The 230,686-nt window shown below is 47.3% G+C and carries 206 protein-coding genes, 1 tRNA gene, 1 other RNA gene, 2 pseudogenes and 2 other annotated features (2 of these 212 only partly in view); of the genes and pseudogenes, 39 read left to right on the forward strand and 171 right to left on the reverse strand.

Annotated elements, in window-relative coordinates; genetic code table 11:
- Positions 1 to 558 carry the 5' portion of a GNAT family N-acetyltransferase gene (locus tag AC0THY_RS14190; protein ID WP_489991253.1) on the reverse strand. 63 nt of this gene lie to the left of the window's left edge, so only the first 558 of its 621 coding nucleotides appear in the window; the start codon lies at positions 556 to 558; the stop codon falls past the left edge of the window.
- A 53-nt stretch (positions 559 to 611) separates the two neighbouring features.
- Entirely contained in the window at positions 612 to 1,193 is a 582-nt protein-coding gene (locus tag AC0THY_RS14195; RefSeq protein ID WP_489991254.1) for a hypothetical protein, read from the reverse strand.
- Between the two features lie 245 nt (positions 1,194 to 1,438).
- On the opposite strand from AC0THY_RS14195, the gene AC0THY_RS14200 reads away from it, so the two are divergent.
- From AC0THY_RS14200 to AC0THY_RS14215, 4 genes are all read left to right on the forward strand, one after another.
- The gene (locus AC0THY_RS14200; protein WP_489991255.1) at positions 1,439 to 2,125 is read left to right on the forward strand and encodes a response regulator transcription factor; all 687 of its coding nucleotides are present in this window, start codon (positions 1,439 to 1,441) and stop codon (positions 2,123 to 2,125) included.
- On the forward strand, positions 2,112 to 3,101 hold the full coding sequence (locus tag AC0THY_RS14205) for a sensor histidine kinase (RefSeq protein ID WP_489991256.1): 990 nt from the start codon (positions 2,112 to 2,114) through the stop codon (positions 3,099 to 3,101). Before AC0THY_RS14200 ends, AC0THY_RS14205 begins: the two co-directional genes overlap by 14 nt.
- Positions 3,102 to 3,203: 102 nt before the next feature.
- Positions 3,204 to 3,893 (forward strand): ABC transporter ATP-binding protein, encoded by a 690-nt coding sequence (locus tag AC0THY_RS14210; protein WP_489991257.1) that lies wholly within the window; start codon positions 3,204 to 3,206, stop codon positions 3,891 to 3,893.
- A complete protein-coding gene (locus AC0THY_RS14215) occupies positions 3,890 to 6,436 on the forward strand; it encodes an ABC transporter permease (protein ID WP_489991258.1) in 2,547 nt (848 codons plus the stop codon). Before AC0THY_RS14210 ends, AC0THY_RS14215 begins: the two co-directional genes overlap by 4 nt.
- Before the next feature lie 83 nt (positions 6,437 to 6,519).
- Here AC0THY_RS14215 and AC0THY_RS14220 read toward each other — a convergent pair whose 3' ends face one another.
- The 5 genes from AC0THY_RS14220 to AC0THY_RS14240 form a co-directional block, all read right to left on the reverse strand.
- A complete protein-coding gene (locus AC0THY_RS14220) occupies positions 6,520 to 7,323 on the reverse strand; it encodes an anti-sigma-I factor RsgI family protein (RefSeq protein ID WP_489991259.1) in 804 nt (267 codons plus the stop codon).
- The gene (locus AC0THY_RS14225) at positions 7,313 to 7,798 is read right to left on the reverse strand and encodes an RNA polymerase sigma factor (protein ID WP_489991260.1); all 486 of its coding nucleotides are present in this window, start codon (positions 7,796 to 7,798) and stop codon (positions 7,313 to 7,315) included. Before AC0THY_RS14225 ends, AC0THY_RS14220 begins: the two co-directional genes overlap by 11 nt.
- 110 nt (positions 7,799 to 7,908) lie before the next feature.
- Positions 7,909 to 8,265, reverse strand: coding sequence for a hypothetical protein (locus AC0THY_RS14230; protein WP_489991261.1), 357 nt, complete (start codon positions 8,263 to 8,265; stop codon positions 7,909 to 7,911).
- 85 nt (positions 8,266 to 8,350) lie between these two features.
- Positions 8,351 to 8,908, reverse strand: a complete 558-nt coding sequence (locus AC0THY_RS14235; RefSeq protein ID WP_489991262.1) for a methylated-DNA--[protein]-cysteine S-methyltransferase — start codon at positions 8,906 to 8,908, stop codon at positions 8,351 to 8,353.
- Positions 8,909 to 8,993: 85 nt separating this feature from the next.
- The gene (locus AC0THY_RS14240) at positions 8,994 to 11,231 is read right to left on the reverse strand and encodes an ATP-binding cassette domain-containing protein (RefSeq protein WP_489991263.1); all 2,238 of its coding nucleotides are present in this window, start codon (positions 11,229 to 11,231) and stop codon (positions 8,994 to 8,996) included.
- Positions 11,232 to 11,380: 149 nt separating this feature from the next.
- Here AC0THY_RS14240 and AC0THY_RS14245 point away from each other — a divergent pair, with 149 nt between their 5' ends.
- Positions 11,381 to 12,244 carry an AraC family transcriptional regulator gene (locus tag AC0THY_RS14245; RefSeq protein ID WP_489991264.1) on the forward strand — a complete coding sequence of 288 codons (864 nt, stop codon included), beginning with the start codon at positions 11,381 to 11,383 and terminating at the stop codon, positions 12,242 to 12,244.
- Here the strand turns inward: AC0THY_RS14245 and AC0THY_RS14250 are convergent.
- From AC0THY_RS14250 to AC0THY_RS14270, 5 genes are all read right to left on the reverse strand, one after another.
- Positions 12,228 to 13,442, reverse strand: a complete 1,215-nt coding sequence (locus AC0THY_RS14250; RefSeq protein WP_489991265.1) for an ABC transporter permease — start codon at positions 13,440 to 13,442, stop codon at positions 12,228 to 12,230. The two genes, AC0THY_RS14245 and AC0THY_RS14250, sit on opposite strands and share 17 nt — an antisense overlap.
- Positions 13,415 to 14,962, reverse strand: coding sequence for a hypothetical protein (locus AC0THY_RS14255; protein ID WP_489991266.1), 1,548 nt, complete (start codon positions 14,960 to 14,962; stop codon positions 13,415 to 13,417). The genes AC0THY_RS14250 and AC0THY_RS14255 overlap by 28 nt, the downstream gene beginning before the upstream one ends.
- 77 nt (positions 14,963 to 15,039) lie before the next feature.
- On the reverse strand, positions 15,040 to 15,879 hold the full coding sequence (locus AC0THY_RS14260) for a carbohydrate ABC transporter permease (RefSeq protein ID WP_489991267.1): 840 nt from the start codon (positions 15,877 to 15,879) through the stop codon (positions 15,040 to 15,042).
- A 5-nt stretch (positions 15,880 to 15,884) separates the two neighbouring features.
- Entirely contained in the window at positions 15,885 to 16,811 is a 927-nt protein-coding gene (locus tag AC0THY_RS14265; RefSeq protein ID WP_489991268.1) for a carbohydrate ABC transporter permease, read from the reverse strand.
- A complete protein-coding gene (locus AC0THY_RS14270; RefSeq protein WP_489991269.1) occupies positions 16,733 to 19,063 on the reverse strand; it encodes an ABC transporter substrate-binding protein in 2,331 nt (776 codons plus the stop codon). Before AC0THY_RS14270 ends, AC0THY_RS14265 begins: the two co-directional genes overlap by 79 nt.
- Before the next feature lie 185 nt (positions 19,064 to 19,248).
- Between AC0THY_RS14270 and AC0THY_RS14275 the strand changes: the two genes are divergently transcribed.
- Both AC0THY_RS14275 and AC0THY_RS14280 read left to right on the forward strand, forming a co-directional pair.
- Positions 19,249 to 19,920 (forward strand): response regulator transcription factor, encoded by a 672-nt coding sequence (locus AC0THY_RS14275; RefSeq protein WP_489991270.1) that lies wholly within the window; start codon positions 19,249 to 19,251, stop codon positions 19,918 to 19,920.
- Between the two features lie 8 nt (positions 19,921 to 19,928).
- On the forward strand, positions 19,929 to 21,221 hold the full coding sequence (locus AC0THY_RS14280; RefSeq protein WP_489991271.1) for a sensor histidine kinase: 1,293 nt from the start codon (positions 19,929 to 19,931) through the stop codon (positions 21,219 to 21,221).
- On the opposite strand, the gene AC0THY_RS14285 is transcribed toward AC0THY_RS14280, so the two are convergent.
- Positions 21,216 to 22,409, reverse strand: a complete 1,194-nt coding sequence (locus AC0THY_RS14285) for a dicarboxylate/amino acid:cation symporter (protein WP_489991272.1) — start codon at positions 22,407 to 22,409, stop codon at positions 21,216 to 21,218. The two genes, AC0THY_RS14280 and AC0THY_RS14285, sit on opposite strands and share 6 nt — an antisense overlap.
- Before the next feature lie 100 nt (positions 22,410 to 22,509).
- Positions 22,510 to 23,748, reverse strand: a complete 1,239-nt coding sequence (locus tag AC0THY_RS14290) for a galactokinase (RefSeq protein WP_489991273.1) — start codon at positions 23,746 to 23,748, stop codon at positions 22,510 to 22,512.
- A gap of 162 nt (positions 23,749 to 23,910) precedes the next feature.
- On the opposite strand from AC0THY_RS14290, the gene AC0THY_RS14295 reads away from it, so the two are divergent.
- Entirely contained in the window at positions 23,911 to 24,834 is a 924-nt protein-coding gene (locus AC0THY_RS14295; protein ID WP_489991274.1) for a helix-turn-helix transcriptional regulator, read from the forward strand.
- Here the strand turns inward: AC0THY_RS14295 and AC0THY_RS14300 are convergent.
- Together AC0THY_RS14300 and AC0THY_RS14305 are read right to left on the reverse strand one after the other, a co-directional pair.
- The gene (locus AC0THY_RS14300) at positions 24,797 to 25,180 is read right to left on the reverse strand and encodes a MerR family transcriptional regulator (protein WP_489991275.1); all 384 of its coding nucleotides are present in this window, start codon (positions 25,178 to 25,180) and stop codon (positions 24,797 to 24,799) included. The two genes, AC0THY_RS14295 and AC0THY_RS14300, sit on opposite strands and share 38 nt — an antisense overlap.
- Positions 25,181 to 25,212: 32 nt before the next feature.
- Complete coding sequence (locus AC0THY_RS14305) at positions 25,213 to 26,367, reverse strand: aldo/keto reductase (RefSeq protein WP_489991276.1); 1,155 nt, start codon at positions 26,365 to 26,367, stop codon at positions 25,213 to 25,215.
- Positions 26,368 to 26,815: 448 nt separating this feature from the next.
- On the opposite strand from AC0THY_RS14305, the gene AC0THY_RS14310 reads away from it, so the two are divergent.
- Positions 26,816 to 28,126, forward strand: coding sequence for an MATE family efflux transporter (locus AC0THY_RS14310; protein ID WP_489991277.1), 1,311 nt, complete (start codon positions 26,816 to 26,818; stop codon positions 28,124 to 28,126).
- Positions 28,127 to 28,184: 58 nt separating this feature from the next.
- Here the strand turns inward: AC0THY_RS14310 and AC0THY_RS14315 are convergent, their stop codons facing one another.
- From AC0THY_RS14315 to AC0THY_RS14390, 16 genes are all read right to left on the reverse strand, one after another.
- Complete coding sequence (locus tag AC0THY_RS14315) at positions 28,185 to 29,726, reverse strand: flotillin family protein (RefSeq protein ID WP_489991278.1); 1,542 nt, start codon at positions 29,724 to 29,726, stop codon at positions 28,185 to 28,187.
- 438 nt (positions 29,727 to 30,164) lie between these two features.
- Entirely contained in the window at positions 30,165 to 31,286 is a 1,122-nt protein-coding gene (locus AC0THY_RS14320; RefSeq protein WP_489991279.1) for a metallophosphoesterase, read from the reverse strand.
- Between the two features lie 129 nt (positions 31,287 to 31,415).
- Positions 31,416 to 32,252, reverse strand: coding sequence for a CAP domain-containing protein (locus tag AC0THY_RS14325; RefSeq protein WP_489991280.1), 837 nt, complete (start codon positions 32,250 to 32,252; stop codon positions 31,416 to 31,418).
- Positions 32,253 to 32,420: 168 nt separating this feature from the next.
- A complete protein-coding gene (locus AC0THY_RS14330) occupies positions 32,421 to 33,152 on the reverse strand; it encodes a hypothetical protein (RefSeq protein ID WP_489991281.1) in 732 nt (243 codons plus the stop codon).
- On the reverse strand, positions 33,136 to 33,783 hold the full coding sequence (locus AC0THY_RS14335) for an ABC transporter ATP-binding protein (protein WP_489991282.1): 648 nt from the start codon (positions 33,781 to 33,783) through the stop codon (positions 33,136 to 33,138). The genes AC0THY_RS14330 and AC0THY_RS14335 overlap by 17 nt, the downstream gene beginning before the upstream one ends.
- Positions 33,784 to 33,795: 12 nt before the next feature.
- A complete protein-coding gene (gene lepB, locus AC0THY_RS14340; RefSeq protein ID WP_489991283.1) occupies positions 33,796 to 34,455 on the reverse strand; it encodes a signal peptidase I in 660 nt (219 codons plus the stop codon).
- Entirely contained in the window at positions 34,436 to 34,954 is a 519-nt protein-coding gene (locus AC0THY_RS14345) for an RNA polymerase sigma factor (protein WP_489991284.1), read from the reverse strand. The genes lepB and AC0THY_RS14345 overlap by 20 nt, the downstream gene beginning before the upstream one ends.
- Before the next feature lie 112 nt (positions 34,955 to 35,066).
- A complete protein-coding gene (dtd, locus tag AC0THY_RS14350) occupies positions 35,067 to 35,507 on the reverse strand; it encodes a D-aminoacyl-tRNA deacylase (RefSeq protein ID WP_489991285.1) in 441 nt (146 codons plus the stop codon).
- Positions 35,504 to 36,133 carry a cytidylate kinase-like family protein gene (locus AC0THY_RS14355; protein WP_489991286.1) on the reverse strand — a complete coding sequence of 210 codons (630 nt, stop codon included), beginning with the start codon at positions 36,131 to 36,133 and terminating at the stop codon, positions 35,504 to 35,506. The genes dtd and AC0THY_RS14355 overlap by 4 nt, the downstream gene beginning before the upstream one ends.
- 127 nt (positions 36,134 to 36,260) lie before the next feature.
- Complete coding sequence (locus AC0THY_RS14360; protein ID WP_489991287.1) at positions 36,261 to 37,175, reverse strand: RluA family pseudouridine synthase; 915 nt, start codon at positions 37,173 to 37,175, stop codon at positions 36,261 to 36,263.
- A complete protein-coding gene (gene lspA / locus AC0THY_RS14365; protein WP_489991288.1) occupies positions 37,162 to 37,707 on the reverse strand; it encodes a signal peptidase II in 546 nt (181 codons plus the stop codon). Before lspA ends, AC0THY_RS14360 begins: the two co-directional genes overlap by 14 nt.
- Positions 37,708 to 37,710: 3 nt before the next feature.
- Positions 37,711 to 38,835: a 3-dehydroquinate synthase gene (aroB, locus tag AC0THY_RS14370; RefSeq protein ID WP_489991289.1), complete on the reverse strand. Its 1,125-nt coding sequence runs from the start codon at positions 38,833 to 38,835 to the stop codon at positions 37,711 to 37,713.
- Between the two features lie 11 nt (positions 38,836 to 38,846).
- Positions 38,847 to 39,602: a YlmH family RNA-binding protein gene (locus tag AC0THY_RS14375; RefSeq protein WP_489991290.1), complete on the reverse strand. Its 756-nt coding sequence runs from the start codon at positions 39,600 to 39,602 to the stop codon at positions 38,847 to 38,849.
- Positions 39,603 to 39,611: 9 nt separating this feature from the next.
- Positions 39,612 to 40,202, reverse strand: coding sequence for a cell division protein SepF (locus tag AC0THY_RS14380; protein ID WP_489991291.1), 591 nt, complete (start codon positions 40,200 to 40,202; stop codon positions 39,612 to 39,614).
- A gap of 21 nt (positions 40,203 to 40,223) precedes the next feature.
- Complete coding sequence (locus tag AC0THY_RS14385) at positions 40,224 to 40,916, reverse strand: YggS family pyridoxal phosphate-dependent enzyme (protein WP_489991292.1); 693 nt, start codon at positions 40,914 to 40,916, stop codon at positions 40,224 to 40,226.
- Between the two features lie 11 nt (positions 40,917 to 40,927).
- Positions 40,928 to 42,325: a biotin/lipoyl attachment domain-containing protein gene (locus AC0THY_RS14390; protein ID WP_489991293.1), complete on the reverse strand. Its 1,398-nt coding sequence runs from the start codon at positions 42,323 to 42,325 to the stop codon at positions 40,928 to 40,930.
- 116 nt (positions 42,326 to 42,441) lie between these two features.
- Here AC0THY_RS14390 and AC0THY_RS14395 point away from each other — a divergent pair, with 116 nt between their 5' ends.
- Complete coding sequence (locus AC0THY_RS14395) at positions 42,442 to 42,654, forward strand: DUF378 domain-containing protein (RefSeq protein WP_489991294.1); 213 nt, start codon at positions 42,442 to 42,444, stop codon at positions 42,652 to 42,654.
- A gap of 104 nt (positions 42,655 to 42,758) precedes the next feature.
- On the opposite strand, the gene AC0THY_RS14400 is transcribed toward AC0THY_RS14395, so the two are convergent.
- From AC0THY_RS14400 to AC0THY_RS14580, 37 genes are all read right to left on the reverse strand, one after another.
- Entirely contained in the window at positions 42,759 to 43,178 is a 420-nt protein-coding gene (locus tag AC0THY_RS14400) for a twitching motility protein PilT (RefSeq protein WP_489991295.1), read from the reverse strand.
- A gap of 78 nt (positions 43,179 to 43,256) precedes the next feature.
- A complete protein-coding gene (locus AC0THY_RS14405; protein WP_489991296.1) occupies positions 43,257 to 44,294 on the reverse strand; it encodes a D-alanyl-D-alanine carboxypeptidase family protein in 1,038 nt (345 codons plus the stop codon).
- Positions 44,278 to 44,673 carry a methylglyoxal synthase gene (gene mgsA, locus AC0THY_RS14410; RefSeq protein ID WP_489991297.1) on the reverse strand — a complete coding sequence of 132 codons (396 nt, stop codon included), beginning with the start codon at positions 44,671 to 44,673 and terminating at the stop codon, positions 44,278 to 44,280. The genes AC0THY_RS14405 and mgsA overlap by 17 nt, the downstream gene beginning before the upstream one ends.
- Before the next feature lie 14 nt (positions 44,674 to 44,687).
- Positions 44,688 to 45,791 (reverse strand): FtsW/RodA/SpoVE family cell cycle protein, encoded by a 1,104-nt coding sequence (locus AC0THY_RS14415; RefSeq protein WP_489991298.1) that lies wholly within the window; start codon positions 45,789 to 45,791, stop codon positions 44,688 to 44,690.
- On the reverse strand, positions 45,760 to 46,011 hold the full coding sequence (gene minE / locus AC0THY_RS14420) for a cell division topological specificity factor MinE (protein ID WP_489991299.1): 252 nt from the start codon (positions 46,009 to 46,011) through the stop codon (positions 45,760 to 45,762). The genes AC0THY_RS14415 and minE overlap by 32 nt, the downstream gene beginning before the upstream one ends.
- 13 nt (positions 46,012 to 46,024) lie before the next feature.
- Entirely contained in the window at positions 46,025 to 46,816 is a 792-nt protein-coding gene (minD, locus tag AC0THY_RS14425; RefSeq protein ID WP_489991300.1) for a septum site-determining protein MinD, read from the reverse strand.
- A 25-nt stretch (positions 46,817 to 46,841) separates the two neighbouring features.
- Positions 46,842 to 47,558 (reverse strand): septum site-determining protein MinC, encoded by a 717-nt coding sequence (locus tag AC0THY_RS14430; protein WP_489991301.1) that lies wholly within the window; start codon positions 47,556 to 47,558, stop codon positions 46,842 to 46,844.
- Positions 47,559 to 47,594: 36 nt separating this feature from the next.
- On the reverse strand, positions 47,595 to 50,519 hold the full coding sequence (locus AC0THY_RS14435; RefSeq protein WP_489991302.1) for a penicillin-binding transpeptidase domain-containing protein: 2,925 nt from the start codon (positions 50,517 to 50,519) through the stop codon (positions 47,595 to 47,597).
- Positions 50,512 to 51,030, reverse strand: coding sequence for a rod shape-determining protein MreD (mreD, locus tag AC0THY_RS14440; RefSeq protein WP_489991303.1), 519 nt, complete (start codon positions 51,028 to 51,030; stop codon positions 50,512 to 50,514). Before mreD ends, AC0THY_RS14435 begins: the two co-directional genes overlap by 8 nt.
- Before the next feature lie 42 nt (positions 51,031 to 51,072).
- Positions 51,073 to 52,053, reverse strand: a complete 981-nt coding sequence (gene mreC, locus AC0THY_RS14445; RefSeq protein WP_489991304.1) for a rod shape-determining protein MreC — start codon at positions 52,051 to 52,053, stop codon at positions 51,073 to 51,075.
- Positions 52,054 to 52,066: 13 nt separating this feature from the next.
- On the reverse strand, positions 52,067 to 53,089 hold the full coding sequence (locus AC0THY_RS14450) for a rod shape-determining protein (RefSeq protein ID WP_489991305.1): 1,023 nt from the start codon (positions 53,087 to 53,089) through the stop codon (positions 52,067 to 52,069).
- 12 nt (positions 53,090 to 53,101) lie between these two features.
- Positions 53,102 to 53,803 carry a RadC family protein gene (gene radC / locus AC0THY_RS14455; RefSeq protein ID WP_489991306.1) on the reverse strand — a complete coding sequence of 234 codons (702 nt, stop codon included), beginning with the start codon at positions 53,801 to 53,803 and terminating at the stop codon, positions 53,102 to 53,104.
- 460 nt (positions 53,804 to 54,263) lie between these two features.
- Positions 54,264 to 55,862, reverse strand: a complete 1,599-nt coding sequence (locus AC0THY_RS14460) for an NAD(P)/FAD-dependent oxidoreductase (protein ID WP_489991307.1) — start codon at positions 55,860 to 55,862, stop codon at positions 54,264 to 54,266.
- 49 nt (positions 55,863 to 55,911) lie between these two features.
- On the reverse strand, positions 55,912 to 57,123 hold the full coding sequence (locus AC0THY_RS14465) for a BaiN/RdsA family NAD(P)/FAD-dependent oxidoreductase (RefSeq protein ID WP_489991308.1): 1,212 nt from the start codon (positions 57,121 to 57,123) through the stop codon (positions 55,912 to 55,914).
- A gap of 19 nt (positions 57,124 to 57,142) precedes the next feature.
- Positions 57,143 to 58,426 (reverse strand): methionine gamma-lyase family protein, encoded by a 1,284-nt coding sequence (locus AC0THY_RS14470; protein WP_489991309.1) that lies wholly within the window; start codon positions 58,424 to 58,426, stop codon positions 57,143 to 57,145.
- A 22-nt stretch (positions 58,427 to 58,448) separates the two neighbouring features.
- Positions 58,449 to 59,399 carry a tRNA (adenosine(37)-N6)-dimethylallyltransferase MiaA gene (miaA, locus tag AC0THY_RS14475; protein WP_489991310.1) on the reverse strand — a complete coding sequence of 317 codons (951 nt, stop codon included), beginning with the start codon at positions 59,397 to 59,399 and terminating at the stop codon, positions 58,449 to 58,451.
- Between the two features lie 52 nt (positions 59,400 to 59,451).
- Entirely contained in the window at positions 59,452 to 61,293 is a 1,842-nt protein-coding gene (mutL, locus tag AC0THY_RS14480) for a DNA mismatch repair endonuclease MutL (protein WP_489991311.1), read from the reverse strand.
- A 4-nt stretch (positions 61,294 to 61,297) separates the two neighbouring features.
- Positions 61,298 to 63,931 (reverse strand): DNA mismatch repair protein MutS, encoded by a 2,634-nt coding sequence (mutS, locus tag AC0THY_RS14485; protein ID WP_489994201.1) that lies wholly within the window; start codon positions 63,929 to 63,931, stop codon positions 61,298 to 61,300.
- A 31-nt stretch (positions 63,932 to 63,962) separates the two neighbouring features.
- Positions 63,963 to 65,423 (reverse strand): tRNA (N6-isopentenyl adenosine(37)-C2)-methylthiotransferase MiaB, encoded by a 1,461-nt coding sequence (miaB, locus tag AC0THY_RS14490; protein WP_489991312.1) that lies wholly within the window; start codon positions 65,421 to 65,423, stop codon positions 63,963 to 63,965.
- Between the two features lie 552 nt (positions 65,424 to 65,975).
- Complete coding sequence (locus AC0THY_RS14495; RefSeq protein ID WP_489991313.1) at positions 65,976 to 67,118, reverse strand: toxic anion resistance protein; 1,143 nt, start codon at positions 67,116 to 67,118, stop codon at positions 65,976 to 65,978.
- 14 nt (positions 67,119 to 67,132) lie between these two features.
- Positions 67,133 to 68,821, reverse strand: coding sequence for a VWA domain-containing protein (locus AC0THY_RS14500; protein ID WP_489991314.1), 1,689 nt, complete (start codon positions 68,819 to 68,821; stop codon positions 67,133 to 67,135).
- A 9-nt stretch (positions 68,822 to 68,830) separates the two neighbouring features.
- The gene (locus AC0THY_RS14505) at positions 68,831 to 69,562 is read right to left on the reverse strand and encodes a hypothetical protein (protein ID WP_489991315.1); all 732 of its coding nucleotides are present in this window, start codon (positions 69,560 to 69,562) and stop codon (positions 68,831 to 68,833) included.
- A 110-nt stretch (positions 69,563 to 69,672) separates the two neighbouring features.
- Entirely contained in the window at positions 69,673 to 70,566 is an 894-nt protein-coding gene (locus tag AC0THY_RS14510; protein ID WP_489991316.1) for a M14 family zinc carboxypeptidase, read from the reverse strand.
- Positions 70,567 to 70,623: 57 nt separating this feature from the next.
- Complete coding sequence (locus AC0THY_RS14515; protein ID WP_489991317.1) at positions 70,624 to 71,871, reverse strand: glutamate-5-semialdehyde dehydrogenase; 1,248 nt, start codon at positions 71,869 to 71,871, stop codon at positions 70,624 to 70,626.
- A gap of 21 nt (positions 71,872 to 71,892) precedes the next feature.
- Positions 71,893 to 72,444, reverse strand: coding sequence for a 5-formyltetrahydrofolate cyclo-ligase (locus AC0THY_RS14520; protein ID WP_489991318.1), 552 nt, complete (start codon positions 72,442 to 72,444; stop codon positions 71,893 to 71,895).
- A complete protein-coding gene (locus AC0THY_RS14525; RefSeq protein ID WP_489991319.1) occupies positions 72,425 to 72,643 on the reverse strand; it encodes a DUF896 domain-containing protein in 219 nt (72 codons plus the stop codon). The genes AC0THY_RS14520 and AC0THY_RS14525 overlap by 20 nt, the downstream gene beginning before the upstream one ends.
- Positions 72,644 to 72,653: 10 nt before the next feature.
- Entirely contained in the window at positions 72,654 to 73,499 is an 846-nt protein-coding gene (gene proB / locus AC0THY_RS14530) for a glutamate 5-kinase (protein ID WP_489991320.1), read from the reverse strand.
- Positions 73,500 to 73,631: 132 nt separating this feature from the next.
- Positions 73,632 to 73,985 carry a hypothetical protein gene (locus AC0THY_RS14535; RefSeq protein ID WP_489991321.1) on the reverse strand — a complete coding sequence of 118 codons (354 nt, stop codon included), beginning with the start codon at positions 73,983 to 73,985 and terminating at the stop codon, positions 73,632 to 73,634.
- Between the two features lie 103 nt (positions 73,986 to 74,088).
- The gene (locus tag AC0THY_RS14540; protein ID WP_489991322.1) at positions 74,089 to 75,735 is read right to left on the reverse strand and encodes a putative polysaccharide biosynthesis protein; all 1,647 of its coding nucleotides are present in this window, start codon (positions 75,733 to 75,735) and stop codon (positions 74,089 to 74,091) included.
- Between the two features lie 31 nt (positions 75,736 to 75,766).
- Entirely contained in the window at positions 75,767 to 76,882 is a 1,116-nt protein-coding gene (locus tag AC0THY_RS14545; RefSeq protein WP_489991323.1) for a DUF3048 domain-containing protein, read from the reverse strand.
- A gap of 15 nt (positions 76,883 to 76,897) precedes the next feature.
- Entirely contained in the window at positions 76,898 to 77,395 is a 498-nt protein-coding gene (gene ybeY, locus AC0THY_RS14550; RefSeq protein WP_489991324.1) for an rRNA maturation RNase YbeY, read from the reverse strand.
- On the reverse strand, positions 77,392 to 78,384 hold the full coding sequence (locus AC0THY_RS14555) for a PhoH family protein (RefSeq protein ID WP_489991325.1): 993 nt from the start codon (positions 78,382 to 78,384) through the stop codon (positions 77,392 to 77,394). The genes ybeY and AC0THY_RS14555 overlap by 4 nt, the downstream gene beginning before the upstream one ends.
- Positions 78,381 to 79,583: a sporulation protein YqfD gene (gene yqfD / locus AC0THY_RS14560; RefSeq protein ID WP_489991326.1), complete on the reverse strand. Its 1,203-nt coding sequence runs from the start codon at positions 79,581 to 79,583 to the stop codon at positions 78,381 to 78,383. The genes AC0THY_RS14555 and yqfD overlap by 4 nt, the downstream gene beginning before the upstream one ends.
- A 14-nt stretch (positions 79,584 to 79,597) precedes the next feature.
- Positions 79,598 to 79,873, reverse strand: a complete 276-nt coding sequence (locus AC0THY_RS14565) for a YabP/YqfC family sporulation protein (protein WP_489991327.1) — start codon at positions 79,871 to 79,873, stop codon at positions 79,598 to 79,600.
- 38 nt (positions 79,874 to 79,911) lie between these two features.
- Positions 79,912 to 80,463, reverse strand: a complete 552-nt coding sequence (locus AC0THY_RS14570; protein WP_489991328.1) for a DUF2284 domain-containing protein — start codon at positions 80,461 to 80,463, stop codon at positions 79,912 to 79,914.
- A 39-nt stretch (positions 80,464 to 80,502) separates the two neighbouring features.
- Positions 80,503 to 80,769, reverse strand: coding sequence for a hypothetical protein (locus AC0THY_RS14575; protein WP_489991329.1), 267 nt, complete (start codon positions 80,767 to 80,769; stop codon positions 80,503 to 80,505).
- 8 nt (positions 80,770 to 80,777) lie between these two features.
- The gene (locus AC0THY_RS14580; protein WP_489991330.1) at positions 80,778 to 81,272 is read right to left on the reverse strand and encodes a helix-turn-helix domain-containing protein; all 495 of its coding nucleotides are present in this window, start codon (positions 81,270 to 81,272) and stop codon (positions 80,778 to 80,780) included.
- Positions 81,273 to 81,480: 208 nt separating this feature from the next.
- On the opposite strand from AC0THY_RS14580, the gene AC0THY_RS14585 reads away from it, so the two are divergent.
- Positions 81,481 to 81,984: a GNAT family N-acetyltransferase gene (locus tag AC0THY_RS14585; protein ID WP_489991331.1), complete on the forward strand. Its 504-nt coding sequence runs from the start codon at positions 81,481 to 81,483 to the stop codon at positions 81,982 to 81,984.
- On the opposite strand, the gene AC0THY_RS14590 is transcribed toward AC0THY_RS14585, so the two are convergent.
- From AC0THY_RS14590 to AC0THY_RS14635, 10 genes are all read right to left on the reverse strand, one after another.
- A complete protein-coding gene (locus AC0THY_RS14590) occupies positions 81,974 to 84,061 on the reverse strand; it encodes an EAL domain-containing protein (protein WP_489991332.1) in 2,088 nt (695 codons plus the stop codon). The two genes, AC0THY_RS14585 and AC0THY_RS14590, sit on opposite strands and share 11 nt — an antisense overlap.
- A gap of 90 nt (positions 84,062 to 84,151) precedes the next feature.
- The gene (locus AC0THY_RS14595) at positions 84,152 to 84,526 is read right to left on the reverse strand and encodes a DUF5655 domain-containing protein (RefSeq protein ID WP_489991333.1); all 375 of its coding nucleotides are present in this window, start codon (positions 84,524 to 84,526) and stop codon (positions 84,152 to 84,154) included.
- A gap of 64 nt (positions 84,527 to 84,590) precedes the next feature.
- Positions 84,591 to 85,286 (reverse strand): 3'-5' exonuclease, encoded by a 696-nt coding sequence (locus AC0THY_RS14600; protein WP_489991334.1) that lies wholly within the window; start codon positions 85,284 to 85,286, stop codon positions 84,591 to 84,593.
- Positions 85,287 to 85,319: 33 nt separating this feature from the next.
- Positions 85,320 to 86,114 (reverse strand): NYN domain-containing protein, encoded by a 795-nt coding sequence (locus AC0THY_RS14605; RefSeq protein WP_489991335.1) that lies wholly within the window; start codon positions 86,112 to 86,114, stop codon positions 85,320 to 85,322.
- A 43-nt stretch (positions 86,115 to 86,157) separates the two neighbouring features.
- Positions 86,158 to 86,463 (reverse strand): AzlD domain-containing protein, encoded by a 306-nt coding sequence (locus AC0THY_RS14610; protein WP_489991336.1) that lies wholly within the window; start codon positions 86,461 to 86,463, stop codon positions 86,158 to 86,160.
- Entirely contained in the window at positions 86,453 to 87,157 is a 705-nt protein-coding gene (locus tag AC0THY_RS14615; protein ID WP_489991337.1) for an AzlC family ABC transporter permease, read from the reverse strand. The genes AC0THY_RS14610 and AC0THY_RS14615 overlap by 11 nt, the downstream gene beginning before the upstream one ends.
- Before the next feature lie 193 nt (positions 87,158 to 87,350).
- Positions 87,351 to 88,589 carry a hypothetical protein gene (locus AC0THY_RS14620; RefSeq protein WP_489991338.1) on the reverse strand — a complete coding sequence of 413 codons (1,239 nt, stop codon included), beginning with the start codon at positions 88,587 to 88,589 and terminating at the stop codon, positions 87,351 to 87,353.
- Positions 88,579 to 89,109, reverse strand: a complete 531-nt coding sequence (locus AC0THY_RS14625; RefSeq protein ID WP_489991339.1) for an RNA polymerase sigma factor — start codon at positions 89,107 to 89,109, stop codon at positions 88,579 to 88,581. Before AC0THY_RS14625 ends, AC0THY_RS14620 begins: the two co-directional genes overlap by 11 nt.
- A 101-nt stretch (positions 89,110 to 89,210) precedes the next feature.
- Entirely contained in the window at positions 89,211 to 90,047 is an 837-nt protein-coding gene (locus AC0THY_RS14630) for a DUF6179 domain-containing protein (protein WP_489991340.1), read from the reverse strand.
- Between the two features lie 13 nt (positions 90,048 to 90,060).
- Positions 90,061 to 90,603, reverse strand: a complete 543-nt coding sequence (locus tag AC0THY_RS14635; protein WP_489991341.1) for a DUF6323 family protein — start codon at positions 90,601 to 90,603, stop codon at positions 90,061 to 90,063.
- 239 nt (positions 90,604 to 90,842) lie between these two features.
- On the opposite strand from AC0THY_RS14635, the gene AC0THY_RS14640 reads away from it, so the two are divergent.
- Positions 90,843 to 91,313: an NADH-quinone oxidoreductase subunit NuoE family protein gene (locus AC0THY_RS14640; RefSeq protein WP_489991342.1), complete on the forward strand. Its 471-nt coding sequence runs from the start codon at positions 90,843 to 90,845 to the stop codon at positions 91,311 to 91,313.
- A gap of 110 nt (positions 91,314 to 91,423) precedes the next feature.
- On the opposite strand, the gene AC0THY_RS14645 is transcribed toward AC0THY_RS14640, so the two are convergent.
- From AC0THY_RS14645 to AC0THY_RS14735, 19 genes are all read right to left on the reverse strand, one after another.
- Complete coding sequence (locus AC0THY_RS14645) at positions 91,424 to 98,797, reverse strand: endo-alpha-N-acetylgalactosaminidase family protein (RefSeq protein ID WP_489991343.1); 7,374 nt, start codon at positions 98,795 to 98,797, stop codon at positions 91,424 to 91,426.
- Positions 98,798 to 99,063: 266 nt separating this feature from the next.
- Positions 99,064 to 99,543, reverse strand: coding sequence for a 23S rRNA (pseudouridine(1915)-N(3))-methyltransferase RlmH (rlmH, locus tag AC0THY_RS14650; protein ID WP_489994202.1), 480 nt, complete (start codon positions 99,541 to 99,543; stop codon positions 99,064 to 99,066).
- A 1-nt stretch (position 99,544) separates the two neighbouring features.
- Positions 99,545 to 99,838, reverse strand: coding sequence for a Dabb family protein (locus AC0THY_RS14655; protein WP_489991344.1), 294 nt, complete (start codon positions 99,836 to 99,838; stop codon positions 99,545 to 99,547).
- A 105-nt stretch (positions 99,839 to 99,943) separates the two neighbouring features.
- Entirely contained in the window at positions 99,944 to 101,332 is a 1,389-nt protein-coding gene (gltA, locus tag AC0THY_RS14660; RefSeq protein ID WP_489991345.1) for an NADPH-dependent glutamate synthase, read from the reverse strand.
- On the reverse strand, positions 101,332 to 102,222 hold the full coding sequence (locus AC0THY_RS14665) for a sulfide/dihydroorotate dehydrogenase-like FAD/NAD-binding protein (protein WP_489991346.1): 891 nt from the start codon (positions 102,220 to 102,222) through the stop codon (positions 101,332 to 101,334). Before AC0THY_RS14665 ends, gltA begins: the two co-directional genes overlap by 1 nt.
- A gap of 128 nt (positions 102,223 to 102,350) precedes the next feature.
- Entirely contained in the window at positions 102,351 to 106,532 is a 4,182-nt protein-coding gene (locus AC0THY_RS14670) for a lectin like domain-containing protein (protein ID WP_489991347.1), read from the reverse strand.
- 221 nt (positions 106,533 to 106,753) lie between these two features.
- Positions 106,754 to 109,387: a DNA translocase FtsK gene (locus AC0THY_RS14675; RefSeq protein WP_489991348.1), complete on the reverse strand. Its 2,634-nt coding sequence runs from the start codon at positions 109,385 to 109,387 to the stop codon at positions 106,754 to 106,756.
- A gap of 13 nt (positions 109,388 to 109,400) precedes the next feature.
- Positions 109,401 to 110,276 (reverse strand): undecaprenyl-diphosphate phosphatase, encoded by an 876-nt coding sequence (locus AC0THY_RS14680; RefSeq protein WP_489991349.1) that lies wholly within the window; start codon positions 110,274 to 110,276, stop codon positions 109,401 to 109,403.
- 145 nt (positions 110,277 to 110,421) lie between these two features.
- Positions 110,422 to 111,105, reverse strand: coding sequence for a ClpP family protease (locus AC0THY_RS14685; RefSeq protein ID WP_489991350.1), 684 nt, complete (start codon positions 111,103 to 111,105; stop codon positions 110,422 to 110,424).
- A 163-nt stretch (positions 111,106 to 111,268) separates the two neighbouring features.
- Positions 111,269 to 112,054 (reverse strand): CFI-box-CTERM domain-containing protein, encoded by a 786-nt coding sequence (locus AC0THY_RS14690; protein WP_489991351.1) that lies wholly within the window; start codon positions 112,052 to 112,054, stop codon positions 111,269 to 111,271.
- 97 nt (positions 112,055 to 112,151) lie between these two features.
- A complete protein-coding gene (locus tag AC0THY_RS14695) occupies positions 112,152 to 112,886 on the reverse strand; it encodes a polysaccharide deacetylase family protein (protein WP_489991352.1) in 735 nt (244 codons plus the stop codon).
- Positions 112,887 to 113,642: a hypothetical protein gene (locus AC0THY_RS14700; RefSeq protein ID WP_489991353.1), complete on the reverse strand. Its 756-nt coding sequence runs from the start codon at positions 113,640 to 113,642 to the stop codon at positions 112,887 to 112,889. It abuts the gene before it with no gap.
- Between the two features lie 261 nt (positions 113,643 to 113,903).
- Positions 113,904 to 114,632, reverse strand: a complete 729-nt coding sequence (locus AC0THY_RS14705) for a YebC/PmpR family DNA-binding transcriptional regulator (RefSeq protein WP_489991354.1) — start codon at positions 114,630 to 114,632, stop codon at positions 113,904 to 113,906.
- A 4-nt stretch (positions 114,633 to 114,636) separates the two neighbouring features.
- Entirely contained in the window at positions 114,637 to 115,956 is a 1,320-nt protein-coding gene (locus AC0THY_RS14710; RefSeq protein WP_489991355.1) for a hemolysin family protein, read from the reverse strand.
- 113 nt (positions 115,957 to 116,069) lie between these two features.
- On the reverse strand, positions 116,070 to 116,417 hold the full coding sequence (locus tag AC0THY_RS14715) for a type II toxin-antitoxin system PemK/MazF family toxin (protein ID WP_489991356.1): 348 nt from the start codon (positions 116,415 to 116,417) through the stop codon (positions 116,070 to 116,072).
- 129 nt (positions 116,418 to 116,546) lie between these two features.
- Positions 116,547 to 117,716: an alanine racemase gene (alr, locus tag AC0THY_RS14720; protein ID WP_489991357.1), complete on the reverse strand. Its 1,170-nt coding sequence runs from the start codon at positions 117,714 to 117,716 to the stop codon at positions 116,547 to 116,549.
- The gene (locus tag AC0THY_RS14725; protein WP_489991358.1) at positions 117,713 to 119,254 is read right to left on the reverse strand and encodes an NAD(P)H-hydrate dehydratase; all 1,542 of its coding nucleotides are present in this window, start codon (positions 119,252 to 119,254) and stop codon (positions 117,713 to 117,715) included. Before AC0THY_RS14725 ends, alr begins: the two co-directional genes overlap by 4 nt.
- A gap of 119 nt (positions 119,255 to 119,373) precedes the next feature.
- Positions 119,374 to 120,030 carry a redox-sensing transcriptional repressor Rex gene (locus AC0THY_RS14730; RefSeq protein ID WP_489991359.1) on the reverse strand — a complete coding sequence of 219 codons (657 nt, stop codon included), beginning with the start codon at positions 120,028 to 120,030 and terminating at the stop codon, positions 119,374 to 119,376.
- 214 nt (positions 120,031 to 120,244) lie between these two features.
- A complete protein-coding gene (locus tag AC0THY_RS14735; RefSeq protein WP_489991360.1) occupies positions 120,245 to 121,564 on the reverse strand; it encodes an aspartate kinase in 1,320 nt (439 codons plus the stop codon).
- A gap of 216 nt (positions 121,565 to 121,780) precedes the next feature.
- Here AC0THY_RS14735 and abc-f point away from each other — a divergent pair, with 216 nt between their 5' ends.
- Positions 121,781 to 123,691, forward strand: a complete 1,911-nt coding sequence (gene abc-f / locus AC0THY_RS14740; protein WP_489991361.1) for a ribosomal protection-like ABC-F family protein — start codon at positions 121,781 to 121,783, stop codon at positions 123,689 to 123,691.
- A gap of 86 nt (positions 123,692 to 123,777) precedes the next feature.
- On the opposite strand, the gene AC0THY_RS14745 is transcribed toward abc-f, so the two are convergent.
- The 4 genes from AC0THY_RS14745 to AC0THY_RS14760 form a co-directional block, all read right to left on the reverse strand.
- Positions 123,778 to 124,986 carry an NADP-dependent isocitrate dehydrogenase gene (locus AC0THY_RS14745; RefSeq protein WP_489991362.1) on the reverse strand — a complete coding sequence of 403 codons (1,209 nt, stop codon included), beginning with the start codon at positions 124,984 to 124,986 and terminating at the stop codon, positions 123,778 to 123,780.
- Positions 124,973 to 125,671: a GntR family transcriptional regulator gene (locus AC0THY_RS14750; RefSeq protein WP_489991363.1), complete on the reverse strand. Its 699-nt coding sequence runs from the start codon at positions 125,669 to 125,671 to the stop codon at positions 124,973 to 124,975. Before AC0THY_RS14750 ends, AC0THY_RS14745 begins: the two co-directional genes overlap by 14 nt.
- Before the next feature lie 15 nt (positions 125,672 to 125,686).
- Positions 125,687 to 127,057, reverse strand: coding sequence for a 2-isopropylmalate synthase (locus tag AC0THY_RS14755; protein ID WP_489994203.1), 1,371 nt, complete (start codon positions 127,055 to 127,057; stop codon positions 125,687 to 125,689).
- 82 nt (positions 127,058 to 127,139) lie between these two features.
- Positions 127,140 to 128,036 (reverse strand): S8 family peptidase, encoded by an 897-nt coding sequence (locus AC0THY_RS14760; protein ID WP_489991364.1) that lies wholly within the window; start codon positions 128,034 to 128,036, stop codon positions 127,140 to 127,142.
- A gap of 152 nt (positions 128,037 to 128,188) precedes the next feature.
- Here AC0THY_RS14760 and AC0THY_RS14765 point away from each other — a divergent pair, with 152 nt between their 5' ends.
- Positions 128,189 to 129,892 carry a S8 family peptidase gene (locus tag AC0THY_RS14765; protein WP_489991365.1) on the forward strand — a complete coding sequence of 568 codons (1,704 nt, stop codon included), beginning with the start codon at positions 128,189 to 128,191 and terminating at the stop codon, positions 129,890 to 129,892.
- A 95-nt stretch (positions 129,893 to 129,987) separates the two neighbouring features.
- A complete protein-coding gene (locus AC0THY_RS14770) occupies positions 129,988 to 130,410 on the forward strand; it encodes a hypothetical protein (RefSeq protein ID WP_489991366.1) in 423 nt (140 codons plus the stop codon).
- Here the strand turns inward: AC0THY_RS14770 and AC0THY_RS14775 are convergent.
- Complete coding sequence (locus AC0THY_RS14775; RefSeq protein ID WP_489991367.1) at positions 130,402 to 130,548, reverse strand: hypothetical protein; 147 nt, start codon at positions 130,546 to 130,548, stop codon at positions 130,402 to 130,404. The genes AC0THY_RS14770 and AC0THY_RS14775 overlap by 9 nt on opposite strands.
- 147 nt (positions 130,549 to 130,695) lie before the next feature.
- Between AC0THY_RS14775 and AC0THY_RS14780 the strand changes: the two genes are divergently transcribed.
- Both AC0THY_RS14780 and AC0THY_RS14785 read left to right on the forward strand, forming a co-directional pair.
- Positions 130,696 to 131,115: a hypothetical protein gene (locus AC0THY_RS14780; protein WP_489991368.1), complete on the forward strand. Its 420-nt coding sequence runs from the start codon at positions 130,696 to 130,698 to the stop codon at positions 131,113 to 131,115.
- A gap of 14 nt (positions 131,116 to 131,129) precedes the next feature.
- Positions 131,130 to 131,405, forward strand: coding sequence for a hypothetical protein (locus tag AC0THY_RS14785; protein ID WP_489991369.1), 276 nt, complete (start codon positions 131,130 to 131,132; stop codon positions 131,403 to 131,405).
- A gap of 5 nt (positions 131,406 to 131,410) precedes the next feature.
- Here AC0THY_RS14785 and AC0THY_RS14790 read toward each other — a convergent pair whose 3' ends face one another.
- The 13 genes from AC0THY_RS14790 to AC0THY_RS14850 all read right to left on the reverse strand — a co-directional run bounded on the left by AC0THY_RS14790 (position 131,411) and on the right by AC0THY_RS14850 (position 144,994).
- Positions 131,411 to 132,205 (reverse strand): glycyl-radical enzyme activating protein, encoded by a 795-nt coding sequence (locus AC0THY_RS14790; RefSeq protein WP_489991370.1) that lies wholly within the window; start codon positions 132,203 to 132,205, stop codon positions 131,411 to 131,413.
- Between the two features lie 8 nt (positions 132,206 to 132,213).
- On the reverse strand, positions 132,214 to 134,739 hold the full coding sequence (locus tag AC0THY_RS14795) for a glycyl radical protein (protein WP_489991371.1): 2,526 nt from the start codon (positions 134,737 to 134,739) through the stop codon (positions 132,214 to 132,216).
- A gap of 169 nt (positions 134,740 to 134,908) precedes the next feature.
- On the reverse strand, positions 134,909 to 136,171 hold the full coding sequence (locus AC0THY_RS14800; RefSeq protein WP_489991372.1) for a competence/damage-inducible protein A: 1,263 nt from the start codon (positions 136,169 to 136,171) through the stop codon (positions 134,909 to 134,911).
- Between the two features lie 12 nt (positions 136,172 to 136,183).
- Positions 136,184 to 136,720: a CDP-diacylglycerol--glycerol-3-phosphate 3-phosphatidyltransferase gene (gene pgsA, locus AC0THY_RS14805; protein WP_489991373.1), complete on the reverse strand. Its 537-nt coding sequence runs from the start codon at positions 136,718 to 136,720 to the stop codon at positions 136,184 to 136,186.
- Positions 136,717 to 138,042 carry a 30S ribosomal protein S12 methylthiotransferase RimO gene (gene rimO, locus AC0THY_RS14810; RefSeq protein ID WP_489991374.1) on the reverse strand — a complete coding sequence of 442 codons (1,326 nt, stop codon included), beginning with the start codon at positions 138,040 to 138,042 and terminating at the stop codon, positions 136,717 to 136,719. Before rimO ends, pgsA begins: the two co-directional genes overlap by 4 nt.
- Positions 138,043 to 138,054: 12 nt before the next feature.
- Positions 138,055 to 139,077 carry an anthranilate phosphoribosyltransferase gene (gene trpD / locus AC0THY_RS14815; RefSeq protein ID WP_489991375.1) on the reverse strand — a complete coding sequence of 341 codons (1,023 nt, stop codon included), beginning with the start codon at positions 139,075 to 139,077 and terminating at the stop codon, positions 138,055 to 138,057.
- 112 nt (positions 139,078 to 139,189) lie between these two features.
- Positions 139,190 to 139,459: a DNA-directed RNA polymerase subunit omega gene (gene rpoZ / locus AC0THY_RS14820; RefSeq protein ID WP_489991376.1), complete on the reverse strand. Its 270-nt coding sequence runs from the start codon at positions 139,457 to 139,459 to the stop codon at positions 139,190 to 139,192.
- Positions 139,460 to 139,462: 3 nt separating this feature from the next.
- Positions 139,463 to 140,095 (reverse strand): guanylate kinase, encoded by a 633-nt coding sequence (gene gmk / locus AC0THY_RS14825; RefSeq protein ID WP_489991377.1) that lies wholly within the window; start codon positions 140,093 to 140,095, stop codon positions 139,463 to 139,465.
- Positions 140,088 to 140,360 carry a DUF370 domain-containing protein gene (locus AC0THY_RS14830; RefSeq protein ID WP_489991378.1) on the reverse strand — a complete coding sequence of 91 codons (273 nt, stop codon included), beginning with the start codon at positions 140,358 to 140,360 and terminating at the stop codon, positions 140,088 to 140,090. The genes gmk and AC0THY_RS14830 overlap by 8 nt, the downstream gene beginning before the upstream one ends.
- Before the next feature lie 12 nt (positions 140,361 to 140,372).
- Positions 140,373 to 141,251, reverse strand: a complete 879-nt coding sequence (locus AC0THY_RS14835; protein WP_489991379.1) for a YicC/YloC family endoribonuclease — start codon at positions 141,249 to 141,251, stop codon at positions 140,373 to 140,375.
- A 181-nt stretch (positions 141,252 to 141,432) separates the two neighbouring features.
- Positions 141,433 to 144,099, reverse strand: coding sequence for a fibronectin type III domain-containing protein (locus AC0THY_RS14840; RefSeq protein WP_489991380.1), 2,667 nt, complete (start codon positions 144,097 to 144,099; stop codon positions 141,433 to 141,435).
- A 17-nt stretch (positions 144,100 to 144,116) separates the two neighbouring features.
- Positions 144,117 to 144,572, reverse strand: a complete 456-nt coding sequence (locus tag AC0THY_RS14845; protein WP_489991381.1) for a hypothetical protein — start codon at positions 144,570 to 144,572, stop codon at positions 144,117 to 144,119.
- A 56-nt stretch (positions 144,573 to 144,628) separates the two neighbouring features.
- Entirely contained in the window at positions 144,629 to 144,994 is a 366-nt protein-coding gene (locus tag AC0THY_RS14850) for a hypothetical protein (RefSeq protein WP_489991382.1), read from the reverse strand.
- 188 nt (positions 144,995 to 145,182) lie between these two features.
- Here AC0THY_RS14850 and AC0THY_RS14855 point away from each other — a divergent pair, with 188 nt between their 5' ends.
- The 7 genes from AC0THY_RS14855 (at position 145,183) to AC0THY_RS14885 (ending at position 152,558) form a co-directional block, all read left to right on the forward strand.
- Positions 145,183 to 145,905, forward strand: a complete 723-nt coding sequence (locus tag AC0THY_RS14855) for a LytR/AlgR family response regulator transcription factor (protein ID WP_489991383.1) — start codon at positions 145,183 to 145,185, stop codon at positions 145,903 to 145,905.
- Positions 145,905 to 147,242, forward strand: a complete 1,338-nt coding sequence (locus tag AC0THY_RS14860; protein ID WP_489991384.1) for a GHKL domain-containing protein — start codon at positions 145,905 to 145,907, stop codon at positions 147,240 to 147,242. Before AC0THY_RS14855 ends, AC0THY_RS14860 begins: the two co-directional genes overlap by 1 nt.
- 298 nt (positions 147,243 to 147,540) lie before the next feature.
- Positions 147,541 to 149,280 carry an Rqc2 family fibronectin-binding protein gene (locus tag AC0THY_RS14865; RefSeq protein WP_489991385.1) on the forward strand — a complete coding sequence of 580 codons (1,740 nt, stop codon included), beginning with the start codon at positions 147,541 to 147,543 and terminating at the stop codon, positions 149,278 to 149,280.
- Positions 149,281 to 149,298: 18 nt separating this feature from the next.
- Positions 149,299 to 150,105, forward strand: a complete 807-nt coding sequence (locus tag AC0THY_RS14870) for a tyrosine-protein phosphatase (protein ID WP_489991386.1) — start codon at positions 149,299 to 149,301, stop codon at positions 150,103 to 150,105.
- 70 nt (positions 150,106 to 150,175) lie between these two features.
- Positions 150,176 to 150,766: an RNA polymerase sigma factor gene (locus AC0THY_RS14875; protein ID WP_489991387.1), complete on the forward strand. Its 591-nt coding sequence runs from the start codon at positions 150,176 to 150,178 to the stop codon at positions 150,764 to 150,766.
- Complete coding sequence (locus AC0THY_RS14880; protein WP_489991388.1) at positions 150,759 to 151,808, forward strand: anti-sigma-I factor RsgI family protein; 1,050 nt, start codon at positions 150,759 to 150,761, stop codon at positions 151,806 to 151,808. Before AC0THY_RS14875 ends, AC0THY_RS14880 begins: the two co-directional genes overlap by 8 nt.
- A 57-nt stretch (positions 151,809 to 151,865) precedes the next feature.
- Positions 151,866 to 152,558 carry an Ig-like domain-containing protein gene (locus tag AC0THY_RS14885; protein WP_489991389.1) on the forward strand — a complete coding sequence of 231 codons (693 nt, stop codon included), beginning with the start codon at positions 151,866 to 151,868 and terminating at the stop codon, positions 152,556 to 152,558.
- A 56-nt stretch (positions 152,559 to 152,614) separates the two neighbouring features.
- On the opposite strand, the gene AC0THY_RS14890 is transcribed toward AC0THY_RS14885, so the two are convergent.
- From AC0THY_RS14890 to leuS, 10 genes and pseudogenes are all read right to left on the reverse strand, one after another.
- Positions 152,615 to 152,842 carry a YibE/F family protein gene (locus tag AC0THY_RS14890; protein ID WP_489991390.1) on the reverse strand — a complete coding sequence of 76 codons (228 nt, stop codon included), beginning with the start codon at positions 152,840 to 152,842 and terminating at the stop codon, positions 152,615 to 152,617.
- Positions 152,829 to 153,164, reverse strand: coding sequence for a putative signal transducing protein (locus tag AC0THY_RS14895; RefSeq protein ID WP_489991391.1), 336 nt, complete (start codon positions 153,162 to 153,164; stop codon positions 152,829 to 152,831). The genes AC0THY_RS14890 and AC0THY_RS14895 overlap by 14 nt, the downstream gene beginning before the upstream one ends.
- Before the next feature lie 13 nt (positions 153,165 to 153,177).
- Positions 153,178 to 153,630, reverse strand: coding sequence for a DUF6773 family protein (locus tag AC0THY_RS14900; protein WP_489991392.1), 453 nt, complete (start codon positions 153,628 to 153,630; stop codon positions 153,178 to 153,180).
- Positions 153,630 to 153,830, reverse strand: coding sequence for a helix-turn-helix transcriptional regulator (locus tag AC0THY_RS14905; RefSeq protein WP_489991393.1), 201 nt, complete (start codon positions 153,828 to 153,830; stop codon positions 153,630 to 153,632). The genes AC0THY_RS14900 and AC0THY_RS14905 overlap by 1 nt, the downstream gene beginning before the upstream one ends.
- Before the next feature lie 261 nt (positions 153,831 to 154,091).
- Positions 154,092 to 154,630: pseudogene (locus tag AC0THY_RS14910) on the reverse strand (1-phosphofructokinase family hexose kinase).
- Positions 154,563 to 158,156: an EAL domain-containing protein gene (locus AC0THY_RS14915; RefSeq protein ID WP_489991394.1), complete on the reverse strand. Its 3,594-nt coding sequence runs from the start codon at positions 158,154 to 158,156 to the stop codon at positions 154,563 to 154,565. Before AC0THY_RS14915 ends, AC0THY_RS14910 begins: the two are co-directional and overlap by 68 nt.
- Before the next feature lie 66 nt (positions 158,157 to 158,222).
- Positions 158,223 to 161,450, reverse strand: a complete 3,228-nt coding sequence (locus tag AC0THY_RS14920; RefSeq protein WP_489991395.1) for a PAS domain-containing hybrid sensor histidine kinase/response regulator — start codon at positions 161,448 to 161,450, stop codon at positions 158,223 to 158,225.
- A 379-nt stretch (positions 161,451 to 161,829) separates the two neighbouring features.
- Entirely contained in the window at positions 161,830 to 162,048 is a 219-nt protein-coding gene (locus tag AC0THY_RS14925) for a hypothetical protein (protein WP_489991396.1), read from the reverse strand.
- Positions 162,027 to 162,215, reverse strand: coding sequence for a transposase (locus tag AC0THY_RS14930; RefSeq protein WP_489991397.1), 189 nt, complete (start codon positions 162,213 to 162,215; stop codon positions 162,027 to 162,029). Before AC0THY_RS14930 ends, AC0THY_RS14925 begins: the two co-directional genes overlap by 22 nt.
- Positions 162,216 to 162,562: 347 nt before the next feature.
- Complete coding sequence (leuS, locus tag AC0THY_RS14935; RefSeq protein ID WP_489991398.1) at positions 162,563 to 164,977, reverse strand: leucine--tRNA ligase; 2,415 nt, start codon at positions 164,975 to 164,977, stop codon at positions 162,563 to 162,565.
- Positions 164,978 to 165,156: 179 nt separating this feature from the next.
- On the opposite strand from leuS, the gene AC0THY_RS14940 reads away from it, so the two are divergent.
- Entirely contained in the window at positions 165,157 to 165,840 is a 684-nt protein-coding gene (locus AC0THY_RS14940) for a TIGR01906 family membrane protein (protein ID WP_489991399.1), read from the forward strand.
- A gap of 86 nt (positions 165,841 to 165,926) precedes the next feature.
- On the opposite strand, the gene AC0THY_RS14945 is transcribed toward AC0THY_RS14940, so the two are convergent.
- The 5 genes from AC0THY_RS14945 to scfA form a co-directional block, all read right to left on the reverse strand.
- Positions 165,927 to 167,519, reverse strand: a complete 1,593-nt coding sequence (locus AC0THY_RS14945; RefSeq protein WP_489991400.1) for a CvpA family protein — start codon at positions 167,517 to 167,519, stop codon at positions 165,927 to 165,929.
- A gap of 37 nt (positions 167,520 to 167,556) precedes the next feature.
- A complete protein-coding gene (gene recJ, locus AC0THY_RS14950; protein WP_489991401.1) occupies positions 167,557 to 169,323 on the reverse strand; it encodes a single-stranded-DNA-specific exonuclease RecJ in 1,767 nt (588 codons plus the stop codon).
- A gap of 173 nt (positions 169,324 to 169,496) precedes the next feature.
- Positions 169,497 to 171,644: a protein translocase subunit SecD gene (gene secD, locus AC0THY_RS14955; RefSeq protein ID WP_489991402.1), complete on the reverse strand. Its 2,148-nt coding sequence runs from the start codon at positions 171,642 to 171,644 to the stop codon at positions 169,497 to 169,499.
- A gap of 2 nt (positions 171,645 to 171,646) precedes the next feature.
- Positions 171,647 to 173,020 (reverse strand): thioether cross-link-forming SCIFF peptide maturase, encoded by a 1,374-nt coding sequence (gene scfB / locus AC0THY_RS14960; protein ID WP_489991403.1) that lies wholly within the window; start codon positions 173,018 to 173,020, stop codon positions 171,647 to 171,649.
- Positions 173,021 to 173,082: 62 nt separating this feature from the next.
- A complete protein-coding gene (gene scfA, locus AC0THY_RS14965) occupies positions 173,083 to 173,226 on the reverse strand; it encodes a six-cysteine ranthipeptide SCIFF (RefSeq protein WP_178685905.1) in 144 nt (47 codons plus the stop codon).
- Positions 173,227 to 173,584: 358 nt separating this feature from the next.
- On the opposite strand from scfA, the gene tig reads away from it, so the two are divergent.
- Positions 173,585 to 174,781, forward strand: a complete 1,197-nt coding sequence (tig, locus tag AC0THY_RS14970; protein ID WP_489991404.1) for a trigger factor — start codon at positions 173,585 to 173,587, stop codon at positions 174,779 to 174,781.
- An 89-nt stretch (positions 174,782 to 174,870) separates the two neighbouring features.
- On the opposite strand, the gene AC0THY_RS14975 is transcribed toward tig, so the two are convergent.
- Complete coding sequence (locus tag AC0THY_RS14975) at positions 174,871 to 176,961, reverse strand: elongation factor G (RefSeq protein ID WP_489991405.1); 2,091 nt, start codon at positions 176,959 to 176,961, stop codon at positions 174,871 to 174,873.
- Positions 176,962 to 177,195: 234 nt separating this feature from the next.
- On the opposite strand from AC0THY_RS14975, the gene aroF reads away from it, so the two are divergent.
- From aroF to aroA, 3 genes are all read left to right on the forward strand, one after another.
- Positions 177,196 to 178,218 carry a 3-deoxy-7-phosphoheptulonate synthase gene (gene aroF / locus AC0THY_RS14980; protein WP_489991406.1) on the forward strand — a complete coding sequence of 341 codons (1,023 nt, stop codon included), beginning with the start codon at positions 177,196 to 177,198 and terminating at the stop codon, positions 178,216 to 178,218.
- Entirely contained in the window at positions 178,211 to 179,308 is a 1,098-nt protein-coding gene (locus AC0THY_RS14985) for a prephenate dehydrogenase (protein WP_489991407.1), read from the forward strand. The genes aroF and AC0THY_RS14985 overlap by 8 nt, the downstream gene beginning before the upstream one ends.
- Positions 179,309 to 179,371: 63 nt before the next feature.
- Positions 179,372 to 180,655 carry a 3-phosphoshikimate 1-carboxyvinyltransferase gene (gene aroA / locus AC0THY_RS14990; protein ID WP_489991408.1) on the forward strand — a complete coding sequence of 428 codons (1,284 nt, stop codon included), beginning with the start codon at positions 179,372 to 179,374 and terminating at the stop codon, positions 180,653 to 180,655.
- 40 nt (positions 180,656 to 180,695) lie between these two features.
- On the opposite strand, the gene AC0THY_RS14995 is transcribed toward aroA, so the two are convergent.
- The 8 genes from AC0THY_RS14995 to AC0THY_RS15030 form a co-directional block, all read right to left on the reverse strand.
- Positions 180,696 to 181,124, reverse strand: coding sequence for an acyl-CoA thioesterase (locus tag AC0THY_RS14995; RefSeq protein ID WP_489991409.1), 429 nt, complete (start codon positions 181,122 to 181,124; stop codon positions 180,696 to 180,698).
- A gap of 15 nt (positions 181,125 to 181,139) precedes the next feature.
- Entirely contained in the window at positions 181,140 to 182,543 is a 1,404-nt protein-coding gene (locus AC0THY_RS15000; protein ID WP_489991410.1) for an amidophosphoribosyltransferase, read from the reverse strand.
- 98 nt (positions 182,544 to 182,641) lie between these two features.
- The gene (locus AC0THY_RS15005) at positions 182,642 to 183,442 is read right to left on the reverse strand and encodes an MBL fold metallo-hydrolase (RefSeq protein WP_489991411.1); all 801 of its coding nucleotides are present in this window, start codon (positions 183,440 to 183,442) and stop codon (positions 182,642 to 182,644) included.
- A gap of 113 nt (positions 183,443 to 183,555) precedes the next feature.
- Positions 183,556 to 185,235, reverse strand: coding sequence for an FtsX-like permease family protein (locus AC0THY_RS15010; RefSeq protein WP_489991412.1), 1,680 nt, complete (start codon positions 185,233 to 185,235; stop codon positions 183,556 to 183,558).
- 4 nt (positions 185,236 to 185,239) lie between these two features.
- Positions 185,240 to 185,935, reverse strand: a complete 696-nt coding sequence (locus AC0THY_RS15015) for an ABC transporter ATP-binding protein (RefSeq protein ID WP_489991413.1) — start codon at positions 185,933 to 185,935, stop codon at positions 185,240 to 185,242.
- Between the two features lie 15 nt (positions 185,936 to 185,950).
- The gene (locus AC0THY_RS15020) at positions 185,951 to 186,355 is read right to left on the reverse strand and encodes a hypothetical protein (RefSeq protein WP_489991414.1); all 405 of its coding nucleotides are present in this window, start codon (positions 186,353 to 186,355) and stop codon (positions 185,951 to 185,953) included.
- Positions 186,356 to 186,357: 2 nt separating this feature from the next.
- On the reverse strand, positions 186,358 to 186,801 hold the full coding sequence (locus tag AC0THY_RS15025; RefSeq protein WP_489991415.1) for a LytTR family DNA-binding domain-containing protein: 444 nt from the start codon (positions 186,799 to 186,801) through the stop codon (positions 186,358 to 186,360).
- 204 nt (positions 186,802 to 187,005) lie between these two features.
- Entirely contained in the window at positions 187,006 to 187,644 is a 639-nt protein-coding gene (locus AC0THY_RS15030; protein ID WP_489991416.1) for a type 1 glutamine amidotransferase family protein, read from the reverse strand.
- A 107-nt stretch (positions 187,645 to 187,751) separates the two neighbouring features.
- Here AC0THY_RS15030 and AC0THY_RS15035 point away from each other — a divergent pair, with 107 nt between their 5' ends.
- From AC0THY_RS15035 to AC0THY_RS15045, 3 genes and pseudogenes are all read left to right on the forward strand, one after another.
- Positions 187,752 to 188,684 (forward strand): helix-turn-helix transcriptional regulator, encoded by a 933-nt coding sequence (locus tag AC0THY_RS15035; RefSeq protein WP_489991417.1) that lies wholly within the window; start codon positions 187,752 to 187,754, stop codon positions 188,682 to 188,684.
- Positions 188,685 to 189,279: 595 nt separating this feature from the next.
- Positions 189,280 to 190,797, forward strand: coding sequence for a DUF6788 family protein (locus AC0THY_RS15040; protein WP_489991418.1), 1,518 nt, complete (start codon positions 189,280 to 189,282; stop codon positions 190,795 to 190,797).
- Positions 190,784 to 191,254 (forward strand): annotated as a pseudogene (locus tag AC0THY_RS15045) (IS256 family transposase); the annotation flags it as partial. The gene AC0THY_RS15040 and the pseudogene AC0THY_RS15045, both read left to right, overlap by 14 nt.
- 14 nt (positions 191,255 to 191,268) lie before the next feature.
- Here the strand turns inward: AC0THY_RS15045 and AC0THY_RS15050 are convergent.
- The 3 genes from AC0THY_RS15050 to queA all read right to left on the reverse strand — a co-directional run bounded on the left by AC0THY_RS15050 (position 191,269) and on the right by queA (position 193,922).
- The gene (locus AC0THY_RS15050) at positions 191,269 to 192,411 is read right to left on the reverse strand and encodes an HNH endonuclease domain-containing protein (protein WP_489991419.1); all 1,143 of its coding nucleotides are present in this window, start codon (positions 192,409 to 192,411) and stop codon (positions 191,269 to 191,271) included.
- A 20-nt stretch (positions 192,412 to 192,431) separates the two neighbouring features.
- Positions 192,432 to 192,827 (reverse strand): hypothetical protein, encoded by a 396-nt coding sequence (locus tag AC0THY_RS15055; RefSeq protein ID WP_489991420.1) that lies wholly within the window; start codon positions 192,825 to 192,827, stop codon positions 192,432 to 192,434.
- A gap of 69 nt (positions 192,828 to 192,896) precedes the next feature.
- The gene (gene queA / locus AC0THY_RS15060; RefSeq protein ID WP_489991421.1) at positions 192,897 to 193,922 is read right to left on the reverse strand and encodes a tRNA preQ1(34) S-adenosylmethionine ribosyltransferase-isomerase QueA; all 1,026 of its coding nucleotides are present in this window, start codon (positions 193,920 to 193,922) and stop codon (positions 192,897 to 192,899) included.
- Positions 193,923 to 194,131: 209 nt separating this feature from the next.
- Between queA and AC0THY_RS15065 the strand changes: the two genes are divergently transcribed.
- Positions 194,132 to 194,680: a DUF6512 family protein gene (locus tag AC0THY_RS15065; protein WP_489991422.1), complete on the forward strand. Its 549-nt coding sequence runs from the start codon at positions 194,132 to 194,134 to the stop codon at positions 194,678 to 194,680.
- 3 nt (positions 194,681 to 194,683) lie between these two features.
- Here the strand turns inward: AC0THY_RS15065 and AC0THY_RS15070 are convergent, their stop codons facing one another.
- The 14 genes from AC0THY_RS15070 to AC0THY_RS15135 all read right to left on the reverse strand — a co-directional run bounded on the left by AC0THY_RS15070 (position 194,684) and on the right by AC0THY_RS15135 (position 213,027).
- A complete protein-coding gene (locus AC0THY_RS15070; RefSeq protein WP_489991423.1) occupies positions 194,684 to 195,295 on the reverse strand; it encodes a histidine phosphatase family protein in 612 nt (203 codons plus the stop codon).
- Positions 195,295 to 197,712, reverse strand: a complete 2,418-nt coding sequence (pheT, locus tag AC0THY_RS15075) for a phenylalanine--tRNA ligase subunit beta (RefSeq protein ID WP_489991424.1) — start codon at positions 197,710 to 197,712, stop codon at positions 195,295 to 195,297. Before pheT ends, AC0THY_RS15070 begins: the two co-directional genes overlap by 1 nt.
- 105 nt (positions 197,713 to 197,817) lie before the next feature.
- On the reverse strand, positions 197,818 to 198,837 hold the full coding sequence (gene pheS, locus AC0THY_RS15080; protein ID WP_489991425.1) for a phenylalanine--tRNA ligase subunit alpha: 1,020 nt from the start codon (positions 198,835 to 198,837) through the stop codon (positions 197,818 to 197,820).
- Between the two features lie 234 nt (positions 198,838 to 199,071).
- Positions 199,072 to 199,334: a binding site (T-box leader), on the reverse strand.
- Positions 199,335 to 199,348: 14 nt separating this feature from the next.
- Complete coding sequence (locus AC0THY_RS15085) at positions 199,349 to 200,203, reverse strand: YihY/virulence factor BrkB family protein (protein ID WP_489991426.1); 855 nt, start codon at positions 200,201 to 200,203, stop codon at positions 199,349 to 199,351.
- A gap of 247 nt (positions 200,204 to 200,450) precedes the next feature.
- Positions 200,451 to 201,833 carry a SpoIID/LytB domain-containing protein gene (locus AC0THY_RS15090; protein ID WP_489991427.1) on the reverse strand — a complete coding sequence of 461 codons (1,383 nt, stop codon included), beginning with the start codon at positions 201,831 to 201,833 and terminating at the stop codon, positions 200,451 to 200,453.
- A 243-nt stretch (positions 201,834 to 202,076) separates the two neighbouring features.
- A complete protein-coding gene (locus AC0THY_RS15095; protein WP_489991428.1) occupies positions 202,077 to 203,120 on the reverse strand; it encodes an aldose epimerase family protein in 1,044 nt (347 codons plus the stop codon).
- Positions 203,121 to 203,241: 121 nt separating this feature from the next.
- Positions 203,242 to 203,422: non-coding RNA, 6S RNA (gene ssrS / locus AC0THY_RS15100), on the reverse strand.
- Between the two features lie 121 nt (positions 203,423 to 203,543).
- A complete protein-coding gene (locus tag AC0THY_RS15105; protein ID WP_489991429.1) occupies positions 203,544 to 205,235 on the reverse strand; it encodes a phosphoenolpyruvate carboxykinase (ATP) in 1,692 nt (563 codons plus the stop codon).
- A 94-nt stretch (positions 205,236 to 205,329) separates the two neighbouring features.
- The gene (locus tag AC0THY_RS15110; RefSeq protein ID WP_489991430.1) at positions 205,330 to 205,674 is read right to left on the reverse strand and encodes a hypothetical protein; all 345 of its coding nucleotides are present in this window, start codon (positions 205,672 to 205,674) and stop codon (positions 205,330 to 205,332) included.
- Between the two features lie 21 nt (positions 205,675 to 205,695).
- Positions 205,696 to 207,186, reverse strand: coding sequence for a threonine synthase (gene thrC, locus AC0THY_RS15115; RefSeq protein WP_489991431.1), 1,491 nt, complete (start codon positions 207,184 to 207,186; stop codon positions 205,696 to 205,698).
- Between the two features lie 134 nt (positions 207,187 to 207,320).
- Positions 207,321 to 208,166, reverse strand: coding sequence for a cell wall hydrolase (locus tag AC0THY_RS15120; RefSeq protein WP_489991432.1), 846 nt, complete (start codon positions 208,164 to 208,166; stop codon positions 207,321 to 207,323).
- Between the two features lie 676 nt (positions 208,167 to 208,842).
- Entirely contained in the window at positions 208,843 to 210,510 is a 1,668-nt protein-coding gene (locus tag AC0THY_RS15125) for a 2-isopropylmalate synthase (protein ID WP_489991433.1), read from the reverse strand.
- A gap of 260 nt (positions 210,511 to 210,770) precedes the next feature.
- Positions 210,771 to 211,039, reverse strand: a binding site (T-box leader).
- Between the two features lie 64 nt (positions 211,040 to 211,103).
- Positions 211,104 to 212,507, reverse strand: a complete 1,404-nt coding sequence (locus AC0THY_RS15130; protein WP_489991434.1) for a DUF4367 domain-containing protein — start codon at positions 212,505 to 212,507, stop codon at positions 211,104 to 211,106.
- 4 nt (positions 212,508 to 212,511) lie between these two features.
- Complete coding sequence (locus AC0THY_RS15135; protein ID WP_489991435.1) at positions 212,512 to 213,027, reverse strand: RNA polymerase sigma factor; 516 nt, start codon at positions 213,025 to 213,027, stop codon at positions 212,512 to 212,514.
- A 198-nt stretch (positions 213,028 to 213,225) separates the two neighbouring features.
- On the opposite strand from AC0THY_RS15135, the gene AC0THY_RS15140 reads away from it, so the two are divergent.
- Together AC0THY_RS15140 and AC0THY_RS15145 are read left to right on the forward strand one after the other, a co-directional pair.
- Positions 213,226 to 213,501: a hypothetical protein gene (locus tag AC0THY_RS15140; RefSeq protein WP_489991436.1), complete on the forward strand. Its 276-nt coding sequence runs from the start codon at positions 213,226 to 213,228 to the stop codon at positions 213,499 to 213,501.
- A 77-nt stretch (positions 213,502 to 213,578) separates the two neighbouring features.
- Positions 213,579 to 213,652 (forward strand) — tRNA-Pro (locus AC0THY_RS15145).
- Between the two features lie 145 nt (positions 213,653 to 213,797).
- Here the strand turns inward: AC0THY_RS15145 and AC0THY_RS15150 are convergent.
- Positions 213,798 to 214,517: an alpha/beta fold hydrolase gene (locus AC0THY_RS15150; protein WP_489991437.1), complete on the reverse strand. Its 720-nt coding sequence runs from the start codon at positions 214,515 to 214,517 to the stop codon at positions 213,798 to 213,800.
- A 178-nt stretch (positions 214,518 to 214,695) separates the two neighbouring features.
- On the opposite strand from AC0THY_RS15150, the gene AC0THY_RS15155 reads away from it, so the two are divergent.
- Positions 214,696 to 215,589, forward strand: coding sequence for an SPL family radical SAM protein (locus tag AC0THY_RS15155; protein ID WP_489991438.1), 894 nt, complete (start codon positions 214,696 to 214,698; stop codon positions 215,587 to 215,589).
- Between the two features lie 42 nt (positions 215,590 to 215,631).
- Here the strand turns inward: AC0THY_RS15155 and leuD are convergent, their stop codons facing one another.
- Together leuD and leuC are read right to left on the reverse strand one after the other, a co-directional pair.
- Positions 215,632 to 216,117 carry a 3-isopropylmalate dehydratase small subunit gene (leuD, locus tag AC0THY_RS15160; RefSeq protein ID WP_489991439.1) on the reverse strand — a complete coding sequence of 162 codons (486 nt, stop codon included), beginning with the start codon at positions 216,115 to 216,117 and terminating at the stop codon, positions 215,632 to 215,634.
- A gap of 12 nt (positions 216,118 to 216,129) precedes the next feature.
- Complete coding sequence (gene leuC / locus AC0THY_RS15165; RefSeq protein ID WP_489994204.1) at positions 216,130 to 217,392, reverse strand: 3-isopropylmalate dehydratase large subunit; 1,263 nt, start codon at positions 217,390 to 217,392, stop codon at positions 216,130 to 216,132.
- Between the two features lie 119 nt (positions 217,393 to 217,511).
- Here leuC and AC0THY_RS15170 point away from each other — a divergent pair, with 119 nt between their 5' ends.
- Together AC0THY_RS15170 and AC0THY_RS15175 are read left to right on the forward strand one after the other, a co-directional pair.
- Positions 217,512 to 218,420: a LysR family transcriptional regulator gene (locus tag AC0THY_RS15170; protein ID WP_489991440.1), complete on the forward strand. Its 909-nt coding sequence runs from the start codon at positions 217,512 to 217,514 to the stop codon at positions 218,418 to 218,420.
- 29 nt (positions 218,421 to 218,449) lie between these two features.
- Positions 218,450 to 219,313 carry a serine hydrolase gene (locus tag AC0THY_RS15175; RefSeq protein ID WP_489991441.1) on the forward strand — a complete coding sequence of 288 codons (864 nt, stop codon included), beginning with the start codon at positions 218,450 to 218,452 and terminating at the stop codon, positions 219,311 to 219,313.
- An 89-nt stretch (positions 219,314 to 219,402) separates the two neighbouring features.
- On the opposite strand, the gene AC0THY_RS15180 is transcribed toward AC0THY_RS15175, so the two are convergent.
- The 6 genes from AC0THY_RS15180 to AC0THY_RS15205 are packed head-to-tail and all read right to left on the reverse strand — an operon-like array spanning position 219,403 to position 226,388.
- A complete protein-coding gene (locus AC0THY_RS15180; RefSeq protein ID WP_489991442.1) occupies positions 219,403 to 220,596 on the reverse strand; it encodes a TIM barrel protein in 1,194 nt (397 codons plus the stop codon).
- A 10-nt stretch (positions 220,597 to 220,606) separates the two neighbouring features.
- Positions 220,607 to 221,608, reverse strand: coding sequence for an ABC transporter permease (locus AC0THY_RS15185; protein ID WP_489991443.1), 1,002 nt, complete (start codon positions 221,606 to 221,608; stop codon positions 220,607 to 220,609).
- The gene (locus AC0THY_RS15190; RefSeq protein WP_489991444.1) at positions 221,592 to 223,100 is read right to left on the reverse strand and encodes a sugar ABC transporter ATP-binding protein; all 1,509 of its coding nucleotides are present in this window, start codon (positions 223,098 to 223,100) and stop codon (positions 221,592 to 221,594) included. The genes AC0THY_RS15185 and AC0THY_RS15190 overlap by 17 nt, the downstream gene beginning before the upstream one ends.
- Positions 223,101 to 223,121: 21 nt before the next feature.
- A complete protein-coding gene (locus tag AC0THY_RS15195; protein ID WP_489991445.1) occupies positions 223,122 to 224,150 on the reverse strand; it encodes a substrate-binding domain-containing protein in 1,029 nt (342 codons plus the stop codon).
- Positions 224,151 to 224,179: 29 nt separating this feature from the next.
- A complete protein-coding gene (locus AC0THY_RS15200; protein ID WP_489991446.1) occupies positions 224,180 to 224,833 on the reverse strand; it encodes a class II aldolase/adducin family protein in 654 nt (217 codons plus the stop codon).
- Complete coding sequence (locus AC0THY_RS15205) at positions 224,820 to 226,388, reverse strand: FGGY-family carbohydrate kinase (RefSeq protein ID WP_489991447.1); 1,569 nt, start codon at positions 226,386 to 226,388, stop codon at positions 224,820 to 224,822. The genes AC0THY_RS15200 and AC0THY_RS15205 overlap by 14 nt, the downstream gene beginning before the upstream one ends.
- Positions 226,389 to 226,710: 322 nt before the next feature.
- Here AC0THY_RS15205 and AC0THY_RS15210 point away from each other — a divergent pair, with 322 nt between their 5' ends.
- Positions 226,711 to 227,499, forward strand: coding sequence for a DeoR/GlpR family DNA-binding transcription regulator (locus tag AC0THY_RS15210; RefSeq protein ID WP_489991448.1), 789 nt, complete (start codon positions 226,711 to 226,713; stop codon positions 227,497 to 227,499).
- Positions 227,500 to 227,501: 2 nt separating this feature from the next.
- Here the strand turns inward: AC0THY_RS15210 and AC0THY_RS15215 are convergent, their stop codons facing one another.
- The 5 genes from AC0THY_RS15215 to tpiA form a co-directional block, all read right to left on the reverse strand.
- Positions 227,502 to 228,029 carry a YgjV family protein gene (locus AC0THY_RS15215; RefSeq protein ID WP_489991449.1) on the reverse strand — a complete coding sequence of 176 codons (528 nt, stop codon included), beginning with the start codon at positions 228,027 to 228,029 and terminating at the stop codon, positions 227,502 to 227,504.
- Between the two features lie 83 nt (positions 228,030 to 228,112).
- Complete coding sequence (locus AC0THY_RS15220) at positions 228,113 to 228,388, reverse strand: BMC domain-containing protein (RefSeq protein WP_489991450.1); 276 nt, start codon at positions 228,386 to 228,388, stop codon at positions 228,113 to 228,115.
- A 54-nt stretch (positions 228,389 to 228,442) separates the two neighbouring features.
- Positions 228,443 to 229,507, reverse strand: coding sequence for a galactitol-1-phosphate 5-dehydrogenase (locus tag AC0THY_RS15225; RefSeq protein ID WP_489991451.1), 1,065 nt, complete (start codon positions 229,505 to 229,507; stop codon positions 228,443 to 228,445).
- A 15-nt stretch (positions 229,508 to 229,522) separates the two neighbouring features.
- Complete coding sequence (gene deoC / locus AC0THY_RS15230; RefSeq protein ID WP_489994205.1) at positions 229,523 to 230,200, reverse strand: deoxyribose-phosphate aldolase; 678 nt, start codon at positions 230,198 to 230,200, stop codon at positions 229,523 to 229,525.
- Positions 230,201 to 230,363: 163 nt separating this feature from the next.
- Positions 230,364 to 230,686, reverse strand: partial view of a triose-phosphate isomerase gene (tpiA, locus tag AC0THY_RS15235; protein WP_489991452.1) — the final stretch only. It continues 469 nt past the right edge of the window; only the last 323 of its 792 coding nucleotides appear in the window; the start codon falls outside the window, past its right edge — the gene reads right to left on this strand; it ends in the stop codon at positions 230,364 to 230,366.

The following is a 230,686-nucleotide window of genomic DNA, read 5'->3' on the forward strand; positions in this document are numbered from 1 at the left end:
AAGTATTACCAATGGGTTTCTCTTGATGTGAGTTTGTACAAACCCTAAATGCTCATACAGCCTTTTTGCCGTTGTGTTTTTTGACAGCACATCAAGGGATAAACTTTCATAGGAAAGTTTATCAGAAGCATATTTTATGAGCCGCGTTGCAATGCCTTTTCCTCTATAGTTATCATCAGTGGTTATGTAATCAATATATCCTTCGTTTATCCCATGAACGGTTATTTCGTGCAGCATTCCGCCCATTTGCATATATATTATAGCCCCCTTGAAATTGCCGAATAAACGCTTGCAGGTTTCTTTGCTCAAAGCCAAACAGCGTTTATGGCTATTGCCTAATCCGAGAAAGCCAACTACTCTCTCTTCATATAAGCAAACAAAAACCATATCATAATCAAAGGCATCTATAAACAACTCTTTCAATAAAGTTTTATCCTTTGAAACGGCTTTAGCATAGATGTAATAGAAACCGTCTATAAATATTGCAACAGCCTGTTCGACTTGCGAGGGATTCAACTCAGAGAGCTTTTTAATTTTGTATTCTGTTTTATTTTCCATATTGACCTCCATATTACAAATATGTGTATTTAACCCTATGCCATTGCCCCTTCTTACAATAATTTCTGTTTGAAATCTTCAAACCATTGAATTTCAAACTTGATTTTACCAATTGACAAATTGAGCATTGCCAATTGGTAAAAAGCAATTTCTTGTACATCTGTAACGCTTTGTATTTCAGTAGCACCTTTCTCTTTAAGTATTGATAGGTAATCTTCATCAAATTGGGGTTGGATTTCGGCAGCCGCCTTTATCTGTTCAAGGCGAATAAGTTCTTTCTGCAATTCAGAGACATAAGCTGCAACAAGTTCCAACCGCTTACTCTTTGAGGCAAAACCCATAAAGAAAAATTTACTCAACTCCATGTTCTTTTCTTTGTAAAGCATAGGCTCTGATATAGAGGAGAGGAAATGTTCCTTGCCCTCGTGCGTAATTTCATATACTTTTTTATTTACGCTGTTTTCAACATACTCACTGAAGCAGATCATATCTTTACTCAGTAATTTTTTTACCGCCGCCTGCATACTTCCTATACTGCTGCTACTGATATTGCCAAAGTTTTTTTCGATAATCTTCTTCATCTCGTAGATTGTGCAATTTTGAATCATGAGAAGTCCTAATATGATAATGTCCATGTTAACCTCCATTCATTTGATCTATTAGCAATATATCTAATAGTATGCATTAGAAAAACTAGATTGTCAAGCCTATTCAGAACAGAGTATAAACATTTAGCATTTGTGGGCGGGCAATGGACTATCTTAATTATAGGTAATCATTGACATACCCCAAGCGTTGCGCTACCATGATTGTATGGCAAAATAACGCCGAAGAAAAAAGCAGCCTCTGCGGTTAAACTTAGGGAAGGATAGTGAATAGAATGAAACGGATATTTTTGGTTGAGGATGATAAAACAATTGCTAAGAACCTTGTACTTCTGCTCCGCTCAGAGGGGTTTGCCGTCACTCACGCTCCCACCCAGGGGGAGGCTATTGCGATGCTCTCAGACAATAAATTTGACCTTGCGTTGGTAGATATTTCCCTGCCTGACGGAAACGGGTTCGCCGTCTGTACAGAAATCAAGCAGTCGCAGCACATACCTGTAATCTTTCTCACTGCTTCCGGAGATGAAGCGAGTGTAGTTACCGGGCTGAATATGGGTGCCGATGATTATATTATTAAACCGTTTCGTCCGCGGGAATTGATTGCTCGGATCGGGACGGCCCTGAGAAAATTCGGACACTCTCCGTCCACCTTTGAAATATGCGGACTCCATGTGGACACATCCAGCGGTGTTGTCCGGAAAAATGGCAGAGAAGTTTTTCTTTCCGCTCTGGAATACCGTTTGCTGCTGGTGTTTATAAACAATCCCAAAAATATAATCACAAGGGAGCGGCTGCTGGACGAATTGTGGGATGCTGCTGGCGAATTTGTCAATAATAATACTTTAACGGTCTATATCAAACGGCTGCGCGAAAAGATTGAGGATATCCCTGCAGATCCTCAGATCATTCTTACGGTACATGGCACAGGGTATCGGTTGGGAGACAGTCATGTTTCGGAATAAGGAAATTAGGCAGTTTGCCGTTTGGTTTGTTGTGATCACTGTACTCTCTGCCGCTGCCGGCTTTTCCCTGCATCCGGCAGCCGGAGTACTGGCCCTATGCTCAGCCGGGGTCTATGGAACGGCTTTCTGGATATTTACAAAGGCCAGATACAAAAGTATTGCACAGATTTCAGATCAAATTGACCTTGTGCTTCATAATGCGGATCGTCTGTATATCAGTGAATCCGATGAAGGGGAGCTCTCCATTTTGCAGACCGAAATAACGAAAATGACTGTGCGTATCCGTGAGCAGAACGATGCGCTGAAAAGGGAAAAACAACATCTGGCGGACTCCCTTGCAGATATAGCCCATCAGCTACGCACTCCTCTCACATCTGCAAATCTGATTCTTTCTCTGTTAAAGAATGAGGCTGCGGAAAACAAGCGGAAGGCATTGCTCCGGGAGGCAGAGGAACTGTTTGTACAGATGGATTGGCTGCTTAATTCTCTGCTCAAGCTGTCCCGCCTGGATGCCGGTATTGTGGTTTTTCAAAGTGAACAGATCAGAGTAAACAATCTGATTCGCGCTGCACTCCGCCCGCTTCTGATCCCCATGGAGCTTCACAACATTACTCTGGAGTCGGATGTGCCGGAAGGCATGACCATTCAGGGAGACTTTAGCTGGCTTTCTGAGGCTATTCAGAACATTCTCAAAAATTGTATGCAGAGCACAGGCGATAACGGAACAATCAGGATTGTCTGTGAAGATACCCTTCTGTTTGGAACGATAACCATCCATGACAGCGGAACTGGTTTTCAAAAAGAGGATTTACCCCATCTGTTTGAACGGTTTTACCGTGGAAAAAATGAGGATGCTTCAGGATATGGTATCGGACTGTCTCTCTGTAAAATGATAATAACCCGGCACGGGGGAACCATCTCCGCAAAGAATCACTCAAAAGGCGGGGCTGTTTTCTGCCTTCATTTTCCAAAGTGACAGATCTCTCATCGAAAAGTGACGGATCTCTCACTAAAAAGTCACAGAGATGTAAGTTGAAAGTTCTATTATATGGGTAAAGATAAAAAGGAGGCTCACATAATGGAGTTTTTAAGAATTGAAGATGTATGTAAGGTCTACGGAAAAGGCGAAAATCAGGTCACTGCATTAGACCATGTTTCCCTCACTATTGATAAAGGCGAGTTTACCGCTATCATCGGCTCCTCTGGTTCCGGTAAATCCACACTTCTTCACACCATCGCCGGTGTGGATCCCCCCAGTAGCGGTAAAATATTCCTGGATGGACAGGATGTATATGCCGGAAGTAATGAAGATCTCGCCATTTTCCGTCGGCGGCAGGTCGGTTTGATTTATCAGTTTCACAACCTCATCCCCACTCTGAATGTGGTGGAAAATATTACTCTCCCCATACTGATGGACAGACGCAAGGTTAACCAGGAGCGTCTGGATGATCTTTTGGAACTGCTGGAGCTGACAGAGCGGAGAACCCATCTGCCTAACCAGCTTTCCGGCGGACAGCAGCAGCGCGTTGCCATTGGCCGCGCTTTGATGAACTCGCCGCAAGTGTGTCTGGCTGATGAACCTACCGGCAGTCTGGACAGCAGAAATGGACAGGAAATTATCTATCTCTTGAAAGAAAGCCATAAAATATTCAACCAGACATTGATTATTGTCACCCACGATGAGAATATCGCTCTGCAGGCTGACCGTATTGTCACCATCGCAGATGGAAAAGTAGTTCGTGATGAGAGGCAGGTGGCAAGACATTGAATATTTTTCATAAAGTTGCCCTGCAAGGGCTGAAAAAAAACCGCACACGGACACTTGTTACCGTAATCGGAGTCGCTCTGTCCGCTGCCCTGATAACAGTCGTCGCAACCTTTGCTGTATCTGTGCAAAATTATATGTTAAAAGGAGCAATTGTAAAAAGCGGGGACTGGCATGTTGCTTTTTTAGATGTTGACTCCTCGTTTGTTCAAAAACAGGCTGATGACAGCGGAGTGAAACATGTTGCAACTTTTGAAAATATTGGCTACGCAGCGCTTGAGGATGGGAAAAATCCTGATAAACCATATCTGTTCATTGCCGGTTTCAATGGAGAAACCTTCGATACTCTGCCGGTGAATCTTCTCTCCGGCAGATTGCCAGAGAACAGTGGTGAGATACTTATTCCGGCACATCTTGCTGCAAACGGAGGTGTTCAGATCCTGGTTAATGATACCCTCACCCTTGAGGTGGGAGCCCGCCGTGCCGGAAACGAAACGCTCAGTCAACACGACTCCTTCCGGGATGGAGAAGAAATACTTATCCCCTCAGCAAAGAAGACCTATACCGTCGTGGGTATTTACCAGAGGCCTACGTTTGAGGAATATTCTGCACCGGGTTATACTCTGATTACAAAAGAGGAAGTTGCAAGTACATCGAACAGCTTATGCACCTTTGTCACATTGGAAAAGCCAGGCAGAGTCCGTTTTTACGCCGGAGGTGCGGCCGAAGGCCACACTTATGTCCTGAATGATGATGTACTACGGTTTATGGGGCTTTCGGATGATACCTTATTTAATACCCTTCTCTATTCGGTGGGCTGCATATCGATTGCCCTGGTTATGCTGGGATCGGTGTTTTTAATCTATAATTCTTTCAATATCTCTTTAAATGAGCGTACACACCAGTTTGGCATTCTCATGTCAATTGGAGCAACGAAAAAACAACTGAGAAACTCTGTGTTGTTTGAGGGAATGATAATCGGCATAATTGGTGTTCCACTGGGCATTTTGATTGGGATACCCAGTGTACAGTTTGTCATTTCCCTTGTGGCTAAATACTTTGGAAACGTGCTGTACGACAGTGTACCTTTGACCCTGCATATTTCTATTCCTGCAATCGCTGCAGCGGCAGTCATAAGCATAATTACGATTTTGATTTCAGCCTATATCCCCGCCAAAAAGGCCGCCGGCACTCCTGTCATGGAATGTATACGTCAGACAAATGAGATCAAAGTGGAGGCTAAGGCTGTAAAAACATCGAAATTTGCAGAGCATTTTTATGGCTTGGAGGGAACGCTGGCTTTAAAAAACTTTAAGAGAAACCGACGGCGTTATCGCAGCGTTATCCTGTCACTCACGCTTAGTGTCGTACTGTTTGTATCAATAAGTACTTTTGGAACAGCTCTGAATCAGACTGCAGAGCAGTCCGCAGTAGAAATGGACGGCGATATCAGTTTTTATACAAAGGGTATGGATGAAAAGGAATTTTTTCATCTCAATGACAAGCTGAAAACGGCAGACGGGGTTTACAAGAGTACCTATCAGGCAGTGACCGCCTACTCCTGCAAGGTGGACACAGAGGAGCTTACAGATGATTTTTTAAACAGCAGCCAAAAGGACAATGGTTTAGACGTGACTGGCGAATCACTAAACCTGAAAATGAACGTTCAGTTTATTGAGGATGATCTCTTTAAAGACTATATCAAAAGCCTTGGATTGTCCCAGGAAACCTATTGGGGGGAAAACGCAAAAATGATCATAGTAGGTAAAAAAATGGTTGATTCTGCGATTATTGATATGTTTAAAAATCCCACCATGGATTTTACGATTCTCTCTGAAGATGGGGAACAAATGAAAACGATCTCCACTACTTTTTCAGATACCTATCCTTTGGACCCAATTCCGAAAGATCCATCAGATACTACGGACTATGTTTTTATGGTTGTTGCCCCCTACCAGGCCAAACCTCAGTTTGACACATTAGGGTCACCGGAAAGGTTTGGGCTGACTTTCTGGTCAGAAAATCCTGCCCAGTCCACATCACAAATGCAGACAATGATTGATGCCGCGGCCATTACCTCTGACTACAATCTGTACAATCTCCATGCGATTCTGGATGAAAACAGGAATCTCTCCTTTATTGTAAATCTGTTCACGGCTGTCTTTATCGTCATGATCACTCTGATTGCAGTTGCAAATGTGTTCAACACGATCTCCACTAATATAAGGCTTAGGAGACAGGAACTCGCCATGCTCCGCTCTGTGGGGATGTCTGACCGCTCCTTTAACAGAATGATGCGCTTTGAGTGTGCGCTCTATGGCATACGGACATTGCTGCTAGGGCTGCCCATCGCATGTGTTCTCTCCTGGCTGATTTATGAAGGGATGTTCCTGGGCGGAGCCAGCATAGGTTATATCTTCCCGTGGAGCAGTATTGCAATTAGTATACTCGGAGTGTTCCTTGTAATATTTATTACAATGCTGTATGCTACAAATAAGATCAAGAAGGAAAATATTATTGATGCCCTCAGAAATGACTTGACTTGACATTTTACATCAGTGCGGCTTTGAGAAATCAAAGCCGCCTTTTACTGCTCATAACACTGCTTTCATTCCCGGGCCACATAGGTTTACTCATGCTCCCCTTCCCGATGATGTTTTCCTCCATGATCTGACATGCTGCCGCTATGTGTATCCGTCTTCTCTGTTATTTCTTGCTCTTTATCTCCCACATACTCATTATCCTGCCCATGCTCCCCACCGTGCTCATGTTCACTGATTAATCCGTGAATCTCAGCCATACTCATATCCTTGCACTCATCAACCGTAACACTTCCATCATACTGGCTTAGCTGCAGATAAGCATAATATTTTCCCAGTGAAAGCCCATGGTCATGGGCCTGGGGAACAACTTCGATATCTGCACTTACACTTTCACTTTTGTGCTCAATATGACCAGAGCACCTCTCCACTCCCGCTTTCAACTCACTTTCACGTCTGCTGTCAGCTGCCACTGTAAAAACAAGCTCGGATTCATCCGTCAGATAGTCACGCATGTCGTTACTTTCCACAATCATATCAATGGCATTCGTATATTTTTGACCTTTTAGCGGCAGGTCATTTAGTATCTTGGCGCCTTCCGTATTGAATGCCGTCACAGACACTACCCTGTCTATTCGATTCAGCGCAAGTTCAATGGATGGGTTCACATCTATACTCACATAAGAAACCGGCGTTTGAATCCATGAATAGACGCCGATTCCCACTGCCAGAACCAATGCCATGCAGACCGTGGCAAGGGCACCTCGAAACCCAGGGCGAAGAATCCAGTGTTGTTTTTTTCTGTATTTCTTCAAAATAGATTGCTTGGCAGCTTCAACCATCTGGGGATCTGCCTTAATGCTGTCAAATGCATCATGTATTTTATTCGCCAATCTCTTCACCTCCCAGCTCTTTCTTTAGAATTCCACGCCCTCTGGACAGGAGAGAATAAACGGTATTTTCCTTTTTGCCCAGGATCTCTCCTATTTCAGCGGCAGTATATCCCTCATAATAATGCAGATAAATAGCATCTTTGTATTTACTTGGAAGTGACAGCACTGTTTCCAGAACCTCCCTGTGATCCTCCGGCGCTTCCATCACCATCTCACTTATTGTATCCAGAGGAATTGTATTGCGCCGGAAAAAACTTTTCAGGTAGTCTTTGCAGCCATTGATAGCCACACGGAGCAGCCACGCTTTTTCATGCTCACTATTGCGGAACGGTTCATCGTGCATCATATATTTCAAAAAAACATTCTGGAATACATCTTCTGTATCGGACTGGTTCTTTAGATGATAAAAACAAATACGCCGCACCATGTCCGCGTATTTTTCCACGGAATGAATGACCTCTGTCTCGCTGCGCATATATGCATCACCTCCCGATTTCATTATACCCCTCAGATCCAGCCGTGTCATTTTATTTCGGAAAAAGGCTGCTACAGTCTGTGCAGCAGCCTTTACAGCCTTCGATGGGTTTACTCGTGATGATTCTCGTGAATATGATTTTCCAAATGGTGGGATTTGTAGCCACCGTGACCATTTCGATTTGAACTGTTGTGCGAACTTTCATGTACATACGCATTATTACAATTATCACATACATTGTCATGATCTGCATCCGTATGATACCTGCAGTAATCATCGTGATTCTCATCTGTATAAGTATATGAGCTATCTTTAGCGTTCACAGCCATAGTTGTACAGACCGGTCGTGAGGCATTACCCGCTGCAGCCTCCTTTGTTTCTCCCCCAAAGGAGTTTGATGCAAACACTGCTGTCCCCATTGCAATCGACAATACACTTACTGCTCCCAACATTAACATCTTTTTCATTCTTTTATTACCTCCTGGCTATTGTTGTTTTTTGTACCTCACTTATAATACGATTGCTCCGGGGAAATCCTTGCATTAATTTAAATTATTTCAGACCACTTGTGTTTGTACCGTACCTTTTTTTAGGGACAAACAAATTTGACATATCTGCCCCCTCAAGCTCCAACAATTTTATCTTTTTATCGATTCCTCCAGCATACCCGGTCAGGCTGCCGTTTTTGCCCACAACACGGTGACAGGGGATTAGGATGGAAATGGGATTGTGGCCCACAGCTCCCCCTACCGCCTGGCAGGACATTCTCTCCCTGCCCATCTTCTCTGCCATCTTTCCTGCAATTTCACTGTATGTAATTACCTGTCCATAGGGGATCTCACAGAGAATTTTCCACACCTCCTGCCTGAATGCTCCGCCTTGAGGATGCAGCGGAAGTTTGGAAATGTCCGGCCTTTCCCCTGCAAAATAGCGGTTTAACCACTCTTTAGCACTCTGCAGCACCGGAAGTTCATCTTCTCCTTCGAATTTATCAGAAATAGCTCCGCCAAAATATTTCTGTCCTTCTATCCAAAGTCCCACAAGACTCTTTCCATCAGCAGCGATGGTCAGCACTCCCAGCGGCGAATCATATTTTGTAGAATAGTACATCCGTTCCTCCTTTCATCCTATTATTTATATTATACACGCCAATCTTGTTATAAACAATGAAAATCTAGTTTATCGAAACGATGTGCTAGTAAGCAGACCGCAGGCTGTCCGCTGTCAGTGTTTTCGCATTCATCAGCATATCCAAAGGCGTTCCCGTAAACACCACTTCACCCCCGTTTTTGCCGCCATCAGGCCCAATATCAATGATCCAGTCTGCCTGTTTCATCACGTCAAGATTATGCTCTATCACCACAAGTGTGTTTCCGCGGGATACGATCATATCGAACAGTTTTAATAAGTTTTCGATATCGGACATATGAAGGCCAGTGGTTGGCTCGTCCATCACGATAATACTACCCTTCTTCCCCAGATTTTTAGCCAGCTTGATTCTCTGACGTTCTCCGCCGGAGAGCGTACTGAGGGGCTGTCCCAGGGTCAGGTAAGATATCCCCACCTGCTGCATCACCTTCAGCCGTTTTTTAATCTTGGCGTCCTCGAATACCTCCATGGCCTGAGAGGCAGTCAGACCCAGCAGTTCCACAATATTTTTGCCTTTATAAGTGCATGCAAGCGCTTCTTTGTTATACCGAACCCCTCCGCAGGCTTCACACTCTGTGACAATCGGGTCCATGAAAGCAAGCTCCGTCACAATGACACCCTTGCCTTTGCACTCTGGGCAGGCCCCTGTGGAATTGAAGCTGAACAGACCTTCCGGTTTTTGGCTTTCCTGTGCCAGCAGCTTACGAATCTCATCAAAAAATCCCAGGTACGAAGCCGGAGTGGAGCGGTTGGTGGCTGTAATAGGCCCCTGGTCAATCATCACGATGTCACGAGCGTACTGTTTGGCAAACACCTGTGAAATCAGGGTACTCTTGCCTGACCCGGCTACTCCGGTTACAACTGTCATGATCCCCAGCGGGATATCCACATCCACATTTTTTAGATTATGCAGACTAGCTCCCCTAACAGGAAGACTGCTCATAGCGATGCGTGGCTTCTGCTTCACCGGAAGTGACTGAAGCATAGCTTTCCCGGTGAGGGTATCGGACTTTAGCAGCTTTGCATAGCTTCCGGTGAAAACAATCTCACCGCCCTTTTGTCCTGCCAGTGGTCCCACATCAATCACATGGTCCGCTATGGAAATGACGTCTTTGTCGTGCTCCACCACAAGGACAGTATTTCCCTTGTCTCGCAGCTGCCTTAGCAGGTTGTTCATGCGGTATACGTCGCGCGGATGCATACCTGCACTGGGTTCATCAAAGATATAGGTCATTCCCGTCAGACTGCTGCCCATATACCGGACCAGCTTTAGCCGCTGTGCCTCCCCACCGGACAGGGACGGCGTATCCCGGTTCAAATGCAGATAAGGCAAGCCAATCTCAATCATTCTGTCTAGCCCCTCCAGGAGTGTCTGCACCAGCACTCCTACGGTTGGATCTGATACCTGCGAAAGGACTTCACGGAGTTGGGTAAGCTCCATCCCACACATGTCCGCAATAGAATACCCATCAATTTTGCAGCGCAGAACCTCCCTGTTTAACCGTTTGCCGTGGCATTCCGTACATTCTATCTCGGAAATCAGATTTTTTGATTTTTCCTGGGTATGCCTGCTTTTTTCGCTGATATCCCGGTTTAAGAGGGTTTTTGTATATTTATGGCAGATTCCGGTTACTTTAGGATTTTCCGGTTCCCCTCTGCCATCCCGAGAGCCGTACAGAAGGAGATTATATTCCTCTTTGGAATAGTCCCTGACAGGCTTGTCAAGGTCAAAGAGTCCGGACTCGGCGTACTGTTTCCAATACCAGGAGCCGGGACGAAATAGGGAGTCCTTCACACAGCCCTCTCTCCATGATTTTTGTGGGTCTATCATGGCTTCCACCTCTACCTTTGTAATCTTTCCAAGGCCGGAACAGGTCTTGCACATACCGCTAGGGTCATTAAAAGAAAAACAGGACGCTGTACCAACAAAGGGCTTTCCGATTCTGGAAAACAGAAGCCGCAGGCTGGAATACAATCCGCTGATGGTACCTACCGTTGAGCGGGCATTTCCGCTGAGCGGAGACTGGTCCACCACAACGGATGCAGTTAGGTTGTCAATCCGTTCCACCGCCGGCTTAGGATATTTGGGCAGCCTGGACCGCACAAATGCGGGATATGTGGCATTCATCTGTCGCTGTGATTCAGCGGCGATGGTATCAAAGACAATACTGGATTTACCGGAACCCGACACTCCAGTAAAAACCGTAATTTTCTCCTTAGGCACTCTGAATGTGACATGCTTTAAATTATTTTGGGTAAGGCCCTGCACAATGATATCTTTCATCTTTCTATACCTCATTTCTTATGCTTTTTAAGATCATATGTCGTTACTGTGAACAGTAACCATATGATACCAAAGAGAGAGCCTTTATTCTTGATACTTTTTGCTGGCTTTTATGATATAATGGGGATACATCAAAAGGAGGTGACCGTTTGAAACGCTTATTCCCTGTAGAAAAAGCAATTGAGTATATCGAGGAGCATTTGGATGAGGGGATTGGTTTAAATGATGTGTCAAGAGTAACCGGATATTCCTACCATCACATGACGCGTCTGTTTTCTTCCATCTTAGGCGAGTCAGTAGGCCATTATATCCATCGGCGCAGGCTGTATAAGGCAGCAGAAAAGCTTATTCACTCCAATCAGCGTGTGATTGATATTGCCTTTGACAGTGGGTTTGAATCACCGGAAGCGTTCAGCAGAGCATTTAAGACGGTATTTGGCAGCAGCCCGTCAGACTATCGAAAAGCAGGAATAAATCTGGTGACAAACGCCAAAAGGGAAATGTCCCCCCAAGACGTCAGGCATATCGCAAACAATATCTCTCATATTCCCGAGATACTTTTACAGGATGAGATCAAAGTAGCGGGAATACGGGGAAATACCAGTCTCTCAAATAATCAGATTCCCGAATTGTGGGAGCAGTTTCTTCGTTTTCACATAAATTCCTATCATTTTACGGGTATAGGGTATAGTATCTGTAAAACCCAGCAGACCGCCTACACAGAGGAGGGAGATGTATCCTTTTCCGTTCTGATAGGAAGTTCCGTGAAAAATTTTGATAATCTGCCAAAGACTCTGGTTGGAAAAACACTGAAAGCAGGCCGATATGCCGTTTTCACCCACCGTGGCACCTTTGCAAATTTGTTCAAATCCTATCAGTATATCTATGGCACATGGCTCCCTACCTCAAAAGAAGAGTTGGATGACCGTGAAGATTTTGAAGTATATAAGCGCAGAGTGTTGTCATTTGATGACCCTAAAAATGAGGTTAAAATCTTTATTCCATTGAAATGAAGGCTCGTTTGCATTGATCGAAGAGATATTTTTCCCACAGATAAACAGGTATTGCCAGCCAGAGTATCCGGATTCCTCTTTCCGAGAGGCCATATCTTCCGCAGAATACAGTCAGTAAAGTAAATACAAAACACAGATATAACAGATTACAAAGAAAAGCCGGCCAAATCTCCATTCTTTTGGTCTGGAATGAGATAAAAACACAGCAGACTGCAGCGACAGTCCCAAAGGCCAGCGCCTTCATACTGTTCCATATATATATCAGCATTGGCTGTTCTTTTACTCTTATCAACGATCTAACGGCACCCTCAATCGCATTCTTCCAAAGCTCCGCAAAAAATCCAAAGTCAGACCACCTGGTTGGAATCCATTCCTTTGGAATAGCAGGCTGTATTCCTGTGGTCCAAAGAAAGCTTATGAAAGCCAGCCCCCCAAAGGCCATTCCGAGCCATCGTTCTACAGTTCCTTTCTCTGCCTTCAGGCTCCACCTTACTGCTGAAAATGACAGGGACAGATATAGGATAGCAGGCAGCAGACAGGCTGCAAATACGCCCAGGGCACCATAGGATTGCGAACTGGCCGCTGCAACTGACTGATCTGACAATCCAAGCCGGGTAGATAGCTTTCGTACCACTTCCTTAGCAGAAATCCCCTTGGGTATATTTACAGAAATTCTGTCCAGAGCTGCCTCCTCACTGCCGTCTGCCTGGACCAATACGGTCCCCTCTGTGTTATACAAAATTCCTCTTACCGCATACTCTCCTTCCCCAATTTGAATCCGGGCCCCTACTACCTGAGTACTTCCAAAAAGCCGCAGGCACATTTCCTCATCCAGCAGACAGCCGGGGACCATATTTAACTCTGTGCTGCCCGGAAGAACCAAACCGGAATCACCGCATACAGTGACCAGAGTGGCCGTCTCCCGGCGGTTTAGGGCTCTGTTTTCAACTGTCTTCCCCCTCTCTTCACCCCAGAAGGTAAAGGACAGGCTTTTATCTTCTGATAATCCCGTCTGTTTCTGAATCTCCATAGCCTCCTTGGCGGTATAGGAGATATCTTCGTCCAGAAATACAACATTTTTTTCCGTAACCTGCCTGCAGCCCCAAAGAACAGCGCCTGAGAAACACAGAGACATGAATAATATCCCGAACCAAAACAAAGCAGTATGCCTTATTCCGGTTCTTCTTCTTTCAGACAAATCCGATCTCCCTCCTTAATGGGTTTTTCAGAGCTGATGATTACAGACTGGCCTGACAGAGAACTGCTGTCTGAGATTGCCGCCATCCGGTCACTTTTTTCCAGAACCTCCACATAGACTTTAGAGGCAACCAGCTCATTTCCCAAAACAGTGTCCCTCTTCTCGGGTACCAATACAAATAACTGATCTTCCTCACTTCTAAGTGCCTCAATTGGCAGAACGCAGGAGTATTCCTTTGTTTTTTTTTGGATTTTCATTTCTGCAGTACTCCCGATCTCCAGGCTGTTGTCAGGTAACATAACCGTTACATTCCAAAGCTCCTGATTCTCTCTGTCCGCTTTCACCGAATCCACCTTCAGGCCTTTTACTGCATCCGCTGCCCCATCCTGCTCCAGAACCACCTGATCCCCCTTTGATATGTACTTCTTCTGTTCTTTTGTAATCTGTGCCTGAAATCTGCTCCCTGTGGATGTATCCGCGATTGCTATATTTTTGCCGTCTATGGTATCGTTTCCCGCTTCAATGTGAATTTCCGTCACCACACCGTCCACTGCAGCCAAAATGATCCCCCCTCCCTTATAAAGCTCTTTTAGTTTTTGCAGTTCACTCTTGAGGCTCTTTCTGTCTATCTTAGCTATTTGCAGGCTGCTGTCCGGCGCCTGGGGTTTCATAGAGTCGTCAATCAGCCTATTTGCATCCTCTAAGCTTTTCTCCCATTCTTTTGCAACCTCCTCGTAGGCAATCTCAGCCTGCCGGCAGGCATCCTCCAATGCCTGCCGTTCCTGGCTGCTGGTCTGGTTTTTCTCCGCCTTTCTGGAGGACTGGTACTGGCTATATGCCTCCTGTGCCTCCTTTAATTCCTTTTCGGCTTTTTTTAATTCCTTTTCTGCAGCCTCTATCTCTTTCTCATCGCTCCCCTTCTTCGCTTCCTTTAGTTTTTGCTCCGCCTGACCAGCTGCTGCTTTTTTATCCTTGCACTGCTGCTTGAGATTCTGCATTACGGCATCATCGGCGGCCTTCCCGGAGCTATTCTGCTCAAACTCCAAAAGCCTGCTCTGTGCCTGCTGCAAAGCCTCATAGGCCTGCTGTTTTGAGGCATCCGCAGACTGTACTGTGCGGTTATAGTCCTCCTGTGCCCGGTTCTGTGCTGTCAAAGCCTCCTGCTCTTCCAAGGCTTTCCTCTCTTCCATATCCTGAATACCCAAATCTGCTTTTTTCAGCTCCCTTCTCTTCATCCGGATCTGTTCCTGCAAATCATCCATGTCCAGGACAAACAGGGTATCTGTGGACTTCACGTTCTCCCCCTCTGAGACGGCAATCTGTCTAACCCGGATACCTGGAACCGTTGTCACCGCATAGATCTGATTTTCCTTCACTTCTCCAGGTACACTGATATTATACTCCAGTGCATTTCTGGCCGCTGCAACGGCTTCCACCTGTGGAATTGTCAAATTGCTGGCTGCACGGGACAGGAGGGTCAGGATAATCATCCATATGCCAAACAGAATCAGCCACTTCACAGCGCGTGCCCTAATATTATGAGGTTTTTCCCTTAAGGGCAAATATTTAAAAAGCTTCAAAATAGTTTCACCTTCTCCTATTCTTTTATGGCGGAAGCAATGATTCCCTTTTCTAAATAATCCTGGCCGCACAGAAATACTAAAAATGCAGGCACCAGGGTAACCACAGATGCAGCGAAAGAGATTCCCGCCTGTTTTAGTCCAATATTAGGCAGATACAGAGAGAGAGGCCAGAGTTCCTTTCTCTTTAAAAAAGTCAGAGGCTGCTCAATCAGGTTCCAATACTCCAGGAATCCCAGCACCATTGCAGATATAATCCCAGATGAGCCCAGGGGAATCCCGATATGTAAAAATGTCGCTACTGCCCCTGCGCCATCAATCTTTGCCGCCTCCAGCAGAGAATCCGGTACGAAACAGTAAAACCGGTACATCAGAAATACCGGAAAGGTCGACCAGGCACAGGGCAGGATCACCGCCCAGCGTGTATCTACCAGCTGCATGCGGTTTAACACCAGGTAGGTGGAGAGCATGGTCACCTGAAAGGGCATGACCATAAGCAAAATATATACCGTAAACAACGCCTTTTTAAATGGAAACTTATATTTTGCAAACCCCCATGCCGCTGCTGTCCCTGTCAAAAGCTGTCCTGCAAGGATGCCCAGTACCAGCTTTACAGAGTTCCAAAACATTACAAAATATTCCGGTGAGTCCAAAAGCAGCTGAACATAATGGCGAAGAGTGGGCGCAATAGGCAGGAGACGCCAGTCTGCATAGCCGGTTCCTTCCTTTAGTACAGCCTCCAAATGACTTCCCAGCTCCGACGTTCCCATCAGAGACCCTGCCAATAGAAATATTACAGGATAGCACACGATCAGTCCCATCAGAACCAGCGGAATCAAAAGTATCTTTTGCCTCATTTGTCTCACTCCTCCCTGTCCCATGCCCTCTGCAGAAAGCGTACCAATATCAGTAAAACCAATACCATGAGAACCGCAGCCGCAGCCAGCTTGTCAAAATCCATATCCCGAAACCAGTTTTGAAAAAGATTCTGGAGCAGATACATACTCTCATGGGGATAATTGCCTGCTGCCAGGTAGGATTCCCGAAACACCTTAAAGGAGTTTAAAAATGACAGTACGGTAATGGTATAGAGTGTAGACTTTAAGTTTGGAATCGTAATGTGGATAAAGCATTTAAAAGAGTCTGCCCCGTCTACCTTAGCCGCTTCATAGAGGCTGTCCGGAATACCGGACAGCCCTGCCATCCAGAGCACAATATCATACCCCAGATTTTTCCATATGTAACTGAAGGTCAAGACCCAAAACGCAAAATTACTGTTCATCCAGTCAACGGCGCTATAATGGAACCGCGCAAGCAGGCCATTGAGCAGTCCCTGTGTATCAAACAATACTCTCCAGAGGAGCACCACAGAAGCTACCGGTATTGCCATGGGAACCAGGAATGCAGATTTTAGTATACTGCCAAACACCTGCTGCTTCTGCAGCACCACCCCGATAATCAGTGACAGAAGAATCAAGACCGGAATACAGACTGCCTCAAATTTCAAAGTATTGACAGCTGCCAGCCGGAATGCCGAACTGTCCATCAGCATCCGGTAATTGGCCAGCCCTGTCCACTCCTCAGCCACAGCGCTGTGAAACGAGCGCCGTATTACATCCATAAAGGGAACCAGCACAAATATGGATACTCCCCCTAAGCTTGGCAGGATAAACAGAAACCCTGTAAACGCACTCTTATGGCGCCTCATTCTTATTCTGAGAGATAAAGATTCAGCTTGCTTGTTATGCTGTTTACCGCTTCCTCCACAGAGCATTCTCCCTTTAAGCATTTTGCGCCCTCCTCCAAAACGGTCAGATTAATCATATCATCCGTAACAGCAGGGATCTTCAGGGATTCTGCAATTGCTTTCCACTTATCAAAATCTGCTTTTGAAGGCCAGATAAAGTTGAACTCCATAGTGGTTCCCTCCATCTCATCGGCAATGATATTTCTTATTCCCTCCTGCACATTTTCCGTTTTTTCCTGTATCTGTTCAAACTCCTTTTGATTTACAGACCATCCTGACCTCAGACCGCTGTCCGGACGGAGAAGGAAAGAGATAAATTCTTTGGATGCCTCTATTTCTGTACTCTTTGCATTAATGCCTGTGGTCAGCATTGGGATATAGACTCCGGATGCCTGTCCCGGGGCAACGCTGTAATCATATTCTTGTTCTCCAAGCTGTTTAATGGCCGAGGTCATTCCAAACAGATTTTGGCAATCCTTCATGTTAAATGGATTGAGATCTGAGTTCTCCCGAACCATTTGGGAAAGGTAACATTCCCCTGTTGTCATAAACTGAGCCAATTCAAAAGTGATTCCCTCATCCATCTCAATGCCGCTCCTGCGCTCCATCGGGATCTGGTAGATATCAGCCAGTTGTACTACATTTGTCAAAAATTGGCTCAGTGCTTCTCCATCCAGTGTTCCATCCTCCTTTACCCATGCCGGTGAGGATGATGGCAAAAGAATTTTTAAAAGGAAAAAGGTGTCCATCTGATCCATTATACTGATGCCCTGTGCGGTCCCCTCTTTCTGATCTCCTGCCATTTTTACAAAGCTGTTCAAGTCCGTTAGTTGGTTCAGAGTCTCTTTTTTTCCCAAAACCACTGGTATGGTAAAACGGTTTGGAACCGCCAGAATTTTATCCTCTTTTTGATATGTGTGTGCAATGTTGTCAAACAGGCCATCCTCCCCTGAAACCTCATTTACCACATCTGTGATATCAGCCAGAAGCCCCTTTTCCATATACGCCTCAACAGGCATCCCTTCCAAAAGCAGAACGTCCGGTCCCTCCCCAGCCATGATGTTGGTGTTTAAAACCTTAATCGCATCGTCTTTGGTCACTGCGTCCGTATCTGTCAGCCCCACCTCATAGTTCACAAAGGTATCCGGATTTGCCTTCTGAAACTTTGTAATTGCGGTACGCAATTCATAATTGTCTTCCAAAGAATAGACGGTAATCTCTTTTTCCGGGGTAGAAGGGATATCCGGATTAAAAACATACTTCACATGTTCCGTTTCAGAATAGCTGAGTATAAGCTGATCCTGGTCTAACGCGATTCCTCCGAAGCAGGTATCTATGTTCATCTGTCCCTGGCCACCGTTAAAGATCCGTTCAACCACTGACCCGTCCACCGCAAATCGGTAGATTCCTTTGGTGTTTACAAAATAGAGGTTGCTTCCATCCCTTCCGCTGATATAGGCAGTCAAAGTCGCCTCATCGTTTTCCTTAAAATTCTCGTTTAAAAAGTCCTCCAGTGCTTTTGGCTTCTCCAGCTTTTCATTGTTATCCAGTGAGTAGGTATCTACGGAAATGTTTTGAATGCTCATCATTCCATCTGCTTCATAGTTCTGGATCATGTGAAACAGGAACAGTTTATTGCCCACAACAACTGTGGAGACGATTTCGGGTATTTCCCCCTCCGCTTCCAGAAATGTATGCTTTATCTCCCCATTGCTTGAGTCTATACGCAGAACTCTTCCCTTGTCATCACAAGCGATTAAATCTCCACTTTCGTATAATTCCATGTTATACAACTCAATGGGTGTCTCACCGTCCTCCTCGGTCACGTTGACTTCGCGGGTGCTGCCATCCTTGTCCACATAATAATAAGTAAACTCATTTGCTTCTTTCAGGCGGCAGTAAAAAATGCTGCCGTCACTGCCAATAGCAGCTCTGTTAATCGCTTTTCCCTTAAAATTACCTAAATTTACCTCTTCGCCTAAAAGTTTTTTCAGCTCTTCCGGCTGTTCGCTCCAGAATGTCCAGCTCTCTCCCTGGTCCATAGAGTCATAGATTCCTGAGCTGCATATCATTCGTATCGTTCCATCTGAGAGTATATTATAGAAATAGACTTCACCCTCCGGGAACGTAAGATCCTGCTCCACATATCTCCCCATAGAACCCTCCATCTTTCCTGTTATCTCTTCTGCTGAATCTGACTGCTTTGCATCCTTATTGTCTTTGCTGCAGGATACCAGAGACGCAGCCAGCACAGCCGCCAGCGCTGCAGCGGCGATCCATTTCCAAATTTTCACTAAAATCCCATCCTTTCATTTATGCTGATGGATTCATTTTATCATTAACCAGAGGCTCCTGCCTCTATTCCCACTCTATTCTATCTCTAATTTATCTCTATTTCCCCCAAAGCTCTGACCAGCGAGGAAAAACATGATATAATAAGTTCCATGAAAATACGACATGGATCATATGGGAGGAACTTATGCGAATCTTAATTATCGACGATGATATCGCTTTATGTCAGTCACTTGCCTATCAACTGAGAAAAAATGGGTTTCTTGTAGATATCTGCCATGACGGCACAGAGGGGCTGGAACTGATTTTGAAAAAAATACATGATTTTATACTTTTGGACCGCCTTCTGCCCTCCATCAGCGGCACAGAGCTTCTCGCTCAGATTCGTAGTATGGATATCAGCATACCTGTTATTCTGGTTACTGCCCTGGGGGAGATTCAGGAGCGGGTCGAGGGACTGGACAGCGGCGCTGACGACTACATAGTAAAACCCATTGACTATAATGAGCTGATGGCCCGCATTCGAAGTATATCGCGCCGTCCCCGCCAGATGGACAACGCGCTTACCCTCCGGTGTGGGGATATCTCCTTTGACTGTCAGGCTAAGGTGCTGTCCTGTCATGAAATATCCTGTTCTCTCTCCAGAAGGGAGGGGGATCTGCTGGAGGTGTTATTGAAAAATCCAAACCGCATTCTTCCAAGAATGCAGATTTTAACCAAGGTCTGGGGAATTGACTCTGAAATAGAGGAGGGAAACCTGGACAACTATATCCATTTTTTGAGAAGAAGACTGAAATCCGTAGAGAGCTGCCTGACTATAAAAACAGTCCGGGGCGTGGGCTACTGTCTGGAGGTTTAAAGATTTCGATGTTTCGAAAAATTCATTTGAAAATGACCTTTTTTTGTACCCTTATCATCAGCATTATCCTGATTGCCATGACACTTTCCGGTCTTTATCTGTTTGAGGGCCTGTTGAAAAAAAATGATACCGCCTCCTACGAAAGAGACAGAAGCACGATTCTGGCTTATCTGGAGAGAGAGACACTTATAGACTACGAACAGCTCTCGAAAATGGCTGACAACCACGTCTATACCATTGTGATGTTTGAAAACAGCCGCCGTCTTTCCTGGAGCCAGGCAAATTTGACGTCAGACCAGAATGCTATGATTCAAAAGGCGTGCGATGAGGCGCTAAACACACATGGCTTTGACATTGCCAATCCACCCAAGTCGAAAAACATCACCAAATACCTGGACTTCAAAATGGATTACAGCAGCACAGAGCACCTGGTAACCTTTGCTTCCCTCCCCAACAGATATGGAGAAGTCTGTGTTCTTATTCTGTACTCCCGCCTACCATTAAGACAACAGATCATGGGCCTGCGCATCATATTTGCAGTCATTGACTTGGGGGCACTTCTGCTTATTTTACTGTTTGCCTGGAAGTTTTCCGGACAAATCTTAAAACCCGTGGAAGAAAACCGGTTAAAGCAGGTAGAGTTTGTGGCCGCTGCCTCCCATGAACTACGTTCCCCACTGGCCGTCATACTGTCCTGCGCCTCTGCGCTGGAAGTGGCGGATGAAAATGACCGCTCTGCATTTTTCAAATCCATCCACTCAGAGGGAAAACGTATGAAAAGGCTGATTGATGATATGCTCTCCCTATCCAATGCCGATACCCAGGCGTGGAGCATGCACTTTGAGGATACCCAGCTGGATACACTGCTCCTGGATATCTTTGACAAATATCAACCTGTCATGCAAAACAAGGGACAGCATCTAAAAATCTGCCTAGAGGACAAACTTCTGCCCCACTGCCAATGCGACAGGCAGCGGATGGAGCAGGTGCTGGGCATACTCCTGGACAATGCTGCCAGCTATACACCTAAGGCAGGTGACATACAGTTGGGGATTTCATCCGCACGTGGCCATCTCCTCCTGTGGGTGGCTGACAATGGCCCGGGAATTCCCGATTCCTCCAAAAAGATCATCTTTGACCGTTTTTACCGAGGTGACGCTTCCAGAAAAGATAAGCGTCATTTCGGTCTGGGCCTTTGCATTGCAAAAGAGCTGATACAGCTTCATCAGGGTAAGATATGGGTTGAGGACAACCAGCCTACCGGATCTGTCTTTTATATCTCACTCCCTGCTGCTCTATAGCTCCAACCGGATTTTCTGCTCTTCCATTCCATGCCTTCTCACATAGCCGGTGAGTATCATGGTAAGGGCGCCGTCCCCGGTTACATTACATGCTGTCCCAAAGCTGTCCTGCAGTGCAAAGATAGTCAGCATCAGAGCAGTGCCGGTGGGATCAAAGCCCAGCAGCCCCGTTATCAGCCCCAGAGATGCCATCACAGTGCCTCCCGGCACCCCGGGCGCTCCAATCGCAAAAATACCGAGTAAAAAACAAAATAAAATCATCTGCCCCAAATCCGGAACCCGGCCATAGAGAATCTGAGAAACCGTCATCACAAAAAACACTTCCGTCAATACCGATCCGCACAGATGAATGTTTGCAAACAGCGGAATTCCGAAATCCACCATATCGCTTCGCAGCTCCGGTTCCGCCTTCTTTGCGCATCGAAGCGCCACCGCTAAGGTGGCGGCAGAAGACATGGTTCCCACTGCCGTCAGATAGACAGGCCCATAGTTTTGGAGCACCCTCCAGGGATGAATCCGTGAATAGATGCCTGCTGTGACATAGAGAACGGCCATCCAAAGAAAATGTCCCACGATCACAATGACCACTACCTTTAAAAATACAGGAAGCTGCTTTGTGATGGTTCCCTCAAAAGACAGCTCCCAGAATGTAAGGGCTATAAATACAGGCAGGATAGGAATAATGATCCTGGATACAAGCAGCAGTACCATCTTTTGAAATTCATCTAAGAGCTCTGTAATCCGTTTTGCTTTTGTCCAGGCGGCAGCTAAACCTATAAGGATGGAGAAGACCAGAGCACTCATCACACTCATAATCTGAGGGATATCCAGCTGAAACACCAATTCGGGCAGCTCTCGCAGACCGTCTGTCCTAGCTGAGACTGCCAAATGTGGAATCAGGCCATACCCTGCTCCCATTGAGAGCAGCGCAGCCAAGACCGAGGAGGTGTAGGCACAAATCACCGCAAACCCCAGGATCTTAGAGGCACGGCTTCCCAGTTTTGTAATCGATGGCGCAATAAAGCCCAAAATAATCAATGGCATACAAAAGTTAATCAGCTGCCCCAACACATACTTAACAGCTACAACTATGTTCATAACCTGCGTATTGGAGAGCAGTCCTGCCACTATCCCTGCCGCCACGCCCAATACCAGTCTGAAAGGCAGGCTCTTTACTATTTTTTTCATCCCGTTACCTTTTCCCATATTTTTCTCGTCTAAGTAAGCCCGGCATGCAGCCGGGCTCATGATAAACATTATTGTATGGTATTCTAAGGGATTTTATTCCTCAATCTCTCTCTAAGCGGACCGCTCCTGCTGCCCGGATATCCAGAGGATACACATTCTCTCTTCCCACAAACGCAGAAATGTAGTCAACATAGCTCTCTGTCTTGTCCTCCGGGATTACCGCCATAATTACCCCTGCAAAGCCACCGCCGTGTATCCTGCACACACCGTCCCCAGCCTGCTCCAGAAACAGGCTGGTCAGCGCCAGTGCTAATGGAATCTTCTGCTCTGTATAGTTCTGCAGCGCGTAGCAGTTTTGCAGCAATTCCCATGATGAGGTTCCTGACTTCTCAAGCTGGGAGAGCAATTCCCTTTTGTTCCCGGCAGTGATCGCTTCCGCTGCCCTTTTGACACGCTTGTTTTCCTCAAAAAAGTGCAGAGCCCTCAGAATTGCCCGGTCATTCTCAATGTTAGAAATATTTTTTAACACGCTCTCCCAATCTGTGTCACACAGTCTCTCGGCGGAGGCAGCGGAGGCAGCCTGGCGCATTTCCAGTGGAATCTCCGAGTACACATCACCTAAATCCGCGTGGCCTTTTCCGGTGTTGACAATCACTAAATGATACCCCAGGCTCTGAAAGGAAAAATCCATGTGCTCATACGTTGGCTGCTCCCCGGAAAAATCCAGCAGAATCGCTCCCCCGACTGCACAGGCCATCTGGTCCATCAGCCCGGATGCCTTTTTCCAGAACACATTTTCCGCATACTGTCCGGCCTTTGCATAGTCTATGCAGGTCATGGTATTGTCATTAAAGAAATAGTTGATCATGGAGCACACCAGCATTTCAAATGAAGCAGAGGAGCTGACGCCCGCAGCGCTGATCACCTCTGTTGACACATACGCGTCAAATCCTGAGACCACAAATCCGGCTTTTCGGATAGCCTCAACCATTCCCGCCACCAGAGATTGCGTCCCCTGCACCTTTTCAACCTGGTCAATGGCATTCAAATCAACCACTATCTCACTGCTGTAACCCTCGCTGGTGATGTGAATCTCATCACTGTTATTGGGACAGGCCGCGCCGATGGTATCCATGCTCACGCTGGCAGCAAGGACCAGACCGCCATTGTGGTCCGTGTGATTTCCGATCATCTCCGTACGACCGGGCGCAGAAAAAAAGTCAGCCGTCTCCCAGCCATATCTCTTATGAAACTGTTCTCCCAGTTCCTGAAAGCGCGCACCGCTCTTTTCGCTTTCCCCATATACTCTCTCAAGCTCTGTCTGCTTTGGTTTATTCATATCGCAGCTCCTCCTTTTATTTCATTTCCACTATTATACTACTTCTGACAAACAAATCCTTAAGAATACCGCGCAAAACAAGGAAAATATTGCGCTTTTTATGGAAAAAGTGGTAAAATAGCCTGTAGAAAAGGTATTTTTGCAGGCTGGGAGGTGCCACATTTGCAGATAACAACGAATCAGTTCCAGAAGGAATTAAAAAAGCACGGAAACAATGCGTTCCCGCTGCTCATAAGCTACGAAAAGCTGTCCAATTATGAAACAGGGTCCTTTCTGTGGCACTGGCATCCGGAGGTAGAAATCTCCCTCATTCAAACGGGGGAGATGCTCTACAAAGTCAACCACTGTACATATCACCTGAAAAAAGGGGATATCCTGTTTGGCAATGCCAATGTGCTCCATTCCGGATACATGATTCAGAATCAGGACTGTCACTATATTTCCATCACCTTTGATCCAAAACTAATCTATGGATTTCAACAGAGTATCATTAACCAGAAGTACGTGGAGCCCCTCACCCAGGATTTTTCCATGCCTGCAATACATATTGATTTTACCCAGAGCTGGCATGCCTCCATTTTGACGAGCATCCGCAGGATTGTTGAAAAAAGCGAGCAGAAGCCAGATTTCTTTGAGGTGGATATCGCTGTGGAACTGCTGTCTCTGTGGAAAACCATCCTTGCGCACAGATCCCCCTCCGTTGCCTATGCCGCCCACGACAAAATCGCGTTTGACCGGATACGCATGATCATAGGTTATATTGAGAAAAATTACAGAGACAAAATTTCACTGGAGGAGGTTGCGAAGCAAATCCATCTGTGCACAAGTGAATGCAGCCGGCTTTTTAAAACTTACATGAATGTCTCACTCTTTACCTTTTTACAGGAATACCGTATTGAAAAGAGTTTGGACTACCTTATGGATTCCACCTATACAATCACGGATGTCGCCTCAATGGTAGGGTATTCGGATTCCAACTACTATTCAAAGGTGTTTGCCAAGATAAAGGGATGCAGCCCCCGCCAGTATCGAAAGGAACAATTACGGCTCACTCCTTCAATAGAAGCTTCCTCTCCGTTACCATAAGCCCCTGCTCATAGCGATCGATCTTTTCATTCAGTCTTTCCAGGGAGCTTTGCATATCCGCCATGCGCTCTAATAGTTTTTCGCGCTGCTCGACCAGGATTGCCTTTCTGGCGTCAACCGTGGAGTCTCCCTTCTGAAACAATGCCACATACTCAATCAATGCCTCAATCTGCACTCCGGCTTTCCTCATACATTTCATGAGCTGAACCCAATTACAGGACACTTCATCGTAATCCCGGATTCCGCTCTTGCTTCTCGGCACGTTGGGGATCAAGCCGATGCGTTCATAATACCTGAGTGTGTCAGGTGAAATCTCGCACTTTTTGCTCACCTCCGCAATGGTCATTTGCCTGCCTCCTTCCTTTTCTGTTTCGTTTTCTACCTGCCAAAAAGTTCTGCAGCCTGTCTCATCTTGTCGATTACGGGGACGCCAAAGGGACAGTTTTTCATACAAGCCCCACATGCGATACACTCCCCGGCATGATGTTCCAGAAGCTCATAATGATTTTGCAGAGTCTCCGGAACAGAAGGCTGGATGGCTGCCAGATCCAGATACTTATTAACCATGGCGATATCGATTTTCTGAGTGCAGGGCGCACAGTGGCCGCAGTACATACAGTGTCCCCCAAAAGAACTCCTTGGAGCACCGGCCAGTACTGGGCTGTAATCTCTCTCTTTCTCATCAGCGCTGCAGTAGGCCGTTGCCGCCTCAACTTCACGGACACTGGCCGCGCCTACCATAACGGAGGCCACTGCAGGCCTGGTCAGACAGTAGTGAATACACTGGACCGGGGTGAGAGCTTTGCCAAACGGGGACTGTCTGTCATCCAGAAGCACTCCTGCCCCATAACCCTTCATAACTGTCAGGGCCACCCCCTCATTCTGACAGGTCTGATACAACCTGGCCCTCTTTGGATCGATTCCCTGGTAAGTTCTGTCCGCATATGTACTCTCCTCAAAGAGAATGTCCACATCCTCGCTGGCCGGCAGCATATCATATGCCGGATTGATACTGAACAGGATCACATCGATGAGGCCTGTTTTTACTGCCCTGCCTGCAATGTCCGGATTGTGCGTAGACATCCCAAGGCTGCGAATGATCCCTTTCTTCTTTAATTCCAGCGCATATTCCAGGATTTCCCCGCTGAAGATCCCCTCAAAATCCTTTTCGTCATCCACATAGTGTATCATTCCCACATCCACATAGGTCAACTGCATCCGCTTTAAAAAATCCCCGTAAGCTTCCCGAACCTCCCTGATATTCCGGGTCCGGCGGTATTGGCCGTCCTCCCACATGGAGCAGAGATGCCCCTCCACCACAAAGCTGCTCCGCTCATATCTGGACAGAGCCTTTCCCACATGGCTGCGCACCTGTGGATTGGAATTATAGATATCAATAAAATTAATTTCTTCCCTCATTGCCGCATCAAGGATCTCCTGACATTGCTCATAGCTTTTGTTTTCAAATCCCTCTCCGCCAATGCCGACTGCACTGACCTTTATTCCTGTTCTTCCAAGTGTCCTGTATTCCATGGTACACCTCATACGCTGCCCGCCCAACCGCTGTGTGCAGCTCTTCCTTTCTGGTTTTTTAGAATGTAACAAATCATACCTTAACAGGTACGTGTCTAAAGCCTTTCATCTCTATCATACCACCTGGAGTCAGGTCCAAGTCAATATTTTTTTATTGACGAATGGTATCTCTTATATTATACTATAAACGTTCACTCGGAGGGTAAATCATTCCTTTAGAAATGATGAGCTGGATAAGGTGACAGGCTGAAATGCCTGTTTTCTTTCCAGCTCTTTTTTATATCATAGGAAAGTCCTTCGGAATTCCCTATGATATAAAAAGCCCTCCGGGCGGGATCACACTGCGGCGGAGCGGAAGACGGCTGCCGGGGCAGCCCCGCCGCAGGCGGAGAATCCTGCGCGCAGGATTCTTTTTTATGAGCAAATATCTGTGGAGGAGGAAAAAGCAGTGGATCTGCTACATGGAAACGTAAAAACAACCTATTTTAGATATCTGAGCGCAGCCTTTGGCAGCGCATTGATCAGTTCAGTCTACGGCATCGTGGATATGGCTATGGTCGGACAGTACCAGGGGCCCAGCGGTACCGCTGCACTTGCAGTGGTGGCGCCGGTTTGGAATATTATCTACAGCCTTGGTCTCCTGACAGGAGTGGGCGGCTCCGTGCTGTTTGGAACCGCCAGGGGGCAGGGGAAAAAAGAGGACGAGTACTTCTCTGCTGCCCTTATAAGCACTCTTATTTTGGCTGCTGTAAGTTGGGCAGGCATTGCCTTTTTTGATACACAGCTTTTGGAGCTATTCGGAGCGGAAGAGACACTTTTGCCTTTGGCAAAACAGTATCTGTTCCCAGTCAAGTTTGCTGTGCCCTTGTTTTTGTTTAATCAGATGCTGGCAGCCTTTTTGAGAAATGACAATCACCCCGGACTGGCCACTGCCGCAGTTCTGGCCGGCGGCATCTTCAATGTGTTTGGAGACTATTACTTTGTCTTTTCCATGGATATGGGTATTATGGGGGCAGGATTGGCCACCGCTCTTGGAGCACTCATCACCTTTTTGGTTATGCTTTTGCACTTTAGCTCCGCTCAAAATTCGCTGAAATTTGCATGGCCAGAGCATTTGGTTCTAAAACTGAAAAAAATATTTACCACCGGTTTCTCTACATTTTTCATTGATATTGCAATGGGGATACTTACCATGCTGTTTAACCGGCAAATCATGAGATATGCAGGAACGGATGCACTGTCTGTATACGGCGTGATTGTAAATATCAGTACCATTGTCCAGTGCTGTGCATACAGTGTAGGCCAGGCTGCACAGCCAATCATCTCCATCAACTTTGGGGCTGGGAAAGGAACTCGGATCAAGCAGACGTTAAAATATGCCCTCTGTGCCACCTGCTTTTTCAGCATCATTTGGACCCTGCTTATGTTTGCTTTCCCAAATGGTTTTATACGTATTTTTATGGCGCCGACAGAGGAGGTAATTCATATAGCTCCGTTTATTATAAGGAGCTATGGACTGTCCTTTCTCCTGCTGCCCCTGAATATCTTTTCAACCTACTATTTTCAGTCGCTGCTAAAGCCTCTGGCCTCCTTTTTTGTCTCTCTGACAAGAGGATTGATCGTCAGCGGCATTCTGATTCAGGTACTGCCCGTCATGTTGGGTGCGGATGCTCTCTGGTTTGCGATGCCTGTTACCGAGGTCATCGTGGCTGCGGCCGTCATTTACCTGATACGCAGGTATACCAGAGAACTCTCGTGAAATTTCCGACAGTCCCCGTGAAAAGAGGCTGGGAGCATTTGCCCTCAGCCTCTGAAACTTACTCTTTCAACCCTTCTGCTGCCGCAGCAACCAGGGCTGTATCCGGATCTTCTACACCCGTTATATTGATATTCCTGTTGACCTTTGCATCATATGTATTTGCTTTCATAATCTCGCCCAGATCAATGCCTACAGTGTCCTTCATAGACTCAAACAGCTTAGCCATCACTGCCGGAACGTTTCCGGAAACAGAGTCCACACCATTTCCATCCCCGCCGATAATGGTAATCTTATCAATCTGGGTCAGAGGCTCTGCGATCTTTCCTGCAATGTCAGGAAGAACCTTGATCAGCATCTCAGCCATGGCTGCATTGTTGTATTTCTGGTAAGCCTCAGCCTTTTTCTCCATGGCCTCTGCCTCTGCCAAACCCTTTGCCCGTATGGCCTCCGCTTCTGCCTCGCCCACCATCTTGATACCTTTTGCCTCCTGCTCCCTGGTAAAGCGGTCAGCCTCAGCTTTGGCTTTCTGCGCCTGGGCTTCCTGCTCCATCTCAAAGCGTTTCGCCTCTGCGCTCTTTTCAATCTCAATCTTTTTAGCGTCCGCATCCTTCTGTCTCTCGAAGAGTTCTGCCTCTGCCTTCTGCTGGCGCTCGAAACGTTCTGCTTCCGCTTTCTTACGAATCTGGGCATCCAGAGACTTTTCCATAACCTCAGCTTCCTTCTGCTTCAGAAGAATCGATTTCTCTTCCTTAGCAATATTTGCGTTGGCTGCTGTCACCTCAATGGTCTTTCTCTGCTCTTCCTTCTGAATCGCATATGCCGCATCCGCTTCCGCTTTCTTTGTGTCCGCTGTTTTCTTTAAATCTGCCTTCTGGATATCCAGCTCGTTGTTTTTAATCGCGATTTCCCGCTCTGCATTGATTCTGGCGTCGTTTGCCTGTTTGTCCGCTTCTGCCTTGGCTACAGCCACTTCCTTTTCTGCTTCCGCCTTGGCAATCGCCGCCTTTTTCTTGATCTGCGAAATGTTGTCAATACCTAAGTCGTCGATCACTCCGTTGCTGTCCGTAAAGTTCTGAACATTAAAGCTGACGATGTCCAGACCCATGGCTGCGAGATCAGGCTCTGCATTTTCCTTGACCAGATTTGCGAATTTCTGACGGTCACCTACCATTTCCTCCAGCCGCATGCGCCCAACAATCTCACGCATATTTCCCTCCAGAACTTCCCTTGCCACCTGGGCTATATACTGGGTATTCTGGTTCAGAAAATTCTCTGCCGCAAGATTTAAGCGCTCCTTTGTGCTGCTGATCTTCACATTCACCGCTGCATCCACCTGTATATTGATGTAATCTGCAGTGGGCACCAGGCTGGATGTCTTGACGTCAATGGGAATCAGTTTCAGACTCAGTTTATCCAGCCGTTCTAAAACAGGGATCTTCACACTGGCTTTCCCTATGACAATCTTCTTTCTCAGACCTGAGATGATGAATGCCGTATCTGGCGGCGCCTTTACATATCCTGTGGCAATCACGAGAATCAAAACAATTAGCACGACTGCAATTCCAATAAAAATCCCTAGATTACCTGTTATAAATTCCATACTCTTTCCTCCTTGTTTATAATTAGAATCACAACATTTGAGCGCTCTATTGCTGCCTTTGCCAAGCTGCTATGGATTTTTAGGTATGAAAAAAGACCCTTATCACAGCAGCTATACTACAATAAAAGTCTCGCACATCTCATTCGATACGGATGCCGGCCATCGTTCTGACGATCTCGAATCACCTTTCGGTTAGGCTACTCCCTTTTATTAACTATAAATATATCATTTAATGTAAAAAAAGTCAATAATATTTTGTTATTTTTTTAACAATATCTGTGAAGACAAGTAATAATAGTTTACGTTTCTTTTTGCCGTAAGCATGTACCATCCGGGCGAATTGCAAACATGCTTTGAGGAAGTTCTAGGTTCCAGAATACAGTCACTCGGGCGTTGGCAGCTCTGACCCGTCTGAACGGTTTCCCATACAAAACGCTCTCACTCCCCTGGAACAATATCCACAATTACGTACTCTGAATGATGCCCCGTGCGGACCGGATAGCCCCAGCCGGCAATACCAGACGAGACAATTACCTGCATGGAATCCATTTTGAGGGCCCCATAGTTCACTTCCCCAAATCCCAGCACATCACAGATTAAACCCACAGGCCAGATCTGCCCTCCATGAGTATGCCCGGAAATCTGAAGGTCGTACCCGGCCCTCCTGTTTTCCTCCAGCTCCACCGGCTGGTGATCCGCGAGAATCAAGAAATCATCCTTGTCTGTGTTTCCAAGCAATGTTCCCGCATCTACACGGCCATCCAACAGGTAAGAGGATCTGTCTTTTCTGCCTGCGATTGCCATATCCTCTGTAACTTGAACAGTCTCATCCTCCAGAATCTGAATTCCGTTACTGCGGATCGTTTCCTCCAGCTCAGCCGCCGTAAAATAAGGATCAGATGAATAATGGGACTGATCATGATTGCCATATACATAGAAGATTCCCAGAGGGCTGGAGATGGATGAGAGGGTTTCAAAGGCTTCCTGCATTTCTCCCATGGTAGTCTTTTCATCAACAATATCCCCGCACAGGACCACCATGTCCGGTGCTGTTTCCCCAATCCTGAGGCAGTATTCCTTAAGCTTTTCCTTCCCCATGGTTGTCCCAAAGTGCAGGTCTGATATCATTGCAATCCGGTACCCCTCACTTCGTATGGCTTTTTGAGTCTCAACCGTATAGTCTGTCTCCACAATATTTCCCATGTTCCAATAGCCGTATCCCAATACCACAGCAGCAGCCAATACAGGCACCAGACCGCTGCGGTAGATGAGATTCCACATATTCTTTTTTGACCTTTCCTGTACTTTTCTTACAATGCCGTTCAGAATTTCCATACACAGGGCAAATCCAAACCAGTGCAGGATCACCACTGCCCAGAAGCCCCAGATGTTAACTGCCGGTATGACCAGCACAACGCTCAAGATGATCAGGACAGCCTTCGCAGCCCTTCTCTCAATGTTCATATGGGAACTTTCTGCTGCCCTGCGCAGATAATAAAACAGGTAGATTCCTACAGGAATCATGAATAGGGCTGGCACTGCAAAATAGATAAAATACATGCTTAGGCTCCTTTTCGTGTTTAACTTTATCTTATAATAACACTTAAAGTCCACTCCAAGGCAAGGTTGTTTTCTAATTTAATAATTTTTTAAGATCTACAGCCTTAAAAGTATTTCTCGGGTAATACATTAATAGGTGAACAACTGGGTCCAGTAGTTGGTTCCGGAACTGTTTTGATAGTGACCTACACCAATATACTTGTAGTTTGCATTTAGAATGTTGGCCCTGTGTCCCGGGCTGTTCATCCAGCCCTCCATCACCTGTTCCGGACTTCTCTGGCCCCAGGCAATATTCTCGCCTGCGCCGCGGTAGACAGCCCCCTGTTCCTGCAGCGCGGTGCTAAAGCTGCTTCCGTTGGGCCTGGTGTGCGCAAATGATTTTTCAATCTCCTTTGCTCTGACCTGGGCTGCTTTGACTACTTTGTCATCTATTTGAAGAGGGGAAAGTCCCTCTTTAGCCCGCTCTACATTCACCAGTTTGACCACCTGTTCTGCAAAGCTTGATTCAGAATCCGGAGTTTCTGGTTTCTCTGTCTCCGGAGGATTGGTATCTGGAGTCTCGGGTTTCTCTGGCACATCCGTATCTGGAGTCTCTGGTACATCCGTGTCCGGAGTCTCGGGGGTCTCTGGCTCTGGCACATCCGTGTCTGGAGTCTCTGGTGCATCCGTGTCCGGGATTTCAGGCTTCTCTGTGTCCGGAACTTCGGTATCCGGGCTCTCAGGCTTCTCTGTATCAGGGACATCGGTGGATGGAAGATCAGGGCAGAGACTGTTCAGAATATCGTCTGCGGATACACCCCATTTCTCCAACTGATCCTTCATTTTCTGCCACTCGGGGCTATTCTGATTCACTATGTAAACCTTGCCTTTTGGATAACTTCCTGCGGCCTCTGAAGTCATAGAGACGGTACCTACTCCTGTAAGGGCTGTGATAGCTGCCATGGCAATAAATGCTGTTTTTTTCATTGTTTCCTCCTTTTGAATTATTACAAATTTATTTCATAATTGTTACATTTATATCCTACCACAGCCAATACCAAAATAACACACACAAATACTGGTCACCCTTCCTGACATTTCCAGGCTTTATTTTATTTACATAATTATATTACGTAAACTTTTTTGCTATTTACCTCATGTAAATTTTTTTCTGTTCAGTATACAGATCTTCACCCCTGTCACAAATATACTGTATACACTTAGACGTCCCACTGCAACAGCCACTTCCCCAAACCGATAGGTCTCCTGCAGAGCAAAATCTGAGGAAAGCTCTGCAACTGGCGGAAAAATCCAGAGAACTGCCTCAAGGGTGGGGACTTCTTTTGCAATGCCGGTTTTGACAACAGCCAGTAGGGCAAAGAGCACTGTCAAAACCACGGCAATCCTCCTGTCCGTCAGCACTTCTGGATGGAAAAGAGTTCCCACCGCACCTCCCGCAAAGGTGCTTGCCCAGAGGAGAAAAAAGGAACCAATCAGATCAGCAGCAGTCAATGGCCTCAAAAATACATTTCCGTTGTTCGCTAAATTCTGTACAATTGGAAAGCCAATTCCAAGGAGACTGACTCCGAATCCCAGCAGTAATAAAAACGCACTGTCACTTATGTAATATCTGGACGCACTTTGAACTCTCAGCACTAGGATCTGCCGTGAAATCAGAGGCTCTGACTCATTGTATCCGATTCCCGCCCATACCATAATCATAAACGCATAGACACAGGAAATGCAGAAGCTGTCAATCACCCTCAATGGGATTATAGAATAGTTAACGTACAGCAGAACAAAAAAGACGGCCAGTGGCATTACATATTTGTTTGACTTTAAGTAGGAATGACCGTGGTATTTTGTGAGTTCAATCATGGTTTTCAACGGTTATGTCTCCTCCCTGCATTTTTATACATCCCTGGTCAATCTGGTAAACCTCTTGTGCCAGCTGTTCAACTAAATATTTCTCATGGCAGGCCATGACCAGGGTCATCCCGCCTTGATTCAGTTCTTTCATGAGCTTTACAAACATCTCCTGGGACTGTACATCCTGTCCGGAAAGCGGTTCATCCAATATCAGTATATCCGGGATTTTCAGAAGTGCCTGGATCACTCCCACTTTCTGCAGAGTCCCTTTTGATAAATATTTCATTGGCGTCTCTGCCATATCCTCCATATAGAAGCTGCACAGCAACTCCTGGCACCGCTTCGTAAACTCCCCCTCTGTAATGCCGTCTATCCTTCCCATCGCTCTCAGATACTGGTGGGCAGTGAGATTCAATTTAGGAAAGTGTTCCGGTATGTAGTGAAACAGTGGTTTACCGCAGTAGCTAACCGTTCCCCCGGAGGGTCTCACCAATCCGGAAAGTATCTTCAGCAGTGTGCTTTTTCCGGAGCCATTTCTCCCTATAAAGGCAATGGATTGCCCCTGGTCAATATTCAGGTCCGTCTCCTTTAATATATATCTGGAGCCGTATCTTTTTGTGATTTGCTTTAGTTCAACTAAATGGTTCACTTTTATCCTCCTTTATCGTGTAAGCCATACTCTCCCGACGATATCCCTTTTTGAGACGATCCGGCACCCCTGGTCAGACTGCAGAAAATTGTCTGTAATCAGCAGATATTCCTCCCTTCCAAGCTCTGTGGGTGACATGCGCAAAGAGTCTGGAAGATTAGTAAAAGATTCTGTCTGCATACCGTCCACATAGATTTTTCCCTGCTCAATGGAAACCTCCTCCCCCGGCAGTGCATATATTCTGGAGGTGTAGTAGATGCCATCCTTTCTGTATATGGCTACATCGTACTTCTCTGGGTTTCCCAGTTTATAAGCCCACTTGTTTAAGATATATTTCTCCCCATCGTGCATATTCGGCTCCATACAACTACCTGAAATGGAAACCACCTGATATGTCTGGAATGCCGCAGTAAAACTTCCGGCTACCAATGCCATTACCAACAGGAGCAGCAAAATTCTGCGGTTCCGTATTTTTTTTGCGATCCTGGCATACCTTGACCGCTCTGCATCTGCTTTTACACTGTTCTCCTGCTCCTGGTAATACTCCCTGCATTGGTTACATACAGCGAGATGAGCCTTAACGTACGCCTTTGTCTGGGTACTGACTCTCTTTTCCCTGTAAATCTCACAGATATCCCGGATCAGCGGACATTCACTCCCTGTCTTTATCATATACTCTCGCCACCTCCTTGCGAACCTGTTCTTTTGCTCTGAAAAATAAGACTTTTGCAGAGTTTTCCTTCACCCTCATGAGTTCTCCAATCTCCTGATAAGACAATTCAAAAAACAGCCTGTATATCAAAACATCCCTGTATTTTTGCTTCATCCTCATTATTTTTTCAATGATAAAAGCGGAAATTTCCCTTTGCTCCACCACCTCCAACGGCTGGGGCTTCAGACTGGCAATCTCTAAAATCTGGGGCGCATTTATGTCTAGGGAAACGGTTCTTGGATTCTTTTTGTAATGTTTATAGCACACATGTTTTGCAATGGAGCAAATCCAGGTCAGCATACCGGATTCCCCCCGGTATCTGGGCAGGGAGAGGTAGACCTGAAAAAAGGTCTCCTGAGTCAGCTCCTCAGCAAGATCCCTATTGCAATCTGTGATTTTTAACAGATAGCGGAATATGTGCTGGTTGTATGTCTCGTATATTTCCTGAAATTCCCGCATTCCTCTCCCCTTTCCGCAAAGTCTCTGTTTATTAGTGCCCATAAACAGCAAAAGGTTACAATAAATTTAAAAATGAGCCAATCCGAAAAAGATTGGCTCACTCCACAGTACTCTATTCATTTTCTAAAAGAATGGTAAAGGGGCCGTCATTACACAGCTCCACCTTCATCTCAGCGCCAAATATTCCTGTCTGAACAACCGGAATATGTTCCCTGCAAGCCTCAATGATATATTCATACAGGTCTTTGGCTAATTCCGGAGAACCAGCCTCCGTAAAACTGGGACGGTTTCCCTTCTTGCAGTTGGCATACAGCGTAAACTGGGAAACCAGCAATAGTCCGCCGTCCACATCATTCAAAGACAAGTTTGTTTTACCCGCTTTGTCCTCAAAGATACGCAAGCCCACCATTTTCTTTACAAGCGCATCCGCATTTTCACGGGTATCGTTCTGTCCGACTCCGATTAAAACCAGAAATCCCTTTCCAATACTCCCGATCACCTGGTTTTCCGCTGTCACAGACGCTCTGGTCACTCTCTGTATCACAAACTTCATTTCCCAGCCTCTTTCAGTTCCACGAACTTTTTGATGAGCTGCACCGTATTGTCAATACCGCATACGCTGCTGTCAATACAGAGGTTATAGCTGGTGGCCTCCCCCCACTTTTTGCTGGAATAATAATTGTAGTAGCTGGCGCGCTTTTTATCTGTTTTAATAATCTTTTCTTTTGCTTTTGCCTCTGAGAGATCGTATTTATTCATGATACGCTTTACCTTACTTTCCAAATCAGCGTAAATAAATACGGAAACACAGTTGGGATAATCTGACAGTGCGTAATCCGCGCACCTTCCCACCATCACACAGGGACCTTCCTCCGCTATCTTTTTGATTGCGTTAAACTGCGCCAAGAAAATTTTGTGGTTAATGGGCATATCCGTAAATGCAGCCGAGGAATATCCCCCGGAGTAGGTATCCATCACAAGAGAATAGAGAAAGCTGTTGGTAGGCTTTTCATCGTGATTCTCGAATAGTTCCTTACACATACCGCTCTCTTCCGCGGCCCGCTCCAAAAGCTCCTTGTCGTAACATTTTATCCCCAGCTCACTGGCCAGTTTCTCACCGATCTCACGTCCGGCACTTCCATATTGTCTTCCAATCGTTATAATTGTTTTACAAGCCATATACTCCACGTCCTTTCTATCAGAATGCAGATCTTTTTACTGTCCTGATCCCACCTGCACTCCTTATACATCTGATATGCTTTATTATACAATAACTTTCTCGAAATGTACACTATTTTCGTACAATTTAGCGTGGTAATTTTCGCAAAAGATCCTGGAAATATTCTGGCAGCGGAGCTTCAAATTCCATGTAGGTGTTGGTTCTGGGATGCACAAAGCCCAGAACCTGGGCGTGCAGAGTCTGGCCCTGGAGCTTGTAGGGGCACCTGGCCGATCCATATACCTCATCTCCCAGCAGTGGATGGTGTACACTCGCCATATGGACCCTGATCTGGTGTGTCCTTCCGGTCTCGAGCTGGCATTCTATATACGTAAATTGGCGGAATCTCTCCAGTACCCTATAGTGGGTGACGGCATCTTTTCCGTTCTTATCATTCACAGCCATTTTCTTTCTCGCAGTGGGGTGACGGCCAATGGGAGCATCGACGATTCCCTCTTCCTGATTTATTATCCCATGCACAATTGCTCTGTACTTTCTGGTGATAGAGTGCACCTTGAGCTGATCTGCTATGGCGTTGTGAGTAAAGTCATTTTTGCATACCAGCAGAGACCCTGTGGTATCCATATCTATCCTGTGTACAATTCCGGGCCTTAGTATTCCGTTGATCCCGGAGAGATTTCCCGCGCAGTGATACATCAGAGCATTAACCAGAGTATGGCTGTAATGGCCTGCGCTGGGATGTACCACCATTCCCTTGGGTTTATTGACCACTAACAAGTCCTCGTCCTCATAGAGGATGTCCAGCGGTATGTCTTCCGCCAGGATTTCCGGAACCTGGGCCTCTGGAATCTCCACCTGTATTTCCTCTCCCGCCTCCACCCTGCAGCTGGCTTTCACAGGAACTCCATTTACACAAATCCGCCCTTCCTTCAGCAGTTTCTGAAGGTAAGAGCGGGAATAATCTTCCATGATCTCAGACAAGTATCGATCAATGCGTACGCCTGCATGTGTCTCTTCTACATAAAACTTAATGATTTCCATCTGTATCTCCCGGAGTTTTTTTCTTTTTGGACACAAGGAAGGAAAAGTCCTCCTCCTTGTAAAAAAACAGCACCAGCAATATCAGGAATACGGCTGAAAGGGTCACATAGATGTCCGCTATGTTAAAGATAGGGAAATCAATGAGCGAAAAGTAAAAGAAATCCACCACAAAACCGTTTGCAATCCGGTCTATCATATTTCCCAGAGCTCCGGCAGACATGGCGATGCAGATCGCCCTGAGAGGAGAATACCGCTTGTCGCCGGGCAAACGGTAAAAACAATACCCAACAATGATCATCACCACCACCACACTGAGCAGAAACAGCCATCTCTGGTTCTGCATCAGTCCAAAAGCGGCTCCTCTGTTTTCCAGATACTGCAGCTCAAACACGCCTCTGATCCAGACAATGGGAGCCTGGTCCTTTAAATTTGTGACTGCCCACCATTTTGTCACCTGATCAAATGCCACCAGCGCTGCGGTCATGACCAGCCCGAATATCACCTGTTTTGCCGATACCTTGCTTTTCTCCATATGCTATCTGTTCTCCTTAGTCATATCTGCATTTAGAAATTCAATGGCCTCCCGGATTTCCTGGTCTGTCACAGACTTGTCAATATAGGCATGGCCAATTCCCTTTAACAAGACAAATTTGATCTGTCCTGCCTCCATCTTTTTGTCTGACTTGGTAGCTGCCAGAACAGCCTCTGTGTCAAGCCCTGTGATCGAAATCGGCAGGTCAAATCCCACATTCATATCTCTTATCTCATAGAACTCTTCTTTGGATAGCAATCCTCTCTTATAGGAAATATGGGCAGCAGCCACATAGCCCAGGGCAACACACTGGCCGTGCAGAAGCTGAAAACCCATCCGCTTTTCGATGGCGTGTCCTATGGTATGTCCAAAGTTCAGCAGGGCCCTCTCCCCCTTTTCCATGGGATCTTTCTCAACAACAGCTCTCTTGATCTCACAGCTGCGGGAAATCATCCTCTTGAGTGTGGAAACCTCCCTTTCACGTATATCTGACATATGTTCAATGGTCCATTCATAGTAAGCTGCATCCTTGATCAGACCATGCTTCAAAATCTCTCCCATGCCGCAGAAAAACTGTTCGTCGGATAGAGTCTGCAAGGTGCACACATTCATATAGACCAGCTTAGGCTGGTGAAAGGCTCCCACCATGTTTTTATAGCTGTCAAAATCCACCCCGGTCTTTCCGCCAATGCTGCTGTCCACCTGGGAGAGCAGTGTGGTGGGAACCTGGACAAAGTCAATGCCTCTGAGATAGGTGGCGGCAGCATAACCCGTCAGATCCCCCACCACGCCTCCGCCCAGAGCGATCAGCATATCTTTTCTCTCGAAGTGCTCCAGAATCAAATGCTCATACAGGTCTCTTACTGTATCCAGGGTCTTGCTGGCTTCCCCAGCCGGAAATACAAATACCGTCACCTTGCTGCAGAGAGGGGAGATCAGGTTCTCCATTTCCTCACCATAGAGTTCATGCACACTGCTGTCCGTCACAATACATACTTTGCGGCCGCGCGGCTCTAAAGACGCAAGGCAGTCCGGCAGTTTTTCAAAGGACTCCTCCAGATATATACGGTAAGCCGGTTTCCCGTCTTTTGTCACTGGAATACACATCCGTTCCTGTTCTTTTCCCATTGTTATCTCCTTTATACATATTTCTCAATTTCCACCATACAGCGCCCCTTTTTTGTTCGATAGACAGCCTGTTTGTAGCGGAATTTCCCCAGACCCCTTGCAGATACGATGTCCCCTTCCTTCAGCGTATATCCATTGGAAACCACCAGTTTCCCGTTTACAAAGATCTTTCCCCCTTCGATCAACCCCACCAGGCTGCTCCTGGAAGAATGAAAGGCCAGGGCCAGAATGCTGTCCAGGCGCACAGAGGCCACGCTGCCGGCAATCACTTCTGTCTTTATGGGTACATCAAATTCCTGCAGTTTCCTCTCCCTGCAGACAACCGGAGTGTGGCGGACTCTGGTGAGTTCCTTTGATATAAAATCCTGCATTCTGTCAATGACAAACACATAAGCCCGTTTGTCGTCCACCAGAATATCCCCCAGCATATCTCTCTCAATACCCAGATTCAAAAGAGCCCCCAGATAGTCCCTGTGGGTCAAAGCATCCGCAAATTTAATGTTTAAGGGACTGATTTCCAGACATGCAATTGGAAAATCCCACTCATAATAAAGAGCATCAGGAATAAAGGCTGCCGTCTGACGCTCTGCTGCTTCATAACCGCCAAAAGTTTTCCACTGAATATAGGAAAACTTTTGTATCATGCTATGAAAGATATTTAATTCATTCAAATTCATAAAATCTGTAAAGGTTACAATGCCCCTTTTCATGGCACTGTCAGCTAAATCCATCAGCCGCTTCTGAAATAATTCTTCCGACTTTTCCATACGCTTGTCCTAAAAATTGGTGTGAATAGAGGGCACCTCAAAAGCCCCGCTTAAAATCTCCTGAAAATCTCCGGAAACATCCACCGAAGCGGGGGTGATAATAAAGATGTAGCTGCTGATCTTCTGAAGGTTTCCGTTGATAGCGTAACAAGATCCAGAAGAGAAATCAATGATTCTCTGCGCAATATCCAGATCTAGTCCCTCCATATTTAATACAACTGTGCAGTTCGCCAAAAGTGTCTCTGTGATCTCTCTGGCATCCTCCATGGAATGTGGCTTAATCACACAGACCTCCATGCCGCTGCCGCCTGTTTTGCGGGGACGCATGGGAGATATCTTGCTGCTTGTCTGCTGTTGGGACGTGCTCTGCTTCTGCCTTGGCTTTGGCTGCTGTTTCTGCTGTGGCTTACTCCTGCGGTCCGGCATCTCTTCATAGCCGTAATCATCGTAGTCGTCTTCATCCTCCAGCTTCTTAAACAGGCGCTTTTTGGGACGCTCCTCTTCGTAGTCATCTATCTCATCATCCAGGAAATCGTCATCGTCAAATCCGTCGTCGTCATTCAGCTTCATGGCATTCAAAAATTTATCCAAAACTCCCATTGTTATCTCCTATCTATACTACTAAATATTGTATTGTCTTTCACCGAAAATTCCGGTCCCGACTCTTACCATGGTCGCACCCTCCTTGATCGCGGCCTCATAGTCTCCTGTCATACCCATGCTAAGATTACACATATTAACATTATCAATGTTTTTGCTTTTGATGTCAACATATAATTTTCTTAATTTTTCAAAAAAAACGCGGTTTTCTTCACCATTTTCAACAAAGGGGGCTATCGTCATCAGCCCACACACACGGATATGGGGAAGCCTGGAAACCTTCTCAATAAATGGTAGCGCTTCCTCCTCAAAGATTCCATACTTAGACGCTTCCCTGGCAACGTTTACCTCCACAAGAACGGGCATTACCAGGCTGTGCTTCTGAGCCTCCGTATTCACCGTCTCTGCCAGACGTTCGGAATCCACTGAGTGAATCATGGCCGCTTTATCAATGATGTACTTCACTTTATTTCTCTGAAGATGCCCAATCATATGCCATTTAATGTCTCTTGGCAGAAGACCGTATTTATCCTTGAGCTCCTGGGGCTTATTCTCCCCAAAGTCCCGGCTGCCTGCGGAGTATGCCTCCTCTATCATGGAGACGGGCTTTGTCTTGCTCACAGAAATCAAAGTGACCTCCTCCCGCTTTCTTCCGCTTTTCCTGCACGCCTCGCAAATCCTCTCCTCCACTGCCATCAAATTTTCTCTGATCATGGTCTCCTCCTCTAATATACGATATCTTCTACCTGCACTGTGGATGCGTCCAGCACGATGTGGTCATACTGGGACAGTCCAAACGTGGCGCCCTCCTCCACAATACAGTACTCCTCGTTTTCATCAATCACTTTTATCTCCCGAAAAACGGCATACCCCTTGTTTATGTTGTAGACTCCTTCCAGGGATTCAGATTCTGAAACTGTATACTTCTGCACAGAATCCTTTTTGATCACACAGTCTCCCTCGGAAAACAGGCTTACATCCACAAAGAAAGCATCCTCTGTCTCATCATACACAGTCGCTGTAATGTATTTCGTGACAGCGTTCCCTTTCTTGTCATTGCTCTCCCTCAAAAGTCCGATCTCCTTGGGATTCTCCTCGTCATAGGAGGCAAACTCTTTGGGGATTTTATAAAAGCTCTTCTTCACAATCGCTGAATTTGGGATCTTCAATCCGGATTTTCTGTTAAGAATCAATTCTATATCCAAAAAACGGTCGGAAGCGTATCGTACCAGAGAATTCTTCATATCCAGTTTGCCGAAGTACGAGTCCCCATTCTGTATAACGCTGAAGTTTGCAGTAAATGTGGTGTCGTCCTTTAAAAAGCGGAATTTGACGGTACTCTTGTCTGCCAGCTCTGTCACCATTTTTTTATTCAGTGGAATGACCAGAGACCAGTTTTCATCTGTGAGCAGTTTATAGAGCGGCTGGCCGCTGGTCACTGTCTTGTTCAGGCGAAGCCCTGTTTTCTGATAGTCCTTCTGGTCAAAGTCACTTGAGGTCACTTCCTCGGCCTGAAGGTTTTCATACCCGTCCGTGGAGTAGACCACGATCCCCTCCTGGGGTGCTGTGCATAGATTCACCAGGGCTGAAGACGTACCCTGCATTTCTTCCAAATTGGAGAGCAGCTGGTCACTTGCCATCTCTAAGATGCTACTCTCCATGTCCGCCTTAAACTCATAGACTGCCTGGTAGGATTCCTTGTCAAAATTTGAGGCAAAGGTGGACATGCTTCCCCGGATCTTGGAGAGGGAGGAACTATCCATATCACTGGCATCCCCTGAAGAAGCGCTGGCCACTGCCTCCGCCAGCTTCCCGCTCTCATCCACAGAGCAGACATTGTTTCCCTTGCCAACCTTTGTGCCCTCTCTGGCATAGTAGCTCACACTCCCGGACTGGGATGCTGTCACAACCTTCTCCGACTTCACCGCCAGGGCCGTGTAACGGTAGTTTCCCGAAAGAGGCCCTGCCGTCACTTCATACGCAGTGATATGTGTAGACGTCAGATACATGATCAGGCAAACAATCATATACACAAACAGAATCCCAAACATAACGGTACCAATATTGAAAAGTGGGAAGCGTCTATATTTTACAATTTTACTGTTTTTCTTTTTTACACTCAAAGCAACTCCTCCTATCGGGATATTTTACCACGTCCGCAGAAATCCTACAACTAGGTTTGCATAAAATCCATACAATTGGAAAAAATAGAGAAAGATCATATAAGGAGGAATAGAATATGGGAACAAAAGGATTAGATTACACTTGTTTAACACTCGTGATCATCGGAGCTGTCAATTGGGGCTTAATCGGTTTCTTTAAATTTGACTTGGTTGCCTTCCTGTTTGGCAATATGAGCTGGATTTCCAGAATCATCTATGCGCTGGTAGGCCTTGCAGGACTGTATATGATCAGCACCTACGGAAGAATCGTCAAGATGGGTGACAACTAAACTCCCAACAAAAGCCAGAGAGCGATCTCTGGCTTTGTTTGCCTCAGTATACAGGAAGTCTGCCCGCGGCTGGCTTCCTGTATCTGTGTGCTTTTGTGTATGTATTACAATGAGATAATAACCTTTGACTTTGATGCTTCAGGCAATTCGTTTTCATCCAGGGAAATACTCAATACAAAAGTAACCCCATAAAGTTCTCCCGCTTTCTCCAACCGGGCTAATGTAGAATCAATATCCTGGTCCTCCAGTTTTGCGATCTTTAGAAAGCTGTCCAAGTACATCTGTTCCAAATCATTGTCCTGAGATAAAATTCCGTACACAAATCCAATAAACTCATCACTGTTTGTAATCGGATACTCACTTGTATTAATCAAACGTACCTTATTATTTAATTCATACATGTGCTTAACGCTCTTGTCTAAGTAAACAATGTTTCCGTGAGCGGATTTGATCTCTGAATTAACCTTATCCAGTAAATGTTTTGTTTTTCCCTTTCCTTTTCTGCCTGCGATAATCTGTATCATTGTAATCTCCTCCTTCAGTCTTTGCGACACAAGTATTATATGTACAATTATAGTGTATTATTAGAAAAAAAACAACTGTTATTTGTTGATTTTAGACAATAATTCATTCATCTCTTCATACAGACTCTCTTTCGTCTCAGATTTCAGAATGACAGTCACAAAAGGATCTCCATATTTGTCTTTACTGTATAGACAGAGACAGGCTCCTGCCTCGCTGGTTGTACCTGTTTTTCCTCCAAAAACTAGGACATCGGAGGGCGGCGTAGCCTCATTGATAAAATAGTGGTTTGTAGACTCCCACATAATACTGGTTTCCTCTCCCTGGGCGTCACTGTATGTGGCATAGTAGGAGTGTTTGCTGATTATATCCTGAAACACTTCATATTTGAGCGCCTCATGAAACATCAGATAGACATCATACGCTGTGGTATAGTGATTCTCATCCTGAAGGCCGTGCGGGTTCATAAAATGCGTGTTTGTAGCCCCGATTCTCTCAGCTTCCTGGTTCATCATATTCACAAACTCTTCCACTGTTCCGCCAATGTGTACTGCGATGGTCATGGCTGCATCGTTTCCGGAATTGATCATTAAGCCGTAAAGCAGCTGTTTCAAAGTGAGCTGATCCCCGATCTGGATTTCACAGACAGAGGAACCTGTCTCAATATCCTTGCACTCCGGTCCCACAATAATCATCTCATCTAAATTTCCATATTTCAGGGCAACTAAGGTCGTCATAATCTTTGTAAGGCTGGCAGGGTATCTCTTCTCATGCAACCCCTTGGCGTAGATTACCTCTTTGTTCTCCTCATCAAAAATCGCCGCGGAGGCCGCTCCCACATCCAATCCCTCCATGGCAATATCCTCATTGGACACACATAAATCCGAAGCGAAGGAATTTGCCACATTATTCTCCAGGGCAATCTTTCCAATGCCAAAGACAGGATCTGTTTTATCATAGTTTTTCGTCAAAGTCACATTTGGTGTCCTGAAAAATAAGATCCAGACTACTGCACCCAATATGATGACAAGGCACAGAATCAGAACAAGCATCCAGTGCGCTGCTCTCTGCTCTCGTTTTCTGCGGTTGCTTCCCCGCTCATTACTTGTACATCTCACGCCACTCTAAGTCTCCTCGTTCCAGGGATTTGATCAGCAGTTCCGCCGTAGCCAGGTTGGTAGCCAGAGGGATATTGTGCATATCACAGATGCGGAAAATATTTTTCACATCCGGCTCATGTCTCTTCGGCGATAAGGGATCTCTTAAGAAGATCACCAGGTCAATATCATTATTCTCAATCTGGGCAGCCATCTGCTGTACTCCCCCCAAATGCCCGGCCAGATATTTGTGTATATTCAAATTTGTCACCTCCTCCACCAAACGCCCTGTGGTGCCGGTGGAATAAAGGGTATGTTTTGTCAAAATCCCCCTGTAGGCAATGCAGAAATTCTGCATCAATTTCTTCTTTGCATCATGTGCAACTAAACCAATATTCATACAAGATCCCCCTGTCAATATTTTCGTACCTGAAGTCCGATATTCAAAACCACACCGATCCCGATAAAGAAGCTGACCAGTGATGTAATGCCATAGCTCACAAACGGAAGCGTAAGACCAGTATTTGGCAGCAACCCTGTGGCCACGCAGATATTCATAAAGCATTGGAAAAAGATCTGAGCCGCCAATCCGCAGCATATCAGTGACCCCGACAGATCCCGGGCCTTTTTTCCCATGCGCACACATTCCACAGCAATCACCAGTTCCAGAATAATGATTATACAGCATCCCAGAAATCCCAATTCCTCCCCTGCCACAGCGAAAATGAAATCCGTCTGCGGCTCTGCAATAAAGTTGCCGTTTTTAACGGAGGAAACAATGTTATTGTTCAGACCCTTGCCGTAGAGCTGCCCTGAGCCTATGGCGATGATTGAGTTTTGCTGCTGATAAGCCTCTGTGGCATATTCTGTAGGCTTTAGCCAGGCTAAGATTCTGTCCAACTGATAATCTTCCAGCAATGTCTGTCCCGGCTGCAGGATAATACTGAAAAAGATCACCACTGCCGGTATCGCTACAACAATAATACCACCTATTATTTTATAACTCAAGCCTGCAATAAAAATCATTGCACAAAATACAAGAGCAATCGCAATTGTCGTGGACAAATCCGGCTGGGATTCAATAAATACCAGGGGAATTCCAAGGCAGACCAGAGATAACAGAATAATTCTGATTTTACTGATCTTCTCTTCGTATTTTGAAAAGAGCTTTGCAAAGAACATAATCAGGATAATTTTCATCACATCCGAGGGCTGAAACTGGAAAAACCCCAGGTCAATCCACCTGGTTGCCCCGTTGACATTCTTTCCCACCACTGGCACAAGGGCCAGCATGGCAATTCCCGCTACATAGAAGATCCAATAGAAATTCAAAAGCCAGGAATAGTCAATCAGAGAGACAATGACCATAGCCGCGATTCCAAGGCCCAGACCTACCAACTGCTTGAGCTGGAAAGAACTGTTGGCGCTTCCGATTACCATGATCCCCAGTATAGACAGAGCCACTATCCAGATAATCAGTCTGAAATTATAATCCTTTAATTTGTATTGTTTTAACATTCTTTACACCTTGCCCTACTTCTGTTGTAATATCTAAACGCACTTTGACATCTACTTTATCTAATTCCAGGTATTTCGCAAGGACACGCCTGATGTCCCGTTTTATCTGCATCGTCATCTCCGGGGTGCAGCCGAGCCGGTCTGACAAGACAACGGTCTTGAGCCGTTCTCTGGCAATACTTCCAGAATTTTTGTTCAGAAATACACGGAATCTTTTCAAACTGCCATCCCTCTCAATTTTTCTTGAATAATCCGGTTACCCGGTGAAACAGTGAATTGGACCTCTGAAAATCCATCAGCGGTACGGCCTCGCCGGTAAGCCTTCGGCAGATATTAAAATAAGCCTGTCCAGCCATTGAGCTGTCTCCTGCCAGAGGCTCGCCCTGGTTGGTGGAGATTACCACACTCTCATCATCGGGCACTGCCCCAATGAGATTGACAGCCAGGATGTCTACCACATCCTCCACGGACATCATGTCTCCCCTGCGCACCATGTCCATGCGCAGACGGTTGATCAAAAGCTCTATCTTTTTAATATCATTGGCCTCCAAAAGCCCGATGATGCGGTCCGCATCCCGGATAGCGGAAACCTCCGGGGTAGTCACCACAATGGCTCTATCTGCTCCGGCAATGGCATTGCGGAATCCCTGCTCAATCCCCGCCGGACAGTCCAGGATAATATAGTCGAAAAATTCACGCAGCTCCTCCGTCAGCTTGATCATCTGCTCCGGTGTCACTGCTGTCTTGTCCCTGGTCTGGGCTGAGGGCAGCAGATACAGATTGGGATACCTCTTATCCTTGATCAGCGCCTGCTTTCTGCGACAGTTTCCCTCAACTACATCCACCAGATTGTAAACAATCCGATTCTCCAGCCCCATCACCACATCCAAGTTTCGCAGTCCGATATCTGTGTCAATCAGCACCACTTTTTTATTCAGCTGTGCCAGTCCTGTTCCCAAGTTGGCGGTGGCAGTGGTTTTTCCCACGCCTCCCTTTCCCGATGTGACTACAATTACTTCACTCATTCTACCTGTCCTCCTGTATCATTCCCTATTGGCCATCTGCCTTCTTATCCTGTGTTTCTTCGCCCTCCATGGAAATGTCATGATAGGTATCCTGTGAAATCGGTTTGACATAAATATGATCATCCTTCACATATGCGATCTTGGGATCAATGCTGTACTCCCCGGTATCCACACGCTTGGTAATTGCACTTCTGGCAATTTTATCGGCAATCCGTACCTGCAGTGGTTTCATCACCAGCGCAGCTACGAAACAGTTTCTGTCTCCAGTGGCTCCTGCATATACATTCCCCCTGCAGGAACCCAGCACTACAATATTTCCCTTTGAGACCACATTGGCCCCTGGGTTTACATCTCCCAGAATCACAACGCTTGTCTCCGTCTCCAGTACCTGACCTGCCCTCAGGGTCCCACGGTAAAACTGGCCGTCTCTGGCCTGCTCCTCCTCCATGGCCAGCTCCACAGCCTGGCGGTAGTACTCTTCATGGTCCTTGGCCTCATCCACAATACACAGTATATGGATACCTGAACTGTTCACAATGGTCTGAACCACTTCTTTTTCCTGTTGTTTTGTCAGTATCCTACCCCGGAAGCTCACAGCCATCTTGGCGTTCTTGAAGAAATTTGCAGATTCCTTAAACTTGTCCGCAATGTCCAGCAGCAGTTCCTGGAAGGGTAGTTTATCATCCAGTATCACAATAAGCCCATACTTATTGCTTTTGATAATAACTGAGTTTTGGTTCATATTGCCTCCAGTGGGCCCTAACAGGGCCCGTAAATTTTAGTCTGTTACCGTGTTTCCGCCCTCCACTACCACTGCGTTTCCGCTGATAATCTCAGCTTCGTTCTGCAGGTCAAAGCGGTATTTCACTATATCTCTTGCCACAGAGGCCGCATTTTTGGAGGAATATCCGTTTGTGATGCGGACCGCGATAGACATTTCCGGATTTTCATAGGGTGCATACCCTACGAACAGTGCATGATTGGCCCGGTCTGTCTGCTCCTGGGCCGTACCCGTTTTACCCGCCATCTGGAACCTGTACGTGGTGCTCATATCCTTGAGGACAGAGTTGTTGTTGGCCACAGCGGCCATACCCTGATGGATGGTGTCCCAGAGGTCTGAGGGAAGCTCAAGCTGGTTGTGAACCACCGGCTCCGGCTGGTCCAGAGTGTTTCCCTGGGAGTCTGTGATCCGGTCCAGCAACGTCAGGTCAAAGCACGTCCCCCCGTTCGCTATGGTGTTCACATACCTGGCCAGCTGTGTGGTGGTAAAGGTGTGGTCAGACTGTCCCATTGCAAAACGGGCCGGGTCCTTGGTGGCGATATGGGGAGCCGTCTCGCTGATCTCAATGCCTGAGGTGGCATCAAATCCGTACATATCCGCATATTTTGTGAGCCGTTCCACACCCTGGGAATCGCTGAAGTCTTCCTCGCCCTCCCCGGTTTTTCCCAGCAGATACCCTACTGTGTTAAAGTAGAAGTTGCAGGATTCTTTAATAGCATTCACCATTGAAAGAGGACCGTGCTGTCCCCCGGCAGTATCTGAGTGAATCCAGCAGTTTATGGGCGGGTCTGCCAGCTCAAACTTACCCACGCAGTTTACTGTGTCGTAGATACTGATAACCCCTTCCTCCACTCCCGCGGTGGCTGTCACCATCTTAAAGGTGGAACCAGGAGCAGTTACCTCCTGGGTGGCTTTATTGTAGAACGGACTCGATTTGTCCTGATTCAGCTTTGTGTAATAATCGGAGTCCATATCATTGGCCAGCCGGTTGTTGTCATATCCGGGATAGGTCACACAGGCCAGAACATCCCCGCTGTCAGGGTCTGTGATGACCACAGAACCGGTACACGGCTCCAGGGCCAGCTGCGCGGGTGTGATCTCCAGGGTGTAAATCTTTGAGCGGATAAAGTCATAGGCGCTGACCCCTCCTGAGGAGAGCTGATTGTAGTCCTCCTCGTTCATCTCCAAAACTCCCTGGTCAAAGAGCAGCAGGCACACCTCTGCCCCGCTGATAGTCTCATTTTGAATCATATATTTGTATACCTGACGGCTAAAGCTGTCATCCTGGGTCAGATACTCAGCGATATAATCCGCAAGGGCGCCCATGATCTCCCTGGTGTCCAGATACTTGGTATCCAGTTCAATCTTACTCACATCCAGCCATCCCTTAGAGATTGCGTAGGTGAGATATTCCTGCATACTGATGGATTCATCTGTCGTCCACGCCTTATAGGTGGCGTCTGATTTGTCGATGGCGTCTTCATTCAAAATCCCGGTTGCAGTGATCAGCATATTATTGACAATGTACGATTGATATGCCTTCCACTCATCCCCCTCAAGATCCTTGTAGGCTACAGGGTTGTCGGTAGTCAGCATGTCTTTGATCTCGGCAAATACCGCTTCCTCTTTTGCAAGGAAGGACTGGTAAACCCGCTTTTCATTGTCGCTGGCCTCATCGGAAGCCAGATGCTTGGCATCCAGCACATTGTTTTCAAACAGAGCGTAATATACGTCGTATACAGGAATCTTTATCTCATCCGATGAATTGATCCATTCTTTGTTAAACTCTTTTTCATCAATCATATTGGAATAGACGATTCCAGCAATATACTGCTCCAGAATCTTGTAGGAGGCCATCTGAAGATCCCTGTCAATGGTCAGATAGATATCCTTCCCCGCCTGAGGGGCTACCTCAGAATCCTTGCGCAGCACCTTTCCCAGGTTGTCCACGTAGAGGGTTTCCGAGCCGTCCACACCCTGGAGCTCATTCTCAAAGGTCTGTTCCAGGCCGGATTTTCCTACAATATCATTGTTGTCATACTCTGAACCGCTTTTATTGAGTTCAGCCAGCTCTTCCTGGGAGATTTGACCCGTATAGCCCAAAATGGGGGCAAAATAAATGCTGTCATCGTAAACGCGGATGGAATCCTCCACCACATCCACGCCTGGGTACACGTCCTTGTTCTCCATTATGATGGCGACAGTCTCCTCATTTACATCCTTGGCCAGGGTGGTGGTCATATATTTCTGGTAACTGTTTGCAGCCACCTTGCTTCGCATGATCACCAGCTTTAAGATGGTTTCTTTGTCCATCTCGGACTGGCTGGGAAGCCCTTTACTTGCCAGTTCCTCCTCCGTGTAGTCGGGATTTAAGATTCCATACCACTCTTTGCTGCACAGGTCTTCAATCATTTTCTCGGCAGTGGCGTTTCTCTCCTCATCCTTTAAGTCCTCCACATAGGCCTGACCGTAGATATCCGCCTTGAAGCGCAGAAGATTGACGCCCTCTCTCGTAAAGGAATAGTTACCGCTGCTATCAAGAGTAATCCCGAAATCCGTAAGTATACTGTTTCCGTTGTCTTCAATCACCCGCAGCAGACCGTACATACTGCTGTTCAGCTCCAGATTTCTATCACGCATAGTGCCGTAGGATGCGCTGTCCTCAAAGGTCACGGAATAAGCCAGCTTATTGTAAGCCAGGGCTTTCCCATTCCGGTCATAGATCTCGCCTCTGGTGCTTTTGATCGTGCGCTCCTTTTTTATACTCATGGTAAAGTTTGTCAGATAGTCCTCTCCATTAATAATCTGGAGATTGAAAAGCTTTTGAATCAGTATAAACGCAAGTATCGCAAAGACTGCAATAAGGATGAACATTCTGGACTGGGCGGCTTTTTGAAGTTTCTCTTTGATGTATTTAAACAAAGCTATCAACACTCCTTTGTTCTGCTTTCTCGAGTTTACGGTTTAGTTTGTATAACAGCCTGTAACACAGCATGGTGAGTATCATTGTGTATATGACTTCAGGTATAATGATGCGTTTCAGGTAAAAGAAAAAGTCGATTCTCCCCCGCAGCAGAAACTGAAACACATACGTAAGGATACTGCATGCCAGATTGCTGGCGGCAATCAATAGAATCGGCATTTTTATATCATCATCATAAAAGATGTGATAGCAGAATCCGTTCACATACCCAACATACGTGTATAGAAGCGTATAAAATCCCAAAACATTTCCAAAGAACAGATCTATCAGAAGACCTCCGAAAAATCCTACAAACATTCCCTCCTTCTTCCCCCGCATAAGTGCAAAGGATACCGTGAGTATGAGAAGGCAGTTGGGGGCTATGGAGGCTATGGAAATGGCAGGCATAACGGTGCTTTGCAGTAGAAAGCACAGAAGCACCAGTATGATCATGACAATTCTTCGTTTCATGGTTTCCTCCTTATCTTTTCTCCTCTTCTCTTCCCTCTCCCGCTATTCCTGGCCCTCCGGCGCACTCTCCGTCTGGGTCTCTGTCTCTGATTCACTTGGCTGATTATTCCCAGTCTCAGTCTCCACGGACATCTCTGTTTCCGTTTCTGCCTGGGAATCCAGGGATTTTTGGGCATCGTCAATCTCTTTTAACTGTTTAATCACCAGCACCTCATGGAGATGTCGGAAATCGACCACGGGTGTAACTGTCCCTGACTTTGTCAGATTGTTGGAATCCATCCCGATTTCGTTGATATATCCAATCAAAATACCCGGTAAAAACCGGTTGCTGACATCAGAGGTGACAACCTTGTCGCCAACAGTTACCTTGTCATCCGCGTCCGTCAGTTTTACCAGGCTGATCTTTCCTTCATCGATCAGTTCAAGATTTCCCGCAATAATACAGTTGTCGGAGGTGGATGTGACGGTAGCGCTCACATTGCTGTAATCATCTATGATCGCGCGGACGGTCGCCCATTTGGGCCCCACCTCTGTCACAATTCCCACAAGGCCGCCTCCGGCAATCACATTGTTATTTACCATGACGCCGTCATTGGACCCCTTGTCAATGGTGAAGACGTTATACCAGTTTCCCGTATCCTTGGCTATGATTCTGGCGCCGACTTTTTCGTAATCATCATACTGCTGATCCAGATCATACAGCTCCCGAAGCCTGTCCAGTTCCTCCTTGTCCTGCAGCAGTTGACTGTTCTGCGCAGTGAGTTCATCCACCTCACTCTGGAGCTGTCTGTTTTCCTCCACCAGATTTGTGGAGCTCTGGAAAAAGGCGCCCTTATCGGCAATCCAGTTCCCCACAGTATTCATTCCATTCTGTATGGGAGTAATCACATATCCCGCCACATAACTCAAAGGGCCTGAGGAGGTGTCTGTGACAAAAGACAGTACAATTAACACTGCACACAGGAGTGTAATCAGTACCAGTATATATTTACTTTTCATGGAATCGTTAAATTTCTTTTTCATGAGAATTCCTCTTTTATAATGTAGTTCCTGTAAAATCTTTTACGGAGAACGTCAGCTTTCGAAGCTCCGGGCGGTTGATAATCTGTACCAAACCTCTCATAGTTGAATTGACAGGGTCCGGCACATTGTATGTGATAATCTCCAGACACCGGCCTATATACTCCGCAAGACCCGGGATCTGTGACACACCCCCACTTAAATACACCCCATTCTTCTGTATATCAGCCATCAGCTGGGGAGGCGTTCTCTCCAGGGTGGCTCTTACCGCGCCTGCAATGGTACGTATGGTATCCCCTATACATTCATGGACATCCTCTGAGGATATCACTTCTGCCACCGGGAGTCCTGTCACAGCATGGATTCCAAATATCCTCAACTTCTTAGACTGCCCACGCATTACATAAGCCAGATTGTTTTTGAGAAATTCAGAGGTCTTGGAACCAATGTTCAAGTCATAGCGCCTCCGGACCATGCTGCGGATCTCCTCATCCAATTGGTTACCGCCCGTCTCCAGACGGCGGCCTATAATAATCTTCCCGTCAGATACCACACTGATATCCGTGGTAGACGCACCGATATTAACCACCATATTTCCCATGGGGTGCAACACCGGCATACCAATTCCAATGGCATCTGCCATGCCGTTCTCAATCAGGGCCACTCTTTTGGCCTTGATATTTCCGGTCAGGAGCTGGTAGTAAGCCATCTTTTCCAGCTCCGTAATATCCACAGGAACTGTCATCACCACATCCGGATGCTTAGACAAAAAAGTAGAAAACCGTTTCAACAGTCGCGTCAACACGATTTCCAGATTTTTCACATCTGCTATGGAGCCATGCTGCATGGGGCTGCCAGCCTCCACATTTGCCGGAGCTTTTTCATAGATCTCATAAGCCTTCTGCCCAATAGCAATGACATTTACCTGATTGCGGATGGCAATCATATTTCTCTCGCAAACATATAGTTTTTCGTTTTTATCGCAAATCTTAATCGTATCTGTACCTAGATCGATTCCGCATATTCGTCGAAACAGCATACGGCATCTCCTTTAACTGTCTAAAATCCCACTCTCCCGAAAGCTTACATATTTTCGGTCCCCGATAACGATATGGTCCAACAATTCTATTCCCAGCATCTGCCCTGCCTTTTGAATCCGCTTAGTCAGATTTAGATCATCCCTGCTCGGGGAGGGGTCTCCGCTGGGATGATTGTGAACCAACACAATGGACACTGCATGAAAATGCAATGCCTCTAAAAAGATTTCTCTTGGAGATACCAGGGCGGCGTTTACCGTCCCCTTGGAGACAGCCACCTCGCCCACCATCTTATTTCTGGTGTCCAGCATCATTACCTGCATCTCTTCCTGCCCGCTGTGCCGGAAGTCTTCCATATAATAGGAAGCTATTGTTTCAGGATCCCGGAATTGAAGCCCGTTTTTCGCAGTCTGTTTTGCCAGACGTCTGGAGAGTTCCAGAATACACTTAATCTGAATCGCCTTAACCTTGCCTACTCCGTGAATCTGCATCAGATCCAAAATGCTGACCCGGTACAGACCCAATAGCCCCTGCTCTCCCGGCGCTGTTTTTAAAATCTCCCTAGACAGCCCCAGGGCTGTCATGCCCGTGGAACCCGTGCGCAGAATCACTGCCAGAAGCTCCGTATCCGTCAACATTTGAGGCCCCTGCTCCAGACATTTCTCATAGGGTTTCTCCGAGACAGGCAGTTCCTTCATTGTTTTATTTTCATTCATACTCGTATACTGCTCTCTCCCAAACCGAAAATGCAATACACGCCTTCAACATTTGCATACGGTCTGTACGGTAAAGCACAGTCCCGCTGAATTGTTGCAATAATTTTTATTTTATCATACATTAATAATAATGTATACACCCTTAATCTTAAATTTTGTTAAGGTTACTCTTGCTGGTCAACCGTTCAGACGGGGTAGCACGATCTTCCGCCTATAGGAAACAGCTTCCTCCGGCGCAGGGCTATGCTTCATGGACAATTGGCGTGCGTTTTTAATGAAGGTGAAATCCTCTGCTTACGGAAACTTAGGGACGAAGGAGCTCCTGAGTCCCTTAGTTGTAGTTAGCAGATAGTTCATCGGAATGCTGCACGCGTCCACGAAGCATTGCCCTGCGCCGGAGGATGCGTCCGCCTCAGCCTCTAACAAATCTGCCCCATCTGAACGGTTACTCTTACTGTTTTTACACAAGCGTTCTATTAGAATAGCGCTGTATAATAGCCTCGGCCACCTTCAGGCCATCCATAGCTGCTGAGGTGATCCCTCCTGCATATCCGGCCCCTTCACCGCATGGATAGAGTCCCTGGATGCTGCTCTCAAAATTTTTTCCGCGCTCAATACGTACTGGGGAAGAGGTTCTGCTCTCCACCCCGGACAGCACCGCGTCGGGCCGGTCAAACCCCTTGATCAACTGCCCGCATTCCAGAATACCCTGCCGCAATGCCTCGTACAGCGGCAGCGGCAGGCAGCCGTGCAGGCCGGTCAGGGAGTATCCGCCCAGGATACATGGCTCTACCTCTCCAACCTCTGTTGTGATTCTTTTTGCACAGAAGTCCCCCAGCAGTTGGACAGGAACCTTTCCCTTGCCGGCCAGATAAGCCTTTTCCTCCAGCTCTCTTTGAAACTGTACTCCCGCCAGAGCGTGGGTCCCGCTGTAGTCCTCCGGCGTCACGGTCACTACCATTGCGCTGTTTGCATTGCGCCCTTCCCGACTGTGATAGCTCATGCCGTTGACCGCAGTCCGTCCTCTTTCCGAGGAGGCGTTCACCACGTATCCTCCTGGACACATGCAGAAAGAGTACACGCCTCTCCCAAGTGCAGTCTGCCTGGTCAGCTTGTAGTCCGCAACAGGAAGGTCTCCGGAGCGCTCCCTGCCGTACTGGGAAAAATCAATCATGCTCTGGGGATGTTCAATGCGCAGCCCAACGGCAAAGGATTTTGGTTTCAAACACAAGCGCTTGCACTCCAGCATCTCAAACGTATCCCTGGCGCTGTGTCCAATCGCGAGTACCAGAATTTGGCATTCCAGCGCTTCCCTGTGATTGATTTGAAGGGATACCACACGGCCTTTCTCAATCTGAATATCTGTCACCTGGCTTAAAAATCGGACCTCGCCGCCCAGAGAGCAGATCTGTGTACGCATATTCTGAACCACCTGGCGCAGGATGTCTGTGCCAATATGGGGCTTATTAAGCCACAGGATCTCTTCCGGGGCCCCTGCTTCTACAAAGCACTCCAAAACATAACGGTTTCTCCCGGCAGGGTCCTTGACCCCTGTATTTAGCTTCCCGTCGGAAAAAGTGCCCGCTCCTCCTTCCCCAAACTGCACGTTGGAACGCTCATCCAGCTCTCCCGTGTTCCAGAAATGCTCCACCTTTCTCTGTCTCTCCTGCACTTCGTCTCCCCGCTCCAGAAGAATAGGACAGTATCCGGCCCTGGCCAGCAGAAGTCCGCAAAAAAGTCCCGCAGGTCCTGTGCCTACAATCACCGGCCGACTATGCAGCTTGTCCCTGCCGCTTTGGGGGATCTGGTATTCTTTTTTTCGGACCTGGCAGATGTCCTGGCTCTTTCTGCGTTTTAGCAGCTTCTCCTCCTGCCTTACCTCAGCATCCACTGAATAAACATACCGGATGTCCGGTTTCTTTCTGGCATCTGTGGACCTTCTTGCGATTTTGTAGGACACCAGATCTTCTCTCTCTATACTTAAAGCTTTTAAAATAGCTTCCTCCAGCTCTCTCTCGCTGTGCGCAGAGTTCAGCTTTAACTGTTGTATGCGAATCATAGTTCCTCCGTCTATTCTAAAGCAGAACGTTCCAAAGCATTCCGCCGTTTTACCGCGCAGCTTCCCTCCCTGCGACCCAGCCGCTTGACCAGGCCCACTGCAGGTTGTAGCCGCCGCAGATTCCGTCCACATCCAGAAGTTCTCCCGCCAAAAACAAGCCGGGAGCCCTTCTGGACTCCAGGGTGGCAGCACGCACCTGCTCAGTGGCCACACCGCCTGCACATACCTGAGCCATTTCAAAGGATTTAAAGCCCGTCACGTTTAGGGTCAGATCCTTTGCTGCCAAAACCACTTCTTCTATTTCAAGCTCCGAAAGCTTTTCACCCGGCTTCTTCCCCAGAGACCGCATCAGCGCCTGCACTGCCTTTTTCTGCAAAACGCCTGTGAGTAGCTCTTCCGCAGTACCGATGCCCAAATGTTCCTGCTTCTGCTTCAGGAAACAGACTGCCTGCTGTAACGTAAGCTCAGGAAGCAGGTCCACATGCAGCTTTACAGGAATTTTCTTTCTGATGGCGTCCACTGCATACCGGCTCAGCTGAAAAACCACAATCCCGGAGACTCCGTAATCCGTCCACTGCAACTCGCCGCTCTCACGGGCACAGACTTCCCCTCCGCTTTCCAACTGCAGATGCACCTGGCTTCTGGTACCGGACATCATCTGTACTGTTCTGTCGGCTACCTTTAGAGGAACCAGAGCCGGTATTACCGTTCGTATGCTGTGGCCCACGCTTTTGGCCAGTTCATAGCCGCTGCCATCTGAGCCGGTCTGCGGAGCAGCCTGTCCGCCTGCGCACAGAACTACACTGTCACAGGAATATTTCCAGGTTCTGGTCCGCACCAGCCATTCCTCCCCTGTGCGTTCCAGCGCGGTCACTTCCTCCCGGCACTTCAGCTTTACTTTAAGCCTGCGTATTTCCAGAAGAAGGGTATCAGCCACTGCCACAGCCTGATCCGTGTAGGGATATACATACCCCCCTCTATCCCTTGTGAGCAGTCCCAGGCTGTGAAAAAGTGCAATTGTCTTATCCACTGGAAGCTGGTCAATCACCTGCTGTATAAAATAACTGCCCGCTCCCCGAAAACTGCCTGCATCCATCTTTTGCATATTTGTCATATTGCATCTGCCGTTCCCTGTGATCAGCAGTTTTTTTCCCGGCTTTTCCATCTTTTCCAGCAGAGTAACCGCTGCCCCCTCCCTGGCTGCCGCGATGGCTGCCATGAGACCGGACGCCCCTGCTCCTATCACTACTACTCTTTTCACGGACACCTCCTGATATTCTCTATTCCTTCGGAAGGACTGCCACCTTTTTGTCCACCAGCTTCTGGAGGGACTTTAAGATACCCAGCTTGGCATGGGGCCAGGTAAGTCCTCCCTGAAAATAGACAGCATAGGGGGGCTTGATGGGCCCGTCTGCACTGAGCTCTATGGATGAGCCCTGCACAAAAGCGCCTGCCGCCATGATAACATCGCTGTCGTATCCCGGCATCGCCCACGGTTCCGGAGTCACATAGCTGTCCACTGGCGCAGCCGCCTGGATACCCTCACAGAAAGCGGTCACCCCATCCGGGGTTCCAAATTCCACAGCCTGGATAATGTCATGGCGGCTCTCCTTCCCGTCCGGAACCACCTTAAATCCCAGACTTTCATATATGTTTGCCGCAAAGACGGCTCCCTTTAAGGCTGCGGCCACCACAGTGGGAGCCAGGAAAAAGCCCTGATAAAAGCTCTGCAGAACTCCCAGGGAGGCACCCACCTCTTTTCCCAGTCCCGGGGAGGTCAGCCGGTAGGCAGCATTTTCTACACACTCCCTTGTTCCCGCAATATATCCTCCTATGGGGGCGAGACCTCCACCGGGATTCTTTATCAGAGAGCCCACCACCATGTCGGCCCCCACATCGGAGGGCTCCTGTCTCTCCACAAATTCCCCGTAGCAGTTGTCCACCATACAAATCAGACGATTATCCAGCTGCTTAACAAAGGTGACCGCCTCCCCGATCTGTCCCACAGAGAGAGTTGGTCTGGTCTGATACCCTTTTGAGCGCTGAATCGCAACCATCCTGGTCCTCTCATTGACCGCCCCTCTTATCTTTTCATAGTCAAAGCTCCCGTCCGGCATCAGATCCACCTGACGGTAAGTGATTCCGTATTCCGCCAGAGATCCCCTGGAAGGACGGATGCCGATAACCTCCTCCAAGGTATCATATGGCTTGCCGGAGATGGAGAGCAGTTCATCCCCAGGCCTTAAATTGGACATAAGGGCCAGGGCCAGGGCGTGTGTTCCGCAGGTGATTTGCGGACGAACCAGAGCCGCCTCCGTGTGAAAGGCCGCTGCATAGACCTCCTCCAGTGTATCCCTGCCGAGATCATTGTAACCGTAGCCGCTGGTCCCATTCAGGCACTCCGCGCTCACCCTGCCTTTCTGCATGGCATGGATTACCTTGAGCTGGTTATACTCTGCTATGGCATCAATCTGCGCAAAGCGTTCCTGTAAAGTTTCCTCAATTCTTCTTCCATAGCGGCAAACCTGGGAACTGATCCCCAGGTCCTGAAACATTGCTTCCATTTCTAAAGTCTCCATCCTATCTCTAAGCCGGAGTAATCCCTGTCTCCTTCAGGATTTCCAGCATCCTTTCTAATATAGATTGATTTTCATAGCCGTACCTGGATTTGTCAATCCAGTATACCTCTCTCTCTCTCTTAAACCAGGTCAGCTGACGTTTTGCAAAGTGTCTGGTGTCCCGCTTTAAGATGTAAATTGCCTCTTCCAGGCCATATTCCCCATCCAGATACCCCAGAATTTCTTTGTAGCCCAAGCCCTGCATGGAAACCATCTGACGGGTATAGCCCCGGTTACGAAGAGAGCGAACCTCATCTAAAAGGCCGTCCTCCATCATCTGATCCACCCTCCCATTGATTCTCTCATACAAGCGCTCTCTTTTATCCGTCAGCACGAAGTAGGCAAACCGATAGGGAGATTCCTTTTGCCTCTCCCTCTCATTGTGAGCGGAAATGGGTTCTCCTGTTTCTTTATAGTATTCCAGCGCCCGGATAACCCTCTTTACATTGTTTGCGTGGATCTGTCCCGCGGAGACAGCGTCTATCTTCTCCAGCATCCTGTGCAGATAATCGTTTCCCTTCTTCCTGGCCAGTCCCTCCAGCTCCCGACGGTACCGGTCATCGCTCCCGTTTTCTGTAAAATCAATATCATAGAGGACTGCCTGAATATAAAACCCGGTTCCCCCCACCAGGATCGGAATTTTTCCACGCTCGTAAATTTCCTGGATACAGCCCTTGACCATTTCCTGAAACTTTACCACATGAAATTCATCATCCGGCTTCAGCACATTGATCATGTGGTGAGGGACCCCCTGCATCTCTTCCGGGGTAATCTTTGCGGAACCAATATCCATGTACTGATAGACCTGCATGGAATCCGCAGAGATGATCTCCGCGCCAACCCGCTTGGCCAATTCAATGGACAGCTCCGTTTTTCCTACAGCTGTAGGTCCTGTCAGAATAATTAAAGGTTTTTTCATAACTTCACCTGTTTTTTCCAGCCGGTCTATACGTTACTGTTCACAGTAACGTCTACACAATACGTTTGAATTTTTTCTCCAGCTCATATTTTGTCATTGATATAATCGTAGGTCTTCCATGGGGACAATTATATGGATTTTTCAGACTCATCAGCTCATCAATCAGTGCCTGGGCCTCCTTAAAAGACATTTTGTGGTTGCCTTTCACTGCTGCCTTGCAGGACATGGAAGCAATCTTTTCATTGATCATCTCCGCGCTGGCACGCCCTGTCTGCTCAGCCAGTCCGTCCAGCATTTCCAGAAAAACCTCCCTCTCGGCAAGACCGAACAGATTGGCGGGCACCGCACGAATAGAGTACTCTTTTCCGCCAAAGTGCTCAATCTCATAGCCAATTTGGGTGAAATTTTCCATATACTGAGCCAGCAGCTCTTCCTCCTGAAGGCTCAAGCTTAAGATCAGAGGCGGACTGATCTGTTGGGAGGTAAATTCTTTTTTCTCAAGTCCTGCCATGGTCCGCTCATAGAGCACTTTCTCGTGGGCTGCATGCTGATCGATAATGTACAACTTCTCCTGAAACTCTACCAGCCAGTAAGTGTCAAATACCTGCCCGATTATGCGGTGCTCTTTTACATTTTCTTTTGAGAGCAATTTATCCTCAAATAACTCTATCTGCTGGGGCGGGAGTTTACTATCCTCTGTATTTTTCCGGCTCTCAGGATTCTTTACCGGCTCCGCGTGATACCTGGCCTTCTCTTCCCCTGCCCTGTCACAGGGTGGTTTTTCTCTGCGCTGCTTTTCCAGCAGTCTATGCTCAAAGGGCTCCGGTATCGGCGCCGTCACTTGTTTCATGGGCGGAATCTCTGGGCTGTGCTTTTCAGAGGCCACCGTTACCTGGGGAATCAGCTCCTGCCTGGTAAGCCCCTCCCTCACGGTATCGCATACCAGCTGGAAGATCTGCTGATTATCCGCAAACCGCAGCTCCATTTTTGTTGGATGCACATTGATGTCTAGAAGTTTTCCGTCTATGGTAAAATGCAGGGCCGTAAAGGGGTATTTATGCTGCATCATAAAGGTGCGGTAGGCCTCCTCAATGGCCTTAGACAGGATGCTGCTGCGGATATACCTACCATTGATAAAGTAGTTCTCATAGTTCCGGTTTCCTCTTGATATTACAGGTTTTCCTATAAAGCCCCGGATCGTCACATCCTTAATACTGGTGTCGATCTCTACCAGATTGGCCGCAATCTCCCTCCCATAGATTCCATAGATGATATCCTTCAGATTTGTATTGCCTGAGGTATGAAGACGGGTCTGGTTATTGTTGATAAACTTAAAGGCAATCTCCGGGTGTGAGAGAGCCATGCGCTCCATCAAATCATTGATGTACCCCGCCTCCGTCATTGGAGTTTTTAAGAACTTCTTTCTGGCAGGCGTATTGTAAAAGAGATTGCGCACCAAAAAGGTGGTTCCCTCAGGAGCCCCGATCTCCTCCATGCCCTTTTCCATCCCGCCCTCAATCACATAGCGCACTCCGGTCAGGTTCCCGGCTGTTTTCGTAATCAGCTCCACCTGGCAGACGGCCGCTATGCTGGAGAGCGCCTCACCGCGAAATCCCAGGGAGGCCACATTTAAGAGATCCTCCACTCTGGATATCTTGCTGGTGGCGTGGCGCAGAAAAGCCAGGGGAACCTGCTTTGGTGCAATCCCCTCCCCATTGTCCGTGATACGGATAAAAGTGATTCCACCCTCCTTGATCTCCACGGTGATGGCATTTGCCCCCGCGTCAATGGCATTCTCCACCAGCTCCTTTACCACAGAGGCCGGGCGCTCAATCACCTCCCCTGCGGCAATCTTATCAATGGTACTTTGATCCAAAACTGCAATCTTATTCATAGCATCACCATCTGTTCTTCAGCTTATTCTGCAAGCGGTATATTGTATTTAAGGCATCAATGGGCGTCAGGGTACTGATCTCAATCTCACTCAGTTCCCTGAGAATATCCTCGTCACTCACTGTATCAAACAGAGACATCTGTTCTAAGTCCACCTGATCGTACTTTTTGGGTTTTTTCGGTTTACTCCTGCTACCTGTCTCAGCTTTGATTTCACTGACCCTCTCTGTAATGTCCGCGTTGCTTAGTTCCTCCGCAAGCTCCCTGGCCCGTTCTATAACAGTGTCCGGGACTCCCGCCAGCTTTGCCACCTGGATTCCGTAGCTCTTGTCTGCACCACCCTTCACAATTTTCCTGAGAAAGACAATGTCATCCCCCTTCTCTTTGACGGCGATGCAGTAGTTGTTTACGCTGCTCAGTTTTCCCTCCAGCTCCGTCAGCTCATGGTAATGGGTGGCAAACAGGGTTTTGGCTCCCAGCAGCTTGGGATTGCTGATATGCTCCACCACCGCCCAGGCAATACTCAGGCCGTCAAAGGTGCTGGTTCCCCTTCCGATTTCATCCAGGATCAGAAGACTGTTGGAGGTGGCGTTTCTCAGAATGTTGGCCACCTCTGTCATTTCCACCATGAAGGTACTCTGTCCGGAGGCCAGATCATCGGATGCGCCGACCCTGGTAAAGATCCGGTCAACGAGACCGATCTTTGCGCTGTCCGCAGGCACAAAGCTGCCCAATTGGGCCATGAGCACGATCAGGGCTGTCTGTCTCATATAAGTGGACTTTCCAGCCATATTGGGGCCTGTGATTATGGAGATGCGCCTGTTAGCATTGTCCAGATAGGTATCGTTGGCAATAAACATGTCATTGGTGATCATTTTTTCTACCACAGGGTGACGTCCCCCCTTGATGTCAATGAGTCCCTTCTCATTGATCTTGGGGCGCACATACTGGTTGCGCTCCGCCACCACAGACAGGGAGGCAAACACGTCAATCTGGGCGATTGCCTTGGCTGTGCGCTGAATGCGCACAACTTCCTTAGCGACCGTATCCCTCACCTGGGAAAACAGGTCGTATTCCAGTGCAAAGAGCTTATCCTCCGCCCCCAGGATAATATCTTCCAGCTCTTTCAGCTCAGGGGTTATGTACCGCTCCGCGTTTGCTAAGGTCTGTTTCCGCGTATAGTGCTCAGGCACCAGGTTTTTGTAGGAGTTTGTCACCTCCAGGTAGTAGCCGAATACTTTATTAAACTTGATCTTCAGGTTTTTGATGCCCGTGGCATTCCTCTCCTTGGCCTCTAGCTCTGCCAGCCACGTTTTCCCCTCTGTCTTGGCGTGGCGCAACCGATCGATCTCCTCGTGGTACCCCTCCTTAATGATTCCACCCTCCTTGATTGCAATCGGCGGGTCATCCACTACAGAGGTCTCAATCAGCTGGCACACATCCTCCAGCCCATCCATTTGTTCCTCAATCTGCCCAAGCAATTCTGCAGAAAAGCTTTTCAGGATAAATTTGATATGGGGAAGCATTGCCAGAGAGCTCTTAAATGCAATCATATCCCTTGGATTGGCGGATTTGTAGCTGATCTTGCTGATCAAGCGCTCCAGGTCATAGACAGGATTTAAGTATTCCCTTATTTCTTCCCTGGAAATTGCGTTGTTGTTGAGCTCTTCAATGGCGTCCAGCCTTAGGTTAATCTCAGATTTGCTGATCAGGGGCTGCTCAATATAGCTGCGGAGCATCCTGGCCCCCATGGCTGTCTTTGTTTTATCCAGCACCCAAAGCAGGGAACCTCTTTTCTGCTTCTCCCTCAGAGTCTCACATAGCTCCAGGTTTCTCCTGGTGGAGCTGTCAATGATCATGTACTTTCCCGTCACATAGGGTGTCAGAGTGGTCAGGTTGGACATGGATGTCTTCTGCGTTTCCAGAAGGTACTGAAGCATAGCGCCTGCAGCAATCACGCCGCAGTTGTAATCCTCAAGCCCCAGCCCCTTCAGAGCTTCCACATGGAAATGCTCCATAAGAGCCCGTCTACAAAGATCATCATCAAAATACCAGTCATCCAGGAAATAGACTGTGATCCCCAGCCTATTTTTGATGTCTTCCTGGTCCACGCCGCTGACCCGGAAGGACTCATTGCAGATGATCTCTGCTGGAGCGAACTTTGTGATCTCGTCCATCAACTTCCGGTCTGTCTCAATCTCCGTCACAAAATAATCGCCGGTGGTGATATCCGCGATGGATACTCCATACCGGTCTGCCACATACACGATGCACATAATATAGTTATTCCGTGTCTCATCCAGCGCCTGGGTGCTCAAGTTTGTTCCTGGTGTGACAATGCGGATGACTTCCCTCTTTACCAGCCCTTTAGCCTGCTTAGGATCCTCCACCTGCTCACAGATCGCCACCTTGTACCCTTTGGAGACCAGCTTGTTCAAATAGACATCCACCGCGTGGTAAGGGATGCCGCACATGGGCGCCCGCTCATCCAGACCGCAGTCCTTTCCCGTTAGTGTGATCTCCAGTTCCCTTGAGGCAGTCAGCGCATCCTCAAAGAACATTTCATAGAAATCTCCCAGGCGGTAAAATAAAATACAATCCTTATACTCTTCTTTTGTTTTTACGTACTGCTGCATCATTGGCGTTAATTCTGCCACGTTTTCTACCTCTCTATCTCACCATTTTTCCCATGTAGTAAAATCCCCTGCATTTCTCCAGGCGTACATCCACAATCGACCCAATCAATTCCCCACTCCCAGGGAAATGCACCAAAAGATTGTTGTCCATTCTCCCGGTAACCAGCTGCGCGTCCTGCTGGTTGACTTCCTCCACCAGCACCGGCACCGTCATTCCCGTGTACCTGGAGGAGCGTTCTCTGCCGATTTCCTGGACCAGAGCCAAGAGCCGGTCAAAGCGGTCCTTAATTACCTCTTCAGGCACCTGTTCCTCCATAACCGCCGCCGGAGTGCCTGTTCGTTTGGAATAGATAAATGTAAATGCACTGTCATAGCCCACCTTTTCTACAACGTCCATAGTCTCCAGAAAGTCCTCCTCAGTCTCCCCCGGAAATCCCACAATGATATCCGTGGTCAGGGAGATATCCGGTATCGCCCGGCGCAGCTTCTCCACCAGGGCCAGATACTGCTCTTTTGTATAACGCCTGTTCATGATCTTCAAGATTCTGCTGCTACCGGACTGGAGGGGCAGGTGGAGATGCCTGCATATCTTATTTGAATTTTTCATCACCTCAATCAGATCCTCAGACAGATCCTTAGGGTGAGAGGTCATGAATCGGATACGCTCCAATCCCTCAATCTTTTCCACCTCTGCGAGAAGCTGAGCAAAGCTCATGGGTTCCTTAAGATTTTTTCCGTAGGAGTTCACATTCTGTCCAAGCAGCATCACTTCCACCACTTTGTCCTCCACAAGACGTTCGATCTCCCGGATAATATCCCGTGGGGAGCGGCTTCTCTCCCTCCCTCTCACATAGGGCACAATGCAGTAGCTACAGAAGTTGTTGCATCCAAACATGATGTTGACCCCTGACTTGAAGGGATACTTTCGCTCCGCGGGCAGATCCTCCACAATCTTGTCCGTGTCCTCCCAGATGTCAATCACCATCCTGTCGGATTCCAAGGCGGCTGCGATCAGCTCCGCAAATTTATAGATATTGTGTGTTCCGAAAATCAGATCCACAAAGCGGTAGCTTGTTTTCAGCTTCTCCACCACCTTAGGCTCCTGCATCATACACCCGCACAGCGCAATCATCATGTGGGGATTCTTTTTCTTGACTGTCCCCAGAGAACCCAGACGGCCGTACACCTTCAGGTTTGCGTTCTCCCTGACCGTACAGGTATTGTAGATCACAAAGTCCGCATCCTCCCCCTCTGTCATCTCATAGCCGATCTCCTCCAGAATTCCCGCCAGCTTTTCACTGTCCCTGGCGTTCATCTGGCAGCCAAAGGTCACTGTGGATGCCTTCAGCTTTCTCCCCAGCCTGGCGCTCTTCTCTGCCACAAGGCTTCGGCACTTGCGAATGTAGTAGTATTGCCGCAAGGGCTCCCGGACAGGTGCCTCTTTGCCAAGATCTATCTTATCTAATTCCTCTTCAAAGAATGATGTTCTCTTCATCTGTATGCTCCTTTAAATGGTCTTTAACTTGTAACTGTTCAGTCCCTTCACAGTTACATGCAAAAATCCATTTAAAATCACCTTCGGTGATGGGATTTTTGCACTCCTGAATCATTTTCTTACGGTCAGCGCAGTAAATGCGCAGACCTGTTAAATAGTTGCTTTAACTATATTATTATACAGGGGGATTTTTTAAAAAGCAATACTAGAGCGCAGGAAAAGCCGTCGTTACGCAAGAGTTCAGACGTGTCAGGGCTATTGCTGGCTGGGACCCTCTTCCGGCAAAAAGAAACAGCTTCCTCCGGCGCAGGGCAATGCTTCGTGGACAATTGGCGTGCGGTTTTAATGGAGATGGAATCCTCTGCTTACGGAAACTTAGGGATGAAGGTGTTCTGAGTCCCTTAGTTGTAGTTAGCAGATAGTCCATCGGAATGTTGCACGCGTCCGCGAAGCATTGCCCTGCGCCGGTGGAAGCGTCCGCGCCCACCTCAGCCTGGGACCAAACCTGTTTTAACTGTTACGTCGGTACATCAAAGTACCGGCAGCCTGTATCTATTGCTCCATCACTTTTCTTTTTTCCATTTTCTGAAGCTGCTGTTCTCCCTCCTCTGCCAGAATGCGGAAATCCTGGATGTTCTGCTTTAGCTGGGGCAGGGCTTTTTCCTTGTAGGCACTGATGTCATCCAAAGCAGAGATGGTATCTGTGAAGGCCTGTCTTAAGGTTTCAATGGAGATATTGGACTCCGAGGCCTGTTCGTGAACGGCCACACCCTGCTCCTTGAGCATCCTGGAAGTGGAGGCAATCATCTGGTTGGTGGCCTCATTGAGCATATTGATCTTGTCCAGAACAATCTTTTGGTGGTAGAGGGCACCGGCTACAGTGACCGCCACACGCAGAGCTGAGACAGTGACAGTCTCTGCCCGGTCCACCCCCCGGATCAGCTCCAGATTGTTTTTGCGAATGATCTCCATAGCGATGATTCCCTGCTGATTGACTGCCAGCAGCTGCTGAAAATCCATAATCCTCTGGCGGAGCGGAAAGAGGATCTCCTCCTGCACAAATTTAATCTTCTCCGGGTCTTGTCCTGAGACTTTGGCATTTTCCACCTCATTGGACAGGTAGGTATCCAGCTGGGTTCCCAGCTCAATCTTCTGCATCATCTCTTTGGTGACCTCGCGCATAGTTGCCTGTTCGATCTCCAGAGTCACATTGTCGTTTTTCAGAACCGCTTTTCCCTTGTCCAGGGACTTGATGATTCCCGCAATTTCCTCGTCTGCTGTCTTATAACGCTCAAAGTACCGCCTCACAGGGTTAAACACCTTTCCCAGCAGGCCTGTCTTTGTAAAGTCCAGACCAGAGGGGTCCAGATCCCGCATCTTGATGGAAAGCTCCTCCAGTCCCCTGGCCACATCCCCGGACTCACCGCCCGCTTTTGAAAAATCACCCATCCGTGTCTGGAGAATGCTGTTTTTTGACTGAGACTTTTGTATGGTAGCCGCTCCAAAAGTTTCAATAGCCTGTACAAACTCTCTCCTTTCTGTAAGGGAATCCAGATCAATCTGCATGATCTGATCTCCCTTCTCACGCACAGCTGTCTGTATTCCCTGCACCTCCTCCGGTGTGGGAGCCAGTTCTTTTTCCACCTCTTTTTTTATTTCTTCTGTCTTTGGTAAATCCAATGAAAATCCGCTCATAAGCCCTCCTTATGTTACATGTTTGCATTAAACAAATTTTTAAGTTGATACACAACATCATCTGTGGAGGCATCAATGCTGGCAGCCTCATTCACAGAACTGATCTCCTTTAATGCATCCAGATTGGCGTTGTAACCTATGGTGTAAATGGGGATTTTCAGCCCGGTGATCACCTCCCGGATTTCATTCAGGGTATACCCCTCATTTGTATCCCCATCACTGAGCACAAAAAGCATGGGCTTTGCGTCCGGGGTCTGCGCCTGGGCCTCCTGTATCATGTTCATGGCTACACAGATCGCGTCAAAAGTGGCTGTGCCTCCGGATGCGCTCAGATTCTCCACTGCGCCCTTAAAGAGGGACTGCTGGTTCAGGTCAAATTTACCTACAGGTAGCTCAATGGTCACATAGGAAGAGTAGCTGACCATGCCAATGTAATTGTCTGCGTTTATGTATTTCATACTGTTGATCAGTGAATTCTGCAGCGCATGGATTGGCTCACCCTCCATACTGCCTGACACATCTGTCACAAAAATACACACCACTGGCTTTCCGTTATCCTTATTCTTTTTGTACAGCTTCTGGGCGTCTGTCAGAATGTCTCCTGAGATATCCGCATACTCACACACATAGTCATTCATACCGTTAAACCCATATTCCGTAGCGCTTTTCTGTGCCTCCTCACTGCTGCAGAACTCTGCGAACTTCTCCAAAATCTGTTTTTTCTCATCACTGGTTGTGCCAAGACTTACCAGAGGATTGTCATGCCGGTAGCCGAAGGGCGTAAACTTGTATTCCCTTGAGAGAGCAGGATCATTTTTGTAAGACTGATATTCCAGTATAAACCCATCCAGGGACCCGTTTTCCGCGGCTTCCCTCATCTGCATGGTAGTCAGGGCCACAAAGGGCACATTCTGCTGAAAATTCCTAAATCCTGCTACTGCGGTGTCGGAGAGAGGATTGGCGGAATCATACCGCTCCAGGGTACAGATCAGAAAATTCATTCCCGCGCTGCTGGCAAAGGGATTGGTATACCCCATGGCAAATTCACCGGCCGCTGTGGCTTCTGTGATTGCCTTTAAGTCAACGGTACCGTACTTTTCCGTCATCTTTTTATAGGTCTCATCCGTAAGCAGAATGCCTGCCACGTTTCCGGTAAGGCTTTCAGACAGAACCTCTATGTTCACATTGTTGGCCCGAAGCATCTCCACCCACAGCATATTTGAGGGAGCAAATCCATCCGGAACCGCCTTACCCGTGGAGATATAGTCCAGAGCCTGCCCACTGTTCACTTTGCGGACCTTTACAGATACCGGCTGCCCGTCCACCTTGTACCCCTGGCTGTTGAACTGGTTTGCCATCTCACAGAGCCAGCCATCGGTCCCGGTTCCAGCCTTTTCGGGGGAGGAATAGATCTCCGCATACAGCGGCGTTGTGCTTTCCGCAGTCACCTCACAGGTATCGATCTCCGGCAGCTCACTGGCCGCATCCTCCTCCAGATCGTATTCTATGGGTGACTTTACAGGCTGGGCGGTGTCCGGACTGATCTCCTTTACCATCTTTTCCAGCCTCCCCTTAGCGGACTCCTCAGAGATCACCCGCTTTGATTTTCCCAGATTCCTGGTCATGTAAATGCCGGCAAAGGTAACTGCAAACACTGCCACTAAGATAACAGCTACAATAATGATCGTATTTTTCTTCTTCATAAGCTCCTCCTATTGATAGTATTTTGTCTGGCTCACCAGTTTCTCTATTTCCTCCAGGGTCTCCGTGTTCGCGCTCTGAACTGCGCTGTCCTCCAGCTCCGACAATTCCATGGCAAGAGTGTCCAGCTTCAGAAGAATTTTCTCATTCAGGGCAACGGAATCTTTGATATTACTCAAATTTTTCTCGTAAAGCTTCAACTGTTCAACCTGAATGTCATCCGGGATGTCGTCTTCTTTGTAGTGGAGGAGGCGCTCATATTCCTTCTCATCAAAAATCGACATGCGGTTGGCCATGAGCACCACATTTTTTACAATGGAAACCTCCGCGCTTCTGGTAATTCCGCTAAACTTTTCCCAGCTTAAGCTTCCCCTGGTAAATTTCCGTTCCAGCATATCCTCCAGCCGTTTCCTGGAACGCTTTGTGCGCTCCAGCTGCTCCATAGCCGTCCTTGCAGTGTTCCCAAAAAACTTTTCATCCTGATATTCTTTCAGAATCTCCCCGGCGCCGGAAATCCCCTTTACCTCCAGGACATCCACATGCGCGTGCTTCGGCTGCGCCAGGGCCCGGTAATTGACAAGCACCAATGCCAGCACCAGCGCAACGCCTGCTGTCACGGACATCACTGCCCGGAATATATTGTAGTCCGTAATGCGTAAAGCCAGAAGCCCCGGAGAATAGAGAACAACCGCTGCAACTGCAATTCCTAAATTTTTCGCAATCAGTACAATGTACTTTTTCACAACTCTGCTCCTTGTCTCACGTATTTTGTTACTATTTAGAATAACATTCTTTTGATTTTACGTCAATTGCAATATACATGCTTTATTGTTACACACTTCTGCGTACATTTCTATCTCCGGTCATACTCCATCAAAAAGCTGAGTGGAATTTCACTCACCTCCTGATAGGTCTTCTCATAATACCCAACATCCAGAGGAAAGTCTGCACAATCCTCCACGGTCTCCACAGTAATGGCCAGTTTTTCATAATTTTCGGAATAATAGTTTACGGAATTCCCCCCATCCAGCACAGATGCTGCCTCCTCCCGCTTTTTCCCAATGGCGTAGTTTGAGATCTGTTGAAATTTTTTGGCCATATGTTTGCCTCTGCGATTATAGAAGAACGGCATCGCACTCCGGTAATAGTAGATAATCCTGCCCCTGGAGTGAAAATCAATGTAGCCTACTGAGTCTGGATTTCCTGCAAATATATCAATCAATGCCTTAGTCTCATTTTCGCTGGCAGATTCCCTCATATTTCCTCTGGAGGTGTAGGATCTGCATGGAAAGTTCCGGTTGATATCAATTCCCCTTGCATTGTATTTCCAGGTCTCATGGGGGATTTCCTTCATTCTCATAGTGTGGCGCAGAACCGGGTTGCGGATTGACTCAAAACCCCAGAGCGCAATCTCATACCCGTCGGGATTGGCAACAGGAAGAAAATAAATACTGTACTTGTTCAAAATCCTGGCCGCCTCATCCTGCTCCCCTGCCTTTTTCCGTCTTTCGCAGTAGTCTTCAGCCATGCGCAGAAGCAGAACCGGATTGATACTCTCTCTCCCGTGAATACCCCCGCTCAAAATCAGGCACTTCTCTGAACTTCCAAGAACCAGTCCGGGAATCTCCCGCTCATCGTGGCTGATGCCTGCACATTGCAGGCTTAAATACTCAGGGTACTTCCCCGCCAGTTCCTCCATCCGTTTCACCAGTTCCTCATAAGTATACATATGCCCCAATTCAATCATAAAAAGTCCCCTCCATCCGATTAGCTTTCTTCTAATCTTATGGAGGGGTTCTTCTGTTTATGAGCGTATCTGCCCGTTTCCGTAGATAATGTATTTTGTTGTAGTCAGTGCTGTGAGTCCCATAGGCCCTCTTGCGTGAAGCTTCTGGGTACTGATCCCGATTTCAGCTCCAAACCCAAACTCAAATCCATCCGTAAAACGGGTAGAGGCGTTTACATACACTGCCGCAGCATCCACCTCATCCAGAAATCTCTGGGCATTTGTGTAGCTCTCCGTAACGATTGTCTCAGAGTGTCCGGTATTATAACGGTTAATATGCGCGACCGCCTCATCCAGGGAGTACACTGTTTTGATAGAGAGAATGTAATCCAGATACTCTCTTCCCCAGTCCTCATCCGAGGCCTCCGGGATATCTGGCAGAATCTTTCTGGCCGGTCCGTCCCCTCTGAGCTCCACCTGTTTTTCATCCAGGCGCTTTTTCATAGCCGGAAGCAGGCGCTGTGCGATCTCGCTATGTACCACCAGGGACTCACAGGCATTGCACACACCGATTCTCTGGGTCTTGGCGTTGAAGATGATGTCCACGGCCATATCCAGGTTAGCAGAGGCATCCACATAGATATGACAGTTTCCGGTCCCGGTCTCAATCACAGGTATGGTGCTGTTGTTCACCACCGCTTTGATCAGCCCTGCCCCGCCCCTGGGGATCAGTACATCCACATAGTCGTTCATCTTCATAAAGGCAGTGGTGGTCTCCCGATCTGTGCTCTCGATCAGCTGGATGGCGTCTCCCGGTATGCCCTCAGAAACCAGTGCCTCCCTGATCACCTCTACAACCGCCCTGTTGGAGTGGATGGCATCACTGCCGCCTTTTAAGATGACAGCGTTTCCGGTCTTAAAGCAGAGACCAAAGGCATCTGCTGTCACATTTGGGCGGGCCTCATAGATGATACCCACCACGCCTAAGGGCACTCTCTTCTGCCCGATCAACAGTCCGTTGGGGCGTTTTTTCATGGATATCACTTCCCCTACGGGGTCATCCAGGGCAGCCAGTTGAGTAAGCCCCTCAGCCATTCCCTCAATGCGCGCTTCACTCAAAAGCAAACGGTCTACCAGGCCCGGATTCATGTGGTTGGCCTTAGCCGTCTCAATATCCGCCGCATTCGCTTTCAGAATATCGCGGCCCTTTTCCACCAGAAGTTTGGCAGCTCGCTCCAGTCCTCTGTTTTTCTGTTCAACACCCATATTTCTCAGTGCCGGTTCCACCTGTCTTGCCCTCTCTCCAATCTCAGTCAATGTCAGCATAGCATCTCCTCCTTTTCCCTTTTACTGGCTGATTACTCTCTTTTCTGTGATGATCATCTGCGGAAAAATGTCGTACGTTTCAGCAGGAACTCTCTCCACAATCTGAAATTCAAATGCAGGTGAGATGGTCCTATGTTCCCTATGTATCTCCAGATAGCGGTCGTAAAAGCCCCCGCCGTAGCCGCACCGGTGCCGGTCAAGATCAAAGGCCACTCCTGGTACAATCATCAATGCCCGCTCCTCTTTGGCCTCCAAAAGGCCCTCTATAGGTTCCGGTATGTGAAAATAACCTGATGCAAGGTCTTCATAGGAATTGATATAAAAGAAACGCAGTTCCTTTCCAAAAACCTTTGGCACAGCTATGGGCTTCCCAGTTTCCCAGCAGGCTCTAAGAAGCGGTTCCATTCCCACTTCGCCTTTGCAGTCCATATATGCATAGACACAGGCGGCCATTGCGAACGTCTCGTCCTCCATGATTCTTTTACAGATCAAACTGCTGTTGTGCAGACGTTCAGACTCGCTCATCTTCTTTCTGGCTGCAAAGATTTGTTCTCTAATGGCCTTTTTTTCCATATTTTTCACCTAGATTTGTTATGCTTCCGTCGTTTTCACGGATATCGATATTGTTCAGCTGTCCCCGCAGATTCATACGCACCGCTTCAATATACTCTCTGCGCAGGTCTGCCTGCTCCGCTCTCTCAGCCTCGGTCAGGCCCTCCGCTTTGGACTTTCTGGCCAGCTCGTTGATTCTCTTCAGTTTATCCTCGTTCATTTCCCGCTCCTTATAACATATTCTCCAGATAGTCTATCAGATAAAATTCCCTCCTGGGATTGCTCACAAACAGGGTCCCGTGATCTCTTCCCTGCATGATCTTATGTATGACGTGGAAATCCTCGCCGTTGGCGATGACCATGTCCACACCGGCTGCTCCAGCCAGCTTGGCTGCCTCCAACTTGGAGGCCATCCCTCCGGTTCCCACATTGCTCCCCGAGCTGTCTTTTCCCATGCCCAGCAGTTTCTCATCCAGTTCCTCCACCACGTCGATAAACTTAGCATTTGGGTTTTGGTTCGGATCATCTGTGTACAGCCCGTCAATGTCTGAGAGCAGAATCAGCAGATCCGCTTCCACCAAGGCAGCCACAATGGCGGACAAGGTGTCATTGTCCCCAAAGTGAATCTCATAGGTGGCAATGGTATCGTTCTCATTGACAATGGGAATCGCACCCATGCGCAGCAGCTCATGGAAGGTGTTCAGAGTATTGTGCCTGTTTAAGTTGTCCAGCACAGTATTTTTGGTCATCAAAATCTGGGCAGCCAGTTGATTGTACTCCATAAACAGCTTCTGATAGATCATCATCAGCCTTGCCTGCCCAATCGCTGCACAGGCCTGCTTTTCCTCAATACGGACAGGACGCTCTGCAAGCATTGCCGCCTTCCTGCCCACGGCAATCGCACCGGAAGACACCACAATCACTTCTTTCCCCATATTGCGGATGTCGCTCACCTCCCGCACCAATATCTCCAGCTTTGTCAGATTTAAGGCCCCGGTCTCCTCATGGATCAGTGAGGAGGAGCCTATCTTGATAACAATCCTTTTTTTATCCTTCAGTCTATCCCTTAAATTCATAGCTTCCTCCGTATATGCATGTTCGATTTCTATCTTACACCATTTTACGGAAATCGTCTAACCTTTTTTTCCCTGTACTAGTACAGCGAATACTAAGTTTCCGATACATTGACGCAGGATGATTGCTTCATACTAGCTGCTGTAGTTTTCCAGAAAATTATAGAGCTCATGGTCATCCGCAAGCCCTTTTCCCCTCTCTATCTCCTCCTGGAGCCTCTCTGGCAGCTGTTTGACGGAAATAGAGGTGGTTTCGTAGAGTGTCACTTTGTCGTCTAAATACACACTCACATACCCGTTCTCCTCCACCAGATAATACTGATAAACCCTCTCATCCTGACTGCCTGAAACTGTCTTTGTCTGAATCTGTTCTGTGCTCTGTTCCACCTGTGCCTTTGGTTCCTCGATCATAAATTGGTAGCTGGCCCAGTACGCTGCACACATCATCACCGTACACGCCAATATACCGATGCCGTATCTTTTGGTCACGATCATCACTCCTTTTAGATACAGTATCGGTATATTCTCTATTTTTTATTCACTTTTTTTCAAATACGCCCTGGCGTATTTGCGGCGAAGGCGTTGTCTTCTTTCAAGATAAAATCCTGCACTTTCTCAGCACTGCCACGATCAGCCCTCCTTTGGGAAGACCATAGATTTCCCGCTCCGTAATACCGCGCAGTTTCACCAGCACCACTGCATAGACAACCACGCCAGTCAGCACAGCCACCAGTGTGGAGACGGCATTCCCGGCGAATAGGTGGAAAAGACGGTAAACACCGTACGCAGCCAGCCCCATAACCCCGGAGGTCAGGACCGGAATGATAAAGGTGCGTTTCAATTCCTGCCTGTAGTGCAGCTTCTTTCTAATCACCCATGCATTCAGCAGGCAGATGACCAATGCAAAAAATATGTTTGCGTAAACCACACCGTATATGTTCAGCTTAAACTGGCTCAGCATCAGAATCAGCACGATGAGATGCAGCCCCAGTGCGATGGCAGAGTTTATCAAAGGTGCTTTCATCTCGCCAAGCCCCTGCAATATCCCGGTGGTCAGCGTGGACAGTGCAAACAGTACGATCATCAGGGCGCCTGATTGCATAATGCCTGCCGTCAACTGCTGTGCATCACCAAAAATCAGCTGCATGATCGGAGATGCCAAAGCTGCCAGACCCACAGCGCAGGGTATGGTAAAGACCATTGTGTAGCGAATAGAATCCCTCACCTTGATTCCTGCCCCCCGCATATCCCCGTCAGCCATAGAGGCCGTCAGGCTGGGCACCACAGAGGGAGCCAGGCAGGAGGCGATGGACAGGGGCACATTCATCAGCACCTTGAATTTGCCCACGAAGACACCCCAGATGGTACTGTACTCCTGCTCCGAAAAGCCCTGGCCGGACAATATGGTGCTGAAGATCCCCTGGTCAATGATTGTACTGATATTGTATACCACTGTGCTGAGCACAATAGGAAGTATCGTCAGTATCAGTGCCCGGTAGATGGTCCTGTCAGATTCCAGGCGTTTTGTCTGATCCCGTCGCATCTGCCGCCGGAAGGTTGCGCGGTATGTCCAGTAGATGAACATAACAAACAGCAGCGCCACCGTGACGCTCACCACCGTACCCAGAGTTCCCCCCGCTGCGCCAAGTGCAGGTCCTAAAGACTCATTTCCCTTCTCCTTGGCCAGTTGGGTTCCATAGCTGAGCAGCATCCCTGCGCACACCAGGGACACCACTGCATTTACCACCTGTTCGATGACCTGAGACACTGCTGTGGGTACCATAGTCTCATGTCCCTGGAAGAATCCCCGGAACACTCCCACAACTGCAAAGATAAAGATGGCCGGCGACAGAACGCGCAGTGCATAGGAAGCCATCTCAAACTTCATTCCCTTGGTAATAACTCCAGCCAGGAGAAAAGTTAAAAGAGACATAGCTCCGCCGACAACGACGCCAAACTTGATCGCACAGATAAATACCTTATGGGCATTCTTCTTCTGCCCTATATGCAGTCTCTCCGAGACCAGCTTCGATACCGCCAGCGGAAGACTGAAAGAGGATACCATCAATATAATTGAATAGATCTCATTTGCAGTAGAGTAGTATGCGTTTCCCTGATCCCCCAAAATATTGGTCAGAGGGATGCGGTAAAGCATACCGATAACTCGGGCAATAAAAGACGCAATTACCAGGATCGTCCCCTGCACTAAATAATTGTTTTTTTTGCTCTTGTTTCCCACAATATACCTCATTCATTCCGGGTATCATGGACTATTCAATAACGATATCTTCCTCATAAGTATCCTGAATAATACATACCCAAGTTTTTCCCTGATTTAATACAATCTCATTTCCGCTGGCATCATAGTATCTGGCCGGAGAATCCTCGCTCTCACGCTTCCAGGTACATTTTTCATAGGTGCCGTTGGTAAAATAATACGCATCTCCTCCGGACATGGTATTGATATTCAGATAACCGTGGTCATCATAGTTTTCCCACTCAGAGATCTGAAAAATAATGTTTGTGTAAGCCAGCTGATCTCCGGTGAGCTGGTCGATCTGGGCATCCCCGTACTGGTAACGGTAATATTTTCCATCCCGAAACTCAAACCAGGGTTTGTTTACCTGGTATCCCGGGTAAATCTTTTCCGCCTTTCCCTCTGCTAAGGAAACCGTATCCCCGTCGGAGGTAAACTTAAACTTGCCCTCAAATCCGTCCTCATGGGTTCTGCGGTATCCCAGTTTATTACAGGCATCATCCAACTTGGAACCGCTTGTATAGCAGTTGTGAGGAGCCGGCCTGTCTGATGTGCGGTAGAAAATATCCTCCCCTGCATATCCATAGATCCTTCCCGCTCCCTCCTGGGATTCCAGGCCGCTGATATTGTTCACTTTATCAGAGTTCAACAGCTCCACCGCATAGACAGCCTGTCCGTAATGCGTGTAGATGGCGTCAAACTCCATGGCATACATGGGGTAATAGGTACGGCAGCTGCGCACAGATCCGATCTTCTCCATTCCCTCCACACTGTCAAACAGGGCCATCAGCCGTGTGAGAGCGCCTTCCACAGGAGCTTCATAGACTACTCCCGCCTCCTCAATACCAGCCTGAGGGCAAGCGTTGATGATATTGTTCATCATCACTGCAAATGGCCGTCTATTGTGCAGCTCCTCCCCCACCGCCTCTCCGGTGAGAAAACTCCGGTCGCTTCCCACACCGGCTTCCTGGGCTTCTTCCGTTGCCGGTTCCACTGCAGTCACAGTCTGGGGCTCTGTCTGAGCCTCTGTTGCTGCAGGGGTGACAGCCTCTGTCTCAGCCTCTTTTTTACATCCCGCCAGCATGGCTGTCACTGCTATCATCAGTATCGCAATCTTTAATCTCTTCATGTTTTTCCTCTCTCTTTATCTTTTTATTTCCAGCTGCTCTAAAATCTCAGCCTGTCTGCGCTCCATCTGCTGTGCTTCCTCCGGCTTCACATGGTCATAGCCCATTAGGTGCAGCATACTGTGTGCCACCAAAAAGGCAAACTCCCTCTGGGGCGAATGGCCATATGCTTTGGCCTGTTCCAGCACCTTATCCTTGGATATTACAATATCCCCCAGCATCAGTTCACCGGTCTCAGGGTGAAAGCAGTCCGCCTCATTCTCCTCCGCCTCCGAAAAATCGGCCGGAACCCGGTAATGAATCAGAGGGAAAGAGAGCACATCTGTGGCCCTGTCTATTTGACGGAACTGGGAATTCATACGCCGCATCTCCTCATCGGAGGTGAGCAGCAGATTTACCTCCGCCTCATAGGGACAGTTCTCGTACTCCAGGCTGTGTTTTGCCACACGTTCCGCCACTTCCTTTGACTTAAAGGGGAGTTCCAGCGGATATTCATCTTCAAAGTTCAGCGTCATGGTTTCCTCCTTCTGGGCCGTTCCGGCTTTTCTGCCTTTTTCTCGAATTCCTCATAGGCCTTCACGATCTTCTGAACCAGGGGATGGCGGACTACATCCTTGCTGGTAAGGTTACAGAACGCCACTTCATCCACTCTTTTCAGAACACGAACTGCGATCTCCAGTCCGGATTTGGCCGATGCCGGAAGATCCTTCTGTGTCAGGTCGCCGGTTATAATCACTTTTGACCCAAAACCAATGCGCGTGAGAAACATTTTCATCTGCGCTGGAGTAGTATTCTGGGCTTCATCCAGAATAATAAAGGCATTGTCCAAGGTCCTTCCCCTCATGTACGCAAGGGGAGCGACCTCAATCAATCCCTTCTCCATATTCTTTTGGAAACTTTCAGGCCCCATAATCTGATAAAGGGCATCATAAAGAGGCCTGAGGTAAGGGTCCACCTTACTCTGCAGGTCTCCCGGCAGAAACCCTAATTTTTCTCCCGCCTCAATGGCCGGTCTGGTCAGGATAATGCGGCTGACCTGGTCTGTTTTAAACGCCTGGATAGCCATGGCCATGGCCAGGTAGGTCTTCCCGGTTCCCGCCGGGCCGATACCGAACACAATCATCCGCTCCCGAATGGCGTCCACATACTGCTTCTGCCCAAGCGTCTTGGGCTTAATCGGCTTCCCGTTGATTGTGTGGCAGATGCACTCTTTGTCGATCTCCACAATGGACGCCTCTTTATCCTCAAAGGAAAGGGAAATGGCATAATCCACATTCTGTGCATTGATGATATTTCCCCTTTTCGACAGCTCCACCAACTGCATGAACACGCTCTTCGCCTTGTTCGCCGCCGCTTCACTGCCAATAATCTTCAGTTCTCCGTTTCTCGCTATCAATGTTACATTTAATGTCTTCTCAATCTTCTTTATATTTTCATCAAATTGTCCAAAGACATTTTTTTCGTGTTCCACCGGCACCGATGTAATCGTCTCAATGATGCTCATTCGCCTATAGTCCTTTCCACTCGTTTTCCGGCCTTTTCGATTACGATGATATCCCCAACCGCTCTGCAATTTTTTCCGTCTGTTTCTATTTTAACATTATTTTCAAATATTTGAACCCCTTTTTCTTGTATTTTTTGAAGAAATTTATCCAAATTCTCCTGGGCTTTTTGTGCAGCCTCCTCTTTTGTGTATATTTTCTCAATGTTTTCGTACTCCCGGTTCTCAATTTTCCCCCAGGAAATCGGCAGGTAAAAATTTTCGGTGAGCTTTAGCGGATGCTCCTGGCGTACCACGTCATAGGCGTCATAGGGGATATGCTTTCTGGCAAAGGAAAAAGTCTTTCCGAAGATCTCCAGATAATAACCCAGCTTTTTCTGCCCGCTGTACTGCTTTTCCTGATATTTCATAGGAAACACATGCTTATAGCGGTACCTGGTCTGCACATAGATATCTGCGTCCGCAGCACAATACTGATAGCTGGCCACTTCTCCACTGTCGTCTATGATCTCCAACTGACCAATTACCAGAGGATCTCCCTTTTTTACAGTATCTCCCTCTTTTACCTGGGGAATACCGGAACGTGTAATGATTTTCGTAATTGTCCCATTTACATTGGAAACCAGGTCACTGGGGCCGTAATCTATCTTCTCATCCAGGGTAAGGTCCGTGTTCTCCTTCACATCAATCAGCAGCCTGGTGCCCTGTATCTTGACAGATACCCAGATAAAGTTGTCAAAAGCCTTCCGCAGGTCCGCAGCAAGCGCTTTGCAGTCAATCTTGGATTTTGGCACCCCGTGTGTAACCTGGGCCTCCCTTAAAAAGTCAAAGATCACGTCATTTGTCTGTGTCAGATTTCCCTCTATATGTATATCCCAGATAAAACCGGAGAGAAAAACCATCAGCAGGATTCCAAATAGTATCCCGCCAAAGAGCATTTTTCTTTTTCTGTGCCCGTACAAAAAAAACGGAAGACCGTACTTGTCAATAATACGGATCTTCGTGCCGCTTTTTTTCGCCAGAGGCCTAAGCATCTTAAACCCCTGGATGGACAGGTTCATCTCATAGCCATTTTTTTCCGGAAGCAGATCCCACAGAACAATATTGTGCCTGGCGCACATGTTTAAAAAGCGTTCGTAAGAGCTGCCCGTCACGCGTATGCGCACATAACCCTTTGAATACTGAAGAAGTTGTTTTACCAAACAGACACCTCCGTCTACAGATAGCTTATCTGTTCGATGTGCCCGGTCACTTTCATCTCTTCTCCTGTGTAGTAGGAAATATACAGGTGCTTTCCCTGTATTTCCAGCTTGCAATTTTTCGTCTGCAGCATCAGCCGGGAGCTGGTATATTCGATTATTCCCTTATAATTCTCTACGCACACTTCCTCCTGCCCCGTCATAGTTACCAGTACGGCTCCATCCGCCAAATCCTCCGGGATCTGGGCTGCTGCGGAAAGCTTGTGGTAAAGTGATTTCTTTTTCGAACTCATATACTATCATCGCCTTTTATTACACAGTATATGAAAGCCTAATCCTTTCTATGAAAAAAAATCATTCCGAACCATTGAATGGTCCGGCTGTCGTAAAAGTATTCCATTTTCAAAAGCTCCGAAGCGCCGGTCACCAGAATTCCGTGGCTCTCGATACAGGGCAGCATTCTGTCCGGATGGCGGCAGGGGGCTTTGGGGTACGTACAGGTCTCACAGATTGCGCAGGAGTCTGAGGAGAGTGCAAAGAGTTCCTCCCCAGCCTGCGCCATCCGGTCCATTACCGCATGGGTAACTGCCTCATGCTCTTTTCTCGTCTTCAGGGATTCCTGAAGGTCAGCGGCGTCCTCCACCTCCGCCAAGGTGGTGAACACCAGCACATGAGAGTATCGGAGACATTTTTGGCGGCACTCCTCCACAGTCCCCACCCCTGGGGGGCAGGACCAGGAAGTGCCGTAACGCTCACATTCCTGGCGGCAGATGCAGCGCACCTCCTCCTTAAATGTAATTTGATCTGTCTTAAGAAATCCATACTGAAAAATAGGAAACTCTGTCAATATTTCTTCTATCTTAGCTCTGAGCTGCTCTTCCATCCCACCCCTTCTTTCTTTGATAAACTCAGACCGTTGCTTTTACAATCTTATTTTTAGCACTGTTCCCCCGGTATCCTCTATATCCACCAGATACAAGCCTTTAAACTGCCTTCTGATCCTCTTGATTTCAACGGCAAACGGCTTCAAATCCAGATTCTTCAGGTTCTCCCATTTCTCCGGAACTTCACTGTACTTCTGACGTATCACAGCTCCCAGGATCATCCTCGCGATCTTACCTGTCAGGAAGGAGGTCGGTATCAGTATGCGCAGCGCCGGCCGGCCTGGCTCTTTTATATAGATCTTCATAGAATCTCCTACTCTACCGTCACATCCACGATGTCACCGTCCGCGCTCTCCACCTCAACAAGCTTTCCAATGACACCTCTGTCCACCAGTGCAATAATTTTCTCAAAATCCAGATCCTTCAGAGCCATGTTCCCGGACACCTCTGGGAGCTGCATCCCAATCTCATAGGCGATCTTGACCAGGGCAATGGGCAGATTGACGCGCACCCGGTCTCCCTTTTTAGAGTTAACCACCACTTTGAGCATCATTTTGTCTATATCCTTGCGTTCCTCCTCAGGGACAATCGTCACCAGTGCTTTGCTCTCTTTGGAGAACAACTCATCAATGGTCACCTGAAACAATTCCGAAATATGTGGCAGAAGCATAATGTCCGGGCAGGAGACGTCATTTTCCCATTTGGATACTGCCTGTGCCGACACCCCCAGCTCCTCCGCCACCTCATCCTGTGTCATACCTTTCACTCTTCTGAGTTCCGCCATCTTTTTTCCTAATGTCATTTCCATTTTGTAATCTCCTTTTCTTTTTGATACCTCTATTGTACCCTTCCGGCTTTCTGTCTTGAAGCGTCTGTCGGTTGTATTTCTTCCTTCAAATTCAACCACGGGGTTAGTGTTCCCTCAACCAACAGTTGAATTTGCCTTTTGGAGAGGTTTCGGTGTATAATATCTGGGAACATTTTACGTTAACAATGCAATGCAAAAGGAGAACACTATGGAACCATTTAAAGTCACACCTGTGAAAGCAGACAGCCAGATCCTGGAAATTGCAAATCTGGCTGAGGTTATCTGGCATGAACACTTTACCAAAATCATCGGTGAGGAGCAAGTAAATTACATGGTAGAAAAGTTTCAGTCCTATGCGGCTTTGAAAGAACAGCTTGCCCTGGGCTACGAATATTTTCAGCTGTTTTGGAATCAGGAGCTGGCAGGGTATGCCGGAATTCACCAGGAGGACGGTAAGCTGTTTCTCAGCAAACTTTACGTAAAGAAGGACTTCCGCGGCAACCATATCAGCACAAAGGCTCTGAATTACCTGAAGACCCTGGCACAAAGCAGAAGCTTAAGCTGTATTTGGCTCACCTGTAACCGCCACAACGATCAAAGCCTTGCTGTTTACAACCACCTGGGCTTTCACACAGTGAAAACACAGGTGGCTGACATCGGGAACGGCTATGTGATGGATGACTATGTGATGGAGCTTTCGCTTACTCTGTAAGAGATGTGGAAAGCCCCAGAAGCTCTGTTAGTTTTTCATAGGGAACCGCCGGACTGTACAGGTAGCCCTGGTACAAAAAGCACCCAAGCGATCTGAGTGTATCGCGTATCTCCTCTGTCTCCACATACTCAGCGATCACCACAAAGTCCAGACTCTTGCCCAGCTTTACAATCGAGGCTATGATTTCCTGGTTTCTGGGATTGTCAACTACCCCCTTTACCAGGCTGCCATCCAGCTTAACTGCGTAAAAGCTATTGTGCTGGAGGTATTTCAGGCTGGTGCTTCCCATGCTGAAGTCATCCACCAAGGCTCTGATGCCCAGGGACTTCAGCCTGGAAATGTGCGCCGGTATATTCTTCATCTTATCCACAGAGGATTCCTCTGTGATCTCCAGGCCAAAATGCCCCTCCACCTGATCATTTTTTGCATATCTTATCACTTTTTCAACAAACTTGGGATTGTTCATCTGCTCTGCTGTTATATTTACTGAGACATTAAACTCTCTGCCCTCTCGCAGTATCTCCCCGCAAACACTCATGGCCTGCTGCACCACACACTCTGTGAGCTGATCGAAGAATCCATCCTCCTGTGCCAAAGCCACCAGCAGCGGCGGATATACCATCTCTCCCATATATTTCCAGCGAAGAAGCGCCTCTGCCCCCACAATCCCCTGATCTGCATGTATTTGTGGCTGATAACCTAAAAGAAGCCGTCCCTCCTCCACATCAACGCGCAACTGAGCCGTTATATTCCTTGCGAGGGTTCCCAAGCTGTCGTGACGATCCAGCAAAAGTACGGTTTTTTCCTCCGCCTGCCGGCTTTTAAAATACTCTGTGAGCTCATGCAGAAGCATCTCGGCCTGGCTTTTCCGGAATCTTTCTGATAAACAGACAAACGGCGCATAGATGGCAGTCCCCACCGCCACCACAACCACCTGTACCAGAACGCCTCTGTAGGATCCGGAGGCCAGATAACCGCTGAAAAAGACAGGCGTGGTCCAGGTCACTGCCTGCTGGGCTACCGGCAGAAACCCTACCGCAGTTGCCCCATAAGCAATCAGAAGAGAACAGATGGGGGTGAGTATAAAGGGAATCATCATAATGGGATTTAGCACGATCGGCAGACCGTAAACCAGGATTTCATTGATGTTAAACAAGACGGCAGGGCCCGCGGAGCGCGCAAGCTGCCTGCTGTCCCGGCTCCTGGCAAACAGGAGTATGGCCAGGAGGAGACAGATTGCAGTTCCGCAGCCCCCGATCAGAGCAAAATTGTCCAAAAAGGATTTGGATATAGCAACATTCGCAGACACGTCATTGGGAACCAGATAAGTCTGGGCAACCTGTTCCATAGCGTTCCCCCCGTGAATACCGAACATCCATAAAAAGTTCAGCACAAACAAATATAAAACACCTACGCCTAAGCCGTCGTTTAAATCATGAAACAGTCCCACTATGGCATTGGTAATCAGATCATTTAAATTGTCAACATGACAAGCAGCCTGTATCAACAGGTTCATTCCCACAAAGATTAGAATGGTAAAAAGCACTGGATAGATTGCAGAGAGTGAGTTCCGATAATCCATACCCGAACCGGGCGAATGAAAACGATACTCTTTGGAGATCAATCTGTAGAAGTAGTAAAACAGCTTCGTGGCCGCGATTGCGCAGAACATGGCTGTAAACACTCCCACAGGCCCCAGATCTACCAGTTCCATGGAGCCGCTGGCTGCGCCAAAGCATGCAACAAAACAGACCATGGAGACTACCATGGCCATCACCTGAATAAAATGGCTTTTTTCTTTCATATTCGAGGAGTAGTAATAGCTGATGCTCATCACAAGATAGGCGGACATGAACCCCACTGTGGAATCAAACACAAAGTTCAGGATCGTTAACAGCAGCCCTCCGGCCCAGTTTTTGATAAATTCCTGAAACACCGCCACTGGAAAATTTTTCAGCAGCAGGGCAAAAGAACCTATCAGAAGAAAAGGAATCAAAAGAATGAATCCCTTTCTGATAGATGCAAATATGTAGTTGTGCTCAATTTTATATATAAACCGCATAATCTTAGCATACATGGTATCGGGTCTCCTGATCGCTGTATGGATCGTTTCCTCTTTTATTTTAAACGCAGCCATAAACTTTTTCAACTAACTTTATACATCTTTTTATTTTCTACCAGAAAAAGCAGCAGCCTCTTTAATCCATGACAGCAGTTCATCATCCAATTCTTCTGCATCTGTAATTAAAACGTGATGCGTCCAGCGATTCGGATACGGTTCTGTTGCGATTGCGATCCTTGGCGATTCCTTCTTGTGGCTTAAACCAAACGTTACAGCTATGTAGCTTGCCGGACACTCCTTCTTCTTTACTTTTGCAAAAGAGACACAGGCAAACAGATGCTTATTGTAAAATGAAATTTGGCTTTTCTGCACTTTTATCCGCACGTCCTCTATTTCTTTTACAATCCTGTTCTCAAGCTCTTCATATAAAGGCAGTGCATCCATGTGTTTATCAAAAAAGAGCAAGACTTCTTCGTTCATGGGCAGCAATCCTCCTTCGTTTCTTTCCGCATATTATATAAATATGGTTGATTGTGCATGTTCCCTATCTGGACAATATACGTTCAATCCTTTTGGAGGCCTCTGCAACCGTCAGTGTCTCCGGGTCCCAGTCCTGTGCCAGCTTCCTCTGCTTTGTCAGACGCATCAACAGATCCAGCTGTTTTTTCGTGGCCTTTGGACTCGGTTTTCCCACATATACTAAGGGAGCAGGCCTGAATACAAGAGGTTCTGTCTCCTCATAATAATGTGCCATAGTCTGGTATAATTTTGCGGTTGCCAAGGCATCGTGATAGGCTCTGTGTGCTGCCGCATTTTCGATCTGGTAGTGGTCACACAGTTCACCAAGACTCCTGGATGGGAGGTCCCTGTGAACCGCTCGGGCGATCTTCAGCGTATCAATCCCGTCTCTCACAAAAGCATACCCCAATGCTTCCGCGCCCATCTTGATAAATCCGTAATCAAAGAGGATGTTATGTCCAATCAGCACGTCATCCCTGCAGAACTCCAGGAAGTCCGGTATCACCTGGTCCCTGGTGCGTGCTGATGCAACCATGGCATCGCATATGCCGGTCAGCCCTGTGATCTTGGGCGGAATCGGACAGCTCGGCTTGATAAACTCCATGAACCGATCTACGACCTTTCCCTGGCGGACTTTCAGTGCACCAATCTCAATCACTTCATTTTCCACTGGGTCCAAACCGGTAGTTTCAACGTCAAAGGCTACGTATGATTTCAGCATCTCTCATCCCTTCCTCCTCTTTGGTATCTTGGTTTACTTGCCCTTTTGATTCTTCATCCGAATATAGATCTGCTTCTGACCAGTGCCATTGGATATCTTTTCAATCTCATAGTTGCCCAGGGACTTCACAAAGGGAGTCAATTTAGAAAACCCATAATTTCTCACGTCAAAATCGGGAAGGCGCTTTGAAAGCTGGTCCCCCAATTTTCCGGAAAACAGCCATCCCTCCTCATCAGAGAACTTGTCAATAATAGAATTGATGGTGTAACGAATGCGCCTCAGCTCCTTGTCCTTTGGAGTGCCGTCTTTCTGTTTTGACTGCGTTGCACTTGTACTGCTCTTAGTCTCCTGGCGCCTCTCAGGGGCCTCCTCCTTCTCCTCATCCTGTTGGTTGGAATACAGCAGGTCTAAATACTTAAATTGATTGCACGCGGAGATAAAAGGCTTGGGCGTCTTGCTCTCACCCATCCCAATCACCTGCATACCGGATTCCCGAAGCCTTGCAGCCAGACGGGTGAAATCACTGTCAGAGGATACGATGCAATAACCGTCCACCGTACCGGAATACAGTATATCCATTGCATCTATAATCATAGCCGAGTCCGTGGAGTTCTTGCCTGTAGTGTAGCTGTACTGCTGCATAGGTATTATGGAGTTTTCCAGCAGAACATTTTTCCAGGAAGCCAGCTGCGGGCTGGTCCAGTCCCCGTAAATCCGTTTGTAGGTGGCGATCCCGCTGTTTGCGGTCTCATCTAATATGATTTTTATGTACTTATCCGATATATTGTCTGCGTCTATCAGTATTGCAAATCTCAACTCATTGTCCATTTCTCTTCTCCTTATTGTTTCTCTCTCAAAAATACTTCCCTGTTCACACCAAAAACTGCACCAAAAACGCCGCCGCACAGGCCCCTGCCGCCACGGGCAGAAGCCCTTTTCCCTTGTAAGCCAGAAAAACTGCGGCTGCAAATCCGCAAACTGCAGAGATTCCATTCCCTGTTGCATACAGGATCGCTGGAAAGGTCATTGCTGCAAGGGTTGCAAAAGGCACATAGTATAAGAACGACTGTATATACCGGCTGCTTATCTTCTTTCGGATCAGAGTGAGCGGCAGAGCCCGGATCGCATAAGTGACCGCTGCCATCACCAATATGTACAGATAGATATTACCCTTCATAGTTCTCTTCCTCCCTTGGAAACAGCCATGCAGCTGCGCCTGCCACAATCAGTACAATCAGTATGATCTGCATTCCCGAAGATATGTTTTTCAAAACCGGCGCATAGCGCATGATACAGCTCAAACCCATAGCGCAGACTACCACGCCTGCTACGATCTTATCCCTCTTTGCCGCAGGAAGGATGACTGCGATAAACATTCCGTATATGGCGATCCCCAGCGCATTTATCACACTTTCCGGCAGTACATTCCCGCAGATCACTCCCACAAGGGTCCCCAGACCCCATCCCGGAACGGCCACAGTCATCAGTCCGTAGGAATACCAGGGACTTAGATTCCCCGGCCGAAAGGCGCTGACCCCGAAAATCTCGTCTGTGACACCGTAGGCCATAATAAAGCGGTGAACTGGCTTTGTGTCCGCTGACAGCTTCTGGGACAGGGAACAGGACATCAAAAAATATCTCAAATTGATCACAAACTGAAGAAAGGCCATCTCCAGATAGGACGCTGAGGCTGCAATGGTGTCCAAGGATGCAAACTGTCCCGCTGAGGTCAGATTGGTCACTGACATCAACACTGCCTGAAAAGCCGTCATCCCCGCGCTCCTGGCCTGAATGCCAAAGGCAAAGGATACGGCAAAATATCCGAAACAAATGGGAAGCCCGTCCCGAACTCCCCGCTGCCATTCTCTCATTCTCGAATCCCCCTGGTGTTTTTTCATTCCTCGCTCGGTAATTTCACAGAGTACGACTACCTCTCCCCCTCTATCGTTGTGGGAGAATCTTCACTTATCATATCAGAATTTTACAATCCATTCAATACTTTTTGGCGGAAACGTAAATATCGCCAGGCGTAGGCTTTCCCTGCCGCCTGGCGAATATACTCATTTACTGCAGCTGATAAACCATACCCTCTGCGCCTTCCTGCTTCTTTTGTACAAGAATGAGGTATACACTTTCCTCTCCTTCTCCGTCCTTCTCACTTTGAATGGTAAAAGCAATTCCATTTACAAAATCCTTCTCTGCGAATTGATAAGTCCCCCCCATTCCGCTGGCAAGTTGAAACTGGTAAGAATAAAATCCGTTCTCTACTGTCACATCTTGTCTGGACTCTTCTAATAACTCTTTTCCTTTCAAAAAGCCCGAAATCGAGTCCTGTTCAATCTGACTGTCAATCTCCTCTTTCCAGCCATTAATTGTATTAGCAGCTTCCTCAGCACTCATATCAGCAGCTATCCCGTCTGTGTCCAATGTCTGAGCATCCTCGGAATTTTCAGCTCTATTCCTCTCAGTATCGCTCTTCCACTGCTCTTCCAGCTCGTTCAGGTATCTCGTGGCCTCTTCAGGATTTGCTTTGCCCGCATCTAAAGGAAGGTCAAAGAGCAGGTTGATTCCGTTATACTCCTTATTCGCAGTGATTTCTCCGCTCTTCTCATCGAAATGGTAAGCGTCGCTGTTGTAAAATCCCCCGCCCAGCACACTGAGATAGACTCCCCTGTCTGCAAAAATTTCGATATCGTCACACTGTATGATGCGGTAGCGAATGCCATCTACGATATCTTCACAGTAACTTCCGTTCATAGTACCAATATTATATTGCCAGGGCTCCAGGCCCTTCACCAGAGGAGATATAAAGAACAATTCATCGTATGCGTTCTCCCCCTCCATGTCCATGGGCGTTCCGTCCTCCTTAGCAATGGCTACAACCGCATAGGTGCTTTTGCTCTGTATTTCTGGGTTTTCACGGTCAAAATTCTGAATCTGCTCTCCTCTTGCAATCCCCATCAAAGTGATCTCATACCCGTTCTTTATCACAGTCTGGTCAATCTTAACCGCATCCTTGCTCTCAAAGGCTTTTTCTATTTCCGGATTTTCCATTTTTTCCACCACCTGTTTTAAGCTTAACAGCTTTACTGCCGCAAAACAGGTCACTCCCATAAGCAAGATCAGCACTGCCGCCAAAGCCAGTCCGGGAACTACCTTTCTTTTTCTACAACCATTCTTTTTCTGCATATTCTGCCCCTCCTCAATCTGTTTTAGAATCCGTTTGTTAAGTTCTTCTGTGGGTTCCCATTTTTCTGAAAGGGCGTGCTTCAATAACTCATGAATCCTTTTTTCATCCTTCATATCCATGATCCTCCAATTTCTTTTTTATCAGCTTTCTCGCCTTGTGAAGTCTGCTCTTGACTGTTCCCTTGGGAAGATGAAGTATGTCCGCAATCTGTTCCACTGACATCTGGGCTGCATAAAACAGATAGACCGGCAGCCTGTACTTTTCATCCAGTGACGCAATCTCCCTTCTCACAAGCCTGCAGGTCTCCTCTCTCAGAAACAAATCCTCCGCAGAGGCTCCCTCGTCCTGCACCAAATCTAATGTCCTCTCCTGACTGATGGAAACAGTGGGGGCAATTTCCTGCCGGTGGGCTGTCTTCCTGGTCTGATTCCTCCAGATTCCCACAGCCAGTCCCATCAAATAGCTCTTTGGATTCCAGGAGACATCAATCTCAGCCAGTCTCTGTGCCGCACTCAGGAACGTGTCCTGATATAAGTCATCCGCATTATGGCGGTTCTGAGTCAAATGGCAGCAAAAGCTGTATATATCCTTTCCATGAAGTTCGATCAATTCACATAATTCATGTCGTGTCACATTGTTACCTCCCGGAATATTCGTGGTACCATCACATATTTCAGGGAACTTATCCGCCCTTCAATGATATATTGTCGTAGAATGAAAAAAGGTTCATTTTTTTAAAATAAATTGTCCAGACAGCCATAGGTCCTGGCTGACTCAATACGCACAGCGAATCCGCTGCACAGGTCCTCAAAATGCTGGAGGCTGTCCGAAATCTGAGTTTTTTCTAAAATGATCTGCACCAGTCTATGTATTTTTATCTCTATTTCTTTCTTCCCGCCTCCCGAGAAAAAGCGGTCAATTTCCATAAGATCCCTCCTATCCAAATTCAGGTCTCCCAGATTATGACCAGACACCATGCATCCAATGGCATGCAGCAGCATTAGCTCACAGAGATTGCCCATATAGCGTGTCTTGTTGTGTTCCTGCTCTTTTTTCAAAACGCCTCTCACCACCTCCGGCAAAAAGCAGTCCAAGAGCTGCTTTTCTATTTTTATATCGCAAAGGTATTGGCAGATCAAGTCAATACCCTTAAGGGACTGGTAGCGGCAAGGCGAGGCTGTGGGGTAATCCAGTGTCAGCAGATGATTCTGAGGACAGAACTTGGCATTATAGCGCAGAAAAAATCGGGGCATCCCTTCTATAATCGTATTTCTGTAATTTACACATCCGTAATCCCGGAAATCCTCTATGATCGAGTCATAGACCTCTCTGGCAAGAATGACTTTGTGAACAACCCTCTCATAGCCCAGCCGGTAAGCTTCCTCAGCCCCCAGCAGCCCTTTTGCCAGCAGGCTTTCCCCTGACTCCTCCTCATATTCTTGTATGCAAAAAAGAACCGCTTCCATCAGCATCTGAGCCGTCTCGTAAGTCACAGAACTGCTTTCCTTTGAAGTAAATTTTTCCGTCAGTGCAGTCACAAGAGGCAGTAGCTCTTCCATTTGATATTCCATCAATTCTCCTCCTCTACCAAAACAATTCTTTCAGCACATCATGGTAAACATCGCTGTCCCAGCGCTGTTCTTCACTGAACTGTTCGTATTCTTCTCTCCCGGCACTGGCATGGTGCCCCTCATATCCCGCCCGGACAGCTTTTGCAAAACGAACCAGGCAGGTTTCTTCCAGGTAAGCGGTATCACCGCAGCAGACGGTCTCAAACTGCTCTTTCATAAATGCCAGCAGCTCATCATCCGTCACTCTGTCTGCAGACTCATTTTTAAACTGATAAAAAATGTCCAGAAGTTCTACGAGTGTCTCCCCATAGCTATCCTGGCTAATGTACTGGGAATCACAGAAAGTATAAATCAACCTGTCCAAAATCCCCCTTCCGAACTCTACCCTGTGATATTTTTTCAAACTTTCATTTCTGCTGACAATCAGTTCCTTTGTCTCATCCTGTGTAAGGGCCAGTCCGAACTGTGATTGCGTCTTCCTGTTCAGCGGTTCCAATATGGACAGTTCTTCCTGTTCCCTTCTCATGGATAAAAGTTCATACATTTTTTCCTTCATTGCAATCCCCTCCCTTGTCTTAGCATCCCATTATATGGCCCACAGATATGTTTTGCAAGTCTTGTAAAAATGGGCATTTTGTGGTAATATAATAGTGAAAAGGAAAGTGGATTTTGCCACTTTCCTTCTTTCATTTGAAATACCGTCTTTGTTCGGCAGATCTGGTATATTTTTATCATCATTATCAAACACTGTAACATCTAAACACTATCATAAACATACGAAGCAGGGGGTTAAACATGGACGAAAAACTGGAGGAAATCTTCAACCGCTACAAAAATGATACAACCTTAGAACAGCCTGAGCTTGTGATGGCAATGCTCACGGAACTGCAGGATGCGGCCGGATATCTTTCCGCTTCCATCCAAAAGACAGCAGCTCAGACCGCAGGAGTAAACGCAGGGTACATTGCGGCTCTTGTCAAAACACTTCCCCACCTGCATGCCAAACCCTTTAAACACGAAATCAAGGTGTGTACCTCCGACAGGTGCAAGGCACAGGGCGGGAGCGAGGTACTGAAAAAATTCCAGCAGATATTAAGGACAAAGCCCGGGCAGGTATCCAGGGATGGAAACTTCCTCCTGACAACTGAGTACTGTATGCACAACTGTGCTCATGGACCCAATGTCAAAATCGACGGTGTTCTCTATCCAGATATCACTCCATCCGATGTCCCCTCCCTTATCCGCAAGTTTTCAGGCAAATCCTGATTTGCCTGAAATTAAAGCTTTGGCATTTAGCTTACAGATAGCCTATACAAAAAAAGATGCCGCAAAATTATCTTTTTTGATAACTTTGCGACACCTTTTTTGAATGTGGTCTACTTTTTAATTGTCAGCGTAACTTTTGCCTTTTTGCCATTATATGTCTTTGCCGTTATGGTCACTTTGCCCTTTTTCAGTGCCTTCACCTTTCCGCTTGCGCTGACGGTGGCCACCTTTTTGTTACTGGTCTTGTAAGTTACCTTTCCTGCACTGCCTGCCGACAGTTTTGTTGTCAGCTTCAGTGCCTTTTTCACCTTCAGCGACTTTTTCTTTGCCGAAAGTTTAATCCACTTTGGAGCTTTCTTAACTGTAATCTTACACCTTGCCTTTTTACCGTTTGCAGTTGTCACTGTAATGGTAGCCTTTCCAACTTTCTTGGCAGTAATCTTCCCTTTAGAGCTCACTACAGCCACCTTCGTATTGCTGCTGGTCCAGGTCAGTTTCCCTGTTACTGCATTTGCCGGTTTCGGAATTGCTATTAACTGGTACTTCTCTTTTACACCCAGTGTTTTTTTGGATGCGTTCATCTTTACAGAAGCTGCTGCCACGGGCTTGTCATTATTTTTCTTTACCAGAGCGTTCACCGCGCTGTCCAGCTTTGCAAGTAGTGCATCCGCACTGGACTGAACCGCGTTGTTGTCCGCCAGAAGTGCCTCAATCTCACCAAAGAGGTCTTTTACTGCTTTCACAGAGGCATCTGTGTAGATACTGAAATCCATTGCTTTTGCCTTGGCGTAAGCTTCTGCAAGTTTGGCAACGTTGGCCCGCTTTATCAGAAGCCTCTCTGCTTCCTCTGCTTTTGCCAGAAGTGCCTTTGCATCCTCAGAGGATAGATTCTCTGGATTTGCCCTGGCGGCTTCTATCTGAGCCAGTGATTCTTTCATCTTGGCAAAGCTGCTTACCGTATACTCCGCGTCTCTGCCAATATATTTTTCATAAATGACGCTTAATTTATCAACCTCTTCTTTGGCCGCCACCTTAGAAAGAGTGTCTATCCTGCCCTGTAGTCTTACAACTGCTGCATCCAGTTTACTCTGAGGCAGATTTTCCGTATTTTTCAACAGGTCCTCCACTTCAGCGAGAGCCTCCTGCAGAACCGCCCAGGTATTTACAGTGTAGTCTTGGCTGTTCAGCTTTCTGGCTTTTGCCACCGTCCTCTGTGCTGTGGACAGTTCGATTTCAATGTTTACCAGATTGCTATATGCCTCTTTCAATTCTTCAAGTGCGGACGCGTATGCATTCTCATCCTCGTCTTTCAGTGCTGTCTCAGCCTTATTCTTGGCTGTCTGCATTTTTTCCCAGGAATCTGAAGTGTACTCTTTTGCGGTCAGGGCGTTGATATCTTTAATCATCGCCTCCACCTGTGATTTCACCTCTGCGTACTGAATTGCGAAGTTGTCCACAATCAAGGCGTAGCCGGATGTGCTCAGTTTCTCCACCAGAATATTTTTCTCATACAGATAAATCTGGTAATCTTCCGCGCTGCCTGTTGTAAAGGTAGCATTCAGCACTTCCTTTGTCTTTTTGTCTCCTGTGGTTGCTGTATTCTTCAGCTTTATCTCCGTTGCGTTATTGTGGCTCGTAAATGCCAGTTTTGCGTTGTCTCCCTGGCTCACCGGTTTTACGTACACAACATACTCAGCGCCTCTTTCAAGGGTGTATTCAAAGCTCATATTGTATTTTGTATTTGGCAGCAGCTTCACGGAACTCTCGTTTGTGACAACATGCCTTCCTGCCTCCGTCTCGGCAATCTTCAGAGAATTTTCACCGGACAGCACCCAGGTCATGACTGGCCCAAATTTTTCTTCTCCGGGCTGCACAATGTCATTGTTATCATTCTCATTGCTCTTGTCTGTTGTAATGTGGATCTTTCTGGAACCACCGCCGTACTCAAACGGTCCCCAGCCCTCGTAGGTGTTTTCAAAGTCCTCATAAACCACATAATCAGTATTGTTGACATCCTTTTCTGTGGTGATATGCTTCCAAACCTTGACATCATCAAAACATACGGTACCGGACCCGGGAGCTGCCGTCAATTTTATTTTTGCAGTCGTTACACCCTCAGGAACCGTAAATTCCACATCCATCCTCTGCCAGGTAGTGCTTACATATTTGAAGGATGAGCGGTGCGTTCCGTCTTTTCCGGTGACATAGTTGTTATAGTTCTTCCCGCCAACCGTCACATCAATGGAAGATTTTCTTCCCGCTGACGTCTGCGTCCATACGCCTACGGTATAGTCCTGTCCCGGCTCCAGTCCGGTCATTGTCTGAGTGAGTGTTCCCCCCTCTGTCTTAAATTGTGCATACCGGTTCCAGATATTGTTAGTTGTCTCTTTTTCAATGCTGTAGTCCTCTTTGCCCGGAACTACCTCGATGGAAGCATCCCCGGTTCTGGCCCAGATGCCGCCCTCATCCGCAAATTTTTCTTCATTGAAGGCAAAGTCCCTGGCTGGGCTTCCCTCTCCCCAGTTGCCTGCTGCCTCCAGAACCTTTTTGCTGGTTGACGGATAGAGAACGTATGGTGTATTCTTTTTCGCCTGACTGATAGTAAGCTTTCCGTTCTCGTTTGCGATGGTGGCAACCTTTACCTTGCCCTGCTGGGTATTCTCATACAAGTCAAATGCAGCTGTATCTTTGAACTCATCTGTCAGCTCCCAGGTTGTTGCCTCCCCTGTGGTATTCCAGTGGTACAGTTTTGCACCGTTCTGTGCATTTACTGCATCTCCGGTGCTGACATCCCATGTCCAAGGGATCAGAGAGTCAGCTTCACCCTCATGGCGCTCATTTTCATCGGTCGTGGTTCCGGAATCCTCCCATGAGGAAATCAATTTGCCATCTTTTCTCAGCTCAATCCTTCCTGTCTCATGGTTTCTGGTGGATGTTACGCCATCCTCAAAGGTAATCTTGTCCGTCTCTGATTTCAAAACCCCAAAGTGCTGCATGTACTTAGTTGGAAGCACTTCATTGTAAAATACGGTTACTCCCTGCTGCACATCTGTCTTAGAATCTCCCCAGGTATCCACTACGGCGATCTTCTGTCCCTTGAACAGAGCGTTTCCGACAAAGATATCCAGGTCATTCTTCACCATCCTGTAAAGCGTGCTCTTATTTCCCTTGTTCGGGTAACCCAGGTCTGTTCCCCAGTGGGTAAAGGTGACACCCGGCTCAATGGGACCGGAAAATTCTGTTCCCACCTTAATTCCGAGACTGTTTGCAAATTCTACCAGTTTATACGCATTGTAGTCATTTCCAGTGTAAACATCAATGTAATAGAAGTCCAGAGCTGCCCCTGTCTCCTCGTCCTTTGTCAGATTATAAAGATCTGTAAAGCGTTTTTGAAGCTGTCCGTAAACCACGTCTTTTGTCTGGTCTACATAATAAGCAGTGTCGATCCAATCCCAACCGCCTGAGAGTTTATCTGACTTGTATCCCGCTGCTGTGGCGCCGTTTAAATTGTTATAGTACAGTTCATTTGCATCCAGATGGTATTCTGTGGCATTTAAGTGTACGCCAACGTGCATATTATATTTCTGTCCCTCGCGGATCAGATAGCGCATGTCTTCGGCACCGCCCTGACGTACACCGATATTGGAGTATGATGGGATGTCATCGTCATGTCCCTCTGCCTGATATCCTTTGTGAAGGATCATCTGCCCAAATCCGTCAGTATAATTGTACAGTACTTTACCTGTCTCCAGCGTGTTCAGGAAGGGATCATTTGCCTGGCTGGCAAAGTTGAAGGCAATGTACATCATGTTGTTTGCCATATCGTCTTCGCCGTACACTCTGGTCATGATATGCTTTCTGTAAGCCACTGCTCCGTCCTGCCAGTCTACCTGGCCATCGTCGTTGGCATCCTCTGTCAGCACAATCTTGGCCCAAGGATACTCTTCCGTTGTGTCACTCATTGCGTGGCGGTAAGTCCACTCCCCATTTCTAATCTGTGTTTTCTTGACAATCGCTTTTTTCGTTTTCTCTAAAACTACTTTGTTCCCGCCGGACATTACATTATTCTCAATGGCTGCTGCCAATCCATTGCCGCTGATCATGGTCATGGTCGTGCCGTCTGTGCCGCCCTTTTCCATTTCGGACATATCGTCCTTCAGCTCCTCGCTGACACCGTGCCATTCTCCGTTTGATTTTGTCCATGCGTAGGATGCGCCTTCCATCTTGTCATCCGCATAAGCCCAGTTGTTTTCTCCAAGGGATATGGTGCGGACTTTGTAATCTCCGCCCTCCTTGATATCCGTCACTTTAAATTCAACCACATTGTTTTCAAGTACCAGAAGTCGTGCCGTGATCTTAACCTGCTGATCCGGAAAACTCATATCATACCGATAGGTGCTCTCATCCATCTGCTCTCCGGTAACGGATGGAGAAATCTTCTCTCCATTCAGCACAACTGTCTGAATCTGATCTTCCTGCCCTCTCATGGTCTTGCCATTGAGGCTGTAGGAGATGATGCGCGGGAAATCCTGGTCAATGCTGACGCTCAGACCGTTTTTCTTAATTTCTGCCGTGCGCACATCCGCGTTCAGCAGAGGGATAGATGGCTCCTCCACAAGTTTCAGATTGTCAATGGTCATGACTTTTCCATTGTACCAGGATCTGACACCAAAGTGTCCGGCAGTATCCGGAAGATCCGAAACAGTCACTGATCCCATATCAATTACCTGATTGCCTTTGGTAAATTGAAGCTTAACCACATCCCCCACGATGTCAATATTTACATGGTAGGTGGTGTTCGCTTCCAGTGAATAGGTTTTTCCAAATGCCTTCTGGCTGTCATTTACGTTTACACGCCACTTTCCATTAATGTCAACCTCCACGGAAAAGCCACTGTTGAAATCGCTGTCCCGGAATACAAAGCCGTATCTTCCCCCTGTATTCATCCCGTCATCCACATTAGTTGTAAAATCAAAGGATGCGTGAAGGTCCTTCATCTTTGGAGACTTCATATCTAAGAATCTGGTAACGCCGGGTACTGTAATCTTCAACGCCCCGTCTGCTATCTCTGCTTTGTTGTTGTCCTTAATATCAACGCTGGATCTCCAATCAATCTCTGACCCTGCCTCATAGTCCGGAGCATAAACCAGTATCTCCTCCACGCCCACAGCATCCACCTTTACATTCATAGGTGTACTTCCTGGATTGTAGATTCCGAAGCCTTCGGCTGTATTCACAAAGGCTTCTGACACATCTGCAGAGCCCACCGTCTGTCCATTTACTTTAAGTGTCAGATTCCCCTGCACGATCTCAGCACGCAGGATAAAGTCCTTATTTGACTCTACCGCAGAAGCTGTGCCTATCTTTGCGACTGCACCCTTCTGATTCTCTACAACCCACTGGGTGTCCGTCGTGTTATAAATTTTCAGGCTTCCGATCTGGAGACCGGCTTTTGCCTGGTCTGCCTGCATCTTTACCTGGTAAACTCCATTTGCAGGAACAGGCACACTCTCGTTCACAGCCACTTTTCCAGGGGCCACAGTACCTATAAGGTATCCTCTGTCTATCGCCGCATCCTTCAGTCCGTTCCAATTCAGATCTGCTAAGGTGTCAAAATATTCTTCATAGTAAACCTTGTCCAGCACAGAAGTGTCCATGTCCAGAAACTGTTCTGTGTAGCACAGGTCATCCAGGTACAGGTCTCCCTTTGCGCTGACGCCCAATTTCCCCGCTTCCAGAGCTGTATCCGCAGGAATGGCCATAGTGGCTTTCGCTCCGTTTACACTGAGTACCACTTCCGTATTTTTAAAGGAAATCTTCACATCATTCCAGGAGTTTGTCTTTAAGGCTCCTCCCACATCCTGAATCGGAATCTCTCTCTCTCCTATCTTCACGCTCCATGCATTCTCTTTGCACGCAACTACTGTATTACCCATGCGGAAGCCAAGGTCTGCACTGCCGGCCTTTACTTTGACCGCATAGGTTCCCTCAGCCAGATCCACTGAGTCGGACAGCTCCGCCATTCCGTTCATATTTGCCAGTTTCAGGACCTTGTTTGTACCCTCTCTTACAATGGAGGACTCAGCGCCTGTCCAGTTCCCGGCAATGGCATCCTCAAAATCATTCTCGTATTTCACAATTTCCTTGGGTTTTACAATCTCATTGGTATAGATCACATCGTCAATGAGCACATAGGTACTGCCCCAGGTGCGGATACCAAACTGCCCCGCAAGACCGTTCTTCAACACATCCAGTTCAAAGGTCCCTGCTTCTTCTTTGTTCAAGTAAACAGTCATGCTGCCCTCAACGAAATTGATGACCAAATCGTTCCAGACATCCGTGACCGGGCTTGGGAGGTCAACGTTTGGGTAATTGCTTTTGTTTTCCACCACCCATTTTCCGCCATCCCAGTTTAACTCACGGAAATTTGCATCCGCCACACCGAAACGGAAACCAAATTGTGAAGGGGTTCCGCCGCTGGGCGCCACAGCCTTGTATCGAAGAGCCAGTGTTCCCTCCTTGATGGCCGGGGAATCTAGGTCTGCAATTCTGCCCTGTCCGGAGTTGATCTTCAGCACACGGTTACCTGTCTCAGTATCCTGTACACTCACTCCCTGGCTGCTCCAGTGCGGGGTATACTCAGGATCTTCATAGTCCTGCTTATACTCAATGAGAGTGGACGGTTTTTCCTTTGTTCCGATACCCTCAGCTTTAAAATCCAGAATCTCAAAGCTTGCATCTGCATTCCACCACTTAAAAATACCAATCTGTCCTCTTTCATTCGCCAGAGAAGCAAGCACTTCGCTGGTTCCGTTATAGATTAGCTCATCATTCACTGCCACCAGCAGCTTGTCCTCATGAAAACCTATCTTGAGCACATACTCTGTATTCTGCTCAAGTACAGGGCCTGTAAAGGATTCATAGGCACCATCAATCTCTTGTATCACCCATGCGCCCTTTACATCGTATTTTATAGAAAGTCCCTGTGTGTTGTCATTTGACTTAATTACATATGCAATGCGCTCACCAGATGATTTGTATTTAAAGTCAACGGTGACAACTCCTGACCTGAGATAGGGTGTGGCATCCCAGACTGCCAAGAACTTATTATCAGCCAGAGAAGATACTTCCACATTCAGGCTGCCGTTTTTTACCTCCGCAGAGCCGTTTCCCGATTTGTAAGTCATACTCTCGGGCTCCATGGACTCATAGTTGTTCCCATAGCTGATCTTCTCAAGGCCTTCCGGTATCTCCTGGTTCATCTCAGCCTGCAATGCTTCAAAGGCCGTTTTTGTATCCTCCGCCGTTCGCGGTGTCTGCTCAGAGACTTGCTCCTGTCCCTCATTCAGTACTTCTTCCTGCACATCCAACTGCCCTGCAGCATGCACATTCTGTACCGGAACAAGGCCGACAGCACTGGTCCCTGCCAGACACAAGCTGAGCACAAAGCTCGCTGCCCTGGTCTTCAAGTTTTTCTTCCTCATACCTAAATCCTCCTTTATTTTTCAAAGGCAATTGCCCTATTCGGTATTTTAGAATATGCACTATTACATTTCAACTTTTTTGGCTCTAAATACATTTTTGTACAAATAAAGTGCTTTTCTGTGACAATAAACCTGTATATATTTTATATTTTCTCTGCTGAATATTTCTGATTTTTATATATTATGATGCTATCCTTTATCGTACAAAAAACATCACAAATAAAGCCAGTATGGAAACCCTTTTGTCAGGATTTGCCATACTGGCTCTATTTGTGATATGGTTCATTGTGTATGATCCGGAAACTCCTGTAGATCTGCTCCAACAAGATAACCCGCATCAATTGGTGCGGGAATGTCATAGCGGAAAAGCTCAAAAGCTCATCTGCCCGGGCAATCACTCTCTCATCCAGCCCCAGGGAACCTCCTATGATAAAAACTAAGTGGCTTTCTCCCTGTACTGTCAGATGTTCCATCCGGTTTGCCAGCTGCCTGGAGCTTAATGTCTTCCCCTCTATCGCCAGGGCAATCACATAGGCCCCATCACTTAAGGCTTTCAGGATTCTTTCTCCCTCTTTCTCCTTAATCTGGCGCTCCTGGGCAGGACTTGCCCCGTCCGGCGTCTTCTCATCTGCCAGCTCCGTGATTGTCAGTTTGCAGTATCGTCCCAGGCGTTTGCTGTATTCCTCCACTGCTCCTGTAAAATATTTCTCTTTTATCTTCCCCACTGCAATAATGGTAATCTTCATGTCAATAGTCAAAACACTCTCTGCTGCTTGTGACAGATTTAATATACTTTTTAGCTTCCAGATGAAGCGGGTGTACTGCATACCTTTCCAGCGCTTCCTCACTCTCATACTGGCCGATCAACGCCACATCCTTGCTGCTTCCCGGCAGCTTATCTGTGACCACACTCAGTGATATCACGCCCGGTATCTGCTCCTTCAGCGGTTCCAGGATCTCTTTCATTTTCTGTCCCGCAGTTTTCTTTTCCTCTTCTGACATGGTTTCATTTAAGTTCCAAAGTACGATATGCGTAACCATTTTTCCCTCCACTTTCTTTATGAATATTATTGTTACAAAAATGAAAGGCAGGTCTGACTTCACTCGCAGTCATACCTGCCTTTCTTGTTTCTCTGGAAGATCTGTTTATCTGTTCTTTAAAAACTCATCAATGCCCTTTGCCGCTGCTTTTCCTGCGCCCATAGCCAAGATAACCGTAGCTGCTCCGGTCACTGCATCGCCGCCGGCATATACGCCGTCCTTTGAGGTCTGTCCTGTCTCCTCATCTGCAATGATACATTTTCTCTTGTTAATATCCAATCCAATGGTTGTGGAAGAGATCAGCGGATTCGGCGAAGTACCAAGGGACATGATCACCGTATCCAGCTCCAGCTCAAACTCCGAGCCCGGGATCTCCACAGGACGTCTTCTTCCTGAAGCATCCGGCTCGCCCAGTTCCATGCGAATACATCTCATGCCCTTCACAGCATCGTTCTCATCCACCAGTATCTCTACCGGATTTGTCAACAGGTCAAAGATGACGCCTTCCTCTTTTGCATGGTGAACTTCCTCAACTCTGGCCGGAAGCTCTGCTTCGCTTCTTCTGTATACAATATGTACCTCTGCACCCAGGCGCAGGGCTGTTCTCGCCGCATCCATAGCCACGTTTCCGCCGCCTACCACGGCTACTTTTTTGCCTTTTGCAATAGGTGTGTCGTACTCTTCCTTGAATGCTTTCATCAGGTTGTTTCTGGTCAGATATTCATTAGCGGAGAACACGCCGTTGGCATTCTCTCCCGGAATCCCCATAAACATGGGAAGGCCGGCGCCAGAACCGATAAAAACGGCCTCAAATCCCTCTTCCTTCATCAGCTCATCAATTGTGGTGGATTTGCCTATGATCACATTGGTCTCCAGCTTGACACCCAGAGACTTCACGTTTTCTACCTCCGCTGCCACTACCTTTTCCTTTGGCAGACGGAACTCAGGGATGCCGTACACTAAAACACCGCCCGGCTCGTGCAGAGCCTCAAAGATCGTAACATCGTATCCCATCTTTGCCAGGTCACCGGCACAAGTGAGTCCTGCAGGACCTGATCCGATCACAGCTACCTTATGTCCGTTTGCAGATGCCGGTGCAGGCGGCTTGATTCCATTCTCTCTTGCCCAGTCCGCCACAAAGCGCTCCAGCTTTCCAATGGAAACTGGCTCGCCCTTGATACCGCGGATACATTTCCCTTCACACTGGCTCTCCTGAGGACAGACACGTCCGCAGATCGCCGGAAGGGCACTGGCCTCTGAGATAACTTTATAGGCCTCCTCAATGTTTCCCTCCTTCACCTCGTGGATAAAGGCAGGAATATTGATTGATACAGGACAGCCCTGAATACATTTTGCATTTTTGCAGTTAATGCAGCGAACTGCCTCCTCCATCGCCTCTTCTTTGTTGTATCCCAAACATACTTCCTCAAAATTGGCCGCTCTTACTTTCGGAGCCTGCTCTCTTACAGGAACTTTCTTTAATACGTCAGCCATTACTCGTCACCTCCACAATTTCCGCATCCTCCGTGATGGGTATCACCTTCACGAACCTTCAGAAGGGCTCTGCCTTCCTCCGTCTTATACATCTGCTGTCTCTTCATCGCCTCATCAAAGTTAATCAGGTGTCCGTCAAACTCCGGTCCATCCACACAGGCGAACTTCACTTCACCTCCTACGGTCAGCCGGCAAGCGCCGCACATACCGGTTCCATCCACCATGATTGGGTTCATGCTGACAATTGTGGGGATATTCAGCTTCTTTGTAGTCAGGCAGGTAAATTTCATCATAATCATGGGTCCGATCGCAATGCAGACATCATAGGATTTGCCTTCCTTGGTCACCAGATCCTCCACAACCTTGGTCACCATCCCGCTTCTGCCGTAAGATCCATCATCTGTGGTTATGTACAGGTTGCCTGCCACAGCCTCCATCTCTTTCTCCAGGATAAGCAGTTCCTTAGTCTTTGCCCCTACAATCACATCTGCATCTATTCCATGCTCATGCAGCCACTTTACCTGAGGGTAAACAGGAGCTGTCCCTACACCGCCTGCCACGAAAAGAATCTTTTTCTTCTTGACTTCCTCAAAATCATCGGTACACAGTTCCGACGGTTTCCCCAAGGGTCCAACGAAATCCCGGAAGGAATCTCCTGCCTTTAACTTTGCAAACCTCTCAGTGGAGGCTCCGATAATCTGGAATACAATCGTAATGGTTCCGGCTTCTCTGTCATAATCACAGATCGTCAAAGGAATTCTCTCGCCTCTTTCATCTTCTTTGGCAATGATAAACTGCCCCGGCAGACAATGTTTTGCTATTCTGGGTGCTTCTACATCCATTAAGTAGATTGGCCCGGAAAGCTGTTCCGCTTTTTTAATCTTGTACATGTCTTTCCTCCTGTTTTGCGTATAGTGCATAAAACACAAAATATTTGCATAATGTGCTATTTTATTTGCATTTAAGTATAAAACAAAATGTCCTAAATTTCAATAGAATTTCGGAAATAATGCTTTTATCACCGGGAAGCTTTGACCTTTACCGCTTCGCTGTAACTGCCATACACCTTTTTTCCCTTTGAAACTTTATACGCTCTTATCCGGTAAGTATATGTTTTTCCTTTTTTTACTTTCCTGTCAATGAAGCTTTTCTTGGAGGCCTTTAAAATGCTGACTGTTTTCCAGCCTCCACCTGCTTTTCTGCTCACAGTGTAGCCGCTTACTCCGGAAATTTTCTTCCAGGTCAGCGTAATCTTTCCTTTTTTGCCTGTTGCCTTCAAGCCCGCCGGCACCTGCGGAACTGCCTTTTCCTTCACCTGGCCTGCCTTGCTATAGATGGTTTTTCCGCTGACTCTTCGGAAAGCGCGGACCCGGAAAACATACGACCTTCCAAGCTTTGTCTTGTTATAATTGTAGGATGTGGTGCTGTTTTTCCCGATGGTCTTTACAGCCTTCCACTTTCCTGAGATTTTCAGCTGTACCTGATACCCTTCTGCCTCCGGAACCTGTATCCAACTCAGCCTGATTGTCTTATCTTTCACCGTGGCAGCACTGACCTTTACTGTCGAAGCTTCTACAATTTTACCGGGATCTTTCGTTTCCTGTCCTGCCGCCGCTATCGTAAGCGTACCGTCAGTAATGCTGCCCACCATATAGTTGGCATCACTCACAGATGCGTTCCTGATTTTTAGAGTGTACGTTCCTGATTTCTTGGATGCCTGCATATTCACCGCTTCTATGGATGCGGTTGCTCCGACGGATGCTTTGCTGGCACCGTTCACCAAATTCGACACCTCAAAGTCGTAAGTGCCGGGAAGCGCCTCCTCATATTTTACAGAGACATTGACGGCTTTAAAATGCAGCGGACGCCTATTGATGGTCAATACCCCGGGATTCACCTCTACCGCATAATTAAGTGCCCCTGATTCCCCCTGAATCAACACATCTCCCGCTGGTGTCCTCTGATCCGCACTACAATTCAGCCGAAGGGCGAGATCCGCCACACTGTCTCCTTCCACCAGTTCGTTTTCGGGAACCTCCATCTCAAACACAGGATTTGCATCCCCGTATGTCTTTGAGGCATTTTTTACCTTAACTACGATTTGCTTTGCTTCAACTGCCACCGCGGTTTCACCGGCGGTCATTTCATAGTTTTCCTGGTCAGAGGGAGTAAACCGGAACGCAAAGATCGTTTTCCCGCTGTCCGCTACAGTTGGACGGTACTCTGCCGTGAGCCATGAGGCCTCCCCGGGCACCTGAATTCCATCAACCTGACAAACCGCTGTCAGCCCTGACTCAGCCAGAGAATCCCCATAAGTGATTGCACCTGGATTTACTTCCGCCACTTGGGGCACTGCTTTTTTCACTGTCAGAGGAATATCTTCACGACTTGCGCGGTAATCGCTTTCCTCGTGGGGAGTAAAGATGGCCGCATAGGTCTTCTTATTCACTGTGGGAATTTCATCCGGTTCATCCCATGTCCATCTCCCTCCTTCTACCTCCGGGATATTTATCTCTCCCAGAGCCTTGTTTGGGTTATATATAATCTCATCCATATCAGGTAGGGGAGGAGCTGTAACCTCTCTGATGGTGAGGTTGCCTGAAACCATTTTTCCCGCCTTATAATTTTCATTCGCGATCACTGCCCGTTCAATCTCCAGGGTATAGATGCCGCTGGGATTCCCCACGGGTATGTCTTTGGGGGTGATGAAAAGCTTTGCCCCCAATGTCTGCTCATCATCCCAGTATGCTAAATTTGTCACTTCATAGGCATAACTCTCCGGCAGTCCTTCCCCGAAACGAATGCTGGTATCCAAAACCTTAAAATCTGCCTCTCTCCGGTTCACAATCAATTCTCCAGGCATAACGGTCACGTCATAATTTACCGCTCCGGATACTCCCGAAATATCCGCACTGCCCACAGGTGTTCTCTCATCCGCCCCGCAGAAAAGCTGTATTTCCAAATCATCTGCTGTGTCATTTCCCACAAGTATCCCCTGGGGGATGGACTCCAGTTCGAACGAGGGATTCTCATCCCCGTAAATTTTTTCCGCGTCTTTTGCGCGAACTGTGACAGGTTTTTTTTCTACAACCAAGGATACCTTCCCGGCAGCTGTATTGTAGTTGATCTGATCCTCTGGAATAAACTGATAGTCATAGACTGTCTTTTCACTGTCACTGACCTCAGGGCAGGTCTCACCGGATATCCATGACAGGGTTCCTCTGACGGATACTCCGTCTACCGATGCGTTCCCCTGAAGAACTGCCTCCAGCAGCCTCTGTCCGTACATTATGGACGAGGACGAAACGCCTGAAATCCGTGGAGTAGCTTTGTTTACCTTCAGAGGAATGTCGGTATGAAATACCCCATAGGGGCTGCTTTCATCCTCTGGTGTGAAGGTTGCAGGATACGAATCCTGATCTGCCCTGGGAATCGTATTCGGTGAGTCCCAGGCCCAAATGCCGCCCTCCACAGAGGGAAGACTCACATCCCCCAGGGTCCTAGCCGGGCTGTAGGTGATTTCACTCAGCGTAGGAATATCAGGAGGCAGGTTATCGGTAAATGCCTTTATCATAGCATTGCCGTAAGTGCTTCCCTGAGAGGTCGCAGAACTCATATCACTGTAAGTATTATTCGAATACACCCAATAGCTCTCACCTGGGTTGCAGACTGCCTTCTGGGTGGTCTTTCCGGAGTGGTCCGCTCCGATCTCCACAGGATAATAATACTTCCCCTCACTGTCCCTGATAGTTTCCACCACAGAAAATTTATCCCCTTTATCCAGATGTCTGGGAGTATCCAGTTCAATCGTATGATATCCGCTGTAGGTAAACTTTTTTGAAACCGTTGCCACCAGTTCCCCACCGTTTTCTGGAAGGGGGCCTTTCGCGTCAGACGGCAGCTTGTAAATCTTTACCGTAACAGTTGTCTCCGGCGCTGATGTAATTGCAGAGACTGCTCTCAGGGCTTCAGCAGTATTTGCCGTAAAGACATTGGCAATCGAAATTTCGCCGCCAGGCATATACTGAATCGCGCTTGCCAGTCCCAGATAATCATACTGGTAGTTATTGTCATAGTTGTCCGACGGTTCCCCCTGATAGCTTGTGACCTGACTGATGGTTCTGTCATAGTAGGAAAGCCAGAAATAACCGCTGTTATCCACACCCCAATATCCGGTTCCCCAGCTGTTTTTCACCAGCCAGGCACCGTCCCCTTCCGGTCTGCGGTCCTGGCGGAAATTAGCCCTGGAGTAGGTGTCATCCCATCCCACAATGGTCACGGAATGATTTGGCGTGGTACTCTGATTTAACACATCCACATACTGACACCAATTGGTGTAGTTAAAATAATCCCCGTTTCCCTGCACACCCTGCATGGACTGGTCCGCATAGTAGGAGATGGCCACTGCCCCATTGTTCATAAGCGCATTCTTCATAGCCTTCTCCGCTTCTTTGTCATATGTATATTCCTCTTCACTGATCTTTGTAGTGGGACTGGGCATAAAATCCGCATTCTGCAGGTGTATGGCTGACAAATTTCTTTTGCTGTCGTCCACAGCCCAGTTTCCTTCTTTCCCTGTACCGCCTTCCGCATTGTGGTAAGGGATATCCTTTTCATCCGCGCCGCCCTGCCAGGTTGACAGGAGTGTTACTGCCTGTGGCATGTTGCCTCCTGCCTCAAGGCGTTCGGAACCCACTCCCATGCTCACGCCCTCACCCACCTGTGCCGCTCCGGCCGCGCTGCCCTCCAGGCTCTTGGCACTCTGGGGCTCATAGTTAAACCACCCCAGCTGGAGCTCGGAGAAATCAGGTGTGTTCGATTCCACGTTTCCACTTGCCCCCTCATTTTTAAGCTGGCAGCTCTCCAGGGAAGCTATGGTCGCAAACGCCCAGCAGGTTCCCCACACTCCCTGGTTCTTCACGGTAGTGGTCTGTCCCAGTTCCCTCAAGTCATACTTCTCCGGATAGACAGCCCTGCTGTATCTCTTTGTCTTAGGAGCCCGGTAGGCCTCCGCAAAGACGGTGGGGGCCAATGCCCCGGCTGCGTGATTCTCCACATCATCCACTGAGATTGTCTTTAGCTCCTGCACCGACGTATTTCCTTCCGGTGCCGCCAGAACGTACATCGCTGAGCCTATAACGGCAATCACTGCTGATGCTCCCAGTACGGCAAATCTTTTTCTGATCTCTCTTAATCTCATAACTTTTCTTAAACCTTTCTAAAAATGTGATGCCTCAGGTTCCTGTCCAACATAGTAGCTTAATCATATATGAAACTCACATATTTTACAAGAAACGAAACGGGTTTACAGACACTTTAAGCTAATTGTACAAATTTTTTGAGTGATACTTCAAAAAAACCGGAACCCCTTTACAGGGATTCCGGTGCCTCGCACCAAGAACGCCGTAGCGTTCCTGGTTTCTATACATGCTCTTCTAAATATTGTTCAAACTCCTCCGCGGACATCAGTACCTTTCTGGGCTTGGTTCCCTCCTCAGGTCCCACTACCCCGGCGTCTGAGAGCTGGTCCATGATCCTGGCCGCGCGGTTGAAGCCGATTTTGAATACTCTCTGGAGCATTCCAATGGACGCTTTGTCCTTTTCAATAATAAACTTTCCTGCTTCCGCAAAGTACCGGTCCACCTCACTGCCTGACCCGCCCGGTTCAACAACCTGCTGTACCTTGCTGATCTGCTCTTCGATCTCCTGGCTGTACCCCTCGTGCATATTTTTTTGTGTCAGGAATTCAACCACAGCTGCCACTTCACTGTCGGACACAAACGCTCCCTGCACTCTGGCAGGTTTTTGATACCCCTGGGGATAAAACAGCATATCGCCTTTGCCCAGCAGCTTTTCCGCCCCGTTCATATCAATGATGGTTCTGGAGTCCACTCCAGAGGATACGGAAAAGGCAATTCTGGAGGGCATATTTGCCTTGATCAGACCTGTAATGACATTGACAGAAGGTCTCTGGGTGGCAATAATCAAATGTATCCCGGCGGCTCTGGCCAGCTGAGCCAGACGGCAGATGGAGTCCTCCACCTCCCCCGGGGCAACCATCATCAGATCCGCAAGCTCGTCCACAATGATCACGATCTGAGGCAGCTTTTCAGGCTTGTTTTCATCTATGATATCATCCAGGGTCTCCACCTTGGCATTGTATCCCTTCAAATCCCGTACATTCAGATCCGCAAATTTTTTATAGCGGTCTGTCATCTCCGCAACGCCCCAGTTCAGCGCACCCGCCGCCTTTTTCGGATCTGTCACCACAGGGATAAAGAGATGCGGAATCCCATTGTACACACTCAGCTCCACCACCTTTGGGTCAATCATAATCAACTTTACATCCTCCGGATCCGCCTTGTAAAGGATGCTCATGATTATGGTATTGATACACACAGACTTTCCCGATCCCGTTGCGCCTGCGATGAGCAGATGGGGCATCTTTGCAATATCCGTAACCACCACCTTGCCTGCGATATCCTTTCCCGCTGCAAAGGCCAGATTAGATGAATGTTCCTTAAACTCCCTGGATTCCAGGAGCTCCCTAAGCATAACTGCGCTGTTTTCTTTGTTGGGCACCTCAATACCCACAGCCGCCTTACCGGGAATAGGGGCCTCGATACGGATATCCGCTGCCGCCAGATTCAGCTTAATATCGTCTGAGAGACTTACAATGCGGCTCACCTTTACCCCCTGTTTGGGCGTCAGTTCATATCTGGTGACGGAGGGCCCGCAGCTTACATTTGTAACGCTTACCTCCACCCCAAAATTGTGAAGCGTCTGCTGCAGCTTTACCGCTGTCTCCGTCAGTTCGCGGTCTGTGCTTCCGGATTTACCCCGCTTTGGCTTTTTCAGTAGGTTCATGGGAGGAAACACATACTCGGGCTTTCTGCTCTGCGCTGCCTGTTCAATCTCCATTGCAACAGCCAGCATCTCTTTCTCCTGGTCTTTTGGGGATGATTTCGGATTTTTCACACTCTTTTCATCCAACGGCTGTGCAGATTCTACCTCTGATACAGTTGTCTCATGGTTTAAGGGCTCGTTAGTAAAATGTCCGTCTGCAGCGTCCGGTATCTCATATCCTGATGCCTCTGTGGCAGGATTTTCCACGGAAAAGATTTCCTCCATCCCGCCCCTCTGTATAGTAAACTCCGCTTTCTCTAAAGAGTCTGCGCTAAGCCCTGGAACCACCTCGTGGATCTCCATTGCTGCCGCTGCTTCTGGCCCCACTAGAGTATTCAGACTCACACCACTGACCCGCTTTTCCATACGCGGTTCATCCGGCAGAATAGACATATTTTCCCGTTCCGCCTTCAGCCGTTCCCTCTCTTCCTCCAAACGCTTCTGCCGTAAAAGCTCTCGCTTCTCACGGCGGATCTGTGCCTTCTCTCTGCGAAGATCCACATCCTTCCTCGCAGTCTGGTAAACTTTTTTTCCGCCCTTTTGCATACCCGCAAACAGGGATCTCTCAGTGATCAACACAAAGCAGATAATGGTCAGCACCACCAGAACAACATACGCCCCCGCCACTCCCAGGGCCGCAGCAAGCGGCTTACTCACCAGACCCCCGATAAATCCGCCGCCCGTCTTGTATCCAGAGCTTAAGGTATAGAAATCCGCAAACTTTCTGCTGCCGTCATATCCATTTATCAGCAGCTCCGCCAGTGCGCAAAGCCATACCCACAGTAAAAAAACTGCACTGGTCTTAACCCATGCAATTTTATTTCCCCGGTTGGATACCACAAATGCGATTGTCAAAAAAAGTGCAAATGGAAGGATATAGGTCAGAAAACCAAATATTCCAAAGAAAAAAGAACTAATGGCATTGCCTATAAAACCGCCAATGCCAAAATTACTAATCAATATTATCACCGAAAATGCCAGGACCACCCATAATAAAATTTCATCCCAAACAGTAATTCCCTGCGCATTCTTCGCCACCGCAGCAGTATGTTTTCCCGGTGACGAAGGACGCTTTTTACCGGAGGCTGTTTTCTTTGCAGGCTGCCGTTTTATCCCCGTGTCATGTTTCCCCTTTGTGCCTGTTGCCATCAATCCATCTCCCCTAAATTACAAAATGCGCAATGATTGCAATAGCCCCTAAGGCAAAGCAATAGATTGCAAATCCCTTAAATTTTTTCTTTCTGACCACGATCAGCATGGTCTTGATACAGACATATCCTACCAGGCCGGCAATGACTGCGCCAACTACACAGCACAATACCAACTGGCCGTTTATAGGTTCACTTGCCACATCCTTCAGTTCCAGCACAGCCGCCCCCATGATGGCAGGTATGGACATAATAAAGGAATATTTCACCGCAAACCGTCTGTCAAAGCCGCTGAGCAGACAGGCTGCAATGGTCGTACCGGAGCGTGAAAGTCCCGGCAATGTGGAAAGCCCCTGAGCGATGCCAATGAAAAAGCCATTGCTGTAGCTGATGTCCTTTGGTATCTTTCGTCCATCTTCTGAAATATCCGCCACAATCAGCAGAACACCCGTCAGCAGCAGACAGACGCCAGGAACGATCAGGGTTGCGCTGGCAGCCTCAACCAATCCCTTTGCCGCATATCCAATGATACCGGTTGGTATGGTCGAAACGATCACCAACACCACGAATTTGCGGTAATTGTTATGTATAATCCTCCTGTACCGCAGAGCTTCGTCATCCTTCTTGTTCCGTATGAAAATCTTTATATTGGAGACGATATCCACACAGATGAGAATGGCCTCACGGATCATCCTCCAGATATCCTTTCTGTAGACCACAAACACTGCCGCTAAAGTTCCGACATGCAGCATGATGTCAAACAACATGCCGCCGTCGGTATTGACGTTGAAAATATTTTGAACAATCGCCAAGTGACCTGAACTGCTCACTGGCAGAAACTCTGTAATTCCCTGAATAATTCCAAGTAAAATCGCCTGTAGTATTGTCATGTGCTTCCTCCTGCACGTCTTTATAATTCCGTAAAATGGCATACTACACACAGGTCCAGACCGCAAACCCTTCTGGCTTCCCGTAACTCATGGCGCGGCAAACGCACCCCACAAGGTATACCTGCCGACATTATATCATATTTACTTAAGATATACAAATCATTTCATGCACTTTATCCAGGGCTTCTTTTATGCCCCCCACACTGTCGATGAGTCCCTCCTCCACTGCCTGCTTTCCTACAAGTATGGTACCCAGATCTTTTGTGAGAATTCCGGTATCCAGCATCAGCTCCTCCAGCCTCTCCTGGGTGGCACGGCAATGTGAGGACATGAAGCCCAAAATCCGGTCTTGCATCTGCTTAAAATAGTCAAAGGTCTGGGGAGCACCTATCACTGTCCCGTTCATGCGCACAGGGTGTATCACCATGGTTCCTGTAGGCACAATAAAAGAATAGTCTGTAGAGACGGCTATCGGTCCTCCGATGGAATGGCTGCCCCCCAGAACCAATGATACGGTGGGCTTGCTCAAGGACGCTATCATCTCCGCTATGGCGAGTCCGGCCTCCACATCCCCTCCCACTGTATTAAGCAGTACCAGAAGGCCCTGTATCTCCTTGCTGTCCTCAATGGCGGCCAGCTGCGGGAGCACATGTTCGTATTTTGTAGTTTTCGCATTGGAGGAAAGGCACTCATGCCCTTCGATCTCTCCGATGACAGAGAGCAAATGGATCTTGTGGTCCAAAACAATCTGTCCAAACTCCTTTATATCTTCCCCTTCTTTTTCCAGCCCTGGCTTTTCTGGATTTTCTGTTTTTTCTTTATCTGACATAGCACTCTTCCTTTCATGATTTGGAGATAGTATGTCCTAAATTCTTTTTTTTATTGACGCCAAAGCGAAAAACCGAGGCTTTACTCTGTATATTTATACACAAAAGAACTGCTGTTTGTCTCCACAGCAGTCCTTCTGACTCATCCTAAAAATTTAACTGCAATCAGGCCGTCGTCCTCATCGGCTCAATAAAATAAGCCTTCTGAAGATCTCTTACCATCTTAATATATAACTCCTTGCACTTCTCATTTTCTCCGTTTTCAATCATACGGATGCAGGGGCTTAAATACGCCTCCCAGATTCCTTCATATATCTCTTTACGATTCTTTTTCCGATTGATATGCTTCACTATAGTGGGCGCCAGGTTATAGTACTCCTGAACTATATTCTCCCCATCTTCCTGACTCATAAGGTAAGTATCCCGATACTCACGCAGCACGGTAAGTTCATAGCAGTTATCCGGCTTTTTAAAGGTCTCACAGACTGCTGTGGTTATGTAGCAGAATTTGCGTTTAAACCCTTTATTGATATTGTCAAAGGTGGAGGCCTGTACATTCGTTTTTGGAAATTTCTCCTTCCAGGCCTTTAAAATGTGGTCCTTTAAATCTTCTGTGGATTCCCCATGGTACTCCAAAACTGCCGGAAGTATATAGACAGCCAGACAGACATTAAAATCCAGAAGCTGAGCTTCTCTCTTATTCTTTTTCCCGATCTTATTTAATCTTTCCTCTGCTGCTCCCGCCAAAGCCTGGGCCATGTTTTCCAAAAACTGCTCTTTGTCCAACACAGTCTTGTACCCGTTCTCTATGGCTTCCAACACCACCAAATTTTTTTCATAGTATTTTTTGAAAGCCGGCCCATATTGGTCACGCTTAAAGCTTGCCATGGGTTGGTCAATCTCCAGCAGCATTTTGGGCATGCCTTCAATTGCAACTGTATAAAAATTCATTCCCGTTTCTCCTCTTTACTGCATTTTATTTCGATCCATATTTCACAGACCGCTTTGACCTATAGTTATTGTCAAATCTATTATTCCGAGTAATAGTTTAACATCCCTCTGCAGAAATTTCAAGGGCAAGAGCAATTTGTATATTCGTTGCATACCAGATATCCTTATGCCAGGCTATTTTTTCAAAAAAGCGCTCTATCCGCTCCCACTCCCCGGGAATGTCAAATTCATAGGAATGTCCCCACAGACAGAAAAGAATCGGAGAATCTGTCTCTTTTGGCCGGCAGTTTAAAAACTGTTCTCCCAATTCTTCCATTCTTTCCTCTCTGTGCCTGCAGGTGGGATGCCATTTCAGAAAATTCACCGGCAAATCAAATCTCCCTGTACTCTGTGTTGTACGGGCATACACCATGGGGCTGTGCTCAAACAGTTGTATCACCCCTTCATCATATGCCCCGAAGGGGTATGCAAATCCCTGCACCTTATATCCGGCAATACTCTCAAGCTTCTTTTGGTCACCTAAAATCTCTTCCAACTGTTCACTGTGCGAAATTGAAGTCAGGTCCAGGTGGTGTGACGAGTGCGCTGCGATCTCGTGTCCCTCGTATATCTGCCTTATCCTATCCCTTTTAAACCTGTTCTGCTCCACCGTGGTTCCACGGCACAGCAGAGTGCTTTTCTGCCCCATGAGTCCTGAATTGAGGTTAAAGGTACCTTTCAGGCCATATTTATTCAGCAATTCAATCAGCCGGGCATCCTGCACTACTCCATCGTCGTAGCTCAGTGTAAAGGCTTTTTTACGCCCACCCGGAAATACTCTGTCTCTCCCCATCTACTGCTCAATCTTTTCTATGAGTATACTTGGAATTGTTATGGTTGATTTCATGGTGGAGGTATAACTGTACAGGCCTGCTGACAATCCCATCACGGTGATTTTGTCATTCTCTAATACTCTGGAAGAAACAATATCACTGTCATAGCTTCCGATAATAACCTGGTCATAGTCTGAATTAACAGCCAGCCTGATGGTTGTCTCACCATCGCTCTCCAGAACCTGAATCACTTTTCCGCTGAACTTCACCTTTTTTGCCATGTAGTCGTCTGGTGTTCTGGCAAGCTGTTCATATGTAATTCCTGTGTCATATCCCGCCGCTTCCTCGGCCTCCTTTGCGGCCTGAGCTTCTGCTGCAGCCTCCGCTGCTGCCTGTGCTTCCGACTCCTCCTTCTCTTTTCTGGCCTGTTCTGCCTCCGCCTTTTTTCTTTCCGCTTCCGCGGTCTTTGCCTCCGCTTCCGCTTTTGACAGCTTAGCATAGGGCTTCATCTCTTCCTTGTAGGTATCATATTCCTCCTGAATCTGTGCCTTCTCAGCTTCAAGAGCCGCTCTCGCCTGTTCTGCCTTTTCCTTTTCATCAGAGATTTGCTGCTTTTCCTCCTCAAGAGTTTTCAAACTGCTCTCCAATTCTGCATTTTCACTATTCGCCGCTTCCGCCTGCTGCATGACGGCATCGTAGTCCTCCTGGGAAATGCCCGATGAACATCCTGTCAATAAGAGTGCTGCACACAATCCCATTACCATTTTTCTCCTCATAACTCTACCTCCAAGTTCTTTTGTTTTTTTCTGTTTTTCTTTAGAATTTATGTATTTTCTACACATTTATAAGGCAATTATAACATTTTATTGTGCATTTGTCACTTACTTTCTTCCATTGGTATATCGTTTTTGTTGTCTTTGCTTCGTCTTTCAACATTTTCATCTATGTCCTGTATTAAACAAAAGGCTCCCTGCCTTGTTTACAAAAAACAGACAGGAAGCCTTTCCTTCTATAAAATTATTCTATACTTTATTCTCTTACTCATCCCAGTTATGATAAACTGCCTGCACATCGTCATCCTCGTCCAGAAGATCCAGGGTTCTCTGCAGATTCTTCAGAGCCGTCTCATCCGTAAGCTCCACGTAGGTCTGAGGTATCATGGTCACCTCCGCTTCTGCCATCTCGATTCCTGCTTTCTCCAGAGCCTCCCGCACCACGGAAAAGTCGTCCGGATCAGTAATGATCTCGTAGCTGTCCTCCTCCTCAGAAAAATCCTCGGCGCCCGCATCCAGTGCCAGCATCATCAAATCATCCGCATTCATGCTGCAGTTTTCCTTGTCAATGATGATCTGCCCTTTTTTGTCAAACATATAGGATACACAGCCAGGAGTTCCGATGCTGCCATTTCCCTTTGTAAATGCGCTCCTCACATTTGCTGCTGTTCGGTTTTTATTGTCTGTAAGGGCATCGACGATAATCGCTATCCCGTTAGGTCCATACCCTTCATAGGATACATACTCATAATTTACGGAGTTGGCATCGCCTGCCGCCTTTTTGATCCCCCTGTCAATGGTGTCGTTGGGCATATTGTTGGCCTTTGCCTTTGCGATTACATCTCTAAGCCTGCTGTTGTTATTGGGGTCTGCTCCCCCATCCTTTACCGCCACTGCAATCTCTCTTCCGATGATGGTAAAGATCTTTCCCTTGGCTGCATCGTTTTTTTCTTTTTTGTGTTTAATGTTTGCAAACTTTGAATGTCCTGACATGATATTACTCCTTTTCTGTTTGTATTCTTTCTTTGGGTATTTTCTCCACCCGCACTCTCTCAATGGTTTTATTTGCCACACTCATGATCTGAAAACGGTATCCCAGATCCTCAATCACCGAATGTTCATCCTCTGAAGGAATTTTATCCAATTTTGAAATCAGGTAACCGTTCAGTGTCTCAATGTCCTCCTCCAGATTAAAAGCTATCCCCAGGATATCTTCCAGTTCCTCCAGGGGAGCCATTCCATCGATCAGATAACTTCCATCCGGCTGTTCCTCCGCAAAATTCTCATCCTCATCATACTCATCCTGAATATTTCCCACAATCTCCTCGAGTATATCCTCAAGGGCGATCAGGCCGGCTGTCTGCCCATACTCATCTGCCACCATAACCATCTGCAGCTTTTTTGACTGCATACTCTGAAAGAGCAGATTGATTTTTCTGGTCTCAGGGATGAATATGGCTGGCCGGATCAGCTCCGGAATGTCCTTAATCAGCCAGTCATCATACTGCTTTGCAGTATGGCATCGCATGGCATCCTTCAGATGGATGATACCCGTGATATTGTCAATATTCTCCTCGTAAACAGGAAAACGGGAATTTGTGGCGTCCAGCATAAACTGAAGCGCCTCTTGCAGATTCAGCATTCCATTGACAGCCACAATGTTCTTTCGGTGTGTCATGATATCCTGTGCTTCTTTATCGCCGAATTCGAAAATATTATTTATCATTTCCGCTTCATTGGCCTCCAGCACACCCTGTTCATGGCCTTCATTTACCATGGAGATGATCTCTTCCTCCGTCACATCATCCTGCACCAGTCCCGCATTGATGCCAAACATCCGGGCAAGCAGATGTACAATTCCCCGCTCCAACACCGTGAAGGGAAGGCAGACCGCTGCTACCCCGCGGACGATCCATACCAGCCTGAAGACTGTTCCCATTGGGAAATGAGATCCCAGTATTCTGGGCAGGTGAATACCAAAGACACACAGCAGCAGAACCGCTGTGAGCACGGAGACCACGGCCACCGCTATATGTAAGCCTGCGCTCCATGCGCCTGCGATCCTCACTACAATCATAAAACCTGTCAGTACCCCCAACAGGTTTTCTACCACGTGAATCGTGTTGATTAATATTCCGGGTTCCTCTTTTAATTTCAGTATCTTTTCTGTCCGGTCCCTGCCTCCTCCTCGCTGTTCTAAATCGCTCTCACTGATTCCCTGTACGGCAGCGCCGAAAGCGTGCAGAATCGCATCCACAGCGATAAACACGATAAACAAAATGAGTCCTGTTACTATCTGACTCCCACCATCATCCATTTGTATTAAAGCTCCTTTTTATCACGGGTAAATACATATCACTAGAAAATATATCATCTTCCCCTGGATTAGTCAAGAAACACGTTACTGTTCACTGTAACAGAAACATTCCGCTATGTAGCCAATTCCAGGCTTACTTTCAGCGCTTGGTCCACCCGTGAAAGAATTTCAGCATCTAAATGGCATACCCTGTCTTTCAGCCTTTTCTTGTCAATGGTTCTCAGCTGTTCCAGCAGAATCACAGAATCCTTAATAATATCATAGTGCGCCGCATCAATCTCCACATGGGTGGGCAGTTTTGCCTTATTCATCTTGGACGTGATTGCCGCACATATTACGGTTGGGCTATGCCTGTTGCCTATATCATTCTGTATTATCAAAACCGGACGCACACCGCCCTGTTCTGAGCCGATCACCGGCCTTAAATCTGCATAGAAAATATCGCCTCGCTTAATAATCACACATCTCACACTCCGATTCCTATGTTTTTTGTAACTGTGAAGGTCTGAACAGTTACCGCTTTCTTTCTAATTCTCAGTATTTCCATATTCTTCTTGTGTATGCGCTTTTGTGCTCTTATTTTGACGATATTATTCATTCAAACATTCTCTGGCCTCTACCGCCTTCCCCTCCCGGTAATAAACCCGTGGGACTCTTTTTCCAATATCACAAACAAACTCATAGGGGAAACGTCCGGATATTCTGCCCAGTTCCTCCACTGACAGAGTGCTGTCCCCTGATTCTCCCATCAACACTACTTCGTCTAACTCCTGCGCCTCCGGAATTCCGGTCACATCTACCATAAAATGATCCATACAGACACGTCCCAGGATGGGAGCCTTTTTTCCATGAATCAACACCCAGCCTCTGCCGGACAGGCTTCTGGGATATCCATCCCCATACCCCACCGGAATGGTTGCGATCCGGGTGTCCCTGGTGGTCACGTAGGTTCCTCCATAGCTTACAGGGATTCCTCTGGCCACTTCCTTTATAAATATGATATGACTTTTCAGAGACATGGCGGGCTTTAATATCACCTTATTCCTGGACACTTCCTCTGATGGATAGATTCCATAGCAGGTAATCCCCGCCCGCACCATATCCATGTTCGCCTCCGGCATATCCAGGATTCCGGCGCTGTTGGAGCAGTGCTTTATGGGAATCTCAATCCCAACCTTCTGCAGCATATTTAAAAAGCGGATGTAGCGCAGCACCTGGGATCTGGCGTGGTTTTTATCCAACTCATCCGCCTTTGAGAAGTGGGTAAACATCCCTTCAATCTCAAGTCCGGGAAGCTGGCTGATTTTATAAATGGTCCGAACACTTTCCTTTGTGTCCGAAAAACCGATACGCGTCATTCCTGTGTCCACACCCAGATGTATCGGAAGCTTTCTGCCCGCACGCACGGCTGCCTCGGACATCTTTACCGCCATATCCATCTTAAAGACAACCGGCCGGATCTCCTTGGAAACCAGGGTGTCGTAATCCTCCTCAAACACATAGCCCAGAATGAGCAGAGGCTTGCGTATGCCCTTTTCCTTCAGGCTTACTGCCTCCTCCACGGTTGCCACTGCATATCCCCAGACATAGTCATAGTCCTCCAGCAGCCTGGCAATGGGCAGTGCTCCGTGTCCATATCCGTCTGTCTTGATCACTGCCGCAATCTTTGTATCAGACCGGATGTTTGACCTCATTGCCTCAAAATTCCAGGCAATTGCATCCAGGTCAATCTCTGCGCATATCCTGTTAAATTTTTTCATCGTCTTCTCCTCCCCGCGCCGCTTTCCTGTAACTTTGCGCAGGCTCTGTACTTATCTAATATTTCCGGCAATGCGCAGGCGATATCACCAGCCAACATCCCTCTGGCTCCCATCCTGCTCTCTGCCAGCTCTCCAGCCTTTCCGTGCAGATAAACAGCGGACTTTGCGGCCAAAAACGGTTCCATCCCCTGTGCCAGCAGTCCGGTCAGAAGCCCGGTCAGCACATCCCCGGAACCTCCTGTGGCCATCCCACTGCACCCCGTCTGGTTGATGCACACTTCCCTTCCGTCAGAGATTACGGTTCTGGCATCCTTGAGTACGCAGATCACACCGTTCTCCCGGGCAAAGCTTCTACAGGTCCCGATCAGGTCCCCTGTAATCTCCTGCTTGGTTCGTCCCGTCAGCCTGCACATCTCCCCCACATGTGGCGTCACGATAACCTGGCAGCTGCGCTTTTGTAAAAGTTCCTTTTCCCTGGCCAAAAGATTCAGGGCATCCGCATCCATAACCACCGGAACGCGGCTCTCGCGCAGTAATAACTCTAGAATCTCTCTCTTTTCTCCTGACATTCCGATTCCGGGTCCTATTCCCACCGCTGTGGGCCAGCTGCGCATCCCGTCCAGATCCGGCTGAAAGTTCATCGGATCATATGTACTCAGAAGAGCTTCCGGCAGAGCCACCTGCACGGCTGTCCGGTTGCATTCTTCCGTCATTACGCGTACAAGACCTGTCCCTGCCCTGTACGCTGCCCGGGCAGCTAAAATAGCTGCACCGCACATATTTTTCTGTCCCGCAACCAACAGGGCTTTCCCGTAGGTCCCCTTGTTGGAGTACGCCTGCCTGACAGGCAGCACGCCCATATCTTCCTCTGTCAGGCTATAGGTCAGTGGAACGTCCCGGCCAAAACCGTGCGCTGTAATCCCAATATCCCTCACGCACAGTCTGCCGCACATCTGTGATCCGGGATAGAGCGCCTGCCCTATTTTCTGATAGGCAAAGGTCACGGTCTCATCTGCTCTCACAGCCGTCCCCATCACTTTTCCTGTATCCGCCGAAACTCCGGAGGGAATGTCCACTGCGACAACCCGGGCGCCTGAGGCATTGATCTGCTGTATCAGACATGCGTACTCCCCCTTGATCTCCCTGGAAAGCCCTACTCCAAAGACGGCATCTACTATACAAGTATATTCATGCATATCCGTTTTCTTGAAAATATTCATCCCATAATTTTCGCAGATTTTCTTTTGAATCTTGGTTTCTTCTGTAAGAGATTCCTCTTTTCCGGCAAATACTACGGCAGTGTCTATGTTTTTCAAATACAGCAGCCTGGCGATGGCAAACCCGTCCCCACCGTTATTTCCGGAACCACAGACTACAAGGACCCTGTTCAGGTCAAAGCTGCCGTTGCACAGCTCCTCCACTACCGTAAGCGCAGCCCGCTCCATCAACACCAGGGATTCCACCCCATATTTCTTTATTGTTCCCTGATCACATCTTTTCATCTCTTCTGCATTTACCAGATATTCCAATTTATTCACCCTCTCTTCCAGATACTACAAAAAGAGTCTCTCTTCCTGCTGCACGTCACGGTCACCCTGCCCGGCAACGCAAAACAACGTATCAAAATGTCCATCCATTCTGATACGTGTGCTGCTTCTTACTTATTCAGTTTCTTTTCATGCTCTCTCTGATAGCGGTTTATATTGTAGGACAACTGCATCAGGCTTTCCGAGAGATGCACATTTTCTACAATCACGTCCTCCGGCAGCCGCAAATCCGTATGGGCAAAGTTCCAGATAGCCTTCACCCCATTTTCCACCAGAAGCTCGGCCATCTGGGCCGCATTGTTTCTGGGAAGGGTGAGTGCTGCGATCTGTATGTTGTGTTCCTTTACAAACTGGGGAATCTCATCCGTCATACGGATCTCTATTCCCCTCACGGTCACCCCCTGCAGCCTGGGATTTACATCAAAGATCCCTTTGATCCAAAATCCTCTTTTTTCAAACTTTACATAATTGGCCAGGGCCTGTCCCAGGTTCCCTGCACCCACGATTATCATATGGTAGGTCTTATCCAGGCCCAGTATTTTTCCTATTTCATTGTATAGAAACTTCACATTATAGCCATAGCCCTGCTGCCCAAATCCTCCAAAGTTGTTTAAATCCTGCCTTATCTGCGAAGCGGTCACCTGCATACGCTCGCTCAGTTCACCAGATGAAATCCTCTCTACGCCACTTTCCAGCAAATCGCCCAAATACCGGTAATAACGTGGTAGTCGTTTGACGACGGCTCTGGATATTTCCTTTTCTACCACTAGAATCACCCTCTCATTTCATACTTCGCAACAGGTCAGTCAAGCAGCCCTGTTACTGCATAAATCCATTTAATTCGCCTGCGGCGGGATATATGCACTCTTGAATTATGTTCTTACGATATGCGCAGTGAATGCACACACCTGCCTGACCTGTTACCATACTTTACAGGTCACTGCTTCTATTATAAGGAAATGTTAAAATCTTGTCAATCAATTATAACTGGATTGTTACAAATATATCATAAATTGCTCTGATTGCAGTCTCAAAATCCTCGTTTCTCACTCCAATGATAATATTCAGCTCACTGGACCCCTGGTCAATCATTTTCACATTAATGTTGGCATGTGCCAATGCGGAGAAGATACGTCCAGCGGTTCCCCTGGTTGCCCTCATACCCCGGCCTACCACAGCGATCAGCGCAAGATCCGATTCCAAATCTATAAAGTCGGGTTCCACAGCCCTGTGAATACCGGCCAGCACCTTCTGCTCCTTTTCCTCAAACTCGGACTGATGCACAAAGATTGTCATTGTGTCAATTCCGGAAGGCATATGCTCAAAGGAGATGCCGTTCTCCTCAAACACCTGGAGCACTTTTCTGCCGAATCCAACTTCTGCGTTCATCATATCCTTTTCAATATTGATTGCCGCAAATCCCTTTTTGCCCGCGATACCGGTAATCGTATACTTGGGCCTCCTGCAGGTGCTCTCCACAATGAGCGTTCCCTTATCTTCCGGGGCATTGGTGTTGCGGATATTGATGGGGATTCCCTCCTTGCGGACAGGGAAAATGGCATCTTCGTGGAGAACCGTTGCGCCCATGTAGGAAAGCTCTCTCAGTTCCCGATAGGTAATGGTCTCAATCACTTCGGGATTTTTGATAATCCGGGGGTCTGTCACCAGGAACCCTGACACATCTGTCCAGTTTTCATATATATCCGCCTTGATTGCCTTTGCCACAATGGACCCTGTCACGTCAGAGCCGCCCCTTGAAAAGGTCTTTACCCTTCCGTCCGCATCTGAACCATAAAATCCGGGAATCACCGCTGCCTTCACCTGCTCCAGGCGCTCGGACAATGTCTTGTCTGTCCTTTGTGCGTTAAAATTGCCTTCCCCGTCAAAGAATATTACCTCTGCGGCATCTACAAACTCGTAGCCCAGATAATTTGCCATAATAATACCATTTAAGAATTCTCCTCTGGAGGCCGCATAGTCTCTTCCCGCTTTCCCGGAAAAAGCATCGCGGATTACCTGAAACTCCTCCTCCAGAGAGAGTGTAAGCCCAAGTCCCTCTATAATCTCATAATAGCGCTTTTTGATTTTCTCCAGCTTGCTTTCAAAGGCTTCCCCATTTTCCGCGGCTGCATAGCAGTCATAGAGCATATCCGTCACCTTTGTATCCCCGTCAAAACGCTTTCCCGGGGCTGAGGGTATCACATACCTTCTCGCCTCATCAGATCGGATGATTTCCCCCACTTTCTGAAACTGCTGCGCGCTTGCCAGTGAGCTGCCTCCAAACTTCACTACTTTCTTCATTTCTTCATATCCTCCTGCTTACCTTCTCTTCTTAAATGATAATCGAATCATAAAAATCCTTTTTTTCCAGAATATCTCTATATTATCCCAAAAACCAGCATTCGTCCAGCACTTTTTGAGAAAAAAACTGGTGTATCCGGTGTCTATGTGCTAAAATACTGGAAGAAAAGTCACCCCTGTCAGAACTGAGGGAATAAACACAAAGGATGGAGCATCATGATATTAGCATGTCAAAATATAAATAAGTCTTTTGGAACAAACGATATTTTAAAAAATGTTTCTTTTCATATTGAAGAGCGGGAAAAAACTGCTGTTGTAGGGATCAACGGTGCCGGTAAGTCCACTCTTTTGAAAATCATAATGCAACAGCTGCCGTCAGACTCCGGTGAGGTCATCATAGCAAAGGGCAAGTCTATAGGATACCTGGCCCAGCATGAAGCCGTATCCTCACAAAATACTATCTATGATGAGCTTTTGGAGGTAAAGCAGGATGTCATTTCTCTGGAAAAGCGCATTCGCACCATTGAGCAGGAGATGAAATCACTCCATGGCGGGGAGCTTGCTTTGCTTCTGGAAACCTATAACCGGCTAAATACGGAATTTGAGCAAAAAAACGGCTACTCCTATCAGAGCGAGATCACAGGTGTCTTAAAGGGCCTTGGCTTTGAGGAGGATGAGTTTACAAAAAAAGTGGAAACCCTCTCCGGCGGACAGAAGACACGCGTTGCTCTGGGCAAGCTGCTGCTCTCCAAGCCGGATATTATTCTTTTAGATGAGCCCACCAACCATCTGGATATGAACTCCATTGCCTGGCTGGAGACTTATCTTCTGAACTATTCCGGTGCAGTTATAATTGTGGCGCATGACCGGTACTTTTTAAACAAGGTAGTGACTAAGGTGGTAGAGCTCGACAACGGCAAATGCACTACCTTTCTTGGAAACTACACTTCCTATGCACAGAAAAAAGCCCAGCTGCGGGAAACAGCCCTGAAAGCCTGGATGAACCAGCAGCAGGAAATCAAACACCAGCGTGAGGTAATCGAGAAATTAAAATCCTTTAACCGGGAAAAATCCATCCGCAGGGCTGAGAGCCGCGAAAAGATGCTAGACAAAGTAGATCTTCTGGAAAAGCCTGCAGAGGACAATTCACAGATCCGCATTCACCTGGAGCCCCGCATCATGAGCGGAAACGATGTGCTCACCGTAGAAGGATTGTGCAAATCCTTTGACAGCCACACTCTTTTTTCGGATTTAAACTTTGAGATTAAACGTGGGGAACGGGTAGCTATTATAGGAAACAACGGAACCGGAAAGACCACTATACTCAAGATCATCAATGGTGTAATAGACGCAGACGCAGGGTCGTTCACCCTGGGCAGCAAAGTCAGGATCGGCTACTATGATCAGGAGCACCATGTGCTGCATATGGAGAAAACTCTCTTTGAAGAGATTTCCGACGACTATCCCACCCTCACAAACACAGTAATCCGCAATATGCTGGCTGCATTTCTCTTTACCGGGGATGATGTCTTTAAAAAGATCCGTGACTTAAGCGGCGGTGAGCGGGGCCGTGTGTCTCTAGCCAAGCTGATGCTGTCCGAGGCCAATTTTATCATCCTGGATGAGCCCACCAATCATCTGGACATCACTTCAAAGGAGATTTTGGAGAATGCGCTGAACCGATACACGGGGACCGTCCTTTATGTATCCCACGACCGCTACTTTATCAACCAGACAGCCACCAGAATCATGGATTTGACAGGGAACACGCTTGTCAATTATATTGGAAATTACGACTATTACATGGAAAAGAAAGATGAACTGACAAGAATCTATGCACCGGGACAGTCTGCTTCCCGGTCAGAGGGGGCGAGCGAGGTCAAACTGAACTGGCAGCAGCAGAAAGAAGAGCTGGCCAGAGAGCGCAAACGGCAGAATGATTTAAAAAAGACAGAGGATAAAATTCACCTTTTGGAAACCCGCGACAGAGAAATCGATGAACTTTTGACGCAGGAGGAGGTATTCTCAGATGTGGCAAAATGCCTTGAACTGAACAATGAGAAGGAAGAAATTGCCGCAGAGCTGGAAGAACTCTACGAAGTATGGGAAGAGCTGGCAGACGAATAGGTTCCGAAATGACCGGGTAATTTTTCAAAAGTGACCAGGTAATTTCCGGAAATTACCTGGTCATTTTGGGACTTTTTATAAAATTTTTATAAACTCTTTTCCAGCTCTTCTCTCACCGCCTTGATAAACGCCTCGCTGCTTAGCACAGTGGGATTCTCTATGGTAGTAATCAGGGCAAGGTCCTTTGTCATTTTTCCATCCTCTATGGTCTTCACAGTAGCTGCCTCCAGCTTGTCAGCAAAGCGGACCAGTTCCGACAGATTGTCCAGCTCCCCTCTCTTTCTCAGGGCACCTGTCCAGGCAAAGATGGTTGCTACAGAGTTGGTAGAAGTCTCCTCCCCTTTCAGGTGCTTATAGTAGTGGCGCTGTACGGTTCCGTGTGCTGCCTCGTACTCAAAGTTACCCTCCGGAGACACCAGCACAGAGGTCATCATAGCTAGTGAGCCAAAGGCTGAGGATACCATGTCGCTCATAACATCTCCGTCATAATTCTTGCATGCCCAGATAAAGCCGCCTTCTGCTTTCATCACGCGGGCTACCGCATCGTCAATCAGGGTGTAAAAATATGTGATCCCCGCCTCCTCGAAGGCCTCTTTAAACTCTGCATCGTAAATTTCCTGGAAAATATCCTTAAAAGTGTGATCATATTTCTTGGAGATGGTATCCTTGGTGGCAAACCACAGGTCCTGCTTTGTATCCAGGGCAAATTTGAAGCAGCTCTTCGCAAAGCTAACGATGGATTCCTTTGTATTGTGCATTCCCTGAAGTATCCCCGCACCCTTGAACTCATGAATCAACTCTCTCGTCTCTGTTCCGTCCTGGGCAGTAAATACCAGCTCTGCTTTGCCGGGACCATCCACCTTCATTTCCGTTCCCTTATATACATCACCGTAGGCATGTCTGGCCAAGGTGATGGGTTTTTTCCAGTTTCTGACACATGGCTCAATCCCCTTTACCACAATGGGGGTGCGGAATACCGTACCGTCCAGGATCGCACGGATGGTGCCATTAGGGCTCTTCCACATCTCCTTGAGGCTGTACTCGCTCATTCTGGCACCGTTGGGTGTGATGGTGGCGCATTTTACTGCCACTCCGTACTTCTTTGTGGCATAAGCGCTGTCGAAGGTGACCTGGTCATCCGTCTCATTGCGGTGCTCCAGTCCCAAGTCGTAATACTCTGTCTTCAGATCAATGAACGGCAGCAATAGCTCGTCCTTGATCATTTTCCAGAGAATACGTGTCATCTCATCTCCATCCATCTCAACCAATGGGGTTGTCATTTTAATCTTGTCCATGTTCTTCCTCCTGCTTCTCTAAAATAGTTTCAATTTTGTAATGCCTGAAATTCCTGATTGTATTCATGATATGGAGTGTGGCGAGTTCATCCGCCCTCCCGGGGTCCCTCTCCTTTATCGCAGCCAGGATATCCTCATGCTCTTTGGCGGACTTTTCTGCCCTCTCCCTGGTAGAGAGAGAGGTCTTTCTCACCTTCTGCACGTATTGGTGAAAATCCTTCAGCAGATGCTCCAAAATCTTGCTCTTGCAGGCCCGGTAAAGCGTTTCGTGAAAACGTCCGTCCAGGGCAAACACTTGGTCGTAGTGCTGCTTTTTCTCGTGGAAGTCACAGAGCAGCACAATCTCCTCCATCTCTTCCAGTTCCTCCTGCGTGATTCTCTGGGCAGCCATACTGGCGCACAGTCCCTCCAGTCTGGCCCGGATTCTATAGATGTCCTCCACATCCTCCGCTGTAATGCCATTAACATAGGCCCCCTTATTAGGCACTATGGTAACCAGTCCCTCCAGCTCCAGCTGCCGCAGGGCTTCCCGCACCGGCGTGCGGCTTACTCCCAGCTCCTCACCTATGGCGGTTTCCCGCAGTTCCTCCTGCTGTCTGTATTTCCCTTCCAGAATGTCCTCACGAAGTCTGTGAAAGACTCTCCCGCTCAGGGAATACCTGTCCTTTGTCTCAAAGTTACTCACCAGAGTCCACCTCTCCTATACTAAATCAAAATTCAACTTTTTGCAACTCTCTGTGATTACATTTAGCAGTTCTTCATCTGTAATCACAGTCACACGCCCACTCTCATACTCTTTGTCAACCCAATCCTTTACACTTTTTACAAGCTCTGTATCCTTTGAAACCCTCTTTTTCGGCGGCAGTTTATAGTAGGTATTGATCCAGTGGGCGATCCCCGCCAGACCGGAGGTGTTAGAGACCGCCACTAGCACCGGCCTGTTTAAGAATTTCTCCGTGTCAAAAATATTATAGATCTCCTCATTCTTCAGCAGGCCGTCTGCGTGTATCCCCGCTCTGGTCACATTGAAATTCTTGCCCACAAAAGGAGTTCTCGATGGAACCCGGTATCCGATTTCCTTCTCAAAATACTCTGCAAGCTCCGTGATTACCGTCGTGTCCATTCCATCCAGGGTTCCCCTAAGCTGCGCGTACTCAAATACCATTGCCTCAATGGGCGTATTTCCCGTCCGCTCCCCAATGCCAAAGAGAGAACAGTTTACCCCGCTGGCCCCATACAGCCAGGCAGTTGTGGAATTGCTCACTGCCTTGTAAAAATCATTGTGTCCATGCCACTCGATAAGATGAGAGGGGACACCGGCATGCGTCATGATCCCGTAAATAATCCCCTGCACGGAGCGCGGAATCACAGCTCCCGCGTAGTTAACCCCATACCCCATGGTATCGCAGCAGCGCACTTTAATGGGAATCTTATAAGCATCCATCAATTTCACAAGCTCCAGGCAGAAGGGGATCACATACCCGTAGATATCCGCCCTGGTGATATCCTCCAGATGGCATCTGGGGCTTACCCCGATCTCCAGACATTCCTTCACAATGCTGAGATAGTGTTCCATTGCCTGACGTCTGGTCATCTTCATTTTATAGAAGATGTGATAATCGGAACAGCTCACCAGAATCCCTGACTCCTTTAGTCCAATGTCCTTTACCAGCTCAAAGTCCTTTTTGCTGGCCCGTATCCAGCTGGTAACCTCCGGAAAATCATATCCCCGCTCCAGACATTTGTACACAGCATCTCTGTCCTTTTTGCTGTAGAGGAAAAATTCGCTCTGGCGTATCTTGCCCTTTGGCCCACCCAGGCGGTGAAAATAGTCATAGATGGTCACAATCTGTTCTGTGGTGTAGGGTGCCCTGGACTGCTGCCCGTCCCGGAAGGTGGTATCTGTAATCCAGATATCAGAGGGCATGTGATGGGGTACGATGCGGTCATTAAACGCAATCTTCGGAACCTCATCGTAGGGAAAGAGATTCCGAAATACATTTGGCGATTCCACATCCACAAGGGGATACATATGCTCCTCCAACTGCAGCAGATTGGTGTGAGGGTCCATTTTGACACGGCGGTTTTCCATTTTCAATCACTCCTTCGTTATTTTGTATAATTGTATACAATTATACAAAATATGTCAAGACTTAATTCAAAAGACGCCAGACATCGATCTGCCCCCAGCCCTGCTGATGTCTGGGCAAATGCAGATCCACTGCGGTCTCACGCAGCTTCATTTTTACCTCCACATTAGTTATGCCCGGTTCCGCGCCCAACAGCAGAGCGATTGCCCCTGATACCATGGGTGTTGCCATGGAGGTTCCGCTCTTGACACAGTAATACCCGGGACTCACCTTTTTCTGGGCATTGCAGGATACCACCATGGAGCCCGGGGCTACAATGTCCGGCTTACAGATACATTCCGCCGTAGGTCCCCTCCCTGAATAACAGGGACGCACTCCACTGCCCGCTATATGCGTACAGTCGTCCGAAGACCCGACTGTGATCACCTTTTTGCTGTTTCCGGGAACCGTAATACTCATAGGTTCCGGCCCCATGTTTCCCGCCGCCACAACAACCACCAGCCCTGCGTCCCAGGCTCTCTCCACAGCCTCAATCAACTGCATATCCCGCTTTGCGCTCTCCTTGACTGTGCCGACGGAGATATTCAACATGCGGATTCCATAGTTGTCCTTGTTTCGCAGCACCCAGTCAATGCCGCGCAGTACGTCCTCCTTATTTCCATTCCCCTTTTTATCCAAAACCTTGAGGTGAATAAATCCGCATTCCGGCGCGATTCCACGGTATTTACCGTGGGAAGCAGCTCCGCTCCCACCCAGTATGCCGCATACGTGTGTTCCATGGGAACAGTCATCATAGCTACCTGTCCTGCCATTGAGTATATCTACAAACTTGACAATCCTGCCGTTAAAATCAGGGTGGGAATAGATCCCCGTATCCATCACCGCAACATTGACTCCTTTGCCCTTTATTCCCATATAATAAGCCTTATCCGCATTGATAAGCGCACGAACTCTATCCATAATAAAAATTTTCCGTTTTTATTACTATATGTTTATACACCCCTCGGGGTACTTTCTGCCACGTGACCCTGTCTTGTCTTAACTGACCGGACTTCTGCCTGTCATAATGCGATATTGACACTCATACCATATAAAAAAACAAAGGACAGTTTATGGATATAACACAACTGAGAGAAATGGTTCTCTCTAATGATTATGTAGATCTCATCCGAAACTTTCAGACTTCCCCCGAGGCCTTTGAGACCCTGTTCTCGAATCTGGGCGCACAGCTTTTTGGCTGGGGATATGGCATGGTTCATGTGGAGCGTTCTCTATATTATGAGGAGCCTATCAATTTCACAGGCTATGCCAGTATTCCAAAGCTGTTTACCACCCTGGATACCACCAGCCTGGAGGTATCCGGAATCTTACGAGTCCAGACCCAGCCTCTGCTGGATTTCAGGGGGGAGGGCGTCATTATCGGATTTATTGATACGGGCATTAACTATACACTGCCCGCTTTTCAAACCAGCGATGGGCGCAGCCGGATTTTACGTCTCTGGGACCAAACCATTCAGAGCGACGATTATCCTCCCGGCATCTTTTACGGTACAGAATATACCCAGGAGATGCTCACAGAGGCCCTGGGCCGGGAAAATCCACTGGAGTATGTTCCCTCCGTTGACACGGATGGACACGGGACATCTGTAGCGGCCATTGCAGCCGGCAGTGAAGATCCCGCAAATAATTTTATCGGAGCCGCCCCCCGCTGCGACATCGCAGTGGTCAAGCTTAAGCCTGCAAAAGAATATCTGAAAGATTTTTTTCAGGTTCCCCAAAGTGCACTAGCATTCCAGGAGACCGATATTATGATGGGGCTGCGCTACCTCAATGATCTGAGTACTGAGCTGCGCAAGCCCCTGGTTATCTGTCTCTGCCTTGGCTCTAATCAGGGAAACCACTCCGGTTCGTCACCGCTCTCAGGACTACTCACCTTTTATTCCGGGTTTACGGGAAACTATATCATAATTGCAGCCGGCAACGAAGCCGGGATGGCCCATCACTACTATGGAAGTATCAACCGCCAGGGAGATATCACCGATGTGGAACTACTTGTCAATGAAAAGGATACCGGATTTTCCCTGGAAATGTGGGGGTTATCCCCTGAGCTGTACTCCATCGGGCTTGTCTCCCCCCTTGGGGAGGTGGTTCCCCGCATCCCGCCCAGGCTGGGCAGAAGTACCACCATCGATTTTGTGCTGGAGCGCACTGTGGTGGAGATTTACTATGAGGTGATCGAATCCACCTCAGGCAATCAGCTAACTCTTCTGCGCTTTAGCGATCCCACCCCCGGTCTTTGGAGGATCAGGGTATACAATGATCTGTATTTCAATGGAATATTTAATTTATGGCTTCCTGTGACTGGCTTTATCTCCCCTGACACAGTCTTTCTCTCCCCAAACCCGGACACCACCCTCACAGCCCCATCCAACACAGTAGCCCCTATTACCGTAAGTACCTACGATGCCCACACCGGAAGCTTGTTCATCAATTCCAGCCGCGGTTACACCTTCAGCGGAAATATCAAACCTGATCTGGCCGCCCCCGGTGTGGATGTGTACGGCCCTAATGTTAACGGCCGCTACACCACGCATACAGGCTCCAGTATGGCGGCTGCCATCACTGCCGGGGCGGTGGCTCTTTTTGTCAACTGGAGTATTTCCTGGAACGGCCCTTCCTATTTTTCTGCACAGGAGGTAAAGGGCTATCTCATCCGGGGCGCTTCCCGAACCCCAGGAACCCTGTATCCAAACCGGGAGTGGGGGTATGGAACCTTAAATCTTTATCAAATTTTCGAATCTCTCATGGTACGGTAACACAAACAAGCTAACGCACATATGATGAAGTGTAATCAAATATTTGGAGGAACAAAACATGAGTGATTTAGCAGCAACAAACTGTGGATGTGGATGTGAAGGAGGAGTTAGCGGAGGATGTGGTAACAGCTGCGGTAACGGATGCGGCTTCGGAAACAACAGCATTCTTTGGATCATCATTTTACTGTGCTGCTGTGGCGGCAACAATGGCTGTGGTAATGGTTGCGGCGGTTTCGGTGGAGATAACTGCTGTATTATTATCGTATTGCTTCTGCTCTGCGGCGGATGCGGCGGTGGATGCGGCTCCTGTTGCTAATTGCCAGGCAAAAACACAGCCCCCTTTATGGGGGCTGTATGTTTATATTATAGGAAAGTCCTTCGGAATTCCCTATGATATAAAAAGCCCTCCGGGCGGGATCGCACTGCGGCGGAGTGGAAGATGGCTGCCGGGGCAGCCCCGCCGCAGGCGGAGAATCCTGCGCGCAGGATTCTTTTTTAATATGGGTCTGTCACACTGAGTCTGACTCTTTCTTATTCTCTCTTCTCTTTCTGTCGTTCCTCTCCTGCTCCTTTTCTCTCATCTCCTGTTTCCTTTTCATACATTCCTCATCTATTTCATAAAAAGCATTTCCGTCAATTACTATTTTTCCTTTCATGAATATGCTCCTTTTCTCATATACTGGTAACTGTGAATGCACTGAACAGTTACACATACTTCAATATATGCAAAATCCACTGTTTTGACCTGACATACTTTTGACGTAGAGATCATATAGTATAGGAAAAAGCAAGGCAGGAATTCCATGAGTGAAGAACCCTATGTAAAGATGACTGCCATCGATCAAATTTCAGGCGGCAGCCTGCAGATTATAAAGGCAGCACTGCCCTACATAGAACAGCCAGGCCAGCGGATGCTGGCTGTCTATATCAAAGCAATGGAGTTAAGCAACATTCTCTCATTTTACCAGGAAACCAGTGACATGAGCGCCTGCTCTCTGGAACCTGAGCACGCCTCTTTTCAGGAGATGCTACAGGATATCCGCAATTTCTGTACCCAGGCAGAGCAGGAAATGATTGACCAGTGCATCAATATTTTCCAGATGATCAATCTCTACTCCTCCTTCCAAAACAGCGGCAGCAGTTCCGACATGATGAAAAACCTTCTCTCTCCGGAACAGCAGTCCTTGTTTGAAACCTATCAATCCATGTTTACTTCCGCATGAAAGGAGCTTATCAAATGAGTGATAACAGTTGGATGAATAATCCCGCCCTGAACAATATCGACCCCGCAAAGCTGCAGATGCTTATGTCCATGGCCGAACAGTCAAATGGAAAAAATCAAAATGAGCTGCTGCCATTTTTGCTGGCAGCAGCCTCACAGTCAAAATCCAAAGGCATGACCTTTTCGTCCGATGAGACGGACGCCATCATTGAGGTCATGAAGATGGGTAAATCAAAAGAAGAAATTGAAAAAATTGAGCGTATCCGCACAATGATGAAGTTCATGAAATAAAGCAATCAGCCGCCAATCTGTACATGCAGCCCTGTAGACCTCGCCACCTCCAGCAGTTCTTCCATGTGTTCGTTGGTGGGAGGCTCCAGGTGCTCCAGCGCATACCTACGCCCCAGGCCCTCGTATTTATCCTGTCCCAGCCTGTGATAAGGCAGCAGATGCAGCTCCCTTACACCCTTCAGGCTTCTGGCAAACTGCGCAATCTGCAGAATCTCCTCCGCGGTATCGTTGCAGGTGGGAACCACGGGTACCCTTATAATAAGATTTTGGCCTGTCTGTGCAATCTTTCTGGCATTTTCCAGGATTCTTTCATTTGGCTGCCCGGTAAACATCTTATGCTTGGCGCTGTCCATATGTTTAACATCCATAAGATAGAGATCCAGCCAGGGCAAAATCTTATTTTCAATGGTTTCAAAGGGGGCGAAGCCAGTAGACTCCAAGGCTGTATTTATCCCCAAAGACTGGGCTGCCCGGAGAAGTGCGGAGGCGAAATCCGGTTGAAGCAGGGACTCTCCTCCTGACAATGTTAAGCCGCCGCCGGAACGCCTATAATGTGGCATGTCTTTTACCACTTCTTCCATCACTTCCTCCACGGTCACATCCCTTCCAATCACTCTGTCCTCCCCGTTCTGACGCATGGTTTGGATTGCAAAGCTCTGGGACTCTGGGTTACAGCACCACTTGCACCTGAGTGCGCATCCCTTTAAAAATACAATGGTCCGTATCCCCGGTCCGTCATGGATCGAGTACTTCTGGATATCAAAAATTCTGCCTTTTTGTTTCAAATATTCTTTCTCCATATAGACTCCTAGAATGCCTGTGTGGTTCTTGCAATGATATCATCCTGCAAGGACCTGGACAGTGTGGTGAACAGAGCGCTGTATCCGGCCACTCGGACCACCAGATTCTTGTACTTCTCCGGATGTGCCTGCGCGTCCAGAAGAGTCTCACGGCTCACCACATTAAACTGCATATGCATTCCCTTTTGGTCAAAAAATCCCCTGATCAATGCAATAAACTTCTGCAATCCTGCTGTTCCGCTCAGGGCAGATGGGTGAAATTTTTGATTGAATAAAGTGCCGTTTGAGGCTATCCCGTGGTCCAGATGTGCCACGGAGTTCACCGTCGAGGTAGGTCCGTTCACATCTCTGCCAGCAGCCGGCCCCACACCGTCCGCAATGGGCGTATTGGCCAGCCGTCCGTCCGGAGTGGCGCCCGTCTGTGCACCAAGGGGCACATTGGCGGATACCGGGTAGAGTCCTGCCTGATAAATGCCGCCCCTGGGATTTTCAAAGTGTTCCATGGGTTTTGTGTATGTATAGGCTACATCCCTGGCAAAGAGATCCACTTCTCTGATGTCATTGCCATACTTGGGCAGCTCATCAATCCATGCCAGAAGCTGGTCATACTTTGTCCTCTTTTCCGGAGATAAGGGTGTGTTCTTCACCGTCTGCGCCACTGAGGCCGCCAACTCCCGGGTGATCTCCTGTCCCGCTGCTGCCATCTGCTCCAAAATCTGTACAGTAAGATACTCTACGCGCTCTTTACTCAAGCCCTTGCCAAAGTTGTTGTCCAACGCATCCTTAAACTCCTCCAGCGTCAGCTTCTTTTCCTCAAACACCAGCCTCTTGATTGCATAAAGGCTGTCCGTGGCATTTGCGATTCCAAAACCCTGGGGGCCTGTGAAGTTGTACACCGCACCGCCCTCCTGCAGTGACTTGCCCTTTGCGATGCAGTCGTCAATCATTGAGGACTGGTAGGGGAGAGGACACCTCTGTGCATGTGCCACATCAATGCTGTTGTCCGCATTGACCATGAGTCCGATAAAGTACTTCATCTGCTCTTTATAGGCATCGTAGAAGTCGTCAAAGCTCTTCATCTCTGAGATGGGCATTGTCTCTACTCCAACCTGCTCCCCAAACTCAGCCCCACTTGAGAACACCAGCTCCAGTGGCCGCAGCATATTGAAAAATGCCGCGTCGTGCCATCCATCCGTCTTTCCGGGGCACTGAGGTTCCACACAGCCGATGATGTTATAGTTTCTGGCGTCCTTCAGTGTCACGCCTCTGCTCATCAGTGCCGGTATAATCACCTCATCGTTGTAATAAGCGGGAAGTCCGATTCCTGTCCTGGTCAGTTTCGCCGCCTTTATCAGCAGTTCGTCGGGGGAACCGTTCCACACACGGACAGATAGGGAGGGCGCCGGAAGAAATACATGCATGGAAGCCTCAATACACATAAAGGAGAGGTCATTTGTCACATCATTGCCCTCCTCATCCTGACCGCCTACGATCAGGTTCTGGAAGAGGCTGTAACCTGCAAATCCCTCCGCGCTGGCCGCATCCCTGCATTTGTTCAGATCATTCAATTTCACCCAGATACAGTCTATCAGCTCCTGTGCTGACTCCCTGGTGATCCTTCCAGCCTCCAGATCTCTCTTATAAAATGGATACATATACTGGTCAAACCGCCCCGGTGAGATCGAGTGCCCCGAGGACTCTGTCTGAAGAAGCATCTGCACAAACCAGAAGGACTGGCAGGCTTCATAGAACGTCTGCGCAGGCTTTCCCGGCACCTTTGCGCAGTTCCGGGCAATCTGGAGCAGCTCCATCTTCCTGGTAGTATCCCCGCACTGTTCCGCTTCCCTAAGCGCCAGCATGGCATACCGGTGTGCATAGTCCATGGCCGCCTGGCAGCTGATGATCACAGCCTTCAGAAAACTGGAACGCTTCTGGTAATCCCCATCCGACACGCTCAGCTTGTCCAGCTCCGCATTCGCCTGGGCGATAATGCCCTCGTATCCCATATTCAGCACCTGGTCATACTTGACTGTGAAATGACCGATTCCATTGTAAAAATAGTTACCTGGGGTGAAAATATTGTGCTTCATAGCCAGCAGAGTTTCCTCTGCCATATAGGAGGTGGCCAGTTCACTGGTGGTCTTTCCCTTCCAGTACTTATACGCCTCATGGAGCGCCTTCTTGGCCTCCTCTGATATGTAGAAAGGGTCTGCGCTCCTGTTCTCCACAGTATCAAACTCTTCCTCCAGCCAGTCAAAGGAATATTCCGGAAACACCTGACATCCCCTGGCTGTCTTCGAATTGCTGCCTACAATCAGCTCACCTGGTCTTATGGTGATGGGGAGCTCACGGCATATTTTTTCAAAAGCCTTGGCACGACGCAATATAATGGGATCCCCCTCCGTTTCCCGGTAACTTTCCGTCAGAATGACTGCTCTGTCCGATTCAATCTCAGGCATGTGGTCATACAGGTCTTCCACCAGTTTACCGATTCTGGGACTTTTCTCAATTTCTCCATCGTAGAATTTGTTCACACCAACTTCTCCTTTTCTATCTCTACTTCCCCTGTCCAATCCTCAGGAGATACTTCTTTTCCGCTAGGTAAATTATACCTCTTTTCCTCAGCCCTTGTCAATGAATTCCGTCATAAAATAACATAAATCAAACAAATCCAACATCTTCATGTTGGATTTGCAGCCATTTCTATTTTTGTTCTTTTTCTTTCCCCTCTTCTAAAATACACTCACGCAGAAGGGTAAGCGCATTTACAACGGAATACTCCCTCACCTTGTTCCTGTCTCCCTTTAGATGGAACTCCTTTACTGTAGTGCGGTTGTTCAGACAGCAGGCCATATACACAAGTCCAACCGGCTTTTCCTCGCTGCCTCCATCCGGTCCCGCAATCCCTGTGATGGATACACAGACATCCGAGCCGGTGATAAAGGCTCCGTTTTTCGCCATCTCCTTGGCAGTCTTTTCACTGACTGCCCCGCAGTCTTTCAGGGTATTCTTCTTAACATCCAAAAGCTTTCTCTTTGCCCGGTTGCTGTAGGTGACAAGTCCCTGTTTAAACACCTCGGAAACCCCAGGCACATTCGTCAAGCGGGCTGCCAGCATTCCCCCTGTACAGGACTCTGCTGTAGTCAGAGTCAGCTCCTTTTCTTTCAGCAGGGTGATAATGCTCTCCTCCAGCGTCTCATTTTCTTCCGTAGAATAGATATTGGTTCCAAACCGGTTCCTGAGCTCTTTGACCATGGGCTTAATCAACTTCTTAGCTTCTTTTTCATCCGCCGCCTTGGCAGTCACCCGCAGGTGTACCTCCCCGGTCTTCGCATAGGGGGCAATCGTCGGATTGGTCTGACTTTCAATGAGGTCTGCGATCTGAGTCTCCACGTAGCTCTCTCCCAGCCCGCATATCTTAACCATACTGGAACAGATGGTCTCCGGCTGAAGCCGGTTCAGATAAGGGAAGATATCTTTCTCAAACATGGGCTTCATCTCATTTGGCGGACCAGGGAGAAGAATCACGGACTTTCCGTCCTTTTCCATGATTAAGCCCGGCGCAGTGCCATTTCCATTGTCAACGACCGTTGCGCCCTCCGGCACCTGTGCCTGTTTCCAATTGTTATCCGTGATGATTTTAAACTGGCTGTTTTTAAAATACTCCTCAATTCTCTTTCTGGTGTGCTTATCCTCTTTCAAAGGCATTCCCATGACCTTGGCCGCAACCTCTTTTGTCAGGTCATCCTTTGTGGGTCCAAGACCTCCGCTTAAAATCACCACATCTGACCGCTGTATGGCCGTTTCCAGAGTCTGTGCCAGACGCTCCTCATTGTCCCCGACCACTGCTTGATGGTACAGGGACAATCCCAGCAGCGCACATTTCTCAGCCAAAAAAGCAGCATTTGTATTTACAATATTTCCGAGAAGCAATTCCGTCCCCACCGAAACCAACTCTACTATCATGTGTTTCTCCTCCTAATCCTGCATCCTCAATACCTGTCTGTTCTTTGCAATATAATCAACCAGCGAAATCACGGTGAGAACCAATGCCAGATAAATGAACACGGTCTCCAGCACAGCAAAGCTCTCACCCAGATCAGCAATCAGCAGAACAATCATGATGATCTGAGATACCGTCTTGATTTTTCCCCACCAGCTGGCAGCAATCACAATGCCGTTGTCAGATGCCACCAGGCGAAATCCGCTGATAATAAATTCCCGGCTGATAATCACAATCACAACCCAGCTGGGAATCTTGCCCAGCTCGATCAGGCAGATCATTGCCGCGGACACAAGAAGCTTGTCTGCCAGAGGGTCCATAAATTTCCCAAAATTCGTCACCTGGTGATTTTTCCTTGCCAGATATCCGTCCAGAGTATCTGTCAAGCTCGCGATGATAAAGATTGCAAGGGCAATATATTTGTCGTATTGCGTTATATCCACCAGCAGAAACACTACAAAAAACGGAATCAGTATCACTCTTAAAATTGTTAACAGATTTGGCGTATTCATTCTGCAATTTCTCCTATCAAATCATATTCCAAAGCTCCGGTCACCCTCACCTTCACAAAATCACCGGACACCAGTGTCTCTGAGGTATTTATGAACAGATATCCGTCAATGCCAGGGGCATCTGCAAAAGTGCGGGCCACATAAGCGTTTTCCCCTGCAACCTGTCCCTCTACCATGGCGGTCATCACCTGTCCCACCTTGTCCTTTGCGCGTTCAAAAGCGATCTCCTGCTGCAACTCCATAAGCTCATCCCTGCGTTCCTGTTTCATCTCCTCCGAAACCTGGTCCGGCATCAGGGCCGCCGGTGTATCTTCCTCCGGAGAGTAGGCAAACACCCCCAGCCGGTCAAACTCCATCTCATCCACAAATGCTGAAAGCTCCTCATGATCTTCCTGTGTCTCCCCCGGGAATCCACTGATCAGAGTTGTCCGAAGTACGATGTCCGGAATCTCCTTTCGCAGTCTTGAAACCATGTCTGCAAGCTGTTGCTTTGTGGTCCTTCTTCCCATGCGCTTCAGTATCCTGTCACTGGCGTGCTGAATGGGAAGATCCAGGTAGTGACAGATCTTTTTCTCATCCCGTATGGTCTCAATCAGCTCATCGTAAATCTCCTCCGGATAACAGTAGAGGATTCGTATCCACCGAATGCCTTTGACCTGGCACAGCTTTCTCAGCAGGATGTGAAGAGACTTCTCACCGTAGAGATCCGCGCCATATAGTGTTGTCTCCTGAGCCACCAAAATCAGCTCTTTAACGCCCTGCTCTGCCAGCTCCTTTGCTTCCGTCACCAGCTCTTCCATGGGTCTGCTGCGGTAAGAACCACGGATTTTGGGGATAATGCAGTAAGTACAGTGCTTGTCACACCCTTCTGCAATTTTTAAGTGTGCGTAGTGTCCTCCCGTGGTGAGCAGACGCTTTCTATGCTTTGCCGGTAGTCCATTCAAATCCTTGAACTCCAGAAGTCTGTGGCCGCAGAGTGCCTCGTCCACAGCCGTCAGGATATCCTCGTAGGAGGTGGTTCCAAGCACTGCATCCACCTCACAGATCTCCTCTGTGATCTCCTTTTGATATCTCTGAGCCAGACATCCGGTTACGATCAGGGCTTTACAGCTGCCTGCCTTTTTGTACTCCGCCATCTCCAGGATGGTCTGTACGCTCTCCTCCTTGGCGTCATTGATAAAACAGCAGGTGTTGATAATAATGATATCTGCCTCTGACTCATCGTCCGTCATCTGGTAACCCCTCTCATCCAAAAATCCCAGCATGACCTCAGAGTCCACCAGATTTTTGTCACATCCCAGGGATATAAATAGTAGTTTCATAAATTCTCCTTATTATTCCGCTTTCGCATTTTGATTGGTAAATGCCACCAAATCCTCCAGCTTTTTCATTGCGCTTCCGGAATCAATGGATTCTGCGGCCAGCTCTATGCCCTCCTCGATGGAGTCCGCCTTTTTGCCGATGTAGATGGTTGCCCCTGCATTCAGGAGAACTACATCCCTTCTGTGCCCTTTGGAGCCATTTAGAATATCAATGGTGATATCCGCATTTGTTCTGGCATCACCGCCCTGGAGGCATTCTAAAATCGTGCGTTTAAAACCATACTCCTCAGGAGTAATCACATAGTTGATTACCCTTCCGTCCCTGATCTCCGATACTACTGTATCTGAAGCGGTAGAAATCTCATCCATTCCATCCCTGGCATTGACTACCAGTGCACGCTCCACACCCATTATGCGCATAGCCTGGGCAAAAACCTCCGTCAAGTCCGGGTTAAACACGCCGATCACCTGATTTTTCGCTCCGGATGGATTGGACAGCGGGCCTAAAATATTAAAAATAGAACGGATACCCATCTCATTTCTGGCCTGACCGACGTTTTTCATACTCTTATGAAAAATGGGAGCGAACATGAATCCAATGCCCACCTCTTCCACCGCTTTCTCCACCAGCTTGGGCTCAGACATGATATTCACACCCAGCTGCTCCAGCACGTCTCCGGAACCGCTCTTGCTGGAGATGGCCCGATTACCGTGTTTTGCAATCGGCACACCGGCTCCGGCAGCCACAATGGCAGAGGTTGTGGAAATATTGAAGGAGAAGCTTCCGTCCCCTCCCGTCCCCACTATATCTACATAATTTTCTGCTTTTGGGGAAATATGTTCTGCCTTATCCCGTAAAACAGCGGCACACCCCACGATCTCATCCAACGTCTCACCCTTCATGCGCAGAGCGGTTAAAAACGCCCCCAGCTGGGCCTGCGTCGCCCCTCCGTCCAGCATTAAATTCATTACTCTTTTGGACTCCTCCAGGGACAGGGACCGCCCTTCTACGACTGCTTTAATTGCTTTTTTCATACTATTTATCACTCCTCATTCAATTCAGAAGCCTGTCTATCCAGGCTCCGTTAATATTTATGCAAGCAGGGTGCCTGGAAGCACTAAGGCTTACCGGACACCCCCGCTGTCATTAAGCTTCTTCCGTTATCTCAATTTCGTCCTCTGACTTCTCTTCCTCTGCCACGATCTTCAGCTTTCCCTTATTCATCTCTTCTACTGCGATAGAGAGCGGTTTTTTTCCAGAACTGTAAACCATGGGCTCTGCACCGTCGATGAGGCCTCTGGCCCTCTTTGCGGTAGCCAAAACGATGGAATAACGGCTGTTAACCACAGGAGTATCCCCCTCCTCAACCTCGCTGTTGACTACCTTCATTAAATCGGAATAAGATGGATGTAACATATTCTATTCTCCTTTCGAAAACTTTGTCATCTCTGCTCTCAACTGTTCGATAAACTCTCTATTTCTTGCCACCTTGAAGCGCTCGCTCTGGATCATTCCATGCATCTGCTCAATGGCGGTATCCAGATCATCATTGATGATCAGATAATCGTAATTCTCTATACCCTGTGCTTCCTCCACAGCCCTGGACAGTCTGGAAGCAATCACTTCCTCCGTCTCTGTCCCTCTGCCGGTAAGTCTCTTTTTCAGAGTGTCCGCATCCGGCGTCATCACAAACATGAAAAGCGCGTCAGGAAACTTTTCCTTCACCTTGAGCGCACCCTGGATCTCAATCTCCAGGATCACGTTCTTCCCCTCATTCAGCTTCTGCTCCACGTAAGGCCGAGGCGTCCCGTAATAATTCTCCACGTAGCGCGCATACTCGATAAATTCATTTTGGGAGATCATGTTTTCAAACTCCTCCACGGATTTGAAGAAATATGCCTCCCCGTCTTTCTCACCCTCTCTGGGCTTTCTGGTAGTTGCGGAGATGGACAGGGCATACTCCTCATATCTGCTGCACAGTCCCTTTACCAGTGTTCCCTTTCCGGCTCCCGAGAATCCGGAGAGCACGATTAAAGTTCCTTTTTTATTCATCCTCTTCACCCTTTATCTCTGCTCCTGCCGCGGCACAAAAACGCTTCATAATTGTATCTGTCTGAAGTGCGGACAGGATAACATGATCTTCCTGTGTGATCAAAACTGCCTTCGTCCTTCGTCCCTGGGACGCGTCGATTATACTGCCTGCTTCTTTGGCATGCTGGACCATTCTTTTGACAGGCGCCGCATCCGGATTCACCACTGCCACTACCTTATCCGGATTGACTGCATTTCCAAAGCCTATATTGATCAATCTGGCCACTGCACCCTCCTGCTATTCAATATTTTGAATCTGTTCCCGTACTTTTTCTATTTCTGTTTTTAAATTAATGGCAATATTGGAGGTCTCCAGATCATTTGCCTTGGAGAGAATGGTATTTGCCTCACGGTTCATCTCCTGGGCAATAAAGTCCAGCTTCCTTCCAATACCGCCGCCCTCCTCAAGGGCCGCCTTCATACTTTCAATATGGCTTTTCAGACGCACGGTCTCCTCATCTGTGCAGATCTTATCGGAGTAGAGTACCACCTCTGTGGCAATACGCCCCTCCTCCATCTGGGTATCCCCCAAAAGCTCCCGCACCTTCTCCTCCAGCTTCTGCCTGTAGACGGCCATCACCTGGGGATAACGCTGTTCAATATGCTCCACATCCCTGAGCATTTTGTCCAGCTTCTCAAAGAGGTCTGCCTTTAAGGCCTCCCCCTCCCGCACTCTGGACTCTACAAACTGCTCACTGGCTCCCACCAGGGCTTTCTCAAGCACGGCCCAGACTTCCTTCTCATCCGTGGTCTGTTCCTCCATGGTGAACACCTCAGGACTGCGTCCAAGAGTGGACACCTTTACGTCATTTTCCAGGCCAAAGGTCGCTGCCATCAGCTCATAGTATTTCACATACTCCGCAGCAATGCTTTCGTTGTATTTTAATGACACATTGCTCTGCGTGTAGTCCTCATAAGTAATGAAAAGGTCCACCTTGCCCCTCTGGACATAGTTTTTCAGCAGACTGCGGATAGCGGATTCAAAAAAGCCCAGCTTTTTTGGCATCTTAATATTTACATCAAAGTATCTGTGGTTTACCGACTTCATCTCCACGGTAAACTTTCTGTCACCCTGGTGGTTTTCACACCTGCCAAAGCCTGTCATACTCTTAATCATGTGCTGCTCGCTCATTTCCTATAATTTTGCGGCAAACTATGCCACATTAAAAATATTATAGTGCAGATCAAAATCTTAGTCAATCAAATTTTCAGTAACTTAATAAAACACACCTGTCGTCCCAAATCGTTTCCGGTCCGAAGGTGTGTTTTACTCATTAAAATCTAATCTTACCTGCCTTTTACTTTACACGTACTGCAATACTTCTGCTGAATTTGCTGTATATCCGTTTTCCAAATACCATCCTGTATGACCGAACTTTGAATACTTGCCTGCTTCCTCTTTTCAGACCTTTTGCTTTTACTGTCAGCCAGGATCTTTTCGGAACTTTATCTATCCTCTTATAAATCTCGTATTTACCATCGGATGAGTTTTTGATCCAGATCTGATATCCCTGTGCCTTCTTATCACGTTTCCACTTTATAATCGCTGTTTTTCTTTCATTGGATTTTACACTGATGGAAGGCTGTACCGTTGTTGTACTGATTGCTACAGGCTCTGTAAATGGTGTATATACTACTTTGCTTCCGATTTTCTTATAGCCACGTGTTTTAAAATAATAGGTAGTTGCAGGCTTCAGGTTTTTTATTGTCTTACGGTCGGTCCTGGAAGTAATCACCTTTTTATAAGTGCCGTCCTTTTTGTTGGACATATAGACCTGATTGCCGCGGTATCCTGGATACTGCTTCCATAGAAGCTTCAGAGACTTATCTTTTCTGGAAATCGCGATGATCGTCTCTTCTTTCTGTATGCCGCCCGGTTTTTCTGGCTCTTTCGGTTTCTCTGTGTCAGGCTCCTCTTTCTTCACTATCGTAAACGCTGCTTCTATTGTACCCTCATAGGTACCAAGGCCGGTAATCAGAGCCTTTCCATACCCTGCTTCTATGTTGTCCGCTCCTGGAGCTGTTTCAACTTTATAGTCTTTTCCCACCTCCAGGATCTTTCCTGTACCAGTATCTATGATTTTTATCTCAGGAAGTATCGGTTTTCCTGTATAATTGACAACGGGGATTGTAATCTCAATGCTGGAATCATTTAAAGACTTGGGAATGATCTTAAATTCCACTTCTTTTGTTCCCTGATAGTTGCCCTGACCAGTAATGCTGACTTTGCCCGTACCGATTGCTGTATTTTCAGACGCCGATACTTTTAATACCGAGTAATCCTGTCCTTCAACCAGAACCTCTCCTCTGTCTGTATCTATAACGGTTAGCTCTGGAACAATAGAGCTGCCTGTGTATACCGCATCTTTTGCCGTCACCTCAACTGTAGAATCACTGATCGCCTTTGCCAGTATTTCAAATTCGCGTGTGATGCTGCCGGTATAGAATCCTTCAGATGCGTTCTGAAAGTCTACTGTAACAGATGCCTTACCGGCATCCACATTATCTTTATAAACAATAGACTTTACCAGGGGATCTTCCCTGTCGAATCCTTCTTTTATAATCATTGGATACCCCTCAGGCCGACCTTCATAAGAGCAGTAAAGTCCCATAGTAAACGCCGGCTCCCGGGCTTTTCCGTTATAAGTAACGGATTCAATCGTCCCCTCCGTTTTTTTATATCCAAGGCCAGGATTACTGTGTTTTTCTCCCTCTACTGGATTTACAAACACAAAGTCCCATACCCCGTTTTCTCTCTCCAAAGTAGGGTGGGTTCCCCCGGTGTTTGTCTCTGACAGGGAATAGGGAGCCACCTGGAAGCTGGATATTATAGAGCCTGTCAAATATCTGGGAACAATGCTTCCTGTCCCCGATGCCCCGATATAATAGTCCTCTCCTTTTGTGTTGACGCTGACCTTTACCATTATGGTATTTGTGGTATGGCTATCAAGCCAGTCCTGCCAGTTAAATGAATCCTTCCAGCCCGTACCATTATACTTATACTGAATTTTTAAGTGATTCGCTCCACTCCACAATGCCATATTGTCAGAAGAATCTAAGATCGGCAGAGCTCCTCCCAACTCTTTGTAATTGTCTTTCTCCTTCAGATACAGATTATAGCCAGACTGACCAGACAAAAATTCTAACAGCTCCTGCTCTGTGGGATATTTGGAGTAAACTTCATTAATGTCCCAATCGTAAAATTGGGGAACCAGATCCTCATACGGAATTTCATCCGGCATTCCTTCTAAAGTATAATAATCCTCCAAATCAGAATATTTATCTATATAAGTCCTGGTAATATAATTATTGTTCCCTGTGGGCGGTTTAAGATATTGGGAACCCGGCAGGGCAAAAATCTTAATGGACTTGCGTCCGCACAAATTATTCCCTTGGTTTTCTTTTTCCAGGCGGAAGTCTACTCCCTCCTCCAGTTCCACAGACCAGTCCAGGCTAGTAATACTCACCTGTGGGGTGGGGTTACTGCTCTGTACAAAATTGCAGTTGCTGTCGTCCACGCTAATGGTCCAGTAGGAACTGTCCAGAGGACAATATTCCACCTGCGCGATCTCAGGCCAATTCCCGGACTCAGGAGGATTCTTGGTAAAGAAATCTGTGAGACTGTCTTCACCAAACGGATCAGAGGTATAGAGCAGCCCTGCAAGCTTTGGGTTCTTTAGAGTACCTCCTGTCTCATTCCCTTTAAGAGTAATCAGATAGTCTCCCGGCGAAACCCTCTGCCCATCAACCGTAACAACTGCCAGTTCAGATGGGATATGCCAGGTTCCATAGGCGAATTCATTATATACAACCGTCTCTAATTTACCGTTCACAGCTGTTGGAAATGTCACCTGAGCTTTGGACAGATCAGGCTCTGCCGCCCAGACATTCATTCCATATACAAGCAATACCGTCATACAAAAGGCGGCCAATATACATTTTTTGAAAGTAATCATTTTCTCCATAACGCTCCCTCCTGTTCCTAGCGTATCTCTGCAACTGCTTCAACAGTAGATACTTGCCAGTCAGAATCAGCCACAGCCTCTGCTGCAAAGGTCAAAGTACCTCCCGCAAATTGGCTGGGTATGTTTACGCTTGTTGTATAGCCCTTACGGACCGCTGTGCCCTTTTTAAGCGTCCATGACCATTTTACGGACGGATACGGTACGGTATTGCCAACCCCTTCCCTGCGTGACAGGTTTGCGCTCACAGAAGTGTCTGCGGACACAGACTGGGCCCAGTCCGTAATCGTTCCCCCGAAACCAAATGTACTTATGGAATCACCAGTGGGCGTAACTATGATATCTGTCGCTATCTGTACCCTAAAATACTCTCCTATATTTTTTCCGGCTGCATCTGCCGTCATGCCCATTACCAGAGCCATCAAAAATACTGCTGCCATTCCCATACTAAATCTCCGTCTGTTTTTCTTTACCATACCTGTTCCTCCTTAATAGTGGTGTCAGCCATTCAACGGGCTGAACAGTCTAAAAGTTATCCTTCTTCTGGCTCCATACACCGATCCAGAGCGCGCTTCATTTTTTGGTATGAAACCGGCTTTCTTCCAAAATAATTAACACAAAGACGGTATGCCTGCACTCCAAAATCCAGATCAGAAAACCAAATTAATTTTACGGAAAGGGGCCTGGCACTGGTAATGGTGTTCATTCCCTCCACGCCGTCCTGCGCCACAATCACGATATCCTGCTTCTGCTGTCTCAGCTTTTCGGCAAGCCCCAGCCAATCCGCACACCCCTCGGCCTGTATCTCCAGTCCCTTTTGACTGTAGCAGAGTAGGACATAATTGATGAGCTGTTCCCTTTCCCTCTCGTCACAATCACAAACAGTCACGTGCCACATAATTTCCCCCTCTCTTGCAATAACCGATATTCTGTTTGTTATCAGTATAGAGAATTTATAAGATATATACAATGATTTGGACACAACTTGCAATGTTTGGCATCAAATCGCATTGCAAAAATTGTTGATTTCTTGTAAAATAATAAAAAATAATGTTTTTATGTAATATGAATAAGGAGGAGTCTAAAATGAGAATTGCCGTCATTGACGATCTTGATATATGCAGAGAAGAACTAAAGGACTGCCTCACCCATTACTTTTTGAAAAACTACTCTGGAAAAACTCCGGTTATTCAAGATTTTTCAAGTGGTGAAGATTTTTTAGCACACTTCACACCAGAGATCTATGACATTATTTTTATTGACCAGTATCTGGATGGGCTTTCCGGAATCGAAACAGCTCGTAAAATCCGGGAGTGCGACAAGTTTGTAGCAATTATTTTTGTCACTACAAGCACGGAGCACGCCATTGACAGCTATAGTGTCCGGGCCTGTGGTTACCTGGTGAAGCCTTATGATTACTCAGATTTTGAAAATACAATGAATCTGGCGGGATTGGAGAAAATACGCAATGCACGCTATATTCAAATAGGTCAGGACAAAATTCTTTTGCGCGAAATCCTATGGTGTACTCAGGACGGTCATTACGTCCAGATACATACGGAAAAAAGAGGGACACTCCGGTATAGAATTTCCTTTGGAAAATTTTCTGTCCTGCTGCAGCCCTATCCGCAATTTTTAACCTGCTATAAATGCTGCATCGTAAATCTTGACCGGGTGAGATGTATGGATAAAGGTGATTTTATTATGGAGACAGGTGAAAAAGTGCTCTCTTCGCAGAGGGAGAAACGCAAAATTGAATGTCAGTATTATACCTATCTGTTCCATAGGGAAAGGGGGCATTATTTATAATGATTCGCATAATAGACACACTAATGGTACTGCTATTCCCATTTTTGGACTTTATTCCTTTTGGTCTGGTACGATATCGGATGTTCTGCGATAAGCTCCGGATTCCTTTTCGGTATATTGTTATTCTAATGTTTACTGTGTCTGCAGTGAACAGCACTGTTTTTTACTATATTAATCTTCCCGGCTATGAATCAGCTGCTCATTGGACAACGCTGATGCGCTACAGTTTCATGTTGGTAAATCTAATTTTTGCCTTTGTGCTGATTAAAGACAGTTTCCCAAGACTCATGTTCACCTACCTGCTATTTTTGGCCTGGTCATTCTTTGTATATGGAAATGCCAACTTTATCGAGAGCTATTTCTTTTGGGATTTTTCGGAACGCCACCCTTATCTTGTATACAATATCGCCCGGGTTCTGATCTATCTCATTACCTGTCCGTTCATGTTCCATTTTTTCAATCATACAGTCACAGATGCACTGAATATCCATGACGAAAAAATGTGGAGGTATTTATGGAAGATCCCATTGTTCTCCACACTTTTCGGCATGCTTTACTGTGTGACGGATGACGTATACGCCTATGCTACATGGCAGTTTTTGGCTTCCCGCTACTTTATGCTTCTGGGCGCCTGTTATGTGTCCTATGTTGCCCTTAGAGTACTGCAGGTTTCCCGCAATCAGGCGCACCTGGAAGAAGCCCTGAAGTTCGCTGCCATGAGTCTGATGGCACAAAAAAAACAGTATGACAGGCTTTCCACACACATGGAAGATATGCGAAAGGCCCGCCATGACTTACGACAGCATCTGACCGTTGTACAGTCCTATCTCAATCGAGATGACAAAACTGGGCTTGCTGAGTACATAGACATTTACAAAAGTGAACTACCTGCAGACACCCTGGATCTCTACAGCCGCAATGATGTGTTAAATGCCGTAATCTGCTATTATGCGGCTTTGGCCCGAAGAGATAAAATTCAATTTGATGCAAAGGTAGATTATCCGGAAAGCAGCCCTTTGACCGACACGGATGTCACGGTACTGTTGGGCAATCTATTAGAGAATGCTTTAGAAGGCAGCCAGAAGGTGAAAAAAGACTTTAAATATATTAAGCTCTGCATAAAATGTCAGGATAAAGCCTCTGTCCTGATTCTGGTAGATAACTCCTGCGAGGGGACCGTGATATTCGAAAATGGAACGCCCCTGTCCTCCAAGCGGGAAGGATTTGGGATAGGTGCGTCCTCCATCCGAGAAATTGCATCCCGCTACAGCGGAAGGGTTCTTTTTGAGCAGAGGAGCGGGGTATTCTATGCATCTGTGTATCTGAAGATTATATAAATATAACCAGATGATTTTTATTCTTTAAAATAGATTGGGACTGAAAACTGGCTTCTGCACTGCACTCCTGCTGGTCTTTGGCTAAAAAGTACAGGTAGAGGTATTGTTCCTTTTCATATTTAATATAAAGCACTTCTTAGATTTGTTTGTTCATATACTCTCCCCTCTCGTGCAATAGCTGTTCCTATCAATATAACATTTCTGCTTCCAAAAGGTCACAGATTCCTTTGTATTTCTTTTCATTACCCGGATTTTCTGCTATACTTATCTGCAGAACTTATATAAAAAGGAGAAGACTATGGCATTAGACGGAATTGTAATCGCAAATATGGTGAAGGAATTAAATCATACCATAACAGGCGGTAAAATCAATAAAATCGCACAGCCGGAAAATGACGAGCTGCTGCTGACCATAAAAAACAACAAAACCCAATACCGGCTGCTGATCTCTGCCGGGGCAAGCCTGCCGCTCATCTACTTTACAGAGAAAAACAAAACCAGTCCCATGACTGCCCCCAACTTCTGCATGCTGCTGCGAAAGCACATCGGAAGCGGCCGGTTCACCAGGATCTGGCAACCCGGACTGGAGCGGATTATTCATTTTGAAATTGAGCATCTGAACGAGCTGGGCGATTTGTGCAAAAAGGACCTGGTTGTGGAAATCATGGGAAAACACAGTAATATCATTTTCTGCGATGATAAGGGTATGATTATTGACAGTATAAAACATGTATCTGCCCAGATGAGTTCTGTGCGGGAGGTGCTGCCGGGAAGAGAATACTTTATCCCTGCTACCCAGGAAAAGGCAGATCCTCTGACGATTCCGGAGCACACCTTTGCTGAACTCGTATGTTCAAAGCCCATGCCCATTGCAAAGGCCCTCTACACCTCCCTGACGGGGATCAGTCCCCTGATTGCGGAAGAACTCTGCCACAGAAGTTCCATTGAATCCTCCCAGAGCGCAAACACTCTGTCTCCCCTTGAGCAGACTCACCTGTTTCACATCTTTTCACTGCTTATGGAGGATGTGAGGGAGGGGAATTTTTCACCGCGCATTATTTTCGATGGAAATGAGCCTGTGGACTTCTCATCCGTCCCCCTGACCCAGTATGCGGACTTTGCCGCAAAGGAATTTTCTACCATCTCTGAGGTACTGGAATCCTATTATGCGGTAAAAAATACAATCACCCGGATCCGGCAGCGTTCTTTTGACTTACGCCGAATTGTCTCCACTGCCCTGGAGCGGAACCGCAAAAAATATGACCTCCAGCTAAAGCAGCTGAAGGATACGGAGAAACGGGACAAGTACAAGGTTTACGGGGAACTGATCAATACTTACGGATACAATCTGGCTCCTGGTGCAAAGAAACTGGAGGCACTTAACTACTATACGGATGAGATGGTGACCATTCCTCTGGATTCCACAATGACTCCCCAGGAAAATGCCCAGAAGAATTTTGATAAGTACAATAAGTTAAAGCGAACCTACGAAGCTTTAAATAAACTGATTCTGGAGACAAAGGAGGAGATCGAACACCTGGAGTCCATCAGCACTGCCCTGGATATCGCGCTCTCAGAGGAGGATCTTGTCCAGATCAAGGAAGAGCTGACCGAGTACGGCTATATCCGGCGCAAATATACGGGCAAGAAGGTCAAAATCACCTCCAGGCCTTTCCACTATATCTCCAGTGATGGCTACCACATGTACGTGGGCAAAAATAACTTTCAAAATGAAGAATTGACCTTTAAAGTCGCTACCGGCAATGACTGGTGGTTCCACGCCAAGGGCGCTCCCGGCTCCCACGTTATTGTAAAGGCCGGCACAGATGAGCTTCCCGACTCTACCTTCGAGGAAGCTGCCAGGCTGGCGGCCCACTATTCCAGGAACAGTAAGGCGGAAAAGGTAGAGATTGATTACATTCAGAAGAAACACGTCAAGAAAGCAAACGGCGGAAAACCCGGATTTGTCATTTATCACACCAATTACTCCATGGTAATTGATACGGACATTTCAAATATACGTCAGGTTGAAAATTGAATTTTAGGAGGAAATACCATGAAGATAACGAGAATCCCTCTCTCAGGCGCTGTAAACACCAGGGATCTGGGAGGGTTTGAAACCACGGACGGTCATAAAATACGCCCAAAAAGACTTTTGCGAAGCAGCGAGCTCTCCGAAACCACTCTGGAAGACCGAAGAATTCTAAAAGAGGAGTACGCACTCAGGACGGTAGTAGATTTCCGTACTGGCCTGGAGCGGCAGGAAAAGCCTGAAATTTCCCTGCCGGATACTGTATTCTGTCATCTTCCCATCATGGATGAGAGCACGATGGGAATTACCCATGAATCCAAGGAAGACCGGCAGCTCTTTACCGGCCTCTTCACAGAGCTGGCGAAGAGGCGGCAGTCACCGGAAGAATACATGACTTCTATCTACCGTTCTATCACAGAGACAGAATTTTCCAGATCCCAATACGGCTCCTTCCTGAAACTGCTGGAAAACCAGACGGAAGGCTCTACTCTCTGGCACTGCAGCGCCGGAAAAGACCGGGCCGGTCTGGGAACTGCCCTGGTGCTTCTGGCTTTGGATGTCCCCAGGGAACTGATTGTGGAGGACTATCTCATGACAGGCGTTTTTCTCAAAGACAAGATAATGGCTGCGGCAAATATACTGGCCGACAAACTGCCTGATACAGATACCTTTGCTCTGGCAGACTGCCTGCTGGGTGTGAAAGAGAGTTATATTGACAGTTTGTTTGATATCATAGACGCCCAGAGCAGCTCTCCCGCTGAATTTTTGGAAACCGCTTTTGGACTGGACCACAGCCGTCAGAAACATTTAAAAGAAATTTATTTAGATTAATTTTATTTTTTTTCATTTTCCTGCAATAAAATGGTCTGCTCATGCATTATATAGGCAGAAAGGGGAAGAAATGATTCTATTTTGTGTAATTCCGGATGAACAAAAGAAGCATCCCAATCTATGTACTGCCCTGGATGATACCCTCCTACCACGGATCGCCGGTGGAGATATGCAGGCTTTAGAATCCCTCTATTACCATACCTACCAGGCTGTGTATGGATATCTCCTCTCCATCCTGAAAAACCAGCACAATGCCGAGGATGTTCTTCAGGACACATACATAAAGATCAGAGCCAGCGCCCATCTCTACAGGGCCCAGGGAAAGCCGCTGGCATGGATCTTTACCATTGCCAGAAATCTGGCTTATATGCAATTGCGAAGGGAACAGCAGATATCTGTATATCGATATGAAGATCTGCAGAACCATCTGGACTTCTCATCCATTGAGGATAAGGAGACAAAGCTGCTGCTGGAGGCCGCTTTCTCCATCCTCACAGATGAGGAGCGGCAGATCATCATTCTCCATGCCAACACAGGCATGAAGCATCGTGAGATCGCCTCCCTGTTATCCCTTCCCCTTTCCACTGTACTGTCTAAGTACAGCCGTGGTATGAAAAAGCTGAGAAAGCACCTGGAAGGAGGCGAATCCCCTTATGAATAAAAGAATGGAAGACACTCTTGCAAAGGGTATAGGGGATATTGCCCCGGACGTATATTCCAAGATCATCAACGCACCGTTTTCAGAGACTGCCTCTGAGGACTGGCTGCCCCAGCCGGCCTCCAGGTCCAAGGCTTTGTACCGCACTGCAGCAGTCCTGGCCGCCTGCCTGATTCTCCTCTTAGGAGTTATCTATTACTCAGGCAATCTGCTCACGGACACGGTAATCAGTCTGGATGTCAATCCCAGCCTGGAGCTTAAGGTAAATAAAAAAGATTTGGTTCTAGATGTAACTCCACTCAATGCAGACGGGGAAACAATCCTGGCTGGTATGAACCTGTATAAAACAGATTTGGATGTGGCTGTCAACGCACTGATCGGTTCCATGGTTCGAAACGGATATATCACAGAACTCACAAATACGATTCTGGTCTCTGTCTCAAACAAAGATACCGTAAAGGCGGATCAGATCAAAGATTCCATTGTTCTGGACATCCGGGAAACGCTATCTCAGAGTGATATCTCAGCTGATATCTATGAACAGCAGATTTCTGAGACAAAAGATATTCAGGAGATTGCAAAAAAGTACGGCATATCTGTGGGAAAGGCCTCCTTCCTCCTGAAACTGACGCAGCAGGATGCTTCTCTCTCACTGGAGGAGCTGGCACACATGTCCATGGAAGAAATCGCAGAGATCATCCGCAGCCGGAAAATTGACATATCCGGCTTTGCCGGATATGAAGCCGATGAAAGCCTGATGGAGAATTTGGAAGAAATCCTCGAAGAAGAACAGGAAAGCCAGAAAAAAGGCAATCCGACAGATGCTCCTTCGGTTAAGGAGAATCCCCGTTCAGTCCAGAATCCCAAAAGCAATACCTATGGCTCAAAGGGTGATCCCGATGATTGGGACGACAGCTTTAATGATGATTATAATAGCAGCCATGACGACGATGACGACGATTACCATGACAGTGATGACTATGACAGTGACGACGACTATGATGATGACTATGATGATGACGACTATGATGATGACTATGATTAGCAATTCGAAATATGTGTTCGTACACATTATTCAATTTAATGGAAAGGAAAATGAGCTATGAAGACGAAGAAAAGACTTTCAACATTATTATGTATTACTGCTGTATCCTTACTTATAGGAATGACCGCTGCGGCCGCTCCAAAAGCAGAATCTATTTCCATCGAGGACTCCAAACGTGTGCTTCGGGTTGGACAGAAACTGAAATTAGACAGTGAAATCCTGCCGGATGAGGCAGAGGTAAGAGACAGGAACATTATCTGGACCAGCAGTAATCCCAAGGTTCTGAGGGTTTTGGAGAAAAGAGATGATGATACAAAAATAAAGGCATTAAAAGCAGGAAAGGCTAAAATCACCGTACGGATCAAAGGTACAAAGCTGTCGGCCTCACGTACTTTTACGGTAAAAAAGAAAACTAATTCTTCTGCCTCCGATCTAAAATCAAAGTACACCAAAAAGATAGATGCCCAGGCAGCAAAAGCAGCAAAATACGAAGCTGAAATCTCCTCCCTTCAGCTCCCCACAGACTTTACGGAACGCCGTGTTCTTTACTACACCTGGGAAAATAAGCTGGATAAGGTAAGCAACGCTCTGGATGTAATAGAAGACGATATTGAGGACGATTACCATGCCGGTAAGATTTCCCGTGCTGTCTACCGTTCTCTGGACAGGAAAACCGAATCTGCTGAAGATTATGTGGATGAAGTGGAAGATATCCTGAATCAAGTATTTCAGTACGAATTTGACGATTAAGGCCCAAGGAGCCTTTGCCACATAGCCGTAACGGCTATGGAGCAAAGGCTCCTTTTTTAGCTCCGTGGTCTTTTGTGTGTAACCAGTATTGAGGCCAGAAAGGCAGTGATTGGTACCGTGAGAACAACCCCCAGACTTCCGGAAATACCCTGCATGATTTCTATGCCGATATTGTAGGAGTTCAGCAGTTGATTGGCGCTTAAGTCATATGCATAGTTAATCATCAACGTGGTAATCGATCCTCCCACATAGGCCAGAATCGAAGTGTTTTTAGAAAAAGGCAATAAAAATGGAGCACAGAAGAATTATAATGACCACAGCCAAAACAATCCAGTTCAATATCTTTTGCCTTCGTGTCAAAGGATTTTTCATAAAATCCGCACTTGTCTTTATTGGCTGAAACTCCTCCAAAAGTTTTTTTGCTGCCTCTTGGTCTGCCTCTGAAACGAAAATATCTTCCCCTGTGACAGAAGTGCCCATATAAATATTCATGACTCCCCCCTGGCTGTAGGCAGCAATATTGTTTTCCTTTAAAATCTGTACAATCTGTTCCGCCTCTGCCCTGCTCTGTGTTGACGTGATTTTTATAAATTTATCTTTATCCATACGATCCACTCCTTTACTCTGAATATTTGCGTTCCTGCTTTTCTTTCTTACTCTGCGCCAGTCTTCCCAATATTTCCAGGCAGGCAAAACACAGAACCGATATTCCTAAGAAAAACAAGATTACATATTTTGTGATGTTGACATTCCCGCTCAGTTTACGGCTGAGAGCCACTGCATAAAAAGCAGTGAATATTCCCGAAAAAATGATGCCTCCCAGTAAGTTCTGAAGTGTACTCATCTTCCATCCTGTTTTTGTCCACATTCCACTTTTGATACATCCAATCAGAAAACTCCCACCACCGGCAACAAAAATAATTGTTTCACCAAGTACATTTCCCAAGTCTCCTTTCCATATCAACTCTGCAATAATCACTATCATGCAAACTACAAACATGACGTAGAAACTGTATGTGCCAATTCTAAATGCAACCCACTCCTGCCTCTCATCAAGTCCACTTTTCTTCATCAGCTCTCCTCCTCCCAAAACAGATCATTTAATGTTTTGCCAAGTTCCCTGCAGATGGCTGTACAAAGTCTTAATGTGGGATTGTAAGCACCCGCCTCAATCATTCCGATGGTCTGCCTCGCCACTCCCACCCGGTTCGCCAGCTCTGTCTGTGAGATACCCTTTTCCATGCGCGCCATCTTCATTTTCAGATTCTTCATATCCCTCCTCCTCGTCTCTCTTTTGCGACTCCCCTGCTTATATCTTAAGCCCATGTTCCTCTATGTCTAAAGTATACTCTCGGCCCTAACGAATGTCAAATATATATTGCATTTACACAATATATATTTCATTAAAAATCTTATAAATTAAAGATATAAAAAAATTATCCATGGAAGAGTCCAATTTTGACTTTTCCACGGATAACATTTCCGCCACACCGTTTCCCCCGTCTCATTTGCCTGACGCGCAAGCTTGTGCGCTTATAAAAAACAGCACACGATTAATGCACAAATATAGTTTAAATCCTCCTGCCGGAAATGCCTGGTCTGAAGGCTCATGGCATTGGCTGCTGAAACCGCCACTCCATAGCGCAGTATCTCCTGTATGCCATAATCCCTGTAAAGTCCCACCGCTAAGGCCGCTGTCATGAAGTCCCCGCAGCCCACGGTGTTCACCGCTGAGATAAGCGGGGGCTGGCCAAGATAAACGCCCTCTTCTGTGACCATAACAGCCCTTTACTTCCGAGAGAAACCACTACTGCTTCCGGCCCTCTGTCCCGCAGTTTAATAGCTCCGGCAATAATATCCTCCAGTTTTGATAAAGAGGCTCCGAGCAGCGTTTCCAGTTCATCTATATTGGGCTTGATTATCGCAGGACCTGCTACCAATCCCTTTTCCAATGGAATCCCGCTGGTATCCAGTATCCCCCTTTTCCCTTTCTTTGTTTGGTATTTACTTATATTTTTCAAAAAATGTTTCCATTGGCATAGGTCTCGCGAAATAATATCCCTGTCCTTCATCGCATCCCATCTCTGCCAGCAGCCGACACTGCTCTCTTGTCTCTATTCCTTCGCACAGGGCACGGCATCCCAGTTCATGGATCATCCCTATCAGTTTTTCTAAAAATGAACGTCCTCTCTCTGTTTTTAGGCAATCCAGCATGAAGACACGGTCGATCTTTACCACGCTTGCTGGCATATTGATCATTAAATTCATAACACTGTAGCCGCTTCCAAAGTCATCTACCGAGGTATAGAATCCTTCTTTCCTCAATCGCTCCATTACCTTGGCTGCCACATTCGAATTATTAAAATATGCAGTCTCTGTCAATTCAAATTCCAGAGAAGAATGTTTAACTTGATAACGGTCCGCGATCTCAGTCAATGCATCCTCAATCCCCTCGCGAACCACATCCACAGCTGAGAGGTTAATACTGATTCTGACTGCGCTGGACAGTCCCTTACTTTTTTGCTCCGCAAGCTTAGCACAAACGGTATCCAATATAAAAAAGTCTAATGCCGTAATAAACCCATTGCCCTCAAACACAGGAATAAATTCGTCTGGATAAATATAGGAGTTATCTTCCTGCCTCCACCGTACCAACGCTTCAGCTCCACAAAGCTTATTCCCCGTCAGTTCTACTTTGGGCTGAAGCCACACCTGAAAGGCGTGATCTTTTAACGCGTTGTCCATTGTGGCAATAATCCGGCTTTTCATCGTGCTTTTCCGTGTAATCTCGTGTCCATATATACAGATCTCATTTTGGATGCTTTGATCAATGTATTTGCGTGTTATATTCGCACGGTCAATAGCCGTGTCAATCTTCGCACATGAGCGATCCAGAAAATAAACCCCTGCACGCAGTACAATCTTAATATTTTCAATTTTAGCCTTCTGTTCCGCACAAAATTGTTCCGTTATATCCTTTATACTCTGAGTTAATTCCTCAGGAGATTTCTTCCAGGGTACCAATGACAAAAAGACATCCGCTGTCACTCTTGTGTGGTGAGTCTTTTGTTTCTCATTCAAGAGCGGCAGTTTTTCCGACAATGCTTTTAATATGTTGTCCCCCTCCTGATATCCCAAAATTTCATTTATATATTTGAAATTTTGGATATCAATGGATATGATGGCCCAGCCACCTCCATCCTTATCTACGATTTTTTGACCAATTTCCCTGAATTTTTCGTAACTTAACAGACCAGTCAGTATGTCATTATCACTAACCGGCACTATAGCAGTGGAATCCGTGATATTATGAAAAGCAAACACGCTCACCACATTCTGCTCCAGGATGCCAAGCCATATATTAATCTCCACCGTTCTCCCCGCGTCTTCCGTATCCTTTGCAACAGAAAAAGACATTTGTATAAAGTGTTTGCCATCTTCAAGATTATCCAACAGATTCTTTCTGCTGGTAAATTTAAGATACTGTGTTTTATTTTTCTCATCCATATAACGCTCCGCATAATCCCGGTTAATCCCTGTATAATTGCCGGCCACACCCACCAGAGACCGGAACTTCCCCTCTGTCTTCAGAGCCACATAGGAATCCTTCTGGATGTCTACAAAATAAATATTGGAATAATCGTTTGCGATTAATACAAATGAGTCTGACAGTATTCGAAAAAGAGCTGCCCACTCATTCCGATTTTCAGATAAATCAAGGGCAGATCTCCTCTCTTTTGAACGCGTTATCATATTCAACAGGGTGTCATTTCTCACCTGGTAGAGGGTTTTCTCGTATTGGCTCCGGTAATAAATATTGGTGCTGTGCATATACAGGCACTTGCCCCGCCCTAATTTTTGTATGCATACCAAAGTCATTTCCATTGGAATGCTGCACGTTTTCAACTCTTCTTTCCAATCCAGCCATCCATAACAGCTAATGATACTGATACCGCGAATCACACGCTTGCGCACAAACTGCATATCCCTAATCAACAATCCTTTATTCTTTTCCTGTTGTCTTTTCAGGTACGCTACTGCTTCCTCCCTCTGATAAATCACCTGGTGTTCCTCTTCAAATAAGGTAAAAGTATTATCCAAAAGGTACGCTATCTTTTCATCGTCCCAGTTCTCAAGTATTGTATGGAGAAGCTCCGATGCCATTGCAACTACATCAACGTCATTTAAAAGAAGAGTTGTATATGTATCAGACTCACCCTCAGAAATGCGTTTTCGCCGATCCCTGCAGCAGTTTTCAACGTAATACTGCCGTTTCTCCTCATACATGTCAGCTTCCGCCTCATTGATGATCTCCTCAAGATAGACCGCCTGACCGGACCAGCTTACACCTATAGAGGCAGTGTTTGCATGTCTTTCATCCCCCTGCAGACTATGCCTCAATTTTTCAGCTTGTTTCCGAAATATTTCCTCCCGAATGTCATTACATAAAACGACAAATTCATCCCCGCCTGTCCGGTAAACATCAGCAGGGGGAAACACCTTTGAAATTTTTCCTGCCGCGTCGCGTAAAAGCTGATCACCTGCTGAATGTCCTACCGTGTCATTCAGCTCCTTCAAACCGTTTACATCCGCAAAAATTATTCCAAACCCCACATCAACCAGCCCTGACTCACCGGAGTGTATTCTGGCATTGAGCTGTTCAATTTTATGAATAAACGCGTTCCTGTTTTTCACTCCTGTCATTTCATCCGTATAGGTCATCTTACGCAATTTCTCAGTTGCTTTTTTGCGTGTCAATGCACTTTGTATAAAATAGGCAATCAGCTGCAGGATCTCGGTAATATTTCCTCCGTTTTCCAGTGGTGGATTGTCAATACCCAAAAAACCGGATAAAACTCCCTGTTCAAACAGAGGCACTGCAATCAAGGCATGTATCCCCTGCCTCTTAAGCCGGTTATATTCCTCAGGCTCGGTGTCCTTATGCGTCTCCAAATCTTTGAGTACATATGGCTTTGCCTGCAGAAAACCTGCAATCCAGTGGTGACAGATAACTGTGGGTATAGATTGAAGCTCCCGCAGCTCCGATGGAATCCCGGGAGCACACCATTCATAGGTATTGGACATCTTCTTTCCACATATTTCAAATATATAGGTCCTGTCTCCCCTCAAGCGCTGACCAAGTTCTGCCAGCACCATATTGATGGTTTCTTCCTCATCTTCCGATTCCTGCATCTTTCGGGCACAGTCCATAGCCACCTTTTCGTTTTCAAACATGGTTTGGATCTGCTGCTCCTGATTTGCCACCCTGGTGATATCCAAAGCGATTTCCATGCGCACTTCTTGTCCACCGTATTCCACCAGCCTATCCTTCAGAAGGTATTGGCGCCCTGTCACCTCATTGTGGGTTTCCCATTCATAATATTTATCCCTGCTCAGCAGATGGTTTGTGCAGAAGCTGCACGGGGATTTTTTGTTCTGCAGTACCTCATAGCATTTTCGTTTTGCTATCCCTTCCCTGTTTTCCAGCCCAAACTGGTGCATTCCGCATTCATTGATATAGAGCAATTCGTAGGTATGAATGTCGGACAGGTAGATTAATTCATTTAGTCCATCTAATCCCTTTGTAAATTCATCCATATTTTATATTTCATCCATCTTCATCATATAATACTAGTCATCATTGTGTATTTTGTGCCTTTCTGCTTACAGCCATTTTCGCAGAATCTGCCCCAACTGTTCCATGTCTACGGGCTTTGCCAAATGACCATTCATACCCGCCTCTCTTGTCCTTTTCCTGTCATCCGCAAAGGCGTTGGCTGTCATTGCTATGATCGGGAGACTTTTTACATCTTCCCGCGAAAGCTTTCGGATTTCTTTGGCCGCAGTGCATCCGTCCATGACCGGCATCTGCATATCCATAAAGACCAAATGATAAGTACCTGGCAGGGCATTTTCCACCATTGCTACCGCTTCCTTACCGTTTTGTGCCGTATCCACCGCAGCTCCGGTACTTGACAAAAGTTCCACCGCAATTTCACGGTTCAACTCATTATCCTCCACTAAAAGAATACGCTTGTCCTCATAGGACCCAGCGAGCAGCGGCAACGGCTCCAGCATTTTGCTTTTACCGTCCATGAGCTGCTTCAGCTTAAATACCAGCCTGGAGCCAAAAAGCGGCTTCGTGATAAACCCATTTGCCCCCGCCAGTCTGGCTACATCCATCTGCTCTGATAAATCATAAGCTGAAATTATAATAATAGGAAACTCCGCCCCCGCCTTCTCCCGAATTCTCCTGGCAGTCTCAATTCCGTCCATTCCAGGCATTTTATAGTCCAAAATAGCTGTAAAGTATTCTGCCCCATTTGCCTGCGCCTGTTCTATTTTTTCTATGGCTGCCCTTCCATTGGTCACCCACTCTGCCGCTATGCCCAGCTCTTTTAGCCTCTCGCAAGTACTTTGACAGACAGTCTCATCGTCATCCGCAATTAAAATCCTGAGCCCGGCGAAAGTGCTCTCATCCAATGGCTCCTCCTGAATCTGCAGACAGACCGTAACTGTGAACCTGCTTCCCACCTCATAGGTGCTGTTCACCTCAATCGTGCCGCCCATCAATTCAGCGATACTCCTGCAGATAGACAGGCCCAAACCTGTGCCCTGCACGGATTGGATTCTAGTATCCTCAGCCCGCTCAAAGGGGTCAAACACCCTGTTTAAAAAATCTGGCTTCATACCGATTCCGGTGTCGGATATCACAAACTGATAGAAGGCCTTGTGCGGCTGTTCAGAGGGCCTTTCATTGATCTCCAGCCGGATCTTTCCACCTTTGGGCGTATACTTTACCGCGTTTGACAGAAGGTTCAGCAGAATCTGCTGAAGCCGCTGCATATCGCTAATAACGATTTCATGGGCAACACTGTTTACATAGGTCTTAAATACTAAATCCTTGTGGTTTATCTCAGGCTGCACCATGGTAACCACTCCCTGTACAAGTTCCCCCAGATTCACCTCTTCCTCCGCCAGAACAAGACGTCCGCTCTCGATTTTTGACATGTCCAGCACTTCATTAATGAGACTCAGCAACAGCTTAGAGGAGACTGTAATCTTATCCAGGCAATCCCTGATTCTCTCCGGATCATGAACGTGAGACGAAGCAATGGCAGTCATTCCCAAAATCGCATTCATTGGTGTACGGATATCGTGGCTCATTCGGGAGAGAAAGTCTGACTTCGCGCGGTTTGCGCGTTCAGCTGCCTTCAGAGCCGTATTGAGCATGTCTGTGCGCTCTTCCAGTTCCCTCTTGAGTTCACGCAGCTCGGTGATATCTGTAACATCAATAAAGACGGTCAGATAAACCGGGTCGGAAGCTATAAAATCAATGCAGGTGCTATGAATCCGGAACCATCGTTCTTTATGGTATTTATCTTTCAAACATATGGTTTCGTCAAAAGGTTCCCCCCTGCGGAGCCGGGAATGGCTGGCTTCGATTATGGCACGGCTTTCCGGCTGCAGCCAGGCGTATACATCAAAGGTCTCCAGGCGGCTCATATCCAAATCAAACATATCATTGATCCGTTCGCTGGCATCTACCATAACAATTCGGTCAGGCAATATGCGGTGTTTGACTATAAAACCCGGTATATTTTCATAGGCTACCGCTTTTTCCTGCTGAATCTGCATCAAATCAGTGACATCCACCATAGTGGTATAAGCCAGCTGCCTTCCATCCTGGTACTCCTCTGTGAAAAACCCCACCATTTTTACCCAGCGTGTGGAACCGTCCGGAATTTTAAGAGGCAAAAATAGTTCATAACTTTTTTCACCTGCCCCATACATCTCCTGAATCTTTTCATGTATTTTTTCCCAGCTCCCTTCCCTCCCCTTGAAGTACTCGTCACAGTGGTTATGAAACTGCGCTTCATAGTCTGATTTGGTATATCCTATGAGCTGGTAATAAAACTCGTTAGCCCAGACTACAGTGAAATGTTCGTCTACCAGATGCCGGCTGACACTGACCTTCATGGCCTGCATTAACATTTCCTGTTCGTTTTTCATCTGAACCAGCTCTGTCACATCCGTCATGACAGTGTAAGTGCTGCGGTATCCATCGATATATTCGTCTGTAAAGTAGCTCGACAGCTTGACCCAAAAGCTCGATCCATCTTCATACTTCATGGGCGCGATTATATCATACTGGTTGCCTCCCTCCTCCAGTACTCTGGAGACCGTTTTTGTAAGCATCTCCCATCCCTCTGGGTTGTTCCCGTAATACTCGTCAGGATGGTTATGAAAAAGGGCTTCATACCTCTCCTTGGGATAGCCAATCAGCTTATAGTAATATTCATTGGCCCAGACACAGGTGAAATGTTCATCAAAGATATGCTTGCTCACACTGACTTTCAGGATACTCATTAGCATCTCCTGTTCGTGTATGATCTGCTCCAGGTCCTGACGGGTTTTCTCCTGTTCCAAACGCGCCTGTTCCTGCTCTCTGCGTGACTCCACCATCTGGGTTACATCCGTCAGGGTAGTGTATGCAATCTGATAACCGCTGCTATATTCTTCTGTAAAGGCTGCCTGAAGCTTGACCCAAAAGGATTCCCCATTCGGTCGAATCAACGGCAGATAAACCGTGTTTCCTTTTTCCCCTTTATCCAAAGATTCTCTGACGGATCTCACAAGCTTCCGGAGGCTACTTGTATTATTGTGAAAATATTCATCCGGCCGGTTATGAAAAAGCTCCTCAAATTCAGCCTTTGAATAGCCAATCAAGTCATAAAAATAATCATTTGCCCAGATACAGGTGAAATGTTTATCCAACAAATGTTTGCTCACGCTGACGCCTAAAAGGCGCATCAGAGTGTTATATTCATAACCGCTTTCTATTTGTTTACATTTGTGGCCTGCAGCCTCTATTCCATATTCGTCCGTCATCTTTATACCTCCTAAGCCAATGACCCTGACTATTTAGAAACACCGGAATTCATACGGCTTGTTCATATTATATTCTTTTATTATATCTGATTTCCCCATAAAAGGCAATGAGATATACCCATAGTCACAGCGTTAACTTCCTGCCCTTCGCTTAAGAATTAATATAATGAGGGTGTCGGTTAATACCGATTTTTAACCCCTGATAGGCAGGGAAGAGACAATCCCGCAGAATTCAGGATTTTACAAGATCCTGATTCTGTAAGGGACTGTCTCTTCCTTTTCATAGTTCTTATTTTGGGGCGCAAAATCCCCTTGTTGGGGGCTGGAAGCGCTCCTTAGATTAAGCTGACAGGATCGTATCTGCCGCAGCTCTCTCCCGTCATGGCAGATGTTCTTCTTTAAAGGCACGGGTCTTCCGCTTTTCATGGTCCTGGAGCTTGATATAGCTTTTACTCCCCTTTTCTTTTAGATACAGCAGGTTCTTCTCACTGCAGTAGCCGCTGTCAGCGGTCACTGCCCCCAGTGAATCTCCAAAGGCTCTCTGATGCTTTTCCAGGACAGGGACCAGTGTATTGGCTACTGTCCTTTTGTCAGCCAAATAAAGGCAAGATCCCTCTGGCACAGGTCTATGATACGGTCACCCGCCCTGACTCCACGCATGTTTGCGTAAACAACAACAGAATACGGCATAATTGGATTAAACCCGGTTCTTCCCTTCTCTGAATAACAGGCCAGAAGATCCGAAAAATCTAAATCCTCCTTCACTTTTTTCAGGGTATAGACTGGATCGTCATCAGGTAAACTCAATTCGAAAAAATAAAGTTGATTTTCTGTTACCCAATTTCAAAAAAGTTGCTATAATAATCTTATTTAAGCATAGTTCCATTTTTTCTTTTAGGGCAAAGTGTTTCAGGGGAAGGTGTGACTCGGCTGAGTCACACCTTCCCCTGTTTAGAACTGCTTATTTCCCCACAGCCCCTTTCGCTTATGCCTTTTTCCTGAAATATTTACTCCATTTTCTTTCGCCTTTTACTCCACTATTACTCCATTCTATTCAGCGAAAATTTTCGTATTTTCAAGACCCATACATTTCTATGAGATTTCAGCCTCAATTATTTCTGCACAATATTGATAATCTTCTTGGGAACATAGATCTCTTTTACAATTGTTCCTGTCAGTTTTTCGGCCACAGCCAGTTTTCCGGCAGCAATGGCCTCTTCCCTGGTACTCTCAGCCGGAATGCTGATGACAGCTCTTGTCTTTCCGTTGATCTGAACCGGAACCTCAATCTCATCGTCTTTCATGGCCTCCTCGTCATGCTGGGGCCACTCATTCTGAAATACAGACTCGCTGTGTCCCAACTGCTCCCACAGTTCCTCCGAGAGGTGGGGTGCAAAGGGGGCCAGCAGAAGCACTGCTGTCTCCAGAGTTTCTTTGTCAATACCACCCTCCCGCTTGGCCAGATCGATCATCTTATTGTTGCACTCCATAAAGCCTGAAATAACAGTATTTAAACTGAATGTCTCCAGGCGCTGTGTGATCATGTGAACCATGGTGTGACGAAGTTTGAGCATCTCTTTGGATGCCTGCACATTCTTATCCTTATTCTCAGTCACGAGTTTCCAGAAACGGGAGATAAACCGGTAAACACCGTCAATTCCTCTGTCATCCCACTCCGCATCCAGCTCAGGGGGACCCACAAAGAGCTCATACATTCTCAGGGAGTCACAGCCGTAATCACGCACCAGATCGTCCGGTGAAATTACATTCCCCTTGGATTTACTCATCTTAATGCCGTTCTTTCCGGTAATCATGCCCTGGTTGAACAGCTTGGTAAACGGCTCGTCAAAGTCCACCGCACCGATGTCATACAAAAACTTTGTATAAAATCTGGAATAGAGCAGGTGAAGCACCGCATGCTCCACGCCTCCGATATACATGTCAACCGGCAGGTACTTGTGCGCCTTCTCTTTGGAAACCAGTTCCTTGTCGTTGTGGCTGTCCACGTACCGCAGGAAATACCAGGAGGAACCAGCCCACTGGGGCATTGTGTTGGTCTCTCTCTTCGCATCTGCCCCGCAGACAGGACACTTGCAGTTTACCCAATCCTCAATGGCAGCCAGGGGTGACTCCCCTGTACCTGTGGGCTCGTAAGAGTCCACCTCCGGCAGACGCAGAGGCAGCTCTTCCTCAGGAACCGGAACATTTCCGCAATGGGGGCAATGAATAATGGGGATCGGCTCTCCCCAGTAGCGCTGGCGAGAGAATACCCAGTCACGCAGCTTATAATTTACCGTTTTCTTTCCGATTCCCCTCTCCTCTATCATGATGGGGGCCTCTTTTTTCAAAACGGCAGACTCCATGCCATTCCAGTCACCGGAGTTAATCATGGTTCCGGAAGCCTCTGTGTACGCCTCCGTCATATTCTCAATCTCTTTTCCATCCTTGGCGATGACCTGGACAATGGGGATGTCAAACTTGGTTGCAAACTCAAAATCACGGTCATCGTGGGCGGGAACACACATGATGGCCCCTGTACCGTAGTCCGCCAGCACATAGTCGGACAGCCAGATGGGGATCTTAGCCTGGTTCATTGGATTGACTGCGTAGCTTCCGGTAAACACCCCTGTCTTCTCTTTGTCCTGAAGACGGTCCACGTTGGATTTCATGGATGCCTCATAGATATACTGTTCCACCGCCTCCTTTGTCTCCGCTGTGGCCAAACCAGCAGCCAGCTTGTGCTCCGGCGCCAGCACCATGAAGGTGGCTCCGTAGAGGGTATCCGGTCTTGTGGTGTAAACCGTTATCTTCTCATCCCTTCCGTCAACCGGGAAGTCCACTTCCGCTCCATAGGACTTTCCGATCCAGTCAGACTGCATCTTCTTTACTTTTTCCGGCCAATCCAGCTTGTCCAGATCCGACAAAAGCCTGTCAGCATATTTGGTGATTTTCAGCATCCACTGGCGAAGGTTCTTTTTTGTAACCGCTGTGCCGCAGCGCTCGCAGACGCCGTTTACAACCTCCTCATTCGCCAAACCAGTTTTACAGGAAGGACACCAGTTGATGGGGAATTCCTTCTCGTACGCCAGCCCTTCCTTAAACATCTTCACAAAAATCCACTGGGTCCACTTGTAAAAGTCCGGGTCCGTGGTGTTTACTTCCATATCCCAGTCATAGATGGACGCAATCTCATTGATCTGCCGCTTAATATTCTCCACATTCTTCTGTGTGGAAATCGCCGGGTGCTGTCCTGTCTTAATGGCGTAGTTCTCTGCCGGAAGTCCAAATGCATCCCAGCCCATTGGGTGTATCAGATAATATCCCTGCAGCATCTTATAGCGGCTCCAGACATCTGAAATCACATAACCTCTCCAGTGTCCTACATGGAGTCCGTTGCCGGAAGGATACGGAAACATATCCAGGCAGTAATATTTTGGTTTCTTTCCATCATCCACGTTTATAGGGGATTCCTCCCACTTTTTACGCCACTTCTGCTCAATCGCCCTATGATTATAAGGTATATTCATTGTACCTGCCTCCTAAAATATACGAAATCGAAATGTAACTGTTTCTTTCCTAAACAGTTACACCCAAACAAACTATTTTTAATTCTACCTATTTCCCTTGCATTTGTCAATAGATGCGGTATACTTAAATTTATAGTAACTGTTCATTTCTCACAGTTACATGCTGAGAGGAGATTTCTATGCAGAAAAAAGTATTAACACCCACCAATGTTCTTTTGGCTCTGGCCTATATGCTCTTTATCATCACATTCTCCGTCGTGGTGGTTTTACACTTCCGCCCGCTTTATTACAGTGAGATAGACCGCCTGCAAATCCAGGAGTCGTCCGGACTTTCCAATGAAAAAATCAGGGAAAACTACAATTCACTGATCCGCTATAACTCCATGTTCAATTACGATGAGTTGGAATTCCCCGACCTGCCCATGTCCGAGGAGGGTAAGATCCATTTTGAGGAAGTAAAGGACATCTTTGTTGTTGTTCAGTACACCTGTATCCTGATGTTCTTTATGATTGTGCTGGGGACCTCATGGAAATCCTATCTGAAAGACTGCGGCTACTTAAAGATCGCGTCCATAGTCACCATTGTCATCCCACTGATACTGGGCATCCTGATTGCCCTGAACTGGGAAACCTTTTTTGTTACCTTCCACCACATCTTTTTCCGGAATGACTACTGGATTTTTGACCCTGCAAAGGACCCCATTATTACCCTGCTGCCCGATGCCTTTTTTATGCACTGTGCAATGGCGATCCTGGGGCTGGTGGTCTTTGGAAGCGTAGTCTGCTACGGCGCCTTTTCCTTGCTGCACAGGCGCTGGGACAAGGCTGAAACCTGCCCGAAAGCAAATAATGCTTTTGATTGAATTCACATTGTTTATGCTATCTAAAAAGCTACATTTCCGAAGAAATGTAGCTTTTTAAAACACTAATTATTACTTGTCAAACTCTGTTACTGAATCTTTGTAACGGTATTGGAGGTGCCGGCTTCCTGATATTCCAAGGTAATGGAATCCCCCACATCATACCGGATAATATCCAGAAAATCTCCCACAGACACGTCAAAGATGGCATCCTTTCCATCCAGCATAAGATAATAATGAGAATTGCCCTCCACCACACTCTGAGCAATCTTGCTGATCTTACCCGTGACTTTTTTCCTATCGGATGTATCCTCTTTTGCTATCCCGCTCGATTTCAGAAGGTTGTTGTAAGACTTTTCACACTCCTCCACGGTATCGCCAATGGCAACATTTTGATATTTCTGAATATTTACCATCGCATATTTCTTTACCAGGCCCGCACCATCTTTCAGGGCCATAAAATAGGTGGGTTCACCGGAAATATTCAAAAGCAGCGGGAAGGTGGCTTTGTATCCCAGGTTCTGAACCTGCCCTTCCGCACTTCCCATGGCGGAATACTCCTGGGCTCCTGCCACCTCGTAGTAGCGGCACTCCATGGTCCTCTGGTTCATAAGGACAAATCCCACGTTGGACTGGTCACCGCTGACAGAGGTGATACCCGTGTAAACCCATACGTCATCCTCTAAAGCGAGGTAGTTGTACCCTTCCGTTGTCATCAGACAGCCTTTCTGGCCCAGAATGCTGTTAAAGTACCCGTTCTTTAATGTACCGTGATAGTCGTACAGCTGCACCAACAGATCCGCTGAGTACACATGGTCAACCCAGGTCGGGCAGTCCTCCACCGCGTAATCCGTTGTCTCACCTGTGATTGCGTTGCAGAGTACCACTCTCCCGATTGTGACACCGCCAAAGAGTCCGATATTGTACTTTTTCACAGGACATACCCAGTAGGGTGTTCCCTCGTCGTCAATCTCAAAGCTCAGGGTGTCAAAAATGTAGGTGGGATACCGGAATCGCAAATGCCTGTTGATATTCCGGTTAAAATACTCTGACTGTGAATACTTAATGGATTTGTCCAGCTTCACAAGTTCCGTATCCTGTGTTGCCATATCAATCTTTATATACGCTGGTATTCCATTTGACTGATTGGTCAACCACTTGATCGGGCTGGCATACACAAGTGGAGTTACCCGGGTGGGACTGTCCTGATAATTGATCTGGGTATAAAGTGTGCTCACCTCAAACTGGGAAACCATATCCACCATGCTTCCCATCTTCCGGTTTCCCAAAAGAGTGGCAGAGTCTCTGTCCAGGAGAGGGATCTGCTTATAGTCAACCTCCTTAATGTCCTCAGAAAACTTCCTGTTCTCCACATTGATCAGGTTCTGATACTTTTTAGCATTGATGATCGGCGAGGAGAGAATAGAACCAATCAGGTAAACAGCGGCCACGGCCAGCAGTACCCCTATTCCCACTTTCACACCCTTATTCGTCTTGATATCATCCACTGTCTTGACCCTGGGCAGGCTGTAGAGTACTAAAACCACCAGAACCGCCACCATCAAAAATACCCAAAATCCGGAAGCATGGATATTGATTGCCGGTATTGTCACATAGTAATAAATTGCTGCAATCACAAGGGCAGCAAGCACCGCTGCCAATTTTGCTCTAATCTTTTTCATCTAATCTCCTTTTTGTCTTATACATCTTCCTGATATACTACTGATAGTTTTGAACCACAATCTGAATGGATTTTCGGTTCATATACTCATTGATAGTAGGATAATACGTCACAGACAGGTATACACTGTTTTCTCTGTTCTGAAAGAGTTTCTCCGTCTCACCAGTCCCATATTTTTCCCTGAGATAAGCCTGAAACACCTCCACATCCCCAAAGTACATAGCATCCAGGACGATTCCTGCCTGGTTTAACACTTGCATTTTAATTACATTTTTATTCTTTCCCAGAATCCTGGCGCTAAGCACATTTAAATTCTTCTCCGCAAACACCGGCTTCTGGTTCCCTTTTCCAAAGGGTTCCAGGCAGGAGAGCTCCTGTATCAGCTCTTCCGTGATGTAATCAATGGGCATAGGCACATCGATGGTAACCTTTGGAATCAGATCCTCCTCCGTCAGCCCTGCCTCCTGATTGATCTTTTCCCGAAACGGTACCACATTTTCTTTGGGCAGTGAGAGACCGGCTGCCATCGGATGGCCTCCGAATTTGCTAAACAGCCCGGCACACTTGCACAGCTCCTCAAACATGGAGTATGCTTCAATGGATCTGCCGGAGCCTTTGACTCCCTCCTCACCGTCCGTGAGCACAAAGACAGGTCTGTGGTAGCGTTCTCTGAGCCGTCCCGCTATGATTCCCGCCAGACTCTCATGACATTTTGCCAGGTACACCACCAGCACCTTATCCCCCTTTAAATCACTCTCCTCCACCAACTGTACTGCCTTCTCAAGGCCTGCTAAGGTCATAGACTTCCGCTCCTCATTGAGCGCTTTCAGCTCCCCTGCCAGTCGCAGAGCCTCCTCCTTATTTTCTTCCAGCAGCAAAGAGAGAGCCCTCTTGGCTGTATCCAGTCTTCCGCTGGCATTGATGCAGGGGCCCAGCACAAATCCGATGTGGTAAGCAGTAATCCGGGCGTCCTTCAAACCATTCACTTCTAACAGTGCTCTAAGTCCCGGGTTCTCCGTGTGCTGCAGCATCAACAGACCCTCTTTTACTAATATACGGTTCTCCCCAGTCAAATCCATCACATCCCCCACAGTGGCGATGGCGGCAAACTCGATAAAGGCCCTCGCCTCCTCCTCGGGTATCCCCAGTTTCTCATATAGGCAGGCCGCCACCTTGTAGGCCACGGCCCCTCCGCAGAGATTCTTATATGGGTAGGTACAATCCGCTCTTTTGGGGTTCACCACTGCGTCCGCGCACGGAAGCTCCCCCTGTATCTCGTGGTGGTCTGTGACAACCACAGTCATCCCCAGCTCCTTAGCCAATGCCACTTGTTTGATAGCTGCAATTCCGTTGTCACAGGTGAGTATGGTATCTACCCCCTCATCGTATGCCAGACGGATCAGATGTTCATTGATGCCGTATCCGTCTTTCATGCGGTCCGGAATCTCCACATCCACCTGGGCGCCGCACCGCCTCAGGCACTTTAGCAGAATATATGAGGCATTGACACCATCGATGTCATAGTCTCCCATGATACGTATTTTCTTTTTCTCCCGGATCTTGCGTACCAGGATTTCCACAGCCATATCACAGTCCTTCAGAAGGTGGGGACTGTGGAGATTTAAAAGACTGCCATTTAAATATTCCTCAATGGCCTCATCCCCCACAATACCTCTATTGCGGATCAGCCGGGCTGTGACCTGGTCTATATGAAATTTCCTGGCAATTTCCTGAAAGTCTGCCCTTTTGGCAGCTACCACCCATTTTTCCAACGCGTTGCTCCTCTTTCTTTTGCTTTTATGCATACTGCCCTCCTGGACGGTTTAACCTGCTAAACCGGGCAGAAGGGCAGCTCTTAATCTAACATGTAATTAATTGGTAACTGTTCCATACCTTCACAGCTACATGCAAAATCCATCTAAAGAATCATTTTCTTACGGTCTGCGCAGTAACTGCCCAGACCTGCTGAATAGTTACGTTAATTGCTTCTTCTACCGATTTTGGTCTTCATCACATACCAAAGGGCGCCTGTGATGCAGACAGATGAGTATGCTCCGCAAAGGATACCCACGATCAGAGGCAGCGCGAACTCACGGATGGATGCAACGCCCATAACATAGAGAACCGCAACCATTACAAAAGTGGTAAAGGAAGTATAGATACTTCTGGTCAGTGTCTGTGTGATACTTAAATTTACGACCTCCGCCAAATCTGTTTTCTTGGATGCCGCCTTCATGTTCTCACGAATACGGTCAAAGATAACGATTGTGGCATTGATGGAATAACCTACAATGGTCAGCATACAAGCAATGAAGGTATTTCCTACGGACACTCTTGCGATAGCGTAGAACGCCAGCACTACCAGGACATCATGCACCAGGGCAAGTACCGCACTGGTTGCAAAACGGATATCCTTAAACCGGAACCAGATATAGATCAGCATACAGATCGTTGCCACAATCACTGCGATGACAGCATCCTTCCTCATCTCGTTGCTGACGGTTGAGGAAATGCTCTCCGCGGTAATCAGGGACTCATCCACGCCAAACTCATCCTTGAGCAGATCGTTCAGCTCCTGTCTCTCATCCAGATTGAGCTCCTTTGTCTTGATGATAACCTGATTGGTTCCCGACACCTTCTGGGTCTGGATATTGGCGTCTCCGGTCACCTTCTGTACAACCGGTTTTACCTTTGCATCAATGTCTGCAATACTTAAATCTTCATTAAAAGTAACGTTTGTGGAAGTACCGCCCATAAACTCAAGGCTGTAATTTAAGGCTTTGCCTGAGCTTCCGTTGTTCACCAGCATTGCAACCGGAGCAGCGATAACAAGCACCAGTGAGATCACAAAGAACAGGTTCTTTTTGCTCAGGAAGTTGATGGTCTTGCGCTCTTTCTGTTTTCCATAGAGCTTCTCACCCTTTAAGCCCAGTGCAAACAGGGCGTTCACCAAAAGTCTTGAGATTACAAGTGCAGTAAACATGGATAAAACAATACCCATGGCAAGAGTCTGCGCAAATCCCTTAACACTTCCGGTTCCCATCATTCCGAGCACCAAGGCTGCAATCAGGGTTGTGATATTTCCATCCACAATTGCGGACAGTGCCTTCTGGAATCCTGTCTTTATAGCGGACTGTATTGACTTTCCGTCCGCAATCTCCTCACGGATACGGGCGTAGATGATTACATTGGCATCCACAGCCATACCGATAGAGAGAATGATACCCGCGATACCCGGAAGGGTAAGGGTGATATCAAATGCATTCAGCATTACCAGCATCAGGGCTGTGTAGATCAGGAGGGAGATACCTGCCACAATACCTGGAAGCAGATATACCACAATCATAAAGAGAATCACAATGGCGAGACCGATGGCTCCCGCTTTCAAGCTGGTGGAGATCGCCTCCTCACCCAACTGTGCTCCCACTACATTGGACCGCAGCTCTTCCAGCTCCAGGGAAAGAGAACCGATACGGATGGAGGATGCCAGCTTTTCAGCCTCCTCCTGGTTTGCCATACCGGAGATATATGCCTTTCCTCCTGTAATGGCTTCCTTTACTTCCGGAGAACTGATGGTGTTTCCATCATAGATAATGTTTATTACCTTGCCCACATTCTCTGAGGTAGCAGTTGCAAACTTCTGCGCTCCCTCTGAGGTGAGAATCAATTCAACCACGTATTCCCGGTTCTTCATCTCATCTGTGGAAACCTTGGCCTCTGCAGAATCCACATCCGTACCGGTGAGTACCTCGGACCCATCCGCCAGAGTAAACTGCAGGGAACCAGGCTTGCCCAGCTCTTCCAGAATCTTGTTGGCGTCTGTCACACCCGGAATCTCGATATTGATGCGGTCATCACCTTCCTGGTATACCTGAGCCTCTGTGCTGTACTGCTCAACACGCTGCTGAAGCTTGTAAATCGTATCGGCCATGTCCTCTGAGGAGGGCGTCCCCTCTCCAATGGCCTGATAAGTGATACTTACACCTCCGGCCAGATCCAGGCCCGTGGTGATGTTCTTTGCGGAACCAGTTCCTGTTGGTCCGAATCCTACTGCAGCTGTAAAAGTCAAAAGCCCTAAAAATAAGGCCATAACAATTACAACCGCGATCGCTTTGTTTTTCTTCATTGCTAATTCTCCTTTTCCTCTTCCTCCGCTAATGCGGCTTTTATCATAATCGCACACTCGATACGTTTTCGCTGCAGTTCACAGCCGATATCGTATGCATCATTGATGGAGCCGTGGAATTTGTAGGAATTTGCCGCGCAACCCCCGCTGCAGTAAAACTTTGCAAAACAATCCCTGCACTTTTCCTTGGCATAGACATTGCACCCTTTAAATGTTTCCTGAATCTCAGGCGCTTTCAGTCCGTCAAACACATTTCCCATCAGAAAATCATCTTCCCCTACAAACTGATGGCAGGGATAGAGATCTCCCCAGGGTGTCACCGCCAGATACTCCGTCCCTGAGCCGCAGCCCGAAAGACGCTTGTAGACACAGGGGCCTCCTGTCAGATCGATCATGAAATGAAAGAAGTTGAACCCCCTGCCTTCCCGCTCCCTCTTGATCATCTCATCTGCCAGCTTGTCGTACTCCTCACAGATCTGTGGAATATCCTCCCGGCGGATCGAATACTCCTCCTCAGGCAGAGCCACCACCGGCTCCACGGAAATCTGCGTAAATCCAAGGTCTGCCAGGTGCAGCACATCCTTGGAAAAATCCAGATTGTGCCTGGTAAAGGTTCCGCGCACATAATATTTCTCTTGTCCGCGGCTCTCGGCAAATTTCTGGAATTTTGGAACAATCAGGTCGTAACTGCCTTTTCCCTTCCGGAAGGGTCTCATAAAATCATGGACCTCTTTTCTTCCGTCAATGCTCAGGACCACATTTGCCATTTCTTTATTGGCAAACTCCATGATCTCTTCATTCAGCAGAACCCCATTGGTGGTCAGAGTGAAGCGGAAATTTTTGCCATACTTCTTCTCCTGCTCCCTCCCATATTTCACCAGGTCTTTTACCACCTGCCAGTTCATCAGCGGTTCCCCGCCGAAAAAGTCCACCTCCAGATTCCTGCGGCTGCCTGAGTTGGCAATGAGGAAATCCAACGCCTGCTTTCCCACCTCGTAGCTCATCAGAGCTCTTCTTCCGTGGTACTCTCCTTCCTCCGCAAAACAATAGCGGCAGGCCAGGTTGCAGTCGTGGGCAATGTGCAGGCAAAGTGCCTTCACCACCGTCTGTCTCTCCTTAAAGTCCGTAATGGCACGCTCATAGGTATCTTGGGTAAACAAGGTTCCGGCTTTCTCAAGCTCCGCACAGTCCGTTAAGGCCTCCCGGATGCTCTCTGGCGTATACTGCCCCGCCAGCCGGCTTATAATCTCCTCCTCCTTCATCTTCTGTTCCAGAAGGGGAAGGATATCATACACTACATCATCAACAATATGTACTGCTCCGCTGTTCACATCCATGACTATATTGTAGCCATTGCTTTTGTACTGATGGATCACCGTTAAACCCCTTTCAACTAATAAGCAGCGAACAGTGTCCGCTGCTTACTGGATTCCTTTTATTATTTATTATTTTCGCAGCTTTGGTTTCCTACTGTACAGGATGTCTTACATGCTGACTGGCAGGAAGTCTGACATTCGCCGCAGCCGCCTTTTTTCACAGTTTTCTGTAAGCTCTGTGTGTTCAGAGTTTTGATATGTTTCATCCGCTTAAGCCTCCTTACATAATTCTTTCAATCTGCGCCCGACAATGCTGTTAATCTTGATGTTTCAATCCACGCTCGGTAATTTAACAGAGTACGACCACATCTTTCGATGCGTTGATTGACTTCATGTCAGTTGGGGATACCGATTTCTCTGTACCCGCCACTGCCATTAATTTTGTTTTAGGTAATTCCTCTCGCCACCTATAGAGATGGGAGAATCCTCACTTATACTTGTTGAGCTTCAGATATTATATCATAAGTATTTTTATTTTTAAAGTATTTTTACACACCTTTTTCACATTTTTATGGTATATTTAATACGAAAAACTCATTTTGAACAGAAAGGATTAGACAAACTATGAAAAAGAAACTGTTACTCGCGGCTGCCTCCGTATGCATTCTGGCTTTCCTGACCGGCTGCTCCCAGGGCACTTACTCCAAATATGTAAAGCTGGGGGATTACAAGGGGCTTGACTTGAAGATGATCAAGTCTGAAGTAACCGACGAGATGGTGGATGAGGAAATCGAAACTCTTTTGGAAGAGAATGCCTCCTACACTGAGATCACAGACCGGGCTGCCCAGGAGGGGGACACGGTAAATGTGGATTTTACGGGAACCATTGACGGGGAAGAATTTGAAGACGGCTCTGCGGAAGACTTTGATCTGGAGCTGGGTGCCGGCTACTTCCTGGATGACTTTGAGGCACAGCTGGTGGGCGCAAACGCCGGAGAGACCAAGGAGCTCACTGTCGTCTTCCCGGAAGAATATGACGAGACCCTGGCCGGCAAGGAAGCGAAATTTACGGTTAAAGTAAACAGTATTTCTGAAAAGAGTATTCCGGAGTACAACGATGCATTTGTATCCAGCATCTCTGACTACAGTACTACCGCTGAGTACGAGGATTCCCTAAAGGCCGAGCTTCTGGCATCCCAGCAGGAAAACAATCAGTATACTGCCGGTACGGACGCACTCCAGATGGCTATGGACAATGCCACCATTGACGGCTATCCCCAGGAGCTCTACGATGAGTGCAAAGCCCAGTACGATGACATGAATCAGCAGTACGCGGACATGTTCGGTGTTGATGTGTCAGAGATGGAGATGGACGAGGAAGAGACAAAGAGTAGTATTGAGAGCATGGTAAAAGAGCAGATGGTTTCTGTTACCATTGCGGAAAAAGAAAAACTGAAAGTCAGCGATGAGGAGTACACTCAGTATCTGGAAGATAACTACGAAATCTATGGATACGACTCTGCAGCCGCTTATGAGGAGGCTTACACCAAGGATGCCATTATGAAGGAAATCCTTCTCTTAAAGGTACAGGACTTCCTGGTAGAGAACGCCAATATCACGGAAGTGACAGAGGACGAATACTACGGAGACGATGAGGAGTATCTGGACGACGAGGATGTGGACATGGAAGACTTAGGGGATGACGTGGAAGGCGCCCTGGAAGACGGGGATGAGGATGCCGATGAGGCTGACACGGACGATGCTTCTGAGACAGAAACGGAGACACCAGAGATTTCGGAAACAGATTCGAACGCTGAGTAAAACAATACATAGAGAACTGCTGCCTTTTCGCATACTAAGGCATATTTATTTGGACCGGGTCATTTTGAAAATGACCCGGTCCAACTTTTTTAATCCTCGTTAGTATTTACTTTGCTCGCCCGCTCTGTCACTTCCCTCTCCTGGATGTCAGAGGGCGCCTGCTCATAGCGCGCAAACTCGTAGGCAAAGTCCCCGCTTCCTCCAGTCATGGAGCGCAGCGTTGTGGAATACCCGTAGAGTTCGGTGGTGGGGATATCCGCCTCTATTACCTGGTTGCCTTTGTGATCCGGATTCATACCAAGCACACGGCCACGGCGTTTGTTCAGATCTCCCATAACGTCCCCGGTATACTTGTCGGGAACCGTCACCTTCAGGGATGCGATGGGCTCTAAGAGCACCGGATGGGCCTCCATGAATCCCTTCTTAAACGCCTGAATCGCCGCTGTCTTAAATGCCATCTCGGAAGAATCTACAGGGTGGTAAGATCCATCGTAAAGCACTGCCTTAACGCCCACAACCGGATATGCGGCCAGGGGGCCTTTCTGAACAGCGTCCTGTATTCCCTTTTCCACAGCCGGGAAGTAATTCTTGGGTACAGCGCCTCCCACTACCTCCTGGTCAAACGCATAGGCTTCGTCCAGATTGTCCAGAGGCTCAAAGCGCATCTTTACATGACCGTACTGTCCGTGTCCGCCGGACTGTTTCTTATACTTGGCCTCCACATCGGATTTCTTGCGGATGGTCTCCCTGAACGCCACCTTTGGTTTATCCAGTTCAATCTCTATCTTATATTTGCCCAACAGCTTGCTCTGAATAATATCCAGATGCTGATCACCCATGCCGTAAAGGAGTGTCTGTCTGTTCTCCGCATCATTGACCGCCTTCATGGTCAGATCCTCATGCATCATCTTGGACAGCGCCTGGGAAACTTTATCCTCGTCACCTTTGTTCTTCGCTTTATACCTCTTGTATGTATAAGGTGTGGAGACTTCAATACGCCCGAACCGGATCGGCGTTGCCTTGGTAGAAAGAGTATCTCCAGTGCGCGCCTTCTCCAGCTTGCCGATTGCCCCGATATCGCCCGCGTGCAGCTCACTCACCTCAACAGGCTTGCTTCCCTCAAAGATATAGAGTTTGTTGATCTTCTGCTCTGTATCTTTATCTACATTGTAAAGAGTGTCGTCATTTTTGATAACGCCGGAGCAGACCTTGATCAGAGAATATTTTCCAATAAACGGATCTACAATTGTCTTGAAGACTTGTGCGGATTTCGCCTTTGCGAAGTCATAGTCCGCCTCAAAAATCTCGTTGGTCTTTGTATTCACTCCTGCGATCTTGCGTTTGTCCGGGCTTGGGAAATACTGTACAATATCATCCAGCAGATTCGCCACCCCGCGCAGCTCCACAGGTGAGCCCATAGCCACTGGCACGATCTCACAGTCATCCACATTTGCGGTGAGCGCCATCATGATCTCCGCTATGGAGAACTCCTCACCGCCAAAATAGCGGTCCATAAATTCTTCACTTGTCTCTGCCACTGCCTCTAAGAGAGTCTCTCTGTACTTCTCCAGGTATTCCATGGAATATTCAGGGATCGGACACTCTTCTTTATTGCCCCTGTCCAGCCACTTTCTTCCTGCTTTCTTTACAACATTTACATATCCCGTAAACTTTTCGTTTTCTCTGATTGGGAAGTGAATCGGCGCTATCTTCTTGCCGTAAAGGTCAGTCAGAGCCTCAACCACTTCGCGGAAGCTGGCATTATCCACATCCATGTTAGTGATAAAGAACATTCTGGGAAGTTTATATTTTTCACACAGGTCCCAGGCCTTCTGGGTTCCCACTTCTACTCCGCTCTTGCCGGAAACTACAATTACTGCCGCGTCCGCTGCTGCTGCCGCTTCCTCAGCCTCCCCCACAAAATCAAAATATCCGGGCGTATCCAGCACATTCACCTTCACATCATTCCAGATTACCGGAACCATGGATGTGCTTATTGAGAACTTTCTCTTAATCTCTTCTTTATCAAAATCACTGATGGTATTGCCCTCTGTTACGTTTCCCAGCCTGCTGGTAATTCCCCCCAGATATGCCATAGCCTCTGTCAAGCTGGTCTTTCCTGAACCTCCATGTCCAAGAATCACGACGTTTCTGATTCTGTCGGTTGTGTAAACTTTCATACTGATATCCTCCAATACTAGTTATTTGAGAACGGCCCCCAGCCATTCCTTCTTTAATGTCTATGGATACATTCTACTAAAATTGTCGTAATATTTCAAGCTATTTATTCATTTTTAACAAAAATTTTTGCACAAAAATTATTTTCGCGCGTTAATGCAACAAAGCATTGACACAAATGCCCTAAAATAGTACAATGATACCATTAAAATTTGCTTAGAAAAGGACAAAATACTATGATTATTGTAATGAAACCGCACGCCTCTAAGGCGTCCATTGAACACATAACGCATCTTGTCAAATCCAAGGGCCTGGAGGTACACCTCTCAGAGGGCCAGGAAGTTACCATCATCGGTGTGGTGGGCGACAAGACAAAGCTGGCGGACCAGAACCTGGAGATCGCGCCGGAAGTGGATAAGATCGTTCCCGTCACAGAAAGCTACAAGCTGGCTAACAAAAAGTTTCACCCTGAGCCCTCCGCGGTAAAGGTGGGAAATACCCGGATCGGCCCCGGCAACTTGACGGTCATGGCAGGTCCCTGTGCTGTGGAGACGGAGGAACAGCTTCTTGAAATTGCCAGGGAAGTAAAAAAAGCGGGCGCTACCTTTGTACGCGGCGGGGCATACAAACCCCGCACCTCCCCCTACTCTTTCCAGGGACTTGAGGAGGAGGGGCTCCGCTACATGCAAAAGGCAAAGGAGGAGACAGGACTCAACACCATCTGTGAGGTAATCAGCGCCGAGGCCATTGACGCTGCGGTAAAGTACATAGACATGATCCAGATCGGCGCCAGAAATATGCAGAATTTCCAGCTTTTAAAGGAAGCCGGCAGGTCAGGTCTTCCGGTACTTTTAAAGAGAGGACTTTCCGCCACCATTGACGAGTGGCTCAACGCCGCTGAGTACATCATTGCGGAGGGTAATCCAAACGTGGTTCTCTGTGAGCGGGGAATCCGCACCTTTGAGACTGCCACCAGAAACACCCTGGATATCAGCGCCGTACCAGTGATCAAGTCCAAATCCCACCTGCCCATTATCGTAGACCCCAGCCATGCCACCGGAGTGAGAAATTATGTCGCTCCTCTGGCCAAGGCCGCAGTGGCTGTGGGTGCGGACGGTCTGATGATTGAGGTTCACAATGACCCTGCCCATGCTTTATCGGACGGTCCCCAGTCTCTGACCTTTAAGCAGTTTGACCAGCTTTCTTCTGAGCTGGCCCCCTATGCCAGACTGGCGGAAAGGACCTTTGGAAATGAGTGATATGACAGCCGGTTTTATCGGTCTGGGGCTGATCGGCGGCTCCATCGCCAGGGCAATCAAATATTTTTACCCATCCGCAAGGATTATTGCCCACACCCGCACCAGGGCGACTGCGGAGTATGCGCTCAAAGAGGGAATCATCGATGAAGCTTTCGACTGCATAGGCCCGGCCTACGCAGAGTGTGACTATATATTCCTATGCGCCCCTGTGGAAGCCAATGCCTCCTACCTGAAAGACTTAAAACCCTTTCTCACAGACCGCACCACGCTGACGGATGTGGGGAGCACTAAAACAGACATCCACGAAAAGGTCAACGAGCTGGGGCTGCAGGCCTATTTCATCGGGGGACATCCCATGGCAGGCTCTGAGAAGACCGGGATCGCCAACTCAAAACGCCATCTGATTGAAAATGCCTATTATGTGCTCACCCCCTCAGAGCAGGTTCCCCGGGAAAAAGTGGACCGCTACGAAAACCTGGTCCGCACCCTGCGGGCGCTGCCCCTGATACTGGATTACCGGGAGCACGACTATGTGACTGCGGCTATCAGCCACCTTCCGCATATCATTGCCTCCACTCTGGTGAACCTGGTAAAAGACTCTGATTCCGAAAAAGGGGTTATGAAAAGGGTCGCCGCTGGAGGATTCAAGGATATCACCCGCATTGCCTCCTCCTCCCCGGAAATGTGGGAGCAGATCTGCGCAACCAACCGGGAAAATATTATTGAGGTGCTGGACAGCTACATTAACAGTCTGATCTCCGTAAAGTTTTCCCTGGCGGAGCGGGACAACCAGCGTATTTACGACCTTTTTGACAACTCCAGGGAATACCGGAACTCCATCTCCGATACCTCCAGCGGTCCCATACCAAAGACCTACTCCATCTACTGCGACATGGTGGACGAGGCAGGGGGAATCGCCGCACTGGCCACCATCTTGGCTACCAACGGCATCAGTATCAAGAATATCGGGATCGTACACAACCGGGAATTTGAGGAAGCGGTTCTTCACGTAGAGTTCTATGAGGAGAATGCAAAGCAGCGCGCCGCAGAATTGCTGCGCAGATACCGCTACACAATCTATGAGCGGTAAGGGATGGAATTTGGCCCCCTTCCCCGAATCATAATATAAATATACGAAAAGAGATTACTGTCTATGGAATTTACAAAATCAACTCCCATGCGGGGAGAAATCACAGTGCCGGGAGACAAATCCATCTCCCACAGAGCGGTCATGTTCGGAGCAATCGCATCCGGTACCACGGAGGTGACCAATTTTCTTCAAGGAGCCGACTGCCTCTCCACCATCTCCTGCTTTCGCAAAATGGGCATAGAGATCGAAAACACACCGGAGCATATATTAATCCGTGGGAAGGGCCTGTACGGCCTCACTGCCCCCAGCAGCGTTCTGGACGCGGGCAACAGCGGAACCACCACCCGCCTGATCTCCGGTATCCTTTCAGGCCAGAGATTTTCCTGCCAGTTGACCGGTGACGCCTCCATTCAGAAACGCCCCATGAGCAGGATTATGACTCCCCTGACCATGATGGGCGCCAGTATTGAGAGCATAAACAAAAACGGATGCGCGCCCCTTCTCATCAACGGGAAACCTTTAAAAGGGATACACTACCAGTCCCCAGTGGCATCCGCCCAGGTAAAGTCCTGTATCCTTTTAGCCGGACTGTATGCGGAGGGTAAGACCTCCGTCACGGAGCCGACTCTCTCCAGAAACCACACGGAAATCATGCTGAAAAGTTTTGGAGCCCAGGTCAAATCAGAGGGAAATACCGCCTGTGTGACGCCGGCTCCGGATCTCATGGGCCAGAAAATCCAGGTTCCGGGAGATATCTCCTCCGCCGCCTATTTCATTGCGGCAGGTCTTATCATTCCCGGCTCTGAAATACTGATTAAAAATGTAGGTGTAAACCCTACCCGGGATGGAATCCTCAGGGTATGCCAAAGCATGGGGGCAGATATCACCCTGCTTAACCAGCGTACCGCAGGCGGGGAAGCGGCCGCTGACCTTCTGGTACGCTACACCCCTGATCTGAGGGGATGTGAGATTGGGGGCGGACTGATCCCCACCTTGATCGATGAAATCCCCGTGATCGCTGTCATAGCCGCCTGCGCTTCGGGCACTACTGTGATCCGCGATGCCCAGGAGCTGAAGGTAAAGGAGTCAAACCGTCTGGATATTGTAGTAAACTCCCTCTCGGCAATGGGTGTGGATATAGAGGGTACACAGGACGGTATGGTCATTCACGGCGGCAGGCCCCTGTCCGGCGCAGTGATCCACAGTCATCTGGACCACCGCATTGCCATGTCCTTCGCCATTGCCGGTCTCGCAGGAACCGGAACCACAACGATCCGGGATGCCCAGTGCGTAGACATCAGTTATCCCGGATTTTATCAGGACCTGAGCGCGCTTCAGCAAAGGTAAGAGGCCCGCGGATTTTCCACAATCCGCAGGCCTCTATCTTTTACGATTCTTCTTCTGCCATCTCAACAAATCTGTCAAAATAGTCTCTGTTTGACTTTTTCAGAGAAACCGGGTTCCCCTTACTGTCCAAAAAGCAATGCCTGCTCTTTCCCGTGCAGCGCAACTCCCCGGTTTTGCTGTCTGTCACTTCATAGCACAGATCCATAACAATCCCGTTGAATTTCTTAACACAGGTCTTTATCAGCACCACATCGTCAAACCGCACCATGGTTCTGTACTCCGCCGCCACCTTCAGCACCGGGCTTACCACTCCTGCGGATTCCATCTCTCTGTACAGAATACCTGCCTGGCGCATGAGATCAATGCGCGCCTCTTCAAACCACCGGATATAGTTGGAGTGATGTACTATCCCCATCTGGTCCGTCTCATAGTACTGCACTCTGTGTGTGTAAGGCTCAAACATCCCCATCTTTTCGTTTCCTTCCTACTCTTTCCCACTCCAGCAGTATGTGCACAGCTTGCACGGAGATATGCCTATGGAAGCTTCCATATCATCCAGTCTGTGGAAATGAAGTGTGGTAAAGTTCAGTTTCTTTCTCACCTCATCTACCATCTCCCTGTAGTTGTCACTGTCCGGATTTGCATAGTCCGCCAGCATCTCCTGCTCCCGGTCACCTTCCCTTTCCCGGATAATTCTCCTGGTAATCAGATCCAGTTCCGATTTGGAACGGGAAAAATTCAGATATTTACATCCAAACATCAGAGGCGGACACGCGGGACGAATGTGCACCTCCTTAGCGCCGCTTTGATAGAGAAACTCCGTAGTTTCCCTAAGCTGTGTTCCCCGGACAATGGAATCGTCGATCAGCAGCAGGCGTTTTCCCCGGATCAAAGCGTCCACTGGAATCAGCTTCATCTTGGCAATCAAATTTCTCTGGCTCTGCTTCGCGGGCATAAAAGACCTGGGCCAGGTGGGCGTATATTTAATAAAAGGCCTGGAAAAAGGTATTCCCGACTCATTTGCATAGCCAACAGCGTGGGCAATTCCCGAGTCCGGAACTCCGGCTACAAAGTCCGCCTTTACATTATCCCTTTTGGCCAGCATACTTCCACAATGGTAACGCATCATCTCCACATTCACACCCTCATAGGTGGAGTTGGGATATCCATAGTATACCCAAAGAAAGGAGCAGATTTTCATCTGCTTACCGGGCTCGGCTACCGTCTGTACCCCCTCAGGTGTGATGTAGACAATCTCCCCGGGGCCCAGCTCTTTGTAATCCGTGTATCCCAGATTAATATAGGCAAAGCTCTCAAAGGAGGCACAGTAAGCGTCCTCTTTCTTTCCGATCACCAACGGAGTTCTTCCCATCCGGTCCCTGGCTGCGTAGATTCCCTCCTTGGTCATCACCAGCATAGTCATGGAGCCATCCACTGCCTCCTGCACGTAACGGATTCCTTCCACGATGCTGTCTCTCTTGTTGATAAGAGAAGCCACCAGCTCCGTGGCATTGATTTTTCCGCCGCTCATCTCCAAGAACTGTGTGGGGCCATTTTGATACGCCTCTCTGATCAATTCCTTCTCATTATTGATCCTCCCCACTGTGGTAATCGCAAAACTACCCAGGTGGGATTGGATCAAAAGAGGCTGGGGCTCATTGTCTGAAATACAGCCAATGCCCAGATTCCCCTCCATCTCATCCACGTCACTCTCAAACTTTGTACGAAAAGGTGAGTTCTCTATATTGTGAATCGCCTTATTAAACCCCTCAGGACCGTGTACTGTCATTCCCCCTCTTCTCGTCCCCAGATGGGAATGATAGTCCACCCCGAAAAACAAATCCATAACGCAATTCTTTTTAGAGGCTACTCCAAAAATTCCACCCATTTCCAATCTCCTTTCATCGTCCGCATGTCAGTAAGGATGCCTTTTCCATCTGTCAACCACTGACGTCCATCTTGTTTTTGGTGATCCATCTATCTAATTCACAGCTCAATACTCTCCAGGTCATCCGGAATCCATAGATTCCCGCTGAAATATTCTTTTCCCTCTTCTGAGTAAAGCTCTTTTCTCATCAAAATATTATCATCCTCTGTGTGATAAAGCAACAAATTTTCAACCTTTAATGTCTCTGCCATCTGGCATGCGTCTTTCACTGTGGAGTGATGTTTCTCATAGGGCTTATGTATTTCCGCCTGTGCGTACAGGCAGAAGGCCTCGTGCAGCAGCCACTTACTTCCCTTTGCATATATCTCCTCATAATCGCTGTACGGCTCGTCCCCACAGCATGTGAGCTTCTCCTCCTTAGTGAGATACATGGTAAACCCATACTGCTTTGCCTTGGTGGAATGAATGTCAAAAAAGGTAACTTTACGCCCCAAAATCTTGAGCGATTCCCCGTCTGTAACGGAAACCAGATGCAATCTGGTCCCTATAAACCGATTGCCTTTCTTCTGCAGCAGCATATGTGCCAGATCTCGTAGAATCCCCGCCACTTCTTCGTGGGCATAGATGCAGACCTCTCCCTCATAATCATTTTTGTTCATAGCCTGGCAGATCAGGCGTACCATCCAGACTATTCCCATCAGATGGTCAATGTGCTTGTGCGTTACAAAAATATGCTTTATATCCTTCCAGTTGATCCCAGCGTATTTGATCTGACGCAGAATAGTGTTTCCTCCTCCTCCGTCCACTAAGAAATATTGGTTCTCCTCACTCAGTACAAAACAGGTATTGTAACACTCCGTAACCTGAGCATTGCCTGTCCCAAGCATTGTGATTTTCATTGGTGTTATCTCCTTTGGTTAATTCAGTCTTTCAAGTATTATAATTGCTAAGCATCCTGATTGTACCACAAAGGGCCGGAAGATGCTACCCTTCCAGCCCTTAAAATATGTCTTTATGCTTTCTGTGAAATCCCTACAGAAAATACAATTTCAACCAATTGATAGATAACATTCAGGAAAATAAATAGCAAAAGAGGACCCTGGATATTTATTCCAAATGGCATATAGTCATGAATCGCCATGGAAAGTGTCTTTTGAATTGTTTTGGCCAAGAAAATACCGGGTATGAGCGTGATCACAAACGCAGTCCACACGATCGGACGGTAAATATAAATCAGCATTTTGCGTATTTCTTTCTGACTGTATCCTAAAAGCTTCAGTATGGATATGTCCCTCTGGTTATCCTGAAAATTAAGATACAAAGCTAGGAAAAGCAATATACATCCTATGACTGCCCCAATTACCTGATTTATAACTGCACTCGTCTCATTAGAGGTGGCATCCCGCTCCAACATTTGTTTCATCTGTACTTTGCTGACTGCGGTACCATCCTTTGACACAGGACTCATGCTCCACACACCATTGTAGCTACCCGCTGGGACTTTGATTTCCCCAGACAATGCAGAGGCGTTTACGTAGACTGATTTTAGCTGTGCATTTTCAGCAATTCCCCGAACAGTATATACCTTTGCCGCGCTGTCTGTAGTCATGGTGAGATCATCGCCAATTTTTATGTTGTAGTTTGTTGCAAGCTCAGGGTTGATATAGACTTCATCGGTTTCCGGCTCAGGCAATGCCTTTCCCGTTTTATCAAGTAATTCAAATACATTTCCCAGATTGTACAATCCATAAACACTTTGCGTTATCTCATAGCCGCCTGCCTTTACCACGGTATGACTAACAAGATATGGGAGTGCATCAGCCGGAAGCGTATTATTCCTGTATTCTGTATAGACTGTATTGAATTGGTAGTGATGCCCCTTTGTCTGTGAATCCATGATCTTCTGACTGCTGATATTCAGGGATCGCCCTAATATAAAACAGACATTAAATGCCATGACAGCCGCAAAGATGAGGATGACTGCCAAAGGCTTCCGAAGTGCAATGCGCAGCGGAAATTTATCCTTCACCGGAATTATTTTTACGATTCGCCCGGCAGCCCATAATCCGCCCGGTATCTCCTGCTTCGCTGTTTTACCGGCAATCAGCACTGCAGGCTCCTTCCCTTGTATAAAATGATAACTGAAGCAAGCGGTAAGACAGAAAATAATAGTCCCTCCCAACAGGCCGATGGCTGTACTTACAAGGTTGACTTCTCTTACGAGTCCAGTTACGGAACATGTCTTTTCATTTGCCTGAATAAGGATATCAGAAAGAAAATATCCGCAGAGCATGCCTGACGCAGCACCTACAGTCGATAAACATGCAGTAAAGAGGATAAAAAAAGTACGCAAAGCACTGTCTGTAAACCCCAACGCCTTCAGACAGCCCATCTGTTTTTTGGCTGAGCGGAAAAAACGGTAGAAAAACATGATAAAAACAAAGGCAGTCAGTATAGTCATAGCAAAAAGAAAGATATAAGCCAAATTCGTGTTTGATAATAAGGCATCCCTATACTTTTTCTGATTTTCACTTAATAAAGCCTGGGAATCCAGCATCGCCAAATTTCCATCAACGGAAAATTTTACGAAGAAATAGGAAAGAGACGCAAGGCAGGTCAGTATAAAGAGAAGTACAACAAATACTTTGTTACGCCCAACCTGTTTTATCAGATGTTTATACAATAAATTCATATTATTACCCCCACACCATATCTCTGGCCGCTATTGGATGTTCATTTAGGATATCACTTTGTATGGTGCCATTTTTCATGGTAATAATCCGGTCAGCCGTTTTGGCAATCTGCGGATTATGTGTCGTGAAAAGAACGGTCATGCCAAAAGTGGATTGCAGATTATGCAGAAGCTCTACCACATTTTTACTGTTTTCCTCATCAAGGGAACCGGTTGCCTCATCGCAAAACAGAAGACGGGGACTTTTGATCACAGCCCGTGCGATAGAGGTTCTCTGCTGCTGCCCTCCTGAGAGTTCGGCGGGAAATTTCTCAAGCACTTCTTCCAACTGAAGAATTCGCACCAAACGGTCAAAGGAGAGGGATTGCTTCTGTGGGCATATACCGATTTTTATATTCTCCTGAACGGTCAGATTATCCAGCAATAAATAGTCCTGAAAGACATTTCCCACATCCATTCGTTTCCAGCAGGCGAGCTGTTTTTCACTATAATCCATTATTTTTGCATCTTTGTACCCCACACTTCCATCGGTAGGCTTTAGCATCCCTGAGAGAATATTTAACAGGGTACTTTTTCCGGAACCGCTGGGACCCAGGATAGCAGTAAAAGTATTTTCATAGATGGTGAGTGTAATTCCCTTTAAAACATGTTCTTTTCCAAAATCCTTCGTCAGATTTTCCGCTTTCATAATAATTTCCATATGCAGTGCTTCCCCCTATTCATTGGTGATCTTCTTCTTTCGGTTCTGTAGCAATTCATTTATCATCCTGACCTCTTCTTTTGTGCGATAGAGATCTATGAGATAACCAACCAAATAAATTACGAAAACCATAAGCACTAATACCCATATAGGGGTACTCTGATACCAATGAAAAACAGCACCCCATGTAAGGGTAATTACCATGGTATAGATGATGTCCGTCAGAACTTCTAAAACCGGATATTGCATATCAAATCTGTGGGTCACAGTAAAACCGAGATGCATGAAGGCACTTAATGCGGTAATTTCAAAGATTGTATTGATGCAAATAGCTTTCCCGCCATACATGGTTGCAACACCAGAAAGCACAAGCAGAATAATACCGATGGATGCCAGAATATTTATAACAACCTTTTTCATCTCTATATTCCCTCCTGCAATTTACTTTTAATATCCGCCAAATATTTTCTGGAGACATTCAGCCGCTCTCCGTTTTTTAAAGTGGCTTCCATGCGGCTGTTTAACAGAGGCCGTACAAAATCCAGCACATTGATATTGAGAATACAAGATTTACTGATTTGGACAAATCCAACCGGGGACAGCGTCTCCAATAACTGATACAGGCGCAAGTCTGTACTGCAAATCTTTTTTTCGCAGTAGATAAAAGTATGTTTATCTACACTCTCCACATAGTAGATATCTGAGGCATTGAGCAACATCTCCCTCCCTTCAGCAAAGCATCTGATTTGTGTATCCGCTGATCGTACTAACGATATAAGTCTCTCTACATCCCGATTCATCTCTGCAAACTTAATGGAAACCTCAATCTCTTTCCTGGCTCTGTCTTGTTCCAGTTTGAGTAACATACAATGTGGTACCTCCTATTTTGGATATTAGATCCATTGTCTTAGAAGGAGTATAAACATTGTCTAAGAAAAAGGCAATTGGAAAACAACTGAAATACAAATTAAAATGACTGACATGCATAAGGAATGGGACAAGCTGCGGGAGTGTTTTTAATAGTTTGCTAGCTGCCGCAACAGGCACATTTGTCCGGCAACCATTCTATTTTAATCTGTCACATTAGACGGCAAAGTTTGCATGAGGGCAAAGAAATATTTAGCCTCGCCAGTACTAAAATATCTATACCAAAAATCTAGTGTGTCTGATTGAAAAACACCTAAACGCTCAATAATTTGCTTTGCCCACAACAAGGCCCCGGTACAGCTTGCAGTGATAAGGTTACTGTCTGCAATTGATGGCTTGTCTATATAAAAGCTTTGCCCTCTATAACCAGGTGAAACCATCTCAAGGAAACCTGCCCCGTTGCTGGTATGCGGACGCTGATCCAATAGCCCAAAGTTCGCAAGCGCAGCCGTAGCCCCGCAAATCGCACACACCGTAGCGCCTAAAGAGAGAAATTCGCTTGCTTTTTTGATGATAGCGCCATGCTTTGGATCGTTCCATGTGTTTGCACCCGGTAACAGCAACATGCTTGTTTCACTCACCATAATATCATCAATTAGCAAATCCGGCACAATTGTTAGTCCACCCATTGTATGGATTGACTCTTTCGAATCACTGACCATTTTGAGCGATACACATGGTGCACCCTCTTTGAAAAATCGACCAGAATTTAGCTCTGCAGTAACATGCCCAATTTCCCAGTCTGCTAATGTATCAAGAACATAAACATAGATTGTAAACATAAACTTCCTCCGCTTTCGTTACTTATTGATTTGTTTTCATTTTTATTGTATCATATAATTGTTGACAACAATATGGCCACAATCTAAATCGAAAGGCTGATTATCAGATGAAAGTAGACAGGCTTGTTAGCATTATTATGATACTCCTTGATAAAAAACGTTTAGGCGCACAGGAGCTAGCAGATATGTTTGAAGTTTCACCCCGCACAATCTACCGGGACATTGATGCTATCAACATGGCGGGTATTCCCGTTCGTTCCATTCCGGGTGTGGGCGGCGGCTTTGAAATCATGCAGGAATATAAGATTGATAATAAGGTCTTTTCTACTAATGACCTTTCCGCTCTCTTGATGGGGCTTTCCAGTCTTTCCGACATGGTGCGGGGCGATGAACTGATACACACTCTTGCGAAAGTCAAGAGTTTTATTCCCGCCGACAGAGTGAAAGACATTGAATTAAAAGTTAATCAAATAAGTATAGATTTAAATCCTTGGATGGGAAGCAGTAACATACAACCCTATTTAGATATTATCAAATCAGCTTTGCAGGAAAGTAAGCTACTTTCATTTGAATATGTAGCCCACCACGGAAACAAAACTGCAAGAACAGCCGAGCCGTATCAGCTTGTATTAAAAAATAGTCATTGGTATTTGCTAGGGTATTGCCATAAAAGAGATGACTTTCGCCTGTTTAGACTATCTCGCATGTCAAACCTGCAAATACTAAAGGATACTTTTACTCCACGAGATTATCAAAAACCGACTTTAGACTTTGCGGAAATTTGGGAAACGATACAAACAAAAATCAAACTCCGTATTCATAAATCTGTCATGGACAGGGTACTAGATTATTGCTCTTATGAACACTTTTCGCCAGATGGCCATGAGTATTACATTGTCAATTTTCCTTTTATTGAGAACGAATACTACTATGATATTCTTTTCAGCTTCGGGGATAAATGTGAATGCTTAGAGCCGTTGCATATCCGCACAGAGATGAAGCGCAGAATACATGACATAGCTACTTTATACGAAAATTAGAATAAGGAAAAAGGCTTTGTTCTCATGGTACGCAACTGAGTGCAAAGAGCCCGCACCTCAATGGTTCATTACGATACCAAAAAAGAAAAGCAGCCTTATCTTTACAAAGAAAGATAAAGCCGCGCTGTACATCCGATTTTGTGGTTCGATGCATCTTAAAAATCACCAGTTTTGGGTCAATGTATACTCATACACCAAACGAACCAAAACAAGTATTTATACAGTATAACGTGCATTTTTATTCTCGTATTATCCTCTCAAACTTTTGCAAGTGTTGGGGCTAAAACTAGCCTTTTTCACTGATTTCGCCCCCCAAAACGCACAAAAAGCAATTTTGAAAATCCATTGCAAACAAGCCTAAAAAGTCCGGTACTACTGCGTCTCTGCGGACTCTTTTCCGCACGAAATTTTCACTCACACCACGAGCATTGCATCTGCGCGGCACGCTTAATTCCAACGAAAATATAAATAATAAAGAAATTCATCTATATACGGGGATTATAATGTCGTAATTAGATTTTTTGTCTGTGTTATTCTTTATTGACAAAGGGGGTTAAAATAGGGTATAGTAATTTTTATAAATGAGGGAATATGAATGCAAAACGACAATATTTTGAATCAAATAACAGAACTGACTACAAAAATCAGTAACCTGCCAAAAGGATATATCTCGAAGAAATCCATCAATGGTAAGCTGTATTACTATCATCAGTGGTCGGAAAAAGGTAAAAAGCAAAGCAAGTATTTAAAAGATAAAGAGATAGAAGCACTTTCTGAACAAATCAATTTGCGGAAAGAATTGCAGGAACAGCTGCGAAATTTGCGCCAGTCCCCGAAAACCGCTAAAAACAGTGATAATGAAACGAAAATACGAAATGAGGTAACAAAAATGAAATGTACCTTAATGCATAAAGAGATGACCGTTGCTGAAATCGAGCTTGACGATGCCACCGGATTTATACAAAAAATTAATACCGTACATGCTTCGGCGCATCTGCCTTTAGGTGTTCCTGTACGACGGGGTGTTGTAGACCGGGCAATATTAAATGAATGGTGGACAGACCGCTCAATTCCCGCAAGCCGTTCCGGTATCCGTGAAGCACTCGAAACTCTGGATATATGCAGCACAAAAATGCTTCTTATCCGCTGTTACGGACTAAGCCTTTCCGATCAGTACTGGATTTGTCCCGAAGGATCTGGTCTTACATGGGATAAGATAAACTTCTTTGATAACGACTTCTCTGACGACATCGGGGATGTGCTGTTTGGAACCAATAAAAATCCGAATGCTATGGATTTAAGCTCCCCTGACAACACCTCGGACGGTAATCTGAAGAAAAGATGGAAAATCATCGATGGCAGGCGCTGCCTTGTGAAGGGCGGTTCCAATCCGTTTCGTCAACAACCCTTCAATGAGGTAATTGCAACCGGAATTATGGAACGTCTCGGAATTTCTCATGTGCCGTACACGCTCACATGGAACAAAGGCGCTCCTTACTGTATCTGCGAAGACTTTGTCACAAAAGATACGGAACTTGTTCCCGCGTGGCGCATCATACAGACACAAAAAAAAGTCAACAGTATCTCTGTGTATCAGCATTTTGTTAATTGCTGTGAATCGCTCGGTGCAAAAAATGTTGTACATTTTCTTGACCGCATGATTGTGCTCGATTATATAATTGCCAACGAAGACCGCCACCTGAACAACTTCGGTCTGCTGCGCAATGCGGAAACTTTGGAATGGTACGGTTTCGCTCCGATTTATGACAGCGGCTCCTCCCTCGGCTACGATAAGGTCGCCGGTCAAATCCGCTCAGAGCGTGATATAGAATGCAAGCCCTTCAAGAAACATCATGTGGAACAGCTCAAGCTGGTATCAGACTTTAGCTGGATCGATTTTGACAGCCTTGCCGACGTGGATGCTCTGATTAAGCAGACGCTGTCTGCAGACGGGGCAAGGGAATATATAGACGAAAGCCGAATCCAGGCCATAGTGGAAACGGTTAATCGCCGTATACAGAACCTGTTGCAGCTATCTATGATACAGACACCTGTACAAACAGATTCCACTGAAGATGATGTGGATAAAGACATTGCACAGGACTATTTCTAAATACCAGCACGATATTTCCGGCATCGAGGAAAAAGTAATCTCTCTCTATGCCCGCGGTATGAGCACAAGGGATATCCACGACCAGCTTCAGGACCTCTATGGCATTGAAATGTCAGCAGAGATGGTCAGCAAGATTACAGATAAGATACTTCCCGAAGTTAAGGAATGGCAGTCACGTCCGTTGAACTCCATATATCCTTTTGTCTCCATGGTCTGCATTCATTATAAGGTGCGGGAAGACGGCAGGATTTTGAGCCGTGCCGCGTATGTAGTGCTTGGTGTGACAGTGGAGGGATATAAAGACATCCTGAACATTACCGTTGGTGCAAAAGAAAGCAGTAAGTTCTGGCTTGGTATGCTGAATGATTTGAAAAACCGGGGTGTGAAGGATGTGCTGTTTTTCTGTGTAGATGGGCTCCCAGGCTTTAAAGAAGCAATTTTTTATGTTTTTGACAAACATGGATTTATACATTAACTTGCCAACCAGATTCCATACCCTTGTGTTTTGGCTGAATCATATATAGGTCTTAATCTTCCCTCCAGAACTTTTACAAATCTATCCCTTTCAATATTTTTAACATATAATTCTTTTGCCGACCAAAGTGCATTCAGATTATCACGCTGGCACTCTCCAAAAAGATGTGCTAATTTTTCATAATGATACACCATTTCATTCAGCATGAATTGGTTTTGAGCAAACCTGGAGAAATATCTTTCCCAATCCGGAAGCTTATCCCTTTTACTTGAGTTAAGTGAAGAATTCACCGGCATTAAGTTCCACATTTCATCGTTCGTAATGAAAGACCACGGAACAAAATGGTCAATTTCATAATCCCTCTTTCCTAGTAATCTTCCAGAATAAATATCGGTAATACCCGCCATATCAATAACAGCAGACCATAGCTTCCTAACATTTTGGAGTTTTCTCTGCTTTTCATTCTCCGGTTCCAGTTTATAAATAATACCTGGCACGCCTGGATTCCTATCCTGAAGATATTTTATCTTCTTCATCTGAATCCAACCCCTAATAGAGACCATGTTATCAATCAGAAAATGTCTCCACCTATCTTCAATAATGACTCTCTTACTCAATCCTCTTTCCGTACCTATTGTATATGGTATACAGCAACTTTTGTTAACCATTTCCATATAAGCAATAAGTCTCTTTCTTTGATCCCACAAAGGATCATTTCCGCCCAACTCCTTCATAAACGAAGACAGCAGCCGATAAGGAACATTTTTTGATATCTGATACTTTTCATCATGTAGAAGCTTTTCATTTTCTTCAATCACACGTAATATCTGCCATCTATCAGCAGTATGTTCAAGGCAGTTAAGTGCATCCAATTTATTCACTGCCCTCTCAATGCTATTAACACTGTTTCCTTCATTATCTTTGGTACCCATTCTGAGATGATATTCCGTAACAGAATACCACGCATCCGATATCATTCCGGAAATAATCCTATCGAAAGCGATGTTCTCTTCCTGTTCTGACAATAATTGCATTATTGAATCAAGCCAATAAAACTTATAACATTCAGTTGGATCATCCAGCATATGGATGAAACCTTCTATGTTCAAATTACAGTCGTAAATAAATATTTCATCCATAGCTGTCTGTCCTCCTCTTGCTAAAAATTAATGTACAACTTATCTGCCAAATTCTCCGCCTTAATCCAAGCAAGTATTTCATCTGTCAAATTCAAGATAGTCGCCTTTTCTTCACTTACAAGCTGCAAAAATGCTAGAATTTCCGAGTCTTCATCTAAGTCCAAATCTTTAAGAATTTTATCCGCTTCAGCAATTCCCTGCTTGATATCATCAACAATCCATTTAAAAACTTTACTGATTTCTTTGGCACCCCAGTAGATTGAGAAAAAAACGGCAACGGCATCCAACACGATGCCGCTACCGTTTTCTAAATTGATTCTTTTAAGACTGATTTCGTAAACAGACTTTTGAAAAATTTCAATCTCATATCTTGTTGTCAGCAGCCTTTTTCCATAGAATAAATTAGTAGTTTTCAACAATAAACACATTGCATTATTGTCTATAATTACTAATTTCCTCCCGCTTGAATAACATACTATCGGGTTTTATACAATCAGCATAGCATCCCCAAACGAAAAAAACCGATACCGCTCCTCCACCGCTGTCTCATAAGCCTTCATAATCTTCTCTTTCCCAGCCAGAGCCGAAACCAGCATCAGGAGTGTGGATTCTGGCAGATGAAAGTTGGTGATCAGCTGATCCAGGATTTTAAACTGGTAGCCAGGATAGATAAAGATATCCGTCCAGCCGCTTCCCGCCCTCAGAACTCCGTTTTCGTCAGCCGCGGATTCCACGGTACGGCAGCTGGTGGTTCCCACACAGATCACCTTTCTTCCGGCTGCCTTTGTGTCGTTGATCAGCTTTGCCTGGTCCTCCTCCACGACATAAAACTCCGAATGCATGTGATGTTCTGCCACATCCTCCACCTTCACTGGGCGGAAGGTGCCAAGCCCCACATGCAAGGTTACATGCGCGATCCTGATTCCTTTATCCTTCAACTGATCCAACAATACCGGAGTGAAATGTAAGCCGGCTGTGGGCGCTGCCGCTGACCCGTCATGCTTTGCGTACACGGTCTGATAACGGTTCTTATCTTTCAACTGATGAGTAATATAAGGAGGCAGGGGCATCTGTCCCAGCTGATCTAATATCTCTTCGAACACACCCTCAAAGGAAAAACGGATCAGACGGTTTCCCTCCTCCACCACATCTATGACCTCCCCGGTCAGAAGTCCTTCCCCAAAGGAGATGACGGTTCCTGGTCTGGCTTTTTTCCCGGGCTTTACCAGAGTCTCCCAGGTATTGTTCTCCTTTCTCTTTAGTAGAAGTACCTCTATCCTGGCATCTGTCCCCACCTTGCTCCCGAAAAGCCTGGCAGGAATCACCTTTGTATCATTGATGACCAGACAGTCACCCGGATTGAAATATTCAATGATATCTTTGAAAATCCGGTGCTGTATCTCTCCTGTCTCTCTGTCCAGCACAAGCAGTCTGGAGCCGGATCTGTCCTCCAAAGGGTCCTGGGCAATCAGTTCCTTTGGCAAATCAAAATAAAAATCACTCGTCTTCATCTATGGTATTCTCCTCACATTCTCGAATATTTAAGCAGATATAAATGCACAGACCTGTTGAATAGTTACAAGCAGATACAATTTTTTGCTCCATCAATTTCTATAGTATATCACCCTTGAACCGTACTTTCAACATTCCAGGGATTTTTTGCTTCCCATATGCATATACTGTAGGTAGTACTCAGATCAAACACTCAGGAGGGACTTCCATGAGACAATTACAAAAACAGTTTTACTATGCAGAGATCACATTCGGCATCCTGACCCTGATCGCCGGCGTACTGCTCCATTTTCTCTACGAATGGACAGGCTATAATTACCTGGTAAGCATTATTGCCCCAGTGAATGAATCCACCTGGGAGCATTTAAAATTGCTCTTTTTTCCTGTCGTCTTTTTCTCTATCTTTGAATACTGTTACATTGGAAAACGTTTTCCTGCCTTTATCACTGCACGCACCACAGGCTGTTACGCCGGGATGCTGTTTATTATTGTATTTTTTTGCACCTATACCGGTATTCTCGGAACCAACTATCTGTGGCTGGATATCTTTACGTTCTTCTTTGCCACGGCTCTGTGCTACTGCCTGACCTGGTACCTCACCATAACAAAAAAAGCAGGAGACCACCGCACCAATCTTCTGTGCATCTGTCTCCTGCTCCTCACCGTTTATCTTTTCTTCCGCTTTACCACCGCCCCGCCCAGTATCAATCTGTTCAAGGATGAGGCAGCAAAGCTGGTGATGGCGCCCCTGCGGTGAATCCTAATAGTACACCCTGTTCTCCTCAATCAGGGTGACCTCCCCCTGATGACTTTCCAGGATTGCAACACTGCAGTTTTTTGATACGCCGCCATTCCAAAAATCCTTCATTTCAAAGGTTCTCAGCGCATTTAAGAGGGCTCTCAGGGCCGCCCCGTGGGTAGTCACCAGCACGGTTTTATCTTCCAGCTGTGGCCTGTGGGTAATGTCCTCAAGAAATGCGGCTGTCCTCTGATGAAGCATCTCAAAGCTTTCTCCCCCCTTCGGCACCTGGTAGAGGTCCGGGGAAGTGAAAAATTGCGAGAAGTTCTTATCCGGTATCTCATAATTCTCACGTCCGCTGCACAGCCCTTCGTATTCCCCAAAGCTGATCTCAATCAGGCGCTCATCCTCCACAATGGGAACTTCTCTTCCGCCGAGAGCCAGTCTGGCGGTCTCTTTAGCCCGCATCAGAGGACTGGTGAAGGCCATGTCAAATGGGACCTCTCTCAAAGCCGCCCCGGTTATGCGGGCAAGCTTTCTCCCATTTTCATTCAACTGCGTATCAGACCTTCCCTGAAGGCGTTTCCTGACATTCCAGTCCGTCTCCCCATGTCTCATTACATAGATAACCATTACTGTCTCAGCTCGATTCCCATGGACTCCAGGCCATTCAAGATCTTCTTCATGGAGGCGGTAATCTCAGCCTCCTCCAGCGTCTTATCCTTAGCCCTGAACACAACCGAGTAAGCCATAGACTTAAATCCTTCCTTGATCTGCTCTCCCTCATAAATATCAAACAGACTGCAGCTCTCCAGCGTTTTTCCGCCCCTTTGAACAATCATGGCCTCGATCTGCCCGGCCAGAATCTCTCTGGGCACAACCATGCTCAGGTCCCTGGTAACTGCCGGGAATCTGGCAATCCCCTCAAACTTACGGTCAAAGGAAGCTGCCTGAACCACTTTCGGCATGTCTAAAACCGCAACATAGGCTTTTTCGCCAATACCGTAGTTATCCGCCACTTCCGGATGAAGTTCACCCAGATAACCCAGTACCTCCCCATCGTAGACGATGTCGGCCTGTCGGCCCGGATGCAGGAATGGCTTGCCCGCCTTTGGATCATAAGCCGTCTTTTTGTGGAGTCCCGCCTTTTCAAAGAACTCCTCAACCACGCCTTTCATCACAAAAAAATCTCCTTCCCCGTACATACCCAAAGTAAACTGCATACGCTCATCCGGCAGTTCTGCCACCGGCAGCTCACCGGGAAGGTAAATGTTTCCCAACTCATAGAGGCGCACATTCTTGTTTCTGTGATTATAGTTAAAAGCCAGGGAGGTGAGCATCCCATTCAGGGAAATCGTGCGCATGATGCTGAAATCTTCCCCCAGAGGATTGGATATCTGAATGGCATTCCTGAGCGGAGAGTCCTTCTCAATCAAAAGCTTGTCAAATACCTTTGGACTCTCAAAGGAATACGTCATACCCTGTGAGAAACCACAGAACTCTGCAATGTCTCTGGCCACCTCTTCAATGCGCAGTTTAAAAGGCAGCTTTCCTGTGGTGGCCTCCCCCTTGGGAAGGGTGGTGGGGATATTGTCGTATCCGTAGAATCTGGCCACTTCCTCCGCCAGATCAGCCATGCGGAACAGATCGTGACGGAAAGTGGGGGCAATCACCTCATTGGCCGCCTCATCGTACTCCAGTCCGATTCTTCCAAAGTACTCCAGCATCTTCTCTCCCGCAATATTAGTTCCCAGAAGGGCGTTTATCTTATCCGGCTCAAAGGCGATTCTCACCGGCTCTTGCACCTTACTGTAAACGTCCACAATACCACCTACGACCTCACCTGCCCCCAACTCCTCCACAAGCTGGCATGCACGGTCAATTGCTGCCTGCGCATTGTTTGGGTCCAGTCCCTTCTCGAACTTTCCGGATGCATCTGTCCGCAGTCCTACCTTCTTGCTGGAGAGGCGGATATTGGTACCGTCAAAGCAGGCGGCCTCAAACAGCATAGTCTTTACATCATCCGTGATCATGGAATTTTCACCGCCCATGATTCCCGCAATTCCCACTGCCTTCTCGCCGTCACAGATCATCAGCACAGAATCATCCATTGTGCGCTCCTGCCCATCCAGTGTGACAAATGTCTCCCCCTTCTGGGCCCTTCTCACAATGATCTCCTGTCCTGCAATGGTGTCATAGTCGTATGCGTGCATGGGCTGCCCGTACTCTTCCATAACATAGTTTGTGATATCTACTATATTGTTGATGGGGCGGATGCCGTTGGCTGCCAGTCTTCTCTGCATCCATTTCGGGGACGGTCCTATTTTAATGTTCTTTACTACTCTGGCTGTGTAACGTGGACAGAGATCCTTGTCCTGTACAGTCACTTTAATATAGTCATGGGCATCCTCGCTGTTTCCGGTCTCCTTAACAACAGGCGGAATGAACTCTTTATGAAAAGTAGCTGCCGCCTCCCTGGCAATCCCAATCACACTGTAGCAGTCCACACGGTTTGACGTGATTTCATACTCAAACACCACATCATCCAGTCCCAGCGCTTTAATTGCGCTCTCCCCCACAGGCGCATCCCCGGGGAAGATATAAATGCCGTACTCCGGAGCCTCGGGGTACATCTCCTTCGTTGATCCCAGCTCTTCGATGGAGCACATCATGCCAAAGGACTCAACACCTCTTAGCTTTCCATTTTTTATCTTTATACCGCCCGGAGTTTTCTTGCCGTCATGTCCTCCCGCAACTCTTCCACCGTCCAGAACCACGGGGACTTTATCGCCTGCCTTCACGTTTGGAGCTCCGGTTACAATCTGCACCGTCTCTGCCCCCACATTGACCTGACAGATAATCAGCTTGTCCGCGTCCGGATGGCGCTCAATAGACAAAATCTGGCCAATTACAATCTTCTCCAGATCTGCATCCAATTCTTCATATCCCTCTACTTTTGTGCCGGACAGTGTCATGGCATCTGTATACTCCTGAGACGTTACGTCCAGATCCGGAACGTAAGCCTTAATCCAAGATAATGATGTATTCATAACTATTTTCCTTTCTGTTTTTGCTGTCTTTCATTTATGGTAACGTCCGCGTCAGCGGACAAGACGTTACTGTAAACGTGTGAACAGTAACGACAAGTCCGTTTGCTAAAATTGTCTGAGGAATCTGATATCATTCTCATATAAAAGACGCATGTCATCGATCTCATATTTCAGAAGCGCAATGCGCTCCAGGCCGACTCCAAAAGCAAATCCTGTATACACTTCCGGGTCAATACCACACATCTCCAAAACGTGGGGATGCACCATTCCGCAGCCCAGAATCTCGATCCAGCCGGAGCCTTTGCAGAAACGGCAGCCCTCTCCACCGCACTTAAAGCAGCTCACATCCACCTCAGCGCTGGGTTCCGTGAATGGGAAATGGTGCGGGCGGAACTTCGTTTTTGTCTCCGGTCCGAATAGCTCTTTCGCAAACTCCTCGAGTGTCCCCTTCAAGTCCGCAAATGTAATATTCTTGTCAATAACCAGTCCCTCAATCTGATGGAAGGAGGGGGAGTGGGTGGCATCCACCTCATCGGAGCGGAACACCCGTCCGGGAGCGATCATACGTATTGGGAGTTTTCCCTGTTCCATCACTCTGGCCTGGACCGGTGAGGTCTGGGTTCTGAGCACAATATCTTTATTGATGTAGAAGGTATCCTGCTCATCCTTTGCCGGATGATTAGCCGGAATGTTCAGTTTCTCAAAGTTGTAGAGGTCATATTCCACTTCCGGTCCCTCCACAACCTCGTATCCCATCCCAATAAAGATTCTCTCCACCTCTTCCAGTGCAATGGTGTTGGGGTGGCGGTGTCCCGCATTGATTTTTTTAGCCGGCAGGGTTACGTCAATAACCTCCCGCTTTAACTGCTCTTCCCTGGCTTTTGCTTCCAGCTTTTGTTTTGTCTCTTCCAGGATAGATTCAATGGCAGCGCGGGTCTCATTTACCATCTGACCAACCATAGGGCGCTCTTGGGCAGCCACATCCTTCATACCTTTCAGAACTGCTGTGAGTTCACCCTTTTTCCCCAGGAAGGCTACGCGCACTTCATTGAGTTTATCCAGCGCATCTGAATTCTGAATCTGTTTTATTGCCTCTTCTTTAATCGCTTGCAATTTTTCTTTCATGAGGTTCTTCTTCTCCTTCTTTGTAATGTTCTCAGTGAGTGCCGGCAGGATAAACGTATATTTTTCTATAAAATAAAAAAGAATCCTGCGCGCAGGATTCTCCGCCTGCGGCGGGGCTGCCCCGGCAGCCATCTTCCACTCCGCCCCAGTGCGATCCCGCCCGGAGGGCTTTTTATATCATAGGGAATTCCGAAGGACTTTCCTATGATACAAAAAAACTCCACCCCTCTTCTACTGAGGGGCGAAGCTTCAAAGTTCCGCGGTACCACCCTGATTCCTGTCTCTGACAGGCACTCGGCATGCTTAACGCGCATGGGGACGTCATCTCTTACTGGGAGAGTATGGGTTTGCACATACTTGCACAATCTACTCTCGGTTCAGAAATGAAGCTCCGGTGGGAATTTTAAATATCCGCCTGAACTTGAGAAAGCTTTCAGCCGATGACTTTCTCTCTCTGAAAGAAGACGGTATTCTACTGACACCTTCACTGCCTTTTTCTGTTTCAATGTAACTATTCTATCATATTCCGCTTTTCTGTCAAGTGGAAAGTTTCAGGTTTTTCCATGTAACAATTAATCTCAGCCCCCAAAAACAAAAGCCACATGCAAAAATACAGCCAGAGCATCACCATCACAGCTGTTGTCAAGCTGCCGTAGATGGCGGACATATTGTGGGCGTATGTCAGATAAATAGAAAATCCATAGGAAAAAATAGACCAGGATACCGCCGCAGCGGCGGCTCCAGGTATCTGGGTAAAAAATCTGGGATGTTCATTTGGAAGCATGGTATACATTCCCGTAAACAGAATGGTCAGCAACAGAAGAGTCACTACAGTGCGGGCACTGATCAGAAAACCGGAAACATGCTTTAAAAAGCTCAGATGCTCCACAATAAAGCTGTGCAACTGGTTTCCAAAAACCAAAAGTCCCATCGCCAAAATCAGCGAGATCATCATCGCGATTATATAGAGAGCAGACCTCAGGCGCATCAGGATGTAATTTCTTGTCTCATCCACATTGTGAATGGAATTGAGTCCATTGGTAATGGCCAGAACAGCTCTGCTGGAAGCCCATATAGCCGCAATGGCGGTTCCGGATACCAGAGCCGTGGATTTTGTGAACAGAGACTCCACCAGGCCCCGTATAATGTCCATCACCCCTTCTGGAAATACGCTTCTAAAAAGGCTCATGAGGTCCTCCTGCGTCAAAGGCGTATACTGGAGCAGGGTGAGCACCATCATAATGAATGGTATAAAACTCATGATTACATAGAATGCTGACTGGGCAGAGTAAGCATCCACCCTGTCTCTTTTCATTTTCTTTAAAAACTGTCTGACCCACAGGATCACACCAATCAGGTTCCCCATAACATTCCTCGTATCTTCATTTCTTGTGCATTCGCAACGTTTCCTTGCCTTCACAGTTGCGTGCCTTCATAATATCATGTTTCACACCAGCCTGCAAGAGTCAGCCTCCTTCCTATCCGTTGATGGTCACATTGTTACTGTTCGTACTGTTCTGTGCATTTACTGCACAGAGCGTAAGAAAGTGATTCAGGAGTGCATAAATCCCATCGCCGAAGACGATTTATTATGGATTTATGCATGTGACTGGTCACGAAGTGAACCGTAACTTTACATTTCCATAGTAGTAGTTTAAGATGTCCTCACAGCTCTTACCATCCTCCGCCATATGCTTTGCCCCGTTCTGGCTCATTCCGTTACCGTGTCCATACCCTCCTCCTGTCAGCGTGTATCCCTTCAGAGCCTCCCCCTCATACTCAGGAGTCAGATAAAAAAACGCGCTGGGCAGCATCCCCAGATTCGGGGCGGCACTTCCATCCTGAAGCGTCACCTGGGCATTTGCAGTCTGCAAAAATTTCCGGATGCTGTATTCTCCCTCCACCACTGTGCTGCCCTTCTCTCCCTCTATCTGCAGCTGTGCTATCGCTCCATTTTCACTCCTTTGTAAAACGGTAAGTCCCTGCACATTCCCCACTTCCTCTCCAAAGTTGTTCTGTGCCAGCCTGGTCAACTCTTCTGCAGAATAATAGGTACTCCACCGGTACCAGGGTTCCTCTTTCTCATAAGCCTTCTGTCCTCCTGTCATAAAAGCACAGAATACAGCCTCCTCGGACAGATCCTGAGTCAGATCAATCCCACAGGATGTGGAATAATACAGAGCGTCCACAAGCTCATCCCCCTGCATCATCACCTTTCCGGCAGTCTCCGCCACCGCCTCATCCGTCTTTTCATTCCTTCCAATATTGTTGTATACCTGAAAGGAAACACTGTCATCCACATCCATCTCCCGCCCCTCCTCCTTCGCGGCCTGAATCTGCTTTAACGCATAGGTTCTCGCACACACCGCCTGGGCTTTCAGGGCTTCCAGGGGATAGGAAGAGGGCATTTCACTGGGCACAACGCTACACAGATAGGTTTCCATAGGCAGGCAATTGATCACCAGGAGTCCCTGCTCTGTGTTCCTGATACGGAAATACCCGGAGTAGGTTGGATTGGCCTGGTCTCTGACCAGATCCTGAATCACAAACTGCCCCTTCTCATCCGCAGGAGTCAGCGTCACCTCCCCCTCCGATAGCCACGGGTCCTCAGGGGTCAGCCAGACAGGTTCCTGCGCCGTATGCTCCTCCCTGGTATCTCCGTAGGACACTGTGTAACTACTGGTACAGGTCAGAGTGATCTTGCTGTGAAATCCGCTTTCATAGCCGCCAGAACAGATCTGCACCCGTATCTCAGGATTGCTTCCTGGCACAACAACATGAAGCGCTTCGTCTTGTCTGTCCGCTTTCTGTGTCTCAGGGATTTCCTCCGCCTTGCTGGCCTCAGTATCCCCTGCCGAGTCCTCTGTCTGTGCCCCTTCTGTCTGCATGGTTTGCTGGTCTGATCTTTTCATACCCTTGTAGAAGATAACGGCAACCAGTAAAATAAGCAAAAGCATTCCGGCCGCCATAAATTGTACTTGAAATTTCCGATTCACCTTTGACTCCAATCCGCAAACTTATCTATCTAAAGTATATCGCTGAGACTCCAGTTCATGCAAAAATCTGTGTAATTGTGAAAAAGAATCCCGCCCGGAGGGCTTTTTATATCATAGGGAATTCCGAAGGACTTTCCTATGATATAAAAAATCAGCCGGAAAAGCTATCCGGCTGACCTGTCTTTCTATTCAAATGTCTTATTTCCACACTATGCTCAGTAACTTCACATAGTGTGCTACATCTTATTTAAACTTATAAATCGTCGTGGTATCATATTCCTCCCCTGCCTTTAAAATAGAGGGCGGAAAATTTTCATGGTGGTTGGCATCCGGATAGTACTGTGTCTCCAGGCAGAAACCGCTGCGCTTATCATAGCGGACTCCGTCCTTGCCGTCCCTGGGTGTAATAAAGTTTCCGGTGTAAAACTGTACGCCGACACAGTCGGTATACACCTCCATCACTCTGCCCGAAGCTCCATCTGTCACTTGGGCACATTTCCTTATCTGCCCATTTTGGCCGTTCAGCACATAATTGTGGTCATATCCCTTGCCGAGCGCCAGCTGTTCGTAGGTGTCTTCAATGTCTTGTCCTATCTTTTTAGGTGCAGTAAAATCCATGGGTGTCTGCTGCACCGGCCGGATCTCACCTGTGGGTATGCTTTCTTCATCCATAGGTGTAAACGCGTCTGCATCAATCCAAACCAAATGTTCCAGGATGTTCTTTTCCCCATGTCCAGACAGATTAAAATAACTGTGATTGGTCAAATTTGCGATTGTATCCATATCCGTATTCCCATGGTAATGGATCTTCAACTCATTTTCTTCAGTGAGGGTATACTCCACAGAGACCTGGAAGTTTCCTGGCAGTCCCTGATCCATATGGGGACTGAGATGGGTAAACTTCACAGAGAGTCCCTCCTCAGACAACTCGGTTTCCCAGATCACTTTGTCAAATCCGTGAAATCCGCTGTGCAGATTATTGGAATTTTCATTCTGATCCATTGTATATCTCTGCCCTGCAATCTCCACAACAGCGCCGCCAATACGATTGCCATTTCTACCAATTGTGGCTCCAAAGTATCCATCATTCGCCTCATAGTCTGTGACATCGTCATAGCCCAATACGACATCCTCTATACGTCCGTTTTTATCCGGCACCGTAACCGCTACCAGTGTAGCTCCGTAATCTGTTACCTCTACGCCCATACCCCTGCTGTTCACCATTGTATAGATGGAAACCTGTTTTCCATCTGCGGTCTTTCCAAATCTGCTTTTTCTGACTCCCATGTACCTCTCCTTCTACCTGCCTGCACTTTAATATTTAGGCGTTCAGCCTGTCTCTGTTACAATCATTGTCCCATATGTAAGCATAAGAGAGTATCCCTGAGGAATACTCTCCTTATCCTTTGTGACTCCCAAAATGCCGTTTCCTATATTTTGACTCCTAGCAAAGCTAGGTGGGTAACCGCAGCCATTCCTTCTGCCTTCCGCTGCAAACGGCGGCCTGACATCATGAATGGCGATATAAGAATCCCATAAAAGTAAATGTAGGTTCAAAATAATAGGATTGTCGCACATCCCAGGATTCCTATCTCTCTATAAAGATTATACTCTAGTATCTGCAAATTTTCAATAACTATTATACAAAACCATTTTTTCAATTGGAAAAAACGGAAAAAATCACCGGGTGAAAAACACCCGGTGATAGAATTATGCTAATTCGCTTACTACTTTCTTCAGTGCCTCCAGTGCCTCATCCGGCAGCTTATCATAGCCGTCCTTTGCAACTGCAAACTGCTCTACCTCGTTAACACGATCCTGCATACGAGCTTTCAGCTGACCCAGATATTCCGGATCATTCAAATCAGGTACAAATCCTTCCCAATCCATGATCTCGATGTCTGAGAATGGTCCCCACTGTTTGAATTCAGCAGTACCCTCTACGATCTTCTCAAGGATTCCCAGAGTATCCTTTGGCTGTACTTTCTTGCCCATGAAATCTCCGGTGTTGATGATGTAGCAGTCAACATCCTTCTCCTCAACTAACTTTTTGAATTTCTCATAATCGTTAGCCAGAGGATAAGTTCTGAACGGATTTGCGTAGGGAACTACTACCAGCTTGTTAGGATCTACGCCCGGTGCAAGTCTCTCTGCAGAAGATCTCTTTGTAGCCAGTGTTGCGCCCATTACAGATGCCAGAGCAGAACCTTTCAGTTTTACAACTGGCGGAATGGTCTGGTCTTTCATGATCCAGAAGATAGAGTTAACCGGTGATTCAACCTTGTCCACACGGTTCGGAGACCACAGTTTAGACTTGATGGCACGTCCGTTTCCGTTTCTGATATCCTCTGTAACCAACTGAAGCTGTCCGTTCTCATCCAGAGTTACGGAGTTGTTCATTACTGTCAGCAGATATTTATTGTCCTCGCAGCCTGTTGGGTAATCCTGGGTCTTATCAAAGTAAGTGGGCTCCAGAGCAACGGATGCGCAGGTGTCTGTGTTGATGATAAATGCATCGTCGTGAAGTACGGTTACGCCGTATTTTCCGCCGTGTTTTGCATGTGTAATGGTAGACTTGCCTGATCCGGAAAGTCCAAATACAGATGCAACGTATTTTCTTCCGTCTGCCAGTGTGTACTCTTTCTGTCCACCGTGGCAGGAAGCATATCCATTGCGGTTTGCAACAGCCCATGCCATAGTCAGTGTACCTTTCTTATGCTCTCCAAAGTATCTCATACCAAGGATGCAGGCACAGTTCTGATCTGTGTTGAAGTAGCACAGTGTCTGGGGATCACTTAAGCAATCAAAGTTAACACCAGGATGTGCAACCGGTGACCACTGAGGATCAGAGAAGATATAAATATCCGGCTCTTTTCCATCTCCTACCGGCTTGGAATTCTTGTACATCTTTACATACTCATCTGACATGTACTGGAAGTTCAGCATCCAGGAATACATGATGTTTTCTTCTCCCTCAGGAAGCAGAAGATGTGCTTTTACCATAAACTCAGGGTCCAGACCTACATAAACCTCTGCATGGTACATTGTTTTCCAGCGTGACTCGTAGATCGCATCCATAGCCACTTTATCAAGATCAGCACAGTTCACGCCTGGCTCGCCAGCGATACGGCGGGCAGCTGCATAACGTCCTGTAATTGCTCCGTCGTTAAAAAGGAGAACTTTGGCATCTGCTTCCAGTCCGAATTCTTCTCCTCTGTATACTGGCATATCTGTTACAACAGTACCCGGAGAGTTTTTTGCTAACTCATAGGCTTCTTTTAAGGTATTTACTTTAATTACATTGTTGCCATAAAAAGCAGCTTCAATAATTGAACGTGTTTTTGCAAAGCCTGGTTTTCCAGCACCAATTTCGCTAATTGGGTAATATGCTTTTGTTGACATTATATGTCCTCCTTTAATCAAAATTTGGTTTTATTATCTCATTTCCTATCAACTTTGTCAAGTATTTGACAAAGATTTCATAGTCATTTAAGATTTACCAATACATTTTTAAAGACTTCTTGATAGCCATGGCAAACCAAACCACCATAGCCAGAAAAATCACCATGACTACCAGGTAGCCCAAACCAAAAACATTGGTGTAATCGTTCCACACACCCAGTCCTCCACAAATTATAGTAGCAAGACCGAAAATTAGCAGTCTTGGGCTTATATAAGCCATGTATGCGTTCTTATCCTTACACTTTGCCATCTTTGCACCATTGGAGAGCAGAAGACTTTCTTTCACCTCTCCTTTTGCCTTCATCAGATAAAATGCATAGAGCACGTAAACACCGCATCCTACCACCAGCATGTCCATCAGTATAAACATATTGTCCATGTTTGCTTCCTCTTATCCTTCCTATTTCAGTCCCAAGAACTTTTTCACGGTGTCTTTCATCTCTTCCACCTCAACCACTGTGTCGTGGAGAACAGGTGCAGTGCGTATTTCCTCGATTGCCTTTGGTACCGAAACCTTAGAGATCTCCTCCAGTTTGTCTACCAGTTCAAAGTCCGACATGGAATCGAACTTTTCGTCTATCGCATTCATGACACTTCTCGTAAACTTGTATGGGCTGGCAGTTGACGCAATCATAGCTATTGTGCGGTCATCTGTCTGGGCCACATATTTTTTATACACTTTGGAGGCAACCGCCGTATGCGTATCCAGCACATAGCCTGTCTTGCCATAGACCTCTCTGATCTCCTCCGCCGTCTCCTTCTCTGTGGCATAATTTCCATAGAAATCCTCAAGCTGCGCACGCATCTGCGGTGTAATCGTATACTTGCCCTCACTGCTCAGACTGCTCATCAGCCTGGCGTCTGTGGAGGCATCTGCCCCAGCAGTTTTGTAGATCAGTCTTTCCAGATTGCTGGAAATCAGGATATCCATGGACGGTGATGTAGTTAAAATGAACTCCCTGTTTCTGTCATAGGTTCCTGTACTGAAGAAATCATAGAGCACTCTGTTGTCATTGGACGCACAGATCAGCTTACCGATGGGAAGGCCCATATTTTTAGCGTAATACGCAGCTAAAATATTGCCGAAGTTGCCTGTTGGAACCACCACGTTCAGCTTCTCACCAGCTTTAAGTTTTCCCGCAGCGTACAGCCTTGCATAGGCATACACATAGTAAACCACCTGAGGCACCAGACGCCCGATATTGATAGAGTTTGCAGAGGAAAACTGGAATCCGGCCTGATTCATCTCCGCTGCCAGTTCTTTGTCACCGAAGATATTTTTCACCCCAGTCTGAGCGTCATCGAAATTACCCTTTATTCCCACCACAAAGGTATTCACGCCCTTTTGAGTAACCATCTGTTTTTCTTGGATGGGGCTCACACCGTTTTTAGGGTAAAATACCACAATCCTGGTTCCCGGTACATCCGCAAACCCAGCCAGAGCCGCCTTTCCTGTGTCCCCGGAGGTTGCGGTCAGTATGACGATCTCATTCTCTACCTTGTTCTTTTTCGCTGATGTGATCAAAAGATGCGGCAGTATGGACAATGCCATATCTTTAAAAGCAATCGTGGCGCCATGAAACAGTTCCAGATAGTAAACTCCATCCGCCTCTCTCAGCGGAGCGATCTCCTCTGTGTCAAATTTCTCATCGTAAGCTTTGGCAATGCAGGCTTTCAGCTCATCTTCCGTAAAATCTGTCAAAAACTGCTTCATCACCGTAAAGGCTGTTTCCTGGTAACTCATCTTTGCCAGTGCGTCCATGTCTACATCCAGCGCCGGAATTGCTTCCGGTACAAAAAGACCGCCGTCATCCGCAAGTCCTTTGAGAATAGCCTGAGACGCAGTTACGCCAGCATTGTCACTTCTTGTACTTTTGTATAACAGATCCATATGCTTCATCCTTTTCCCTTAATAATTTTATTATTTCATTAATATGGAATTATAGCATACCTTTCATGGCAGTTCAAGAAAGATTAAAAGGACCTCTTCCCTCGTTCACGGGAAAAAGTCCTTTTCTGCTGTTTTCATTCTGAATATTTATAGAACTCATGTCCGCCGTACTCAAACATCAACTCCAGGGTTTCATCAAACCACTCTTTGTTGTGCTCCTCTGAATCGCACCTTGCCATAAAGAACAGCGCTCCGCCTGAATAATCCTCACCTTTCAGCGCCCTGTCAACTGCCTCGTAGGTATCTTCCGTAATTTCCACGGAATAGATACGTCCGTCAGCTGTTGGTGAAAACTGAACGGAGCTTCCTTCCCGCTCCCATACCACATCATAAATCTTATCCGGAAAATGGCTGTCTTTCACCCGGTTCAGCACTACATTTGCTATCAAAATCTTACTCTTTAGATCCCCGCCTGTAGCCTCTGCCTCCACAATTTGAAGCAGAGAGTAATAATCTTCCGATGCCATTTGATTCTCTCTCACAGTCTGTTGGGCATAATATCCGATCTGACTGATTTCCCTGGCTCCCTTTCCAAGGTTCATCTTATTAAGCGCGTTTTTCCGAACCTTGGGAGTCCCCACCAGAATCTCCTCGTGAACATTTTCAATATCCACGGAAGATGCGGCGATCGAATATTCCTCCATACTGCTGACACTGTTCACAATTCCCATGAGCCCAGCCTGCAGTTCGCTGGCCGGAGGCTCATCCTCACTTGTGTCATAGGCTTTATGCCTGTCCCCGGAAGATTGTACTGCATAAACTTTGTTCTTGCCGCTGCCGGCGAATCCGGAAGCACACAATGAAACCACGGCAACAACAGCCACTCCTGATACGATCACTGCGTAATTGCGATAGCTGCGTTTCTTTATCGCTTTTGCGAAGCTGTTCACTTTGCTAAAAATAGCTAGTATCAGTTGCATGCAATACCCTCCTTTTCTCTTTCTCAGACCTCTAATCTGTCTGTGGCGGACACCTGTTTTCATTGTCCACCATCTATCTGCATTATATTGAATCCCTGAATTGGTGTCAAGGAGTATTTCACATTTTTGTAACATTTAACAATCCCGTATTTTTTACTTTTTACTTATTTGTCTTATTTTTATATTTTCTCCCTGTATTTTGGCCTTATTTTTATGCTTATTATACAAGTCGTTTTTTCTGCCTTTGGCATTATTTATAACCTTTTTTTCAACATTTTACGACATTTACACAATTTTCGCTTTTTATTCCCTCATATTTTATGGCATTTTGACAGTACGTAATACTTTTGAAACATTTATGTCAACCACTTTGTATGACTCAAAATACCCTGTTTCGACAAGCTCCTTTTAGACCGTGTTACACTGCGATACATTCGCAATGCGGCTTCCTCTGTCAGCTCCTCTTCATCGTTAAAATCCAACTTTGGAAAATGGTCTCTGATTGGTTCGAACAACAGCCTTGCATTCTCGTTCTCAAATATAATTTCCCTTTTCATTTGTCTCACCTCTCCGCCCAAGAACATTTGTTCTGTTTATATTTTCATTATACAAACATACGTTCTGTTTGTCAAGTTAAAAATAACTCCCCACCCGGAGAGTTATTTTTAACTTTATATTATTCACTGGCTGTCTCTTTATTATTAATGGCCGTCAAAAGAGCATTGATGGATGCCCGGATAATATCCTGATCCAGGCCTGCTCCCCAGAACAAATTTCCTTCCTTGTCACGGATTCCCACATAGGCGATAGCTCTGGAGCTTGAACTCTGTTCAAGCGCATGCTCCTGATATGTCACCAGGTCGTACTCCAGACGGAACTGTTTCTTCAGTGCATTGCTCACCGCATTGAGACGTCCGTTGCCTGCTGCAATAGCAACCTTGGATTCCCCTTTATAGTCTACAGTAACTTCCGCGATAATACCATTGTGTTGCTTGAAGTGTACCTCTGTAATATTGTAAGGATGAGTGACATCCTCGAATTTCTCCTTGAACAGCTGGAAGATCTCCTCCGGCTGAAGCTCCTTGTGCAGATGGTCGGAGACATCCTTAGCTGCATATCCCATAGCCTCTCTCATCTTTGCCGGCAGATTCAGGCCGTAATTCTGCTCCAGAATATAACCTACGCCGCCCTTTCCAGACTGGCTGTTGATGCGGATGACATCCGCCTCGTAGCGCCTCCCCACATCTGTGGGATCGATGGGCAGATAGGGCACTGTCCACTTATCGCACTCATTCTCTTCTCTGTACTTCATGCCCTTTGCAATGGCATCCTGGTGGGAACCGGAGAAGGCTGCAAATACCAGAGCTCCGCTGTACGGGCTGCGCATATCAATGGTCATACCTGTATACTTCTCATATGCCTCACAAATAGAGGGCATATCTGTGAAATCCAGCTCGGGATCAACGCCCTGGGAGTACATGTTCATAGCCAGAGTTACAATGTCCACGTTTCCTGTGCGCTCTCCATTTCCAAACAGGGTCCCCTCAATCCTGTCAGCACCGGCCAGGATACCCATCTCAGCATCTGAAACACCAGAACCCCTGTCATTGTGAGGATGCAGAGAAACAATCACATTCTCGCGATATTTCATGTTATCACACATATACTCAATCTGACTGGCGTAAACATGGGGCATGGAAGTCTGCACTGTGCTTGGCAGGTTAATGATCACCTTATTATCCGCAGTTGGCTGCCACACATCTAAAACAGCATTGCAGACCTCCAGTGAGTACTCCACCTCTGTGCCGGTAAAGCTTTCCGGGCTATACTCAAAGGAGAAATTCCCCTCTGTCTGGGCAGCCAGTTCCTTCAAGAGTTTTGCTCCATCTACTGCAATCTGCAGGATCTCTTCTTTAGACTTGTGGAACACCTGCTCTCTCTGCGCTAAGGAAGTGGAATTGTAGACATGCACCACTGCCTTTTTGGCGCCCTCAAGGGCTTCGAAGGTCTTCTTAATGATATGTTCTCTGGCCTGAGTAAGTACCTGAATCGTCACATCATCCGGAATCAAATTCTGCTCTATCAATGCTCTTAAAAACTGATATTCTGTCTCAGAAGCTGCAGGAAATCCGACTTCAATTTCTTTAAATCCGATCCTAACCAGCAGTTTGAAGAAATCAATTTTTTGATCCAGCGTCATCGGAACAATCAATGCCTGGTTGCCGTCCCTTAAGTCTACACTGCACCAGATAGGCGCCTTTTCCACATGGTCTTTCTCTGCCCACTTCATTGATGGAACCGGCGGCATAAAATACTGTCTCTTGTACTTTCCTACATTTCTCATATCCATTCTCCTTTTCCAATCCTTTTTCGTAACTGTTCAGCACCTTCACAGTTACACTTTTTCTAAGTACGCCTCAGCGCCTTCCCGGCGGATGCCATTTTTCACTGATATAGGAATATATGTTGATAATCTGCTGCAATTACCTTTTGCGTCCATTTCTCCTTATGCACTTGTCTAATTCCGCCATGGGGTCTTTTGTTTTACACAAAAACCTGTTAAACCAAAAACACCTTTCGTCTCCGAAAGCAGTGTTGCTGCTCTCTAGAGACGAAAGGTTTAATATCTACCTCACGCGGTACCACTCTAATTTATGAATTTCTTCATACACTTTTCAGATACGGATTCCTCTGAATCTTATATCCTACCCAGATAACGGTTGGGGTTCCGTCTGCGCCTACTCTCTTCTCAAAGGGAAAATTTGGGGCAGCCGCTCCAAGGTGAGTTCCAGCTCTATCCTCCACTGCCTCGCATCAACCGGCAGCTTTCTGTATTCGGCGTAAGCTGTACTATTCCTCTTCATTGCATTTGCTATTATCAACTAAAGATAAAATAACATTTTCAGCAGGATATGTCAAGCACAACTTTTGTTCCCCCTACTGTCTCACATCAATATAAAACTCATTCCCATCTATTCCGCTTAGATTCATCTGAAGGAACATATTGTCCGTCATATCCTCATCCACCAGCCATACTAAGGTATAGGAAAGCTCCTCGCCCGGCTGTAGTTCATAGAAGAAGAAATGATTTCTGGTCTCGATGGGTTCCTCTCTGTACTGGGATTTGTCAAAATACTGGGGACCCTCACCAAAGAAGTGTCCATCCATCACATAGGGTTCTGTCTCTTTGTCACTATAAGCAAATCCTCCGTCCGTCTTAGGAATCAGAGTATCCGTATCTCCCCAAGCCCATCCTTCCTGAGCCTTATTTCCATTGTTCTTCATGGTACCCTTCACTACCAGGAACTTCTGCCCCACCGTCTCTTTTACGCCAGAATCTTCGATGCGCATTCCGTTCTCATCCTTAGTATAAGTCATCCGCTCATAGGGCTTAATGGTGCCGTCTTCGTTCATCCAGGGCGAAATCTCCTGGTAATCAAAGAAGTTCTTTTCTTCATAGCCCTCAATCTGCGCCGTGCTGTCCACAAGCTTTGCATCTGTATAAGTGATCTCTACCTCATCTGAAATACCGTAAGTAAAAGTATCTCCAAGAGAAAGCACTTTATCACTGCTCACACCAGCCTGGTATCTCTCAATATATTCCTGCTGTAAGTCTAGCACATCCTCGGACTCCTGAGCTTGCTTGTCTGCCGGCACGTAGTCCACCGGCTCATCCTTGTCAACCGTAACCTCCAGATTGTCTGCCACCTTCTTCAGTTCATCCATAGGAAGATCGTTTCCCCCGTAGACAACTACCATATATCCCTCCTGAGGATTGAACAGATAAATCCTTTTGTCAAATGTATTTTGAATCCTATCCTTATCATACTCTAAGCTCAAAAGGTGGGCCTCCATGCCGTCCAGGGTGGTTTTCTCAAGACTCATCAGATTTTCCGCATCCAGCATTCCCTCCTGCGCATCCAGCCATGCCGCGTTTACGCCGCAGATACTGATGCCATTCTTGTGCTGTCCGTCCCTGTCGTATTTTCCCTCCTCAAATTCCGTATATCCCTCAGGAATGTAATTAGCTTTCACATCTACCTGATGGGGCGTCATCTCATAATTTGTCTCAAACTTATAGGATACACTCTTGTCCTCCTCCTGTACCTCCTTTGAGAAAAATCCACTGGCTGCCAATGCCACCACGGAAGTCGCTGCCAGCATGGTCACCGCTGCTGCCACCAGCACAAGTTTCCGGTAAGACCTCTTCATGGGTCTGACCTTTTCCGTCATATGAAGTTCCCGGTAGCTGTCCCTGATCTTCTCCTCCACCTCCCGGGGAATCTCAAGCTCTGTGTTCAAAACCCTTTTTATTTCTTTCTCTGTATATTTTCTTTTCATTCGGTTACCTCCCTACATACGCCATCTCTTTTTGATATTCCCGCGCAAAATTTTGCCTGGCACGGACCAGCCTTGTTTTGACTGTGTGCTCACTGATTTCCAAAAGTGCACCGATTTCCCTGGTGTTAAACCCTTCCACATAATAGAGGATTAGAATCGTGCGGTACTTCTCGTCCAGAGCCTGCAAAAGCTCCTCAAACTCCAGATTTTTCTCCGGAACATGCTGATCCTCCACCTCCGGAAACTCCTCCATCAGACACAGTTCCTGATTTTTCTTTAAAATATCCTTACATTTATTTATCAGAATGCGGATCATCCAGGTTTTAAAATACTTGGGTTCCTTTAAATCACCCAGTTTTTCATAACAGATAAGAATGGTTTCCTGCATCGCATCGGCCACATCCTCCTCGTAACGCAGATACGATTTTGCCACCTTATACATGCTCTGTTTATTCATTTCCATGAGCTTGACAAAGGCTTCCCCATCTTTTTGCTGGGCTTTCATTACCAGATGTTTCACTGAAACACCTCCTTTTCGTGTATTCGACCGGTCTACCATCACATCTTACAACCATTAGACGGTCTTATCGTAAAAAAAGTTTCATTTTTTAAAAAAATACAAAAAAGTTTTCTTTTTCGCGTCACAAAACAGTCTCTCAAACGTTTTCTTATATGTAGGTAATTATTTCCAAATATATTTACAAGGAGATTGCAAAACATGATTTTATATGATATAAGAAATGCCTTGCAAATGACCGATAAAGACTTCGGTCATCTGTTTGGCTGTTCAGAACAAAAAGCGGCTTTATATATGAATTATCGGGATGACCTTCCGAAAAGTCTTGGAGAGACCATTGTACACCATCTTCACGCCAACGGCAAAATGCTGAATCTGACAACCGATGAACTATACCGTCAGATTGCGCTGGATATGCGGAGTGTGGATGTTTACAACGTCTCGGCATCTGTATCAAAAAGGCGCCGATTGCTCTGATTTTTTGTTTTTTCACAAAAAACTTAAAAAATTTACTTGCCTTTTTACCAAAACCTTGCTATAATACATTTCGTTGACGGAGTGTGGCGTAGCTTGGTAGCGCGCTCGGCTGGGGGCCGAGAGGTCGCAGGTTCAAATCCTGTCACTCCGATTATAGGGTTGTGCAGAGAAAGTTCAGACATGTAGATGTTTGGACTTTTTTTATGCATAATTATGTGAAAAAGAATCCCGCCCGGAGAGTTTTTACTTAATAGGAAATGGAATTTTCTATTATAAAAAGGCTGCCCATGGCAGCCTCAAGAAATCAGAAATCGTTTCATTACGTGGTTCACCTTATCCGCCCATTTTCCAAATATAAAATGAGATGCTCCGGGAATAATGGCCAGTGTACTATTGGGAATGGATGAGGCAATCAACTTTGTATGTTTTTCTTTTATCATGTCCTTTTCTCCCGCCAGCACCAGTGCGGGGACCGTTATCTTCCTAAGCTGCTCCGGCCGAATGTTGGGTTCATGGGTCATGAGCCCTATGATATCCGCTTTGAGCTGGAGTTTTCGATTGAACTTGGCCAGACACTCATAAAAAGCGTGCTGCAAGATGGTTGGAAACTGGTAGCGGAATTTCACTCCCGCGGGAAACAGGTTTGCCCCCGCCACTACGATACTCTCCACTGGGAGTCCCCCATTCAGCATCATCTCCAGCACAATGTTCCCCCCATCGCTGAATCCCACAAGGGTGACTTGCTCCAGCTGTAGTTTCCGGATCAGCGTAGCTGCGTCCTGGGCGATCTGTTTGATGGTAAGGGGTTTCTCACTGATGCCGGAATGTCCGTGGCCCCTGCTGTCCATAGTCACCACCTTAAAATCCCGGGCAAAGTACTCAATCTGCTTCTTAAAGCAGGTCCAGTCCTCTCCATTTCCGTGCAGAAAAAACAGCGTACGGCTTCCTGTGCCATAGATCCGGAAGTAAATATTTGCACTATGTATTTTAAAATATCCTTGTTGTCTGGGTTCCATCCTTTTTCTCCTCGCTGTATCATGAACCTTAGTTACCTTATTATAACTGGTTCCTGGGAAAATTCAATAAATATTTCTTGACAATTTTGTGAATTTCGCCTAGTGTAAACTTAACATAATGAAAGAATGCCTGTGCCTAACCTCACAGAACAACCGAACATGATTCAGAGGGACCTTTATGGAGTATATACCTGCTAAGACCATTGTCACAAAGACAAAAAGTGCGGATGCCTGGTTTGGCATTGATTATAATATGAATATCTACAAAGGCTGCTGCCACGGATGTATCTACTGTGACAGCCGGTCTGACTGCTATCGTATCGAAGAATTTGACCGGGTCCGAGCAAAAGAAAATGCCCTCCGGATCATTCGGGACGATCTCAGAAGAAAAGTGCGCTCCGGGGTGGTGGGGACCGGCGCAATGAGTGATCCCTACAATCCTTTTGAAAAAGAACTCCAGCTCACAAGACACGCTCTGGAACTGGTCAACGCCTTTGGGTTTGGCGCTGCCATTGCCACCAAGAGCACTCTTCTGCTGCGGGATGCGGACATTTTAACGGAGATTGCGGAGCACGCTCCTGTACTGTGCAAGGTGACAGTCACCACAGCGGACGATGCGCTGAGCAAAAAGCTGGAGCCGGGAGTCCCCCCGTCCTCTGAGCGCTTTGAAATGATCCGCCAGCTATCCAGTCAGGGACTCTTTGCTGGAATCCTCCTAATGCCCGTACTGCCGTTTTTGGAGGACAGCGAAGAGAACATACGCGCCATTGTCCGCCAGACTGCCCAGGCCGGGGGACGGTTCATCTATCCCGCATTTGGCATGACCCTGAGGCAAAATCAGAGGGAGTGGTACTATGACAAACTCAATCAGCTTTTTCCCGGGGAAGGGCTTGTGGAAAAGTATATCAAACGCTACGGAAACCGATACGAATGCCGCAGTCCAAGAGCATCCCGGCTTTGGAACGTGTTCACTGAGGACTGTTCAAAATACGGCATACGCTATCAAATGAAAGACATTATCTGTGGTTACAAACAAAAATATCAAGTATCACAGCTTTCTCTGTTTGACTGAAAAAGGGGTCGCCGCACATTTCTGTGAAGCGCCCCTTTTAGGCTATTTATTGTTGATATAGTTAATCAAGCCCTCTGCTCTAATAATTTTCTGCATAAACTCCGGAAAAGCCTGACCCTGGTACTGTTCACCCTTGGTTTTATTGTAGATAACGCCGCTGTCAAAATCGATCTCCACCTCGTCGCCGGCTCCAATTCCCTTAGACGCCTCCGGGCACTCAATGATTGGCAGGCCAATGTTGATAGCATTTCTGTAAAAGATTCTGGCAAAGGTTTCCGCTATGACACAACTCACCCCAGCCGCCTTAATGGCAATGGGGGCGTGTTCTCTGGAAGAACCGCAGCCAAAGTTCTTCTTCGCCACAATGATGTCTCCCTTTTTTACCTTATTTACAAAATCCTTGTCAATGTCTTCCATACAATGGGTGGCCAGTTCCGCAGGATCTGAGGAGTTCAGATATCTGGCGGGAATGATTACATCCGTGTCTACATTGTCTCCATATTTAAATACCGTTCCATTCGCTCTCATCCTTCTATCCTCCTATAGTCCCAGTTCCCCGGGAGCTGAAATCTTTCCGGTCACAGCGCTGGCTGCCGCTACAGCAGGGCTGGCCAGATACACCTCTGAATCAACGTGTCCCATACGTCCCACAAAGTTTCTGTTGGTGGTGGATATGCAGCGCTCTCCTGCTGCCAGGATTCCCATATATCCGCCCAGGCAGGGTCCACAGGTGGGAGTGCTGACCACGGCTCCGGCCTCAATAAAGATTTTCAAAAGTCCCTCCTCCATTGCCTGCAGATAAATCTGCTGGGTTGCCGGGATTACGATGCAGCGCACGCCCTTTTTCACATGGCGTCCTTTTAAAATTTCCGCTGCACAGCGCAGGTCTTCGATGCGGCCATTGGTACAGGAACCGATCACTGCCTGGTCAATCACAACATCCTCTGTGATTTCGTCCACCGTCTTTGTATTCTCCGGCAGATGCGGAAAAGCAACCGTGGACTTTAACTGGCTCAAGTCAATGGTATACTCAGCATCATACTCCGCGCTCTCATCCGCCTCCCACTCTGTGAAGGGGCGTTTTGTGTGTTCATTCATATACTGCACCGTCAGGTCATCCACAGGGAAAATTCCATTCTTACCGCCCGCCTCAATGGCCATATTGGCGATGGTGAAACGGTCGTCCATGGTCAAATTGGCGATTCCATCTCCCACAAACTCCATGGACTTATAGAGTGCGCCGTCCACACCGATCATACCGATGATATGTAAAATCACGTCCTTCCCGCTTACCCACTTTGCGGGTTTTCCCGTCAAATTGAACTTGATGGCGGACGGCACCTTAAACCATGCCTTTCCAGTAGCCATACCAGCGGCCATATCCGTACTTCCCACCCCGGTGGAAAAAGCCCCCAGAGCCCCGTAGGTACAGGTGTGGGAGTCCGCACCGATGATCACATCCCCGGCCACGGTCAGGCCTTTCTCAGGCAGCAGCGCATGCTCAATCCCCATGTCTCCCACATCAAAATAGTTTGTAATCTCATGCTGACAGGCAAATTCCCTCACACATTTGCAGTGCTCCGCGGATTTGATGTCTTTGTTTGGAATAAAATGGTCCATGACAAGCGCAATCTTATCCTTGTCAAACACCTCTTTTTTTGTCATCTTTTCCATCTCATGTATGGCCACCGGGGAGGTGATATCGTTACCCAGTACCAGATCCAGGTCAGCTTCGATCAGCTGGCCCGCTTCTACATACGGAAGTCCTGCGTGTGCCGCCAGGATCTTCTGTGTCATTGTCATTCCTTTCATTGTCTCTTCCTCCTGTTTTTTCACTGATTGCATTATAGCACAGGATACACTATAATAGAAATACATATTATGAATAGTTATCATAACTTAATTTCATGAAAGGAGTCTCCATGGAACAGCATCTCTCCCAATACAAAATCTTTTACACAGTTGCCAAAGAGGGAAATATCTCCCGGGCAGCAGACGCCCTTTTCATCAGCCAGCCCGCCATCAGCAAGGCGATCCGCAGGCTGGAAGAAGCTCTGGGTGTCACCCTGTTTCTCCGCAGCTCCAGAGGGGTTCAGCTCACAGAGGAAGGACAGCTGCTCTACACTCATGCGGAATCTGCTTTTCGCGCTCTTGACGCCGCAGAGGAACAGCTGCGCCAGATGACAGACCTGGGCATGGGCCATCTGCGCATGGGAGTCAGCACAACCCTGTGCAAGTATATCCTGCTTCCCTATCTAAAGAGCTTCATTGCCGCCTATCCTCACATACGCATCACCATTGACTGCCAGTCCACCAACCACACACTCCAAATGCTCCAGGAGGGGAAAATAGATATCGGCCTGATCGGCAAACCGGAATCCACAGGCAGCATCCTGTTTTATTCCCTGGGAGAGATTGAGGATATCTTTGTGGCAACCCAAAGTTATCTGGACAATCTGAGCCTGCGAAGCCCTGGCACAGGGAATGATCTCTTCCACTCCGCCACCTTAATGCTCCTGGACAAAGAGAACATGACGCGTCAGTACATTGATGATTATCTGAAGGAGCAGCGCATTGAGTCAGGCAATCTTTTGGAAATCACCACCATGGATCTGCTGATTGAGTTTGCCAAGATCGGTCTGGGCGTGGCTTGCGTGATTAAGGAATTTGTCAGCCGGGAACTGGCAGATAATACCCTGGTGGAAATCCCTCTGGACTTTCCCATCCATAAACGCGAAATCGGCTTTGCCTTCCTGGATTCCAGGCAGCAAAACCACACATTGAAGACCTTTATTGACTTTTCTTTTTATTCAAAAAAGAGTATAATTTAGGAAAGAAAAAAAGAAAGAAGGGATGAGTCGTGAAAAGAGGAAAACGTATTCTTATTTTATTTCTGGCATTTGTATTGGCATTTCAGGTGCCCGTAACCAGCTATGGGGCCACCAAGTCCGCAAAAGCCAAGGCTTCCGCAAAAGCTGCTGCAAAAATGGCAAAACTACAAAAAAAGGTGAAGTCCTACATAAAAAAGAGCTGTCCTGCATCCCCAAACGGCAGTAAATCCAACACCTGCTGGTCTGTTTACGTAAAGGATTTAAAGACCAACAAGAGCTTTACCATCAACAAAAACGCCTTCTTCTCAGCTAGCACCATAAAGCTATATGCAATGGCCACTGCCTATGACCAGGCAAAGAAGAAAAAGCTGAACATGACTCCCTCCGTGGAGTCGCAGATACGCAGCATGATCAGTGTCAGCAGCAATGATGCGTTTAATTCCCTTGTATATGGAAGGCTGGGGGCGGGGACCATCAACAAATTCTGCAAGAAAAATAAGTTCAAGCGCACCCAGCAGTATACCCGTTGCGGGTCAGGCAACTCCGCGGAGGCTTCCGGAAGCAGCAAGGCCAATATGACCAGCGCCGCTGACTGCGGAAAGCTGCTGGAGATGATCTGCCGGGGCAGGCTGGTTTCCAAAAGCGCGTCCAAAAAAATGCTGAACCACTTAAAAGCCCAGACCATACGCACAAAAATTCCCCAGGGGGTTCCCTCCGGTATCACGGTAGCCAATAAAACCGGCGAGAGCGGGTCCATAGAAAACGACACAGCGATTGTTTACGGCAAAAAGACGAAATACATTCTCTGCGTATTTAGTAACACTACAAATCCGGCTCAGGCCAGAAACTGTATCCGTCAAATATCCAGAATGGTTTACGCTGCCCTGAACTGACCGCATACAACGCAAAAGCCCTTCCTGCAGGAAGGGTTTTTGCGCCAAAGAACAGCGTTTGGCTCCTGACGCTGGCGTGCAATGCCTATTTATTCATCCTGTAACTTTTTAAGAAGCACATCCAGCCGGATGCCATCTTCCGGCACAAACCTCCTCCAATAGTTCAGTGTCTCTTTCAATTTCTCAATGATCTCTTCCCTGTACTCCGTATTTCCTGCAAATATCTCGAAAGCCAGATAAATCTCCTGACACTTAGGTGGCATTTGCGGTTCCTGCTCCTGTTCGTATGAGTGCGCAATGGCTCTCAGAACCTCTTCCCCCTGAATGATCCCCTTTTCATTTTCCTCTTTGGTAAAAGGCTGGTGGCTGGATGTGATTCCATCTGTCTGCTGCATATGGATGATCGGGGAGTAGCATGCCAGCTCCCCAATCCACCGGTAGGGATCTGAGTCCCCGGGGTCAGCGGAAAACAGATGGGGATACGCCTCCATATCTTCCAATATAGCCTCCACCGCTTCCCGGCTGTGATCGTCCTCCTCTACAGCCTTGCGCCAAAGCTTATATGTATGTTCCGCGCCCAGCCAGATTTTTGGTCTACCCAAAATCTGACTTCCGGGATTCAGGGAATGCTCCACGGCCTCCCTGTCCGGTTTCCGGTATTTGCACTGCCCTACCATATGACCCACATCAATTGTGAGGTAAACGGGATGGCCTCCCTCTGCGTAGCAGTCTCTTAGAAACCTTTTGGCGCCCTCTATGGTCCACGGCGGCTGATGAGGTGCATACATGGCCTCCATGCAGAAATGAATTCCGTTTTTACTGGCACAGGCTCCGATCTCACCCATCCGGTGTATCACTTTTTCATACATCCTTTGAAACTTTACCGCATCCTGCAGAAAGCGCTCCGGAACAGCAATAAACGACATCCCCATATGTGACCCCCTGCGTCCCAGTTGGTTCAGGGCCGGCTTGATCCACCAGTCCATCAGATAATCTGCCATTTTATCATCCGGATGGGCAAGTCCCGCAGTCCGGTAGGTCTGATAACCGGTAAAAAAAGTATCCACCCTCAGGCCTGTCTCCTTTTCCTGCCTGCTCACCTCCTGAAACCATCCGGATTTATACCACTCCGGAGAATATAGAAAGTCGATTTCATTGTCAAAACTGGCCTGCGCACTTGTAAAGCCAATGTCTCTGATAAGCGGCATCCACTCCGACGGCTCCACCCATCTTTTGATGGCAAAGCAGTTGTCCAATGTCAGATATACTTTGGGATACTCCATTCTCTACCTCCTAGTCCCGGCTTCTTCTCAGTTTCTTTTTTTCTCTCAGTATTCCCACAAAGGAGGGAAGTCCGATGGCCACTACTACTACAATTCCGCTCACAGCCTCCTGCCAGTAAATATTTACCCCAAACAGTACGATCACGTTTGAGATAACGCAGATGATGGCCGCTCCCAGAAAGGAGCCCACCGGATTCCCCACCCCGCCTGTGAGGAGCACTCCGCCGATCACGCAGGCCGCTATGGAATTCATAGGCCAGTTTGTTCCGATGGCAGCCTGTGCGGACCCCAGGCGGGCTACATAGAGCATACCCGCGGTGGATGAGAGAAGTCCCACGATTCCATAGATCAGCAGTCTGATCCTGTCCACCCGAATCCCCATTATTTTTGCGGCCTCCCGGCTGTTTCCGATTGCATAGATATAGCGTCCGGTCTTTGTTCTTACGACAAAGAGCACCACCGCGATCAATATCAGGACTGCAATCACAAAGGGGATGGGCATACCCAAAAAGTTATTTTTCCCGACAAACAGGATGCTCTCCGGAATCCCCGTGATAGCCTGGCCCTTTGTGATGACCATGGTGATTCCTCCATAGACTCCCTGCATTCCAATTGTTGCCACCATGGCATTGATCTTTAGTTTTGTAATGAGCAGACCGTTTATGCAGCCCAGTAAAATGCCGCTTAGCGCTCCGATTAGAAATGCCAGCACGGGATTCAGGGAGATCTGTGTCATCAAAAGTCCCCCTAAGATCCCGGACAGGGTGGCAATCCTGCCCACAGACAGGTCCAATTCTCCAATCAGCAAAAGTAACGACTGCCCGGTTGCGATTATACCGATAAAAGCAATATCCCTCATCAGGGACTGCAGATTAAAAATACTTAAAAAGTACGGTGAAAAGGCCGCCGCCACTGCAATGAGCAGAATCAGCACCACACCGGTGAGCACTGTACTGTTTTTCGTTATCCCAGCCAGAATATTCCTTGCTCTGTATTTATCTTCTCCCTGCATATGTATCTCCTCCTGACCCAAGCCCCAGGATTGCTCTCAGAATCTCCTGTTCCTCCGCATCTTTCTGGTGTTCTCCCGCTTTTCTTCCATTATAAAGGGAGATGATACGGTTTGCGCATTTTCTGAGCTCATTCATTTCAGATGAGATCAAAATGATTCCCACTTGTCTCTCCTGTGCAATCTTCTTCATTAGCCGGTAGATCTCCGCCTTTGTGCCCACATCAATCCCCTTAGTGGGCTCATCAAATATCAGAATTTCCGGTTTACAGCTCATGGCTCTGCCAATAATCACCTTCTGCTGGTTTCCACCTGACAGATACTTGATCTTTTTTTCCATATCAGGTGTTTTAACATCATAGCTCTCTATGATCCCGCTCACCATTTCTTCTTCCTTTTGCCTGGATATCCCAAATCTGCCGCCTATATATTTCAGGGCATTGACCGACGCATTTTCCCTTATGCTCAAATCAGAGAGTATCCCCTGGGTGCGTCGTTCTTCCGGAAGATAAAACATGCCGTGGCGCACAGAATAATTGGTATCTCCAAGCTTCCATTTTGCCCGTTTCACCCTCACCTCCCCGGAATAGACCGGAAGGTAACCAAAGACGGCCTGCATCAGCTCACTTCTTCCCGCACCCACCAGACCGGAAAATCCCAGGATCTCCCCCTTTCTCAGTGTAAAACTGATGTCCCGGAACCGCTCACCGGACAGTCCCCTCACCTCCATCAGCACCTCCGGGCTCACCCGTTCTGAGTAAAAAACTTCTCTCTCATCCAGTATCTGGCCTGTCATCTTTTTCACGGTTCTGGCAATGTCTATGTCTGCCACCTCCATCATCCCCGTATTCTTCCCGTTTCGGAATACGGTGATTACGTCTCCGATCTCAAAAACCTCCTCCAATTTGTGGGATATGAACACAATGCTCTTCCCATCCGCTTTCAACTCCCGAATGATCTGAAACAGTTTCTGTGTATCCTCCCCGGTCAGACTGGTGGTGGGCTCATCCAGCATCAGTATCTCATAGCCCTTAAAAACTGCCGCTCTCGCCACCTGCAAAAGCTGCTGCTGGGACACCGGGACGTCTTTTGCCGCCGCAAACGGCGCTACCCGTATCCCGAATCTCTCCAGAATCGGCGCCGCCTTTCTGTTCAGTCCAGCCTGGGAGATAAATCCCTTTATATCGGATCTGAAAAAGGGCATAAATAAATTCTCAGCCACAGACAGATGTGGAAAGAGGTCAATCTCCTGAGGCACATAGGCAACCTTCTCAAACAGCTTTCTGTCCTCCCTCACATCCTGGCCGTCAATCTGAATCTCTCCCTCCTCCGGTTCATAGACACCTGTGAGGCATTTGATCAGCGTGCTCTTGCCCGCGCCGTTTTCTCCGCAGATACAGTGTACCTCTCCCCTTCTCAGGGTAATGTTTACCGCATCAAGCGCAACGACTCCCGGGAAAATTTTTGTAATATTTCTGGCTTTGAGGATATCCATATTTTCCTCCTTCCAAAAAGCCTATTCCGAAGCTGTATTTTTAGCAATTGCTATCCAGTCATCCACATTATCCTGATCAATGTACAGGATTCCGGTGTCCACAAAGGCCGGCATCTCTTCTCCCAGATAGGCATGGATCAACACCATAACGCTGAGCGCTCCCTGCATCTGAGGCTTAGTGGAGTAAGAACAGGCAATGGTACCACTTTTTACATACTCCAGGATCTGCAGAAGGTTTTCCGCCCCCACAAAGGTGATTTCGCCCTGTCTTCCCGCCTCCTCAATAGCCGCTGCGATGCCGATGGGGCCGGAAGCGTCCACGCACAGATATCCATCCAGGTCCGGATTTGCTGCGATGGTTGCCGCCGCCTGCTGCTGGGCTGTCTCAATGTTATCCTGTGAGATACCCCCGTCAATCACTTCAATTCCCGGATAATCCGCCAGCACTTCCTTAAACGTCTCGTAGCGCTCACTATGGTTGGGCGCTGTGGTCACGCCGTGCATGAGTGCTACCTTTCCTTTTTCTCCCAGCAGCTGCGCTAACTTTTTAGCCTCCAGCTCTGCCTGCTCCGCAAAGTCATTTCCCACTGCTGTAAGACCAGACCCCTCCACCGCTGAGTCGAAAAGAACTACAGGAATTCCCTGGTCCTGAATCTCCTCAATGATCTGCTTGCTCCCCTCATAGTCAATGGGGTCAATGGCAATCCCATCTGGCTTTGTGGCCGCCACCTGCTCCAGCACTGAATTCTGCTCCGTGATTTCTGCTGTGCTCGGAGCCCTGTAGTCAATCTTGATCTGAATCCCCAGCTTTTCCGACAGCGCCTTCGCCTCCTCTCTGGCCCCGTAGTTTACCGCCTCGAACCATTCATGTACACACTTGGGGATAATCACAAAGGTAAGCTCCTCAGCGTCCACCGCCGCGCCATCCGAGGGGGGCGAAACCTCTCCGCCAGCTCCTCCCGTCTGAGCCGGAGCCCCTGTCTGTGAACTGCACCCTGCTATCCCAAACACCATCATTGCTGCCATAAATACAGCTAAAAGTTTCTTCATCTCTTGCCCTCCCATTTTTAAAATACCTTTTACCATTCATGTCCATAGTCATATTTAAACCGCCGGTTTTCCGCCTCGATCAGTTCCTGGGGAATCAGCTTTATCTCAAGATCCGCTCCCCTCAGCGCCAGATAACACAGCGCCGCCTTCTCCACCACCTGGCAGCAGGTGAGCGCCTCCTCCAAATCCTTGCCACAGCACACAGGCGCATGGTTTCTGAGCATCACTGCGTTCTTTTCCCCCAGATATTTAGCCGCAGCGGCTCCCAGCCTTTCGTGTTCCCCGGCGCGGATATACTCAGGGGTGATGGGGACCGACCCGCCCACCAGTTGAGTCATCTCCTCTGAAAACGCGGGAATTTCCCTGTCCGTGGCGCACATGGCTGAGGCATACTTGGGATGATAATGTACGATCGCATTCACATCCTGCCTGGCCAGATAAATCATCCTGTGCACCTCCCGCTCCGTGGTAGGGCTGCGGGCCCCCTCGAGAATCCTGCCGTCACAGTCTATCAGCACCATGTCCTCCGGGGTCATTTTACTGTACTCCACCCTGCTGGGCGTGACCAGGATTCCCTCCTCTGTCCTCACACTGATATTTCCCCAGGTCCCAACCACCAGCTCCTTCTCCTGCAGCCACAGACAGGCGTCTATGATCTGCTTTCTTAACTCAGGATACTTCATCTCTTGCTCCTCCTCTCTCATACTGCCCCTGCAGGAATTTACTTCTCTCATCCCACCATTCCATGCTCAGCTCATACCCTCTTTTGTAGAGATGGTATAGCTCCGCATACCTTCTGTGCCTGTCTTCCCGAGGGTGAAACCGTTTCCTTTCTCGGACTGCCGCCTTCACAGCCTCCCGGTAACTCCCATAAGTCCCAAGGGCCACGGCTGCGTTCATTGCTGCTCCCTTGGCTCCCAGCTCTGTGCCGCACAGGATCACCACGTCCGTTCCCATTGCATCTGCAAACATCTGCATCCAGACATCACTCTTGGCGCCTCCTCCGCTCACATAGATCTCCGAGAGCTTGACGGGGACACTCTGGTAGCAGTCCACCATGGCCATGGCAATCCCCTCATACACTGCTCTGAGCATATCCTCCAGGGTTGTGTTAAAAGAGATTCCTGCAAAAGAGGCCTTGATATTTCCCTTAAAAAACGGAGCCCTCTCTCCTCCTGCCATGAGGTAGGGATGATAGACCACGCCGTTGGAGCCAATGGGAACCTGGTCAACCAGCTCCGAACAGCGGGAATAGATGTCCACCCCTCTCTCCTGAGCTTCCAGGCTGATTCTTTTTCCTGCTGTCCTTAAAAACCACTCCAGGTTCGGCGCCCCTCCAAGGGATGAAACCAGTCGTATCCAGCGGTCAGGAAGGCAGTGTGCAATGGTCATGCCCGCCATATAAGGCTCCGGTCTGGGCCGTTCCATAATTACAGAGTGGATTGCAGCCGTGCCAATCACTGTACACGCCTGTCCATCCTCAATCGCCCCGCAGCCAAGTGCACAGGCTGGAATATCCATGGGGCCTCCCACCACCAGTACCTCCTCTCTCAGCCCCAGCTCCTTTGCCAGTTTCGGCAGCAGGTTTGACTTATTCTCCCTTGTGGGATATACTTTCGGAAACTTCTCCCGGTACTTCCCAATCCCATACAGACAAAACAGCCGGTCATCGTAGTCTCTGCTCAGGACATTCAGCATGGGGATTGACATGTCCGTATCGTCACAGGAAACCACACCAGTCATTTTGTAAAACAGCCAGTCCTTGAGATGAAAAAAACATGCCGCCCTCTCCAGACATTCCGGCATATTTTTTTCCATCCAGCGTATCTCTGCGCTCATTGCAGATCCAAAAACCGCTGTGCCGCAGATGTCAAAGGCTTTTTCCAGAATCCCATCCTCCCTCCAGGCATCAATCTCCTTTTTCGTCCTCCCATCACAAAAACAGATACCGGGACGGACAGGTTTCCCCTCCCCGTCAATCATCCAGAGGCCGTCCCCCTGGGCGGTGATACCGATTCCCAGCACTTTCTCCGCCTCTATCTGACTCAAAACCCCTTTTAAACAAGCACAGCAATTTTCCCATATCACCTCCATATCCTGCTCATACCAGTCTTCACAGGGAGTAATGCCCTTTAGGCTTCTCCTTTTGACTGCCAGTTCCCTGCCTTCCATATCAAACGCCACCGCTTTGATCCCGGATGTACCGGAATCCACCCCAATGAAATAGCCTTCTCTCACACCCCGTCCTCCTTTCTTTGTCGGAAAAATTGTCTTTACTCTTTCAAATATGTTATTTTTAGTTATTTAATGTTATTTAATGAAAGCATTTGGTCAATTGATATGTTATTTTATGTTATATTAACACGTTTTTTCTCAACAGTCAATACAAAACCAGTTAATTTTTGTAGCATTAATTACTGGTTTTTAGCACAATTACAATTTAACATTTTTACACGTATTTTTGTTATTTTTGTATCAAATATCTCATTTTCATTTGACTATTTAACATATTTTTGTTATGATCTTATTGAGAAATCATTTAGAAAGAGGAGAAACAGACATGTCTTCAAAATCACAGAGAAGTGCAAAAATCATAGATATACTGAAGCAAAACACCACATCAACCACAAAGGAGCTGGCCACGGCTCTGGGTGTTTCTGAGATGACTGTCCGCAGGGATATTGCGGAATTGGCAAAAAAAAATATACTGGATACGTATTACGGCGGAATTGCCTTGAAATCAAATACGATTGAGAAAGAGTCTGATGAGCAGGTATACTCATTTGAGACAGAGAAAGACTTGCATTTAGAAGAAAAACTGCGCATTGCAAGGTTCGCCAGCACCATGATCGAACCCTTTGACTCCATCGCCATAGACAGTGGTACTACCTGCTGCAATATTCTCAACTATATACCCGAGGACACAGCCTGTATCATCTACACCTACTCCCTGGAGGTCATCAACCGTGTGGTGCAGATGAACAGCGATAAACTGCGCTTATTTGCCTTTGGCGGATATTATCACAGCTATATTAAAATGTTTGAGTACAATGAAATTCTGTCCACCATTGAAAAAATGCATGTGAACAAGTTATTTTTGGGAACGGTAGGCGTGAGCACAGCCTACGGGCTCTCCTGCTCCGAACCCTACGAGGTGGCGGTGCGCAAGGCTCTCATAGATATCAGTGACACGGTAATCCTTTTAGCAGACTCCTCCAAAATCGGAAAATCCTGGTTTGATCACTATGCTGACCTTGACGATGTGGACATCTTTATCACAGACTCCAATCTCTCCTCCGCTCAGAGGACAGAACTGGAGGCGCGCAAGCTGAAGCTTTATGTGGTGTAATTTCAAGAGTCTCCGCGCTTACCCTCTCTGGGAATATCGTACCTCACAATGCTGATACCAATGGAGCATAACACCAATATCTGGTTGATGACTCCTCCCATGGAACCATAGTAACCATCATAGATCAGCCATCCAACGCTGGAGGGCAGAGTCAGAAGGCGGATCTTTTTTGCATCCTTCATCCCATAGGACACGGTGGTCAGAAGCTTCCCTATGATCGCAATCAGACTCATAGGGGAGGACCAGGACAGTATCCCGGTAACCAGCATAAAGATGCAGAACACAGCCATCCACACCCTGTTGGATTTCTCCTTAATGGTACAGCGGGCATAGATCAGATTCCTAAGACAGCTGATCCAGTTCATAACCGCCCCGGTGTATGCCCCCAGGAGCAGATATTGGAAGGAAAAAAACAAATCATTTAAAAGCTTCAACACCACAATGTTCTTGCTCTTGTTGCTTTGAAAAGCGGCTGCGCCAAAGAGCAGGCCCACAATCCCCAGCGCCTGCACAAATATCCTGTTATACATCCTAATAGATCCCCCCAATGCACATGCACAAAAACGACGCAGTCCTGTCACCGCGCCGTTTTTGCGTCTTTTTTGTTATCTGTTTACTCTCTTGGCAGTATTTTTTCCACATCACTGTGAGGCCTTGGGATTACGTGAACAGCAACCAGTTCCCCCAGCTTTCCGGCCGCCTGGGCGCCAACCTCTGTGGCCGCTTTTACCGCTCCCACATCCCCCCGCACCATAACGGTTACCAGCCCGGAACCAATCTTCTCTGTCCCGATCAGACATACATCTGCGGCTTTCACCATGGTATCCGCGGCCTCAATGGCTGCTACCAGTCCTCTTGTCTCCACCATACCTAATGCTTCCTGTGTCATCTCTCATTCCTCCTGAATCTTATTTAATGACCTGTATTGTTGGGTATCCTTTCTCTACATTTCCGGTTTAAAGAGTACCTTTGTAAACACTTCAGTCCGGTTAAACATCATATCAAAGACTTCTTTGCACTCTTCCAGACGCACCCTGTGGGTGATCAGAGGATTGACGTTCATCTGACCTGTGCTCATAAATTCCAGTCCGCTCTTCCACTCATTGATGGGAAGCGGATTTATGGAGGAGTTCCAGCTTCCGTGGATGGTAAGCTCGCCCCTCAAAATAGCCTGGATCACTTTGTTGGGATAGGCAACGTCATCGTAGGTAATGCCTCCGTAGACTACCTCCCCATTTTTCTTACAGGAGGCCACTGCCTGTACGTGGGTGTATTTGCTGCCTGCAAATTCAATGGCAATGTCCACACCTTCTCCACCTGTGAGATCCTTGATGGCCTTTACCGCATCCGTATTCCTGCCGTTTATCCCTGCTGTTGCCCCCAGACGCTTTGCCAGCATCAGCTTGTCGTCCGCCACGTCCACAGCAATCACTTCCGTGCACCCCAGCGCTCTAAGCCACTGCAAACAGATATATCCGATTGCTCCCAGTCCGAACACAGCCGCGCTCTTTCCCGCCTCCAGCCTACATTTTCTCACAGCGTGGAGTCCTACGGACACGGGATCTGTGAAAGAACCTTCCTCATAGTCCACATTTGGCGGAAGCTTCAGACAGTTGGCGGACTCCACCACAATGTATTCCGCCATAGCCCCGTCCCTTCTGGAACCATAGTAGTCATAGGTATCGCAGAGATGAGACTGGCCTACCTTGCAGTACTGACACTCTCCACAGGGTATCAGGGGCATCACCGATACCCTGTCGCCCACTGTAATATTGTTTTTCACCTTGTCGCCGCACTCCAACACCTGACCTGCAAATTCGTGGCCAATAGTTGTGGGAAAATGGTAGGTTCCCTTCACCATCACTCTGGGGATATCTGATCCGCAGACTCCGCAGCTTTTTACCTTAATCAATACCTGTGTATCTTTCTCTATATGAGGTACATCCACCTCCACACACCTGATATCCTTTGGTGCAAATAACCGTACTGCCCGCATTTTCTGTGGCATGCTTGCTCACTCCTCTCAATATGTGCTATTGCTTGAGGTACCCTCAATGATTGCGATTCCCGAACTCGTTCCAAGCCGGGTTGCTCCCGCTGCAATCATGGCCTTAGCGGTCTCAGCGCCCTTGACCCCGCCCGACGCCTTCACTCCCATTTCTGGTCCCACTGTCCTGCGCATCAGAGCCACATCCTCCACAGTGGCGCCTCCTGTGGAAAATCCTGTGGATGTCTTTACAAAGTCCGCGCCCGCCTCCTTTGCGATCTGACACACCCTCACCTTTTCCTCATCCGTCAGCAGGCAGGTCTCAATGATCACTTTCACAACCGCACGGCCATGAACCGCTGTCACCAGGTCTGCAATATCTTTTCTCACAAAATTCCAGTCTCCGCTTTTGATCTTTCCCACATTGACTACCATATCCACTTCCAAAGCGCCGTTTTCAATCGCCTCATTTGCCTCAAAGACTTTCGACTTTGTTGTGGTGGCGCCGAGAGGAAAACCAATCACTGTACATACCTTCACCGAAGTACCTCTGAGTTCTTCGCAGCATAGGGGAACATATCCCGGATTTACGCAGACAGAACAAAACCTGTTATCCCTAGCCTCTTGGCAGAGCTTCCTGATCTGCTCCTCACTGGCATCCTGCTTCAGCAGTGTATGATCAATCATACCAGCGATTCCGTTAGCGGCAGCCATGGGAATTGACGTTCCCTCAGCTGACAGCTTTTTGAGAATCTCGTCTGCAATCCTGCTTACCAACTGCTCCATTTCCATATGTATTTCCTCACTTTCCATTGATAATTTATGTTTGGTAAAATCCTGCCCCATCTGCTGTGTTTAGGAGCGGGACATTACTTTTTCATTGCCTGCACACCTCTATGATCTTTTTAAAGGAATCCGCTTTTAAACTGGCTCCCCCGATCAGAAAGCCGTCCACTTCTACAATCTTTCCGATCTGCTGCGCATTTTTCTCATTTACACTGCCCCCATACAGGATGGGAAGCTCCTGCCCCAGGTAAGCCTTCATCCTCCTCTTCAGACATGCATGGGTATCTGCAATCTCATCCACTGAGGCAGTTATCCCTGTCCCTATGGCCCAGATTGGCTCATAGGCAATGTAGAGCTTCGAAAGCTGTGCTCTTGGGATTCCCTGAAGATCCCTTGTCAATTGGTTCTCCAAAA

Source organism: Ruminococcus sp. 8Y-12 (assembly GCF_058119865.1).

Coding starts and splice junctions, on each gene's coding strand:
- AC0THY_RS15185 (WP_489991443.1), bottom strand. CDS start 221,608: ATGCAGGGAGAAGATAAATACAGAGCAAGGAATATTCTGGCTGGGATA.
- AC0THY_RS14275 (WP_489991270.1), top strand. CDS start 19,249: ATGCGAATCTTAATTATCGACGATGATATCGCTTTATGTCAGTCACTT.
- AC0THY_RS14400 (WP_489991295.1), bottom strand. CDS start 43,178: ATGATACAGATTATCGCAGGCAGAAAAGGAAAGGGAAAAACAAAACAT.
- minD (WP_489991300.1), bottom strand. CDS start 46,816: ATGAGTGAAGTAATTGTAGTCACATCGGGAAAGGGAGGCGTGGGAAAA.
- AC0THY_RS14450 (WP_489991305.1), bottom strand. CDS start 53,089: ATGCTGTTTCGACGAATATGCGGAATCGATCTAGGTACAGATACGATT.
- miaB (WP_489991312.1), bottom strand. CDS start 65,423: ATGAAGAGAACATCATTCTTTGAAGAGGAATTAGATAAGATAGATCTT.
- AC0THY_RS14745 (WP_489991362.1), bottom strand. CDS start 124,986: ATGGACAAGATTAAAATGACAACCCCATTGGTTGAGATGGATGGAGAT.
- AC0THY_RS14700 (WP_489991353.1), bottom strand. CDS start 113,642: ATGAGGAGAAAAATGGTAATGGGATTGTGTGCAGCACTCTTATTGACA.
- AC0THY_RS14630 (WP_489991340.1), bottom strand. CDS start 90,047: ATGGAATATCAAATGGAAGAGCTACTGCCTCTTGTGACTGCACTGACG.
- AC0THY_RS14710 (WP_489991355.1), bottom strand. CDS start 115,956: ATGGATGATGGTGGGAGTCAGATAGTAACAGGACTCATTTTGTTTATC.
- AC0THY_RS15050 (WP_489991419.1), bottom strand. CDS start 192,411: ATGGATGAAATATTTATTTACGACTGTAATTTGAACATAGAAGGTTTC.
- aroA (WP_489991408.1), top strand. CDS start 179,372: ATGGAATTTACAAAATCAACTCCCATGCGGGGAGAAATCACAGTGCCG.
- pheS (WP_489991425.1), bottom strand. CDS start 198,837: ATGAAAGAAAAATTGCAAGCGATTAAAGAAGAGGCAATAAAACAGATT.
- AC0THY_RS14315 (WP_489991278.1), bottom strand. CDS start 29,726: ATGGAATTTATAACAGGTAATCTAGGGATTTTTATTGGAATTGCAGTC.
- proB (WP_489991320.1), bottom strand. CDS start 73,499: ATGAATTTAAGGGATAGACTGAAGGATAAAAAAAGGATTGTTATCAAG.
- AC0THY_RS14640 (WP_489991342.1), top strand. CDS start 90,843: ATGGACGAAAAACTGGAGGAAATCTTCAACCGCTACAAAAATGATACA.
- AC0THY_RS15065 (WP_489991422.1), top strand. CDS start 194,132: ATGAGACAATTACAAAAACAGTTTTACTATGCAGAGATCACATTCGGC.
- AC0THY_RS14200 (WP_489991255.1), top strand. CDS start 1,439: ATGAAACGGATATTTTTGGTTGAGGATGATAAAACAATTGCTAAGAAC.
- AC0THY_RS15220 (WP_489991450.1), bottom strand. CDS start 228,388: ATGACACAGGAAGCATTAGGTATGGTGGAGACAAGAGGACTGGTAGCA.
- AC0THY_RS14885 (WP_489991389.1), top strand. CDS start 151,866: ATGAAGACGAAGAAAAGACTTTCAACATTATTATGTATTACTGCTGTA.
- AC0THY_RS14785 (WP_489991369.1), top strand. CDS start 131,130: ATGAGTGATAACAGTTGGATGAATAATCCCGCCCTGAACAATATCGAC.
- mgsA (WP_489991297.1), bottom strand. CDS start 44,673: ATGAATATTGGTTTAGTTGCACATGATGCAAAGAAGAAATTGATGCAG.
- AC0THY_RS15140 (WP_489991436.1), top strand. CDS start 213,226: ATGATTTTATATGATATAAGAAATGCCTTGCAAATGACCGATAAAGAC.
- AC0THY_RS14265 (WP_489991268.1), bottom strand. CDS start 16,811: ATGCTTAAAGGGAGAATGCTCTGTGGAGGAAGCGGTAAACAGCATAAC.
- AC0THY_RS14870 (WP_489991386.1), top strand. CDS start 149,299: ATGAAGATAACGAGAATCCCTCTCTCAGGCGCTGTAAACACCAGGGAT.
- AC0THY_RS14600 (WP_489991334.1), bottom strand. CDS start 85,286: ATGCTGAAATCATACGTAGCCTTTGACGTTGAAACTACCGGTTTGGAC.
- leuC (WP_489994204.1), bottom strand. CDS start 217,392: ATGACAATGACACAGAAGATCCTGGCGGCACACGCAGGACTTCCGTAT.
- leuS (WP_489991398.1), bottom strand. CDS start 164,977: ATGAATATACCTTATAATCATAGGGCGATTGAGCAGAAGTGGCGTAAA.
- AC0THY_RS14595 (WP_489991333.1), bottom strand. CDS start 84,526: ATGAACGAAGAAGTCTTGCTCTTTTTTGATAAACACATGGATGCACTG.
- AC0THY_RS14735 (WP_489991360.1), bottom strand. CDS start 121,564: ATGAAGAAAGTAGTGAAGTTTGGAGGCAGCTCACTGGCAAGCGCGCAG.
- AC0THY_RS15040 (WP_489991418.1), top strand. CDS start 189,280: ATGCAAAACGACAATATTTTGAATCAAATAACAGAACTGACTACAAAA.
- thrC (WP_489991431.1), bottom strand. CDS start 207,186: ATGGATCTGTTATACAAAAGTACAAGAAGTGACAATGCTGGCGTAACT.
- AC0THY_RS15130 (WP_489991434.1), bottom strand. CDS start 212,507: ATGAAAAGAAAATATACAGAGAAAGAAATAAAAAGGGTTTTGAACACA.
- AC0THY_RS14755 (WP_489994203.1), bottom strand. CDS start 127,057: ATGGACCCTCACACCAATCTGCTGCAGTTGGAGGAGCATATGTATCCC.
- AC0THY_RS14835 (WP_489991379.1), bottom strand. CDS start 141,251: ATGATTAAGAGTATGACAGGCTTTGGCAGGTGTGAAAACCACCAGGGT.
- lepB (WP_489991283.1), bottom strand. CDS start 34,455: ATGATAAAGACAGGGAGTGAATGTCCGCTGATCCGGGATATCTGTGAG.
- AC0THY_RS14940 (WP_489991399.1), top strand. CDS start 165,157: ATGCAGAAAAAAGTATTAACACCCACCAATGTTCTTTTGGCTCTGGCC.
- rlmH (WP_489994202.1), bottom strand. CDS start 99,543: ATGAAGATTACCATTATTGCAGTGGGGAAGATAAAAGAGAAATATTTT.
- AC0THY_RS15005 (WP_489991411.1), bottom strand. CDS start 183,442: ATGAAAATCACAATGCTTGGGACAGGCAATGCTCAGGTTACGGAGTGT.
- AC0THY_RS14900 (WP_489991392.1), bottom strand. CDS start 153,630: ATGAAGAAAAGTGGACTTGATGAGAGGCAGGAGTGGGTTGCATTTAGA.
- AC0THY_RS15025 (WP_489991415.1), bottom strand. CDS start 186,801: ATGTTACTCAAACTGGAACAAGACAGAGCCAGGAAAGAGATTGAGGTT.
- AC0THY_RS14285 (WP_489991272.1), bottom strand. CDS start 22,409: ATGAAAAAAATAGTAAAGAGCCTGCCTTTCAGACTGGTATTGGGCGTG.
- pheT (WP_489991424.1), bottom strand. CDS start 197,712: ATGAATACATCATTATCTTGGATTAAGGCTTACGTTCCGGATCTGGAC.
- AC0THY_RS14615 (WP_489991337.1), bottom strand. CDS start 87,157: ATGAGAGAATGGCAGCGGGGAGTTCGGGACGGGCTTCCCATTTGTTTC.
- AC0THY_RS15195 (WP_489991445.1), bottom strand. CDS start 224,150: ATGAAGAAACTTTTAGCTGTATTTATGGCAGCAATGATGGTGTTTGGG.
- AC0THY_RS15110 (WP_489991430.1), bottom strand. CDS start 205,674: ATGGACAATATGTTTATACTGATGGACATGCTGGTGGTAGGATGCGGT.
- mutL (WP_489991311.1), bottom strand. CDS start 61,293: ATGAATAAGATTGCAGTTTTGGATCAAAGTACCATTGATAAGATTGCC.
- dtd (WP_489991285.1), bottom strand. CDS start 35,507: ATGAAGTTTGTGATACAGAGAGTGACCAGAGCGTCTGTGACAGCGGAA.
- mreC (WP_489991304.1), bottom strand. CDS start 52,053: ATGAAAAAGAAATTTAACGATTCCATGAAAAGTAAATATATACTGGTA.
- aroB (WP_489991289.1), bottom strand. CDS start 38,835: ATGGGAAAAGAACAGGAACGGATGTGTATTCCAGTGACAAAAGACGGG.
- recJ (WP_489991401.1), bottom strand. CDS start 169,323: ATGCATAAAAGCAAAAGAAAGAGGAGCAACGCGTTGGAAAAATGGGTG.
- AC0THY_RS14510 (WP_489991316.1), bottom strand. CDS start 70,566: ATGATTGAATTGGGGCATATGTATACTTATGAGGAACTGGTGAAACGG.
- AC0THY_RS14665 (WP_489991346.1), bottom strand. CDS start 102,222: ATGTACAAGATTAAAAAAGCGGAACAGCTTTCCGGGCCAATCTACTTA.
- AC0THY_RS14840 (WP_489991380.1), bottom strand. CDS start 144,099: ATGGAGAAAATGATTACTTTCAAAAAATGTATATTGGCCGCCTTTTGT.
- AC0THY_RS14290 (WP_489991273.1), bottom strand. CDS start 23,748: ATGAATAAACCAAAGCAGACAGAGCTTGAGAGAGTATATGGGGAAAGC.
- AC0THY_RS14635 (WP_489991341.1), bottom strand. CDS start 90,603: ATGAAGGAAAAAATGTATGAACTTTTATCCATGAGAAGGGAACAGGAA.
- AC0THY_RS14520 (WP_489991318.1), bottom strand. CDS start 72,444: ATGGAAAAAAAGGCCATTAGAGAACAAATCTTTGCAGCCAGAAAGAAG.
- lspA (WP_489991288.1), bottom strand. CDS start 37,707: ATGGAGAAAAGCAAGGTATCGGCAAAACAGGTGATATTCGGGCTGGTC.
- deoC (WP_489994205.1), bottom strand. CDS start 230,200: ATGGCTGCCGCTAACGGAATCGCTGGTATGATTGATCATACACTGCTG.
- AC0THY_RS14555 (WP_489991325.1), bottom strand. CDS start 78,384: ATGAGCATCATTGAGACGATTACATCGGTGCCGGTGGAACACGAAAAA.
- AC0THY_RS14865 (WP_489991385.1), top strand. CDS start 147,541: ATGGCATTAGACGGAATTGTAATCGCAAATATGGTGAAGGAATTAAAT.
- AC0THY_RS14570 (WP_489991328.1), bottom strand. CDS start 80,463: ATGGAAGAGCAGCTCAGAGCTAAGATAGAAGAAATATTGACAGAGTTT.
- scfA (WP_178685905.1), bottom strand. CDS start 173,226: ATGAAACATATCAAAACTCTGAACACACAGAGCTTACAGAAAACTGTG.
- AC0THY_RS14655 (WP_489991344.1), bottom strand. CDS start 99,838: ATGGTTACGCATATCGTACTTTGGAACTTAAATGAAACCATGTCAGAA.
- AC0THY_RS15210 (WP_489991448.1), top strand. CDS start 226,711: ATGTCTTCAAAATCACAGAGAAGTGCAAAAATCATAGATATACTGAAG.
- AC0THY_RS14855 (WP_489991383.1), top strand. CDS start 145,183: ATGAGAATTGCCGTCATTGACGATCTTGATATATGCAGAGAAGAACTA.
- AC0THY_RS15155 (WP_489991438.1), top strand. CDS start 214,696: ATGGAGTATATACCTGCTAAGACCATTGTCACAAAGACAAAAAGTGCG.
- AC0THY_RS14525 (WP_489991319.1), bottom strand. CDS start 72,643: ATGAACGAGGATAAACTGAAGAGAATCAACGAGCTGGCCAGAAAGTCC.
- AC0THY_RS14690 (WP_489991351.1), bottom strand. CDS start 112,054: ATGAATTTTTATACAGTTGCAATTGAAGGCATGCCCAAAATGCTGCTG.
- AC0THY_RS15095 (WP_489991428.1), bottom strand. CDS start 203,120: ATGGGAGTCAGAAAAAGCAGATTTGGAAAGACCGCAGATGGAAAACAG.
- AC0THY_RS14195 (WP_489991254.1), bottom strand. CDS start 1,193: ATGGACATTATCATATTAGGACTTCTCATGATTCAAAATTGCACAATC.
- AC0THY_RS14495 (WP_489991313.1), bottom strand. CDS start 67,118: ATGAGCGGATTTTCATTGGATTTACCAAAGACAGAAGAAATAAAAAAA.
- AC0THY_RS14300 (WP_489991275.1), bottom strand. CDS start 25,180: ATGACCATTGCGGAGGTGAGCAAAAAGTGCGAGATTTCACCTGACACA.
- AC0THY_RS14880 (WP_489991388.1), top strand. CDS start 150,759: ATGAATAAAAGAATGGAAGACACTCTTGCAAAGGGTATAGGGGATATT.
- gltA (WP_489991345.1), bottom strand. CDS start 101,332: ATGGCTGACGTATTAAAGAAAGTTCCTGTAAGAGAGCAGGCTCCGAAA.
- AC0THY_RS15190 (WP_489991444.1), bottom strand. CDS start 223,100: ATGGATATCCTCAAAGCCAGAAATATTACAAAAATTTTCCCGGGAGTC.
- AC0THY_RS14760 (WP_489991364.1), bottom strand. CDS start 128,036: ATGGATAGAGTTCGTGCGCTTATCAATGCGGATAAGGCTTATTATATG.
- AC0THY_RS14355 (WP_489991286.1), bottom strand. CDS start 36,133: ATGGCTTGTAAAACAATTATAACGATTGGAAGACAATATGGAAGTGCC.
- AC0THY_RS14325 (WP_489991280.1), bottom strand. CDS start 32,252: ATGAAAAAAACAGCATTTATTGCCATGGCAGCTATCACAGCCCTTACA.
- AC0THY_RS14985 (WP_489991407.1), top strand. CDS start 178,211: ATGAGTGATATGACAGCCGGTTTTATCGGTCTGGGGCTGATCGGCGGC.
- AC0THY_RS14695 (WP_489991352.1), bottom strand. CDS start 112,886: ATGGGGAGAGACAGAGTATTTCCGGGTGGGCGTAAAAAAGCCTTTACA.
- AC0THY_RS14945 (WP_489991400.1), bottom strand. CDS start 167,519: ATGAAAAAGATTAGAGCAAAATTGGCAGCGGTGCTTGCTGCCCTTGTG.
- AC0THY_RS14360 (WP_489991287.1), bottom strand. CDS start 37,175: ATGGAAATCATTAAGTTTTATGTAGAAGAGACACATGCAGGCGTACGC.
- tig (WP_489991404.1), top strand. CDS start 173,585: ATGAAAAAGAAACTGTTACTCGCGGCTGCCTCCGTATGCATTCTGGCT.
- queA (WP_489991421.1), bottom strand. CDS start 193,922: ATGAAGACGAGTGATTTTTATTTTGATTTGCCAAAGGAACTGATTGCC.
- AC0THY_RS14915 (WP_489991394.1), bottom strand. CDS start 158,156: ATGGATGAATTTACAAAGGGATTAGATGGACTAAATGAATTAATCTAC.
- AC0THY_RS15170 (WP_489991440.1), top strand. CDS start 217,512: ATGGAACAGCATCTCTCCCAATACAAAATCTTTTACACAGTTGCCAAA.
- aroF (WP_489991406.1), top strand. CDS start 177,196: ATGATTATTGTAATGAAACCGCACGCCTCTAAGGCGTCCATTGAACAC.
- rpoZ (WP_489991376.1), bottom strand. CDS start 139,459: ATGTTACATCCATCTTATTCCGATTTAATGAAGGTAGTCAACAGCGAG.
- AC0THY_RS14515 (WP_489991317.1), bottom strand. CDS start 71,871: ATGCTGACATTGACTGAGATTGGAGAGAGGGCAAGACAGGTGGAACCG.
- AC0THY_RS14235 (WP_489991262.1), bottom strand. CDS start 8,908: ATGTACTATTCTACAAAATATGATTCGCCGCTGGGAGTGCTGACCATC.
- AC0THY_RS15105 (WP_489991429.1), bottom strand. CDS start 205,235: ATGTCAACAAAAGCATATTACCCAATTAGCGAAATTGGTGCTGGAAAA.
- AC0THY_RS15020 (WP_489991414.1), bottom strand. CDS start 186,355: ATGAAAAAGGTTGTTATAAATATTCTGGCATCCATCGGTATTATTCTG.
- AC0THY_RS14415 (WP_489991298.1), bottom strand. CDS start 45,791: ATGTTAAAACAATACAAATTAAAGGATTATAATTTCAGACTGATTATC.
- AC0THY_RS15070 (WP_489991423.1), bottom strand. CDS start 195,295: ATGGTTATCTATGTAATGAGACATGGGGAGACGGACTGGAATGTCAGG.
- AC0THY_RS14320 (WP_489991279.1), bottom strand. CDS start 31,286: ATGTATTTTATCTATTTTGCAGTGCCAGCCCTATTCATGATTCCTGTA.
- AC0THY_RS14230 (WP_489991261.1), bottom strand. CDS start 8,265: ATGAAAAAGATGTTAATGTTGGGAGCAGTAAGTGTATTGTCGATTGCA.
- AC0THY_RS14920 (WP_489991395.1), bottom strand. CDS start 161,450: ATGACGGACGAATATGGAATAGAGGCTGCAGGCCACAAATGTAAACAA.
- AC0THY_RS14345 (WP_489991284.1), bottom strand. CDS start 34,954: ATGCGGGAATTTCAGGAAATATACGAGACATACAACCAGCACATATTC.
- AC0THY_RS14305 (WP_489991276.1), bottom strand. CDS start 26,367: ATGGAATACAGGACACTTGGAAGAACAGGAATAAAGGTCAGTGCAGTC.
- AC0THY_RS14680 (WP_489991349.1), bottom strand. CDS start 110,276: ATGACAATACTACAGGCGATTTTACTTGGAATTATTCAGGGAATTACA.
- trpD (WP_489991375.1), bottom strand. CDS start 139,077: ATGAAAAAAGCAATTAAAGCAGTCGTAGAAGGGCGGTCCCTGTCCCTG.
- AC0THY_RS14380 (WP_489991291.1), bottom strand. CDS start 40,202: ATGGGAGTTTTGGATAAATTTTTGAATGCCATGAAGCTGAATGACGAC.
- AC0THY_RS14470 (WP_489991309.1), bottom strand. CDS start 58,426: ATGGAAGCAATGTTTCAGGACCTGGGGATCAGTTCCCAGGTTTGCCGC.
- AC0THY_RS15200 (WP_489991446.1), bottom strand. CDS start 224,833: ATGAAGTATCCTGAGTTAAGAAAGCAGATCATAGACGCCTGTCTGTGG.
- secD (WP_489991402.1), bottom strand. CDS start 171,644: ATGAAGAAAAACAAAGCGATCGCGGTTGTAATTGTTATGGCCTTATTT.
- AC0THY_RS15030 (WP_489991416.1), bottom strand. CDS start 187,644: ATGTTTACAATCTATGTTTATGTTCTTGATACATTAGCAGACTGGGAA.
- AC0THY_RS14905 (WP_489991393.1), bottom strand. CDS start 153,830: ATGAAGAATCTGAAAATGAAGATGGCGCGCATGGAAAAGGGTATCTCA.
- alr (WP_489991357.1), bottom strand. CDS start 117,716: ATGAAAAAATTTAACAGGATATGCGCAGAGATTGACCTGGATGCAATT.
- miaA (WP_489991310.1), bottom strand. CDS start 59,399: ATGAAAAAACCTTTAATTATTCTGACAGGACCTACAGCTGTAGGAAAA.
- AC0THY_RS14580 (WP_489991330.1), bottom strand. CDS start 81,272: ATGGAAATGACATTAGGAAAAAAGATGGCGGAACTCAGAAGAGTGAAA.
- mreD (WP_489991303.1), bottom strand. CDS start 51,030: ATGAAACGAAGAATTGTCATGATCATACTGGTGCTTCTGTGCTTTCTA.
- radC (WP_489991306.1), bottom strand. CDS start 53,803: ATGAATGAAAATAAAACAATGAAGGAACTGCCTGTCTCGGAGAAACCC.
- AC0THY_RS14875 (WP_489991387.1), top strand. CDS start 150,176: ATGATTCTATTTTGTGTAATTCCGGATGAACAAAAGAAGCATCCCAAT.
- AC0THY_RS15180 (WP_489991442.1), bottom strand. CDS start 220,596: ATGGAGTATCCCAAAGTATATCTGACATTGGACAACTGCTTTGCCATC.
- AC0THY_RS14225 (WP_489991260.1), bottom strand. CDS start 7,798: ATGCGCAGCGAGACAGAGGTCATTCATTCCGTGGAAAAATACGCGGAC.
- AC0THY_RS15120 (WP_489991432.1), bottom strand. CDS start 208,166: ATGCAACTGATACTAGCTATTTTTAGCAAAGTGAACAGCTTCGCAAAA.
- AC0THY_RS14385 (WP_489991292.1), bottom strand. CDS start 40,916: ATGATCAGAGAAAATTTGATGGCAGTGGAGGAGAGGATTTGCGAGGCG.
- pgsA (WP_489991373.1), bottom strand. CDS start 136,720: ATGAATACGCCAAATCTGTTAACAATTTTAAGAGTGATACTGATTCCG.
- AC0THY_RS14565 (WP_489991327.1), bottom strand. CDS start 79,873: ATGAGTTCGAAAAAGAAATCACTTTACCACAAGCTTTCCGCAGCAGCC.
- AC0THY_RS14895 (WP_489991391.1), bottom strand. CDS start 153,164: ATGGATAAAGATAAATTTATAAAAATCACGTCAACACAGAGCAGGGCA.
- AC0THY_RS15125 (WP_489991433.1), bottom strand. CDS start 210,510: ATGAGAAATGTAGGAAAGTACAAGAGACAGTATTTTATGCCGCCGGTT.
- AC0THY_RS14860 (WP_489991384.1), top strand. CDS start 145,905: ATGATTCGCATAATAGACACACTAATGGTACTGCTATTCCCATTTTTG.
- AC0THY_RS14675 (WP_489991348.1), bottom strand. CDS start 109,387: ATGGCAACAGGCACAAAGGGGAAACATGACACGGGGATAAAACGGCAG.
- AC0THY_RS14280 (WP_489991271.1), top strand. CDS start 19,929: ATGTTTCGAAAAATTCATTTGAAAATGACCTTTTTTTGTACCCTTATC.
- AC0THY_RS15215 (WP_489991449.1), bottom strand. CDS start 228,029: ATGTATAACAGGATATTTGTGCAGGCGCTGGGGATTGTGGGCCTGCTC.
- AC0THY_RS15015 (WP_489991413.1), bottom strand. CDS start 185,935: ATGGAAATTATTATGAAAGCGGAAAATCTGACGAAGGATTTTGGAAAA.
- AC0THY_RS14620 (WP_489991338.1), bottom strand. CDS start 88,589: ATGAAGGATGAAAAAAGGATTCATGAGTTATTGAAGCACGCCCTTTCA.
- AC0THY_RS14845 (WP_489991381.1), bottom strand. CDS start 144,572: ATGGTAAAGAAAAACAGACGGAGATTTAGTATGGGAATGGCAGCAGTA.
- AC0THY_RS15225 (WP_489991451.1), bottom strand. CDS start 229,507: ATGCCACAGAAAATGCGGGCAGTACGGTTATTTGCACCAAAGGATATC.
- AC0THY_RS14375 (WP_489991290.1), bottom strand. CDS start 39,602: ATGGAAAAGTCGGAAGAATTATTTCAGAAGCGGCTGATGGATTTAGCT.
- AC0THY_RS14605 (WP_489991335.1), bottom strand. CDS start 86,114: ATGGACAATGAGTTGAGATTTGCAATACTGATAGACGCAGACAATATA.
- gmk (WP_489991377.1), bottom strand. CDS start 140,095: ATGAATAAAAAAGGAACTTTAATCGTGCTCTCCGGATTCTCGGGAGCC.
- AC0THY_RS14590 (WP_489991332.1), bottom strand. CDS start 84,061: ATGTATGCTAAGATTATGCGGTTTATATATAAAATTGAGCACAACTAC.
- AC0THY_RS14645 (WP_489991343.1), bottom strand. CDS start 98,797: ATGAGGAAGAAAAACTTGAAGACCAGGGCAGCGAGCTTTGTGCTCAGC.
- AC0THY_RS15085 (WP_489991426.1), bottom strand. CDS start 200,203: ATGGGGAACCTGATTGGTGTGATCCTGTGGGTCAGACAGTTTTTAAAG.
- AC0THY_RS14765 (WP_489991365.1), top strand. CDS start 128,189: ATGGATATAACACAACTGAGAGAAATGGTTCTCTCTAATGATTATGTA.
- AC0THY_RS14975 (WP_489991405.1), bottom strand. CDS start 176,961: ATGAAAGTTTACACAACCGACAGAATCAGAAACGTCGTGATTCTTGGA.
- AC0THY_RS14260 (WP_489991267.1), bottom strand. CDS start 15,879: ATGAGGCAAAAGATACTTTTGATTCCGCTGGTTCTGATGGGACTGATC.
- AC0THY_RS15000 (WP_489991410.1), bottom strand. CDS start 182,543: ATGGGTGGAATTTTTGGAGTAGCCTCTAAAAAGAATTGCGTTATGGAT.
- ybeY (WP_489991324.1), bottom strand. CDS start 77,395: ATGACGCTGAACTTTGAAGATGAATATCCGCTGGAACTCCCCTTTAAG.
- AC0THY_RS14670 (WP_489991347.1), bottom strand. CDS start 106,532: ATGAGATTAAGAGAGATCAGAAAAAGATTTGCCGTACTGGGAGCATCA.
- AC0THY_RS14685 (WP_489991350.1), bottom strand. CDS start 111,105: ATGTCAGATAAAGAAAAAACAGAAAATCCAGAAAAGCCAGGGCTGGAA.
- AC0THY_RS15010 (WP_489991412.1), bottom strand. CDS start 185,235: ATGAATTTATTGTATAAACATCTGATAAAACAGGTTGGGCGTAACAAA.
- AC0THY_RS14500 (WP_489991314.1), bottom strand. CDS start 68,821: ATGAAGAAGAAAAATACGATCATTATTGTAGCTGTTATCTTAGTGGCA.
- AC0THY_RS14800 (WP_489991372.1), bottom strand. CDS start 136,171: ATGATAGTAGAGTTGGTTTCGGTGGGGACGGAATTGCTTCTCGGAAAT.
- AC0THY_RS15150 (WP_489991437.1), bottom strand. CDS start 214,517: ATGGAACCCAGACAACAAGGATATTTTAAAATACATAGTGCAAATATT.
- AC0THY_RS14775 (WP_489991367.1), bottom strand. CDS start 130,548: ATGAAAGGAAAAATAGTAATTGACGGAAATGCTTTTTATGAAATAGAT.
- AC0THY_RS14460 (WP_489991307.1), bottom strand. CDS start 55,862: ATGATTCGCATACAACAGTTAAAGCTGAACTCTGCGCACAGCGAGAGA.
- rimO (WP_489991374.1), bottom strand. CDS start 138,042: ATGAAACTACTATTTATATCCCTGGGATGTGACAAAAATCTGGTGGAC.
- AC0THY_RS14610 (WP_489991336.1), bottom strand. CDS start 86,463: ATGAAGGGTAATATCTATCTGTACATATTGGTGATGGCAGCGGTCACT.
- AC0THY_RS14995 (WP_489991409.1), bottom strand. CDS start 181,124: ATGGGGATGTTTGAGCCTTACACACACAGAGTGCAGTACTATGAGACG.
- AC0THY_RS14395 (WP_489991294.1), top strand. CDS start 42,442: ATGGGAACAAAAGGATTAGATTACACTTGTTTAACACTCGTGATCATC.
- AC0THY_RS14790 (WP_489991370.1), bottom strand. CDS start 132,205: ATGGAGAAAGAATATTTGAAACAAAAAGGCAGAATTTTTGATATCCAG.
- AC0THY_RS14210 (WP_489991257.1), top strand. CDS start 3,204: ATGGAGTTTTTAAGAATTGAAGATGTATGTAAGGTCTACGGAAAAGGC.
- leuD (WP_489991439.1), bottom strand. CDS start 216,117: ATGAGAGCGAATGGAACGGTATTTAAATATGGAGACAATGTAGACACG.
- AC0THY_RS14545 (WP_489991323.1), bottom strand. CDS start 76,882: ATGAAGAGATTAAAGATTGCGATACTGATGATAGCAGTGACAGCCATG.
- AC0THY_RS14430 (WP_489991301.1), bottom strand. CDS start 47,558: ATGAACCAAAACTCAGTTATTATCAAAAGCAATAAGTATGGGCTTATT.
- AC0THY_RS14240 (WP_489991263.1), bottom strand. CDS start 11,231: ATGAAAGATATCATTGTGCAGGGCCTTACCCAAAATAATTTAAAGCAT.
- AC0THY_RS14780 (WP_489991368.1), top strand. CDS start 130,696: ATGAGTGAAGAACCCTATGTAAAGATGACTGCCATCGATCAAATTTCA.
- AC0THY_RS14575 (WP_489991329.1), bottom strand. CDS start 80,769: ATGAAGATCTATATAAAAGAGCCAGGCCGGCCGGCGCTGCGCATACTG.
- AC0THY_RS14585 (WP_489991331.1), top strand. CDS start 81,481: ATGGAACCATTTAAAGTCACACCTGTGAAAGCAGACAGCCAGATCCTG.
- mutS (WP_489994201.1), bottom strand. CDS start 63,931: ATGATGCAGCAGTACGTAAAAACAAAAGAAGAGTATAAGGATTGTATT.
- AC0THY_RS15035 (WP_489991417.1), top strand. CDS start 187,752: ATGAAAGTAGACAGGCTTGTTAGCATTATTATGATACTCCTTGATAAA.
- AC0THY_RS14705 (WP_489991354.1), bottom strand. CDS start 114,632: ATGTCAGGACATTCAAAGTTTGCAAACATTAAACACAAAAAAGAAAAA.
- AC0THY_RS14205 (WP_489991256.1), top strand. CDS start 2,112: ATGTTTCGGAATAAGGAAATTAGGCAGTTTGCCGTTTGGTTTGTTGTG.
- AC0THY_RS14850 (WP_489991382.1), bottom strand. CDS start 144,994: ATGTGGCACGTGACTGTTTGTGATTGTGACGAGAGGGAAAGGGAACAG.
- abc-f (WP_489991361.1), top strand. CDS start 121,781: ATGATATTAGCATGTCAAAATATAAATAAGTCTTTTGGAACAAACGAT.